The 227,153-nt window shown below is 69.3% G+C and carries 221 protein-coding genes, 2 tRNA genes and 3 pseudogenes (2 of these 226 only partly in view); 118 read left to right on the top strand and 108 right to left on the bottom strand.

Features of this window, described 5'->3' with window-relative positions:
• The 5 genes from prpD to G4X40_RS06815 all read left to right on the top strand — a co-directional run.
• On the top strand, positions 1-1,323 hold the 3' portion of the coding sequence (prpD, locus tag G4X40_RS06835) for a 2-methylcitrate dehydratase PrpD (RefSeq protein ID WP_277831069.1). It extends 180 nt beyond the left edge of the window; only the last 1,323 of its 1,503 coding nucleotides appear in the window; its start codon lies off the left edge, out of view; the stop codon is at positions 1,321-1,323.
• 1 nt (position 1,324) lies between these two features.
• On the top strand, positions 1,325-2,239 hold the full coding sequence (gene prpB / locus G4X40_RS06830; RefSeq protein WP_277831066.1) for a methylisocitrate lyase: 915 nt from the start codon (positions 1,325-1,327) through the stop codon (positions 2,237-2,239).
• Positions 2,239-3,384, top strand: a complete 1,146-nt coding sequence (locus G4X40_RS06825; protein WP_277831064.1) for a bifunctional 2-methylcitrate synthase/citrate synthase — start codon at positions 2,239-2,241, stop codon at positions 3,382-3,384. Before prpB ends, G4X40_RS06825 begins: the two co-directional genes overlap by 1 nt.
• Positions 3,385-3,491: 107 nt before the next feature.
• Positions 3,492-6,875, top strand: a complete 3,384-nt coding sequence (locus tag G4X40_RS06820) for a pyruvate carboxylase (RefSeq protein WP_277831063.1) — start codon at positions 3,492-3,494, stop codon at positions 6,873-6,875.
• A 55-nt stretch (positions 6,876-6,930) separates the two neighbouring features.
• Positions 6,931-7,284, top strand: coding sequence for a VOC family protein (locus G4X40_RS06815; RefSeq protein ID WP_277831062.1), 354 nt, complete (start codon positions 6,931-6,933; stop codon positions 7,282-7,284).
• Positions 7,285-7,287: 3 nt separating this feature from the next.
• Here the strand turns inward: G4X40_RS06815 and G4X40_RS06810 are convergent, their stop codons facing one another.
• The 14 genes from G4X40_RS06810 to dnaA all read right to left on the bottom strand — a co-directional run bounded on the left by G4X40_RS06810 (position 7,288) and on the right by dnaA (position 23,440).
• Positions 7,288-7,929: a LuxR C-terminal-related transcriptional regulator gene (locus G4X40_RS06810; RefSeq protein WP_456299993.1), complete on the bottom strand. Its 642-nt coding sequence runs from the start codon at positions 7,927-7,929 to the stop codon at positions 7,288-7,290.
• 2 nt (positions 7,930-7,931) lie between these two features.
• Positions 7,932-9,134, bottom strand: a complete 1,203-nt coding sequence (locus tag G4X40_RS06805; RefSeq protein ID WP_277831061.1) for a sensor histidine kinase — start codon at positions 9,132-9,134, stop codon at positions 7,932-7,934.
• Between the two features lie 202 nt (positions 9,135-9,336).
• Entirely contained in the window at positions 9,337-9,690 is a 354-nt protein-coding gene (locus tag G4X40_RS06800; RefSeq protein ID WP_277831059.1) for a VOC family protein, read from the bottom strand.
• Positions 9,691-9,898: 208 nt separating this feature from the next.
• Positions 9,899-10,132, bottom strand: a complete 234-nt coding sequence (locus G4X40_RS06795; RefSeq protein WP_277831057.1) for a hypothetical protein — start codon at positions 10,130-10,132, stop codon at positions 9,899-9,901.
• A 129-nt stretch (positions 10,133-10,261) separates the two neighbouring features.
• Positions 10,262-11,230 (bottom strand): amidohydrolase family protein, encoded by a 969-nt coding sequence (locus G4X40_RS06790; protein ID WP_277831056.1) that lies wholly within the window; start codon positions 11,228-11,230, stop codon positions 10,262-10,264.
• A 123-nt stretch (positions 11,231-11,353) separates the two neighbouring features.
• Positions 11,354-11,429: transfer RNA gene (locus tag G4X40_RS06785), tRNA-Ala, on the bottom strand.
• Between the two features lie 142 nt (positions 11,430-11,571).
• Positions 11,572-11,645 (bottom strand) — tRNA-Ile (locus G4X40_RS06780).
• 86 nt (positions 11,646-11,731) lie between these two features.
• Positions 11,732-12,829, bottom strand: coding sequence for a DUF3566 domain-containing protein (locus G4X40_RS06775; protein ID WP_277831055.1), 1,098 nt, complete (start codon positions 12,827-12,829; stop codon positions 11,732-11,734).
• Positions 12,829-15,351 (bottom strand): DNA gyrase subunit A, encoded by a 2,523-nt coding sequence (gene gyrA, locus G4X40_RS06770; protein ID WP_277831053.1) that lies wholly within the window; start codon positions 15,349-15,351, stop codon positions 12,829-12,831. Before gyrA ends, G4X40_RS06775 begins: the two co-directional genes overlap by 1 nt.
• A 461-nt stretch (positions 15,352-15,812) precedes the next feature.
• Positions 15,813-17,864: a DNA topoisomerase (ATP-hydrolyzing) subunit B gene (gene gyrB / locus G4X40_RS06765; RefSeq protein WP_277831051.1), complete on the bottom strand. Its 2,052-nt coding sequence runs from the start codon at positions 17,862-17,864 to the stop codon at positions 15,813-15,815.
• Positions 17,865-18,047: 183 nt separating this feature from the next.
• Positions 18,048-18,632 carry a DUF721 family protein gene (locus G4X40_RS06760; protein ID WP_277831049.1) on the bottom strand — a complete coding sequence of 195 codons (585 nt, stop codon included), beginning with the start codon at positions 18,630-18,632 and terminating at the stop codon, positions 18,048-18,050.
• Positions 18,629-19,840, bottom strand: coding sequence for a DNA replication/repair protein RecF (gene recF / locus G4X40_RS06755; protein WP_277831047.1), 1,212 nt, complete (start codon positions 19,838-19,840; stop codon positions 18,629-18,631). The genes G4X40_RS06760 and recF overlap by 4 nt, the downstream gene beginning before the upstream one ends.
• 11 nt (positions 19,841-19,851) lie before the next feature.
• A complete protein-coding gene (dnaN, locus tag G4X40_RS06750) occupies positions 19,852-21,036 on the bottom strand; it encodes a DNA polymerase III subunit beta (RefSeq protein WP_277831045.1) in 1,185 nt (394 codons plus the stop codon).
• 808 nt (positions 21,037-21,844) lie between these two features.
• Positions 21,845-23,440, bottom strand: coding sequence for a chromosomal replication initiator protein DnaA (gene dnaA / locus G4X40_RS06745; protein ID WP_277831043.1), 1,596 nt, complete (start codon positions 23,438-23,440; stop codon positions 21,845-21,847).
• Positions 23,441-24,129: 689 nt separating this feature from the next.
• Here dnaA and rpmH point away from each other — a divergent pair.
• From rpmH to G4X40_RS06700, 9 genes are all read left to right on the top strand, one after another.
• The gene (rpmH, locus tag G4X40_RS06740) at positions 24,130-24,273 is read left to right on the top strand and encodes a 50S ribosomal protein L34 (RefSeq protein WP_277831042.1); all 144 of its coding nucleotides are present in this window, start codon (positions 24,130-24,132) and stop codon (positions 24,271-24,273) included.
• Positions 24,274-24,302: 29 nt separating this feature from the next.
• Positions 24,303-24,683 carry a ribonuclease P protein component gene (gene rnpA / locus G4X40_RS06735; protein ID WP_277831040.1) on the top strand — a complete coding sequence of 127 codons (381 nt, stop codon included), beginning with the start codon at positions 24,303-24,305 and terminating at the stop codon, positions 24,681-24,683.
• Positions 24,680-25,066, top strand: a complete 387-nt coding sequence (gene yidD / locus G4X40_RS06730) for a membrane protein insertion efficiency factor YidD (protein ID WP_277831038.1) — start codon at positions 24,680-24,682, stop codon at positions 25,064-25,066. Before rnpA ends, yidD begins: the two co-directional genes overlap by 4 nt.
• Positions 25,067-25,070: 4 nt before the next feature.
• Entirely contained in the window at positions 25,071-26,252 is a 1,182-nt protein-coding gene (gene yidC, locus G4X40_RS06725; RefSeq protein ID WP_277831036.1) for a membrane protein insertase YidC, read from the top strand.
• 98 nt (positions 26,253-26,350) lie between these two features.
• The gene (locus tag G4X40_RS06720; protein WP_277831322.1) at positions 26,351-26,821 is read left to right on the top strand and encodes a Jag family protein; all 471 of its coding nucleotides are present in this window, start codon (positions 26,351-26,353) and stop codon (positions 26,819-26,821) included.
• A gap of 3,313 nt (positions 26,822-30,134) precedes the next feature.
• On the top strand, positions 30,135-30,812 hold the full coding sequence (gene rsmG / locus G4X40_RS06715) for a 16S rRNA (guanine(527)-N(7))-methyltransferase RsmG (RefSeq protein ID WP_277831034.1): 678 nt from the start codon (positions 30,135-30,137) through the stop codon (positions 30,810-30,812).
• A 137-nt stretch (positions 30,813-30,949) separates the two neighbouring features.
• The gene (locus G4X40_RS06710) at positions 30,950-31,957 is read left to right on the top strand and encodes a ParA family protein (protein ID WP_277831321.1); all 1,008 of its coding nucleotides are present in this window, start codon (positions 30,950-30,952) and stop codon (positions 31,955-31,957) included.
• Position 31,958: 1 nt separating this feature from the next.
• The gene (locus tag G4X40_RS06705; RefSeq protein WP_277831032.1) at positions 31,959-33,083 is read left to right on the top strand and encodes a ParB/RepB/Spo0J family partition protein; all 1,125 of its coding nucleotides are present in this window, start codon (positions 31,959-31,961) and stop codon (positions 33,081-33,083) included.
• 248 nt (positions 33,084-33,331) lie between these two features.
• Complete coding sequence (locus G4X40_RS06700) at positions 33,332-34,054, top strand: GNAT family N-acetyltransferase (RefSeq protein ID WP_277831030.1); 723 nt, start codon at positions 33,332-33,334, stop codon at positions 34,052-34,054.
• A 27-nt stretch (positions 34,055-34,081) separates the two neighbouring features.
• Here the strand turns inward: G4X40_RS06700 and G4X40_RS06695 are convergent, their stop codons facing one another.
• The 9 genes from G4X40_RS06695 to G4X40_RS06655 form a co-directional block, all read right to left on the bottom strand.
• Complete coding sequence (locus G4X40_RS06695) at positions 34,082-35,263, bottom strand: N-acetylmuramoyl-L-alanine amidase (protein WP_277831029.1); 1,182 nt, start codon at positions 35,261-35,263, stop codon at positions 34,082-34,084.
• Positions 35,264-35,393: 130 nt separating this feature from the next.
• Positions 35,394-35,714, bottom strand: coding sequence for a thioredoxin (trxA, locus tag G4X40_RS06690; protein ID WP_277831027.1), 321 nt, complete (start codon positions 35,712-35,714; stop codon positions 35,394-35,396).
• A gap of 48 nt (positions 35,715-35,762) precedes the next feature.
• Complete coding sequence (trxB, locus tag G4X40_RS06685; protein WP_277831025.1) at positions 35,763-36,794, bottom strand: thioredoxin-disulfide reductase; 1,032 nt, start codon at positions 36,792-36,794, stop codon at positions 35,763-35,765.
• Positions 36,795-36,911: 117 nt separating this feature from the next.
• Positions 36,912-37,682 carry a TetR/AcrR family transcriptional regulator gene (locus G4X40_RS06680; protein ID WP_277831022.1) on the bottom strand — a complete coding sequence of 257 codons (771 nt, stop codon included), beginning with the start codon at positions 37,680-37,682 and terminating at the stop codon, positions 36,912-36,914.
• Between the two features lie 77 nt (positions 37,683-37,759).
• The gene (locus G4X40_RS06675) at positions 37,760-38,500 is read right to left on the bottom strand and encodes a hypothetical protein (RefSeq protein ID WP_277831021.1); all 741 of its coding nucleotides are present in this window, start codon (positions 38,498-38,500) and stop codon (positions 37,760-37,762) included.
• 64 nt (positions 38,501-38,564) lie between these two features.
• Positions 38,565-39,146 carry an RNA polymerase sigma factor SigM gene (gene sigM / locus G4X40_RS06670; RefSeq protein ID WP_277831019.1) on the bottom strand — a complete coding sequence of 194 codons (582 nt, stop codon included), beginning with the start codon at positions 39,144-39,146 and terminating at the stop codon, positions 38,565-38,567.
• Between the two features lie 56 nt (positions 39,147-39,202).
• Entirely contained in the window at positions 39,203-42,823 is a 3,621-nt protein-coding gene (murJ, locus tag G4X40_RS06665) for a murein biosynthesis integral membrane protein MurJ (RefSeq protein WP_277831018.1), read from the bottom strand.
• Positions 42,824-43,434: 611 nt separating this feature from the next.
• A complete protein-coding gene (locus tag G4X40_RS06660) occupies positions 43,435-45,888 on the bottom strand; it encodes a DUF6049 family protein (RefSeq protein ID WP_277831016.1) in 2,454 nt (817 codons plus the stop codon).
• The gene (locus G4X40_RS06655) at positions 45,885-46,451 is read right to left on the bottom strand and encodes an NUDIX hydrolase (protein WP_408642122.1); all 567 of its coding nucleotides are present in this window, start codon (positions 46,449-46,451) and stop codon (positions 45,885-45,887) included. The genes G4X40_RS06660 and G4X40_RS06655 overlap by 4 nt, the downstream gene beginning before the upstream one ends.
• A 135-nt stretch (positions 46,452-46,586) precedes the next feature.
• Between G4X40_RS06655 and G4X40_RS06650 the strand changes: the two genes are divergently transcribed.
• Complete coding sequence (locus G4X40_RS06650; RefSeq protein WP_277831015.1) at positions 46,587-48,038, top strand: CCA tRNA nucleotidyltransferase; 1,452 nt, start codon at positions 46,587-46,589, stop codon at positions 48,036-48,038.
• A gap of 81 nt (positions 48,039-48,119) precedes the next feature.
• On the top strand, positions 48,120-48,863 hold the full coding sequence (locus G4X40_RS06645) for an HAD family hydrolase (RefSeq protein ID WP_277831014.1): 744 nt from the start codon (positions 48,120-48,122) through the stop codon (positions 48,861-48,863).
• A gap of 24 nt (positions 48,864-48,887) precedes the next feature.
• Here the strand turns inward: G4X40_RS06645 and G4X40_RS06640 are convergent, their stop codons facing one another.
• Positions 48,888-50,864, bottom strand: a complete 1,977-nt coding sequence (locus G4X40_RS06640; RefSeq protein WP_277831013.1) for a chloride channel protein — start codon at positions 50,862-50,864, stop codon at positions 48,888-48,890.
• Positions 50,865-51,083: 219 nt separating this feature from the next.
• Here G4X40_RS06640 and G4X40_RS06635 point away from each other — a divergent pair, with 219 nt between their 5' ends.
• On the top strand, positions 51,084-51,674 hold the full coding sequence (locus G4X40_RS06635; protein ID WP_277831011.1) for a hypothetical protein: 591 nt from the start codon (positions 51,084-51,086) through the stop codon (positions 51,672-51,674).
• A gap of 48 nt (positions 51,675-51,722) precedes the next feature.
• Here G4X40_RS06635 and G4X40_RS06630 read toward each other — a convergent pair whose 3' ends face one another.
• Complete coding sequence (locus G4X40_RS06630; protein ID WP_277831318.1) at positions 51,723-53,006, bottom strand: MFS transporter; 1,284 nt, start codon at positions 53,004-53,006, stop codon at positions 51,723-51,725.
• 171 nt (positions 53,007-53,177) lie between these two features.
• Between G4X40_RS06630 and G4X40_RS06625 the strand changes: the two genes are divergently transcribed.
• The gene (locus G4X40_RS06625) at positions 53,178-53,783 is read left to right on the top strand and encodes a YqgE/AlgH family protein (protein WP_277831010.1); all 606 of its coding nucleotides are present in this window, start codon (positions 53,178-53,180) and stop codon (positions 53,781-53,783) included.
• Positions 53,783-54,646: an NAD-dependent epimerase/dehydratase family protein gene (locus G4X40_RS06620; protein ID WP_277831008.1), complete on the top strand. Its 864-nt coding sequence runs from the start codon at positions 53,783-53,785 to the stop codon at positions 54,644-54,646. Before G4X40_RS06625 ends, G4X40_RS06620 begins: the two co-directional genes overlap by 1 nt.
• A gap of 39 nt (positions 54,647-54,685) precedes the next feature.
• Here G4X40_RS06620 and G4X40_RS06615 read toward each other — a convergent pair whose 3' ends face one another.
• A complete protein-coding gene (locus tag G4X40_RS06615) occupies positions 54,686-56,086 on the bottom strand; it encodes a glutamate decarboxylase (RefSeq protein ID WP_277831005.1) in 1,401 nt (466 codons plus the stop codon).
• A gap of 89 nt (positions 56,087-56,175) precedes the next feature.
• Positions 56,176-57,186 carry a bile acid:sodium symporter family protein gene (locus G4X40_RS06610; RefSeq protein WP_277831003.1) on the bottom strand — a complete coding sequence of 337 codons (1,011 nt, stop codon included), beginning with the start codon at positions 57,184-57,186 and terminating at the stop codon, positions 56,176-56,178.
• 85 nt (positions 57,187-57,271) lie between these two features.
• On the opposite strand from G4X40_RS06610, the gene G4X40_RS06605 reads away from it, so the two are divergent.
• Positions 57,272-58,141, top strand: a complete 870-nt coding sequence (locus G4X40_RS06605; protein WP_277831001.1) for a LysR family transcriptional regulator — start codon at positions 57,272-57,274, stop codon at positions 58,139-58,141.
• A 1-nt stretch (position 58,142) separates the two neighbouring features.
• Here the strand turns inward: G4X40_RS06605 and G4X40_RS06600 are convergent, their stop codons facing one another.
• The 5 genes and pseudogenes from G4X40_RS06600 to G4X40_RS06580 all read right to left on the bottom strand — a co-directional run bounded on the left by G4X40_RS06600 (position 58,143) and on the right by G4X40_RS06580 (position 61,870).
• Entirely contained in the window at positions 58,143-58,484 is a 342-nt protein-coding gene (locus G4X40_RS06600; protein WP_277830999.1) for a Rieske (2Fe-2S) protein, read from the bottom strand.
• A 55-nt stretch (positions 58,485-58,539) separates the two neighbouring features.
• Positions 58,540-59,151 carry a CBS domain-containing protein gene (locus G4X40_RS06595; protein WP_277831317.1) on the bottom strand — a complete coding sequence of 204 codons (612 nt, stop codon included), beginning with the start codon at positions 59,149-59,151 and terminating at the stop codon, positions 58,540-58,542.
• Positions 59,152-59,202: 51 nt separating this feature from the next.
• Positions 59,203-60,597 (bottom strand): annotated as a pseudogene (locus G4X40_RS06590) (chloride channel protein); the annotation flags it as partial.
• A gap of 25 nt (positions 60,598-60,622) precedes the next feature.
• Positions 60,623-61,378 carry an MgtC/SapB family protein gene (locus G4X40_RS06585; RefSeq protein WP_277830998.1) on the bottom strand — a complete coding sequence of 252 codons (756 nt, stop codon included), beginning with the start codon at positions 61,376-61,378 and terminating at the stop codon, positions 60,623-60,625.
• A gap of 72 nt (positions 61,379-61,450) precedes the next feature.
• Positions 61,451-61,870 (bottom strand): SdpI family protein, encoded by a 420-nt coding sequence (locus G4X40_RS06580; RefSeq protein WP_277830996.1) that lies wholly within the window; start codon positions 61,868-61,870, stop codon positions 61,451-61,453.
• A gap of 113 nt (positions 61,871-61,983) precedes the next feature.
• Between G4X40_RS06580 and leuS the strand changes: the two genes are divergently transcribed.
• Positions 61,984-64,839 (top strand): leucine--tRNA ligase, encoded by a 2,856-nt coding sequence (gene leuS / locus G4X40_RS06575; protein ID WP_277830994.1) that lies wholly within the window; start codon positions 61,984-61,986, stop codon positions 64,837-64,839.
• A gap of 15 nt (positions 64,840-64,854) precedes the next feature.
• A complete protein-coding gene (locus G4X40_RS06570) occupies positions 64,855-65,775 on the top strand; it encodes an alpha/beta hydrolase family protein (protein WP_277830992.1) in 921 nt (306 codons plus the stop codon).
• On the opposite strand, the gene G4X40_RS06565 is transcribed toward G4X40_RS06570, so the two are convergent.
• A complete protein-coding gene (locus G4X40_RS06565) occupies positions 65,760-67,079 on the bottom strand; it encodes a PucR family transcriptional regulator (RefSeq protein WP_277830990.1) in 1,320 nt (439 codons plus the stop codon). The genes G4X40_RS06570 and G4X40_RS06565 overlap by 16 nt on opposite strands.
• Positions 67,080-67,447: 368 nt before the next feature.
• Here G4X40_RS06565 and G4X40_RS06560 point away from each other — a divergent pair, with 368 nt between their 5' ends.
• The 3 genes from G4X40_RS06560 to G4X40_RS06550 all read left to right on the top strand — a co-directional run bounded on the left by G4X40_RS06560 (position 67,448) and on the right by G4X40_RS06550 (position 70,238).
• Complete coding sequence (locus G4X40_RS06560; RefSeq protein ID WP_277830989.1) at positions 67,448-68,782, top strand: DNA/RNA non-specific endonuclease; 1,335 nt, start codon at positions 67,448-67,450, stop codon at positions 68,780-68,782.
• Complete coding sequence (locus G4X40_RS06555; protein WP_277830987.1) at positions 68,779-69,378, top strand: SMI1/KNR4 family protein; 600 nt, start codon at positions 68,779-68,781, stop codon at positions 69,376-69,378. The genes G4X40_RS06560 and G4X40_RS06555 overlap by 4 nt, the downstream gene beginning before the upstream one ends.
• Positions 69,379-69,470: 92 nt before the next feature.
• Positions 69,471-70,238, top strand: a complete 768-nt coding sequence (locus G4X40_RS06550) for a phosphotransferase enzyme family protein (protein WP_277830985.1) — start codon at positions 69,471-69,473, stop codon at positions 70,236-70,238.
• Positions 70,239-70,322: 84 nt separating this feature from the next.
• Here the strand turns inward: G4X40_RS06550 and G4X40_RS06545 are convergent, their stop codons facing one another.
• Positions 70,323-71,000: an SDR family oxidoreductase gene (locus G4X40_RS06545; RefSeq protein WP_277830983.1), complete on the bottom strand. Its 678-nt coding sequence runs from the start codon at positions 70,998-71,000 to the stop codon at positions 70,323-70,325.
• A gap of 128 nt (positions 71,001-71,128) precedes the next feature.
• On the opposite strand from G4X40_RS06545, the gene G4X40_RS06540 reads away from it, so the two are divergent.
• The 6 genes from G4X40_RS06540 (at position 71,129) to G4X40_RS06515 (ending at position 78,336) form a co-directional block, all read left to right on the top strand.
• Positions 71,129-74,377: an arabinosyltransferase domain-containing protein gene (locus G4X40_RS06540; protein WP_277830981.1), complete on the top strand. Its 3,249-nt coding sequence runs from the start codon at positions 71,129-71,131 to the stop codon at positions 74,375-74,377.
• 91 nt (positions 74,378-74,468) lie between these two features.
• Positions 74,469-75,677: a heparan-alpha-glucosaminide N-acetyltransferase domain-containing protein gene (locus G4X40_RS06535; protein WP_277830979.1), complete on the top strand. Its 1,209-nt coding sequence runs from the start codon at positions 74,469-74,471 to the stop codon at positions 75,675-75,677.
• Between the two features lie 87 nt (positions 75,678-75,764).
• A complete protein-coding gene (locus G4X40_RS06530; RefSeq protein ID WP_277830978.1) occupies positions 75,765-75,971 on the top strand; it encodes a hypothetical protein in 207 nt (68 codons plus the stop codon).
• A 9-nt stretch (positions 75,972-75,980) separates the two neighbouring features.
• Positions 75,981-76,682: an MFS transporter gene (locus tag G4X40_RS06525; protein WP_332519624.1), complete on the top strand. Its 702-nt coding sequence runs from the start codon at positions 75,981-75,983 to the stop codon at positions 76,680-76,682.
• Positions 76,683-76,786: 104 nt separating this feature from the next.
• On the top strand, positions 76,787-77,575 hold the full coding sequence (locus G4X40_RS06520) for an SDR family NAD(P)-dependent oxidoreductase (protein WP_277830975.1): 789 nt from the start codon (positions 76,787-76,789) through the stop codon (positions 77,573-77,575).
• Positions 77,572-78,336 (top strand): SDR family NAD(P)-dependent oxidoreductase, encoded by a 765-nt coding sequence (locus G4X40_RS06515; protein ID WP_277830974.1) that lies wholly within the window; start codon positions 77,572-77,574, stop codon positions 78,334-78,336. Before G4X40_RS06520 ends, G4X40_RS06515 begins: the two co-directional genes overlap by 4 nt.
• Positions 78,337-78,375: 39 nt before the next feature.
• On the opposite strand, the gene G4X40_RS06510 is transcribed toward G4X40_RS06515, so the two are convergent.
• Positions 78,376-78,873 carry a hypothetical protein gene (locus G4X40_RS06510; protein WP_277830973.1) on the bottom strand — a complete coding sequence of 166 codons (498 nt, stop codon included), beginning with the start codon at positions 78,871-78,873 and terminating at the stop codon, positions 78,376-78,378.
• Positions 78,861-79,085, bottom strand: a complete 225-nt coding sequence (locus tag G4X40_RS06505) for a helix-turn-helix transcriptional regulator (protein ID WP_277830971.1) — start codon at positions 79,083-79,085, stop codon at positions 78,861-78,863. Before G4X40_RS06505 ends, G4X40_RS06510 begins: the two co-directional genes overlap by 13 nt.
• A gap of 152 nt (positions 79,086-79,237) precedes the next feature.
• Between G4X40_RS06505 and G4X40_RS06500 the strand changes: the two genes are divergently transcribed.
• Both G4X40_RS06500 and G4X40_RS06495 read left to right on the top strand, forming a co-directional pair.
• Positions 79,238-80,047, top strand: a complete 810-nt coding sequence (locus G4X40_RS06500; RefSeq protein ID WP_277830969.1) for a nitrilase-related carbon-nitrogen hydrolase — start codon at positions 79,238-79,240, stop codon at positions 80,045-80,047.
• Complete coding sequence (locus G4X40_RS06495) at positions 80,044-81,744, top strand: flavin monoamine oxidase family protein (protein ID WP_408642121.1); 1,701 nt, start codon at positions 80,044-80,046, stop codon at positions 81,742-81,744. Before G4X40_RS06500 ends, G4X40_RS06495 begins: the two co-directional genes overlap by 4 nt.
• Positions 81,745-81,766: 22 nt before the next feature.
• On the opposite strand, the gene G4X40_RS06490 is transcribed toward G4X40_RS06495, so the two are convergent.
• The 5 genes from G4X40_RS06490 to G4X40_RS06470 all read right to left on the bottom strand — a co-directional run bounded on the left by G4X40_RS06490 (position 81,767) and on the right by G4X40_RS06470 (position 88,042).
• A complete protein-coding gene (locus G4X40_RS06490) occupies positions 81,767-83,323 on the bottom strand; it encodes an acetolactate synthase large subunit (RefSeq protein WP_277830968.1) in 1,557 nt (518 codons plus the stop codon).
• Between the two features lie 11 nt (positions 83,324-83,334).
• Positions 83,335-84,732 (bottom strand): FAD-binding oxidoreductase, encoded by a 1,398-nt coding sequence (locus G4X40_RS06485; protein WP_277830967.1) that lies wholly within the window; start codon positions 84,730-84,732, stop codon positions 83,335-83,337.
• 111 nt (positions 84,733-84,843) lie between these two features.
• Complete coding sequence (locus tag G4X40_RS06480; protein ID WP_277830966.1) at positions 84,844-86,469, bottom strand: ABC transporter permease; 1,626 nt, start codon at positions 86,467-86,469, stop codon at positions 84,844-84,846.
• Positions 86,466-87,383 carry an ABC transporter ATP-binding protein gene (locus tag G4X40_RS06475; RefSeq protein WP_277830965.1) on the bottom strand — a complete coding sequence of 306 codons (918 nt, stop codon included), beginning with the start codon at positions 87,381-87,383 and terminating at the stop codon, positions 86,466-86,468. Before G4X40_RS06475 ends, G4X40_RS06480 begins: the two co-directional genes overlap by 4 nt.
• A gap of 5 nt (positions 87,384-87,388) precedes the next feature.
• Positions 87,389-88,042, bottom strand: coding sequence for a TetR/AcrR family transcriptional regulator (locus G4X40_RS06470; RefSeq protein WP_277830964.1), 654 nt, complete (start codon positions 88,040-88,042; stop codon positions 87,389-87,391).
• A 103-nt stretch (positions 88,043-88,145) separates the two neighbouring features.
• Between G4X40_RS06470 and G4X40_RS06465 the strand changes: the two genes are divergently transcribed.
• Positions 88,146-88,553 (top strand): SgcJ/EcaC family oxidoreductase, encoded by a 408-nt coding sequence (locus G4X40_RS06465; RefSeq protein ID WP_277831315.1) that lies wholly within the window; start codon positions 88,146-88,148, stop codon positions 88,551-88,553.
• Between the two features lie 54 nt (positions 88,554-88,607).
• Positions 88,608-88,979, top strand: a complete 372-nt coding sequence (locus G4X40_RS06460) for a nuclear transport factor 2 family protein (protein WP_277830963.1) — start codon at positions 88,608-88,610, stop codon at positions 88,977-88,979.
• A gap of 102 nt (positions 88,980-89,081) precedes the next feature.
• Here the strand turns inward: G4X40_RS06460 and G4X40_RS06455 are convergent, their stop codons facing one another.
• Together G4X40_RS06455 and G4X40_RS06450 are read right to left on the bottom strand one after the other, a co-directional pair.
• Positions 89,082-89,966 (bottom strand): aldo/keto reductase, encoded by an 885-nt coding sequence (locus G4X40_RS06455; protein WP_277830962.1) that lies wholly within the window; start codon positions 89,964-89,966, stop codon positions 89,082-89,084.
• A gap of 153 nt (positions 89,967-90,119) precedes the next feature.
• Positions 90,120-90,716 carry a TetR/AcrR family transcriptional regulator gene (locus G4X40_RS06450; protein WP_277830960.1) on the bottom strand — a complete coding sequence of 199 codons (597 nt, stop codon included), beginning with the start codon at positions 90,714-90,716 and terminating at the stop codon, positions 90,120-90,122.
• A gap of 82 nt (positions 90,717-90,798) precedes the next feature.
• Here G4X40_RS06450 and G4X40_RS06445 point away from each other — a divergent pair, with 82 nt between their 5' ends.
• Entirely contained in the window at positions 90,799-91,731 is a 933-nt protein-coding gene (locus G4X40_RS06445; protein ID WP_277830958.1) for an NADP-dependent oxidoreductase, read from the top strand.
• 52 nt (positions 91,732-91,783) lie between these two features.
• On the opposite strand, the gene G4X40_RS06440 is transcribed toward G4X40_RS06445, so the two are convergent.
• Positions 91,784-92,299: a hypothetical protein gene (locus G4X40_RS06440; RefSeq protein ID WP_277830957.1), complete on the bottom strand. Its 516-nt coding sequence runs from the start codon at positions 92,297-92,299 to the stop codon at positions 91,784-91,786.
• Between the two features lie 168 nt (positions 92,300-92,467).
• On the opposite strand from G4X40_RS06440, the gene G4X40_RS06435 reads away from it, so the two are divergent.
• Positions 92,468-92,590 carry a hypothetical protein gene (locus tag G4X40_RS06435; protein WP_277830956.1) on the top strand — a complete coding sequence of 41 codons (123 nt, stop codon included), beginning with the start codon at positions 92,468-92,470 and terminating at the stop codon, positions 92,588-92,590.
• A gap of 102 nt (positions 92,591-92,692) precedes the next feature.
• Positions 92,693-93,217, top strand: coding sequence for a GNAT family N-acetyltransferase (locus G4X40_RS06430; RefSeq protein WP_277830955.1), 525 nt, complete (start codon positions 92,693-92,695; stop codon positions 93,215-93,217).
• A 181-nt stretch (positions 93,218-93,398) separates the two neighbouring features.
• On the opposite strand, the gene G4X40_RS06425 is transcribed toward G4X40_RS06430, so the two are convergent.
• The 3 genes from G4X40_RS06425 to G4X40_RS06415 all read right to left on the bottom strand — a co-directional run bounded on the left by G4X40_RS06425 (position 93,399) and on the right by G4X40_RS06415 (position 95,106).
• Positions 93,399-93,659: a ribbon-helix-helix domain-containing protein gene (locus G4X40_RS06425; protein WP_277830954.1), complete on the bottom strand. Its 261-nt coding sequence runs from the start codon at positions 93,657-93,659 to the stop codon at positions 93,399-93,401.
• 117 nt (positions 93,660-93,776) lie between these two features.
• Entirely contained in the window at positions 93,777-94,268 is a 492-nt protein-coding gene (locus G4X40_RS06420; protein ID WP_277830953.1) for a recombinase family protein, read from the bottom strand.
• Between the two features lie 178 nt (positions 94,269-94,446).
• Positions 94,447-95,106 carry a hypothetical protein gene (locus G4X40_RS06415; RefSeq protein ID WP_277830951.1) on the bottom strand — a complete coding sequence of 220 codons (660 nt, stop codon included), beginning with the start codon at positions 95,104-95,106 and terminating at the stop codon, positions 94,447-94,449.
• Positions 95,107-95,350: 244 nt separating this feature from the next.
• Between G4X40_RS06415 and G4X40_RS06410 the strand changes: the two genes are divergently transcribed.
• The 6 genes from G4X40_RS06410 to G4X40_RS06385 all read left to right on the top strand — a co-directional run bounded on the left by G4X40_RS06410 (position 95,351) and on the right by G4X40_RS06385 (position 100,732).
• A complete protein-coding gene (locus G4X40_RS06410; protein WP_277830950.1) occupies positions 95,351-96,511 on the top strand; it encodes a Rieske 2Fe-2S domain-containing protein in 1,161 nt (386 codons plus the stop codon).
• Positions 96,512-96,550: 39 nt separating this feature from the next.
• Positions 96,551-97,729 carry an acyl-CoA dehydrogenase family protein gene (locus G4X40_RS06405; RefSeq protein WP_277830949.1) on the top strand — a complete coding sequence of 393 codons (1,179 nt, stop codon included), beginning with the start codon at positions 96,551-96,553 and terminating at the stop codon, positions 97,727-97,729.
• Positions 97,730-97,778: 49 nt separating this feature from the next.
• Positions 97,779-98,684, top strand: a complete 906-nt coding sequence (gene bphC, locus G4X40_RS06400) for a biphenyl-2,3-diol 1,2-dioxygenase (RefSeq protein WP_277830947.1) — start codon at positions 97,779-97,781, stop codon at positions 98,682-98,684.
• Positions 98,685-98,793: 109 nt separating this feature from the next.
• Positions 98,794-99,141 (top strand): hypothetical protein, encoded by a 348-nt coding sequence (locus G4X40_RS06395; RefSeq protein WP_277830945.1) that lies wholly within the window; start codon positions 98,794-98,796, stop codon positions 99,139-99,141.
• A complete protein-coding gene (locus G4X40_RS06390) occupies positions 99,134-99,811 on the top strand; it encodes a Dabb family protein (RefSeq protein ID WP_277830944.1) in 678 nt (225 codons plus the stop codon). Before G4X40_RS06395 ends, G4X40_RS06390 begins: the two co-directional genes overlap by 8 nt.
• Positions 99,812-99,976: 165 nt before the next feature.
• A complete protein-coding gene (locus G4X40_RS06385; protein ID WP_277830943.1) occupies positions 99,977-100,732 on the top strand; it encodes an MIP family channel protein in 756 nt (251 codons plus the stop codon).
• 21 nt (positions 100,733-100,753) lie between these two features.
• On the opposite strand, the gene G4X40_RS06380 is transcribed toward G4X40_RS06385, so the two are convergent.
• Positions 100,754-101,389 (bottom strand): TetR-like C-terminal domain-containing protein, encoded by a 636-nt coding sequence (locus G4X40_RS06380; protein WP_277830941.1) that lies wholly within the window; start codon positions 101,387-101,389, stop codon positions 100,754-100,756.
• Between the two features lie 172 nt (positions 101,390-101,561).
• Here G4X40_RS06380 and G4X40_RS06375 point away from each other — a divergent pair, with 172 nt between their 5' ends.
• From G4X40_RS06375 to G4X40_RS06365, 3 genes are all read left to right on the top strand, one after another.
• Positions 101,562-102,803: an NAD(P)/FAD-dependent oxidoreductase gene (locus tag G4X40_RS06375; protein ID WP_277830939.1), complete on the top strand. Its 1,242-nt coding sequence runs from the start codon at positions 101,562-101,564 to the stop codon at positions 102,801-102,803.
• Between the two features lie 58 nt (positions 102,804-102,861).
• Positions 102,862-104,025: a saccharopine dehydrogenase family protein gene (locus G4X40_RS06370; RefSeq protein ID WP_277830938.1), complete on the top strand. Its 1,164-nt coding sequence runs from the start codon at positions 102,862-102,864 to the stop codon at positions 104,023-104,025.
• Between the two features lie 251 nt (positions 104,026-104,276).
• Positions 104,277-105,800 (top strand): MFS transporter, encoded by a 1,524-nt coding sequence (locus tag G4X40_RS06365; protein WP_277830937.1) that lies wholly within the window; start codon positions 104,277-104,279, stop codon positions 105,798-105,800.
• Positions 105,801-105,851: 51 nt separating this feature from the next.
• Here G4X40_RS06365 and G4X40_RS06360 read toward each other — a convergent pair whose 3' ends face one another.
• The gene (locus G4X40_RS06360; RefSeq protein WP_277830936.1) at positions 105,852-106,370 is read right to left on the bottom strand and encodes a MerR family transcriptional regulator; all 519 of its coding nucleotides are present in this window, start codon (positions 106,368-106,370) and stop codon (positions 105,852-105,854) included.
• A gap of 24 nt (positions 106,371-106,394) precedes the next feature.
• On the opposite strand from G4X40_RS06360, the gene G4X40_RS06355 reads away from it, so the two are divergent.
• A complete protein-coding gene (locus G4X40_RS06355) occupies positions 106,395-107,096 on the top strand; it encodes an SDR family NAD(P)-dependent oxidoreductase (RefSeq protein WP_277830935.1) in 702 nt (233 codons plus the stop codon).
• Between the two features lie 9 nt (positions 107,097-107,105).
• Here the strand turns inward: G4X40_RS06355 and G4X40_RS06350 are convergent, their stop codons facing one another.
• The gene (locus G4X40_RS06350) at positions 107,106-108,047 is read right to left on the bottom strand and encodes an alpha/beta hydrolase (protein WP_277830934.1); all 942 of its coding nucleotides are present in this window, start codon (positions 108,045-108,047) and stop codon (positions 107,106-107,108) included.
• 242 nt (positions 108,048-108,289) lie between these two features.
• On the opposite strand from G4X40_RS06350, the gene G4X40_RS06345 reads away from it, so the two are divergent.
• A complete protein-coding gene (locus G4X40_RS06345) occupies positions 108,290-109,081 on the top strand; it encodes an IclR family transcriptional regulator (RefSeq protein WP_277830933.1) in 792 nt (263 codons plus the stop codon).
• A 49-nt stretch (positions 109,082-109,130) separates the two neighbouring features.
• Here G4X40_RS06345 and G4X40_RS06340 read toward each other — a convergent pair whose 3' ends face one another.
• Positions 109,131-110,027, bottom strand: coding sequence for an LLM class F420-dependent oxidoreductase (locus G4X40_RS06340; RefSeq protein ID WP_277830931.1), 897 nt, complete (start codon positions 110,025-110,027; stop codon positions 109,131-109,133).
• A 108-nt stretch (positions 110,028-110,135) separates the two neighbouring features.
• Positions 110,136-110,858 carry a helix-turn-helix transcriptional regulator gene (locus G4X40_RS06335; RefSeq protein WP_277830929.1) on the bottom strand — a complete coding sequence of 241 codons (723 nt, stop codon included), beginning with the start codon at positions 110,856-110,858 and terminating at the stop codon, positions 110,136-110,138.
• Positions 110,859-111,000: 142 nt separating this feature from the next.
• Here G4X40_RS06335 and G4X40_RS06330 point away from each other — a divergent pair, with 142 nt between their 5' ends.
• The 10 genes from G4X40_RS06330 (at position 111,001) to G4X40_RS06285 (ending at position 120,191) form a co-directional block, all read left to right on the top strand.
• On the top strand, positions 111,001-111,504 hold the full coding sequence (locus G4X40_RS06330; protein WP_277830928.1) for a flavin reductase family protein: 504 nt from the start codon (positions 111,001-111,003) through the stop codon (positions 111,502-111,504).
• 134 nt (positions 111,505-111,638) lie between these two features.
• A complete protein-coding gene (locus G4X40_RS06325; RefSeq protein WP_277830927.1) occupies positions 111,639-112,010 on the top strand; it encodes a nuclear transport factor 2 family protein in 372 nt (123 codons plus the stop codon).
• An 87-nt stretch (positions 112,011-112,097) separates the two neighbouring features.
• A complete protein-coding gene (locus G4X40_RS06320) occupies positions 112,098-113,759 on the top strand; it encodes an FAD-binding protein (RefSeq protein ID WP_277830925.1) in 1,662 nt (553 codons plus the stop codon).
• A gap of 9 nt (positions 113,760-113,768) precedes the next feature.
• The gene (locus G4X40_RS06315) at positions 113,769-114,026 is read left to right on the top strand and encodes a hypothetical protein (protein ID WP_277830924.1); all 258 of its coding nucleotides are present in this window, start codon (positions 113,769-113,771) and stop codon (positions 114,024-114,026) included.
• Between the two features lie 18 nt (positions 114,027-114,044).
• Positions 114,045-114,809, top strand: a complete 765-nt coding sequence (locus G4X40_RS06310; RefSeq protein WP_277830922.1) for a glucose 1-dehydrogenase — start codon at positions 114,045-114,047, stop codon at positions 114,807-114,809.
• 56 nt (positions 114,810-114,865) lie between these two features.
• Entirely contained in the window at positions 114,866-115,657 is a 792-nt protein-coding gene (locus tag G4X40_RS06305) for an SDR family NAD(P)-dependent oxidoreductase (RefSeq protein ID WP_277830919.1), read from the top strand.
• Positions 115,658-115,976: 319 nt separating this feature from the next.
• Positions 115,977-117,461, top strand: a complete 1,485-nt coding sequence (locus G4X40_RS06300) for an MFS transporter (RefSeq protein WP_277830915.1) — start codon at positions 115,977-115,979, stop codon at positions 117,459-117,461.
• 131 nt (positions 117,462-117,592) lie between these two features.
• Entirely contained in the window at positions 117,593-118,408 is an 816-nt protein-coding gene (locus G4X40_RS06295) for an SDR family NAD(P)-dependent oxidoreductase (protein WP_277830913.1), read from the top strand.
• Positions 118,409-118,515: 107 nt separating this feature from the next.
• Positions 118,516-119,454, top strand: coding sequence for a tyrosine-protein phosphatase (locus G4X40_RS06290; protein WP_277830911.1), 939 nt, complete (start codon positions 118,516-118,518; stop codon positions 119,452-119,454).
• A gap of 245 nt (positions 119,455-119,699) precedes the next feature.
• Positions 119,700-120,191, top strand: coding sequence for a hypothetical protein (locus G4X40_RS06285; protein ID WP_277830909.1), 492 nt, complete (start codon positions 119,700-119,702; stop codon positions 120,189-120,191).
• Positions 120,192-120,198: 7 nt separating this feature from the next.
• Here G4X40_RS06285 and G4X40_RS06280 read toward each other — a convergent pair whose 3' ends face one another.
• From G4X40_RS06280 to G4X40_RS06270, 3 genes are all read right to left on the bottom strand, one after another.
• Positions 120,199-121,113: an NAD-dependent epimerase/dehydratase family protein gene (locus G4X40_RS06280; RefSeq protein WP_277830907.1), complete on the bottom strand. Its 915-nt coding sequence runs from the start codon at positions 121,111-121,113 to the stop codon at positions 120,199-120,201.
• 177 nt (positions 121,114-121,290) lie between these two features.
• Positions 121,291-122,544, bottom strand: coding sequence for an MFS transporter (locus tag G4X40_RS06275; protein WP_277830905.1), 1,254 nt, complete (start codon positions 122,542-122,544; stop codon positions 121,291-121,293).
• Between the two features lie 28 nt (positions 122,545-122,572).
• A complete protein-coding gene (locus tag G4X40_RS06270; protein ID WP_277830903.1) occupies positions 122,573-123,058 on the bottom strand; it encodes a MarR family winged helix-turn-helix transcriptional regulator in 486 nt (161 codons plus the stop codon).
• A 129-nt stretch (positions 123,059-123,187) separates the two neighbouring features.
• Here G4X40_RS06270 and G4X40_RS06265 point away from each other — a divergent pair, with 129 nt between their 5' ends.
• From G4X40_RS06265 to G4X40_RS06245, 5 genes are all read left to right on the top strand, one after another.
• Complete coding sequence (locus G4X40_RS06265; protein ID WP_277830902.1) at positions 123,188-123,706, top strand: hypothetical protein; 519 nt, start codon at positions 123,188-123,190, stop codon at positions 123,704-123,706.
• The gene (locus tag G4X40_RS06260) at positions 123,703-125,277 is read left to right on the top strand and encodes a multicopper oxidase family protein (protein WP_277830901.1); all 1,575 of its coding nucleotides are present in this window, start codon (positions 123,703-123,705) and stop codon (positions 125,275-125,277) included. The genes G4X40_RS06265 and G4X40_RS06260 overlap by 4 nt, the downstream gene beginning before the upstream one ends.
• Before the next feature lie 155 nt (positions 125,278-125,432).
• A complete protein-coding gene (locus G4X40_RS06255) occupies positions 125,433-125,726 on the top strand; it encodes a hypothetical protein (RefSeq protein ID WP_277830900.1) in 294 nt (97 codons plus the stop codon).
• Entirely contained in the window at positions 125,710-126,444 is a 735-nt protein-coding gene (locus G4X40_RS06250; RefSeq protein WP_408642144.1) for a response regulator transcription factor, read from the top strand. Before G4X40_RS06255 ends, G4X40_RS06250 begins: the two co-directional genes overlap by 17 nt.
• Entirely contained in the window at positions 126,441-127,781 is a 1,341-nt protein-coding gene (locus G4X40_RS06245) for a sensor histidine kinase (RefSeq protein WP_277830897.1), read from the top strand. The genes G4X40_RS06250 and G4X40_RS06245 overlap by 4 nt, the downstream gene beginning before the upstream one ends.
• 12 nt (positions 127,782-127,793) lie before the next feature.
• Here G4X40_RS06245 and G4X40_RS06240 read toward each other — a convergent pair whose 3' ends face one another.
• Both G4X40_RS06240 and G4X40_RS06235 read right to left on the bottom strand, forming a co-directional pair.
• The gene (locus tag G4X40_RS06240; RefSeq protein WP_277830895.1) at positions 127,794-128,534 is read right to left on the bottom strand and encodes an amino acid ABC transporter ATP-binding protein; all 741 of its coding nucleotides are present in this window, start codon (positions 128,532-128,534) and stop codon (positions 127,794-127,796) included.
• A complete protein-coding gene (locus tag G4X40_RS06235; protein ID WP_277831314.1) occupies positions 128,534-130,282 on the bottom strand; it encodes an ABC transporter substrate-binding protein/permease in 1,749 nt (582 codons plus the stop codon). The genes G4X40_RS06240 and G4X40_RS06235 overlap by 1 nt, the downstream gene beginning before the upstream one ends.
• Positions 130,283-130,516: 234 nt before the next feature.
• Here G4X40_RS06235 and G4X40_RS06230 point away from each other — a divergent pair, with 234 nt between their 5' ends.
• The 4 genes and pseudogenes from G4X40_RS06230 (at position 130,517) to G4X40_RS06215 (ending at position 133,450) form a co-directional block, all read left to right on the top strand.
• Positions 130,517-131,311 (top strand): alpha/beta fold hydrolase, encoded by a 795-nt coding sequence (locus G4X40_RS06230; RefSeq protein ID WP_277830893.1) that lies wholly within the window; start codon positions 130,517-130,519, stop codon positions 131,309-131,311.
• Positions 131,312-131,376: 65 nt separating this feature from the next.
• Complete coding sequence (locus G4X40_RS06225) at positions 131,377-131,937, top strand: cysteine hydrolase family protein (RefSeq protein ID WP_277830891.1); 561 nt, start codon at positions 131,377-131,379, stop codon at positions 131,935-131,937.
• 48 nt (positions 131,938-131,985) lie between these two features.
• Entirely contained in the window at positions 131,986-132,420 is a 435-nt protein-coding gene (locus tag G4X40_RS06220) for a MerR family transcriptional regulator (RefSeq protein WP_277830889.1), read from the top strand.
• Positions 132,417-133,450, top strand: a pseudogene (locus tag G4X40_RS06215) (aldo/keto reductase). The gene G4X40_RS06220 and the pseudogene G4X40_RS06215 overlap by 4 nt, the downstream one beginning before the upstream one ends.
• Before the next feature lie 209 nt (positions 133,451-133,659).
• On the opposite strand, the gene G4X40_RS06210 reads toward G4X40_RS06215, so the two are convergent.
• Positions 133,660-134,958 (bottom strand): HNH endonuclease signature motif containing protein, encoded by a 1,299-nt coding sequence (locus G4X40_RS06210; protein ID WP_277830885.1) that lies wholly within the window; start codon positions 134,956-134,958, stop codon positions 133,660-133,662.
• 110 nt (positions 134,959-135,068) lie between these two features.
• Between G4X40_RS06210 and G4X40_RS06205 the strand changes: the two genes are divergently transcribed.
• Entirely contained in the window at positions 135,069-135,971 is a 903-nt protein-coding gene (locus tag G4X40_RS06205; protein WP_277830880.1) for an SAM-dependent methyltransferase, read from the top strand.
• A gap of 9 nt (positions 135,972-135,980) precedes the next feature.
• Here the strand turns inward: G4X40_RS06205 and G4X40_RS06200 are convergent, their stop codons facing one another.
• The 3 genes from G4X40_RS06200 to G4X40_RS06190 all read right to left on the bottom strand — a co-directional run bounded on the left by G4X40_RS06200 (position 135,981) and on the right by G4X40_RS06190 (position 137,585).
• Positions 135,981-136,745 (bottom strand): LLM class F420-dependent oxidoreductase, encoded by a 765-nt coding sequence (locus G4X40_RS06200; RefSeq protein WP_277830879.1) that lies wholly within the window; start codon positions 136,743-136,745, stop codon positions 135,981-135,983.
• 64 nt (positions 136,746-136,809) lie between these two features.
• Entirely contained in the window at positions 136,810-137,199 is a 390-nt protein-coding gene (locus G4X40_RS06195) for a PaaI family thioesterase (RefSeq protein ID WP_408642143.1), read from the bottom strand.
• A gap of 20 nt (positions 137,200-137,219) precedes the next feature.
• On the bottom strand, positions 137,220-137,585 hold the full coding sequence (locus tag G4X40_RS06190; protein WP_277830878.1) for a nuclear transport factor 2 family protein: 366 nt from the start codon (positions 137,583-137,585) through the stop codon (positions 137,220-137,222).
• A 115-nt stretch (positions 137,586-137,700) separates the two neighbouring features.
• Here G4X40_RS06190 and G4X40_RS06185 point away from each other — a divergent pair, with 115 nt between their 5' ends.
• The 7 genes from G4X40_RS06185 (at position 137,701) to G4X40_RS06155 (ending at position 144,113) form a co-directional block, all read left to right on the top strand.
• Positions 137,701-138,471 carry a helix-turn-helix domain-containing protein gene (locus tag G4X40_RS06185; protein ID WP_277830877.1) on the top strand — a complete coding sequence of 257 codons (771 nt, stop codon included), beginning with the start codon at positions 137,701-137,703 and terminating at the stop codon, positions 138,469-138,471.
• Between the two features lie 176 nt (positions 138,472-138,647).
• Entirely contained in the window at positions 138,648-139,382 is a 735-nt protein-coding gene (locus G4X40_RS06180; RefSeq protein WP_277830875.1) for an alpha/beta fold hydrolase, read from the top strand.
• Between the two features lie 89 nt (positions 139,383-139,471).
• The gene (locus G4X40_RS06175; RefSeq protein WP_277830874.1) at positions 139,472-140,539 is read left to right on the top strand and encodes an ABC transporter ATP-binding protein; all 1,068 of its coding nucleotides are present in this window, start codon (positions 139,472-139,474) and stop codon (positions 140,537-140,539) included.
• Between the two features lie 136 nt (positions 140,540-140,675).
• On the top strand, positions 140,676-141,959 hold the full coding sequence (locus G4X40_RS06170) for an ABC transporter substrate-binding protein (protein ID WP_277830872.1): 1,284 nt from the start codon (positions 140,676-140,678) through the stop codon (positions 141,957-141,959).
• A gap of 14 nt (positions 141,960-141,973) precedes the next feature.
• Positions 141,974-143,017, top strand: a complete 1,044-nt coding sequence (locus G4X40_RS06165) for a carbohydrate ABC transporter permease (protein WP_277830870.1) — start codon at positions 141,974-141,976, stop codon at positions 143,015-143,017.
• Positions 143,017-143,913, top strand: coding sequence for a carbohydrate ABC transporter permease (locus G4X40_RS06160; RefSeq protein ID WP_277830869.1), 897 nt, complete (start codon positions 143,017-143,019; stop codon positions 143,911-143,913). Before G4X40_RS06165 ends, G4X40_RS06160 begins: the two co-directional genes overlap by 1 nt.
• The gene (locus tag G4X40_RS06155; protein WP_277830867.1) at positions 143,910-144,113 is read left to right on the top strand and encodes a hypothetical protein; all 204 of its coding nucleotides are present in this window, start codon (positions 143,910-143,912) and stop codon (positions 144,111-144,113) included. The genes G4X40_RS06160 and G4X40_RS06155 overlap by 4 nt, the downstream gene beginning before the upstream one ends.
• A gap of 24 nt (positions 144,114-144,137) precedes the next feature.
• On the opposite strand, the gene G4X40_RS06150 is transcribed toward G4X40_RS06155, so the two are convergent.
• From G4X40_RS06150 to G4X40_RS06110, 9 genes are all read right to left on the bottom strand, one after another.
• Positions 144,138-144,479 (bottom strand): hypothetical protein, encoded by a 342-nt coding sequence (locus tag G4X40_RS06150; RefSeq protein ID WP_277830865.1) that lies wholly within the window; start codon positions 144,477-144,479, stop codon positions 144,138-144,140.
• A 120-nt stretch (positions 144,480-144,599) separates the two neighbouring features.
• On the bottom strand, positions 144,600-145,460 hold the full coding sequence (locus G4X40_RS06145; protein ID WP_408642120.1) for a heme ABC transporter ATP-binding protein: 861 nt from the start codon (positions 145,458-145,460) through the stop codon (positions 144,600-144,602).
• Positions 145,451-146,533, bottom strand: coding sequence for a FecCD family ABC transporter permease (locus G4X40_RS06140; protein ID WP_277830863.1), 1,083 nt, complete (start codon positions 146,531-146,533; stop codon positions 145,451-145,453). The genes G4X40_RS06145 and G4X40_RS06140 overlap by 10 nt, the downstream gene beginning before the upstream one ends.
• 13 nt (positions 146,534-146,546) lie before the next feature.
• A complete protein-coding gene (locus G4X40_RS06135) occupies positions 146,547-147,557 on the bottom strand; it encodes a heme/hemin ABC transporter substrate-binding protein (protein WP_277830862.1) in 1,011 nt (336 codons plus the stop codon).
• Positions 147,557-148,237: a biliverdin-producing heme oxygenase gene (locus tag G4X40_RS06130; RefSeq protein ID WP_277830860.1), complete on the bottom strand. Its 681-nt coding sequence runs from the start codon at positions 148,235-148,237 to the stop codon at positions 147,557-147,559. The genes G4X40_RS06135 and G4X40_RS06130 overlap by 1 nt, the downstream gene beginning before the upstream one ends.
• Positions 148,234-148,749, bottom strand: coding sequence for a DUF4878 domain-containing protein (locus G4X40_RS06125; protein ID WP_277830858.1), 516 nt, complete (start codon positions 148,747-148,749; stop codon positions 148,234-148,236). The genes G4X40_RS06130 and G4X40_RS06125 overlap by 4 nt, the downstream gene beginning before the upstream one ends.
• 294 nt (positions 148,750-149,043) lie before the next feature.
• Positions 149,044-150,648 (bottom strand): ribosomal protection-like ABC-F family protein, encoded by a 1,605-nt coding sequence (abc-f, locus tag G4X40_RS06120; RefSeq protein WP_277830857.1) that lies wholly within the window; start codon positions 150,646-150,648, stop codon positions 149,044-149,046.
• Between the two features lie 302 nt (positions 150,649-150,950).
• The gene (locus tag G4X40_RS06115) at positions 150,951-152,045 is read right to left on the bottom strand and encodes an inositol-3-phosphate synthase (protein ID WP_277830856.1); all 1,095 of its coding nucleotides are present in this window, start codon (positions 152,043-152,045) and stop codon (positions 150,951-150,953) included.
• Positions 152,038-152,616, bottom strand: a complete 579-nt coding sequence (locus G4X40_RS06110; RefSeq protein ID WP_277830855.1) for a PadR family transcriptional regulator — start codon at positions 152,614-152,616, stop codon at positions 152,038-152,040. Before G4X40_RS06110 ends, G4X40_RS06115 begins: the two co-directional genes overlap by 8 nt.
• 217 nt (positions 152,617-152,833) lie before the next feature.
• On the opposite strand from G4X40_RS06110, the gene G4X40_RS06105 reads away from it, so the two are divergent.
• From G4X40_RS06105 to G4X40_RS06080, 6 genes are all read left to right on the top strand, one after another.
• Positions 152,834-153,241 (top strand): DUF5318 family protein, encoded by a 408-nt coding sequence (locus tag G4X40_RS06105; protein ID WP_277830853.1) that lies wholly within the window; start codon positions 152,834-152,836, stop codon positions 153,239-153,241.
• A 151-nt stretch (positions 153,242-153,392) separates the two neighbouring features.
• Complete coding sequence (locus G4X40_RS06100; RefSeq protein ID WP_277831312.1) at positions 153,393-155,711, top strand: transglycosylase domain-containing protein; 2,319 nt, start codon at positions 153,393-153,395, stop codon at positions 155,709-155,711.
• A 71-nt stretch (positions 155,712-155,782) separates the two neighbouring features.
• Positions 155,783-157,396: a glycosyltransferase family 87 protein gene (locus G4X40_RS06095; protein WP_277831311.1), complete on the top strand. Its 1,614-nt coding sequence runs from the start codon at positions 155,783-155,785 to the stop codon at positions 157,394-157,396.
• Positions 157,397-157,522: 126 nt separating this feature from the next.
• Positions 157,523-158,398: a TIGR03619 family F420-dependent LLM class oxidoreductase gene (locus tag G4X40_RS06090; protein ID WP_277830852.1), complete on the top strand. Its 876-nt coding sequence runs from the start codon at positions 157,523-157,525 to the stop codon at positions 158,396-158,398.
• A 66-nt stretch (positions 158,399-158,464) separates the two neighbouring features.
• Positions 158,465-159,400, top strand: coding sequence for an agmatinase (gene speB / locus G4X40_RS06085; RefSeq protein ID WP_277830851.1), 936 nt, complete (start codon positions 158,465-158,467; stop codon positions 159,398-159,400).
• A 69-nt stretch (positions 159,401-159,469) separates the two neighbouring features.
• Positions 159,470-160,189, top strand: coding sequence for a peptidylprolyl isomerase (locus G4X40_RS06080; protein WP_277830850.1), 720 nt, complete (start codon positions 159,470-159,472; stop codon positions 160,187-160,189).
• A 57-nt stretch (positions 160,190-160,246) separates the two neighbouring features.
• Here the strand turns inward: G4X40_RS06080 and G4X40_RS06075 are convergent, their stop codons facing one another.
• Positions 160,247-160,981, bottom strand: coding sequence for a hypothetical protein (locus tag G4X40_RS06075; RefSeq protein WP_277830849.1), 735 nt, complete (start codon positions 160,979-160,981; stop codon positions 160,247-160,249).
• 334 nt (positions 160,982-161,315) lie between these two features.
• Between G4X40_RS06075 and G4X40_RS06070 the strand changes: the two genes are divergently transcribed.
• Positions 161,316-162,560: an N-acetylmuramoyl-L-alanine amidase gene (locus tag G4X40_RS06070; protein WP_277830848.1), complete on the top strand. Its 1,245-nt coding sequence runs from the start codon at positions 161,316-161,318 to the stop codon at positions 162,558-162,560.
• Here G4X40_RS06070 and G4X40_RS06065 read toward each other — a convergent pair.
• Positions 162,534-163,463, bottom strand: a complete 930-nt coding sequence (locus G4X40_RS06065; protein ID WP_277830847.1) for a proline dehydrogenase family protein — start codon at positions 163,461-163,463, stop codon at positions 162,534-162,536. The genes G4X40_RS06070 and G4X40_RS06065 overlap by 27 nt on opposite strands.
• A gap of 4 nt (positions 163,464-163,467) precedes the next feature.
• Complete coding sequence (gene pruA, locus G4X40_RS06060) at positions 163,468-165,093, bottom strand: L-glutamate gamma-semialdehyde dehydrogenase (protein WP_277830845.1); 1,626 nt, start codon at positions 165,091-165,093, stop codon at positions 163,468-163,470.
• Positions 165,094-165,261: 168 nt separating this feature from the next.
• Here pruA and G4X40_RS06055 point away from each other — a divergent pair, with 168 nt between their 5' ends.
• Positions 165,262-165,849, top strand: coding sequence for a sigma-70 family RNA polymerase sigma factor (locus G4X40_RS06055; protein ID WP_277830843.1), 588 nt, complete (start codon positions 165,262-165,264; stop codon positions 165,847-165,849).
• Positions 165,850-165,887: 38 nt separating this feature from the next.
• Here G4X40_RS06055 and G4X40_RS06050 read toward each other — a convergent pair whose 3' ends face one another.
• The 7 genes from G4X40_RS06050 to G4X40_RS06020 form a co-directional block, all read right to left on the bottom strand.
• Positions 165,888-166,121 (bottom strand): LuxR C-terminal-related transcriptional regulator, encoded by a 234-nt coding sequence (locus G4X40_RS06050; protein WP_332519600.1) that lies wholly within the window; start codon positions 166,119-166,121, stop codon positions 165,888-165,890.
• A 296-nt stretch (positions 166,122-166,417) separates the two neighbouring features.
• Entirely contained in the window at positions 166,418-166,711 is a 294-nt protein-coding gene (locus G4X40_RS06045; RefSeq protein WP_277830841.1) for a response regulator transcription factor, read from the bottom strand.
• 366 nt (positions 166,712-167,077) lie between these two features.
• Positions 167,078-168,175, bottom strand: a complete 1,098-nt coding sequence (locus G4X40_RS06040; RefSeq protein ID WP_277830840.1) for a hypothetical protein — start codon at positions 168,173-168,175, stop codon at positions 167,078-167,080.
• The gene (locus G4X40_RS06035; RefSeq protein WP_277830839.1) at positions 168,172-169,380 is read right to left on the bottom strand and encodes an ATP-binding protein; all 1,209 of its coding nucleotides are present in this window, start codon (positions 169,378-169,380) and stop codon (positions 168,172-168,174) included. The genes G4X40_RS06040 and G4X40_RS06035 overlap by 4 nt, the downstream gene beginning before the upstream one ends.
• Positions 169,347-169,982: a response regulator transcription factor gene (locus G4X40_RS06030; RefSeq protein ID WP_277831307.1), complete on the bottom strand. Its 636-nt coding sequence runs from the start codon at positions 169,980-169,982 to the stop codon at positions 169,347-169,349. The genes G4X40_RS06035 and G4X40_RS06030 overlap by 34 nt, the downstream gene beginning before the upstream one ends.
• Before the next feature lie 129 nt (positions 169,983-170,111).
• Positions 170,112-171,494, bottom strand: coding sequence for a glycosyltransferase family 87 protein (locus G4X40_RS06025; protein WP_277830838.1), 1,383 nt, complete (start codon positions 171,492-171,494; stop codon positions 170,112-170,114).
• A 17-nt stretch (positions 171,495-171,511) separates the two neighbouring features.
• Entirely contained in the window at positions 171,512-172,288 is a 777-nt protein-coding gene (locus G4X40_RS06020; protein ID WP_277830837.1) for a deoxyribonuclease IV, read from the bottom strand.
• Between the two features lie 204 nt (positions 172,289-172,492).
• Between G4X40_RS06020 and rpsF the strand changes: the two genes are divergently transcribed.
• The 7 genes from rpsF (at position 172,493) to G4X40_RS05985 (ending at position 179,536) form a co-directional block, all read left to right on the top strand.
• Positions 172,493-172,780 carry a 30S ribosomal protein S6 gene (gene rpsF, locus G4X40_RS06015; protein WP_277830836.1) on the top strand — a complete coding sequence of 96 codons (288 nt, stop codon included), beginning with the start codon at positions 172,493-172,495 and terminating at the stop codon, positions 172,778-172,780.
• Between the two features lie 85 nt (positions 172,781-172,865).
• A complete protein-coding gene (locus G4X40_RS06010) occupies positions 172,866-173,378 on the top strand; it encodes a single-stranded DNA-binding protein (RefSeq protein WP_277830835.1) in 513 nt (170 codons plus the stop codon).
• A 48-nt stretch (positions 173,379-173,426) separates the two neighbouring features.
• Entirely contained in the window at positions 173,427-173,663 is a 237-nt protein-coding gene (gene rpsR / locus G4X40_RS06005) for a 30S ribosomal protein S18 (RefSeq protein WP_277830834.1), read from the top strand.
• 16 nt (positions 173,664-173,679) lie between these two features.
• Positions 173,680-174,138: a 50S ribosomal protein L9 gene (gene rplI / locus G4X40_RS06000; protein ID WP_277830833.1), complete on the top strand. Its 459-nt coding sequence runs from the start codon at positions 173,680-173,682 to the stop codon at positions 174,136-174,138.
• 541 nt (positions 174,139-174,679) lie between these two features.
• Positions 174,680-177,334, top strand: coding sequence for a replicative DNA helicase (gene dnaB, locus G4X40_RS05995; RefSeq protein ID WP_277830832.1), 2,655 nt, complete (start codon positions 174,680-174,682; stop codon positions 177,332-177,334).
• Between the two features lie 158 nt (positions 177,335-177,492).
• Positions 177,493-178,971: a glyceraldehyde-3-phosphate dehydrogenase gene (locus G4X40_RS05990; protein WP_277830830.1), complete on the top strand. Its 1,479-nt coding sequence runs from the start codon at positions 177,493-177,495 to the stop codon at positions 178,969-178,971.
• 19 nt (positions 178,972-178,990) lie between these two features.
• A complete protein-coding gene (locus G4X40_RS05985; protein WP_277830829.1) occupies positions 178,991-179,536 on the top strand; it encodes a methyltransferase family protein in 546 nt (181 codons plus the stop codon).
• Positions 179,537-179,554: 18 nt separating this feature from the next.
• On the opposite strand, the gene G4X40_RS05980 is transcribed toward G4X40_RS05985, so the two are convergent.
• The 3 genes from G4X40_RS05980 to G4X40_RS05970 all read right to left on the bottom strand — a co-directional run bounded on the left by G4X40_RS05980 (position 179,555) and on the right by G4X40_RS05970 (position 181,434).
• A complete protein-coding gene (locus G4X40_RS05980; RefSeq protein ID WP_277830828.1) occupies positions 179,555-179,869 on the bottom strand; it encodes a type II toxin-antitoxin system PemK/MazF family toxin in 315 nt (104 codons plus the stop codon).
• A gap of 3 nt (positions 179,870-179,872) precedes the next feature.
• The gene (locus tag G4X40_RS05975; RefSeq protein WP_277830826.1) at positions 179,873-180,106 is read right to left on the bottom strand and encodes a ribbon-helix-helix domain-containing protein; all 234 of its coding nucleotides are present in this window, start codon (positions 180,104-180,106) and stop codon (positions 179,873-179,875) included.
• A 68-nt stretch (positions 180,107-180,174) separates the two neighbouring features.
• Positions 180,175-181,434, bottom strand: coding sequence for a KasA/KasB family beta-ketoacyl-ACP synthase (locus G4X40_RS05970; RefSeq protein ID WP_277830824.1), 1,260 nt, complete (start codon positions 181,432-181,434; stop codon positions 180,175-180,177).
• A gap of 41 nt (positions 181,435-181,475) precedes the next feature.
• On the opposite strand from G4X40_RS05970, the gene G4X40_RS05965 reads away from it, so the two are divergent.
• Positions 181,476-182,036, top strand: a complete 561-nt coding sequence (locus G4X40_RS05965; RefSeq protein WP_277830822.1) for a TetR/AcrR family transcriptional regulator — start codon at positions 181,476-181,478, stop codon at positions 182,034-182,036.
• A 15-nt stretch (positions 182,037-182,051) separates the two neighbouring features.
• Here G4X40_RS05965 and G4X40_RS05960 read toward each other — a convergent pair whose 3' ends face one another.
• Positions 182,052-183,290 carry an MFS transporter gene (locus G4X40_RS05960; protein WP_277830820.1) on the bottom strand — a complete coding sequence of 413 codons (1,239 nt, stop codon included), beginning with the start codon at positions 183,288-183,290 and terminating at the stop codon, positions 182,052-182,054.
• A gap of 121 nt (positions 183,291-183,411) precedes the next feature.
• Between G4X40_RS05960 and G4X40_RS05955 the strand changes: the two genes are divergently transcribed.
• The 3 genes from G4X40_RS05955 to G4X40_RS05945 all read left to right on the top strand — a co-directional run bounded on the left by G4X40_RS05955 (position 183,412) and on the right by G4X40_RS05945 (position 185,308).
• The gene (locus G4X40_RS05955) at positions 183,412-184,341 is read left to right on the top strand and encodes a LysR family transcriptional regulator (RefSeq protein ID WP_277830818.1); all 930 of its coding nucleotides are present in this window, start codon (positions 183,412-183,414) and stop codon (positions 184,339-184,341) included.
• Between the two features lie 82 nt (positions 184,342-184,423).
• Entirely contained in the window at positions 184,424-185,068 is a 645-nt protein-coding gene (locus G4X40_RS05950; protein ID WP_277830817.1) for a dihydrofolate reductase family protein, read from the top strand.
• Between the two features lie 72 nt (positions 185,069-185,140).
• Complete coding sequence (locus G4X40_RS05945; protein WP_277830816.1) at positions 185,141-185,308, top strand: hypothetical protein; 168 nt, start codon at positions 185,141-185,143, stop codon at positions 185,306-185,308.
• A 68-nt stretch (positions 185,309-185,376) separates the two neighbouring features.
• On the opposite strand, the gene G4X40_RS05940 is transcribed toward G4X40_RS05945, so the two are convergent.
• Complete coding sequence (locus tag G4X40_RS05940) at positions 185,377-186,153, bottom strand: SDR family NAD(P)-dependent oxidoreductase (RefSeq protein ID WP_277830814.1); 777 nt, start codon at positions 186,151-186,153, stop codon at positions 185,377-185,379.
• Positions 186,154-186,298: 145 nt separating this feature from the next.
• On the opposite strand from G4X40_RS05940, the gene G4X40_RS05935 reads away from it, so the two are divergent.
• From G4X40_RS05935 to G4X40_RS05925, 3 genes are all read left to right on the top strand, one after another.
• On the top strand, positions 186,299-186,601 hold the full coding sequence (locus tag G4X40_RS05935) for a hypothetical protein (RefSeq protein ID WP_277830812.1): 303 nt from the start codon (positions 186,299-186,301) through the stop codon (positions 186,599-186,601).
• Positions 186,602-186,665: 64 nt separating this feature from the next.
• Positions 186,666-187,334, top strand: a complete 669-nt coding sequence (locus tag G4X40_RS05930; RefSeq protein ID WP_277830810.1) for a HEAT repeat domain-containing protein — start codon at positions 186,666-186,668, stop codon at positions 187,332-187,334.
• A complete protein-coding gene (locus G4X40_RS05925) occupies positions 187,328-188,323 on the top strand; it encodes a MerR family transcriptional regulator (protein WP_277830809.1) in 996 nt (331 codons plus the stop codon). The genes G4X40_RS05930 and G4X40_RS05925 overlap by 7 nt, the downstream gene beginning before the upstream one ends.
• Positions 188,324-188,335: 12 nt before the next feature.
• Here G4X40_RS05925 and G4X40_RS05920 read toward each other — a convergent pair whose 3' ends face one another.
• Both G4X40_RS05920 and G4X40_RS05915 read right to left on the bottom strand, forming a co-directional pair.
• Entirely contained in the window at positions 188,336-188,974 is a 639-nt protein-coding gene (locus tag G4X40_RS05920) for a cupin domain-containing protein (RefSeq protein WP_277830808.1), read from the bottom strand.
• A gap of 76 nt (positions 188,975-189,050) precedes the next feature.
• The gene (locus tag G4X40_RS05915; protein WP_277830807.1) at positions 189,051-189,506 is read right to left on the bottom strand and encodes a MarR family winged helix-turn-helix transcriptional regulator; all 456 of its coding nucleotides are present in this window, start codon (positions 189,504-189,506) and stop codon (positions 189,051-189,053) included.
• 125 nt (positions 189,507-189,631) lie between these two features.
• On the opposite strand from G4X40_RS05915, the gene G4X40_RS05910 reads away from it, so the two are divergent.
• Positions 189,632-191,080 carry an MFS transporter gene (locus G4X40_RS05910; RefSeq protein ID WP_277830806.1) on the top strand — a complete coding sequence of 483 codons (1,449 nt, stop codon included), beginning with the start codon at positions 189,632-189,634 and terminating at the stop codon, positions 191,078-191,080.
• Between the two features lie 36 nt (positions 191,081-191,116).
• Here G4X40_RS05910 and G4X40_RS05905 read toward each other — a convergent pair whose 3' ends face one another.
• On the bottom strand, positions 191,117-191,785 hold the full coding sequence (locus G4X40_RS05905; protein WP_277830804.1) for a hypothetical protein: 669 nt from the start codon (positions 191,783-191,785) through the stop codon (positions 191,117-191,119).
• A 252-nt stretch (positions 191,786-192,037) separates the two neighbouring features.
• Here G4X40_RS05905 and G4X40_RS05900 point away from each other — a divergent pair.
• Both G4X40_RS05900 and G4X40_RS05895 read left to right on the top strand, forming a co-directional pair.
• Positions 192,038-192,445 (top strand): annotated as a pseudogene (locus tag G4X40_RS05900) (L,D-transpeptidase); the annotation flags it as partial.
• Between the two features lie 59 nt (positions 192,446-192,504).
• Complete coding sequence (locus tag G4X40_RS05895; RefSeq protein ID WP_332844326.1) at positions 192,505-193,425, top strand: SAM-dependent methyltransferase; 921 nt, start codon at positions 192,505-192,507, stop codon at positions 193,423-193,425.
• Between the two features lie 27 nt (positions 193,426-193,452).
• On the opposite strand, the gene G4X40_RS05890 is transcribed toward G4X40_RS05895, so the two are convergent.
• From G4X40_RS05890 to G4X40_RS05865, 6 genes are all read right to left on the bottom strand, one after another.
• A complete protein-coding gene (locus G4X40_RS05890; protein WP_277830803.1) occupies positions 193,453-194,073 on the bottom strand; it encodes a L,D-transpeptidase in 621 nt (206 codons plus the stop codon).
• A 99-nt stretch (positions 194,074-194,172) separates the two neighbouring features.
• The gene (locus G4X40_RS05885) at positions 194,173-195,930 is read right to left on the bottom strand and encodes an Ig-like domain-containing protein (protein ID WP_277830801.1); all 1,758 of its coding nucleotides are present in this window, start codon (positions 195,928-195,930) and stop codon (positions 194,173-194,175) included.
• A 297-nt stretch (positions 195,931-196,227) separates the two neighbouring features.
• A complete protein-coding gene (fdxA, locus tag G4X40_RS05880; protein WP_277830800.1) occupies positions 196,228-196,578 on the bottom strand; it encodes a ferredoxin in 351 nt (116 codons plus the stop codon).
• A gap of 139 nt (positions 196,579-196,717) precedes the next feature.
• Positions 196,718-197,080 carry a gamma-glutamylcyclotransferase family protein gene (locus G4X40_RS05875; protein ID WP_277830798.1) on the bottom strand — a complete coding sequence of 121 codons (363 nt, stop codon included), beginning with the start codon at positions 197,078-197,080 and terminating at the stop codon, positions 196,718-196,720.
• Between the two features lie 113 nt (positions 197,081-197,193).
• Positions 197,194-198,387, bottom strand: coding sequence for a lipid-transfer protein (locus tag G4X40_RS05870; RefSeq protein ID WP_277830796.1), 1,194 nt, complete (start codon positions 198,385-198,387; stop codon positions 197,194-197,196).
• Entirely contained in the window at positions 198,384-198,833 is a 450-nt protein-coding gene (locus G4X40_RS05865; protein ID WP_277830794.1) for a Zn-ribbon domain-containing OB-fold protein, read from the bottom strand. The genes G4X40_RS05870 and G4X40_RS05865 overlap by 4 nt, the downstream gene beginning before the upstream one ends.
• Before the next feature lie 315 nt (positions 198,834-199,148).
• On the opposite strand from G4X40_RS05865, the gene G4X40_RS05860 reads away from it, so the two are divergent.
• On the top strand, positions 199,149-199,499 hold the full coding sequence (locus tag G4X40_RS05860; protein WP_277830793.1) for a hypothetical protein: 351 nt from the start codon (positions 199,149-199,151) through the stop codon (positions 199,497-199,499).
• Positions 199,500-199,581: 82 nt separating this feature from the next.
• On the opposite strand, the gene G4X40_RS05855 is transcribed toward G4X40_RS05860, so the two are convergent.
• Together G4X40_RS05855 and G4X40_RS05850 are read right to left on the bottom strand one after the other, a co-directional pair.
• Positions 199,582-200,559 carry an NAD-dependent epimerase/dehydratase family protein gene (locus tag G4X40_RS05855; RefSeq protein ID WP_277830792.1) on the bottom strand — a complete coding sequence of 326 codons (978 nt, stop codon included), beginning with the start codon at positions 200,557-200,559 and terminating at the stop codon, positions 199,582-199,584.
• Between the two features lie 149 nt (positions 200,560-200,708).
• Entirely contained in the window at positions 200,709-201,401 is a 693-nt protein-coding gene (locus G4X40_RS05850) for an alpha/beta hydrolase family protein (protein WP_277830791.1), read from the bottom strand.
• Between the two features lie 62 nt (positions 201,402-201,463).
• On the opposite strand from G4X40_RS05850, the gene G4X40_RS05845 reads away from it, so the two are divergent.
• The 4 genes from G4X40_RS05845 (at position 201,464) to G4X40_RS05830 (ending at position 203,632) form a co-directional block, all read left to right on the top strand.
• Positions 201,464-201,856: a YchJ family protein gene (locus tag G4X40_RS05845; protein WP_277830789.1), complete on the top strand. Its 393-nt coding sequence runs from the start codon at positions 201,464-201,466 to the stop codon at positions 201,854-201,856.
• A gap of 76 nt (positions 201,857-201,932) precedes the next feature.
• Positions 201,933-202,388: a hypothetical protein gene (locus G4X40_RS05840; protein WP_277830787.1), complete on the top strand. Its 456-nt coding sequence runs from the start codon at positions 201,933-201,935 to the stop codon at positions 202,386-202,388.
• 179 nt (positions 202,389-202,567) lie between these two features.
• The gene (locus tag G4X40_RS05835; RefSeq protein ID WP_277830785.1) at positions 202,568-203,242 is read left to right on the top strand and encodes a hypothetical protein; all 675 of its coding nucleotides are present in this window, start codon (positions 202,568-202,570) and stop codon (positions 203,240-203,242) included.
• A gap of 15 nt (positions 203,243-203,257) precedes the next feature.
• Entirely contained in the window at positions 203,258-203,632 is a 375-nt protein-coding gene (locus tag G4X40_RS05830; RefSeq protein ID WP_277830784.1) for an RNA-binding S4 domain-containing protein, read from the top strand.
• Here the strand turns inward: G4X40_RS05830 and G4X40_RS05825 are convergent.
• On the bottom strand, positions 203,629-204,537 hold the full coding sequence (locus G4X40_RS05825) for a hypothetical protein (RefSeq protein WP_277830782.1): 909 nt from the start codon (positions 204,535-204,537) through the stop codon (positions 203,629-203,631). The two genes, G4X40_RS05830 and G4X40_RS05825, sit on opposite strands and share 4 nt — an antisense overlap.
• A gap of 47 nt (positions 204,538-204,584) precedes the next feature.
• Positions 204,585-204,905 (bottom strand): GYD domain-containing protein, encoded by a 321-nt coding sequence (locus G4X40_RS05820; protein ID WP_277830781.1) that lies wholly within the window; start codon positions 204,903-204,905, stop codon positions 204,585-204,587.
• A gap of 278 nt (positions 204,906-205,183) precedes the next feature.
• Between G4X40_RS05820 and G4X40_RS05815 the strand changes: the two genes are divergently transcribed.
• Positions 205,184-206,620 (top strand): FAD-dependent oxidoreductase, encoded by a 1,437-nt coding sequence (locus tag G4X40_RS05815; RefSeq protein WP_277830780.1) that lies wholly within the window; start codon positions 205,184-205,186, stop codon positions 206,618-206,620.
• A 39-nt stretch (positions 206,621-206,659) separates the two neighbouring features.
• On the opposite strand, the gene G4X40_RS05810 is transcribed toward G4X40_RS05815, so the two are convergent.
• Entirely contained in the window at positions 206,660-207,568 is a 909-nt protein-coding gene (locus tag G4X40_RS05810; RefSeq protein ID WP_277830779.1) for a class I SAM-dependent methyltransferase, read from the bottom strand.
• A gap of 151 nt (positions 207,569-207,719) precedes the next feature.
• Here G4X40_RS05810 and G4X40_RS05805 point away from each other — a divergent pair, with 151 nt between their 5' ends.
• Both G4X40_RS05805 and G4X40_RS05800 read left to right on the top strand, forming a co-directional pair.
• Positions 207,720-208,907, top strand: coding sequence for an ATP-binding protein (locus tag G4X40_RS05805; protein ID WP_277830778.1), 1,188 nt, complete (start codon positions 207,720-207,722; stop codon positions 208,905-208,907).
• Positions 208,908-209,020: 113 nt separating this feature from the next.
• Positions 209,021-210,109 carry a VIT1/CCC1 transporter family protein gene (locus G4X40_RS05800; protein ID WP_277830777.1) on the top strand — a complete coding sequence of 363 codons (1,089 nt, stop codon included), beginning with the start codon at positions 209,021-209,023 and terminating at the stop codon, positions 210,107-210,109.
• Here the strand turns inward: G4X40_RS05800 and G4X40_RS05795 are convergent.
• Positions 210,070-210,738, bottom strand: a complete 669-nt coding sequence (locus G4X40_RS05795; protein WP_277830775.1) for a TetR/AcrR family transcriptional regulator — start codon at positions 210,736-210,738, stop codon at positions 210,070-210,072. The genes G4X40_RS05800 and G4X40_RS05795 overlap by 40 nt on opposite strands.
• Positions 210,739-210,899: 161 nt before the next feature.
• Between G4X40_RS05795 and G4X40_RS05790 the strand changes: the two genes are divergently transcribed.
• Positions 210,900-212,354, top strand: coding sequence for an MFS transporter (locus tag G4X40_RS05790; RefSeq protein WP_277830774.1), 1,455 nt, complete (start codon positions 210,900-210,902; stop codon positions 212,352-212,354).
• Between the two features lie 25 nt (positions 212,355-212,379).
• On the opposite strand, the gene G4X40_RS05785 is transcribed toward G4X40_RS05790, so the two are convergent.
• The 4 genes from G4X40_RS05785 to G4X40_RS05770 are packed head-to-tail and all read right to left on the bottom strand — an operon-like array spanning position 212,380 to position 216,206.
• The gene (locus tag G4X40_RS05785; RefSeq protein WP_277831305.1) at positions 212,380-213,147 is read right to left on the bottom strand and encodes an HAD-IIA family hydrolase; all 768 of its coding nucleotides are present in this window, start codon (positions 213,145-213,147) and stop codon (positions 212,380-212,382) included.
• A gap of 49 nt (positions 213,148-213,196) precedes the next feature.
• Entirely contained in the window at positions 213,197-213,730 is a 534-nt protein-coding gene (locus G4X40_RS05780) for a GreA/GreB family elongation factor (protein ID WP_277830773.1), read from the bottom strand.
• Positions 213,731-213,777: 47 nt separating this feature from the next.
• The gene (locus G4X40_RS05775; protein WP_277830772.1) at positions 213,778-214,767 is read right to left on the bottom strand and encodes a GAF domain-containing protein; all 990 of its coding nucleotides are present in this window, start codon (positions 214,765-214,767) and stop codon (positions 213,778-213,780) included.
• 26 nt (positions 214,768-214,793) lie between these two features.
• Positions 214,794-216,206 (bottom strand): cytochrome P450, encoded by a 1,413-nt coding sequence (locus G4X40_RS05770; RefSeq protein ID WP_277830771.1) that lies wholly within the window; start codon positions 216,204-216,206, stop codon positions 214,794-214,796.
• Positions 216,207-216,707: 501 nt separating this feature from the next.
• Here G4X40_RS05770 and G4X40_RS05765 point away from each other — a divergent pair.
• The 8 genes from G4X40_RS05765 (at position 216,708) to G4X40_RS05730 (ending at position 223,531) form a co-directional block, all read left to right on the top strand.
• The gene (locus G4X40_RS05765; RefSeq protein WP_277830769.1) at positions 216,708-217,943 is read left to right on the top strand and encodes an acyl-CoA dehydrogenase family protein; all 1,236 of its coding nucleotides are present in this window, start codon (positions 216,708-216,710) and stop codon (positions 217,941-217,943) included.
• A gap of 120 nt (positions 217,944-218,063) precedes the next feature.
• Complete coding sequence (locus tag G4X40_RS05760) at positions 218,064-218,912, top strand: 3-hydroxybutyryl-CoA dehydrogenase (protein ID WP_277830767.1); 849 nt, start codon at positions 218,064-218,066, stop codon at positions 218,910-218,912.
• A gap of 153 nt (positions 218,913-219,065) precedes the next feature.
• Complete coding sequence (locus tag G4X40_RS05755; protein WP_408642118.1) at positions 219,066-219,551, top strand: RNA polymerase sigma factor; 486 nt, start codon at positions 219,066-219,068, stop codon at positions 219,549-219,551.
• A complete protein-coding gene (locus tag G4X40_RS05750) occupies positions 219,548-220,147 on the top strand; it encodes a methylated-DNA--[protein]-cysteine S-methyltransferase (protein WP_277830764.1) in 600 nt (199 codons plus the stop codon). The genes G4X40_RS05755 and G4X40_RS05750 overlap by 4 nt, the downstream gene beginning before the upstream one ends.
• A 264-nt stretch (positions 220,148-220,411) precedes the next feature.
• On the top strand, positions 220,412-220,882 hold the full coding sequence (locus G4X40_RS05745) for a MarR family winged helix-turn-helix transcriptional regulator (protein ID WP_277830763.1): 471 nt from the start codon (positions 220,412-220,414) through the stop codon (positions 220,880-220,882).
• Positions 220,883-220,920: 38 nt separating this feature from the next.
• Entirely contained in the window at positions 220,921-222,324 is a 1,404-nt protein-coding gene (locus G4X40_RS05740; RefSeq protein WP_408642142.1) for an MFS transporter, read from the top strand.
• Positions 222,325-222,392: 68 nt separating this feature from the next.
• Complete coding sequence (locus G4X40_RS05735; RefSeq protein WP_277830761.1) at positions 222,393-223,079, top strand: hypothetical protein; 687 nt, start codon at positions 222,393-222,395, stop codon at positions 223,077-223,079.
• Positions 223,079-223,531: an RDD family protein gene (locus G4X40_RS05730; RefSeq protein ID WP_277831304.1), complete on the top strand. Its 453-nt coding sequence runs from the start codon at positions 223,079-223,081 to the stop codon at positions 223,529-223,531. Before G4X40_RS05735 ends, G4X40_RS05730 begins: the two co-directional genes overlap by 1 nt.
• Before the next feature lie 7 nt (positions 223,532-223,538).
• Here G4X40_RS05730 and G4X40_RS05725 read toward each other — a convergent pair whose 3' ends face one another.
• From G4X40_RS05725 to G4X40_RS05710, 4 genes are all read right to left on the bottom strand, one after another.
• The gene (locus tag G4X40_RS05725; RefSeq protein WP_277830760.1) at positions 223,539-224,084 is read right to left on the bottom strand and encodes a hypothetical protein; all 546 of its coding nucleotides are present in this window, start codon (positions 224,082-224,084) and stop codon (positions 223,539-223,541) included.
• Between the two features lie 76 nt (positions 224,085-224,160).
• Positions 224,161-224,457 (bottom strand): DUF2470 domain-containing protein, encoded by a 297-nt coding sequence (locus tag G4X40_RS05720; RefSeq protein ID WP_277830758.1) that lies wholly within the window; start codon positions 224,455-224,457, stop codon positions 224,161-224,163.
• 18 nt (positions 224,458-224,475) lie between these two features.
• Positions 224,476-226,983 carry an ABC transporter permease gene (locus tag G4X40_RS05715; RefSeq protein WP_277830756.1) on the bottom strand — a complete coding sequence of 836 codons (2,508 nt, stop codon included), beginning with the start codon at positions 226,981-226,983 and terminating at the stop codon, positions 224,476-224,478.
• Positions 226,984-226,985: 2 nt separating this feature from the next.
• Positions 226,986-227,153, bottom strand: partial view of an ABC transporter ATP-binding protein gene (locus G4X40_RS05710; protein WP_277830755.1) — the 3' end only. It continues 603 nt past the right edge of the window; 168 of the gene's 771 nt are visible here — the last part of the coding sequence; its start codon lies off the right edge, out of view; its stop codon occupies positions 226,986-226,988.

Genomic DNA, 227,153 nt, shown 5'->3' with positions numbered 1-227,153 from the left:
CGGCCGGTGGCCGACGCGCGCGCCCAAGCACTCGCCCACCCGTACGCACCGGGCTCAACGGTGGTGGGCGTCGGCGGCACCTGGTCGCCCGAGTGGGCGGCCTGGGCCAACGGCGTCGCGGTGCGCGAACTCGACTTCCACGACACCTTCCTCGCCGCCGAGTACTCGCACCCGGGTGACAACATCCCGCCGATTCTCGCGGTCGCGCAGCACACCGGCCGGTCCGGCGCCGACCTGATCCGCGGCCTCGCCACCGGCTACGAGATCCAGATCGATCTGGTGCGCGCGATCTGCCTGCACGAGCACAAGATCGACCACGTCGCGCACCTGGGCCCGTCGGCGGCGGCCGGGATCGGCACACTGCTCGGCCTGGACACCGAGACCGTGTACCAGGCGATCGGGCAGGCGTTGCACACCACGACCGCGACCCGGCAGTCCCGCAAGGGCGAGATCTCCAGTTGGAAGGCGTACGCGCCGGCGTTCGCCGGCAAGATGGCCGTCGAAGCCGTCGACCGGGCCATGCGCGGCGAGGGCGCCCCGGCGCCGATCTGGGAGGGCGAGGACGGCGTCATCGCCTGGCTGCTCGGCGGACCGCACACCGAGTATCAGGTGCCGCTGCCCGGACCCGGCGAGGCCAAACGCGCGATCCTCGACAGCTATACCAAGGAGCACTCCGCCGAATACCAGAGCCAGGCGCCGATCGACCTGGCCCGGCGTATGCGGGGGCGGGTCGGCGACCTCGACCAGATCGCGTCGGTCGTGCTGCACACCAGCCACCACACGCACTACGTGATCGGCACCGGCTCGAACGACCCGCAGAAGTTCGACCCGCACGCCAGCCGGGAGACGCTCGACCACTCGGTGATGTACATCTTCGCGGTCGCGCTGCAGGACGGCACCTGGCACCACGAGCGCTCCTACGCGCCCGAACGTGCGCAGCGCCCCGACACGGTCGCGCTGTGGCGCAAGATCTCCACGGCCGAGGACCCCGAATGGACGCGCCGCTACCACTCGACCGACCCGAATGAGAAGGCCTTCGGTGCCCGCGCCGAGATCACCCTCGAGTCCGGCGAGGTCATCGTCGACGAGCTGGCCGTCGCCGACGCGCACCCGCTGGGCGCCCGTCCGTTCGCGCGCGAGCAGTACATCGAGAAGTTCCGCATCCTCGCCGAGGGCGTCGTCGCGTCGTCCGAGCAGGACCGGTTCCTCGCTGTCGCGCAACGAATTCCGGATCTGAAGGCGGGGGAGCTCGACCAGGTCACGTTCACGGTCGCCGACGACGTACTCGCGCGCACCCCGCAGCTGCAGAAGGGACTGTTCTGACATGACCGGATTGATCGCCGCCGGCACCTCCGCGGCAGACAAGCGCACCGCGTTCCGCGCAGGATTGGCCTCAGGCACGATTCAACGCCTGCCGGGCGCGATCAACGCCCTGACCGCGAAGCTGATCCAGGAGATCGGGTTCGAGGGCGTGTACGTCTCGGGCGGTGCCTTTTCGGCGGGGCTCGGACTGCCGGACATCGGCCTGACAACGCTCACCGAGGTGATCTCCCACAGCGAGCAGGTCGCCCGGGTCACCGACCTGCCGGTGCTGATCGACGCCGACACCGGGTTCGGCGAGCCGATGTCCGCCGCCCGCACGGTTTTGTCCGCGGAGGACGCCGGCATCGCGGGCCTGCACCTCGAGGACCAGGTCAACCCCAAACGCTGCGGTCACCTCGACGGCAAGGCGATCGTGCCGACCGACGAGATGGTGCGTCGGTTGCGCGCCGCGGTCACCGCCCGCCGCGACCCGAACTTCGTCATCTGCGCCCGCACCGACGCGGCCGGCATCGAAGGCATCGACGCCGCCATCGACCGGGCGAAGGCCTACGCCGACGCGGGTGCCGACATGATCTTCACCGAGGCGCTGCACACCGAAGAGGACTTCGCGAAGTTCCGTGGCGCCGTGGACATCCCACTGCTGGCGAACATGACCGAGTTCGGTAAGTCAAAGCTGCTCCCGGCGCAGACCCTGCAAAACATCGGCTACAACGCGGTCATCTACCCGGTGACGACACTACGGCTGGCGATGGGCGCCATCGAACGCGGCCTGCGCGAGATCCACTCCGCCGGCACACAGGAGGGGCTGCTCGACCAGATGCAGACCCGCAGCCGGCTATACGAGCTGCTCGAGTACGAGCGCTACAACGAATTCGACTCCGGCATATTTGATTTCAGTCTCTCCAGGAGCCAGTGATGACTCAGCTCGAGCACCGAACGGCCCCGGCCGTCAGCCCCGCCATCGCCAAGGGCCTCGCCGGCGTCGTCGTGGACACCACCGCGATCTCCAAGGTCGTCCCCGAGACCAACACGCTGACCTACCGCGGCTATCCGGTCCAGGACCTCGCCGTGCACTGCAGCTTCGAGCAGGTCGCGTACCTGTTGTGGAGCGGCGAGTTGCCCAACCCCGACGAGGTCGCGCGGTTCGTCGAACGCGAGCGCGCCGCACGCCGTGCCGACAGGTCGCTGATCGGGCTCGTCACCAAGCTGCCGGAGAACTGCCACCCGATGGACGTGGTCCGCACTGCGATCAGCTACCTCGGCGCCGAGGATCCCGAGGAGGACGACAACTCCCCGACCGCCGACCACGCCAAGGCGCTGCGGATGATGGCGGTGCTGCCCACCGTCATCGCCGTCGACCATCGGCGCCGGCACGGGCTCGACCCGATCCCGCCGTGCCCGGACCTCGGCTTCGCCGAGAACTTTCTGCACATGTGCTTCGGCGAGGTCCCGGAACCGGAGATCGTCCGGGCCTTCGAGGTGTCGCTGATCCTTTATGCCGAGCACAGTTTCAACGCCTCGACCTTCACCGCCCGCGTGGTCACCTCGACACTCTCGGACATCTACAGCGCGGTCACCGCCGCCATCGGGGCGCTCAAGGGACCGTTGCACGGCGGCGCGAACGAGGCCGTCATGCACGACATGCTCGCGATCGGTGATCCGGAGAACGCCGAGCGGTGGCTGCGGGACAAGTTGTCGCGCAAGGAGAAGGTCATGGGATTCGGCCACCGCGTCTACAAGGACGGTGATTCGCGGGTGCCGACCATGCGGGACGCGTTCTTCGCCGTCGCCGACCGCACCGACGGCGAGAAGTGGGTGCAGATCTACCGGATCCTCGAGGACACCATGTACGAGGCGACCGGCATCAAGCCGAACCTCGACTTCCCCACCGGCCCGGCGTACTACCTGATGGGCTTCGACATCGAGATGTTCACGCCGATCTTCGTGATGGCCCGGATCACCGGGTGGACCGCCCACGTCATCGAGCAACTCGAGTCGAACGCACTGATCCGTCCTCTCAGCGAATACAACGGGGTCCCGCAGCGCACCGTGCGCTCCTGACCCACCTACCTCCCCGAACTGCGCCCCGGGAGCGGATTCACTGACATCGCCGTCTCCTGGTCCCGGGGCGCACCCTTCCCTCGACCACTCCCCGAGGTTCATCACGCATGTTCGACAAAGTCCTCGTCGCCAACCGCGGCGAAATCGCGATCCGCGCATTCCGCGCCGCATACGAACTCGGCGCCGGCACGGTCGCGGTGTTCCCGTACGAAGACCGCAACTCGGCGCATCGCCTCAAGGCCGACGAGGCCTATCAGATCGGCGAGGTCGGCCATCCGGTGCGCTCCTACCTCTCGGTAGACGAAATCATCTCTACTGCAGAACAATCGGGCGCAGACGCGATCTATCCGGGCTACGGATTCCTGTCCGAGAACCCGGATCTGGCGGCGGCATGCGAGGAGCACGGCATCACGTTCGTCGGACCGTCCGCCGCAGTGCTCGAGGTGACCGGCAACAAAGCCCGCGCGATCGAGGCGGCGAAGGCGGCGGGTCTGCCGGTGCTCGCATCCTCGGAGCCCTCCGCCGACGTCGATGCGTTGCTCGCCGGCGCCGGGAGTCTCGAGTTCCCTGTGTTCGTCAAGGCCGTCGCCGGCGGTGGCGGGCGCGGCATGCGGCGGGTCGCCGAACCGGAGCAGTTGCGGGAGGCGATCGAGGCGGCATCGCGGGAAGCCGAGTCGGCGTTCGGGGACGCGACGGTGTTCCTCGAGCAGGCCGTCGTCGACCCGCGGCACATCGAGGTGCAGATCCTCGCCGACGGACACGGCAATGTCATCCACCTGTTCGAACGGGACTGCTCGGTGCAGCGTCGGCACCAGAAGGTGATCGAACTGGCACCGGCACCGAATCTCGCGCCGGACCTGCGCGATCGGATCTGCGCGGACGCAGTGGCCTTCGCGAAGCAGATCGGCTACCGCTGTGCCGGCACCGTCGAATTCCTCCTCGACACCCACGGCAATCATGTCTTCATCGAGATGAATCCGCGTATCCAGGTGGAGCACACGGTGACCGAGGAGATCACGGACGTCGACCTGGTGCAGGCACAGTTGCGGATCGCGGCGGGCGAGACCCTCACCGATCTCGGGCTCTCGCAGGACACGATCGCGATCCGCGGGGCGGCGCTGCAGTGCCGCATCACCACAGAGGACCCTGCCGACGGGTTCCGCCCCGACACCGGCCGCATCTCCGGATACCGCACCCCGGGTGGGGCGGGGGTGCGACTGGACGGCGGCGCCACCCTCGGCGCCGAGGTCGGTGCGCACTTCGATTCGATGCTCGTCAAGCTGACCTGCCGGGGACGCGATTTCCCGACCGCGGTCGCCCGCGCCCGCCGGGCGGTCACCGAGTTCCGCATCCGCGGTGTCGCTACGAACATCCCGTTCCTGCAGGCCGTGCTCGACGATCCGGAGTTTCGTGCCGGCGAGGTGACGACGTCGTTCATCGAGGAGCGGCCCAACCTCCTCGTCTCCCATCATTCGGCGGACCGCGGCACGAGGATCCTCGAGTATCTGGCGGATGTCACCGTCAACAAGCCGTACGGCGAACGTCCCACCTCGGTCCGGCCACGAACCAAACTGCCGCCGCTGGATCTGTCGGTCGCGGCGCCGGTGGGCTCCCGCGACCGGTTGCGCCGGTTGGGACCCGTCGGTTTCGCGGCAGCGCTGCGGGAGCAGAAGGCACTGGCGGTCACCGACACCACCTTCCGCGACGCACACCAGTCGTTGCTGGCCACCCGGGTGCGCACCTCCGGGTTGGTGGAGGTGGCACCGCATGTGGCCAGGATGACCCCGCAGTTGCTGTCGATCGAGGCGTGGGGCGGCGCCACTTACGATGTGGCGCTGCGCTTCCTGCGCGAGGATCCGTGGGACCGGCTCGCGGCGCTGCGCGAGTCCGTACCGAACATTTGCCTGCAGATGCTGCTGCGCGGGCGCAACACCGTCGGCTACACGCCCTACCCGGAGCAGGTGACGTGTGCGTTCGTGGAGGAGGCCACATCCACCGGCGTCGACATCTTCCGGATCTTCGACGCGCTCAACAACGTCGACCAGATGCGACCGGCGATCGACGCGGTCCGCGAAACCGGTACGACCGTCGCCGAGGTGGCCCTGTCCTACACCGGTGACCTCACGGATCCGAACGAGAAGCTCTACACACTCGACTATTACCTGCGGCTCGCCGAGCAGATCGTCGATGCGGGCGCCCACGTGCTGGCCATCAAGGACATGGCCGGGCTGCTCCGGGCGCCCGCGGCCACCACACTGGTGACAGCGTTGCGCGCCAACTTCGACCTGCCCGTGCACATCCACACCCACGACACCCCGGGCGGGCAGCTGGCCACGTACCTCGCCGCCTGGCAGGCAGGAGCGGACGCCGTCGACGGCGCCGCGGCGCCGCTGGCCGGTACCACCAGTCAGCCCGCGTTGTCGGCGATCGTCGCGGCGACCGCGCACGGCGACCGCGACACCGGGATCGACCTGCAGGCCGTGTGCGACCTCGAGCCGTACTGGGAGGCGCTGCGCAAGGTGTACGCGCCGTTCGAGTCCGGCATTCCGGCGCCCACCGGACGCGTCTACACCCACGAGATCCCGGGCGGGCAGTTGTCCAACCTGCGTCTGCAGGCCATCGCCCTCGGCCTCGGCGACCGCTTCGAGGAGGTCGAGGCCAGGTACACGGCTGCCGATCGCATGCTCGGACGCCTGATCAAGGTCACGCCGTCGTCGAAGGTCGTCGGCGACCTCGCGCTGCATCTGGTCGGCTCCAACGTCCTCGCCGACCACTTCGCGGCGGATCCGGCGACGTTCGACATCCCCGACTCGGTCGTCGGTTTCCTGCGCGGCGAACTCGGCACGCCAGCAGGTGGCTGGCCCGAGCCGTTCCGCAGCAAGGCCCTCGAGGGTCGCGGAGAGGCCAAGCCCGAGATCCCGCTGACCGCGGAGGACGAGAAGGGTCTGGCGGGCACGTCGAAGGAACGCCGGGCGACGCTCAACCGTCTGCTGTTTCCCGGCCCGACAAGGGAATTCAACGAGCATCGAATGAGGTTCGGCGACACGTCTCTGTTGTCGGCCGACCAGTTCCTGTACGGCCTGCACCGCGGCGAGGAGCACCGCGTCGCACTCGGCAGGGGCGTCGAACTGCTGATCGGACTCGAGGCGATCTCGGAACCCGATGACCGGGGCATGCGCACGGTCATGTGCATCCTCAACGGCCAGTTGCGACCGGTGCAGGTACGCGACCGGTCCATCGCTACCGACCACCCGGCCGCGGAAAGGGCCGATCGGGAGGATCCCGGCCACATCGCGGCACCGTTCACCGGAGCAGTCACCACGGTCGTCGAGGTCGGTGACGAGGTGGTGGCCGGCGAAACCGTCGCGACGATCGAGGCGATGAAGATGGAGGCCGCCATCACCGCCACCCGCTCCGGCACCGTCGCCCGTGTTGCCGTGCGGGGACCCCGCCAGGTCGAGGGCGGGGATCTGCTCGTGGTGGTGTCATGATCGGTGAGGCGCTGAATTCCTGCCGAATGACACAACGTCTGCGTTGGAGGAACAGATGAGAGCGAAGCAGATCACCACGAATCTGCCCGTCGCCGACCTCGAGGCGGCACGCAGCTTCTACACGGACTTCCTGGGGCTGCGCGACGAAGAGTTCAACCTGGGCTGGGTCGCCCGCTACACCGACCCGGACACCGGCGTGCACGTCCAACTCGTGACCCGCGACGCCACCGCTGCCGAGGACTCGGTGATCTCGGTGCATACCGACGACGTCGAGGCGGCGTACGCGGAAGCTCAGGAACGCGGCTACGAGATCGTGCACCCGCTCACCACCGAGGAGTGGGGGGTGCGCCGGTTCTTCGTTCGCGCACCCGACGGCAACGTCCTCAACATCGTGTCCCACCCGGACTGACTTTCACCCACCCACCGCCCCGAGATACGCGAGCACGGCGCGCACCCGCCGGTTCGCGTTTGCATCGTCGTGGATCCCGAGCTTGTCGAACATCGACGTCGTGTACTTGCCGATCGCACTGTCGCTGAGAAACAATCGGCCGGCGATGGCGGTGTTGGACAGGCCCTGTGCCATCAGTGCCAGCACCGAGCGTTCTCGTTCGGTCAGCCGATCCAGCTGTGCGCTCCGCGCCGGGCCGGCGAGCAGTTTGGCGATCACCGCGGGGTCCATCGCGGTTCCCCCGGCCGCCACCCGCTCGCACGCGTCGAGGAACTGATCGGCTTCGAATACACTGTCCTTGAGCAGATATCCCACGCCACCGGACGCATCCGCGAGCAACTCACGCGCATACAACTGCTCGACGTGCTGGGACAGGATCAGCACCGGCAGCCCGGGAAACTCCCGACGCGCCGCCAGGGCGGCCATCAACCCCTCATCGGTGTTCGTCGGCGGCATGCGCACGTCGACCACCGCGATATCCGGACGCCGACTCAACAGCACGTCGAGGGTGTCCGGACCGGTGCCCGCGGTCGCGACCACCTCGTGTCCGTACGCCTCGAGCAGGCGGACGATGCCGTCCCGCAACAGGTACAGGTCCTCGGCCACTACTATCCGCAGGGCACAACCATTCTCACGCTCGTCGGGCCGCCGGCCGGACTGTCGACCGTCAGGGCGCCGTCGAAGACGGCGAGCCGGCCGCGGATACCGTCCAGCCCGCCGCCGGGCGTCGACGCCGCCCCGCCCGGACCGTCGTCCCGAACCTCGACCACCACCCGGTGACCGTCCCTTGCGATGTGCACGTCGACGCGCGCCGATCCGGCGTGCTTACCGACGTTGGCCAGCAACTCTGCGACGCTGAAGTACAGCGCCGAGGCGATCGGGTGTTCCAGCTGCACAGCCTCTTCGGCGGCCACCGTCACCTCCGAGGCGCTGTCCAGCGCGAGCGCCCGCACCGCGTCGACCAGACCCCGCTCGACCAGCACTGGCGGATTCACCCCACGCACGAGGTCGCGCAGTTCCGCCAGCGACGTGGAGGTTGCCTCGCGTGCCTCACGAACCAGCACGCGAGCCCGTTCGGGGTCGCTGTCCATGAGCCGCTCCGCCGTCGCCAGCGACAGGCCGACCGCCACCAGCCGGGCCTGCGCCCCGTCGTGCAGGCTGCGCTCGATCCGCCGGATCTCCGCCGCCTGCGCGGCTGTGGCATCGGCACGCTGCTCGGTCAACTCCTGTACCCGTTCGGCCATGTCGGTGGCCTCCGGCGCGCGCAGGTGACGGGCCGCGACCGGCGGAGCCACCCTCCAAACATGTCGCGACACCACGGCCGCCACCAGGACCAGCACGACGCCGACCACGACGGTGCCGACACCCGGATACGCGAAGGCGAATCCCGCACCCACCAGGGCCACGACCGGGACGGCGCACAGCGGACCGACGGTAACCGCCGCCACGCCCAACCAGCGCACGTCGCGCCAGTAGGCCGGGTCGCGGAACCAGGTGCGCATCCGCTGATCCCGCTCGGCGTCGCGCCGGCTGCGCTCATAGGTGTGACCGTTCCACCAGTAGCCGGTCGACATCTCGGTGATCGGCGCCGCGACCCGGTAGCCGGACTCGATGCGGATGCCGCTCCACCGCTGCGCCAGACGCCGGAAGAGCCCGGCGATCGGGGAGGCGAGGGCGAAGGTCCACACCGCCGCGAGGATCACCGGTGCGATCCACGTCCACGGCGCGCGCCACCACAGCGCGAGGAGCACCACCGCTGCCCAGACGGCCGGCACCGCCAGGCTCGCCGCGGCGAATACCGTCGACCGCACCAAACCGGTTCCGCTCGCGCGCAATCCGTGCCTCGGTAGGGTCGTCCGTTCACTCATTTCTGTTCCGCCTTCATCTCGTGGCGCTGCGTGGACGAGCGCCTGCTCGATTCCAGGTTGCCGAGACGAGCTCCCGCTGAACAGGGACTACGGACGAAAGTGGGCCTGTCCCCACCGGTTCGTGGGGGCAGGCCCATCTGGGCAGCTACCGGTTGAGCGGGCTGTAGAAGACCAGGCCGTTGCCCTTGTTGTCGTAGACCACGGCGCGCCGCTCGTGTGCGTCGTCGTACGGGCCCTTGACGATGCCGCCGCCGCTGTCCTCGATGGCCTTCGCTGCAGCGTCGACGTCGGCGGTCTTGATCCCGACGACGACCTGACCGTGGATCGGGTGGTCGACCGCGGTGGCCAGCGCGAGCGTGACGGCGCCGCCGTCGAGGGCCGCGAAATGGGTGCCGTCGCGGAACTTCAGCGGCATGCCGAGGGTTTCGCTGTAGAACTCGATCGACGCGTCGAGATCATCGGTCGACAGGACGATCATCTTGACTTCGTAGTCGCTCACGTGTGCCTCCGTATCTGGATCCCCACTCGCACAACCGATCGTCGTGCGCTCGAAGCCAGCGTAGTGAAGGTCAGCAGTTCCTCGTGGCGAAGTACATGTCCGCGGGATCGAGCAGGACGCCGAAGTACCGGCAGTTGCCGGGCTTCGCGGCGGCGACAGCGGAGGCCCTGTTCAGCGCGTCTGCCGCGGCGTTGAGACCGTCCTCGAATCAGTGGATGGGTGTGGTGAGGTCGGCCCGGTTCAGCGCCTGCGGGACTCCGGAGTTCTGGGAGGCGACGCCGAGGTTGTGGTCGAAGCGCAGGCTGTGCAGGACCATGGCATCGGAGGGGATCTGCTGCGGAGGCTGGTTCATCTTCGCGTTGGCGAGCCCGGGCTGGGCGAGCAGCGCGATGGTGGCGGCACCCGCGACGGCGACGGCGGTTCTGGCGACGACTCGTTTCATGACACTGACCTTCTTGCGGTCGACAGACACCACACCCCCTGGAATGCGGTCGGTTGACCGACAGTCAACAGCGCGAGAATAACGTATGCGGGACAAGCGGGACTCACCGTGCTATGAGCACTTTGACCGTCAGCCCGACGTGCCGCCGTAGAGCGCACGGGCGTTTCCCGACAGGATCCGTGCACGGTCGGATTCGTCGAGTCGCGAGCCGCGCACATAGTCGAAGGCCCGGACGTACTTGTCCCGCTGGAAGTACGGGTGGTCGGAGCCGGCCATCACCCGGGAGACGCCGAATGTCTCCGCCGCCAGCCGCAGCGACGGCTCGTGGAAGTTGGCCGCATCGAACCACATTCGCCGCAGCGACGCTCCCGGTGACGACACGAACGCACCCCAGTCCTCGTAATTGTCCTCGATCCGCTGGGCGAGGAACGGCAGATCCCCGCCGAGATGCGCGATGTGGAAACGAATCGACGGAAAACGTCCCGGAACATCCGCTTTCAGCAGGTGCAGCACCGCGATGGCGTCCTCGACGGGCGCGCCGTTGACCCACGCCAGCCCGGCGTCGGCGATCAGGTGGGAGCAGGCGCCCGATCCGGTCGGGTGAATGTTCACGACCGTCCGTTGCGCCTCGAGTTCCGCCCAGATCGGGTCCAGCCTCGGGTCCGATAGGGTGGCGCCGTCCGGGAACACCGTCGGGATGGTGATGCCGACGAATCCCGGTGCAATGAGCACCCGCCGCACTTCGGCGATCGACTCCTCGGCGTGCGGCAGCGGCAGGCTGCCGTACGCGAGGAAGCGCCCTGGGTAGCGGTCGAGCAGTACCGCGTATTCGTCGTTGACGAGGCGAGTGGCCTCGGCGGCACCCGCGGCGGGTCCGTAAGCGCCCTGCGGCATGGCGGAGAGCACCTGCGTCTCGACGTTCGCGGTGTCCATCCAGCGCAGACGTTCACCCATGTCCTCAGGCGTCGAGTCCGCGCCGAGACCGCGCGCGATCTTCGTGGTCGCCGGGTCCACGCCGAGCGCCTCGATGCGGTCAAGGTGGGTGGCCGGGTAGACGTGGGCGTGGGTGTCGATCGCGCGGTCGGGTGCGGCACTCATGCCTGGGATACTGCCGCGCGGCGTCGGCCGCGGTTGGGGATCGGGCACATTCCGGTGACTGAACAGACGACTCGGGTCGGCCGTTTCACGTGAAACGGCCGACCCGAGTCGGTGTGACGTCGATGGTGGAGCCAAGGGGAATCGAACCCCTAACCCCTGCCTTGCAAAGGCAGTGCTCTGCCAATTGAGCTATGGCCCCGAGATTGTTGTGCTGAACAGCTTACAGCTGGTGCCAGACTTCTCTGCGCGAGCTGAGCGTGAGAATACCGATCCCGGCTGCAACCACAGCGCCGGCAATCAGGAGCAACCGCACGTCGGTCATCCCTTCGTCGGCGTGGGAGTGGGCCTAGGAGGACTTGAACCTCCGACCTCTTCGTTATCAGCGAAGCGCTCTAACCGCCTGAGCTATAGGCCCTCGAACCGAGTCCAGACACTACCGCAGCGACCGGCGACATCCCAAATCGGGGTGGTCGACCGGATCGCTGCGGCCGTCGGACTGCGTCAATCGCGGTCCGCGAGCGTCACCTCGACGCCGCCGACCATGTCGGAACAGATGTTGTAGATGAACGCCCCGACCGTGGCCAGCGCGGTGAACAACACGATGTTGACGATGCCGATGATCGCGGCGACACCGAAGACCTGACCCGGGCCGATCAGCGTGGAACTGCCGTCGGTGTTGGACATGATGTCGGTGACACCGGTGTTCAGCCGGTCCCAGACGCCCATCCCGTCGAGCACCAGATACAGGATGCCCACGGCGACCATCCACACGAAGAACAACGAGATCGAGATCAGCAGCGACATCTTGAGCATCGACCAGGGGTCGATCTTGCGCAGCTGCATGCTCGCCCGCAGCGGTCCGCGGCTGCGTCTCGGCCCCACGGTGACCGCGGGACGCTTGCGGCCGGCGGTGGCCTCGGCGAGGTCGCGGCTGGTCTCCAGATCGGCCGGCATCGGGTGCTTGACCGCCGACAGGTCGGGCATCTCGTTGTTCTGCTTCTTGCGCGCAATGTTCGTCGTCGGTGCGTCGATCGAGGCGGCGCGCGGATTGTCCCGCTTGGTCTGCACGGTCGGCTCGGCCCCGGCCTGGCCCGCGCCACTCGGCGGCGGGGTCTGCTTGGGGGCGGCCGTGCCGGTGACGACCGGGCGTTTGGACGTCGACACGGACGGGGTGGACGCCGGCGCGGCCGGGGTTTGACCGGCCGCCGTCTGAGCGCGCTGCCACGGCGGCTTCTGACCGACGCCGTTCTGTGTCGGAGCCGCCTCGCCGGGGTTGCCCTGCGCCGGCTTGCCCTGGGCCGGTGCACCTTGCGCCGGTCCACCCTGGGTGGGCTTGTGCTCGGCGGGCTTGTCCTGCGCGGCCGCGGCCGACGAACCGTTGACGGCGCCGGTCGAGCCCGGCGCCTTCCCGTTGCCCGCCGCCGACGCCTTCCCGTTGACGGGAGCAGCGCCGTTGACCGGGGCCGCACCATTCACCGGCTTGCCGTTGACGGCGTCGGAGACGGTGGCCTGGGCAGGCGCCGATGCGCCGGCCGGCGCATCCTCCGGCGTTGCGCCGTTCGGCGCGGGTCCGCCACCCGGCGGTGTGGGAGTGCTCACTAGGACTCCTTCGCAGCGTCGGTACCGGCGGAGTCGCCGGCGTCCTCGGGCTCATCGGCATTACGCGCGATCGCCAGCAGCGTGTCACCCTCGGCCAGGTTCATCAAGCGGACACCCTTGGTCTGGCGTCCCGCCTTGCGAACCTGCTTGGCGGTCGTGCGGATGACGCCGCCACTCGACGTGATCGCGTAGAGCTCGTCATCGTCGGTGACCATGACGGCCCCCACCAGGCTGCCACGCTTCGGGTCGTACTGGATGGTCAGCACGCCCTTGCCGCCGCGGCCCTGGACCGGGTAGTCCTCCAGCGGGGTGCGCTTGGCGTAGCCGCCGGACGTGGCGACCAGCAGGTAGTCGCCGCGGCTGACCACGCTCATCGACAGCAGCGCGTCGTCGCCGTTGAACCGCATGCCCTGCACGCCAGAGGTGGCACGGCCCATCGGGCGCAGCGCCTCGTCGGTGGCGGAGAACCGGATCGACTGGCCCTGCTCCGAGACCAGCAGCAGGTCGTCCTCGGCGGAGCACAGCCGGGCCCCGACCACCTCGTCCTCGCCGCGCAGGTTGATCGCGACCAGGCCGCCGCTGCGGTTCGAGTCGAAATCGGTCAGCTTCGACTTCTTGACCAGGCCGCCCTTGGTGGCGAGCACCAGGTACGGCTGGTCCTCGTAGGACTTGATGTGGATGACGCCCTGGATCTTCTCCTCGGGCTGGAAGGCCAGCAGGTTCGCCACGTGCTGACCGCGCGCGGTGCGGTTGGCCTCGGGCAGCTCATACGCCTTGAGCCGGTAAACGCGGCCCTTGGTGGTGAAGAACAGCAGCCAGTCGTGCGTCGAGCAGACGAAGAAGTTGTCGACGATGTCGTCCTGCTTGAGATCGGCGCCCTTGACGCCCTTGCCGCCGCGCTTCTGCGACCGGTACAGGTCGGTCTTGGTGCGCTTGGCGTAGCCGGTCTCGGTGATGGTGACGACGACGTCCTCGCGTGCGATGAGATCCTCGTCGGTGACGTCGCCGTCCGCCGCGATGATCCGGGTGCGCCGGTCGTCGCCGTACTTCTCGGCGATCTCGGTGAGCTCGTCCTTGACGATCTGGCGCTGCCGCTCCGGCTTCTCCAGGATGTCCTTGAGGTCGGCGATCTCGAGTTCGATCTCGGCGAGTTCGTCGACGATCTTCTGACGTTCGAGGGCGGCGAGCCGGCGCAGCTGCATCGCGAGGATCGCGTCGGCCTGGATCTCGTCGACGTCGAGCAGGCTGATCAGGCCGCTACGGGCCTCGTCGACGGTCGGCGACCGGCGGATCAGCGCGATGACCTCGTCGAGCGCGTCGAGCGCCTTGACCAGACCACGCAGGATGTGGGCGCGCTCCTCGGCCTTGCGCAGGCGGTAACGAGTACGCCGAACGATGACGTCGAGCTGGTGGGCCACGTACAGCCGGAGCATCTGGTCGAGCCGGAGCGTGCGCGGCACACCCTCGACGATCGACAGCATGTTGGCACCGAAGCTGGTCTGCAGCTGGCTGTGCTTGTAGAGGTTGTTCAGCACGACCTTGGCGACCGCGTCGCGCTTGATCACGACCACGATGCGCATGCCGACGCGGTCGGACGACTGGTCCTCGATCTTGGAGATGCCGGCGATCTTGCCGTCGCGCACCTGCTCGGCGATCGAGGTGATCAGGTTGTCCGGGTTGACCTGGTAGGGCAACTCGGTGATGACGATCTGGGTGGCACCCTTGTCCGCCTCCTCGATCTCGACCACGCCGCGCATGCGGATCGAGCCGCGACCGGTCGAGTACGCGTCGGCGATGCCCTGGCTGCCGACGATCAGGCCCGAGGTCGGGAAGTCCGGCCCCTTGACCCGCTCCATCACCGCGGCCAGCGTCGTTTCCTCGTCGGCCTCGTAGTTGTCGAGGCACCAGTACACCGCTTCGGCGAGTTCACGCAGGTTGTGCGGCGGGATGTTGGTGGCCATGCCGACCGCGATGCCGTTGGACCCGTTGGCCAGCAGGTTCGGGAACCGGCTGGGCAGGACCGTCGGCTCCTGGGTCTTGCCGTCGTAGTTCGGGATGAAGTCGACGGTCTCCTCGTCGATCTCCCGCAGCATCTCCATGGCCAGCGGCGTCAGCCGGGCCTCGGTGTATCGCATGGCGGCGGCCGGGTCGTTGCCGGGCGAGCCGAAGTTGCCCTGCCCGTCGACCAGCGGGTAGCGCAGCGACCAGGGCTGCGCCATGCGCACCAGCGTGTCGTAGATCGACGAGTCGCCGTGCGGATGATAGTTACCCATGGTCTCGGCGACCGAGCGGGCAGACTTCACGTAGCCGCGGTCGGGGCGGAAACCGGAGTCGTACATCGCGTACAGCACCCGCCGGTGTACCGGCTTGAGCCCGTCGCGGACCTCCGGCAGCGCCCGGCCGACGATCACACTCATCGCGTAGTCGATGTAGCTGCGCTGCATCTCTTGCTGGATGTCGACCGGTTCGATCCGATCGTGCGATCCCTCGGTTCCCTCCGGGGGCAGCGTGGTGTCGGTCATGGGCTCCTCTTCTGTCCGGCCAGACGCCCGCAGAGCGCGCCACTGCACGCCACGCGAACCTCACGCAACCGCCCAAGTCTATAGGCGCAGGTCAGTTGAGTCAGGTAGCAGCGCCGCGACGGATGCCGATTGGTTACCTTCGGCAAAGAGGGACGGCGCCCGCGGGAACACACGATCTTTCCCAAGACTGTGCACAACTCTGTGGATCAATCGGTCAACTGTGCTGCACCACAACGATCTTGTGAACGACGCCATCGGTCCGAACGCCCGTACCGACTCCGCGACGATCGTCTGATCGATATCGGATCCGCCTGCGACAGTGACGGATTCGTGGATGCCGAGGCGACGGTCGCGAATCACGCGGTACACGCGCGGTGTTCGGCCCGGCGGATCCGACCGACCCTGGAGACGACGGTGCACCGGCACCCTCGAGGCTGCCGGCGCACCGTTGGCGTTCGGGACTACACGTCCAGGAAGCGCACGTCCTTGGCGTTGCGGGTGATGAAGCTGCGCCGCGCCTCGACGTCCTCACCCATGAGCACGCTGAAGAGTTCGTCCGCGGCCGCCGCGTCGTCCAGGGTGACCTGGCGCAGCACGCGCACGCTCGGATCCATGGTGGTCTCCCACAGCTCCTTCGCGTCCATCTCGCCGAGACCCTTGTAGCGCTGGATGCCGTCGTCCTTGTTGATCTTCTTTCCGGACGCGAGCCCCGCCTCGAGCAGGCCGTCGCGCTCCCTGTCGGAGTAGGCGAAGTCCGGCGCGAGACCGCGCTGCCACTTGAGCTTGTACAGCGGCGGCTGCGCGAGGAAGACGTGACCGTGCTCGATGAGCGGGCGCATGAACCGGAACAGCAGCGTCATCAGCAGCGTGGAGATGTGCTGGCCGTCGACGTCGGCGTCGGCCATCAGCACGATCTTGTGGTAGCGCAGCTTGGCGATGTCGAACTCGTCGTGGATGCCGGTGCCCAGCGCGGTGATGATCGTCTGGACCTCGTTGTTCTTGAGCACGCGGTCGATGCGGGCCTTCTCGACGTTGATGATCTTGCCGCGCAGCGGCAGGATCGCCTGGAACATCGAGTCGCGGCCGGACTTCGCGGAGCCACCGGCCGAGTCGCCCTCGACGATGTAGACCTCGCACTTGCTCGGGTCGTTCGACCGGCAATCCGCAAGCTTGCCGGGCAGACCGCCGATGTCGGTGGCGCTCTTGCGGCGGACCAGTTCGCGCGCCTTGCGGGCGGCGGTACGGGCCTGCGCCGAGGAGACGGCCTTGGTGACGATCGTCTTCGCCTCGGCCGGGTTCGACTCGAACCAGTGCGACATGTGCTCGTTGCAGGTCTTCTGGACGAACGACTTGACCTCGGTGTTGCCGAGCTTGGTCTTGGTCTGCCCCTCGAACTGCGGATCGGCGACCTTCACCGAGATCACCGCGGCCAGGCCCTCGCGGATGTCGTCACCGGACAGCTCCGGATCCTTGTCCTTGACCAGCTTCTTGTCCTTGGCGTACTTCTTCACCACCGAGGTCAGCGCCGCACGGAAGCCCTCCTCGTGCGTGCCGCCCTCGTGGGTGTTGATGGTGTTCGCGAAGGTGTGCACCGACTCGGAGTAGCCGGAGTTCCACTGCATCGCGATCTCGACCTCGTGGCCGGTGCCCTTGCCGGTGAACGCGATGATCGAGTTGTGGATCGACTGCTTGGTCCGGTTGATGTGCTTGACGTAGTCCTCGAGCCCGCCCGGGTAGTAGTAGACGCGCTGCTTGGTCTTCGGCTTGACGGCCTGCTCGACCGCCTCGGCCTCCTCCTCGGCCGCGGTCTTCGGCGCCTCGGCGAGCTCGCTGACGACCTCGTCGGTGACCTCGTCGCGGCTGACCCGCTGATCGGTGAGGGTGATGGTCAGGCCCTTGTTGAGGAAGGCCATCTCCTGCAGCCGGCGGGAGATCGTCTCGAAGTCGAAGACGGTGGTCTCGAAGATCGCCGGATCCGGCCAGAACCGGACGGTGGTGCCGGTGCGGTCGGACTCGCCCGTCTCGTTGAGCGGCCCGGGCTTGGCGTTGTCGTAGTCCTGCATGTAGTGCTTGCCGACCCGGTCGATCTCCAGCTGCACGCGGGTGGACAGCGCGTTGACCACGGAGATGCCGACTCCGTGCAGACCACCGGAGACCGCGTACGAGTCGGAGTCGAACTTTCCGCCCGCGTGCAGCTGGGTCATGATGACCTCGACTGCGGGGACGCCGGTCGCGTGCATCCCGACCGGCATGCCGCGGCCGTCGTCCACGACCTCCACTCCGCCGTCGGCCAGGATGGTGACGTCGACACGCGTCGCGTAGCCGGCCATCGCCTCGTCGACCGAGTTGTCGACGACCTCCCAGACCAGGTGGTGCAGACCGCGTTCACCGGTGGAACCGATGTACATGCCGGGCCGTTTACGGACGGCCTCGAGACCCTCGAGCACGGTGATGGAGGAAGCTCCGTACCCGCTCTCGTCTCCGCTCTTCTTACCTTGGTTCTGGGCAGCCACGAGTGGGTAGCTCTCCTTTGTTATCGGGGACCGCGCCGACCTGCATGGACGGTGCGACCGAAGTTCCGGACCAGTCTACTGGTAGAGGCATACCAGAGGGCTGCTATGACACCCCTGACGTCGCCGTGGACGCACTAACTCGACGACAACCCTCGCCGCACGCCCGCAAGGGGTCCCGGTCGCTCAGCCGTAGGTGTCGCGGGGTCCCCGGCCCTTGATGTGCCGCTCACCCTTGTGCCAGCTCGGCGCGGTCGGACCGGTGATCCGCAACGAGGTGACCACGCCGTCGCCGACCGCACGCGCGATCTTCGCCAGGATCTGCGCCTGCATCATGCGCAGCTGCGTGGCCCAGGCGGTCGACTTGGCGGAGACGTGCAGCACCCCGTCGCGCAGCGCGGTGGGTTCCGCATGGGAGGCGATGTCCTCGCCGACAACGTGGGGCCACCGGCCCAGGACCACGCCCGCGGACACCTTCGGCGCCCAGCCGCGCCGCTGCGCCACCGAGGAGGTCAGCGCCCCCAGCGCCTGCGGATCTCGTTCGTCGGGCCCGGACCCCGACCAGCGGGTGCGGCGCCGTGCGGTCAGCCGGGGTGCGGTCGATCGTTGCGGGCTCGAACGGCCCTGGCCGACCGACTTGCCCTTGGCCTTCGCCGCGGCGCGAGCCTCCTCGAGCGCGCGCCGGGCCAGGTCGATACCGCGCAACTCCGGTTCGGGTTGCGAGTCGGGGGTGGTGGGATCCCCCGGTGCAGGGGGTTCGTCGGCGGTCATCGCGGCTGATCCTCGTCGAAGGACGTCAGCTGCGAGTGGCGGTCCGCTTCGTCCTCGACGGTGCGAACCGAGAACCGGGTCGACTCCAGCTCGGCGGGGACGTCCTCGGGCACCGCCGCGGTGATCAGCACCTGTTCGGCTTCGGCGGCGACGGCGGCGAGGGCGGTGCGCCGGCGGCGGTCGAGTTCGGCGAACACGTCGTCGAGCATGAGGATCGGTTCGGTGCCGTCGGCACGCAGCAGCCGGTAGCCGGCCAGCCGCAGTGCCAACGCGTACGACCACGACTCGCCGTGGCTGGCGTAGCCCTTGGCCGGGTGCGCGCCCAGCCGCAGCTCCACGTCGTCGCGATGCGGCCCCAGCAGGCACACACCCCTGGCGATCTCCTTCGGCCGAACCTGGGCCAGTTCACGCAACAACAGTGCCTCGAGCAACTCCGTGTCGGCATGATCATTGTGCTGCAACGGATCCGAGTACTCAATGGGCAGAGCATCACCGAGACTGCTGCGATAGAAAATCGAAACTGGTTGGGACTCAGGAGCTATCGATCGGTAGGACTCCGTGACGTACGGAGCCAGGTCGGCGAGCAGATCGATTCTTGCCGCCAGCAACTGGGCACCGAACTGTGCGAGCTGACCGTCCCAGACATCAAGGGTGGCAAGAGCACTCATGCCGTCTGCGGAGTGTTCGCGACGCATCGACCCGCCCGCCGATTTGAGCAGCGCCGCCCTCTGTCGCAGCACCCGGTCGTAGTCGGCACGTACGGCGGCCATGCGAGGGATTCTCGAGGAAAGCAGGTCGTCGAGGTAGCGGCGCCGATCACCGGGGTCGCCGCGAACCAGCGAGAGGTCCTCGGGTGCGAACAGCACACTGCGTACGATTCCGAGGATCTCTCGGGGACGCCGTACCGGCGATTGATTGATGTTGGCGCGGTTGGGTTTTCCAGCGATCAGCTCGACATCGACGGTCAGTTCTCGTCCGGCGTTCACCGCGACTGCGGTGATCTTCGTGCTCGCGGCACCGAGTCGGATCAGTGGTTGGTCCGATGCGACCCGGTGCGAGGAGAGCGTGGACAGGTAGTACAGCGCTTCGAGCAGGTTCGTCTTGCCGCGGCCGTTGGAGCCGAGGAACACAGCCGGTCCCGGTGCCAGATCGATGTCGATCTGAGGCCAAGATCTGAAGTCCCGCAACGCGAGTCGTCGAACGAACACTTTCGGTCGGATCAGCCCGGAAGTCGGACGGGCATCAGCAGATAGGTGTAGTCGCTGCTCGGCGCCGCGAAGGCTCCGGACTCGTCGGGACTGAGCGGCTCATCGCCGGCCGGGCGCAGGACCGCCGGACGACTGGGATTGGTGAAGCCGAACAACGCGCGTTCGCTGCGCATCGCGCCGAGTCCGTCGAGCAGGTAGCCGGGGTTGAACGCGATGATCAGCGGTTCGCCCTGGAACTCTGCGGGCAGCGATTCCTCCGCCCGGCCGGCGTCGTCTCCGCCGGCGGAGAGCAGCAGGCCTTCGGCTGAGAACTCCATGCGGACCTGTGCGCCGCGTTCGGCGACGAGCGCGACACGCTTGATGGCCTCGACCAGCGGGGTGACCTCGACCGTCGCCAGTGCAGTGTGCTCATTGGGCAGCAACTGACGGAACTTGGGGAACTCCGCGTCGAGCAGGCGGGTGGTCGTGCGCCTGCCCTGGCCGACGATTCCGAGCAGCCCGTCCGCGCCGATGTTCGACCCGGATCCGAGTGCCAACTCGACCGGCGAATTAGCCCCGCCGCCAAGGGTTTTCGCCGACTCAGAGAGGGTGCGAGCAGGTACCAGGACCGCAGTGTTGGTCTCGCCGTTGGTCGGCATCCACTCGAGCTCGCGGACGGCGAGCCGGAAACGGTCAGTGGCCGCGAGTACGACCTTGGTGCCCTCGATCTCGACCCGGATACCGGTGAGCATCGGCAGGGTGTCGTCCTTGCCGGCGGCGACCGCGACCTGGCTGATGGCTTCGGCGAATGCCTCGGCGGTCAGCGAGCCGGTCTGGGTGGGGACGGTGGGGAGCTGGGGGTAGTCCTCGACCGGCATCGTCGGCAGCGAGAACTTTGCGCTACCGCAGGTGATCAGCATCCGGGTGCCGTCGACCGAAACGTCGACAGGCTTGGCGGGCAAGGCCTTTGTGATGTCCGCGAGGAGCTTTCCGGACACCAGCGCCTGCCCGGTCGCGGCAACATCTGCCGAGATGCGGACCTGGGCGGAGACCTCGTAGTCGAAGCCCGAGACGGTGACGCCGTCGTCGGTGGCCTCGAGGAGAACGCCACCGAGGACGGGGACCGACGGCCGGGACGGGAGGCTTCGGGCCACCCATGCCACGGAGTCGGCGAAGTCTTCCCGCGCGACGCGAAACTTCAAATTCGCGAGCTCCATGTGTCCCAGAGGTCCTCTCAGGTGGTCGTGACAAGCGTGCGCCGATGGTGCGACGACAGGTCCGTGCAGACGAACCACCGCTGAACCGACGCCGACACCGCCGGTCCACCGTACGACCTCGATCGTCAACTTGAAAGCCGAACCGAACGAGTGCGGCCGGTCCGTATCGGCCGCGGCGGTTCTCTGCTCGGAGCTTGTGGGCGGCGGTTTCCACACCGCCTGCTTTTGAAGAGTTTTCTTCCCAGAGATCTCAGTAGTAGCAGTAGGTCCTGTGGAACTTGTGGATTGTGCGCGATGACCGCAGGTCCGGGCGGATTCGTGGATGGGGACGGAGCTGGGCAGGGAAGTGCACAACTTCGGGGCCGGTGTGGAGAGTTGACGGGCTTTTTCCGATTTTTCGCATTTTCTCCACAGTCTTCCCGAGTTCTCCACACGGTTGTCCACAGGTGTGAATTCTTTTTCCGGGGTTCAGGCCGTGATGAAAGATACCGGTAGGTTTGTGTGCTGAGTCACATGTCGCTGCGGTCGGTGGCAGCTGTGGACGGCGAATGGACGGCGAATGCCGATCGGCGGCGCTGAGCGCCCCGCTCACGGCCGAAACGGCGCGGCCGGGGTGATCCTGCGGGCCTGAACCGATGAAAGTGCGCCGCCCGGCGCGGGACGGAGAGGGTTTTTCACGCTTCGGCGCCGCGTCCCAGGGTGGGTACGGCCGTTTCGGCCCTCAGCGTCGATCTGAGGGCCGAAACGAGGCCGTGAGGGTCATCGGTGCGGCCTCGAACCCGCAAAAGTGCCGAAATCGGCGTGCGGCTCAGGGCTTGGAGCGCTGCTTGATCCGGGCGGTGAGCTCCTGGACCTGGTCGTAGACCTTGCGACGCTCGGTCATCTCGCCGCGGACCTTCTTCTCGGCGTACATGACGGTGGTGTGGTCCCGGCCGAAGGTCTGCCCGATCTTCGGCAGCGACAGATCGGTCAACTCGCGGCAGAGATACAGCGCGATCTGCCGGGCCGACGCGATGGCCCGGGTGCGTCCCGGTCCGACCAGCTCGTCGATCGTGGTGCTGAAGTACTCCGCGGTCACCGCCATGATCGTCGCGGCGGTGATCTCGACCGTTGACGAATCGGGGGCGAGGTCGCGCAGCACGACCTCGGCGAGCTTGAGATCGAGCGGTTGCTTGTTCAGCGACGCGAACGCGGTGACGCGGATCAGCGCGCCCTCGAGCTCACGGATGTTGCGCTCGATCCGGCTGGCGATGAGCTCGAGGACGTCGTGGGGAACCTCGAGCCGGTCCATCTGGGCCTTCTTGCTCAAGATGGCGATCCGGGTCTCCAGCTCGGGCGGCTGCACGTCGGTGATCAGGCCCCACTCGAACCGCGTCCGCAGCCGGTCTTCCAGCGTGGCGAGCTGCTTGGGCGGCCGATCGGAGGAGATGACGATCTGCTTGTTCGCGTTGTGCAGGGTGTTGAAGGTGTGGAAGAACTCCTCCTGGATGCCTTCCTTGCCCTCGATGAACTGGATGTCGTCGACCAGCAGGACGTCGATCTCGCGGTAGCGACGCTTGAACGCCACCTTGCGGTCGTCGCGGAGACTGTTGATGAAGTCGTTGGTGAATTCCTCGGTGGAGACGTACTTCACGCGCATCCCCGGGAAGAGCCGCTGCGCATAGTGGCCGGCGGCGTGCAGCAGGTGGGTCTTGCCCAACCCGGACTCGCCCCACACGAACAGCGGGTTGTAGGCGCGCGCCGGTGCCTCGGCGATCGCGACCGCGGCCGCGTGCGCGAACCGGTTCGACGCGCCGATGACGAAGGTGTCGAACGTGTACTTGGCGTTCAAGCTGGACGAATTCGGCTTGTTCGACGGCCGTGCGGCGGTGTCCGTGGGCTCCGCGGACTTCGAGAAGTATGACGGCCACGAGCTGTGCATGCTCTCCCGGGCCTCGGCGTCCTCGTCGATCTCGTCGTGATCGGACAACTCGTCGGGCTCTTCGCCGTCGCGGCGCCGGCGGCGGAAGGACGGAATACCGGTGACATCGATCTCGTCGGCTGCGGGTCCGGGGGCGGGGGCGGCGGCTGGAGTTTCGCCGTCGGCCGCCGGAGCCTCCGACTGATCAGAGGTCGTCGAGATCCGGACGGCGAGTTCGACCGGCTGACCCAGATGCCTGCTCAGTGCCTCGGTGATGGGTGACCGCAGCGCCCTCTCGATCGCCTCTTTGGCGAAGCTCGAAGGGGCGGCCAGCAGGGCGAAGCCGCCGGCAAGTGTGATCGGACGCACCAGCAGCAGCCAGGCCTTCTGCTGCTTGGTCAGTGCCGGTCCGGAGGTTTCTGACTCGTCGGCGCCGTCCTCGGAAGTCAGTTCCGCAACAACGATCGGCCAGACCTCGGCGAGTGCACGGGGATCATCATCCACCGGATTCGGTCCTCCAACCTGCATGTTTGTAGATTCCAACCCTGCTCGCAGGCATCGGGCCGGGGGGAGTCGTCGTGGCAGAGGACCCCGCCTGTGTCGTGTGTCCACACGATTATCCACAGGTGTGGACAAGTTGGCGCGGGCGGAGGGAGAACCCCGGCCATGACGAGGGATTTGTGCGTCGAGCACCGCCTGTGGAGAGCCGGGCGCGGGTGGGACGCGACGGGGCCGCGGCCTTCGGAGACGATATTTCGTTGTCCTCGTGTGCCCAACCGGGTGCAGGAATCCGTCTGCCCTGCGAGGTGCCGACCCCGGCGAAGTCCCGAGCGAAGTCTGTGGGGCGGTCGAACCGCCCGAGCGACCGTAACAAGATCGGGCGAGACGCGTAGGAGGTTTCGAAAAGTGCTGCCGGGGAAGGGAGGTCCCGCCGGTCGGCATGGTCGAGCAGGCCTTACCCTGAGACCCGGCGGACCGAGCGGCCTGTGCCGGTTTGACCTCGTGATTCGCGCTGAGTAGTCTCGGGCAGTCACCCGTTGGTGTGGTGACGGCTGCCTGCTGGGCACGATGCCGCTCGACGCGGTGTCGCGCAGACCGGGTGGACCGTCGGCCACAGGCATCCGGCGGCTGGCGTTTCGATCAGACCAGCAGTGGCGCCGAGGGCGGTGCCATCACATCGAGGAGAGTTCACCGTGAGCAAGGGCAAGCGGACGTTCCAGCCGAACAACCGGCGCCGCGCGCGCGTTCACGGTTTCCGTCTTCGTATGCGCACCCGTGCGGGCCGCGCCATCGTCTCGGCGCGCCGCCGTAAGGGCCGCGCCTCGCTGACTGCCTGACCGCAGCGCGCAGGGTTCGGACTTGAAAGGTGCTGCCTGAGCAGTACCGGTTGCATCGCCGGCGCGATTTCTCCGCGACGGTCCGTGGCGGACGTCGTTGCGGCCGTCGCGACTTGGTCGTGCACGCGTTTTCTGGTACCGACACCGAGACCAACTTGATCTCCACCACCGGCCCGCGGTTCGGGTTGGTGGTCAGCAAAGCCGTCGGGCCTGCGGTGGTACGCCACCGCGTGGCCCGACGGCTTCGCCATGTCGCGGCCACCTTGCTCGGGGAGTTGGACTCCTCGACCGATGTGGTGATCCGCGCTCTGCCCGGCGCGGCAGAGGCGAGCTCGCAGGAGTTGGCTCGCCAACTCCGCAGCGGCCTCGAACGCCTCAATCTGCTTGTCCCCAAGGGTGATTCCCGATGACCCGCACCACTGCGGACGCTCCGCCGGCCGTGCGACCCTCGCGGTTGCGTCGGGCCCGCGCCTTTCCGGCCCACGCGCTGATCTTCGTGATCCAGCTGTACCGGATGTATGTCTCCCCGCTGAAGCTCCCGACCTGCCGGTTCACGCCGACGTGCAGTGAATACGCCGTCGACGCGCTGCGTGAGTTCGGCTTCCTACGCGGGTCATGGCTTGCCGGGGTGCGACTGCTCAAGTGCGGTCCGTGGCATCCAGGAGGATGGGATCCGGTGCCGGAACGGCACGCCGGCCACCAGAACCAACCCGTCACTGACGGGGCCGAGCAACCAGCGGAAGCCGCACGGTGTGGTTGCTCACCGAACCCCGACGAACAGAGGAGTGCCTAGCGCCGTGCTCAATTTCATCTACTATCCGGTTTCCGGGATCATGTGGGTCTGGTACAAGGTCTTCGGCTTCTTACTCGGACCCACCAATGGCATCGCCTGGGCACTGTCGGTGGTGTTCCTGGTGTTCACCCTCCGAGCGATCATCTACTGGCCCGCCGTCAAGCAGATCCGCACGACGCGGCAGATGCAAGAACTGCAACCGCAGATCAAGGCGCTGAAGAAGAAGTACGGCAACGACCGCCAGCGCATGGCGCTGGAGATGCAGAAGTTGCAGAAGGAGCACGGCTTCAACCCGCTGCTCGGCTGCCTCCCGATGCTGGTCCAGGCGCCCGTGTTCATCGGTCTGTACCACGTGTTGCGGTCGTTCAACCGCACCGGCGGCGTCACCAGTTCGCACATCCCGTTCGTGGGCAGCCCGGTGGTGCTGACCCCCGAACAGAACGCGAATACGGCCAACTACGTGTTCAGCGCGGCGGACGTGCAGAACTTCCTGCACGCGCACCTGTTCGGGGTGCCGCTGTCGGCCTACATCGCGCAGCCGATGAAGCAACTCGAGGCGTTCGCGTCGTTCGGCGGCGTGCCGGAGCGTTGGCAGATCGCCGCCCTGGCCATCCCGCTGATGATCATCGCGGCCATCGCCACGCACATGAACGCGCGGGCGTCGGTGGCGCGCCAGAGCGTCGATGCCGCAGCACAGCCGCAGGCCGCGATCATGAACAAGCTCGCCCTGTACATCTTCCCGTTGGGCGTTCTCGTCTCCGGTGCCTTCCTGCCGATCGCCATCCTGTTCTACTGGGTGAGCAACAACGCGTGGACGGTTGTGCAGCAGCACTTCGTGTTCAAGACGATCGCGAAAGAGGAAGAAGAGAAGAAGCAGCGGGCACTGGAGAGCCGGGCTGCGCGCGCACCGAAGCCCGGCGCGCGACCGAACCGACCGAAGAAGCCGGGGGCCGCGGCAGCGGTCGTGGACTCGGAAGCCGGCGTCGACGGCGACGTGTCCGATGCCGAGCAGGTCACCGAGTCCGGTGACGTGAGCCTGAGCAAGCCTGCGCCGAAGAAGGCAGGACCGGCGAAGAACAAGCCGGCCTCCGGTGCCAAGGCGGCTCCGCCCGGGAAGAAGGCACCCGCTCCGGGGGCCAGGCCCGCGGGCGATCGGAACAAGTCGACCAAGCGCAAGCGACGCTGATTCGCAGCTGAGTTCAAGGAGACATTGACGTGACGCAGGACAATGCCGACCAGGCTGTCAAGGAACCGCCGGCCGACGACGACACCACCGCGCCGGATGTGCAGGAAGACGATGTGCTCGTCGAGGAAGGCGAGATCGCCGGCGACTACCTCGAGCAGCTCCTCGACGTGCTCGACTTCGATGGCGACATCGATCTGGATGTCGAAGGTGACCGCGCGGTCGTCAGCATCGACGGCGGCGACGATCTGGTCAAGCTCGTCGGACGCAAGGGCGAGGTGCTCGACGCGCTGCAGGAGCTGACCCGGCTGGCCGTTCAGCAGTCGACCGGTGCACGCAGCCGGCTGATGCTGGACGTTGCGGGATGGCGGGCCGGTCGGCGTGCCGACCTGACCGCGCTCGGTGAGAAGGTCGCCAAGCGGGTGCTGGAGTCGGGTGAGAGCGAGGAGCTCACGCCCATGACGCCGTTCGAGCGCAAGATCGTGCATGACGCGGTCGCGGTGGTCGACGGGGTGCACAGCGAGAGCGCCGGTGTCGAGCCGTCGCGACGCGTGGTGGTCCTTCCGGACTGATTTCCGGCACCGAAGAGCCGACAACGAAGGCGGCACCCGCACGGCGGGTGCCGCCTTCGTGTTGCCGGGAGCGTTGCACGGGTGGAGTTGCCGAGCCGATGAGAGGGCGGCGATGGCGGCGGGCGGCGTTCCCGAGCCGGGCGAGATCGGCGTTGCAGTGCTGAGAGGCCCAGGCTTCGTAGGCTGCGGTCGGCGAATCATGGGCGGTGGCCTGAGCCTGCGCTCGGGCCGATCGCGCTCGGGCTGACCGGTCGGCGCTCCCCTCCCCCATCGACTGCTGGGGGTTTCACGTGAAACGTGATCGGCTGCGGGGCCGGGCGCCGAGGGGGCAGTGCCTGTGTCGCAGCGGTGTTCACTGACGACGGGCCGGAGCCCGGTCGTGGCGAGGGGCCCGCATAGGATGCGCTCGCGTGGCGCTCTTACGCAGGGCGACGCCGCGCGCGGATTCCGGGGACCCGGTCCGCGAGCTGGCGGCGCGTGAGGGCCCGATGGAGCGGCGGGCTGTCGTGGCTGACCGATTACGTCGGTTGAGCTACGGCGGTTGCATCGTGCCCGTTGCAGCGTGGTGGCGCGGTGGCGGCGCGCGCTCCCTGTCCTGTCCTGCCCCGGCTGTGGTGCCTGCCGTACTGTTCCCTCGCCGCGCTGTTCGCCCGGCCGGTGGCCGGACACTCGCTGTTCCGGTCGAGGCGTGCCGTGGCGGTCACGGTCACCCGTAGCCACCGGCTTGCCGTCGTCGATCGAAGCCCGGCACGCCGAAGGTCGGCTAAGGCGTGGACGGCGCGGGGTGTGGGTAGGTCGGCACCGCTTTTACCGAAGCGGCTGTGGCGAGGATCCGGCGGGTTCGCTGGTGGGTGCGGATGCCCGGGTGGCCGGCGGCTGCACTCACGACCACAGGGCGGTGTGGGCGGTGTGGAGCGGCCACACATCATCATCGTTGTCGTCATGCCCAACAGGATCGCGCTCGGCGTGATCCGGTTGGCTCGGTGCCGACCCTGTCGGCCTCCGTTCGGATGTCGGTTGACCTGACTGCTGCAATCATCGTCTCGCGTCTCGCGTCTCGCGTCTCTGGCGCGGCCGACCGCCACTGGACGGGCACCGACCACTCGAGTCGGCATCGGACTCGTGCGTGATGCCGACTGTTGGACTGGTCGAGGCTCTGCCGGCCGGACGGCCCGGGTGTCGATGCTCGCGGCAACCGATGCGAGATCACACTCCGCCCCTCGCCCTTCATTGCTTGTCGGCTCGTACGTCCGGTTGGCGATTCTCGCGGCGGGTTGCCCGTGCTCGGCGCTGTCCGAGGGGCGTCATGCTCGATCGTTCTGCGCTCCCTGGTGCGGTTCCCGCGTGGAGGGCGGGCAACGTTGCAGCGGGTCGACCGACCTGGTTCAGCCTGAGGCGATCCGCCGAGGAGCGCTGGGTGCGGGCCGCTGCGTCGCAGTGGAAACTTCTCGACCCCGGCATACCCTGCAGTGCGCTGACGCGGTAAGTGTTCGTTGGCGATGTGGTGTCGTTCGCGCTTCGGTGGGATGTGGGGCTCTCCCGCGCTCTCCCGTGCTCACGGGCGAGAGTGTCGACGTCGGTACGGGCTGCGCACCGCCGTGAGGGACTGGCGAATGCGAGTGGGAGTGCCGGGCCGGCCGCGATGTTCGGATTGCCTGCGTTGGTCGGATTTTGGGGTGTCGTCGTTGACTCTAGAGCCGACCGGCGAAACGGTTTCACGTGAAACTGACTCCGCTGGGCCGCCGCGGACAGCCGGATCGGTCCGGCAGCGTTTCGGGCCAAGGGTGCGAATCAAACCGGGTGCACCAAGCGCGGCATAGATCAGCAGGACCGAGATCGGCATGGCCGACCACGGAACGCGTCGACTGGATTCGATGGCAGGAATCGGATGCCCGAACTGCCGAACTGCCTCGACTCCGGGACTCACAGGACCGGTGCCGCAGTGGCCGCCGCGATGTGCGATATGCGGGCGCTCTCGACCAAGGACAGTGCGCGAACGTTCTGCCGTACTACTCACCCCCGTCCGCTTGCGTTCATGATGAAGTGAAGCCGGGTCGCGGACCCGCCTGGACTTCGAATGTCGCCCGCTGCCCCGGGGCGAGTTGACCGGTCTGTCTATGAGGGGCGAGCGGACCGCTCGGAGCGGTGGCGACTGTGGATATTTCCGCCGGGTGTGCGCGGTTGTGTAGATCGCCCTGAGTGGTCGTCCCGTCGAGACTGTGCGGTGGTGAAGCCGCCCACCTCGCCTGTGCCGATCTGGGCGAGTGCGAGGCCGTCGCCCTCGATCTTGGGAAGCGGTTCGCACCCCCGCCGCCAACCTGCGCGCGGCGCGCGGCAGATGTTTCACGTGCAACACGCACGATGTGTCGAGGCGAAGAGGTCGTGGCACGGGGTCGGCGAGTCGGCGCGGCCCGGTGTGGAGGGTGGGTGCGCCGGCCTGCGGATCCATGGATGGCCGATCGGTGTGCGGAACGTCGATGGGATGCGACGGATACGATCATTCGGGATGAGCGGGGTTCGTCCCGAGCCTGCCTGCCGGTGCCGATCTCCGCGATCGTGGCGAGTCGATTCCTGGAGTTTGCCCCTACTGCATCGACCGACACCGTGAAAGTTGGTGCGGGTTGTATGGGCACCGTCCACTCGTGGCCGCTCCCCTGCCCTTCTGTGCGCTTCACCCGGTACGGGGGCCACAAGCCGATGTCTTCCTTACATCCACGGACCCACACCGAATTTCGTCACAGAACGTAATAAGGCTGGATGGACGGGACTGCCGAGTACAGCGGTTCGTGTAGCCGTTTCGGGCGAATGCGGGCAGATGGTGGCGGGCGACGGATGATTCATCTTCGGGGCGCTGCCGGAGTTGCTTTCGGGCGGGCGAGTCCATCTGTGCCGGACATCGACGTGAACCACTGGAAGCACTCGGCGACTCCTGACCGTTCGGGAGACCACTTGCCCGACGGATTCGTTGGCACCTCCTCGCACAGGGTCGACTCCCCTGGCGTTCGGACTTGCCGGTTCGCAGTGGCCGGCGTCGTCTTCGCTCACTTCCCCGGTGCCCGCACCCGGATTCTGAGAAGGTGTGCAGGAGTGACCGTCGGCGCCGGCGTGCCACCACCGCACACCGTCCTCCTGTGGACAGAAAATTTGGCGGGCGGTGTGTCGAGGGGAAGAATGGTCCGCGGCGACGAGGCGGCGACCGAGTCGGTGGCCGTACGGGACTTCCGACGTATCGGGAGTCCTTTTGTTGTCCAACGGTCCCGAAGACAGTCGTGCGTTTGCGTATGAGCCGAACCGGCTCACGCCCGAGGTGAGGATGTTTCACGTGGAACCAGAGCTCCCTGAGTCGTTACGCGAGGCCGCATTGAAGGTGTTCGGTGACCGCCTCGACTTGGCCGAGAGTTATCACCGCGCGTTGTCCACCGACGGGGTCGAACGTGGGCTGATCGGGCCCCGGGAGGTCCCCCGGCTCTGGGAACGGCATCTGCTCAATTGCGCAGTCCTCGGAGAGTTGATCGACGACGAGGCAACCGTGGTCGACATCGGCAGCGGTGCCGGACTCCCGGGGATCCCGTTGGCGATCGCGCGCCCGGATCTGAAGATCACTCTCGTCGAACCGCTGCTGCGCCGGACGCGCTTTCTCGGCGAGTTCCTTGAAGCGGTCGGGATGGACGTTCTGGTCGTACGGGGACGGGCCGAGCAGGCCGGTGTGGTCAAGGAGGCAGGTGGAGCGGACGTGGTGACCTCGCGAGCGGTCGCCCCGCTGGCTCGGCTCGCGAAGTGGTCACTGCCGTTGGTGCGCACCGGCGGCCAGATGCTCGCACTCAAGGGCACGAGCGCCCAGGAGGAGATCGAGCGCGACAGCGCCGAACTGGCCAAGCTGGGCGCGGCCGACATTGCGGTGTTGCAATGCGGTGCCAAGCTGCTGCCGACGCCCACGACGGTCGTGCGAGCGACCCGTGGTCCGCGTCGGCACCACCACCGTCACTCGTGAGAGATACCGGCGATCGTGACTGTCAGGAGGTCCGCGTCGGAGACGATGGTGGAGTTGGTGTGGACAAGACCCCGCGCACCATTCAAAGTTGTTCAAGCGGAACGATGGGGGAAGGAATCTCAGTGAAGGAGCTGTCTATGCTGGGTCGCTCGAAGCCGGAGGTTTCACGTGAAACCGTTTCACGTGAAACCGGGATCGACTCCCCTCCCCCGACTCAGGCTCCACCCCCATTCAGTCCCCCCGCCTTCTCCGATCTGTCCATCGAGGACACTCCGATCGGTGCCGCGGCCCACCGCGCCACCCAGGTTCTGCATCCGGGACCGTCCTCGCTCCCGAAGCCGACGGAGCGCAGGGTGCTCACGGTTGCCAATCAGAAGGGCGGGGTCGGAAAGACCACGTCCACTGTCAACCTCGCCGCGGCACTGGCCCTGCAGGGACTGTCGGTGTTGGTGGTCGACCTCGACCCCCAGGGGAACGCGAGCACCGCGCTCGGTGTGGACCACCGCTCGGGTGTGCCGTCGACCTACGAGCTGTTGATCGGCGAGGTGACGATCGACCAGGCGATCCAGCAGAGCCCGAACAGTGAGCGCCTGTTCTGCATCCCGGCGACGATCGACCTGGCCGGCGCGGAGATCGAACTGGTGTCGATGGTGGCCCGGGAAGGCCGACTCAAGACCGCGCTGTCCGACAAGGCGCTCAACGAACTGAACCTGGACTACGTCCTCATCGACTGCCCGCCCTCGCTCGGCCTGCTGACCGTCAACGCGATGGTGGCCGCCCGTGAGGTACTGCTCCCGATCCAGTGCGAGTACTACGCACTCGAAGGCGTCGGCCAGTTGCTCCGCAACATCGAGTTGGTGCAGGCGCATCTCAATCCGGACCTGCACGTGTCGACCGTGCTGCTGACGATGTACGACGGGCGCACCAAGCTTGCCGACCAGGTCGCCGACGAAGTCCGGAAGCACTTCGGCGACCTCGTCCTGCGAACTGTCATCCCGCGCAGCGTGAAGGTGTCCGAGGCCCCAGGCTTCGGGATGACGGTCCTGGATTACGACCCCGGCTCACGGGGCGCGATGAGTTACCTCGACGCAGGTAGAGAACTGGCGGAGCGCGGCGCCGCCATGAAGTCACACCAGGAGCGATGAGATGGCGCAGGCACGCAAGGGTGGTCTGGGACGCGGGCTCGCGGCGCTGATCCCCACAGGACCGGCTGAGGGGCCCGGGCTGGGCAGCGCAGCAGCAGACGTCATCATCGGTGGCGAGGTCAAGGTCGCGCCGAAGCCTGGCGTCACCGGATCCGGCGCCAACGGCACCGGTGACAGCGCTAAGGCAACGGGCAAGGCGACAGCGAACGGGGCGGCGGCCACCGAGACGGGCAAGGCAAGCGCTGCGGGATCGGACCGAAGCGGGAAACCCCTCCCCTCCCCCACCGACCAGGAGACCGTGAGCACCGATGCGATCGGTGCCATCTATCGGGAGATCGCGCCGGCGCAGATCGAGCCGAACCCCAGGCAGCCGCGCCAGGTCTTCGACGAAGAGGCGCTCGATGAACTGGTGCACTCCATCCGCGAGTTCGGGCTGATGCAGCCGATCGTGGTCCGCGAGGTCCGCCCGCAGAGCTATCAGATCGTCATGGGTGAACGGCGTTGGCGAGCCAGCCAGGAGGCCGGGCTCGAGGTGATTCCCGCGATCGTGCGGGAGACGTCGAACGATTCGATGCTCCGCGATGCGCTGCTGGAGAACATCCACCGTGTGCAGCTGAATCCTCTCGAGGAGGCGGCCGCGTATCAGCAACTGCTCGAAGAGTTCGAGGTGACGCACGAGGAACTGGCCACGCGCATCGGACGGTCCCGGCCGGTCGTCACGAACATGATCCGTCTGCTCCGCCTGCCGATCCCCGTCCAGCGCCGGGTCGCCGCCGGCGTCCTCTCGGCCGGCCATGCCCGTGCCCTGCTCTCACTCGAAGCCGGCGCGGAGGCTCAGGAACTCCTCGCGGCGAGGATCGTTGCGGAGGGGCTGTCGGTGCGCGCGACAGAGGAGGTGGTCACCCTCGCCAACCGGGAGGGCGACAAGCCGGCACCCGCGCCGCGGCGCAAGCCCATCCAGATGCCGGGCCTTCAGGATGTCGCGGACAGGCTCTCGGACAGCTTTGACACCCGGGTGACGGTGAGCCTCGGCAAGCGGAAGGGCAAGATCGTCGTCGAATTCGGGTCGGTCGACGACCTGCAGCGCATCGTCGAGATGATGGAGTCCACTCGGGCGCAACAATGACGAAACTCCTCCATCCGCGGATACCAGCCTATTACGTCACCATGACAGAATCGGCTCGGGCGGGAGTTCCCTCCCGTGGCAAGCTGGCGAATATGTTTGCTGCACATCACCTTTCGTCGGTGTGGTGGTCGGACCACTCGAGCGGCGGCCGCCACACCGTGCCGGCGGGCCACACGCCTATCCTGGAAGTCGGTGGAAGCCGGATTCGGTACGGTTTCGCGTCGATGGATCGGGAGGACTGACCACTCGTGTCGGTATCTACTGCTGCGCTCACTCTCGATTCGCTGTGCGATCTCCCCCGGCACGCCCGGCGCTGTGTGTTCTGGGAACTGGACCCCACCACGGTTGCCGACTCGCGCGACTACTGCGATGCGGAGTTCGAGAAGGAGGCGTGGCTGTCGACCGTCATGCTCCAATGGGGATCCTGCGGACAGTTGATCTCGACGGACGGCCGCACCGCCGGCTACGCGCTCTACGCCCCACCGAGCGACGTTCCGCGATCGCGTCTGTTCCCCACCTCCCCCGTCAGCGCCGACGCGGTCCTGCTGACCACGATGAAGGTCGAGGATGGTCCCGAGGATTATGCGATGTCGCTCATCCAATCGGTGGTCCAGGATCTGGTGCGCCGCGGTGTCCGCGCGCTGGAGGCGTTCGGCGTCGTCGACCCCCGGGACGACGACGGTGTGGCCACGAGCGAGTGGCTGCTGCGCAGCCCGGTTCAGCACGGCGAGTGCTCGGTCGATCGGTGCATGATCGAGGCGGAGCTGCTCGAGAAGCTGGGCTTCTCGGTGGTCGCTCCGCATCACCGGTTCCCCCGGCTCCGACTCGAGCTTGATCGAGACCTCGGCTGGAAGGCCGGCGTCGAGTATGCGCTCGAGCGGCTGCTGGCGACCTCGTCGATCACGCTGACGGGAAAGGCCCCGACCACGGCTCAGCCCGTCGGGGTCCATCAGGACCTCACCTTCGGCTGAGGTGGTTGCAGGCGGGGCGCGAGGGTGTCAGTCCGCGGTGGACAGCTCTTCCGCGAGCAACTCGGCGAAGGTGTAGGTGCCGGTGGGCTGATCGTCCTTGCCCAGCAGGTACAGCCGTTTCACGGCGATCAGGATGGCCTCGGCCATGATGTCACGACTACGCGGGTTGGACAGGACATTCACATCGGATGTGTTTGTCAGATAACCGATTTCGACCTGGACTGTGGGCATCTTGGTCAGCCGCAACATGTCCCAGGTACGACCGTGCGAACGACAGTCCTGCAGTGGGACTCTCGCGACGATCTCACGCTGGATGAATCCGCTCAGAATCGAGCCGATCATCGATGTCGAACCGTGCGCGTTGCCGAAGTGGAAGCTGGCGACGCCGTTGGCCGCGGACGAGGTACTGGTGGCGCAGTGCAACGAGATGACCAGATCCGCATCGAACTGGTTCGCCGTCTCCGCGCGGGTGGTGGTGGAGGGACAGCTGTGCTGGGACCGTGACAGCAGCGTCTCCATACCGGTCGCGGCCATTCTGCCCTCGAGTCGGTTGCCCAGGTCCCACAACACGTCGGCCTCGGAGATCGGCCCGTCGGCACCGGGCAGCAGCAGACCTTGGTGCTCGCCGCCGAGGGCGGGGTCGATGACGATCCGCTTGCCGGTCAGTTGCGGCCCTGACCTGCGGACGGCCTCGACCTCGCGGATCGCATGCGGCGACCCACCGGTCACCCGGGTGCCCAGGTACTCGAGCGAACGCAGCGTGGCAGGCCCGCAGATGCCGTCGGACGCCAGGCCGAATTCGCGCTGGTACGACGACAGTCCCTGGTGGGTGACCGGTCCGAAGTACCCGTCCACCAGGCCGTGATAGAAGCCGAGCTCCTGCAGTCGTCCCTGCAGCGTCGCGACGTCGTCGCCGTACTGGGGCGCCGAGAGTTGATAGACCAGCATGCGGGCCCCGAGCCGATACGAGGCCTCTTTGATGGAACGGTAGGTCGTCTCGTCCACCAGACCGTCGACGCGCAGGCCGCGCTGCTGCTGGAACGCGCGCACGGCCATGTCGAGGGCCGCGTCGAAATGGGACCCGGAGTCGGCCCACGCACGGTCGCCGGCCTCGACCTGCCCCGCCGCCGGGAGCAGGCCGAGACCGGCCAGGATGCTGCGAATCTCCGCGACGGCGGTGCCGTGATCGCCAAGACGGAGAGGCTGCATATTCCGTAGGGGCCTTTCGGATCGATGCGGTACCGGCGCGGTACCGGGACCGAGCCGCTGCGACGATTGTCGCAGAGCCACGCCCGATGTGTGCAGGCAGGGGCGATGCGACCGAGGGGACCTCCGGAGGCTACAGGACCTCGGCGAGTTCCTTGAGAATCGCGGCCTTCGGCTTGGCGCCCACGATCTGCTTGACCGGCTTGCCGCCCGAGAACAAGATCATCGTCGGGATCGACATGATCTGGAATTCACGCTGCACCGAGGGGTTCGCATCGATGTCCACCTTGGCGATGGTGAGCTTCTCCGAGTTCTCGGCCGCGATCTCCTCGAGGACCGGCGCCACCATCTTGCACGGCCCGCACCAGGTGGCCCAGAAGTCGACGAGTACGGGCTTGTCGCTGCCCAGGACGTCCTCTTGGAAGGACGCGTCGGTGACCGTGATGGTGGACATAGGTGAACTCCTTTGCGGTGGGTGAACGTTACGGTGCTGCGCCGCAGGTCAGGCGCCGACGAGGGGCTGATCGGTGTGCGACGCCGGGGTGAGCGTCACGCTGGCCTCTCCGCGCTCGGCGAGCCAGCGCTCGGCCTCGATGGCGGCGGAGCAACCGGTGCCGGCCGCGGTGATCGCCTGACGGAAGTGCCTGTCGACCAGGTCGCCGGCGGCGAAGACACCGTCGAGCGAGGTCGCCGTCGACGGCGACTGCACCTGGACGTACCCGTCCTCGTCGGTGGTCACCTGGCCCTTGACCGCCTGGCTGCGAGGGTCGTGGCCCACGGCGACGAACATGCCGGTCACCGGCAGGGTGCTCTGCTCCCCGCTGACCGTGTCCTCCAGGAGCAGCCCGGTCACGCCGGTCTCGCCAAGGACCTCGACGACCTTGGCGTTGGTCACGAAGCGGATCTTGTCGTTGGACTTGGCGCGCTCGAGCATGATCCGGGACGCACGGAACTCCTCGCGCCGGTGCACGATGGTCACCGAGCTGGCGAAACGGGCCAGGAACGTGGCCTCCTCCATCGCGGAGTCGCCACCGCCGATCACGGCGATGTCCTGCCCCTTGAAGAAGAACCCGTCGCAGGTGGCGCAGGCGCTGACGCCGCGCCCGAGCAGTGCCTGCTCGCCGGGGACATCGAGGTAGCGCGCCGCCGCGCCCATCGCGAGGACCACGGCGTGCGCCCGGTAGGTCTCGCCGCCGGCGACGACGGTCTTGACGGCACCGGTGAGCTCGAGTTCCTCGACGTCCTCGGTCCGCAGGTCGGCGCCGAAACGCTTGGCCTGCTCGCGCATCTCCTCCATCAGCTCGGGGCCCATGATGCCCTCGCGGAAGCCGGGGAAGTTCTCCACCTCGGTCGTGGTCATCAGCGCGCCACCGAACTGCGTGCCCTCGAACACCACCGGCGAGAGCTGGGCCCGCGCGGCGTAGATCGCTGCGGTGTACCCGGCCGGACCCGAGCCCACGATGATCAGGTCGTGAACGGTGTCGCCGCCGGTGGCATCGGTGCTGGTGTTCGACAACTCGGTCGGGGTGCTCATACAGGCCTCTCGGTCTCGGATACTCGTTCGAATCCCTCCCGGAGGCCAGGAGGGACGTGTCGAAGTGTTACTGCGTCAACAACAGACTAAAGCGTGTTGTTCCCGCGGCCCGCCTGGTCAGGTCGGCGGCGCGAGTTCGGCCGCGATGCCGGACAGGATGATCTCGAGCTTCTGCCGGAAACGCTCGGCGGGATCGTCGTAGAGCGCATCGTGTGCGGCCGTGCGGATCGCATGGCCGACCACGCCGGTCGATCCGGCCGGCTCCCACAGTTCCTCGAGGCTGCGCCGGTCGGGCATGGTCGAACCGGGGATGGAGCCCTCGACCTGTTCGATGTTGCGCCGGTTGCCGATCACCGCGTCGAACACCATCTCCACCGCGGTGATCGCGGACTGGGAGGTGAAGCCCATGCCCATCAGGCGTTCCATGATCAGGTTGGCACGCTCGAACATGGACTTCGGCATGGCGCCCGCCGACAGTTCGGTGGCGATCCCCGGGTATTTGGCGAGGGTCCGCCAGATCACCAGCGCGGTCTCGCGAAGCAGTTCCCGCCAGCCGGATATCGCCAGGTCGACCGGCGCGTCGACGAGAGCCCGGTCCACCGCCCGCAGGACCAGATCGGACTTCCCGTCCACGTAGCGGTACAGCGTGGCGTGGTTGACGCCGAGATGCTCGGCGACCGCCGACATCGTCATGCAGGTGAAGCCGACGTCGAGTGCCGCTGCCGAGATCTGGTCCAGGGTGACACTGGGCTTGCGACCGCGCCGCCGCCGCGCCGGCCCGGGTACCTCCCCGGGTATCTCCGACTCTGCGGCCACCGGGACCGCCGAGGAGGCCGCAGGGTCGGTCCCGGTGGCCATCGAATCGGCGGATCGTCCTGAGGTCGACATCTGCCCAACGGTACGTGTTCCGCGCGGCATTTCCGGGACCGACGAGCCGACCGGCGTCGCTCGGGCACCGTCGATGCTCACGGCCCGCCGATCTGCTTGACGGCCAGGGCATCGGTGGTGCCGGACTGACCGCACCGGTCGCCGACGACCAACGCCGTCAGCGCCGGCGGTCGCGGACCGGGCAGCAGCAGCAGGGTCCCGTGCACACCCCGGATCAGCACAGAAGCGGAGCCCAGCACCGGGGCGTCCGGCGACAGCCCGTTGGCGCGCAGACACTCCCCCCGCGCCGCGGGATCCGTGAGCCGCCCCAGGTCGGCCTCGCCGCGGAAGCGCAGCGCCCCGGCGGCCGACAGGTCGTTGCCCAGGTCGACAGTGTTCCCGGCCGGTTTGATCGACACGGGCGGGGCCGCCACGACCGGATTCGGGGACCGGGAGTGGTCGATGCCGACGACCACTGCCAGCACCGCAGCGACGGCCGCGGCGACGGCGCCGCCGGCCAGCACCCGGCGTCGGCGTCGGCTGCGGATATCGGTGACGGCGGGGCGGATCGGCTCGTCGAGCAGGGCACGCTGGATCCGCGCGGCAACCTCCGTGGGGATCGGCTCGGGAGCGGGACCCGTCTCGTCGGCGCCCAGGCGATGCAGATCGGCCGCGACGGTGTCGAGCGCGCCGATCACCTGCTCGGCCGCCGGGTCGGCGTGGACCTGCGGCCAGAGACGGTCGGCGACGTCGTCCGGGAGCACACCGGCGTGCAGGTCGGCGAGCAACTCGGCCGGAAACGGCGGCTCGAGACCCAACAGGTCGGGTCGTTCGCTCATCGGGCCTCCCCTCCGGTCACTCCTCTTGATGATCTTGGACGCACGCAGTCGGTGATCGGTTCCCTCACTCGCGTGCCTCCTTCAGATGGCCGAGCGCTTCGGCGAGCCGGAGACGGGCACGCGAGCGCCGGCTCTTGACGGTGCCCTCGGCGACGCCCAGCAGCCGCGCCGCCTCGGCGACCCCAAGCCCCTCGACGTCGACGGCGACGATCGCGGCGCGCTGTTCTGGCGGCAGGGTGACCAGCGCCTGTTCGATCAGCATCGCGGTGTCGAACTCGTCGTACCGATTCCGGACGTCGACCGGCTCGTCCCGTCCGCCGTCGGCGACCAGTTCGGTGACCTGTGGGCGGGCCTTGTTCCGTCGGATCCGGTCGAGGCACGCGTTGACGACGATCCGGTGCAGCCAGCTGCGCACCGCGGCGTCGGCCCGGAAGTTCGCGGCACTGCGATGGGCCGAGAGCATCGCCTCCTGCAGCGCGTCGGCTGCGTCCTCGGTGCTGTAACTGGTGCGGCGGGCGACCTGCCACAGGTGGTCCTGGTGCCGGGCCATCAACTCCGCGAAGGCGTATCGGTCGCCGCGCACGTGCGCGGCCAACAGGTCCGCGTCGCTCGGCGGTCCCTCGGCCTGCCCCCCAATCAAGCGCATGGCGCAGACTAACCCACACCATGATCGACCGGGTCCGATACCGGTCTATCGCTCGGCTAGGCGGCGCCGGTGAAGGTCAGATCGCCGATCTTCGACTGGTTCTGACCGTCGGCCTTGCCCAGCGCGGTGATCCACACCAGCACGTAGCGCGTCGTCTGATCCGACTGCACCGGAATCTCGGTGTGCCCGTTGCCCAGGACCTGCGAGCCGATGACCTGCGTCTGGTCCAGGGTGGCGTCGGCCGACGGCGCGCTGCGGATCTCGACACGTGTTCCGGGACTGGGGGATTCGACGCCGACACTGATCAGCTTGGTCGGTTGCTTGAGCGTGACCATCAGTCCGATGCCGTTCTTGAGAGCGGGGAAGGGTTGGTAGTACTGGTCGGTGCTCCACGTCGTCGACGGGTTGCCGTCGATCGCGAGCTTTGCGCCGGACGCGTCGTCGGGTGTGCCCTGCGGTGAGAACACCGACGCCGACAGTGCCGGGATCACCACCTTGGACGGCGGGGCGGGTGCGGTCGGCGACGGTGCCACGCTCGTGGGCGCCGGCGAGGTCGTCAAGCCGATGTTCTGGTCGGGCAGCGGACTGGAGTCGTTCGCGCCGAAGATGCCGGTGAGCTGCTGGACGACGAAGCCCAGGACGATCAGCACAGCCACGCCCAGCACCGACAGCGAGATGATCATCCGCTTGCGCTTGGCCTGGTCTCCGGGCGTGCGTTCGGTGGGGCCCTCCGGTGCGGGACCGCCCGCCGGCGCGCCGGTGGCCGCGTGCATCAGGTCGGTCTTCTGGTCGACGACCGACGCCTGGTCGAGCACGTGCTGCACGGTTGCCGCGGTACGGATTCCGCTGTCGCCCTGGATCGATCGCATCGCGACCGCGGAGATCTCGAACGGGATCTCCGGGCGGACCTTGCGGGGCTCGGTGGGCAGTCCCTTCGGATCGAGCAGTGCCTGCTTCATCCCGCCGACCGTCACCGGCGGACCGTCGACCGCCGACTTGTCCTCCAGCGGCCATTCGTCGGTGAGCAGGGCGTACAGGGTGGCGCCGAGCCCGCGAACGTCGGTCGACTGGTCGGCGTCGGCGAGCGAGGCGGGGAACGCGAGCACGGCGGCGCCGTCCGAGCTGATCCGGATGCGGTCGGGGTGATCGATCGACAGCGCGGTGCCGGCGCGGTGGGCCGACTCGGCCGCCGCGGCCAGCGCGCGGACGGCCCGCGCCGAACCCAGCGGCGAGGGCGAGGTGGCCGCGACCTCGCGCAGCGAACTGCCCGGTGTCCACTCGGCGACCACGATGCCGCCGGAGCTGCCGCGCACGACGTCGAGCACCCGCGCCAGGCCGTTCGAGTTGATCCGACCCAGCCGCAGCGTGCGCGACAGCACGGCCTGCGGTCCCTCGGCGCGGTCCGGTCCGGTGAACTGCTGGTCCGCGTCGACGAAGGTCAACGCGACCTCGCGGTCGAGTTTGGTGTCGACGGCCTGCCAGAACTGGAGCCCGTTCGCGCCGCCGTGGTGCGCGAGCAGGCGGTAGCGTCCGCCGGCCACGGCGGCACCCGGGATCAGGCGGGGGCCGCGAACAGGGCGGCGGGGGGCGTCGCCGGGGCCGGAGGCGCGCATCGGCGGCATGGCGCCGAGCGGGAGCACACCGGTGTCGACCATGAGGTCGGGAACGTGCCTGCGAGGCGCGCGGGGAGCGTCCGGATCGGGGCGAGTGTTCGATGCCTGCTGCGCGCCTGTCGGATTCGCTGCGGCAGCATCGCTGTCACTCACAATGGCGCCCCTTCCGGGATAGGTGGGCCGGTCGAACCGGCCGGTGTCCACACGTCGCGCTTCAGCGTACGGGACCGGGTTACGGCCGGTCGGGGCTCCCGCGGGTTGGCCGGCTGCCTCGGTGCCCGCGGACTCGGGCGCCGGACGCCCGCGGAGCTTCGCGACGAGGCGTCCGACGGCCACGGTGACGGCGACGACCTCGGGGACCTTGAACTTGCGCAGCACCAGGAACGTCACGCCCAGCATCAGGACGGCGTCGACGACGACCCGCGCGACCGCGCCCAGCCCGCCGAACGAGGTGGTCAGCGAATGCAACTGCAGCACGGCGTCGAGCACCAGCATGACGACGCCGCCGGCGAGGGAGGACCCGATCACGATGCCCACGGTCCGACCGACATTGGCCAGGTGCAGGTCGCCCAGACTGCGCTTGAGCAGCATGCCGCCGACCAGCGCGCCGGCCACGAAGCCGAGGCCGTTGGCGGTGCCCAGCGCGACCACCACCTGGTTGGCGGGGACCAGCATCGGCGCCAGCAGCGACAGCACGATCTTGACCGCGGTGATGCCGATGATGATGAAGGTCGGCGTCCAGGCCTGTTCGCGTGCGTAGAAGACCCGCAGGTGCAGCAGCACGAACGCGTACGGGATGAGCGTGAACGCGGACCAACTCAGCGTCAGGCCCAGCCGGTGGGCGTCGTCGGCGCCGAAATTGCCGTAGGCGAACAGCGCCTCGCCGATGGTCGGTCCGGCGAGGGTCATGAAGACGATGATCGGGACCAGCGCGACCATCGTCAGCTTGGTCGCGCTGGTGAGCCCGTCGACGACCGCGGGGGTGTCGTCGGCCGCCGCGTCGCGACTGAGCTTCGGCATGATCGCCGTGAGCAGGGTGACGCCGAGGACGCCGTACGGTACCTGCAGCAGCATCCAGACGAACGAGTAGATCGCCGGGCTGGAGGCGTCCGCCTGGGACGCCACATTGGTCGTGACCACGAGGCCGACCTGGCTGATCAGCACGTACAGGACGATGGCCAGGCCCATCCCGCCGAAACGCTTGAGCCGGGCGTCGATGCCCCACAGCGGTCGCAGGCTGATCTGTTGCCGGCGCAGCGCGGGCACCAGCACCAGCGCCTGGGTGACCACGCCGAGCGTGGTGCCGACGCCCAGCACGATGAGCTTCGGGCTGCCCATCTGGACCGGGTCCAGGGAGATCTCGCCGGGCATCACGAAATACAGCACCAGCACCGCGATCGCGACGATGTTGTTCGTCACCGGTGCCCAGGCGCCGGGTTTGAACACCGACCGGGTGTTGAGGATCGCGGTGAACAACGCGGCCAGGCCGTAGAACAGGATCTGCGGCAACAGGAAGTACGCAAACGCCGTCGACAGCGACTCGTTGACCTTGCCGTCGCCGAGCATCAGCCTGGTCAGCAGGGGTGCGCCGGCCACCGAGGCCAACGTGGCCAAGCCCAGGATGGTGATCGAGACGGTCAGCAGCCGCCGGACGAACGCGGTGCCGCCGTCGTCGTCCTCGCGTTCTGCGCGCACCAGCACCGGCACGACGATCGCAGACAGCACCGACCCGAGCACCAACTCGGAGATCATGTTCGGCAGCGTGTTCGCGACGTTGAACGCACTGGCCAGCCCGCCACCGAGGACTGCGGCCATCAGCAGGATCCGGAAGAAGCCGGTGATGCGGCTGATCAGCGTGGCGATGGCCATCGAACCGGTCGACGCGAGCACGCTCTCCTCGCTGTCGTCGTCGACCGGTTGCGGTGGCGGCTCGACACGGGCCGGGGCGACGCGCTGCGCCGGCGGCCATGACCGGTCCCGCGGCTCGCCCGTGAACCGGGGCTCGGCGTAGCGGGGTTCGGGGTACGCATACCCGGCCGGCCCCGGTCCGGTGGCGTCGGGCACCCCGGCGCGACGTTCGGAGCCCGGACCGCTCAGCGGGGGCAGTTGCGGAGGTACGGGCCGCGGCGCGCGCGGCGGCAGGGGTCGCTGCTGCGGGGGTACGGGCCGCGGGCCGGTGTGCGGAGGCGGCGTGGGCCGCTGACCGGCCGGCAGCGGCCCGGTGGGCGGTCGACCCGGTATCGGCGGCACCGGTCGTGCCCCGGTGGGCGGCGGACCCGGTCGCGGTGGGACCCGCCCCGGGGGAACACGGCCGGGCGGGACGGGACCGGGGGGAACGGGACCGGGGGGAACTCTGCGAGGCGGGACCTGGCGTGGACCGGTCGGGGGCGGGAAGCCGCCGGATCGGGGGTCCGGACGGTACTCGGGCGGGGGCGGTCCCTGCCGTCGGTAGCGGGGTCGGTCGTCGGGATACCCCGACGGTTGATCGGGGCGGGCCGGCCGGTCGGGGCGTGGTTGCTCTGGCCGGGCCTGCTCAGGCCACTGTTGATTAGGCCACTGTTGATCGGGCCGCGACCGAGGTGGAACGGGCGGGCCGGACCGTTCCGGACCCGCGCCGGGCCGCCGCGCCGGGTCGGCCGGGGGCATCCGCCCGTCGCGCTCGTCCGGTGTGCCCGTCATGGTGCCTCGTGCCCTTCGTCAGCGGGGTCAGGTTGTCCCTTGAACCGATGCCATAGTCTCCGGCCTGCGAGCAGCAGCAGCAAACCACCGGCGCCGGCAGTGACGATGGTCATGGCATTGCCGTAGGCGTTCGAGTGGATCGTGACGTGGATCTGTTCACCCAACGGCCGGCCGGCCGGTGTGGTCAGCTGGACCCGCAGGTTCAGCTGCCTGCTGAACCTGACCTCGGCCGGGATCTGCAGCTGGCGGGTGCCGCGGGGCGGCAGTTGCTGCAGGCCCACATCGGTGATGTGCACCCCCGACGGTGCCTCGATCTGCAGCTTGACCTGGACCGCGACCGGCAGGTCGTTGCGCACCACCAACAGCAGCGGGCTCTGCGACGAGGCGAGCGTGTAGATCGATCCCGGAGCCAGCACGGTGACCGCGGCGAACTGGGCGTCCAACGCGGAGGTGAGCGCCCGCACCCGGTCGTCGGCGACCTGGTCCGCCGGTTTCGGATCACCCATGTTGCGTCCCGCGTCGGTGATCGCGCGCAGCACGTCCTCGTTGAGCGGTGCGGTGTAGCCCTGCGGGGAGATCGTCGCCTGCGGATCGTCGACGACCATCGCGGTCAGCGAGTCGATCCGCGGCAGCTGGTTGGACGCGCGGTCGGTGATCGCATCGGGCACGCCCTCGTGGTCGGGTTCGTCGAGGGACAGCCGCGGGCCGCCGGGCGCCGCGGCCTCGGCCAGCACCGCCGCCAGCGGCCGGGGTGTGGCCAGCTCCGACCGGATCAGCGTCGACAGGGTCGTCAGCACCGCCGACGCCTCGTCGGCGTCGACCGTCCAGACCTGGGGCGGGGCCAGCACGACCGCCCGCCGCGCCGTCGGCGCGCCGGCCGACTGGGCTGTCCCGGACGAGCCCGACTCCCCCTCCCCGCCCAACGCGGGCCAGACCATCGCGCCGAGCGCGTCCTGCAGCCTGGCGGTACGCGAGTCGTCGGACAGGTCCAGGCGCTCCCGCGCGGGCGTGAAGTCCGGAGTCTGGATCTGCGCGCCCGTCGCCGCCAGCGCATCGGCCGCGGGCACGTCGAACAGCGCCACCGACAGACCGCCGTCGTCGCCACCGAGTCGACCGGTGGGCGGCGGGCCGCCGGCGCCGCTCGTCTGCACCGCATCGGCGGCGAGCAGCGCGGTCGACTGGCCCAGCGAGGCGACCATGGTTGCCGCGGGGGAACTCAGTGCCCCGGAGTCGGGCCAGGTCAATCCGCGCACCGAGGAGATGCCGAGGATCTTGTCGACGATCACCGCGGGCGAGGCGAGCGCGTCGGTGGTCAGGCCCGGCGCGCCGACCCGGGCCAGCGCGTCGAGGTCGACCTGCGCGAACGGCAGCGACGTCGTGCACATCTTGCCCGCCAGACCACGCAACTGGGCGAGCCAGTCCCGCGCCGCCTGCTGACCGGTCCCGGCCCGGGTCGGTCCGGTCGGGTCGGCGGGATGCTCGGCCACCCGATAGCCCTGGGTCATCGCGTTGACCGTGACCAGCAGGTCCGGGTCGACGGCCAAACACACCCCGGACGCCAGCTTGTGGTCCGCGTCGACGGTCGGACCGGTCGCGAACGAGAGCGCCGAGAGCAGCCCGCCGAGCCGCCCGGCCGGGGTCAGGGAGGTGGCCAGCGAGTCGTCGATCAGGCGGATCGGCTGACCGCCGGCCGGTGTGCCCGCGGCCAGCTTCGGCGGTGCGGCGATCGGATAGAGCATCGTGACCGGCACCGGGTGCGTGGTCGACGGCACGACCGGCTGCGCCGCGGTGCCGGTCGGATCGGTGGCCGTCGGGTCGGCGGGGACGCCCAGCACGGGAAGCAGGAACTTCTCGTCGTCGAGACGCGCCCGTCCGCCGTAGTCCGGGGTGCCGTTGACGTTGACCAGCATCGGGTAGACGCCCGGCTTGGTGATGTTCAGCGACGCCCCGGTCAGCGACCGCAGCGGCATCGTCAGCGTGAACCCGGCCCGCTGACCGGGGGTCAGTTCCTTGGACACCGTCTTGAAGGCACCGGCGATCTCGTAGTTGCTCTGGTCCATCCCCAGCGAGGTGCGCAGCCCGGCGGCACTGCTGACCGCGGCCGCGCGCTGGATCCGGACCGCGATGTCGGACACCGGCCGGTCGCCGACATTCGACACGGTGCCCGCGACCGACACGATCGGGTCGCTCGCGCTGGTCACCGAGTCGGGGGTCACGCGATCGATCGACAGCGACAGGAATCTTGCGCTGTGCGCGTCCTTGGACGGTCCGGAGGTCTCCGACCGTGACAGCGCGGCGGTGTCGGCGGCAACGACACCTGCGGCGTGCGCGTCGGGAACCGTGGCCGGGAAGGCGGTGGGGAAGACGCAGACGGCGGCGGCGACGGCCACCGCCGCGGCCGGGCGACGCAGCGGGCGCCAGATCCGGGGCAGCGTGGACCGAGCTCTCATCGCTCGCCAGTATCCCCACCGGGTGGATCGGCGGTGGCGGCCGGGTCCATGTCGGCGATGAGGTCCTCGGCGCGCTTGGCGAGCCGCCGCTCGTCCGCATACGCCAGTCGCGAGTGCAGTTCGCGCAACGGCACCCAGGCCACCTCGGTGACCTCGTAGTCCTCGTCGGACAGTTCGCCGCCCAGATAACGCAGCAGATAGTGGTGCACGGTCTTGTGCACGCGGCGGCCCTCGGTGACGAACCAGTAGTCGATGCTGCCCAGCTCGGCGAGCACCTTGCCTTCGATGCCGGTTTCCTCGGCGACCTCGCGCATGGCGGTCTGCTCGGCCGTCTCGCCCTGTTCGACGTGTCCCTTCGGCAGGGACCACAGCAGCCGCCCGCGACGGTCGGTGCGGCCGATCAGCGCGGCTCGCAGCGATTCGAGCGGCCCGCCCAGGCCGCTGACCACGAGTCCGCCGGCGGAGGTCTCCTGCACGGTGCGCATCCGCTTGCCGGTGCCGGAGCCCGAACGCGTCGGGCGTCGCGAGCGACGTCCGCTGTTCGTGGATTCAGCAGGAGACACCTTAGCGATGGTAGCTGGCACAACGCGCCGATCCGGGTTACCGCGCCGGACCCGTCACCCCGCTCGGGAACGAGGAGTTTCGGACCCCGGTCGAGCGTGCTCGGGTGCGGCCGCGGCTCGGTAAGCTGCACAGTCGTGGCTTCCCCTACTCACGACGACGACCGTCGCGTTCGTCTGCTGGCCAGTGCCGCGGTGACGCTCGGGCACCTGTCCGAGGTGCTGACCCCGCTCGGTGAGCGTTTCGCGCTGGCCGGTCACGAGTTGTACCTGGTCGGAGGCAGTGTGCGGGACGCGGTCCTCGGACGGCTGGGGACGGACCTCGACTTCACCACCGATGCGCCGCCGGAGGAGGTCCAGCAGATCCTGTCCGGCTGGGTCGACGCCCAATGGGACACCGGGATCGCCTTCGGCACGGTCAGCGCGGTCAAGGACGACCAGCAGATCGAGATCACCACCTTCCGGTCCGACGAGTACGACCGCATCGGACGCAACCCGCAGGTGTCCTACGGCGAGTCGCTCGAGGAGGACCTGGTCCGCCGCGACTTCCGGGTCAACGCGATGGCGGTCCGCATCGGCGCCGACGGGTCGCAGGAGTTCGTCGACCCGATGAACGGCATGGACGACCTGCTGGGCGGCGTCCTCGACACCCCCGGGCTGCCCGAGGACTCCTTCCACGACGATCCGCTGCGGATGCTGCGGGCGGCCCGGTTCGTCGCGCAGCTCGGCTTCACGGTGTCGCCGCGGGTGCACCAGGCGATCGTCGACATGGCCGACGAGATCCGGCGCATCACGGCCGAACGGGTGCGCGCCGAACTGGACAAGCTGATCCTGGGCCCGCACCCGATCGACGGCATCGACCTGATGTGCGAGACCGGACTGGCGCAGATCGTGCTGCCCGAGGTGCCGGAGATGAAGCTCGAAATCGACGAGCATCACCAGCACAAGGACGTCTACCGGCATTCGCTCACGGTGCTGCAGCAGGCGATGGACCTCGAGGACGGCGACCCCGACCTGGTGTTGCGGTGGGCCGCGCTGCTGCACGACATCGGGAAGCCGGACACCAAGCGCAACGAGGCCGGCGGCGGGGTCAGCTTCCACCACCACGAGGTGGTCGGCGCGAAGATGGTCCGCAAGCGGATGCGGGCGCTGAAGTACTCCAAGCAGATGGTCGACGACGTGGCCCAGCTGGTCTTCCTGCACCTGCGTTTCCACGGCTACGGCAAGGGACAGTGGACCGATTCTGCGGTGCGCCGGTATGTGCACGACGCCGGACCGCTGCTGTCGCGACTGCACAAGCTGGTCCGCGCGGACTGCACCACCCGCAACAAGCGGCGGGCGGCGGCGCTGCAGGCCACCTACGACGATCTCGAGCGCCGCATCGACGCCATCGCCGCCGCCGAGGACCTGGCCAGGGTGCGCCCGGACCTCGACGGCAACGCGATCATGGAGCTGCTCGGGCTGCCGCCGGGCCCTCAGGTGGGCGAGGCGTGGAAGTTCCTCAAAGAGCTGCGACTGGACCGTGGGCCCCTCTCGCGCAAGGACGCCGAGCAGGAGCTGCTCGCGTGGTGGGCGTCCCAGAAGGACTGAACCGGTTGTTTCACGGGAAACATGCGTCGGCTTGGGCCGGCCCTCCCGTTGCCGGCGTCCGCGCCACGAGATGATCATCTCGTGGCGGACGTGATCTTCTTCGACCTGGACGGGACCCTCGTCGATCACCGACGTGCGGTCTTCGACGCGATCGGCCACATCGTCGACGATGCGCCGAACGCGACGGTTCCGCCGGACGAACTGGCGCAGTTGTGGTGGACGCTGGAGGCGCGTCACATGCGGGAATACCTCGCCGGCGGGTGCTCCTTCGCCGAGCATCACCGCCGCCGGCTCCGCGGCTTCCTACCTGCGCTCGGCGAGCCGGTTCCCGACAGCCCGGACCTGCTCGACGCCTGGATCGCCGAGCGCTACCTGCCGGTGCTCGCGGCGTCGTGGCGGTGCTACCCCGACGTACAGCCGTGCCTGGAGGCGCTGAGACGGCTCCCCCGCGGGCCGCGCCTGGCCGTTCTCACCAACGGCGATCCCGGGCAGCAGCGGGCCAAACTCGCACGATTCGGCCTGCTCGGCCACTTCGAGGCCGTCCTGACCCCGACCGAGCTCGGTGCGGCCAAGCCCGCCGCCTACGCCGCGGCCTGCCGGTGGCTGCGGACGGGCCCCGGCCGCGCGGTCAACGTGGGCGACATGCTGAGCAGCGATGTGCACGCGGCGGACGACGCCGGACTCGCCGGTGTCTGGCTCGACCGGGGTATCGACTTCGTCACCGGTGGACCGTCGCCGGACGCGGACCGGTCGGTGCTCCGCATCGAACGGCTCACCGATCTGCCCGACCGCCTGGGTTTGCGCAGCGACCCCGTGACGGGCTGACGCGCCGCCGGCTACCGGCGCGTGTCAGCTGGTCGGTGCCTTCTTGGACTTGGCCTTGTCGGACCGGCGCTCGGCCCTGCCGCCCACCGGCGGGCGCGCCGAGCGGCCGCTCTGCGGCGGATGTCCGGCGGAGCGGGACGGGAGCGGGTGCGGCGTGGCCGGCAGGTGTCGGCGGGGTGATCCGGCGGCGTGTTCCACCGTCGGCCGATCGTCGCGCGGGTGGCCGTTTCCGCGTCGCCGCAGCGCCTGGGCCCAGCCCGGCTGGAGCGCTTCGCGTTCGGTCATGTGACGGTGTCGCTCGGCGGCGATGTCGGAGCGGTGCAGCTGCCCGACGACCTTGCCGTCGTCGTCGACGACCGCGAGCGTGTCGATCCCGCTGTCGGTGAGGTGCGCGAGCGCCGTGCCGAGGTGGTCGTGGGCGTCGATCGGTGCGGCGGTGCTGTCGAGCAGGTGCACGAGCGGCGTCTCGGCGGCCGTCTCGTCCAGTTCGGCGAGATTGACCATGCCCAGGTACGCACCGTGGTCGTCGACAACGGCCATCGTCGGCGCCTCGGGGTCGAGGTGGGTGTCGACGGCGGCTCCCGCGCTCAGGTTCGACGGCAGGAACGCCGGTGTGCGCATGATGTGGTGGGCGACCCGCATCCGCAGGGCGTCCACCTCGGTGCCGAAGTCGACCCGCAGGCCGCGGTGGCCGAGCTTCTCGGTCATGAGGCGGTCGGACAGGAACAGCTGTGCGACGAGCTCGGCGACCGCCACCCCGATCAGCAGCGGGACGATCATCCGGTACTCGCCGGTGACCTCCATGGCGAACACGACCGACGTGAGCATGGCCTTGGCCGCCGCGCCGAACGTCGCGGCCATCGCCACCAGCGCGAAGGCCGGGATCGACGCGTGCAGTGACGGGAACAGGCTGTTCATGCCGTGACCGAGCAGTGCGCCGGAGGTGGCGCCGATCAGGAACATCGGCGCGAGCGTGCCGCCGGAGGTCTGCGAGCCCAGTGAGATCCACCAGGAGGCCAGCTTGGCGACCAGCAGCACCGCGAGCGAACCCACGGTGAGCTGGCCCTGCAGGGTGTCGGTGATCCAGGCGTAGCCCATCGACAGCGTGCGCGGCTCGATCAGGCCGATCACCGAGAAGGCGAGCGCACCGAGCAGCGGCCACCAGAAGATGTTCAGCGGCAGCTTCCGAAAGGCCGCCTCGATCGCGAACAGGCCCTTGCTGAGCACGACCGCCAGTGCGCCGCCGACCAGACCGACCAGGGCGAACAGCGGCAGGTGGGCGAGGCTGACGTGCAGGTCCGGGGCCATCTCGAACAGGGGCTTGCCGCCGAACGCCACGATGTGGATGCCCGCCGCGATCGCGGTGGCGATCGACAGCGGCACGATCGTGCGCAGCGACCGCTCGAACAGCAGCACCTCGACGGCCAGGATCACCGCGGCGAGCGGGGCGTTGAACGTCGCGGCCATACCGGCGGCCGCGCCGGTGGCCAGCATGATCTTGCGTTCGGAGGGCGAGACCGTGAGGAACTGGCCGATCAGCGAGCCGATCGATCCGCCGGTGACGATGATCGGTCCCTCGGCGCCGAACGGTCCGCCGGTGCCGATGGTGATGGCGGCGGACAGCGGCTTGGCGACTGCGGCGCGCGGCTTGATCTTGCTGTCACGCATCAGGATGGCCTCGAGCGATTCGGGGATGCCGTGGCCGCGGATCACCGGCGCCCACACCGCCAGCAGCGACACCAGGAACGCGCCGCCGACCGCGGTGAGGATGATCCACGGCGTCGGGTGGTAGTCGCGCAGGTCCGGCATGTCCCAGCCGATGCGGTGCAGCAGCGTCAGGTTGGTGATGAACCCGATGAGGTGGAACAGCAGGACGGCCGCGCCGCCGCCCACACAGCCGAGCACCACCGCAACCCCGGAGAGCAGCCACATCCGGGAGGGTGTGGTGTCCCCGCTGATCTTGGCGTCCAGTTGCGGGAACAGTCGGCGGGTCTGCCTCACGGGTCGGTGTCCTTTGCTTTTTTCGGTTCGAGATGGTCGTGGAGGCATCCGGGTCGGCCGTTGGAACGCGCGTGATCGCGCGGCGGCGCCGTCGACGCCGGCGGGCGGATGCGAGTTCACGGCCGGCACCCGGGTCATGATGCCAAGGTCGCAAGTTGATCGAGAAAGCAGGTCTTGCTTTAAGCAAGTATCCAGTATCGCAAGGTTTGCTGTCATGCAATGTTGCCAGCATCACGTTGCCGGGCCGCGCCGGGGAACGTCCCGGCCGGTCGCCGCGTCCAAGCACACGTGGAGACGATCGGCTACATCTTCGGGACCGGCGACGGTGCGGTGAGCACGTGGCACAGCGCCGCCGACCTCGACCTGGACGGCGACGGGGTCGCCGACGCGGTCGGGCTGGACTTCGACGGGGACGGCATCGTCGACGACGCACCGTGGGACAGCGATCACGACGGCACCGCGGACATCGTCGCGCTCGACCTCGACGACGACGGCACGCCGGACCACTGGTACTCCGACCCCGCCCACGACGGGACGTGGAGTCACCAACTGTCCGCTCCCCCGGCGCCGGCTCCCGCTCCTCCCCCGTCGGCGCCCGAACAGCCGCCCTCTCCGTCGTCCGCGCCCGCCCCCGCACCGCCGGCCGCACACCCGGCGCCCTCGCCGCGTGTTCAGGTGATCGAACCGGACCACGGCGGCCGCGCGGCGCTGCTGGTGGACGGCGACGGCGACGGAACATTCGACACACGGCTCGAGGACACCGACGGTGACGGCCGCCTGGACCGGGCCGCGCCGGTCGACTCGCGGTGACGATGGTGCGGGCCGGAGGCGCCCGCTCACCGCCGCCGGATCAGCGGGTCACCGCTCCCCTAACCGCCCGCCGGACGCCCCGGCGTCCGCGCGCAGCGAGTTCAGTCCGATCGCCACCAGTGCGAGGGCGTAGCAACCGCCCGCCGCGAAGACCACCGCGACCGACCGTCCGTCCGGGGGCAGCAGCGAGGCCGCGACCGCGATGGACAGCACGAACGCCGCATTGAACACGGTGTCCTGCAGGGCGAACACCTGACCGCGGCGGATATCGGGGATCTCGATCTGCATCGCCGCGTCGCCGGTCAGCTTGATCACCTGGCCGGCCAGGCCCAGCAGAAACGCCGCCGCCAGCAGCTTGGCGTGGGTCAGCGAGACGACGAGACCCCACTGCACCGCCAGCGCGACGACGAGCCCGACGACGACCGTGCGGGTGCGCCCGATCAGCGGGATGACCATCGGGGTGACCACGGCCGCCACCAGCATGCCGGCGGCCGCGGCGCTGACCGCGACACCGAATCCGGCCAGCCCGCTGGGCAGTTCGGTGCCGGGTGCCGTCGGACCGCGCAGGATCAGCACCATCACCAGGGTGTCGACGCCGAACACGATGCGGTGCGCGCCGATGCCCGTCATCACCGCGGTCACCCCCGGCGACCGCCAGACCGCGACCGCACCGCGGCCCAACCCCGCGGCCACCGCCCGCAGCGCCGCCGCCACCCGCGTTGAGCCGGGCTCGTCCGGGCCCAGGACGCGGCGGGTGAATCCGGCGGCCGCCAGCGCGCTGACCAGCGTTCCCGCCGAGGAGATCGTCACCGCGACAGCCGAACTCACATCGCTGCTCCCGGCGAGCGACAGGATCAGCACGGAACCTGCCGCCCCCACCGCCGCGCAACCCGACCCGACCGTCGCGAGCACCGAGTTGGTCACCACCAGCAACCGCGGTTCGACGACCCGCGGCAGCGCGGCGGACACGCCGGCCGCGACGAAGCGGCTGACCCCGACGGCCGCGAGCGCGAGCAACAGCACACCGTCGGTGCTCGCCCCGACACCCAGCAGCACCGCGGTGGCGAGGATGAACCCGGCGCGCAGCAGGCCCGCCCACAGCAGCACCGCGCGGCGGTCCCACCGGTCGAGCAGGGCGCCGGCGAACGGGCCGATCACCGAGTAGGGCAGCAGCAGCACCGCGAAACCGGCTGCGATCGCCGCGGGGTCCGCGTGCCGTTCAGGGTTGAACAGGATCGCACCACCGAGCGCGGACTGGAACATGCCGTCGCCGAACTGCCCGATCAGCTTGACCAGCAGCAGCCGGGTCAGGCCCGGCGACCGGCGCAGCATCGCCGAGAGCCGGGCGGACAACTCGCGCGCGCGTCCCACGGTGTGCACCCTACAAATCCGGTCGGCGGCATTCGGGCAGGCGGGGAGGATCGCGCCGAAACCATCGGCGGTGTGCCACCGGCGAATCGCGTCCTCGGTGTCCGGACGCCCAGGTGGTGCCATGATGTGAGAGTGGCGTTCCCCGAGGGTCCCGAAGACAGCGCGGTCCCGGCCGCGCAGACGGTTCGGCCTGGGAGCCTGCTCGTGTCGTCGACGGATCTCGTCGAACCGACCTTCCGCCGCACCGTCGTCTACGTCATCGAACACAACGATGCCGGCAGCCTGGGCGTGGTCCTCAACCGGCCCAGTGAGACCGCGTTGCGCGACGTGTTGCCGCGGTGGTCGGAGATCGTGTCGAAGCCCAAGGCGATCTACATCGGCGGTCCCGTCAAGGAGGACGCCGCGATCTGCCTCGGGGTGCTGCGCTCCGGGATGAACGCGGAGGACGTGGCAGGCGTGCGCCGGGTCGAGGGCCGCACGGTGATGATCGACCTGGACACCGACCCCGATCTGCTCGCGCCGTACCTCGCCGATGTCCGGGTGTTCGCCGGGTACGCGGGCTGGACCGTCGGGCAACTCGACGGCGAACTGGCGCGCAGTGACTGGATGGTCTTCTCGTCGTTGCCATCCGACGTGGTCGTGCCGCCGCGGGTGGACCTGTGGTCGCGGGTGCTGCGCCGGCAGGCGATGCCGCTGGCGATGCTCGCGACCCACCCGATCGACCTGGAGCGCAACTGATGGCGGACGACGGTCCCGCATCCGCCGCGGGCCGGGTGGTCCTGCTCGGCGCCGCCGGGGTGACCGGTCGCGCGACGCTGCCCCGACTGCTCGACGCCGGGTATCGGGTGACCGCGCACAGTCGGCGCCCGCAGCGGTCCGCGGATCCGCGGGTGACCTGGCACGACGGCGACATCGCGGCCGACGAGACGCTGCTGCGGGCGATCGTCGACGGGGCGGACGCGGTGATCGACCTGCGGGTCGCGCTGCCGACCTCGCTGCGCACCCTCGGGGCGCTCGCGCAGTACCGGAAGGTGCGCGACACCGCGATGGGGCAAGTGGTCGACGCGTGCCTGGAGTGCGCGGTCCCGCGGATCGTGCGCGACACCGTGACCATGGTCTACCGCGACGGCGGCGACCGCCTGCTCGACGAGGACAGTGCGGTCGCCGCACCGGGCCCGATGCGGGCGAACCTGGCCGCGGAGGAGCACGCGCGCAGGTTCACCCGCAGCGGCGGGGTCGGCGTGGCGTTGCGGTTCGGCATGATCCACGGCGACGACCCGCTCACCGCGATGATCGAATCCGTCGCCCGCCGTGGATGGTTCGCGATACCGGGGCGCGCGGACGCGTATGTCGCGCCGCTGGCGCTGGCCGACGTGGGGACGGCGGTGGTGGCGGCGCTGCGCGCACCCGCGGGTCTGTACAACGTGGCCGACGAGCCGCTGACCCGGGCGCAGTGGGCGGCCGACTACGCCCGGCGCGTCGGTCGCGACCGGCTGCGGTTGATCCCCGGGTGGCTGGGCGGCCCGATGGGGCGCTCGCAGCGCGTGTCGAGCGCGCGGTTCACCGAGGCCACCGGCTGGCGACCCTCTCGCCGTGCGTGAGTTGCGGGGTCGCGGCCCCGCAACTCACGCACGGCGGCCTCAGTGCGCGAAGTGGCTTGCGTGCGACTGCGGCCGGACCTTCTGCTCGCGCAGTCGGGTGCACACCGTGTCGATGGTGTCGCGCAGCAACCGGGCGAGGTCGCCGCTGAAGCCCTCGCGCACCACGATCCGCAGCACCGCGACGTCCTCGGCGTCGGCGGGCATCGTGTAGGCGGGCACCTGCCAGCCCTCCGCGCGCAGCTCGTGCGAGATGTCGAAGACCGTGAAGCCCGGGTCGTCGACCAGTTCGAAGGCCAGCACCGGGATGGCGGTGCCGTCGCTGATCAGCTGCAGGCCCTCGATCTTCGCGATCTGCTCCCCCAGCCACACCGCGGTGTCGCGCAGCGCCGACATGATGTGCGTGTAGCCGGCCCGGCCCAGCCGCAGGAAGTTGTAGTACTGGCCGATGACCTGATTGCCGGGCCGGGAGAAGTTCAGCGTGAACGTGGGCATGTCGCCGCCGAGGTAGTTGACCCGGAACACCAGCTCCTCGGGGAGGTGTTCACGCGAGCGCCACAGCACGAAACCGATTCCGGGATAGGTCAATCCGTACTTGTGGCCGCTCACGTTGATCGACACCACCCGGGGTACCCGGAAGTCCCACCGCAGGTGCGGGTGGATGAACGGCGCCACGAATCCGCCGCTGGCGGCGTCCACGTGGACCGGCACGTCGGGTCCGCCGGACGACGCGAGTTCGTCGAGTACGGAAGCGATCTCGGCGATCGGCTCGAACTCGCCGGTGAAGGTGGTGCCCAGGATGGCCACCACGCCGATGGTGTTCTCGTCGACGGCCTCACGCACCTGCTCGGGGGTGATCGTGTAGCGGCCCTGCGCCATCGGCAGGTACTTCGGCTCGACCTCGAAGTAGCGGCAGAACTTCTCCCAGACCACCTGAACGTTGCTGCCCAGCACCAAGTTCGGCCGCGCGGCATCCTTGCCTGCCGCCTTGCGTGCCTCGCGCCAGCGCCACTTGAGGGCGAGTCCGGCCAGCATGACCGCCTCACTGGAGCCGATCGTCGAGACGCCGGTCGCGCTGGACGGATCGGACTCGGACAGCCCCGGCGCGTGGAACAGGTCCGCCACGATTGCCACGCAACGTGATTCGATCGAGGCGGTGATCGGGTACTCGTCCTTGTCGATCATGTTCTTGTCGAACGTCTCCGACATGATCTTCTCGGCCTCGGGGTCCATCCACGTGGTGACGAAGGTGGCGAGGTTGAGCCGCGAGCTGCCGTCGAGCATCAGTTCGTCGTGGATGAACCGGTATGCGGCCTCCGGGTCCATCTCGGCGTCGGGCAGGCGCAGCGCCGGGATCTTCTCGGTCCCCAGGCGACCGGTGTACGCGGGGGCGATGGTGCCCTTCGCATAGCGGTACGAGTCGGCTTTGCGCGATGTGGCCACGACTACCTCCGGGCATCGGTGTGGTTGGTCGTGACCAACGGTAGCCAGTAACGGCCCGGCCGGGGCGCTGTTCGACGCCGCACAGGGTGTCAGCCCGCGGTTTGCGGTTGCGCCTGCGCTTGCAGCTCGAGTTCGCCGGACTTCTTCGCGAAACGCTGCGCCAGCGCCGCGCACACGACCAACTGGATCTGGTGGAAGATCATCAGCGGCAGCACGATCAGCCCGACCGAGTGGCCGGCGAACAGCACCGTCGCCATCGGCAGACCCGACGCCAGGGACTTCTTCGAGCCGCAGAAGATGATCACGATCCGGTCCGGCCACGAGAATCCCAGCGACCGGCCGGCGAACGCGGTGACCGCCAGCACGACCGCGAGGATCGCGATGCACACCCCGACCACCGTCAGGATCTGCCACACCGAGGTGCTCGACCAGATGTGCTCGTTCATCCCCTCGCTGAATGCCGAGTACACGACCAGCAGGATTGATCCACGGTCGACGAGCTTGGTCGGCGCCGCGTGCCGTGTGAGCCAATCGGAGATGAGCGGCCGCACCAACTGGCCGACCAGGAACGGCACCAGCAACTGCAGGACGATGTCGAGGATCGACGACGCGTCGACCTTGGCCTGCCCGGTGGTGTCCATCAGCAGGATGACCAGCAGCGGGGTCAGGAACACGCCGATCAGGTTCGAGAACGACGCGCTGACGATCGCCGCTGCGACATTGCCCTTCGCGATCGACGTGAACGCGATCGACGACTGCACGGTCGACGGGACCAGGCACAGGAACAGGATGCCCTTGTACAGGTCGTCGGAGATGATCGTGGGCTCGAGGATCCGCAGCGCCAGGCCGATCAGCGGGAACAGCACGAACGTGGCGGCCAGCACCACCGAGTGCAGCCGCCAGTGGCGGACCCCCTCGAACGCCTCCTGGGGCGACAGCCGGGCGCCGTACAGGAAGAACAGCAGCCCGATCGCGATCTTGACAGCCCAGTCCAGTACCTCGGCGCCGCTGCCGTGTGCTGGGAGCACGCTGGCCAGAACGACCATGCCGAGGATCGACAGGATGAACCCGTCGATGTAGAACCTGCTGAGAAAACGCACAGATCAACGGTATCCGCGACCGCACCCATCATCAAAACCGTTCGCCATGTTCAAGGCGATCACGATTCATGATAGGCATGTGGGCATGTTCGATCCGGTGCTGCTGCGCAGCTTCCTCGCCGTGGAACAGTCCGGCGGCTTCACGGCCGCGGCCCGGCGCCTCGGCCTGCGCCAATCCACCGTCAGCGGTCACATCGCGCGGCTCGAGAAGGCGGTCGGGCGCGAGCTGTTCCTGCGTGACACCCACACCGTCGAGCTGACCGCCGACGGGACCGCGATGGTCGGGTTCGCCCGGTCCATCCTCGACGCCCAGGACCAGGCGCAACGTTATTTCGCCGAGTCGACATTGGCCGGGCGCCTCCGCTTCGGGGCGTCCGAGGACCTGGTCGCCCGGGGGCTGCCGCAGATCCTGCTCGAGTTCCGCCGTAGCCACCCGATGGTCGACGTGCAACTGACCGTCGGTTTGAGCAAGGAGGTGCACGCGCAGTTGCGCGCCGGAGAGCTCGACCTGGCCTTCGTGATGCGACGACCCGGCGAGATGCACGGCGACCTCGTCGACCGCGACCGGCTGGTCTGGGCCGGACCCCGCGACGCCGCCTGGGATCCGAGCACTCCGGTGCCCCTCGTGTCGTACCCGACGCCGAGCATCACCCGGCAGTGCGCGCTCGCCGCGCTCGAACAGGCGCGCATGGCCAGCCGGCAGACCTGCCTGGCCAACAGCAGGGCGGGGCTGCGCGCGGCGGTGCTGGCCGGGCTCGGCTACATCGTGCACGCGAAGTCGCTGCTGCCCGCCGACCTGGTGCCCGTCGGCGGACGACTCGGCCTGCCCGACCCCGGCGAGGTCGAATTCGTGCTGGTGACGCGGCAGAGCACGCCGACCGCCCCGGCGCGGGCGTTGATGGACGCGATCCGCGGCAATAACGTACGCCTGGGCCAGGGCGAGACGCCCGAATAGTTCAGCTCAGATACAGGTCGTCGCCGCGCTGTTCGAGCCTGCCGCGGCGCAGCGGCCAGAGCCGCGTCAGTGCCTCGACCGCCGCGTCCAGCCCGGGGATCTTCGCGAACACCCCCTGCGGACCGAGCACCATGTGCCCGGTCGCGACGTCGTACTTGGCGCCGTGCCACGGGCACACCAGGCATCCGTCGTCGTCGATGCTGCCGTCCGCGAGGTCGGCGCGCAGGTGCCGGCATTTGCGGCTCACCGCGAAGTACTCGCCGCCGGCGTTGCCGACCGCGTACTTGCCGACCCCGATCACGGCGCCGTCGGGAAGGTCGGTGGTGGAGATCTTCTGACTCATGAGGATGGCCTCCTGGTCGCGATCGGTCCTGGTTCGACGGTATCGCCGGACCGGCTCAGCCGGAGGTGTTCGACGAACCCGAGAGCAACACCCGCACCCGCTCGAGGTGTGCCGGTGCGGTGAGCACGGTGACGAGACTGCCCTCACCGAGCACCGTCGACGCCTCGGCGGGCAGCACGGTGCCGTCCCTGGCGACGGAGACGACCAGCGTTCCGGTCGGGAGGAGGCGTTCGTCGAGCCGGCGGCCCTGCACCGGTGAGTCCGAGCCGACCCGGACCTCGAGCAGTTCGGCGTCGCTCGCGACGGCGTTGATCCGGATGTTGTCCACTTCGGCGGCCCGGCGGTAGGCCCGCACGATGTCGCCGACCGCGATGATCCCGCGGACGCGACGATCGTCGTCGAGCACCGTGAGCCAGTGCTGACCGTCGGGCAGCGCGTCGAAGGCCTCGAAGAGGCTCGCCGAGAGCGCCACCGTCGCGACGGTCGGATCGGCCATGTGTCCGGCGGTGCCGGTCGTGCCCGGCGCACCGTCGGCCGCGGTGAACACACCGACGTACCGGCCCTCGTCGTCGACGACGGGCGCGCCCGGTACCGAGGCATCGCCGGCCAGTCGCCCGGCCTCGGCGGCGGACGCGTGCGCGTCGAGCACCAACCGGGGGGCGGCCATCGCCGCGGTCACCGGGATCCGCGCGAGCAGTGGCAGCCCGCGGTGCAGCCGAGCCGCCCGGGCCTCGTCCCGGTTGGTCAACTGGGAACGGTAGATCGTCGCGCCGAAGTGCCGAACGATCAGGTATGCGAGCCCGACCGCGACCATCGCCGGCGCCAGGATCGTCAGGCTGCCGGTCATCTCGGCGACCATGAGCATGATCGCCAGCGGTGCGCGCGCGGCGCTGCCGAAGCAAGCCATCATGCCGACGATCACGAACGGCGCGGGACTGTGCGGCACCTGCGGTGCGATCGGCTCGAGGAGCCGCCACACGGCCGCGCCGACGAAGGCGCCGATCACCATGCCGGGGCCGAAGATGCCGCCGGATCCCCCGCTGCCGATCGACAGTGCCGTCGCGAGGATCTTCGCGAACGGCAGCAGCAGGACCACCCACAGCGGCAGCGACAGCAGCGCCGACCGGTCCAGCGACTCCTGCACCCAGCCGTACCCGCTGCCGAGTACCTCCGGCAGCGCCAGCCCCAGCAGGCCGACCAGCAGGCCACCCAGGGCGGGCTTGAGCACCCGGGCCAGACGCAGTCGGCGGAACAGCGCACCGATGCCGTAGAAGCCGCGGATGTAGGCGAGCCCGACCAGCCCGGCGACCAGTCCGATGAGCGCGAACCACACCAGTTGCAGCGGCTGATCGAACCGGTAGTCCTGTGCCGCGTACCCGAACAGCGGGCTGAAACCCATCATCGAGCCGAACACCGTGTAGCTGACGATCGAGGTGATCAGCCCGGGTACGAGCGCCTCGGTCTCGAAGTCGTCGCGGTAGACGATCGCGCCGGCGAGCACCGCCCCGCCCAGCGGCGCCCCGAAGATTGCACCGATGCCGGCGCCGATGCCCACCGACACCGCGATCCGCCCGTCCTCGGGCGACAGGTCGAGCCGGCGCGCCAACAGCGAGCCGAAGCCCGCGGAGATCTGCGCGGTGGGCCCCTCCCGGCCGCCGGAGCCGCCGGAGCCGATCGTGATGGCCGAGGCGATGAGCTTGACGATCACCGCGCGCATGCGGATCATCCGCGGGTTCTTGTGCACCGCCTCGATGGCCGAGTCGGTGCCGTGCCCCTCGGCCTCCGGAGCAAAGGTGAAGACCAGAAACCCCGAGGCCAGGCCGCCCAGGCAGACCACCAGCGGGATCGCCCACGGCCGCGTGAACTGGTCCCAGCCGACGTGCCCGCCACCGGCCGCGCCGCCGCCCTCACCGACCGGCTTCGGTGGGGCGTATCCGCCGAGGGTCTCCAGCAGCAGGTGCGTCGCGCCGGTCAGCGCCAGATAGAACACCACCGCGCCGAGTCCGGCGATGATCCCGATCGCGATCCCGAGTGCGACCCACTTGCGCAGATAGCCGGCGCGGCCGAGCCATCGTGAGGTCGCCGCCTCGATCGACCGGGGTGTGAGTGTCATCGCCACGGTCTTCGACAGTAGGACGCTATTCCGTCGACTCGTCCACGCGGTGCACCGCGTCGACGCCGTCGACGGCCCCGATGACGTTCGTCGCCTGGTGTACGCCGCGCCCGGACAGCGACATCATGATCCCGACCCGGCCCGGTTCGGCACCGTGCAGCGGGCCCAGGTCGGTGCCGGACGGCTCGTCCGAGAGGGTCGTGACCACCCAGTTGTGGGTGCTGCACACGGTCAGCAGCTGACGCAGGATGCCGCGGCCGTCCTCGTAGATGACGAAGATCCGCACCGAGCCGCGCAGCCGCGCGGGAATCCGTCTGATCAGCGGGCCCAGCCCGAGCACGACGACGAAGTGCAGCACGGTGACCAGCACCGCCAGCAGCGGCAGCCCCGCGCCGGCGGCCATGCCGATGGCGGCGGTCTCCCAGACCGAGGCGGCCGTGGTCAGGCCGCGGATCGCGCCCTGGCGGGTGATGATCAGGCCCGCGCCGAGGAAGCCGATGCCGGTGACGATCTGCGCGGCGACCCGGGACGGGTCCAGGATGACGTAGCCCTTGGCGAGGACGTCACCGAATCCGTACTTGCTGACCAGCACGATCAGCGCAGCGGTGGTGCCGACGATCGCCTGGGTGCGCAGCCCGGCGTTCTTGCCGCGGATCTCGCGTTCGAAGCCGATCAGCGCGGACAACACGAAGGCGACCAGCAGCTCGCCGACCTGCGGCCATCCCTGGCCGTGCTGGGCGGCGAGAGCGAGCGGTCCGCCGGCCGTCGCGAGGGCTCCCACAGAAATCCACTGTGCCACTCACCGGCGCCTCAGGTGCCGGAAAAGACCAGGCGACGGTCCTCGCTCGGGACCTCAGTGCTCGTGGCCGACGGCGCTCTCGCAGGCGTCCTTGAGCGAGCACGCGCCGCAGGAACTACCGCACGCGCCCAGGTCGTCGGGGGTCGGCAGCGACTCCGCCGCACGGGCGCCCAACGCGCCGCCGATACCGGCGATGACCAGCGCGGCGACCAGGCAGACGACGACCGCGACGATGCCGGCGACGGTGCTGAAGAGCAGCGCGCCCAGACCGCCGAGCAGCAACACGAACGCGCCCGCCGCCATCGTGGGGGCGGCGACCCGGTTGGCCAGCCGGAAGGTCTGCTCGTCGCGCAGCGTCGCGGGAGTCCGCACGCCGAGGTACCGGTTCCGCGGCAGCCTGCCGGACAGGGCCACGACAGAGATCCCACCGAGGGCGACGGCGGCGATCAGGAACAGGACGGCGACGATCAACACCCCACCATGGTAAGAGACCAGGCAAAACGCTGCCTACCGGGTCTCTGCTCGGCCGCGCGGACACCTTAGGCTGTGAGGCGGTAGTTCCCAGCAGCGAGTAGATAGCGACAGCCGTGACCAAGCCAGCACAGACCCAGCCCGACGAGACCCCGCAGCACCGCTACACCGCGGAGTTGGCGGGCGAGATCGAGCGTCGCTGGCAGCAGCGGTGGACCGACCGCGGCACCTTCGACGCGCCGAACCCGGTGGGTTCGCTGGCCGGCGAGGTCCCCGACGACAAGCTGTTCGTGCTGGACATGTTCCCGTACCCCTCGGGCGCGGGCCTGCACGTCGGGCACCCGCTCGGCTTCATCGCGACCGACGTCTACGCCCGCTATCACCGCATGAACGGGCACAACGTGCTGCACACGATGGGCTTCGACGCCTTCGGCCTGCCGGCCGAGCAGTACGCCGTGCAGACCGGCACCCATCCGCGCACCACGACCGAGGCCAACATCGAGCGGTACCTGTCGCAGATCCGGCGCCTGGGCCTGGGGCACGACGAGCGCCGCCGGGTGGCGACCACCGACGTCGACTTCTACCACTGGACGCAGTGGATCTTCCTGCAGATCTACAACGCCTGGTACGACGTCGACCAGCGCAAGGCCCGGCCCATCGCCGATCTGGAAGCGGAGTTCGAGAGCGGCGCAAGGACTCTCGACGGCGGCCGCGCGTGGGCCGAGCTGACGAAGGCCGAGCGCGGCAAGGTACTCGACTCGTATCGCCTGGTGTACCACTCGGATTCGATGGTCAACTGGTGCCCGGGGCTCGGTACGGTGCTGGCCAACGAAGAGGTCACCGCCGACGGCCGCAGCGAGCGCGGCAACTTCCCGGTCTTCCGGAAGAACTTGCGACAGTGGATGATGCGGATCACCGCGTACTCCGACCGCCTTGTCGACGACCTCGAGCTGCTGGACTGGCCGGACAAGGTCAAGACCATGCAGCGCAACTGGATCGGCCGCTCGCAGGGTGCGCGCGTGCGCTTCGCGGTGGCCGGGGCCGACGAGGCCGTCGAGGTGTTCACCACCCGCCCCGACACCCTGTTCGGTGCCACCTATGTGGTGCTCGCGCCCGAGCACCGGCTGGTCGACACCGTCCTCGCCGCGGCCTGGCCCGACGGGGTGGACGAGCGCTGGACCTACGGCGCCGCCTCGCCGAAGGAGGCGGTCGCCGCCTACCGCGCGGCCATCGTGGCGAAGTCCGATCTCGAGCGCCAGGAGAACAAGGACAAGACCGGTGTGTTCACCGGGGCCTACGCGGTCAATCCGGTGAACGGGCAACAGGTTCCGATCTTCATCGCCGATTACGTGCTGACCGGGTACGGCACCGGCGCGATCATGGCCGTGCCCGGGCACGACCACCGCGACTGGGAGTTCGCCACCAAGTTCGGGCTGCCGATCGTCGAGGTCGTCGCCTCCGAACTGGACCTGACCACCGGTGCGCACACCGGTGACGGTCCGACGGTCAACTCCGCGAACGACGAGGGGCTCGATCTCAACGGCATGACGGTCGGGCAGGCCAAGCCGGCCGTGGTCGCCTGGCTCGAGGAGCGCGGGCTCGGCGAGGGCACCGTGCAGTACAAGCTGCGCGACTGGCTCTTCGCCCGCCAGCGTTACTGGGGCGAGCCCTTCCCGATCGTCTACGATGCCGATGGCAACGCGGTGCCGCTTCCGGATTCGATGCTGCCGGTGGAACTCCCGGAGGTCGAGGACTACGCGCCGGTCAGCTTCGACCCCGAAGACGCCGACTCCGAGCCCTCTCCCCCGCTGGCCAAGGCGGCCGGCTGGGTCGACGTCGAGCTGGATCTCGGTGACGGGCTGCGGCACTACACGCGCGACACCAACGTGATGCCCCAGTGGGCGGGCAGCTCGTGGTATCAGCTGCGCTACATCGACCCGAAGAATTCGGATGCGTTCTGCGCCAAGGCGAACGAGCAGTACTGGATGGGGCCGCGGCCGGAGCTGCACGGCGCCGGCGACCCGGGCGGCGTGGACCTGTACGTCGGCGGTGTCGAGCACGCGGTGCTGCATCTGCTCTACGCGCGCTTCTGGCACAAGGTGCTGTTCGACCTCGGCCACGTGAGCTCGTCCGAGCCGTACCGGCGTCTCTACAACCAGGGTTACGTACAGGCCTACGCCTACACCGACTCCCGCGGTGTCTACGTGCCGGCGGAGGAGGTCGTCGAGAAGGACGGCAAGTTCTTCTACGACGGCCAGGAGGTCAACCGGGAGTACGGCAAGATGGGCAAGTCGCTGAAGAACTCGGTGACCCCGGACGCCATCTGCGACGCCTACGGCGCCGACACCCTGCGCGTGTACGAGATGTCGATGGGTCCGCTGGACACCTCCCGACCCTGGGCGACCAAGGACGTCGTCGGCGCGCAGCGCTTCCTGCAGCGCGTCTGGCGCACCGTGGTCGACGAGGAGACCGGGGCCGTGCGCGTCACCGACGCAACCCCTTCCGACGACACGCTCCGCCTGCTGAACAAGACGATCGCCGGCGTCCACGAGGACTACGTCGCACTGCGCGACAACACCGCGGCCGCCAAGCTGATCGAGCTGACCAACCACCTGACCAAGGACTACCCGGAGGGTGCGCCCCGGCAGGCGGTCGATTCGCTGGTGCTCATGCTCGCCCCGCTGGCGCCGCACCTGGCCGAGGAGTTGTGGTCGCGGCTCGGGCACGACGGCTCGCTCGCGCACGGACCGTTCCCGGTCGCCGACGAGAAGTGGCTGGTCGAGGACAGCGTCGAATACCCGATCCAGGTCAACGGCAAGGTGCGCAGCCGCATCACGGTGCCGACCGACATGGCGGCCGGTGACATCGAGAAGCTCGCCCTGGCGGACGAGAAGATCGTCGCGCTGCTCGACGGCAAGGCACCGAAGAAGGTCATCGTGGTGCCCGGCCGGATGGTCAACGTGGTGCGTTAGCGGTATACATCCGACATGGGGAAGATCAACCGCCGCGGGTTCCTGGTCGGGACCGTCGGGGCCGCCGCCGCCTTGACCCTGGCGGGCTGCGGCGAGGAGCCGCCGGTGATCGGCCTGGCCCGGGCCGATGCGGTGCCGCCGAGGGTGTTCACCGTCGCGCCGCCGGTGCGGATCCGCTACGGCGCGACCTCGGACAACTTCGGCGACCTGTACCTGCCCACCGGGGAGGCCGGCAACCTGCCGGTGGTGGTGATGATCCACGGCGGCGGGTGGGCGCAGAGCCACTCGCTCGGCTACACCGGTGTGCTCGCCCGCAGCCTGGTCCCGCACGGGATCGCGGTGTGGAACATCGAGTACCGCCGCGTCGGCGGGCTGGGCGGCTGGCCGGTCACGCTGGCGGACGCGGCCGATGCGGTCGAGGCGCTGCCGGGTCTGGTGCAGCAGTACGCGAACGGCCGGCTGGATCTGCGGCGGGTACATGTGGCGGGGCACTCGGCGGGTGGACAACTCGCCGCGTGGCTGGTCAGCCGGCCCAAGATGGGCGCCGGCGCGCCGGGTGGCCCGGCCCTGCAGCCGCTGCACAGTGCGACCGTGATGGCGGGCGTGTTCGACATGCGCATGGCCGCCGTGCAGGGGCGCGACCACTTCGTGCAGCGTTTGCTGGGCGGCACCCCGTTGCAGGTGCCCGACCGCTACCACCTGTCCTCGCCCATCGACTTCCTGCCGATCGGGTTGCCGGTCACCGCGATTCACGGGGACAAGGACACCACGGTCTCGCCCGACCAGAGCCGGCTGTACGTCTCCGCGGCCAACTACATGGGTGATCCGGCGTGGCTGAAGATGCTGCCCGGTGTCGGGCACATGGACTTCGGCGATCCGCGCACGGCCGCGTGGGCGTCCGCGAAGAAGAGCATCCTCGGCTACGTCGGCGTCTGACTCGTCGCGCGTGTATCCGCTTGGGTACCAGTGTGTTCGGCCGAACCGGTATGGGCATCGGCTTGGGCCGAAGCCTGTGCGGAGGCCTTGGCGATCCGGCGTGCGACGAGCGCGGCCTGCAGTGAGCGCAGTTCGGACGGCCGGGTCGGGTCGAGTCCGGTGAGCTGACCGATCCGCCGCAGTCGGTAGTCGACAGTGTTGGCGTGCACGTGAAGTCGACGCGCGGTGCGTTGCCTGCTCAGGTCGTTCGCGATGTGCACCTCGAGCGTTTCGACCAATTCCGGGGAACCGTTCAACGGCTCGAGCAGCGAGATCAGGTGCTCGCGTCCTGCGCCCGGCCGCATCATCTGGTACTCGAGCACCAGGTCGCTCATCCGATAGACGCCGGGATCGCTGTGCAGCATCCCGGTCAACTCGAGCAGTTCGTGCGCCTGTTCCGACGCGGTCGGGACATCCGGCGTGCGGGCCTGCACCGCGGTCACGGTGATCGGCACCTCCGCCGCCGAGCCGAGGGACTCGACCAGCGAGCTTACCCATTCCTCTTGCGGGGCATGGGGAATGAGCACGGTGCCGCCCTGCGGACTGAGCAGCGACAGGGAACGCCGGCCGCACGATGTCGCCAACTGCGCTTGCACCCGCCGCAGCTTGCGCCGGGCCGGCACCGAGCGGCGCACGTCGGGTCGCAGCTCATCGGGGTGCGCGGGGATGTGCACCGCCAACACCAGGTATTCCGGCGCGACCGCGATGCCGCACTGCCGGGCCATCGCGGTGGTGCTCTGGCCGCTCAGCAGCGCCGTGACAAGGGTGTGGCTGGCGGTGTGGTGCTCGCTCGCGACGATCTTCAACTCCGAGATGTAAGCCGAGGTCGCTGCGACGGTGACGTTCTCGAGCATCGAGATCAGCAGGTGGGTGGCGTCGGCCATGTCGTCGACGTCGCCGGCGTCGGCACGGTGCGCGATGTGCTGCCAACTGACCTTGATGCCCTCGTGGAAGACCCGCAGGATGGTTTCGAGCGGGATGCCCTCCCGCGCCCACTGTGCCGCCGCCTCGGTGAAGGCCGCGAGGTCCTCGTCGGTGGGGACCCGCCGCTCGTCGAGCAACCCGACCGCCAGCGCCAGACATCCCATGGTCACCCGGGTGACGTCGCCGTCGAGCTCCTCGCGCGGCAGCAGGCCGCACGGCACGACGTTCTCCGCGAAGTGGCCGACCAGGTTTCCGGCGAACGAGCGGAGGTCGCTCAGGGCGGACGACGCAGGTTCCCCGGCCACCATGATCTGCACGGTGTCGGCCCCAGGGCTGGTCATCGCATCGCCTCCACGTTGTGTCCCCCACGTCCGGCGCCCCCACGCCGTTCTGGATATCTGCCACGCGAGGTGACAGTGTTGCGCATCACATCGGTGATGTCCAGGTCGTGGAACGAGCTGGACGGTCGGATCCAATCCTCTGCCTGGGTGTCTGCAACTCGGGCGGGTTCCCGTTCCACGTAGTGGCGCGGGGGATGCGCCCTTCTGTTCGCCGAGCGATCGCTGCGGCTCTGCGGGCAAATCGTGAACTTGCCGGGAACTTTCCCGCCCGCCGTGGCATCCCACTTGCGACAGATCGAGATTAGGTCCACCGACAGCCGCTCGCCGAGGCCGATTCTCGGACCGAACCGGGCACAGAAGGAGCGTTCATGCCAAGATCTGCATTCGGATCACGAACCGGGACAGGACGTTTGCGTGCCGGGCTGCTCGTCGTCGCCGCGGCAGCCGGAGTCTCGTTGGCGCCGTGGGGAGTTCCTGCGGCCTCTGCCGATCCGCTGACCTGTGGGTCGGTGGCTGCACAGGCAGCCACGCTGAACGTGGCGATCGACTCGCACAATGTGCGGACCATCGCGCACAACGGCGCGCTTCCGGCTGCGCAGGCCGGCGGTCTTGCTGCGGGGATGGCCTACAACGGGGAGGCCCTGGTACTCACCACGGAGGGCGCTGCTCTCAGCGCGGCGGCCGCGGCCGTCGATGCGGAGGCTGCGTCATGCAGCCTCGACGTCAGGGTCAACCCGGTGCCGTCGCCCGGCGGCGGTCAGGGCTCTCGGCCTGCACCGTCTGGGCCGCCGGCGTTGCCACCCGTGCCTGCTGTGCCCGCACCGCCGATCCCGGCGGGTCCGACAGCCCCGGCACCGCCCGTCGCGGGTCCGACTGCGACGATGAGCGCTCCGGCGGCCCCGGTACTCGACACGAACGCGGTGACGAACCTTCCGGGTGCGGCGCCGAGCCAGATCGTGCCGGGAAGCGCTCCCACGAACGCGCCCTATGATGCGCCTGCCGCGTATGGCGCCACGAACTTGCAGGCGCCGGCGGCACTGCCCAACTCGATGGTGACCGGGAAGAACGCGGACCTGGTGACCCTCGCGGGGCCGCAGGCCATGGGCCGGGGATTGACAGCACTGCAGCTCGACTTCTTCTCCGTCGCCGGGCAGTTGATGCACGCCACGCAGGGCCTGCCGATCCCCTCCAACGGGATCGACACCTATGCGCTCACCCGTGGTTTCTCGTCGCCGCAGTTCGCGAACAGTGCGCCGGTGCTGGCGGCATATGGGGCGAGCCGGTTCCTGGCCGGCCCGCTGGATTCGTTCGGCCGGTCGACCGGGGTGCTCGGCTATCTGACTCCGGACAGCCTGGGCAAGGGTGGGGGCCCGAAGGCGAAGATCGACGGTCTGGCCTACGGGCAGGACCCGAAGTATCACCGCGGTCACCTGTGCGGAAACCTGTTCGGCTGCCCGGGAGACGTTCCGCAGATGCTGTCCCCGGAACTCGGCACCATCAACACCGGCATCGTGCGCGAATGGGAAACGACGGTCGCTCGGGTGGTACGGGGCGCCGAGCCGGGTGTCGCGGCGCAGGACGTGACCTTCATGAAGGTTCCGCTGTACCACGGCAACCAGATCCGCCCGTACGCTTACCTGATGCAGGCCTGGGGAACGAAGGGCTGGAACATGCCGGCCGTCTACGTGCGGAATTACCGATGAGCGCCGCACTCGACCGTCTCCGGGAACTGGTCGAACCGCCGGAGGGCGTGGTCGGCTATGACTGGTCGGCAACCGAGAAAGAGTTGGGTCTGCGACTACCGGAGGACTTCACCCAGCTCGTCGACACCTACGGGTGCGTGCTGTTCGGCGACACCTTCCGGCCCTATCATCCGGATCCGCAACACCCGTGGGTCGACCTGGCCACGTGCACGAGCGAGATGCGGGAGAACCTCGATGTACCGATCGAATATCCGCCGGAGTCGATCCCCGCAGGGGTGACGATCGACGACCCGTCGGCGTTCGTCTCCTGGGGCGGTTCCGACAGCGGTGACTACTTCTTGTGGCACACCGGATCTCCGAACCCGGACGAATGGACGATCGTGCTCACCGACCTCTACCCCGCGCAGTGGTACTTCTACTCCGGCAGTGTGTCCGAACTACTGGTGGACTGGCTCACCCACAGGATCCGGCCGCCGCAGTTGCCGAAGTACTTCGATCGCGACGAGCGTCTCGGCGGCACCGCGAACCGGGCCGAGTTCTTCGACCCGGCCGCGCCGGACGGGGAGGTTGTTCGCACCGTTTACATCGATGCCTGAATTCGTCGACCGACCGGGGTTGGCGCGCAGCCCCGCCCCGACTGTGATCCAGTGTGTCTGCACCGTCGACAGCGGATGCGGTGAGGAGGAACGTGGAAGAGATCCTGCCGGGTGGAGACATGACGCGCGTGGTGCGAGTCGGCGACACCGTCCGCCGCGCGACCGGGCCGTGGACTCCCGCAATTCATGCGCTGCTCGATCACCTCCGCAGCCGGGGCTTCGATCGCGCTCCCGAAGCGCTCGGTACCGATGAGCAGGGGCGGGAGATCATCAGCCTGCTCCCGGGCGCGGTCGCCACCTATCCACTCGCGGCATATGTCATGACCGATCGCATGCTGGTCGCGGTCGCGCGGATGATTCGTGAGTACCACGACGCGACCGCGGACTTCCGCCCGCCGGATGACACTCAGTGGCAGTGGCCGGCACACGAGCCCGCGGAAGTGCTGTGCCACAATGATTTCGCTCCGTACAACCTGATGTTCGAGGGGCAAGAGCTTGTCGGCGTCATCGACTTCGACACCGCCTCGCCGGGACCGAGGGTGTGGGACCTCGCCTATACGGCGTATCGATTCGTGCCCTTGACCGATCCTGCGAATCCTGATGTCCCCTACCCCGGCGTCGCGGAACAGCGCAGGAGGCTGGCGCTGTTCGTGTCCGCATACGGAATCGCCACCATCGCGCCCGCCGATGTCGTTGCCATCGCCGTCAAGCGGCTACGTGAGCTGGTCGAGTTCATCGTCGAACAGGCGGCCGCCGGCGACCCCGCCCAGCAGGCGGTGCTCGATCGCGGTGACACCGTCATCTACGAACGTGACATCGCCTACCTCGAAGCGAACCGGAGCGGCCTCTCATCAAAGTAGAGAGACATATGAAAGCCCCTGCGCTCGAGGTCTTTTCATGCGTGAGCGGTTCGAGTCGAGGACGTCGGAACGATCGGCGCACGCTCACCTGGGGCGCGGACGGATCACCAGCTCGGTGGGGTGTGCGTCGGCCTCCGCCAGCACCGCCTGGCGGACCAGGGTCGCGACCGACTCGGCGGTGAGGAAGTCCTCGGCTCGGTACTCCCCGCCCTCGGACGCGACGATCGCGCGCTGCATCTCGGTGGCGATGCGGCCGGGGTGCACCGAGGTGACCCGCAGCGCCGGCTCCTCCGCCCGCAGCGCGTCGCCGAAGGCCCGCAGTGCGAACTTGCTCGCGGCATACGCACCCCAGCCGGGGTTGGCCCTCAGCCCCGCCCCCGAATTGATCAGCACCACGTGGCCGCCCGCGGCGCGCAGCGCGGGCAGCAGCAGCCGGGTCAGCTCGGCGACCGCGAAGACGTTGACGTCGAAGGTCTTGCGCCACTGGTGCATTCCTGCGTCGGCGACCGTGCCCAGCTCGCAGAAGCCGGCATTGTGTACCAGCACGTCCAGCCGGTCGATCCCGGCGCAGGCCGCCGCGAGCGCCTCAGGTTCGGTCAGCTCCACCGGCCAGGCAGCCGCGTCGGGCAGTTCGGCGGCCAGGTCGTCGAGGACGGAGGAGCCGCGCCCGCCGAGCAGCAGCCGGTGGGTCGGGGCGAGTTCGCGGGCGATGGCGGCGCCGAGTCCGCGGCCGCCACCGGTGATCAGGGCTGTGGGACGCATGTCGAGAAGCGTAGTCACGGCCGGGCGGTCCCGGCGGCGTCTTGGGGGCACCGTGAATCCCTCCGGAAGCACTGCGCAGCAGGTCACGGCGTCAGGACGATTCTGTCCTTCGCTTAGTATCTGTGTGCATGTCCACCGCCGTCGACGACCCGACCTCCAGCCCGGCCGATCCGGCGACGACGCGGCGCCCGGCGCTGCACCGCGATTTCCGGACCGCGCGTTGGGTCGCGGTGGTGACCGGTCTGCTCGGCTTCCTGATGGCGGTGCTGACCCCGATCCTGCCGGTCACGCAGACCACGGCCCAGCTGAGCTGGCCGCAGCACGGCAACGTGAACTCCGTGACGGCGCCGCTGGTGTCCTATGCGCCGATCGACGTGCAACTGTCGGTCCCGTGCACCGCGGTCGAGCAGATCCGCGCCGACCGGCTGATGCGCCGCCCGTCGGGCGTCGGCGACCGCAGCGTCATGCTGTCGACCGCGCCGCACCAGGCCGGGGAGGCCGCGCGCGCACGTGGCCTGTTCGTCACCGACGAGGGCGGACTGGTCCAGGTGCGCTCCCGCGACGAGGTGTTGTTCGAGGCCCCCGAGAGCGCGCTGCTGCCCGGGGCGACCTGCCCGACGCTTGCGGTCGCGATCACGGCCGAGCGGGCCACTGTGACGTTGACGCCCGCGAGCGGTGGGCCGGCGGAGTCGAGGGTCACCCAGGGCGATCTGCGCCCGCAGGTGGTGGGCGTGTTCACGGACCTGACCGGCGCAAGCCTCGAGGGCCTGTATTTCCACACCACGATCGACTCGCGGTACTCGACCACGCCGACCCTGTTCAAAGCCCTGGTGATGATCTTCGGCGTGCTGCTGACGGTGATCTCACTGGTCGCGCTGGCCCGGCTGGACGGCACCGATGGCCGCAAGCACCGCCGGTTCCTGCCGGCCCGCTGGTGGCGGTTCACCGTCGCCGACGGCGCGGTGCTGGGGATCCTGCTGCTCTGGCACTTCATCGGCGCGAACACCTCCGACGACGGCTATCAGCTGCAGATGGCGCGCACGGCCGCGCACTCGGGCTACATGGCGAACTATTTCCGCTGGTACGCCGCACCCGAGGCGCCGTTCGGCATGCCGTACTACGTGTTCACGTGGATGGCGCACGTGACGACGGCGAGCCCGTGGATGCGGTTGCCGGCACTCGTCGCCGGCGTGTTGTCGTGGCTGGTGATCTCGCGTGAGGTGATCCCGCGCCTGGGCCGGCTGGCCCGGCACCGCAAGGTCGTGGTGTGGACGGCGGCGGCGGTGTTCCTGGCGTTCTGGCTGCCCTACAACAACGGACTGCGCCCGGAACCGCTGATCGCGGCGGGCGCGCTGCTGACCTGGTGTTCGGTGGAGCGGGCCATCGCCACCGGACGGCTGCTGCCGGCCGCGGCCGCGCTGTTGATCGCCGGGTTCACGCTTTCGGCCGGACCCACCGGCACCATCTGCGTGGCCGCGCTGCTCGCCGGTTCGCGGCCGCTCATCCAGATGCTGATCCGCCGGGCGCGACAGGTCGGCTACTGGCCGCTGATAGCGCCGCTGCTGGCCTCCGCCACCCTCGTGCTGATCCTGGTGTTCGGCGACGAAAGCCTCAAACCGGTCATCGAGGCCAGCAAGATGAAGGCCGCATTGGGTCCGGGCGATCCCTGGTACGACGAGTACGAGCGCTACGACGCGCTGATGCACGCCACCCCCGACGGGTCGGTCGCCCGGCGGTTCGCCGTCCTGGTGATGCTGCTGTGCCTGATCACCTGCGCGGTGGTGCTGTTCCGCAAGCGCCGCGTCCCCGGTGTCGCGGTCGGGCCGGCGCGCCGGATCGTGGGCATCACCGCCCTGTCGCTGGCGCTGATGATGTTCAACCCGACCAAGTGGACGCACCACTTCGGCGTCTACGCGGGCCTCGCGGCGGCGCTGGCCGCACTGACCGCGGTCGTGGTCGGCCCGCAGGTGGTGCGGTCCCGGCGTAATCGCGCGCTGCTGACCGCCGCGGTGCTGTTCGTGCTCGCCGTGTCCTTCCAGAGCTCCAACGGCTGGTGGTACGTCTCCAGCTACGGCGTGCCGTGGGGCGGGCAGATTCCGGAGTTGTTCGGCGTCCCGATCGCCGCGGTGCTGGTGCTGGCCCTGGTCGTCACGCTGGGGTACGCGATCTGGTGCCACTGCCGCGACCCGCTCGGCGGTCCGCCGCACCGGTCCGCAGGCCGGTTCGCGCCGCTGACGATCGCCGCGGGCGCGGTTGTATTGCTCGAGGTGCTCTCGCTCGCGGTCGGCGCGATCAACCAGCACAGGTCCTACTCCGTGGCCGTGGAGAACTTCCGATCCATGGCCGGAAAACCATGCGGCATGGCTGATTTCGTTCTGACAGAACCCGATCCGAACGTCGGGATGCTGCGTCCGGTCGCGCCGACGTCGACCCCGCTGGGGGCCACGGCGGAAGGCGGATTCACCCCCGACGGGGTGCCGGCCGACCTGGCCTCGATGCAACGCGACGCGGACCTGAAGATCTGGAAGGACCTCGATCCGCACACGAACGGCGAGCCCGTCGACACCACCGGTGGCACCACCGCGAGCGCCGGCGGCGGCAGTCAGGTGGCGCTGCCGTTCGGACTCGACCCGGCGACGACGCCGGTGCTCGGCAGCTACCAGACCGGCGAGCAGAAGCCCGCCGAGGCGATGTCCACCTGGTACGCGCTGCCCCCGCGCAGCGACGCTTTCCCGATCCTGGCCGTGGCGGCCGCAGGACAGGTCAAGGACACCAACCTGCGGGTCGAGTTCGGTCGCCGCACGGCGGACGGCGGGTACGCGACGATCGGCAGCAAGGGCCTGATCGATCCGGGCCCCGCGCCCAGCTGGCGGAACCTGCGGCTGCCGGTGACCGACTTCCCCGCCGGTGCTCAGGTGGTGCGGATCGTCGCCGACGACCGCGACCTCGACCCGGACCAGTGGATCGCGTTCACCCCGCCACGGGTGCCGCACCTGCAGACGCTGCAGCAGCTGGTCGGCTCGACCCAACCGGTGCTGCTGGACTGGGCGGTCGGTCTCGCGTTCCCCTGCCAGCGTCCGTTCGACCACCTCAACGGCGTCGCCGAGATCCCGAAGTACCGGATCCTGCCCGACCGCGGACTCGCGGTGTCGGCCGTCGACGTCTGGGAGGGCGCCGGCGGCGGCGGGCCGCTGGGCTGGAGCGATCTGCTGCTGCGGGTGCAGACCGTGCCGACCTATCTGAAGAACGACGTGGGCCGCGATTGGGGCTCGCTCGAGCGGCTGATCCCCCGCGTGCCGGAGGCGTCGCCCGCGCAGTTGCAGATCGGGACCGCGCGGCGTTCGGGCATGTGGAACCCGGCGCCGATCCAGCACTGACGACCCGACGCCCGTTGGCCACCGCCTGTTCATCCGGCCATAATGTGGTGAATCGATAGACCGACCGGTAGGGCAATGTATGGAATCCAGGGTGAACGTCGCGGTACTCGAGCGTCCGCCCGCACCGGTCGGTGACACCACCCCGAAGCGCAAGGTCCGCCTCGCCGGCGTCGACCTGGCGCGCGCGGTCGCGGTGCTGGGCATGGTGCTGGTGCACACCGGCGCCTACCGGCAGGTCGGGGATGACGTCTTCATCGCGTTCCGCGGGCGCGCGTCGATCCTGTTCGCGGTGCTCGCCGGCCTGTCGCTGGCGCTGAGCACGGGCGGGCAGGTCTGCCACCGCGGAGAGCGACTCGCCGCCGACCGGCGTTCGATCGCCGCGCGCGGTGGGGCGTTGCTGCTGCTCGGCATGGCGTTGACCGCGCTGGGGACGCCGGTCGTGATCATCCTGTCCAGTTATGCCGTGCTGTTCTGGGTGGCGCTGCCGATGCTGCGGTGGAGTTGGCAGCGGCTGGCGACCGTCGCGCTGGCCTGGGCGGTGGTCGGCCCGATGGTCGCGCTGGGTCTGCGCAAGGCGCTGCCCCGGCCCGACATGTTCGGTCAGACCGCCAGCTTCAGCGGTTTCACCGGTTGGTCGCGGGCCGGCGAGATGCTGCACTCGGTGTTCCTCGACGGGATGTTCCCGGTGATCATCTGGGTGCCGTTCCTGCTGATGGGTATGGCGCTGGGCCGGTGGGGCCTGGCCCGCCGCGGCGCCGACTGGCGGCTGATGCTCACCGGGCTGGTCATGTCGGTGGTCGGCTACGGCGGCTCCTGGCTGGCCCTGGACGTGTTCGGCGGCCGGTCCGCGCTGGTGCACCACGTCGCGGCGGTCGCGCCGGACGATGCAGAGACGATCGTCGACCGGGCCCTGCACGTGGTGGCGTGGGGCGCGTTCTCGGTGGATCCGTGGCAGTGGATCCTGGCGGCCTCGCCGCACACCGGCACGCCGTTCGAGATCATCGGTTCCGGCGGTGTCGCGCTCGCGGTGATCGGCCTGTGCCTGGCGTTGGTCCGCTGGGTCCCGCGGGTTGTCGGCCCGCTGGTCACGCTCGGCCGCTACCCGCTGACGGTGTACGTCGGCCACGTGCTGGTGATCTGGCTGCTGATCACCCTCGACGCGTTCAGCCCGAGCTGGCCCATGCTCATCGCCTTCCTGGTGGTCCCGGTCGTGTTCGCGGTGCTGTGGGCGAGGTTCGTCGGCCGCGGTCCCCTCGAGCGCGGGTTGACCTGGATCGGGAACACCGCCGCAGGGCGGTGAAGGCGACCGGCACCCCACCGCATCGAGGTTCGGTCGGCGCGTTACGTTGTTCCCCGGCTGCATCGGCCGGTGCGAGGGGGCGCGCTCATGGCACTGTCAGACGATTTCGCGGTCGCGACCGCGCTGCGTGACGAGATCGCGGCCACCCATGCGGGATTCGGCAACCCGTCCGCACTGATCGCCGCGCTGTGGGATGCGGTGCCGGCGATCGTAGTCGACGAGCATCACGTTCCGATGGTTGCGGAGTTCGGTGGCGTGAGTGTCCCGATCGCCGACCGGATACCGCACGGCTGACGAACAGCGTTGTCGGCGTGGACGATTCCGGCATTGCTCGCCGCTGCCGTCTTGGCGGTGGTCGCCGCACGACACCTGCGTTTCTCCCGCACGGGTGTCGCGTCGACCGAACCGGCGCCGCGGTGGCAGCCCGAGGTGCTGCGCTCCCCGACCGCGTGGGCGGTCACCGGATTCATGGGAATCCAGTCGCTGCTGGCGTATTCGCTGATCGCCTGGCTGCCGTCGATCTACCGCGAGCGCGGCGTCACCGCCGAGCGGTCCGGACTGCTGCTGACCGTGCTGAGCATCTCGAGCATCCTCACCGCCCTGACGGTCCCGGTGGTCGCGACGCGACTGCGCCGTCAGCGACTGCTCGCGGTCGCGGTGGTGGGCCTCTCGATGGCCGGGCTCCTCGGGGTGCTCGCCGGTGGGGTCGGCGGCGCGGTGGTCTGGGCGGTGCTGCTCGGGCTGGGCCAGGGCGGACAGCTGTCGCTGACGTTGACGCTGGTCAACCTTCGTGCGGCGACGGCCGCGATGACGACCAGCCTGTCGACGATGGCCCAGTCGATCGGATACCTCGTTGCCGCGGTCGGGCCCGTCGCGACCGGCGCAATCCGCGGCGCGACCGGCTCCTGGACCCCCGCGTTGCTAGCGCTGCTCCTGCTGCTGCTGCCGCTCGGCATCTGCGGCTGGATCGGTGGAGTCGACGTCGCGCGCACGGAGGTCGTGTAGCCGGCGGCCGTCCCGGTCGCCGGGAGAGCACGTCACAACCCGCTCTCGCTGTGACTACGGTCACTCATCACGATTCGATCGACCGGGTGCGGAAGGAACGGGCAATGGGACGGCTGGACGGCAAGGTGGCCATCATCACCGGGGCGGCACAGGGTATGGGCGCCGCGACGGCGCGACTGTTCGCGGCGGAGGGGGCAAAGGTGGTCCTCGGTGATGTTCTCGTCGACCGCGGCGAGGCGGTGGCCGCGGAGATCGGGGACGCGGCGGTGTTCACCCGTCTCGACGTGCGTGACGAATCAGACTGGGCGACGGCCGCATCCGCGGCGCAGGACCGCTTCGGTGGCATCGACATCCTCGTCAACAACGCCGGCGTGATGCACTGGGGCGCCATCGAGGAGCTGTCGATCCCCGACACCGAGCGTCTGCTGGACATCAACGTGCTCGGACCGATGCTCGGCGCGAAAACCGTTGTGCCGTCGATGAAGCAGGCCGGTAAGGGCGTCATCGTCAACATCTCCTCGCTGGACGGCCTGCGCGGGGTCAACGGGCTGTCCGCCTACACAGCCAGCAAGTGGGCGCTGCGCGGGCTGACCAAGTCGCTGGCCTTCGAGCTCGGTCCGTCGGGCATCAGGGTGTGCTCCGTGCACCCGGGCGGGGTCGACACCACGCTCGGCAATCCGACCGGTCAGACCGGTGCGGCGCTGCAGAAGAACTACGTCGGAGTGCCGTTGCAGCGGATCGGCGAACCCGAGGAGATCGCGCAGGTCACGCTGTTCGTGGCGAGCGACGAGGCCAGCTACCTGTCTGGGGCCGAGATCGCGGTCGACGGGGGCTGGTCCGCCGGCGCGTACTACCCGGGGCTGCCCGGCGCACCGGTGGGGGTGCACGCATGAACACCGCACTGGACGGCAAGGTCGCCGTCGTCACCGGCGGCGGACAGGGTGTGGGCTTCGGGATCGCGTCGGCGCTCGCCGAGCGTGGGGCCCGCATCGCGCTGATCGGCCGGACCGCGAGCAAGCTCGAATCCGCCGCGAAGGCCATCGCCGACGCCGGTGGCAGCGCGGCCGCCTTCGCCTGCGACGTGAAGGACCCCGACGCCGTCACCGCGACGGTCGACGCGGTCGTCGCCGCCTTCGGTCGCGTCGACATCCTGGTCAACAATGCACAGGAGGTCCCGCAGGGTCCGCTGCTCGCGCTCGAGGACGACGCCTTCACGGCCGGGTTCGAATCGGGTCCGCTGGCGACGCTCCGGTTCATGAAGGCCTGCCACCCGCACCTCAAGCGGGGCGGCGACGGCGTCATCGTGAACCTCACCAGCTCCGCCACCCGACGGTGGGACATGGCGGGATACGGCGGCTACGCCGCGGTGAAGCAGGCGATCGTCTCGCTGACTCGAGCGGCCGCCGCGGAGTGGGGCATCGACGGCATCCGAGCGCTCGTCATCGCGCCGCACGCCGATTCGCCGGGGCTCAAGGGCTGGATCGAGCAGAACCCGGAGGAGGCCGAGGCCTTCTTCCAGACGATTCCGCTGCGCCGGATCGGCAGCTGCCGACAGGACATCGGCACAGCGGTCGCGGCGCTGTGCGGGCCGGACTTCGGCTATCTGACCGGGGCGACCATCCCGCTCGACGGCGGGCAGGCCAACTTCAGCTGAACCGGCGGCGCGACAGCGGGTTCCGGTGGGCAGACCGGCTCATTCGCCGTCGTCTCCGTCCAACGCGACCGCCGACCGCCGCCGCACGATCCGTGCGGCGGCGTAGGCGGCCCCGCCCCCGACGGCCGCACCGACCACCGCACCCGCCAGGGTTGCGACGTCGAACCCGCCCGAATCGCGCTGCGTCTGCCACAGGAACAGCGCCAGCCACACGGCCACCAGCGGGCCGACGGTCGCATAGGCGAGCCGGCGCCGCCACGGGGCGAACTGCCGCGAGACCGCACGCACGTCGATCCCGCGACGAGTGCAGTACGCGCACAGTGTCATCGTGGCCAGCGTCGGCAGCAGGAAGACCAGGAACGACGTGAGCAGGTTGCCGACCGCCGCGGCCACGATCGCGATGACGTACGCGCCGTAGATCATCCAGTTCAGTGCCATGGTCGAGCCGCGGTAGAACTCGTCGCGCGCCCGCTCGTCGCCCCAGCCCGGATCATCCGGTGCGAGAAAGGTGTCTTCGAGCCGGGTCATTCGGGGCATGTCTCCTCCTCGGGAACGAAGATGGCTTCCACGGTGGTGTCCATCGCGCGGGCGATCCGGATGGCGAGATACACGCTGGGTGCGTAGTCGCCGCGCTCGATGGCGATGATCGTCTGCCTGCTGACCCCCGCGGCCGCGGCGAGTTCCGCCTGCGTCAGCCGGCATTCTCGACGCCGCCCGCGCACGGGGACCACGGCGGATGAGTCCTGCATGGCCGAAATGTTAAGGATCATTGACATGGAAAGTCAAGAGTTATTGACATTCGACGGCACCGGTGTCGGGATCGTTACCCGGCTTGCCGAGCCAAGGACGGGTTCGCGCAATTAGCATCGGTGTCGACAACACTCGCGAGACAGCGCCGGGGGTGATCGCCATCAGTGAACCGTCGCGCCTGCGCGTTGCGCTCGCTCAGATCACCGGGGTCGTCGACGAGTACGAACTCAACGTCCACACGTTGTCGTCGGCGATGCGGGAGGCGCGCGAGCTGGGCGCGGAACTCGTCGTCTCGCCGGAACTGTTGATCACCGGCTACGATCCCGAGGTCGCTGCACGTCTGGCCCCGGAGGGTGACGTCATGCGTGCCCGGGTCGCCGAACTGGCCGCGGATCATGGTGTGGCGGTGGTCGTCTCGACGCCCGAGCTGGGCGATGACGGTCGGGTGTACATCACCGCGACGCTGTTCGACGCCCACGGGCGGCAGCTGCTGCACCACCGCAAGACGCGACTGTACGGCCGCGAGAAGGAGTACTTCTCCCCCGGCGACCGCCGCTCGGGCCTGGTGACGGTCAACGGGTTCCGGGTCGGTCTGGCCATCTGTTACGAGATCGAGTTCGGCGACTGCGCACGGGAGCTCGCGTTGCGCGGCGCCGACCTGATCCTGGTGCCCACCGCGATCGAACCGGCCGAGGATCTGGTGGTCACCGAGGACGTCCCGAGGATCCTGGTGCCGGCCCGCGCCATCGAGAACCAGGTGGTCATCGCGTACACCAACCACTGCGGTCCCCGGTTCATCGGCCGCAGCGTGCTCGCGGGCGCGTGTGGCCTGGCGGCCAATGCCGAGGGGCAGGCCCGGCAACTGGTCGTCGCCGACGTGCGCGAGGACCTGCTCACCGCATCACGCGCGGCGAACCCGTACCTGCACGAGTCGCTCATCGAACCGGGCGGTGCAGGGTGACCACCCCGGTCCAGGGCGGGCCCACCACCGAGGAACGGCGCGCGGGCAAGCGCCTGACCATGCTGGTGCCCGACTTCCCGTTCCCGTACGGGGAGTTCCTGGCGCATCCCGCCGGGCTCGGATCGGTCCCCGCCGACCGGCACGGCACCGAGGTCGCGGTGGTCGGCGGCGGGCTGGCGGGCATGGTTGCCGCGCACGAACTCATGCGGCTGGGGCTGCGGCCGGTGGTGTACGAGGCCGACCGGATCGGCGGGCGCATGCGCAGCCTGCGGTTCGCCGGACCCGACACTCCGGTGGTCGACCTCGGTGCCATGCGATTCCCGGTGTCCGCCAGGGCCTTCTATCACTACGTCGACCTGTTGGGGCTCGCCACGGAGCCGTTCCCGAATCCGCTCGACGAGGACACGCCCAGCACGGTCATCGAACTCGCCGGCGACCGGCACTACGCCCGGACGCTGGCCGACCTGCCGCCGCTGTTCCGCAACGTCGACCGCGCGTGGCGCCGCTGCCTCGACGACGAGGCGCTGTTCTCACACATCCAGCACGCCATCGTGCACCGAGACCTCGACGAGATCAAGCGGTTGTGGAACACGTTGGTGCCCAAGCTGGACGACGAGTCGTTCTACGGTTTCATCTCCGGCTCGGCGGCGTTCGCGAAGGTCCCCTACCGGTACCGCGAGATCTTCGGTCAGGTCGGATTCGGCACCGGCGGGTGGGACACCGACTTCCCCAGTTCGATCCTCGAGGTGCTGAGGGTGGTGTGCACGGCGGCCGACGCCCGGCAGCGGCGGATCCTTCCCGGGGCGATCGCACTGCCCGAGGGCATCTGGGGACGTGCACCGGAGCGGCTCGTGCACTGGCCGAAGGGGACCTCGCTGTCCACACTGCACGGGGCGGTGCCGCGACCCGGCGTGACGGCGATCCGCCGCGGCGAGGGCGGGACGGTCGTCATCCGGGACCGGGTCGGGCAGGAACGCGCCTACCCCGCCGCGATCGTGACCTGTCAGACGTGGCTGCTTTCTGCCCAGATCGACTGCGCGGAAGAGCTGTTCAGTCACCAACTGTGGATGGCGATCGAGCGCAGTCACTACAACCAGTCGTCGAAGACGTTCGTGATGGTCGACCGTCCGTTCTGGCGCGACGTCGACCCGGTCAGCGGCGAGCACCTGATGTCGATGACGCTGACCGACCGGCTCACCCGCGGGACCTACCTGTTCGACGACGGACCGGACCGCCCCGCCTCGATCTGCCTGAGCTACACCTGGAACGACGACGCGCTCAAATGGCTCTCGCTCTCCGCGCACGAGCGGGTGCGGCTGATGCTGCACTCGCTCGGCAAGATCTATCCGGGCGTCGACATCGCCTCGCACATCCGCGGCGAGCCGATCACCGTGTCGTGGGAGTACGACCCGAACTTCATGGGCGCGTTCCGCAACAACCTGCCCGGCCACTACCGCTACCAACGTCGGCTGTTCACGCACTTCATGCAGGCCGACATGGAGCCGCGCCACCGCGGGATCTTCCTGGCCGGCGACGACATCTCGTTCACCCCCGGCTACGCCGAGGGCGCGGTCACCACTGCGCTCAACGCGGTCTGGGGTGTGCAGCGGCTGCTCGGCGGCCGCAGCGACCCCGCGAACCCCGGTCCCGGCGACCGGTTCGACCGGCTGCAGCCACTGGACCTGGACCGGCGCTGAGGGCCGGTACGGGTCCGCGACGTCAGAACAGCGGAGGTACCTGCGCGTCGATCAGGTGCGGTCCCGGCTCGGCGAGCGCGCGTCGGAACTGGTCGGCCAGCTCCTCGGCGGTCGTCGCGCGGGCCGCCGGCACCCCGAAGCCCTCGGCGATCTTCGCGAAGTCCATGTCGGGCCGGGACAGGTCGAGCAGATTCCTCGCCTTCGGCCCGTCGGTGGCGGCGCCGACGCGCTGCAACTCCATGCGCAGGATCGCGTAGGCGTTGTTGTTCAGGATCACCGTGGTGATGTCCAGGTTCTCGCGGGCCATCGTCCACAGCGCCGAAATCGTGTAGGCCGCACTGCCGTCGGCCTGCAGCGCGATCACCGGACGGTCGGGCCGGGCGATCGCCGCGCCGACCGCGACCGGCAGGCCCTGCCCGATCGCTCCGCCGGTGAGCGTGAGCACGTCATGCCGCGGCGATCCCGCGGTCGCCATCGGCAGCAGCAGTCCCGAGGTGTTCGACTCGTCGGAGATGATCGCGTTCTCCGGCAGCAGCGCACCGATCACCTCGACCCAGTTCTGCGGGGTCAGCGGACCGGTCGGCAGCGCCGGCGCTGCCGCCGCCTGCGGTCGCGGTTCGGTGTCGTGGGCGACCAGGTCGGCGAGCCTGCCGAGGGCGGCGCAGACGTCGTCGCCGAGCCCGGCGAGGGTGTGTACGGTCGTGCCCTCGGGCACCAGGTCGCTGGGCTTGCCGGGGTACGCGAAGAACGACACCGGCGCCTGGGTTCCGGCGAGGATCAGGTGCTTGGTGCCCTGCAGCTGGTAGGTCGCTTGCTCGGCGAGGTAGCCGAGGCGTTCCAGGTTCGGCACCCCTGCGCCGCGGGTGAGCCGGGCCGGGAACGTCTCGACCATCGACCGTGCGCCGGTAGCGGCCGCGATCCGGTCCGCCGCCGACAGTCCCTCGATTCCCGTGGCGGCGCCGCCGATGAGCAGCACCGCCGACTCACCGCTGCGCAGCACCTCGGCGATATCCGCGACCACCGCGGCGTCCGCTGCGGCGGCCGGGGCCGGTGCGACCGCTCCGGCGGGCTCGCCACCCTCGTCCCACGAGATGTCCGCGGGCAGGATCAGCGTCGCGATCTGCCCCGGGGTGGCGCAGGCGGCCGCGACCGCGTCGGCCGCGTCCCGGCCCACATCGGCGACCGACGCGGACCGGCGCACCCAGCCGTGCGTCCACTCGGCGAGCGGTTCGATCTCCGATTGCAGTGGCGCGTCGTACTTCTGGTGGTAGGTCGCGTGGTCGCCGATGACGGTGACGACCGGCGTGTGCGCGCGGCGGGCGTTGTGCAGGTTGGCCAGACCGTTGCCCATGCCGGGGCCGAGGTGCAGCAGGGTCGCGGCCGGGCGGCCGGCCATCCGCGCGTAGCCGTCGGCGGCGCCGGTGACCACGCCCTCGAACAGGCACAGCACCCCGCGCATCTCGGGGACGGCGTCCAGTGCGGCGACGAAGTGCATCTCCGAGGTGCCGGGATTGCCGAAGCACACGTCGACCCCGCTGTCCGCCAGGGTGGTGATCAGTGCCTGTGCACCATTCGTCATGGATCTGCCTTTCAGCCGATGAGCACGCCGGGACCCAGGATCCCGGCCGGGTCGAAGGAGCGCTTGATCTGCCGCATCAGCTCGATCTTCGCCGGGTCTTCGAGGTCGAGGAAGTGGCGCATCTTCGCGCGGCCGATGCCGTGCTCGCCGGAGATCGCCCCGCCCAGATCCATCGCGGACGCGAAGATGTCGTGGAGCAACCGGTGCCGGGTGTCGTCGTCCGGGCAGAACACCGCCAGGTGGACATTGCCGTCACCGGCGTGGCCGCAGCCGACCACCCCGGCGCCGACCGACTGCGCCAGTTCGCGTGTGCGGGTGAAGAACTCCGGCATCTGCGCGCGCGGGACCACCGTGTCGATGACGTCGTCGGCGTTCGCGGCCTTCGCCGACCAGAACGCCTTCTCCCGTGCCGCGATCAGGGATCGCGCCGAATTGCCTTCGAGGACATACAGGTCCAGGGACCCGAGGCCGTCGAGCAGTTCCGCGAGCAGCGTGACGTCGCCGTCGAGACGATCGCGGTCACGGCTCTCGACGCCGACGACCAGATACGCCTGCGCGCGTTCGCGGATCGTCTCGTCGATGCCCAGGCTCAGCCCCTCCGAATACGTCAGGGCGGCCAGGGTCAGCGCGTCGATGTATTCGAGGATGTTCGGATCGACACCGCTGCGCACGACCGCCGGGACCGCGCGCATCACCGCGTCCAGGTCCGGGAACGGCACCAGCAATGTGGCCGCGTAGGCGAGCCGGGGATGCAGCCGCACGGTGATCTCGGTGGCCAGCGCGAGCGTGCCCTCCGATCCGATGATCAGCTGGGTCAGGTCATAGCCGGTGGACAGCTTCGAGACCTTGCCGCCGGTGCGGATCAGTTGCCCGTTCGGCAGTGCCGCCTGCAGGCCCAGCACGTTGTTGCGGGTGACGCCGTACTTGACCGCGCGCATGCCGCCGGCGTTGGTGCCGACCGTGCCACCGAGGCTGGCACTCAGTTCGCCGGGAAACACCGTGTACGCCAAGTCTGTTGCGGCGGTCGCCTCGTCGAGCTGGGCCAGTGTGACTCCGGGCTGGACCACCGCGACCTGGTTGTCGGGGTCGACCTCGAGGACGGCGTTCATCCGCTCGAACGAGATCAGCAGGCCGTCCGGGCAGGGTCGCGCCGCGCCGGACAGTCCGGTGCCCGAGCCCCGCGCGGTGACCGGCAGCCCGGCATCGGTCGCGGCGGAGAGCAGTGCGGCGACCTGCTCGGGGGTCCGCGGCTGGGCGACGAACCGCGGGACGACCGGTTCGCCGGTCAGCCCCTCGTCGTGGCGGTAGTCGGGGCCGATGCGGTCGCCGGTGAGCAGGTGGTCGGCGCCGACGACGGCGGACAGGTCGGCGACGATCTGGTCGTCGCCGCTCTCGGCGGTTGCGGACACGCCCTCACCTCGCATGCTCGTCGTACGGTTCGACCTCGGACCATTTCAATACATGAATGTATCGAGTGCAAGGATGCATCGGCCGCGCCCGGCGGTCAACACCCCGATGGATCACCGCAGATCGCGGCGCCGGAATGCGACCAGTCCGCCGCCGAGGAGCGCCGCGGCCACCACCAGCAGCCAGACGATCGGTGCGAGCTCGAACTGCCCGCCCGGCAGTTTGGGCAGGTGCGCGAACGGGTTGAGGTCGAGCAGCGACTGCGGGAGGCCGACGAAGAATCCCGCGATGAACAGGGTGACGACGAAGCCGAGCACGACCCAGGCGGCCGTCGCGAACCGCGGCACGGCTCCGAACAGCAGCATCGCCGCTGCGGTGATCACCCAGATCGCCGGCACCTGGACCAGCGCGCCTCCAAGGGACTCGCGCAGACCCTCCGCGACGTCGCCGATCGCGAGCCCGTACGCGAGGCCGGTGAGCGCTCCGCAGACGGCCATCGCCACGGCGGGGCCGAGCAGTGCGAACAGCACGTGCCCGCCCGCCCACCGGGTGCGTCCGGTCGCCGTGGACAACAACGTCTCGGCGCGGGTGGCTTCCTCCTCGCTGTGCAACTGCAGCACCGCGGAAATGGCGTAGGCGGTGGCGAAGAGCGCGAACTCCCCGAGGCTGACGGCGATGTACGCCTGGTCGAGTGCCGCGCCGCCGCCGCCGCGGCGGATCATCTCGTTGACCGTCTCGTTGGTGCCGAACTGCGTGGTGACCGCGTGTGCGGTGTTGCCGATCAACAGTCCGAACAGCCCCAGCCCGACCGACCAGGCGAGCATCGCCGCGCGGTGCTGTCGCCACGCCAGCGCGGTCGGGCCGGTGAACCGGCGGCCCGCGGTCGCGGGGCCGGGGCGCTCGGCGATCAGGCCCGCGTCCAGGTCCCGGCGGCGCACCAGCGCATAGGCGACCACCAGCAGCGCGGTGGTCGCGGCCGCCGGCAGCACCAGCACCCACCACCGCTCCTGGGCGAACGGTCGCAACTGCTGTGACCAGCCCAGCGGCGAGAACCAGGACAGCACACCGGATCCGGAGTCGCCGACCGCCCGCAGCCCGTACGCGACCCCGAGCGCGCCCAGCGCGATCCCGCGGGCCGGCCGCGCGCTCCGCGACAACTGCGCGGCGACGGCGGCGACCGCGGCGAACACCGTCCCGGCGCTGAAGATCGCCAGCCCGAACGCAATCGAACCGGTGACAGGCCGGCCGATCGCGATCAGGCCGACCGCGGTGATGGTCGCGGACACCGCGACTCCGCCGACCGCGAGCGCAAGCGCCGCGGTCAACGGCGCGCAGCGGCCGATGGCCGTCGCGCCCACCAGTTCGAACCGGCCGGACTCCTCCTCGGCGCGGGTGTGCCGGACGACGGTGAGGACCGCCGCGAGCGCGATCAGCGGGTAGACGATGCCGCTCCACCACACCGTCACCGCGCCCAGGCTGGTGCCGAACAGCGGGCCCTCCAGCGACGCGAATCCGGAGGAGGCTGCGGCGAACTTCTGCCGATCCTGCTCGGTCGGGTAGAGGTGCCCGAAGGCGACCGAGTAGAAGACCGGGATGATGCCGAGGTAGAACACCCACACCGGCAGGATCCGCTGGTCGCGGCGCAGATACAGCCGCAGCAGCAGCCCGGTGCCGGTCAGCGTCGACGAGTTGTTTCCTGACGCCGTCGAAACACGCTGCGCGACAGTCGTGGTGGTCATGACCGCACGCCCGCTTCTGCCGGGGCGTCGTCGGCGCCCTCGTAGTGTCGCAGGAACAGCTCCTCGAGGGTCGGCGGACGGCAGGTCACGCTGCGCACCCCGGCCTCACCGAGCGCGCGCAGGACGGCGGTCAGGCTCGCGTTGCCTGCCTGGCAGGTCAGCGTGTTGCCGTCGACCCGCACGTCCTCCACACCGGAAATGGTCGTGAAATCGGTTCCCGTGTCGACCAGTTCGGCGGTGATCAGGCTGCGGCTGAGGTGCTGCATCGAGGCGAGAGAGCCGGTCTCGACGGTCTTGCCGGCGCGGATGATCGTCACCCGCTCGCACAGCTGCTCGACCTCGGAGAGGATGTGGCTTGACAGCAGCACGGTGGCGCCGTTCATGCGGGCCTCACCGACGCATTCGCGAAAGACCTGTTCCATCAACGGATCCAGACCGGAGGTGGGCTCGTCGAGCAGCAACAGGCCGGCGTTCGAGGCCAGCGCCGAGATCAGTGCGACCTTCTGCCGGTTGCCCTTCGAGTAGGTGCGGGCCTTCTTGCGCGGGTCGAGGTCGAACCGCTCGATCAGCTCGTCGCGGCGCCCGCGGTCGAGGGTGCCGCGCATCGAGCCGATCAGGTCGATGGTCTCGCCGCCGGTCAGCGACGGCCACAGGGTGACGTCACCGGGCACGTACGCGATGTGACGGTGCAGGTCGACCGCGTCGGCCCAGGGGTCGCGGCCGAACAGCGTCACCCGGCCGCCGGTGTGGCGCAGCGCGCCGAGCAGGATGCGGATGGTGGTGGACTTGCCGGCGCCGTTGGGGCCGAGGAACCCGTGCGCCTCGCCCTCGGTGACCTGGAGGTCCAGGCCGTCCAGCGCCCGGGTGCGCCCGAAGGTCTTCTCCACCGCGCGGGCGTCGATGATCGTCGTCATGGTGCTTACTCCTGGGAGTCGAGAAACGCGTCGAGTACCGATCGGTCGGTGAACAGTCCCTCGGTGTACAGCTCGAGGGCGGGCAGTGTGGTCGCCGTGGCGAGGTCGCGGATGGCGCGGCGAAAGTCTGGTGGCGCATCGGGTTTCGTGTTCATCTGCATGCCGATCAGCATCGATCCGACGCTTGCCTGGGTGAGGTAGCGTGCCCGTGCCGCGGGGTCGCGGCTGGGCGTGAACCGGCCCGCGGCGACCCCTTCGGCAAGCAGGCGGTCCGCGTCGGCGACCATCTGCTCGAACAGCGCCCGGGCGAACTCGCCGCCCGACTGGAAGCTGCGCACGACATAGGCGGCGATCGGGGCGTAGTCCTCGACCTCGGCCAGCGCCGCGAGCATGCCGGCCGGCCCCGGGCTGTCGAGGGCCTCGCGCTTGACAGTCGTGATGAGCTCGCGGATCTGTGCGTCGCAGGCGGCGCGCAGTCCGTCCTTGGACCCGAAGTGGTGGTTGACCAGCCCCGGCGAGACGTGCGCCGCGGCGGCGATCGTGCGGACGCCGGCCGCGAAGCCCCGCTCTCCGAAAACCCTGATCGCGGCGTCGCGGATGCGCGCGTGGGTGGCCAGGTCTCGGTCGGGAACCCGTGGGTCCGCGAGGGCTGAACACATGTTTAACAGATTAAGCAGGTGTTCGACGTTGCGCAAGGGATCCGTGGTCCCGGTGAGCGAGTGGCACGGCACGCTCGCGATGTGCGGCGCGGGATATAAACGGATGAACCCCCGAACACCGAAGACCCTGGAGGACTCAGTGGCCGCAGCAGACGCCATCCGCAAGACCGTGCAGGCCTACGTCGATGCGGTCGGAGCCGCCGACCCGGACGCGATCCTCGCGTTGTACGCCGACGATGCGACCGTCGAGGACCCGGTCGGCTCGCGGGTGCGGGTCGGTCGTGACGAGATCGCCGCCTTTTACGCGCGTAGCGCCGGGTACGCCAACCGCAGCGAACTGCTGGCCTGCCGCATCGCCGGCGACAGCGCGGCCTTCCACTTCCGCATCACCACGACGTTGCCGGACAAGACCATCGAGATCGAGCCGATCGACGTGATGGTCTTCGACGAGGACGCCAAGATCGTGCAGATGCGCGCGTTCTGGGCGCCGGAGGACTACCGCACGCTGTAACCGCCCGCTACCCTCCGAACTGGAACATGTTCTAACTACGTGAGGGGCACAGCCATGGCGTCAGCCGAGAAGATCCGCGAGGTCGTCAACTCCTATGTCGCGTCGGTCGCGACCGGCACCGCCGACGATGTCCTGGCGCTGTACGCCGACGGCGCCGTCGTCGAGGACCCGGTCGGCAGCGAGCCGCACCGCGGCAAGGAGGCCATCCGCGGCTTCTACGCGATCATCGAGCCGCTCGAACAGGAGGCGGAGTTGCTGACCGTGCGGATCGCGGGCAACAGCGCGGCGTTCCAGTTCTCGCTGGTGACCAAGGCCGGCGACCAGAAGTTCACGCTGGCGCCCATCGACGTCATGGAGTTCGACGAGGACGGCAGGATCACCAGCATGAAGGCCTACTGGGGCCAGGACGACATGGTGATCGGCTAGCAGGGTTTGCGGTGGCCGGGGTCCTCGTTCACCTGTGGGCGAGGGCCCGGCAGCCGCTGTTCAGTTGCTGACCAGTGGAACGACGGAGCGGTGTGTTCTCCGTCAGGCTTCGGGGATGGCGACGCCGAAGGTTTCGCGAGTGATGACTTCGGGTTCGGGGCCTCCGCGGACACCGGTGTCGAGGGCGTCGATGGCGGCGAGTTCGTCGCTGGTGAGGGTGAAGTCGAAGACGTCGAAGTTCTCGGCGATCCGCGACGGTGTCACTGACTTCGGGATGACTTGGCGTCCCTGCTGCAGGTGCCATCGCAGCATCACCTGGGCCGCGCTCTTGTCGTGAGCCTGGGCGATCGCGTTGATGGCGGGGTCCTCGAGGGTCGACCCGTGTGAGCCGTCACGGTAGAACGTGATGCCGCCGATCGGTGACCACGCCTGCGAGATGATCCCGTGCTCGGCGTCGACGGCGAGCAGTTCGGTCTGTCGGAAGTAGGGGTGGACCTCGATCTGGTTGACCGCCGGCACGATCGAGGTGGCGGCGACCAGGCGGGTCAGATGCTCGGGCATGAAGTTGCTGACGCCTATGGCTCGTACCTTGCCGTCGGCGAGTAGTTGCTCGAGCGCCCGGTAGGCCTCGATGGTGAGGTCGAACTCGCCCGGCAACGCCTGGTGCAGGATCAGCAGATCGATCTGGTCGATCCCGAGTTTGCGGGCGCTCTTGTCGAAGGCGTGCAGCGTCGAGTCGTAGCCGTAGTCGGTGACCCAGACCTTGGTTTCGACGAAGACGTCCGACCGGTCGACTCCTGAGCGTTCGATCGCCTCGCCGACACCACGCTCGTTGAGGTAGACCGCGGCGGTGTCGATGTGCCGGTACCCGGTGTCCAAGGCGGTCGTCACCGCATCGAACGTCTGCTCCGGTGGTGTCTGATAGACCCCGAACCCCAGGGCAGGCATGGTGATTCCGTTGTTCAAGGTGATCTGCGGGGTGGTCATGGCCTCGACGCTATGCCCCCAGGGGCGCTCGTGGGAGTGTCCGCTGATCGGGGTACCCACAGTGCCTGCCACGAAGACATCGCGTTGCCTACGTGCGGATGGAACGCGGGAATCCCGCCGGGGCGCGGCGGCCGTTCGGTCACGAAGCACGGATCAGCCGTGGCGACCCGACCCGTCCCCCGAGTCGTTCTGCGCACCTGAGGTGAGGACGGCCAACAGATCCGCGGCGCTGTCGGACAGAAGTCGGGCGTGATCGGCATTCTCGTCGGACACCCACCGGCGGCTGGTCTGGCGGAGGATGGCCATGCCCGCGTCGGTGGCCAGTCGCGCGGTCCGCGGCTCGACACCGCGCCGCTCCAGCGCGGAGATCAGGGCCTGTGAGAGGGTGGCGAGTTTCATCAGCTCGCGTTCCAACAGAGGCGGATTGGCGGAAATGACCGCGGATCGTTCCCGCAGGAACTCGCGGGGGCGGATCACCTCGGGCGCCTTGCCGAATGCGGCCATCAGCATGGTCAGAGGATCCGCGCCCTCGGGGGCCGCCTCGATGGCGCCGACGAAGCACTGCTCGAGTTCCTCCCCGCCGAACAGCACCTCGCGCTTGTCGGGAAACCAGCGGTAGAAGGACCGTTCGGTGAGTCCGGCTCGCTTGGCGATCTGCGCGACCGTCGTGCGGTCGTAGCCCTGTTCGGCGAACAGCTCCAGTGCCGCTCGCTCCAGGCGTGCGCGCGTATTGCCTTCCCATCGTGCCATGCGCTCAGCATAGTGACAGCAGATGCTGTCGTCAGCTACGGTGAGTGACGACAGCACCTGCTGTCATTGATTAGGAGGCATCATGCGCACCCTTCGCTTCCACGAATACGGCCCGCCGCTCGACGTCGTCCGGCTCGACGAGGCCGAAATTCCCACGCCGGGGCCGGGCCAGGTCCGGATCGCGGTCCAGGCCTGCGGGTTGAACCCCGCGGACTGGGCGCTGTGCGACGGACTGTTCGCGGGCACCCTTCCTCGCGGTATCGGGCTCGAGGTGTCCGGGACCGTCGATGCGCTCGGTTCCGGAGTGGCCGGCGTCGAGATCGGCGACGCGGTTCTCGGCCCGGTGCCGTTCCGGTCATCAACGGCCGGTGCGTCCGACCACGCGGTTCTGGACCGCTGGTTTCCCCGTCCGCCGGGCCTCGATCCGGTCGCCGCCGCCGCGCTGCCGATGGCGGTCGAGACGGCCCACCACGGCCTGGCCGGGCTCGGCGTCCCCGAATCCGCCGACGGCATCACCGTGTTCGTCAATGGTGCGGGCACCACTGTCGGATATGCCGCGGTGCAGATGGTGTTGCGGCGGGGGGCCCGGGTCATCGCTTCCACGGGCAAGACCTATGCCGACGCGTTGCGCGCCTTGGGCGCCCAGATCACCGCCTACGGGGAGGGCATGGCTGAGCGGATCCTGGAGTTGGCCGGTGGCCGGGTCGACCTCGCTCTGGATGCGGCACCGGTGAGCAACTGCCTGCCCGAGGTCGTCCGGACGGTCGGCAAGCCGGCCGATGTGCTGACGCTCAGCGACTTCGCCGCGGCCCACGAACTGGGTGCGCGAACCCAGTTCAGCGCGAACACGGTCCACGACCCGGGCCGCACACTGGGCGACTACGCCCAGTTGGCGGCGAAGGGCGAGTTCACGGTGCCGGTCGCGCGTGCCGTCCCGCTCGAGGACTGGCGCGGGGCCGCGGAGCTGAGCCTGTCCGGCCGGGCCGGCGGCAAACTGGTCCTTCGGCTGGTGTGAACACCGGAGCCGCGGCTGCATCCCACCGCAGGGCCTCAGGACATTGGGGTGGTCAGCTGCCGAACGGGCCCGAGACGCCCGGAGGCGGCGGCACGGGGCCGTCACCGGGCACGGAAACGATGCTCGAGGCCTGCCGAACCGTGAAGACGGGCAGCGGGAAGGCCTTGAGGAACGGGTCGACTCCGGGGTACGCGGAGACCCACATGCCGGAGTTCAGGCCGTCGGAACGACTGCAGGTCGCCAACACGACGTACGAACCGGCCGGGATGTCGGTGACGGTCTGTGTCGCGGTGCCGACCGGGATGACGCCCTGGTCGTAGAGCGTCTGCCCGGCGGCGATCACGCCGGCGACCGGGGGCAGCACCCCGCCGGGCGCCGGCGCGAGCGACGTCCCGCACGTCAGCGGAGCACCCGAGTGGTTGATGATCGTGTTGGTGACCGTCGAACCGCGGACCGAGTAGCTGTAGGAGACGTCGCCCGGCGTGACCGCCGAGGCCATCGCCGGGGCCAGCACTGCCGACGGAATCGCAGCTGCCGTCACCAGCGCGGCCCGGGAGATCAATCGCATACGTTCGTCCTTGCCTTCGGTTCAGTGGGTTGTCCCCGATCTTGCTACAGCGTCCCGGTCAGCGGACAGATTTCCGTCTCGACGCGCGCGAACCCGGCAGGTGCGGTACGAATGAGCTTGCGCCCATGGGTTGATCAGTAAACACAACGGATCGAGAGGGAGGCGTTCATGTCCTCGGAGATTGACTGGAACACGATCATCGAGAAGATCATCGGCATCCTCGCCGGAGCCGCGCCCGGCGGCGGCACGGGTACCGGCGGCGACGGGACCGGCGGAACCTCGGGCACGTAGCCGAGCAGGCACATTCGGTCCGCGGCGCAGGTCCCCAGCGCGAAGGCAACGGCTCGGGACCGCGTCGCGGATACGACTCCACCGTGTTTCACCCGCTGCGGCGTGATCCACGACGCCGTGTGGGCCCACGTGCCCGGCCGCCCTCGTGACCCGGAACAGCTCGCGCGAAAGCTGATCGACCGGCTCGCATCCGTCGAGTGGCATCCGTGGACCGTACGGTTGCGGCGCGGCATCGGAGGCATGGCGGCCGGCGCGATCGTCGGGTCGACCTCTTACTTTGCGGACAGCGTCCGCGATGCGAGCCTTGAGATCGGGTCGACGAAGTACACACCCGCGGTGTGGTCCAGTGCAGTAAACCCCGAGGTCAAGTGGTTGCTGCTGGGGTACGCGTTCGACACGCTCCGCGCCGGCCGCGTGCAACTCAAGACCGACGTCCGAAATCGCCGCTCCCAGCGGGCGATTGCCCGACTCGGTGCCCGCTATGAGGGGACGCTGCGACGGCACTTCCGCCGTGAGGACGGCACCGTGCGGGACTCGGTCATGTTCTCGATTACCGCCGAGGACTGGCCGCAGGTAAATCGGCGACTTGCCGCGCGTCTGCGCGAGTCGTCGGCGGTGCGCGGCTGATGGTCCTCGAACATGCACTGCTTACCGTCCGCCCCGGGCAAGAACGAGACTTCGAGATCGCCTTCGCGCAAGCAAAGACGATCATCTCCCGTCATCCAAGTCGACCAGGTACACAGCGTGCTCGGCGGCGTAGAGCCGTCGTCTTCGTTGATCCCGTGTTTGAGTGCGGATCTATGCGCCTTCACGCGACCTGGGTCCAGGCACGCACCGCTTCGCGGATCGCCTCGGACCGGGACACACGCTCTTGCTCGGCGCGGGCGTTGAGCGCCTCGAGCAACGCCGCATCCATCCGCACCGGCACCACCGCTCCGGGGCCGTCACCGATGGTCGGTCGGCCACGTTTGCGCGGCTTCTCGACGTCATAGCCAGCCTCAGCCTCGTCCGCCCAATCCTGGATCATCCCGTCCGTGACGGGTGTTCCCTTGATCGTCTCCTCAGCCATAGCGATTATTGTATTACGAAAACAGGTCCTCGACTACAGGCGCTGACCAGCCCCGAGAAGGTGGCGCCGGGCGCCGCCGGCCGGCAGGTACCAGACCGATCCCTGGCCGGCGGCGTCTCATGAGTTCGTTCCACCACGAGGTGTCACCGACTCGCTACGGGCGCGACTTTCGAGACACTGTCCGGGGTGGTCGAGACGGCGGGCCGTGTGGGGATCGGCGATGCCGGCGTCGCGGTCAGGACCTGACCGACTCGTCCCTGGCTCGTTGCAGTGCCGCGTACCTCGCGGAGCGGGACAGGCCGCTGATCTCGCAGAGTTGAACGGCGGAGTAGTCACCGGAGTCGTAGTTCGCGAGCAGGTGTTTGCGTTGCAGGACAGAGAGGTTCGGTTGTTACCTTTGAGCCGACCGGCCTTCTTTGCCTCGGCCCCGCCCTCGCGGGCGCGGGCCCTGATCAGGTCGGACTCGAACTCCGCCATCAGGGACAGCATCCCGAAGAACAGTTTCCCGGTGGGGTCGGTCGGGTCGGTGGGATCGTGGATGAGTCCGCCGATGCTCAGCCGGGTGCCCTTGGCCTCGAGTTCGTCGGCGGTCGCTCGCAGGTCGATCATCCGACCGTCCGACGGCGGGGCGCGTCGCCCTTCCGTCAGCCCACTCCGGAGTGGGCTGCGCAGCGTAGCCGGTGATACACCGAACCGATTGCTGTTACGGGTGTCCGGTTGATCGATCTGCTGGACTGGAGCGCCGTTGTGCCCTTTGCCGATTCGAATCGAGGAGCTCCCACGAGCCCTACCCGATACGCGTACCCGGGAGAGCCTCGTCCTCGGCGACGCTCGCCCACGCCTGCGCGGCGACCGTACCGTCGGGCAGCGTGCAGGTCAGCTCGACGTCGACGCGGGTCTCGCCGTCCTGGACGTAGCGCTGGACCACGTACGCCGTGCAGGTGTGCTCGGGTGCCGACAGCAGCCGCACTCGAGTCCTGAAGCGCCGCAACTGTTCCGAGGGAAACCTCGTGGCGGCGAACGACGCCAGCACGTCGGCGATGTGCGCGTCGGGACGCCCGAGCGCGGCCGGCTCCGACACCACGGTGACCTGCGCGTGGTGCGAGGTGAACGCGGACACGTCCGCGCCGTTGGTCCACGCCTCGAGCACCTGCCGGCCGTCGTTGTCCCAGAAGCGGGTCAGCAGCGTCCGGTCCGCCGGCGAACCGCCGGGATGCGCCGAGACCTCGGTGTAAGCCGAGAGCGTGTCCCCCGCCTCCGGCGGCGGGCCGTGGAAGACGAAGTCCTGCTCGAGCGCACAGTCCGCGGTGGGGAGCTCGCCGCCGGTCCCCCAGGGGCTCGCGGCACTCGTGGGCAGCGCCTGCGTGCACAGCGACCGTGCCGCCAGCGTCCACGGCACCTCTGCCCAGAGGACCCGGGCTTCTTCCGATGCGGTCAGTGTGCTCATCGCATTCCTCGCTCTCTTGACGTCTCTCCCGGTGACGCCGCCCTCCACGTTAGACCCGTCTGCCGTCGTCAGCCGCTGCCGCGTCCCGCTGACCGGGCGTTTTACCCCTGCGGGTGGGCGCTCGGCGGTCGTTTAGGAAAGCCTCTCGCTCAGCGGGAGACGGGCGTGTCATCCGCCTTGCCGTCGGCCGACTATGACCTGAACCACACCTGCGGATGTCTCAGGTCGTAGAGCGGAGGAAGCAATGACGGTCAATTCGACTGATGTCGACGACGAAGTCAGGATGATCGAGTCGGGCGGCAACCCCACGCGGTTCGCGCGCGGATGGCACCTGCTGGGTCTGGTCAAGGACTTCAAGGATGGCAAGCCGCATTCGATCGAGGCGTTCGACACCAAGCTGGTCGTCTGGGCGGACAGCAACGGCGACCTGAAGGTCCTCGACGCCTACTGCCGGCACATGGGCGGCGACCTGTCCCAGGGCACCATCAAGGGCGACACCATCGCGTGCCCGTTCCACGACTGGCGCTGGGGCGGCGACGGCCGCTGCAAGGACATCCCGTACGCCAAGCGCGTCCCGATGCGGGCACGCACCCGCGGCTGGGAGACGCTCGAGCGCAACGGGCAGCTGTTCGTCTGGCACGACCCGCAGGGCAACCCGCCGCCGGCGGGCGTCACCATCCCGCAGCTCGAGGGCTACGGCACCGACGAGTGGACCGACTGGAACTGGCAGACCCAGATCGTCACCGGCTCGAACTGCCGCGAGATCGTCGACAACGTCGTCGACATGGCGCACTTCTTCTACGTGCACTACGCGTTCCCGCGCTTCTTCAAGAACGTCTTCGAGGATCACGTGGCTACGCAGTACATGAGTTCCACCCCGCGCCAGGACATCGAGGTCGGCACCAACTACGACGACCCCAACTCGACGCTGCGGTCGGAGGCCTCGTACTTCGGTCCGTCGTACATGATCGACTGGCTCTACAGCGAGGCGAACGGCCAGCTCATCGAGACGGTGCTGATCAACTGCCACTACCCGATCTCCGCGAACTCGTTCAAGCTGCAGTACGGCGCGATCGTCAAGAAGCTGCCGATGCTCTCCGACGAGGAGAACGCCGCGATGGCCGAGAAGTTCACCGAGGGCGTCAAGGTCGGGTTCGAGCAGGACGTCGAGATCTGGAAGAACAAGACCCGCATCGACAACCCGCTGCTCTCCGAGGAGGACGGCCCGGTCTACCAGCTGCGTCGCTGGTACCAGCAGTTCTACGAGGACGTCGAGAACGTCACCGAGGACATGACCAAGCGTTTCGAGTTCGAGATCGACACCACCCGCGCCGTGCAGAGCTGGGAGGCCGAGGTCGCCGAGAACATCGCCAACGGCGACGTGATGACCGCCGCCGATGCCTGATCCCACCGGATCACACACGTACACAAGGAACCGCACAAAATGACCCACCAGGTACTGGACAACATCGTCGCGCTCGCCGACGATCTGCGCGCGCAGGCCGAGGAGGCCGAGCGCCTCGGCAAGCTGCCCGACGACACGGCCAAGAAGCTCCGTGCCGCCGGCCCGATCAAGATGCTGCAGCCCAAGAAGTTCGGCGGCTTCGAGGCCCACCCGCGCGACTTCGCCGAGACCGTCATGAAGGTCGCCTCGTGCGACGGCGCCAGCGGCTGGGTGTGCGGCATCGTCGGCGTGCACCCGTGGCAGCTGGCCTTCGCCGACCCGAAGGTGCAGGAGGAGGTGTGGGGTGCCGACAACGACACCTGGATGGCCTCCCCCTACGCCCCGCAGGGCGTCGCGATCCCGGTCGACGGCGGCTACCGGTTCAGCGGCCGCTGGCAGTTCTCCTCCGGCACCGACCACTGCGACTGGGTTTTCCTGGGCGCGTTGATCGGTGACGAGAACGGCGTCCCGACCGGACCGACGATGCTGCACATGATCCTGCCGCGCAGCGACTACGAGATTGTCGAGGACTCGTGGAACGTGGTCGGGCTCAAGGGCACCGGCTCGAAGGACATCATCGTCAAGGACGCCTTCGTACCCAGCTACCGGGTGATGAACGGCGACCAGGTCATCGACGGCACCACCCAGAAGGAGTACGGCGTCACCGAGACGTTGTACAAGATGCCGTGGTCGAACATGTTCCCGCTGGGCATCACGTCCGCGGTGGTCGGCATCGCCGAGGGCGCGCTGGCCGCCCACCTGGACTACCAGCGCGGCCGTGTCGGCGCCCAGGGCACCGCTATCAAGGACGACCCGTACGTGCTGTTCGCCATCGGCGAGGCCGCGGCCGACATCAACGCGGCGCGCCAGGAACTGCTCGCCAACGTCGACCAGATGTGGGACAGGGTCGATTCCGGCAAGGAGGTCTCGTTTGCCGATCGTGCGGCCGGCCGCCGCACCCAGGTGCGCGCCGCGTGGCGTGCGGTGCGGGCGGTCGACGAGATCTTCGCCCGCTCCGGCGGCAACGCGGTGCGCGAGGCCAATCCATTGCAGCGCTTCTGGCGCGACGCACACGTCGGCCTCAACCACGCCATCCACGTGCCGTCGACCGTCTACCACGCAGCGGCACTCAGCTCGATGGGCTTCGATCCGTCCGATCCGCTCAAGGCGATGATCTGACCGCCGTAGAGGCGACCAGCTCTTCCGGAACCACCAGAGGGACAAGGGAATGACTGACATCAAGGGGCTGGGCTACCTCAAAGTCCAGACCAACGACATGGACCGCTGGCGCACCTTCGCGTTCGATGTCCTGGGCTTCGCGCAGGGCAGCGGCCCGGACGACGACGCGCTGTACCTGCGGATGGACGAGCGGGCCGCGCGCATCATCGTGGTGCCCGGCGAGACCGACGAGATCGTCACCATCGGCTGGGAGGTCCGCGACGGCGCGGCGCTGCAGCGCGTCCGCGAGACGGTCGAGCGTGCCGGCGTCGCGGTCAAGCCGTTGTCGGTCGAGGAGGCCGACGCCCGGAGGGTCGAGGAGGCCATCACCTTCATCGACCCGACCGGCGCCACGCTGGAGGTGTTCCACGGCGCGGTGCTCGATCACTCGCCGGTGGTCACCCCGTTCGGGGCGAAGTTCGTCACCGGCGCGCAGGGCCTGGGCCACGTGGTGCTGCCGGTGATGGATTCGCCGGCCGCGTTCTCCTTCTACACCGACGTGCTGGGCTTCCTGCCTCGCGGCGCGTTCCGGATCCCGGCCCCGCCGGAGTTCGGTCCGGTGCGCATCCGCTTCCTCGGGGTCAACGAGCGCCACCACAGCCTGGCGCTGTGCCCGGCCCCGCACGGCGGCGCGCCCGGCCTGATCCACGTCATGGTCGAGGTCGACACCCTCGACGCGGTCGGTCAGGCGCTCGACCGGGTCGCCAAGGACGGCTTCTCGCTGTCCTCGACGCTCGGCCGGCACACCAACGACAAGATGGTGTCGTTCTACGTCCGGGCGCCCGGCGGCTGGGACATCGAATTCGGCACGGAGGGAATGAAGGTCGACGAGACCCACTACTCCGCCGAGGAGATCACCGCCGACAGCTACTGGGGCCATGACTGGTCCGGCAGCGAGCCGTTGGCGGCGATGTAGGCGAGACCGCGGGCCCCGGACGATGCTCCCCGTCCGGGGTCCGCTGCTTTCTTGAAGCGTCACAGACTGTTTCGAATCAGCACAGAGACTTCCGCAGATCGAGGAGACGATGGTAGGCGAGAGGATCTTCGTCGTCGACAGGGTGACCACCAGGCCGGGCCGAGCCCGCGAGTTCGTCGACGCGTACCTCGCCGACTATGCGCCCGGTGCATTACGCCGGGGCATGACGCTCGACCGGATCCTGGTGAGCCCGCCGCTGTGGTCCGGCGACCAGGCCAACACGGTGACCATCACCTGGACGGTCGAGGGCGTCGGCGCGTGGTGGGACATGACCCGGTCCGGGCGCGGAGATCCGGCGCCGGCCCGGTGGTGGACGGCGGTCGACGAGCTGATCGTCGAGCGGTCGCGCGAGATGGCCGCCGGCTACGAGGACGTCGAGGTGCTCGGCTGTGTATGAGGTCATCCGGATCGTCCATCACCGCGACGATGCATCTTTGGCCGACGCCGTCGAGAACCTCCGCCGTGCAGCACTGTCCGCCGGTGCCACCCACGCGCAGGTCTCCCCCACTCTGCCGGGCACGATCAACGGCGGGGACCTGATCGTGCGGCTCCGATTCGCCGACGCAGCAGCCTGGCGTCATGCCCGCGCGGGCATCGACCACGCTCTCGCCGCAGTCGGGACCGACCGGGTACACGGAGCGGAATTTGCTGCGGGACAGCGCGACAGGCGTCAGGGTGGTCCCTCCGGCAACGGCGTGTACCGAGCGCTGCTGCTGCGCGTCGCCCCGTCGGCCCCGCCCGACGTCGTGCAGAGCTTCGAGCGGGACCTGCTGCGGATGCCGGCCTTCGTCCCCGCGATGCACGCCTGGCAGCTCAGCCGGGTCGACGTCGCCGAGGGCCCCTGTGCGTGGACGCACGTGTGGGAGCAGGAGTTCGACGATCTCGCCGGGCTGTCCGGCCCGTATCTGAACCATCCCGTGCACTGGGCCGTCGTGGACCGCTGGTTCGACCCCGAGTGTCCCGACGTGATCGTCCGGGACCGGGTGTGCCACACCTACTGCGCACTGGACGGCCCGGTCATCGAGTGGCCCGCACCCGGGCCGACCCTGCTGTCGCCACTCGACTAGACCACGGAGGACGGGCCGGGTCGTCGCTGCGAGGGTTACGCAACCGAGATCGGTAAAACCTGTGACAACGGGTCACATCGGGTAGCGTCGACGCTGCGCGCGCGCTTTCAGAGGTTCTTCAGCGGTCACCCTGTTGACCGGATCTACTGTGATCAGGAGATATCGATGGATGCCCGCAAGTTGTTCGCCGAGTTCCTCGGAACGGCCTTACTCGTCTTCATCGGAGTGGGCGCCGCCACGCTGTCGTTCGGGTTCGACATGACCGGCAGCAGCACCTCCGCCGGGGTGGTCGTCACCGCCCTGGCCTTCGGCCTGGTGATGCTGATCCTGGCCTACGGGATCGGACCGATCTCCGGTGCGCACATCAACCCCGCGGTCACGATGGGCTTTCTGGTGTCGGGCCGGATACCGGTCACCGAGGCGATCGGCTACTGGGTCGCGCAGATCCTAGGTGGCATCGCCGGCGCGGCAGTCCTGCGTGGAATGTTCTCCGGTGCAACGGGATACTCGACTTCACACCAGGGCCTCGGTGCCGACGGCTACGGCGACGCCTCCATGATCCACCTCGGCCTCGGCGGTGCCTTCGTCGCGGAGGTCGTGCTGACCTTCATCTTCGTCGCCGTGGTGCTGGCCGTGACGTCCAAGGCCGCCAGCACCGTCGCCTCCTGCCTGGCGATCGGCTTCGCGCTGGGCACGGTCCATCTGGTCGGCATCCCGCTCACGGGCACCTCCGTGAACCCCGCGCGCAGCATCGGTCCGGCGTTGTTCGTCGGCGGCGACGCGCTCAGCCAGCTGTGGCTGTTCATCGTGGCCCCGCTCGTCGGTGGCGCCATCGCCGCACTGGTGATGCTCTACCTGTACCCGCGCAAGGCCGAGGTGTCGGCCGCCGCGCACGAGAAGGTTGAGGCCAGCGTCTCCTGACGTCGGATTTTCGACTGTTTTTCACCGTTCGGGCGGACGTGTCGCCGAGAGAATGATGGCGACCGTCCGCTCGACCTCTTCGTCTGTAGCCTTCCGGCCCATCATCAACGGCGCCAGGAACAGTGGCGCGATCAGTGCGTTGACCACCGCCTCGGGGCTGTGTTCGGTGGTGGCATCGCCGCGTTCGGCGGCCCGTTCCACCATGCGTTGCCAGCCCTCGCGCATCGGCCGGTACTGCTCGACGACGAGGTCGCCGAAGTCGGGGAACCGCCTGCTGGCGATGAGCGCCGAGGTGGCCGTCTCGACGGGATCGGCGGCGTATCCCGCGATCAGGTGCGCGAACTCGCGCACGTCGCTCTCCCAACTGCCGGTGTCGGGCGGCGTCATCTGCCGCACGTGCATCGACAGACCCTCGATCAGCAGGTCCTTGTGGGTGGGCCACCAGCGGTAGACGGTTTTGCGGGTGACGCCGGCCCGCTCGGCCAGTTCGACCGTCGTGAAGTCGATGCGCCCCTCGGCCAGAAACGACAGGCAGGCCCGGCCGACCGCGCGGCGGACCTCCTCGCTGCGCCCGCCGGACCGAGTGCGGACCCGTCCCGAGGATGCCTTCTCCTGTGCGGATTCGTCCGTGGAGCCGTCCTCGACCTGCGTGTTCACTGTGGTTTCCTCCCAAAACTCAGTCTTAACGATACATACTGTTGACTTTATGCGCCTGGGCGCACATGATGTGGATCACATTCTTCATCGACCGGCCTGGACTGTCAGGTGCCGGTGTGCTTCGGGTCCCACTGTGCGCCGCCGCGCGCACGGACCGCCAAAGGAGATCCACATGCAGGACGAACTTCGCTTCGACGTCGCCGTCGTCGGCGCCGGACCGCTCGGTGCCGCAACCGCCCGGCACCTGGCCGACCGAGGAGCCGCGGTCCTCGTCGTCGGGCCCGACGAGCCCGCCGGGTTCGAGGACCACCAGGGGGTGTGGGCCGGCTACTACGACCAGGGACGGCTGGGGCACGTGCTCGAGGTGCCGCTGGTGACCTCGCTGCTCGCCGCCCGGTCGATGCGCCGGTTCCCGGAGCTGCGCGAGCGCAGCGGTGTCGAGTTCACCACGCCCACACACTCGCTCGCGGTGCTGCCCGACGCGTCCGAGAACCCGCAGGTCTCCCTGTGGTTCGACCGCGACCGGCTGCTGCGCAACGCCGAGGACCTGGGCGTCATGGTCGAGGCGTTCGACGAGGACGGACTGCGCCGCGAGTACCCGCAGCTGCGGTTCCCCACCGGCCACGTCGCGGTGGTCCAGCGCGACGCGTTCATCGTCAATCCGCGTGAGTTGGTGCGCGCCGAGCTCACCGCCGCGACGGCCGCCGGCGCGGTCCTGGCGCGCGACGAGATCACCGATCTCACCGAGGCGGGGAACGACACGGTGCTGACCGGGAAGTCCGGCGCCACCTGGCGTGCGGGCAAGGTCGTCATCGCGACCGGCGCCGCCGCCAACGTCACCGGACTGCTGCCGCGGCCGCTGCAGATGCAGTCCTACGGCGCGACGGTCGTGCTGGTCGAGGTCCCGGATCCGGACAAGGTCGACATGCCGGCGATGATGTATCTGAAATCCGTTGCGGGACAGCTCGGATTCGGCGGCATCGTGATGTCCCCGCTGCGCTACCCGGACGGCAAGTGGTACGTCAAGGTCTCCGGCCGCAGCCTGCTGGACAACCCGCTGAACACCGCGGACGAGATCGCCGCGTGGGTGCGCACCGGTGGTCGCACCGAGGACATCGCCGAGACCCTCGAACTGCTCGCCGAGCTGATGCCCGGCCAGGAGTTCGGACCCGCGAAGGTCCGGCCTTGCATGGTCTGCGACACCCCTACCGACCTGCCGTACATCGACCTGGTCGACGACCGCACCACCGTGGTGATCGAGGGCGAGCGCGGGGTCATGGCCGCCGACGAGATCGGCCGCCTGGCAGCCGAACTCACCATGTCGGGACACTGGACCGACGGCATCCCCGGCGACGTGTTCGCCGCCCGCTGGGCCGACGTCGACATCGAATCCGAACTGCAAACCGTCTCCTGAGCCCGGCGCGCTCGGGCTCGCCATCAACACGACCCTTCACCCAGAGGCATCCACTTACATGAAACTTGTCATCCTCAGCGCCGGTTCGATTGCCGCCGCCGCCGCACGGCTCCTCGCGCCCACCGGCAGCTACGACGAACTGGTGATCGCCGATATCGACCTCGATAAGGCGAGCACGCTCGCAAACGAGCTGGGCGGCAAGGCTGTCCATTTCGACGCTACCGACCCGGCGAGCATCAGGTCGGCCATCACCGGTGCCGATGTGGTGTTCAACGCCGTCGGGCCGTTCTACCGCTTCGGCATGCCGATCATTCGCGCGGCGGTCGACTGCGGGGTGAACTACGTCGACGTCTGCGACGAGTTCGATGTCGCCGAGCAGCTTGTCCGGGCCACCGACCTCGACGAGGCCGCCAAGACCGCCGGCGTGAGCGTGATCTTCGGTATGGGCTACGCGCCGGGTATCACCAGCCTGATCGGTCGCTGGGCGGCAGAGTCGCTGGACTCCGCCCACAGCGTCGACGTGACCATGGCGATCCCCTACATGGTCAACATGGGCGCGACCATCAACGAGCACATGCTGCACTCGATGTCGGGGGACGTCCGCCAGTTCATCGACGGCGAGATCCGCTCGGTGCCGGCGTGGGGCGGGCCGCGGCCGACCACGTTCGGGGCACCGTTCGACACCACCGTCGACGCCGGCTACATGGGTCACCCGGAGGGCATCACGCTGGGCACCTACGTGCCCGGGCTGCTCAATGCCACCGTCCGCTACACCTGGTTCGAACAGGCCGGCAACGAGATGTGGCAGCTGTTCGAGAAGCTCGGACTCACCGATCCGAACGAGATCGAGGGCCTCCCGATCTCACCGCGCCAGTTCCTGGCCCGGTTCATGGCGACCGCGGAGGGCGAGCGCGGCCTGGCCGTGGAGAGTTCCCGCATGCCGGGGACGGTCATGCAGATCGTCGCCGAAGGCGAGATCGGCGGCGAGCCCGCCCGGGCGCAGTTCGAGACGCAGATCGTCTACACCGGCGGACTGTCGCACGACCCCACCCCCCGGGCCGCGGCCGCCGCGGTGCGTGCCGTGCTCGAGGGCCGCGTCACCCGCAAGGGCCTCATGTCGCCCGAGGCGTGCTTCGATCCGGAACCCTTCGTGACCGGGGTTCTCCAAGAATGCGGGATCACGCTGACCAAGCAGATCACCACCACCACAAAGATCAACTGATCCATCTGGGCCGCAAGTGGATTCGCGGCCGGAAGCGGTTCGCGAATCCACTTGCGGGCAATGAGGCGCAGCACCTTCTGGGGGAAGCGGGTCCGGACGTCGTTCCTGCTGCGGGAACGTCCCGGATCCTCCAACATCCGCGTCGATGACGCGGTATTGCAGGTCATCTCAACTCTCCACCGCCATTTCGGGCACGACCACTGTGTCGTGCGCTCCGCGGTGTTCCCATCCGTTCCGGAAGGACCACAGGCATGAACTCTTTCGGCTCCACCCCAGACATCGAGACCCGCGGTCCGGCAGAGGATTCGGGCGCAGGATGGTCACCCAAGGTGATCCTGTCGCTGTTCTCGATGGCGCTGGTACTCGAACTCCTGTCGATCAGCTACCTGCTCATCTCGGTTGCGCTGCCGCAGATCTCGGCGAACTTCCACACCACCCAGAGTGCGTGGCTGTTGACGTCGTTCCTGCTGCTCGGTGCGGTGACCTCACCGCTGATCGGCCGGCTCGCGGATACCCACGGCAAACGCAAGCTGCTGTTGTGGTGCATAGGCCTGGCCGCCGTCGGCTCGCTGCTCTCGGCGTTGGCACCGTCGTTCGCCATCCTGGTGGTGGGTCGTGCACTGACCGGAATGCTCAGCCCGACAGTATTTCTCGTCTACACGCTCATCCGTGACGTGTTCCCGCCGCGAACCGTCGCGATGTCGGTCAGCGTCTCGATCAGCGGTATGGGCCTGGTGGCCATCCCGGCGCCGTTCCTGGCCGGCTGGCTCATCGACAACTTCGGCTTCCGCAGCCTGTTCTGGTTCACGCTGATCTGTCTGGTGGTGCTCGCCCCGGTGATCATGCTGACCACCGACGAGTCGCCCGTCCGGCTGAGCTCGCGCCTCGACTGGGTCGGTGCGGTGCTGCTCGGCCTGGGCCTGGCCGGCGTGCTGATGGCGGTGAGCTTCGGCCCGGATTGGGGCTGGACCGACGCGAGCACCGTCGCCTACCTCGTCGGCGGACTCGTGCTGATGGGCGCCTGGCTGGTGTCGGCGCGGCGCGTGAAGCAGCCGCTGATCGACACCCGGCTGCTGATGAACCGTCCGGTCGCGCTGACCGCACTGGCCAGTGGCCTGGTCTACGGCGCGATCGCGGTGTTCACCATCGTCCTGCCGTTCATGGCGATGTCGCCGAGCGAACTCGGCCTGGGCTACGGGTTCGGTGTCGACGCAGAGGGATTCGCCTACCTGCAGGCACCGCTGGCCGCCGCGACGGTGCTCGGTGGTGTCGTCGTCGGCCGCTTGGTCAAGCGGGTCGACCCGCGCGTGCTGATGGTCGTCGGGCTCGGGCTGATGGCCGTGGGTGCCGCGGTGACCGCGCTGTCGCACGGCAACGAGGGCATGGTCATCGTGTTCGGCGCCATCGTCGGTCTCGGCACCGGAATCGGCTACGCCAGCACGCCCAACCTGCTGCTGACGGTGGTTCCGCAGTCGCTGCAGGCGACCACCGGTGCGCTGGCGTCCGTGTCGCAGAACGTGCTGCCTGCCGTGATGCCGGTGATCGCTTTCGCCGTCCTCAACTCGCACATCGCCACCGTGCTGCAGGGGCAGGCGTTCTACTCGGACACCGGGATCTCGATCGGCTACCTGATCGCCGCCGGCACGGCCGTCGTCGGTGTGGTCGCCGCGCTGGCCCTGCCGCGCAAGACCGAGGCTTCGGCCGAGTTGCAGGAACTCGCGGCGGAGTCGGGCGGCAGCGACACCTCGACGCCGGCCGCGGCGCTCCTGCTCTGAGCCCAGGACAGCTCCACACCCGGGCGGCACCGTCGGCTCCGACGGTGCCGCCTACTCGGCTGAGTTGTGCGTGCGTGCAGGTGAATCCGCGCTCGAATCCTCGACCGCCCAGAGCCGATGAGCGTCGCCGGCGGCGAGCCGGGCCCGGTAGATGTCGATCTTGTGGGTGATGAGCGCGAGATCCTGCTGCAGCTCTGCGAGTTTCGCGGTGATCTCGTCCCGATGGTCCTCGAGCAGTGCGAGTCGCTGCTGCTCGTTGCCCCGACCGGCCGAGACCAGTTCGGCGTAACGGTGAATCGCCTTGATGGGCATGCCGGTCGCCCGCAGGCGGGTGCAGACGGTGATCCAGTCCAGGTCGACCTGCCGATAGCGCCGCCGTCCGGCGGAGTTGCGGCCGACGGAGGTGATGACCAGGCCGGCACGCTCGTAGTAGCGCAGGGTGTGCACGCTCACCCCGGTGCGGCGGGACGCCTCGGCGATGCTCACACCCTGCGCGGGGACCGGAGCGTGCGCCGCGGCCGGTGTGTTGACGGCCGACATGTTGCCGGCCGACGTGTTGACTTCGAGCACGCTCTCGATCCTAGCGTCGGTGCCATGACAACCACCTTGATCACCGGAGCCAACAAGGGCCTCGGCTTCGAAACCGCCCGCCGTCTCGTCGCCGCAGGTCACACCGTGTACATGGGCAGCCGCGACGCCGAGCGCGGGCGCCTGGCCGCCGCGCAACTGGGCGCGCAGCCCGTCCGACTCGACGTCACCGACGACCGGTCCGTGCGGGCGGCCGTCGCGACGATCGAGGCCGACGGCGGGCTGGACGTCCTGGTCAACAACGCCGGTATCGCACCCGAATGGACCGACACCGACGAGGTGATCGGCGCCGCCGACACCACCGCCGACCTGGTGGCGCAGACCTTCGAGACGAACGTGTTCGGTACGGTCCGCGTCCTGCACGCGTTTCTCCCGCTACTGCAGCGGTCCACGACCCCGGTCGTGGTCAACGTCAGCAGCGGGCTGGGCTCGATTCAGCGCGCCGCCGGCCGCGGGCACGGCTATCGGGGCGTCGCCTACCCGGCGTCGAAGACGGCCGTGAACATGCTCACGGTGCAGTACGCCACGGCGTTCCCGGGCATGCGGATCAACGCGGTCGAGCCGGGGTTCACCAAGACCGACCTCAACGGCCAGAACGGTCGTCAGACCGTCGAGCAGGGAGCCGAGGTGATCGTGCGGATGGCGCAGATCGGCGCCGACGGCCCGACCGGCGGGCTGTTCGACGTCGCCGGTCCGATCCCGTGGTGAGCGGCCGGCTCAGGACTCCGCGCCGAGCGCGCCACGCATCATCGCCCAGAGGTCTTGTCGCGCAGGGCCGGTCAACGACAGCGTCGGCACCGTGAGAAATCCGTGGAACAGGCCCTCGAAGCGGTGGTGGCGCACCGCCACCCCCGCCTCGGCGAGCCGGCGCGCGTAGTCGTCGCCCGAAGAGCACGGCGGGTCCAGCTCAGCGGTGACCACCACCGCGGACGGCAGCCCGGCGAGCGACTGGGCCTTGCTGGGCACCAGGCGGGGGTCGTCGGTGCCGTGCGGCGCGTACTGCTGCCAGTACCACTGCATGGCCTTGCTGGTGTTGTAGTGCCCGGTGCCGTACCGGCGGTAGGACTCGGTGTCGAAGTCGTCGTCGATCACCGGGTAGATCAACACCTGGGCGGCGACGGCCGGTCGGCCCTGGTCGCGGGCCGCGATGGCGACCGTGGCCGCGAGGTTACCCCCGGCGCTGTCGCCCGCCAGCGCGATCCGCGCGGGGTCTCCCCCGTACTCGGCGGCATGCTCCGCGGCCCACACCAGCGCCGCGTGCATGTCGTCGTGTGCGGCCGGGGCGGGGTGCTCCGGGGCCAGCCGGTAGTCGACGGACACGACGACCGCGCCCACACCCTGCGCCATCGAGCGGCAGAACTCGTCGTGGCTGTCGAGGTCGCAGAACACGAACCCGCCGCCGTGCGCGAACACCACGACCGGCAGCGCCCGGCCGTCCGGGGTGCCGTCGAGGTGCGGCCGGTAGACCCGCAGCGGAAGCGCTCCACCCGGTCCGGGGATCGTCAGATCGTGCACCTCCCGCATGTCCGGCTGCCGCTGAAGCGGGGCGCGTCGATCCCGCAGGAAGCTGCGGAGTTGTTGCGGCGCTTGGGCGGTCACGTCCGGGAAACTCGCGTCGAGCGTCGCCAGCATGGTGGCGACCTCCGGGTGCAATGTCATGAAAGCTCCTTCTCCGGGCGCAGATCTGGGCCAGGCTAGATCGACAGGCAACCCGCAGGAACGGTGTTTCCCTCCCAGCGGACATTCCGTTGCCCGATGCCGACGAGGAGGTGTCAGCTGGACATCGCCTGTGTATCTAATCGGCATATTGCTAGTCGGACTATGCCTATTTACAATACGTGGTGCCCCTCACATTCAAAGCTGCTGGCGATCCCGGGCAGCTCGACACCGGAGAAGCGCACATGACCACCTCCTCGACCAAGGTCACCCCCACCGCTGGACTGGACCGCGCCGCGCTGCTGCTCGACGCGTTCGATGGACCGGGACGGCTGACCTTGGCCGAGATCGTGCGTCGCACCGGGCTGCCGCGATCGTCGGCCCACCGGATGCTCGAGCGCCTGGTCCAGCTGCGCTGGCTGCGCCGCTCCGGCCGCGACTACGAGCTGGGCATGCGCCTGTTCGAACTGGGTTCTCTGGCCGTGCACCAAGATCGGATCCATCAGGCCGCGCTGCCGTTCCTGCACGAGTTGCACCGCCGGACCGGTTACGTCGTGCATCTCGCGATCCTCGAGGGCACCGATGTGGTGTACCTGGAGAAGATCTGCGGCCGGTTCGGCATGGGCCTGCCGTCGCGGGTGGGCGGCCGGCAGCCGGCGCACTGCACCAGCGTCGGCAAGGCGCTGCTCGCCTACTCGCCGCAGTCCGTGGTGGACCGGGTGCTGGCGGCGGGGCTGCAGCGCAAGACCACGTTCAGCATCGGCTCCGCGCCGCAACTGCACGCCGAGTTGGGGCACATCCGCGACCGCGGCGCCGCCTTCGACCGCGGGGAGGCGCTGACCGGGGTGAGCTGTGTGGCCGCGCCGATCGGCACCGAGAACAACGTGGTGGGCGCGATCTCGGTGTGCGGACCGTCGAACCAGATGAAGCTCGACCACCGGCTGGCCGCGCCCGTGCGGGTCGCGGCCGCCGGCGCCTGGCGCGCCCTGTCCTCGGAGGCCATGGCGCGGCCGAGCGTCGAGCACTCGGTCGCCTGAGCGCCGCGCCTGAACGCGGTCCCGGTCGGGCCCGCATCCGGTCAACGCGTCAGCGCAGGGCGGGCGCGGTCAGGCCGAGGCGCTCCGCACAAGCCGAGAGCTCGTCCTTCGCCTCGGCGAGATCGGCGGTGCCGCTGGGGGCGAGCACCACCCGGTCGGCACCGAGGGCCGCAAGCGATTCCGCGCGCTCACGGTTGATCTTGGCGACCAGGTGGCCGAGGCTCAGTCCGAGCGCCGACGGGTCGCGACCCGCCCGCTCGGCCTCCTCGCGCATCAGCGCGACCGCGCTGCGCAACTCGTCTCCGACGATGCCCAACGGCTGCAGGCCGTCGCCGAAACGCCCGGCGCGGCGCGCCGCGGCCTTCGAATGCCCGCCGATGTGGATCGGGACGCCGCCCGACTGCACGGGCTTCGGGTAGGACAGTGCGTTGGCGAACCGGAAGAACATCCCGTCGAAGGTGACGCCCTCGTCGCTGGTGTCCTCCCACAGGGCGCGCATCACCTGGATCGACTCGTCGACGCGGCGGCCGCGGGTCTCGAAGTCGGTGCCGCAGGCCTCGATCTCCTCGCGCATCCAGCCGACGCCGATGCACAGGCGCAGCCGGCCGTTCGAGAGCCGGTCGACGGTGGCGGCCCGCTTCGCGAGCGGCACCGGATGGTGGTTCGGCAGCACCAGCACCCCGGTCGCCAGGCCGAGGGTGGTGGTCTGCCCCGCCAGGTAGGCCAGCAGATCGAGTGGGTCCGGGATCGGGCACGTGTCGGCCAGCCCCATCTTCCCGGACACGTCATACGGATACGTGCTCGCATAGCGGCTGACCACCACCGCGTGCTCGACCACGACGATCGACTCGAAGCCGCACGCCTCCGCATGCCGCGCGTACTCGCCGATCCACTGCGGGTCCGAGGTCTTGCCGGTTTCGGCCGGCGTCATCACTGCGAAATCCATGCCCCGACGCTATCGACGCCCACCGAGGTGCGCACGGCGGCCGATCAACTCGGTCGCCTCGGTATCCGGGCGATCGGCTTCCACATCGGCCGGCCGCAGCGGTGATCGTCAGGCGTCGTCGCTCGGCAGCTCCCGCCGGGCTGCCTCTTCGTACTCGGCGGCGTCGTACCGCTTGGCGATCCCGCGCAGCGACCCGGGCCTGCGAACCGGCGGCTGACCCGGTTCGGAACCGCTCTGCTGAACCTTCTCGAACGTCGCGTCGATCTCGTCGAGCAACTCGGTCGCCAGTTCCCGCTCGGCGGCGTAATAGCGCTCGGCCCAGCGCAACGCGAGGTTCTGGAATGCCCATTCCGGGTCCTTGCTGGTATCCCGGACGTCGATGGCGGCCTGGCGGCTCATGCCGTCGACGTAGGAGATGTGTTCGCGCAGCACGTGTTTGAGCTGTTCGGGCTCGCTGAGGAATCCGAACATCAACCGCAGCATCGTCGGGTGCTTGAGGACGGGCAGGTCGACCGGTGCCTCCACCGACCACTCGCGCAGCACGTCGAGTCCGGCAGGAGTGATCCGGTAGACCCGCTTGGGCTTGACCCGGTCCTCGTCCTCGACGATCGTCCGGGACGAGACGTATCCCGCCTTCTCGAGCTTCTTCAGCTCCGAGTAGACCTGGCTGAACGACGGGCTCCAAAAGACGAACCGGACGCTGTAGTCGGCCCACTTCTTCAGGTCGTAACCGGAGAGCTCGTCACCCCAGGCCAGCAGGCCGAGCAACGCCCAGCTGGTCTGGCGCAGACCTGCGAAGCCGGAGGTCTGGGCGGGCTGGGGTGCAGACACCCACGGATCTTATCAAGTTTGGTCAGGTGTCCAGGTTTTCTCGCGTAGTGTGCTGAGGCCGCTGGGTGGGACGGTCGCTTTCGTCCGAACAGGGGTGCAGGCCACGCTGAGGTGACCTGTACGCGAGCCCGAGGGAGCCGTGATGATCAAGACCGATGCCGCCGACCCGTTGGCGCTCGACCCCGCCGAACTGCGCTCGGTGCTCGGCCACTTCTGCACCGGAGTCACGGTGATCACCGCGCACGACGGCGATCAGCCGCACGGGTTCGCCTGCCAGTCGTTCGTGTCGCTGTCGCTGGACCCGCCGTACGTCTCGTTCTGCCCCGCGCGGACCTCGACGAGCTGGCCGCGCCTGCGCGACGCCGGTGACCTGTGCATCAACGTGCTCGCCCACGACCAGGGCGAGCTCTGCCGCGGCTTCTCGGTCAGCGGCGCCGACAAGTTCGCCGGGGTCGACTGGGCGCCCGGCGCCAACGGGGCGCCGGCGGTGAACGGTGTGATCGCGCGCGTCGAAGCCACCGTCGAGCACGAGCACGACGCCGGCGACCACACCATCGTGATCGCCCGGGTGACCCGTCTCGAGGCCCTGCGCGACGAGCGTCCGCTGCTGTTCTACAAGGGGAAGTTCGGCAGCTTCGCCGACTGAAACCGTCGGCTCTCCCGCTCGTCGGGAGAGCCGATTTCGGGTCGGGCGACCCGTGCCTAGCGTCGACGGTGATACGTGAGCGGTGCCACATCGGGCGCCGCCGGGACTCCGGCTCGACCCCGTAGGAGATCGCCATGGCCACCACCGACGACGTCACCAAGGCAGTGCGCAAGTACCTCGAGGAGGTGGCCACCGGCACCGGGCGCAGCATCGCTGCGCTGTACGCGGCCGACGCCACCGTCGAGGATCCGGTCGGCAGCGAACCCAACCGGGGCCGCGCGGCGATCGAGAAGTTCTACTCGGCCATCGAGCAGACCGAGCGCAGCACCGACCTGCTGGCGATCCGGGTGGCCGGCAACAGCGCGGCCTTCCACTTCCGTGTGGTCACCAAGGTCGGCGGACAGACCATGACCATCGAGCCGATCGACGTGATGACGTTCGGCGACGACGCGTCGATCACCAGCATGCGCGCCTTCTGGTCGCCGGACGATCTGGTGGTGTCCTGACATGACAGATGAACTGGTGCACAGCGACTTTCGAGTGAACGCGGTTCACATCGACCCCACCCAGAAGTGACCCCAGAGGAGTCTGTCATGACCGGCAAGCAACAGGATTGGGACACCGAGGTCGACTTCCTCGTGGTCGGCAGCGGCGCAGGCGGGTTCAGTGCCGCGCTGGCCGCAGCGGACGGTGGCCTCGACACCCTCGTCATCGAGAAGGCGAACGTCTACGGCGGCTCGACCGCGCTGTCCGGCGGCGGGGTGTGGGTGCCGAACAACCCGACGCTGCTGCGCGAAGGGCGCGGCGACACCCGCGAGGACGTGCGCGCGTACCTCGACGCGGTCGTCGGTGACCGGGTACCGTCGAAGAACATCGACGCGTTCATCGACGAGGGCCCGAAGATGCTCAAGTTCCTCGAGGACTGCGGTCCGCACCTGCGATTCCAGTGGTGCACCGGGTATTCGGACTACCACCCGGAGGCGCCGGGCGGTCGCCCCAACGGCCGCTCGATCGAGCCACTGCCGGTCGACCTGCGCAAGCTCGGCGCGGACGAGGAGTCGCTGCGGTCGGCCGCGCTCGCTACCCCGCCGGGGCTGTACATCACGTCCAAGGACTTCGTCCAGCTCAACATGGTCATGCGCACGTGGAAGGCCCGGCGCGCGGCGCTCAAGACCGGGTTCAACGCGGTCAAGGCGATCCTGCTGCGGCGGCACATGGAGACGTTGGGCCGCGCGCTGATCGCGCGACTGCGCCTCGCGCTCAACGACGCCGGCGTCCCGGTGTGGCTGAGCACCCCGATGCAGTCGCTGATCAACGACGACTCCGGCGCGGTGCTCGGCGTGGTCGCGGAGCGCAACGGCAAGTCGACGCGCATCCGCGCCCGCAAGGGTGTGCTGCTGGCGACCGGCGGCTTCGAGCACAACCAGGACATGCGCAAGCAGTACCTGCCCGAAGGTGGCCGCGACGACTACAGCGCGGCTTCGACCGACAACACCGGAGACGGCATCATCGCCGGTGAAAAGGTCGGCGCAGCAGTCGATCTCATGGACGACGCCTGGTGGATGCCGTCCTTCCAGTTGCCGGGCGGTCAGGCGGTCGTCATGGTGGCCGAGCGGTCCATCCCGCAGGCGATCATCGTCGACCAGCAGGGCAAGCGGTTCACCAACGAGGCCGCCCCGTACGTGACGTTCGTGCACGACCAGCTGGCCGGCGGCCACGAGCCGACCTGGTTCATCTTCGACGAGCGGGCCAAGAAGCGGTACCCGGTCGGCGGGGTCATGCCGGGCATGAAGTTCCCGCAGGCCTGGTTCGACTCCGGACTGCTGGTCACCGCACCGACCGTCGCGGAGTTGGCCGACAAGATCGGCGTTCCGGCAGGTGCGCTCGGCGAGACCGTCGACCGCTTCAACGGGTTCGCCCGCAATGGCCGTGACGAGGACTTCCACCGCGGCGTGAGCGCGTACGACAACTACTACGGCGACCCGAGTCTGCCGCAGCCGGTGCTGGACGTACTCGATCACGGACCGTTCTATGCGCTGCGCATGCGCGCCGGCGACCTGGGCACCAAGGGCGGGCTGGTCTACGACGAGCACGCACGGGTGCTACGCGGTGACGGCACTGTCATCGACGGTCTCTACGCCGTCGGCAACACCTCGGCCGCAGTCATGGGCAACGACTACGCAGGCGCCGGCGCGACCATCGGGCCGGCAATGGTGTTCGGATACATCGGCGCGCGCCACGCCGCCGCGAAATAGGAGGCGATCATGCAGGAAGTGAGCTGCGCGAGCTGCGGCAACCGCGTTCTGGTCGAGAAGTACAGCCCCGTGCACACCAGTGTGCAGTGGCTCGACGACGCCGAGCGGGTGTGCCCGGAGTTCGCCGCGCGGGCCGCGCAAGGTGAACACAGCAAGTGGATTCCCACCTGCCCGAAGCTGCGCGCCTCCATCGAGGCCGCGGTCGAGCGCGGCGAGGTCGCCACCGACTCGCCGCGCAGCTACCCGGTCCCGGGGGTACTCGGGTGAGTCGGACGAGGAGTGTCGATGAGTGAGCTGTCCGGCAAGGTCGTCCTGGTCAGCGGCGGAGCACGCGGGCTCGGGGCCGCGTTCGGCCGTCGGATCGTCGACGGCGGTGGCCAGGTCGTACTGGCCGACGTGCTGGACGCCGAGGGTGCGGCGACCGCCGCCGAGCTCGGTCCGTCGGCGCGATACGTCCACCTGGACGTCACCGACGCCGAGCAGTGGCGCGCCGCGGTCGACACGGCGGTCGCCGAGTTCGGCCACCTCGACGGACTGGTGAACAACGCGGGCGTGTCGACCGGCCAGTACCTCGAGCACGAACCGCTCGAGCACTTCAAAAAGGTGCTCGACATCAACTTGGTCGGCGTGTTCAACGGTATCCAGGCGGTGATCGCGCCGATGCGGTCGGCCGGGGCCGGCTCGATCGTGAACATCTCGTCCGCGGCGGGGCTCATGGGTCTCGCGCTCACCGCGGGATATGGCGCCTCCAAGTGGGGTGTGCGCGGGTTGAGCAAGATCGCCGCGGTGGAGCTGGGTACCGACCGGATTCGCGTCAACTCGGTGCACCCGGGGATGACGTACACGCCGATGACGGCCGAGGTCGGTATCCAGAAGGGTGAGGGCAATTACCCGAACACCCCGATGGGCAGGGTCGGTGAAGCGGAGGAGATCGCCGGCGCGGTCACCTACCTGTTGTCAGATGCGGCCGCGTACGTGACCGGCGCCGAGATCGCCGTCGACGGCGGCTGGACTGCCGGACCGACTGTCAAATATGTGATGGGGCAGTAGCGGTTTCGCGCCTGCGGACCGCTCGATCGAGTGGCAGGTGAAGGGCTGGTCGAAAGATGAATCGATTCGAGGGCAAACGGGTCCTGGTGACCGGTGCGGCGTCCGGCATCGGCCAGGCGACGGCGCTGCGGTTGCTCGAGGAGGGGGGCACGGTCGTCGCCGTCGACGTGGCGGCCGAGGGACTCGAACGCACCCGCACCCGGGCGAAGGAGGCCGGCATAGACGGTGCGCTCACAACGGCCGAGATCGACATCGGCGACGAGCGCTCGGTCGTCGACGGCGTCGCGCGGGCGGTCGGCGTGCTCGGTGGGCTGGACGTGCTGGTGAATGCGGCGGGAATCCTGCGCGCCTCGCACACGCACCAGACCTCGCTGGCGGCCTGGAACCAGATCGTCACGATCAATCTCACCGGAACCTTCCTGATGGTCCGCGAGAGCCTGCCCGCCCTGCTCGAGGGTGAGCGGCCGGTCATCGTCAACTTCAGTTCGACCTCGACGACGTTCGGACATCCGTACATGGCGGCCTATGCCGCCACCAAGGGCGGCATCCAGTCGTTCACGCACACGCTCGCGATCGAGTACGGCAAGCAGGGCCTGCGCGCGGTGTGCGTGTCCCCCGGCAGCATCAAGTCCGGGATCACCGACGCCACCGCGGGATACCTTCCGGCGGATGCGGATTGGTCGCTGTTCGCCAAGATGTCGCCGATCCTGCCGACCACACTGGAATCTGGTGGCGCCGGCATGGGCGGCCCGGAGAAGGTGGCGTCGGCCGTCGCGATGCTGGCCTCCGACGACGGCGCCTTCATCACCGGAACGGAGATCCGCATCGACGGCGGTACGCACGCCTGACACAGCCCCGCCGTCTCGAAAGCGCGGCGCGCACCCACGGGCGCGCGCCGCGCTTTGCTGTGTGTGACCTGCGGTTTTGTGTGAACTCCGGTTGCAAAATTACGGTTTATCGTTCGCACGGCAAACCTTCAAATTCCGTCCCGATGAGCGGGATCCACGGTGGAGTGGGACGGACGTGCAGAGTGTGATTCGGATTACACCGGCGGGTTGCTCCTGTCGCCGCGTGACACATCCACTGCGCCCGACCGGCACGTGTGGGCGTCAGCCTCACAGAACCGCGTGGCTCGCTCGAAAGGACCGCTCCCCCATGGCAACACACATGCCAGTACCGCCCACAGCGGCGGGACCCGGCGACAAATCCGGCGGGTGGACTCCGCGGCTGGTGCTGTCGCTGGTCTCGATCATCCTGATCCTCGAGTTGCTCACCGTGAGCTACCTGATGGTCTCTACCGCGCTGCCGTCGATCAGCCAGCACTACAAGACCACGCAGGGCGCCTGGCTGCTCACCGCGATGCTCCTGGTCGGGGCGGTGTCCGCGCCCCTGCTGGGCAAGCTTGCCGACATGTACGGCAAGCGCAAGATGCTGCTGACCTGCCTGAGCCTGGCGACGATCGGCTCGCTGCTCTCCGCCATCGCACCCAGCTTCGCCGTGATGGTGACCGGCCGTGCCCTCGGCGGATTCCTGGTCCCGACGCTGTTCCTGTCCTACTCGCTGATCCGCGACGTGTTCCCCGCGTCCAAGGTCGCGTTCTCGGTGTCCATCGCCACCAGCGGCATGGGTCTGATCTCGATCGCCGCGCCGTTCCTTACCGGTTGGCTGCTCGACAACTGGGGCTTCCGCTCCATCTTCTGGTTCATGGTCATCGTCGTGGCTGTGCTCGGTCCGATCATCGCGATCACCACCGAGGAGTCGCCGGTACGGCTGCGATCGCGGGTCGACCTGATCGGTGCGGTCCTGCTCGGCGCCGGCCTGGCCGGAGTGCTCGTCGGCGTCAGCAACGGGCCCTCCTGGGGTTGGACCTCCAGCGGCACGCTCCTGTACCTGATCGGCGGCGCGGTGCTGCTGGTCGCCTGGGTGATCAGCGCGACGCTCGTCCGTGAGCCGCTGGTGGACCTGCGTCTGCTGCGCCACCGTTCCATCGGCCTGACCACCATCGCCGCCGGCGCCACCTACGGCTGCAGCGCGGTGTACACGATGCTGCTGCCGATGATGGCGATGACGCCGGCCATGCTGGGCCTGCACTACGGATTCGGTGTCAACGCGGAGCAGTTCGCGCTGTACTCGGCGCCCATCGGCGCCTTCACGATGATCGGTGGCGTGCTGGTCGGCCTGACCGCCAAGCAGATCCCGCCGCGGCTGATGATCGTGGCCGGCAACATCATCATGGCCATCGGGTTCACGCTGACCGCGTTCTCGCACACCAGCAAGCCGCTGGTGATCTTGTTCGCCGGCATCTTCGGCTTCGGCATGGGTCTGTGCTACGCCGCCGTGCCGAACATCATCATCGCGTCGGTGGCGCCGCAGTACCAGGCCACCACCGCAGGTGTGGTCGCGGCGTCACAGTCGGTCGTTCCGGGCATCCTGCCGGTGATCGTCTTCGCGATCCTCAACTCCAACATCGCGATGGTGGTGCAGGGCAACGCGTTCTACACCGATCACGCGATGACGCTCGGGTTCCTGCTGGGCGCGGTCGTCGCAGTCGTGGGCTTCCTCGCCGCGGTCGCCCTGCCGCGCAGGATCACGCAGTTCTCGCTCGACACAGAACCGGCCGTCGATCCGGCGTACGCCGGGGTGCCGGCGTAGGCGCTCACGCGAAAGTGCCCGCGGGACCTCGACCGAGGTCCCGCGGGTTCGCCGTCTCGGTGCGCGGTTGTCATCCCGGCGATCGGGACGTTCTCCTGACCGTGATGGGTGCGGTGCGCTCTCATGGATCCATGACGACGAACTCGGTTTTCGCTCCAGGTCCGTTGCTTTCCGGCCGCCGCGCGGTCGTCACCGGTGGTGGCGGCGGAATCGGCGCGGCGATCTCCCGGGCCTTCGCCTCGCACGGGGCGGACGTGCTCGCGGTCGACGTCGAGGTGGGAGATCCGCTCGAATTCGACACCGCTGCAGGAGGGTCGATCGCGCTGTTCGAGTGCGACGTCCGCGATTCCGAGGTGCTCGAGCCGCTGCTCGACCACCAACCGGACATCCTGGTCAACAACGTCGGCCACTTCGTCCGGGCACCGAAGCCGTTCGCGGAGAACGACCACGGACTGTGGGACGAGTTGCACGACATCAACTTCGGGCACGTGCTGCGGCTGACGCATGCCGTGCTCCCCGGGATGGCCGAGCGCGGCGGGGGCTCGGTCATCAACCTCACGACCGTCGAGGCGCACCGCGCGATCCCCGGCCACACCGTGTATTCGGCATACAAGACGGCGTTGATGCAGTTCACCAGGTCGCTGTCCGCGGAGGTCGGCCCGTCGGGGATCCGGGTCAACGCCATCGCACCGGACCTGATCGAGTCGCTGCAGGTTCCGTACGCGCAACTCGTGCCCGAGGAAGACGAGCCGATGTGGCCGCGGTGGTCGCCGCTCGGTGGTCCGGGCAGGCCTGAGGACGTCGCCGGCGCGGCGCTGTTCCTCGCGTCGGACCTGTCGCGGTTCGTCACCGGCGGAACCCTTCACGTCGACGGCGGGACACACGGCTCGGGCGGCTGGGTGCCCCGCGAATCCGGTGGCTGGACCAACCGGCCCCGCCATCCATGAGGACCCGCTGAGCGGGAAAGGTGACTTGCCGCAACGATACTGATCATCGACGCTCCTCTCACGGCACAGGCTTTGTGCCGCAGCGACCGTCCAGAGGAGAGGTACCGATGTTCGTGCTCCCCACCGTCCTGGCTCGACGAAAACGAACCGCAGCGGCACTGCTGGTGACCGGCGGCATTCTCGCGGCCGGCGCCCTCGGCCCTGTCGCCGCCGCAGATCCTGTGCAGCTCCCCTCGCTCGGCTCTGCCGGGCTGAGCATTCCGGGGCTCGGGAGCTTGATGCCGCAGCCGGCCGCGACCCCGCGGCTGGCGTCGGTGGCGAACTTCCGTGACGTCGCCGGAACCGACGGCGGATACGTCACCACCACCGGGCGGCACCTGCAGCGCGGGGTGTTCTACCGATCGAATGCCCTGACTCCGGACGCCGCTGACCTGAAAACCCTTGAGGGTCTGCATTTGAGGGCGATCTACGACGTGCGGACCGACCAAGAGGTCGCGCAGGCGCCCGATGCGACCCTGCCCGGCGTGAAGTACGTGCACATCCCGATCCTCGCGGGGGACCTGTATGCCGCGGCCATGGCGGTGCGCACGCCGGAAGAGGCCATGAAGTTCATGCAGGACATGAACCGCAGCTTCGTGACCGACGCGGCGAACCGCGCCGGCTTCGAGCAGTTGCTCACCGACCTCGCGAACACCCCTGGGCCGCAGGTGTTCCACTGTACCTCCGGCAAGGACCGGACCGGTTGGGCGTCGATGCTGCTGCAGTCCGTCGCGGGTGTCCCCGAAGCGACGATCATGAAGGACTATCTGGCCACCAACGACTACCTGGCGGCCCAGAATGCGAAGACCTACCAGTCGCTGGTGGCGAGCAAGGGACAGGCCGCCGCGGATGCCCTCAAGCCGATGCTCGGCGTCGACGCGAGCTTCCTGCAGGCCGGGCTCGACCAGATCAAGACGAGCTACGGCACGGTGGACAACTACCTCACCGCCGGCCTGGGACTCGACCAGAGCACCCTCGCGAAGCTGAGGGCGAAGTTGGTGCGCTGACCCGGCGCGCCGTTCGGGGCACGTCACGCCGCGCGACCAAAGTTCCGAGAATGTACAAACTTGGAACTTTGGTCGGTGCGCGAGACCTCATCCCGGACTGCCGGTCCGCGACTGCGCCGAGAATCCCTCCGCGAACTCACCCCCTGCCGTCGCGCCGGTACCGGGTGACTGCCCGCAAGCGCTTGTGGCGCACCGTAAACTTCTGTCATCGGGCGTTTGTCGGATCGAGGGCGAGGAGTGATCTGGTGATTCCCGACCCCTATGGCGATGACGTGCTCATCTGGCGCCTACCGGTCGGCGAGCAGCGTCGGCCGATCGACGGCCAGTCCATCGTTGACGCTCCGGAATCCTGGGTACGGGCGCTCGGCGACGTCGCACGTGACCTGCACTGCCTGCGGTACGGCCGCGACATGACCGTCGACGATCTGGAGTGGGTGCTGGAGGTCAACGCCGACTACTACGTCAGCATCGGCTGGGACACGCGCGAGGGACTGGGTGGATGGCGGATCGGCCGTGGACTGGCCGTGGACGCGACCTACGGAGAGGCGGGCGTCTGGGTGGCCGACACCGTGCAGACCCAACTGGCGGGCTCTGAGTTCGTCCAGTGGCCCTCGCGCGGATGGAGATTGCTGACGCCCTCGGTGCGCGATGCGGCGCCGGTGTGGGTCGACCCGGACACCGGCGCCGTCATCGCACCGCTCGGGCAACTGTGTGATCGCGAGACGCCCGAGTGGTAGCGGTCGGCTACGTCCGGGACGCGCGCACCGCGGCGACGATCTCGTCGAGAGCGCGCTCGACGTCGCCGCGCGGGTATCCGAGCAACTCGGTGTCGGCCGGGTCCGGTTCGTAGGAGAGCACGTGCCCGCGGCCGGGGACGATCGCCGAGTCCGGCATGAACGGGTGCTCCTCGTCGCGCTCCTCCAGCCGGATGCTGCTGCCCGCAGCGTCGAACACAGCCTGGAAGTATTCGCGGAACGTCAGATTCGCGTCGCCGACGAGGTACCGCTTGCCCGACTCGGCGTGCTGCAACGCCCCGCCGACCGCGGCCGCCAGTGAGCGCACCGACAGGTAGTTGGTGCCGCCGGCGGGAGCGAAGTTCGGGACGTCCGGGAGCGCGCCGTCGGCCCAGTCGACGATCTTCGCGTAGCGCCGGGTCGACGCCCCGGGGATGACACCCAGGATCGACGGCGGGTTCAGCGTCGAGACGTTGAAGTCGGCGTCGGCGAGTGCCCGCGCGCCCTCGTCGGCGCGGCTGCGGGCCCGCACATACGGGTCGCGCTCGACGAGTTCCGGCATGACCTGGTGGTAGTAGCTGCCGATCTGGACGACGCGCCCGACTCCGGCCCGCTTGGCCAGGGCGACGAACCGCGGCACACCGCCCGTCTGGGTGCGCTCCCAGAACTCGTCCTCGTCGGCGTCCTTCGGCTTGTGCCGGATGTCGAGTCCCGCGGCGAACACGATTGCCTCGAACTGGCCCAGATCGGTTTCGGTGAAGGTGCCGGCCGTGTAGTCGCCGAGGAGAACAGGGAAGCCCGCCACCGGCGAATCTTCGGCGACCGGCGTGCGGGCGGCGACGGTGACGTGGTGGCCTTCGTCGCGAAGGTGCAGGGCGGTGTGGCTGCCGATCATCCCGGTGCCACCGACGATCAGTGTCTTCATGGGCGTCCTTCGTTGGCGGTCTGTGGCCGAGCGGACGGTGTGAGCCCGGCCTCGGCCCGACGCTATCGGTGCGGCGCGGTGATCCGCACGGCCGTTCCCGCCGAGCGGACCAACCCCCGAAACGCACATCGCCCGCGCGGATCGGGGATCTGCACGGGCGATGTGAAAAGGGAGTGGCTACTGCTCGGCGCCGATGATCGCGGCGTCCTCGGGGACGGTGTGCGGGTCGGCCGGTTCCTTCGCCTCGCGCAGGGCGAGCGCTCCGGCGGCGACCACGCAGCATCCGACCGCGACCCAGAACGGTGCCGCCATGTCGCCGAACCAGGTGGCGATGTGGCCCACCAGGATCGCCGAGGCGGCGCCGCCGAGCCAGCGCAGGAAGTTGTAGCCGGCGCTGGAGACCGCGCGCGGTGCGGTACCGGAACTCATTGCGGCGCCGGTGAACAGCGTGTTCAGCACGCCGGAGACGAGGCCGGAGAGGATCACCGCGACGACGACGGTGGTGGTGTTGCCGAGCGCGAGCACCGCCATGAGTGCCGCATAGACGAGCACCGCGAGGATGGCGCCTCCGCGTTCACCCAGCCGGGCGGCGACCTTGGGTGCGATGACCACGCCCGAGACCGCGGTGCACAGTCCCCAGCCGAAGAACACGAAGCCGGTGAAGTACGCGCCCTTGCCGAGCACGAACGGCGCCCAGGCGATGACGGTGAAGAACGCGGCCGTGTAGAACGCCGAGCCGATCGAGGTGACCAGCAGGTTCCGGTTGCGCAGGGCGAGCAGCGGATCGATCAGCCGCACCTGCTGCCGGTGGGACCGGTCGGGGTCCTTGGTGAGCATGGTGACGCACAGGATCGCGCCGATCGCCATGAGCACCGCGGTGCCGGCGAACGGGCCGCGCCAGGAGACGTTGCCGAGTACGGCGCCGACCAGCGGGCCGACGGCCAGACCGAGACCGAGGGCGGCCTCGTAGAGCAGGATCGCGCCCTTCTGGCCGCCGGTGGCGGCGCCGACGATCACCGACAGCGCGGTCGCGATGAAGAACGCGTTGCCCAGGCCCCAGAGGGCACGCAGCCACACCAGTGCGCCGATGCTGTTGGCCAGGGCGCACAGTCCCGCCGCGATGACGATCAGCAGCAGGCCGGTCACGACGGTTCGTTTGGGACCGAAGCGGTACGACATGACGCCGGTGAAGAGCATCGCCACCACCTGCACGCCCAGGTAGGACGCGAACAGCAGCGTGGTCTGCGACGGTGTGGCGTGCAGCGCCTCGGTGATGGTGTTGAGGATGGGGTCGACCAGCCCGATGCCCATGAACGCGATGACCGCCGCAAATGCGGTGACCCACACGGTTTTCGGCTGACCGCGCAAAGCGTCGGTGAGCTTGGGGTGCGCGGCGTGCTCGTCGTGCACCAGCGTCGCGGTGCTACTCATGTGTCTTCTTTCTCAACTGGTTTTCCGGTTATCGGCGGGCGAGTTCGTCGTCCGTGGTGTTCGGCACCCTCGGCTCGTGCCCGGGGTCGAGTTCGAGCAGTCGGGACAGCGCCGGAAGGGCCGCCGCGAGATGGGCGCGCTCCTGCGCGGACAACTCGCCCAGCAGTGCGGCCAGGTAGTCGTTTCGCTCGGCGACGAGCTCGGCGATCTGCCTGCGTCCGTCTTCGGTGATCCCGACCAGCACGGCGCGCCGGTCGGCCGGGTCGGGGTTGCGCTCGGCCAGCCCCATCCGCTCGAGCCGGGTGACCATACTGGTCACCGTCGGCATCCGCACCCGCTCGTGCTGGGCCAGCTCGCCCATGCGGATCGGTCCACGATCCATCAGCGTGGTGAGCACCGAGGTCTGTGCGGCGGTGAGGTCCCAACCCGGGCTGCGTCGTCGCACCATGTGGTTGACGCGGACCAGGAGGGGGCGCAGGCCTTCCGCGAGGTTGGCGGGGTCATCCGACTGCATAGTATAGAAGTCTAACTATTAGTCACGCTAAATACAAGCTCTGCCAGCCGGCTCCCAGAATTCGGACACTATTCTGGCCGCGCCGCGCGACAGGCCGCGCGGCGACGCCGATCCGGACAGGACGAATCGATGACGACGACCGCCGATTCAGCTGACGAAACGCAGGGGGCCGAGGGAACCCGGCCGGTGCCCGGGCGCAGTCCGGGCCGGGGTGCCCGCATCGCCCGTATGTGCCTGCGTTCGGTCGCCACCCTCGCCGCGGTCGACGGCCTCGTGCAGGCCGCGCTCGCGGGAAAGTTCATCTCGGGCAACTACGACGCCCTGGACCTGCACGGCACCAACTCCAACATCCTCACCGCACTGACCATCGCGGTCCTGCTGGTGTCACTCGAGGACCGGCGGCTCGCGCGCGGACGGTGGTGGCCGGTCATCGGGGGCGTTGCGCTGGTCGTCGCGGTGGGTGCGCAGTCGTCGATCGGCTGGGCGGACGTGCTGCTGGAGTTGCACGTGCCGCTGGGGGTCACGGTCGTCGCGGGCCTGATCATGATGGCCGTGTGGTCCTGGCGGGCGCCGCTGGTCGCCGCCCAGAAGCGCCCCGTCGAGACGCATCCCGTCCAGCAGCCCGACGCGCCGGACGCGTCGCGGTGACCGTCTCGCGGCGCCGGTTCCTGGGCTGGTCGGCGGCCGGTATCGGCGGGGCCGCGCTGCTCGGTGCCGGCATCGACTGGCAGCTGTCCGGTCCGCGCACCCTCGGCAAGACCCTGACCAGCCAGGCCCGCCTGCCCGAGCCGTTCACGCTGCCCGGCACGGTGCCCGCTGTCCTCGCGCCCTACCGCAGCGATCAGACCGCCGACTACCACCAGGTCACCCAACGGCGCGCGACCGCGACGATCCTGCCCGGCTACCGCACCGACATCTGGGGATACAACGGACAGTTCCCCGGACCCACCCTGGCCGCCCGGCACGGCAGGACCGCGGTGGTCACGCATCGCAACGAACTCGATGTGCCGACCGTGGTGCACGTGCACGGCGGCCACACCCCCGCCGACTCCGACGGCTACCCGACCGACTATCTGTTGCCGGTGGCGGGGACGACGGCGATGCTCGCCCGCGACCCGCAAGCCGTCATCGCCCGCGGGCAGCGCGACCACACCTATCCGAACGACCAACTCGCCGCCACCCTCTGGTACCACGACCACCGCATGGACTTCACCGGCTCCTCGGTGTGGCAGGGGCTGGCCGGTTTCCATCTGATCACCGACGAGCCCGAACAGGCGCTGCCGCTGCCGCGCGGCGACCGGGACCTGCCGCTGATGCTGTGCGACCGCGCCTTCGACGCCCGCGGCCGGCTCGCCTACCCCGCCCAGGACCCGACATTCCTGCACACCCCCGGGGTCACCGGCGACTACATGCAGGGCGTGCAGGGCGACGTGATTCTCGTCAACGGCGTGCCATGGCCGCGCTACGACGTCGCCGCCGCTCGGCACCGGCTGCGCTGGCTCAACGCCTCGAACGCCCGCGTCTACCGGCTGCGCTTGGACACCCCGCACCGCCAGGCGCCTGGATTCGTGCAGATCGGCTCGGACGGCGGGCTGCTCGACAAGCCGCAACACCTCGATGCGATCGACATGGCCCCGTCCGAACGCTTCGACACGGTCGTCGACCTGACCGGCTACCGGCCCGGCGAGCAGGTCACCATCGTCAACGACCTCGGCGACGGCACCACCGTCCCCGTCCTGCGCCTGCGGGTGACCCACACCGTCGACGACACCAGTGCGGTCCCTGACCGGCTGGTCGACCTCGAACGGCTCGACCCCGCCCACGCGGTGCGCACCCGAGAGATGAACTTCCGGATGGGCAAGATGACCGCGATGGACGGCAGCACCCAGGACAAGGGCTGGCTGATCAACGGCAAGCCGTTCGATCCGCAACGCGCCGACGCGACCGCCCGGCTCGGCGACCTCGAGATCTGGCGGATCACCAGCGACTTCAACCATCCCGTGCACGTGCACCTGAACCAGTTCCAGGTGCTCTCCCGCAACGGCCGCGACCCCAGACCGACCGACCGCGGCTGGAAGGACACCATCAACCTCGACGCCGGGCAGGCCGCCGAGATCGCCGTCCGCTTCACCGACTACACCGGACGGTTCCTGCTGCACTGCCACAACCTCGAACACGAGGACATGGCCATGATGGCCAACCTCACGACGACCCTGTGAGCCTGCAGGCCCCGAACCGGCGCGCGCCGAATCTCACAGAGCCTTAACTCTTCCCCAACAACCCCTCAACTTCGCCCTTCTACCGTTTTGGTCATCGGGTTCTTCATCACCGAGAAGTGATTGCAGAACAACGGGTTCCAGCCGGAGGAGGAGTCATGACCAGCTTGCGGACGATGGGTGTCGACGGAAAGTTCACCACACCGGCCCTGCACGGATGCTCCGCCGAGGACATGGCGGCCGCGCTCGCGACCGATCTCGCCGCCGGCGAGGTGCTCGTCACCGACCCCACACGCGGATGGATCGCCTCGGTGTTGCCCGGCGAGGGCCCCGGCGGCGTCGACGACGTGCTGATCTTCTCGCTGGACCCGGCCGACGAGTGGACGCCGGAGTACCAGCGGTGGGCCGAGGCCGTGGAGTCCGAATTCGTGGTTGATCCGGTCGCCGCCTGATGCGGGCGGGCAAGATGGGTGCGTGGCTGCGGATGCGAAGGTTCTTGTGGTGGACGACGACACCGACGTGTTGACCGCGCTGCAACGCGGCCTGGAACTGTCGGACTTCACGGTGTTCACGGCGACCGACGGCGGGGCCGCGTTGCGCGCGGTCGACGAGCACGACCCCGACGTGATGGTCCTGGACCTCAACCTGCCGGTCCTCGACGGCGTCGGGGTGGTCACCGCGCTGCGGGCGATGCACAACGACGTGCCGGTGTGCGTGCTCAGCGCGCGCAGCGCCGTCGACGACCGCATCACCGGGCTCGAAGCGGGTGCCGACGACTACCTGGTCAAGCCGTTCGAATTCGGTGAACTGGTCGCCCGGCTGCGCGCGCTGCTGCGACGGCGTCCGGAACCGGCGGTGCAGGCAGACGGCGACGCCGTGCGGATCGGACCGGTGCTGATCGACCTGCCCGGACGTCGGGTCGAGGTCGCCGGTACCGAGGTGCACCTGACCAAACGCGAGTTCGAGTTGCTGGCCGAACTCGCCGAGAACGCCGGCATCGTGCTCAGCCGCGAACAGCTGCTGCGGTCGGTGTGGGGTTACGACTTCGAGGCCGAGACGAACGTGGTCGACGTGTTCGTCAGCTATCTGCGCCGCAAACTCGAGATCGAGGGGGCGCCGCGGGTGCTGCACACCGTGCGCGGCGTCGGCTTCGTGCTGCGGGAACGATGAGCGCGCTCGCCGGCCGGTCGGTGTCGCTGCGCCTGCGGGTGACGGCGGCCGCCGCGCTCGGCACCGCGCTGGTGGTGCTGGTGCTCGGCGCCGTGGTGTGGGTGGCGATCGGCCGGCAGGCGCACTCGGAAATGGACGGCAAACTCGACTCGGTCGCGCAGGTGGCGGCCGGGAACCTGACCAGCCTGCGCGTGCTCGAACCGAAGCCGGTGGTCGCGCCCGGCTATGTGGGCACGCTGCGCGCCGGTCCGGTGGTGCTGTCGGCGACCCCCGTCGAGCTTCCGGTCCTGCAACCCGGCTGGGCTGACGTCACCGTGGACGGCGTGCAGTACCGGGTGCGGACGGTGTCGGTACTCGCTGGACTCGGCGCGACCATCTCGGTGGGCGCTCCGACCGCTCCGCTCGACGCGAGCATCGCCGGACAGCACCGGTGGACCATCGGCATCGGGCTCGGCGCGGTCGCGGTCGCCGCGGGACTGGGGTGGCTGTTCGCCGGCGTCGCGATCGGACCGCTGCGCAAGCTCACCGACCAGACCCGGCGCCTCGGCGTCGACCCGCAGGCGCCGCCGCCGCAGGTGACCGGCGCGCACGAGGCCGAGGAACTCGCCGCCGCGCTCCGCCAGCTGCTGGCGGCGAACACCCACGAGCGTGCCCGCACCGCCGCGGCCCTGCAGACCGCCCGCGACTTCGCGGCCGCCTCCGCGCACGAGCTGCGCTCCCCGCTGACCGCCATGCGGACCAACCTCGAGGTCGCCACCACGTTGGAGCTGGATGCCGACAAGCGCGCGGAGATCCTCGGCGACGCGCTGCGCACCGAGCGCCGCGCGGAGGCGACTCTGTACGCGCTCGAACGCCTTGCCGCCGGGGACCTCTCGTCGGCCGAGAACTACGTGCCGGTCGACCTGGCCGAACTGCTCGACCGGGCGGCGGCCGACACCACCCGCGCACACCCCGACCTCGAGCTGCGATTGGACGTGCCGCCCCAGCTGCCGATGGTCGGGCTGCCGGCGGGACTGCGCCTCGCGGTCGACAACGCGATCGCCAACGCCATCCGGCACGGTGGTGCGACCCGGATCGACATCGGGGCGCGTCTCGACGGCGACCAGGTGACGGTCGCGGTCGCCGACAACGGCGCCGGTATTCCTGCGCCGGAGCGTCCGGAGTTGTTCGAGCGGTTCCGCCGCGGCTCGGGCGCATCGCCGGACGGTTCCGGACTGGGCTTGGCGCTGCTGCGCCAGCAGGTCGAACTGCACGGCGGCACAGCGTGGTTCGAGGACAGTCCGCTGGGCGGGGTACGCCTGGTCATGCGGATGTTGCGGGAGCCGACGCCGCGCTGAACGGGATACCGTTCACAGCACCTGCGACAGGAACTGCTGCAGCCGAACGGTCTTCGGGCTATCGAAAAGCTCCTGGGGAGCGCCCGTCTCGACGACCGCACCCCGATCCATGAACAGCACCGAGTCGGAAACCGAACGAGCGAAGGCCATCTCGTGGGTGACGACGACCATGGTCATGCCGGCCCGGGCGAGGTCGGTCATCAGCGCCAGCACACCCTTGACCAGCTCAGGGTCGAGCGCGGAGGTCGCCTCGTCGAAGAACATCACCTCGGGTTCCATCGCGAGCGCACGCGCGATCGCGACCCGCTGCTGCTGACCGCCGGAGAGCTGACCGGGCCGCGAGTCGGCCTTGCCCGCCAACCCGACCCGGTCGAGTTGCTGCAGCGCGAGCTCGCGGGCCTGAGCCTTGGACAGTCCGCGCAGCTTTCGCGGTCCCAGCATGATGTTCTCGGCGACGGTCTTGTGCGGGAACAGATTGAAGTGCTGGAACACCATCCCGATACGCTGCCGGACCCGGTCGGGGTTCTCCTTCAGGATTGACCTGCCGTCGAGCAGGATGTCGCCGCAGTCGGGTTCGTGCAGTCGGTTGAGCACCCGCAGCAGCGTCGACTTGCCCGATCCGGACGGGCCGATCACCGTCGTGGTGGTGCCGGAGTCGACCTGCAGGTCCACCCCGCGCAGCACCTTGTTCGCGCCGAAGGACAGGTGCAGGTCCCGGCCGGTCAGCGAAACAGACGCGGTGGGGGTGGTCATCAGTTCATCTCCATTCCGGCCGCATCCTCGACTTCGAGTGCTTCCTCGGCGGTGGCCGGACGCCCGGTGCGCAGCCGCCGGTCGATGTAGTTGACGAGATGTGTGAGCGGAATCGTCAACAGCAGGTAGAACAGTCCCGCGGCGACCAGCGGCGACAGGTTGCCGGTCTGCGAGCTGAGGTCGCGGCCGACCTGGAACAGCTCCCGTTGCGAGGCGACCAGGCCCAGGAAGTAGATCAGCGACGACGCCTTGATCAGCGAGATGAACTGGTTCATCAGCGCCGGCAGGACCCGCCGCACACCCTGCGGCACGACCACCAGCCGCATCGAGCTGCGGTAGGAGAAACCCAGTGCGCGTGAGGCTTCCATCTGACCGGACTCGACACTCTGGATACCGGAGCGGAAGATCTCGCCGATGTAGGCGGCGGCCATCAGCGACAGCGCGGCAATGCCCAGCGGAAACGGATTGTTGCCGGTCAGCCCGATCACGACCGGGCCGATGCCGAGCCCGATGATCAGGATGATCACCGCCTCCGGCAGCCCGCGGAAGATGTCCGTGTACACCCGCGCCGGCCAGCGCAGCCAGCGCGTGCGCGAGATGCCGGCGACCGCCAGCAGCATGCCCAGCACGGTGCCGATGACCCCCGAGGTGATCGACAGGATCAGCGTGTTCGGCAGGCCGGTCTTGAACAGGTCCGGGATCGCCTTCTTGTACAGGCCCCAGTCGAAGAACGTGTCCTTCAGTTGCTGCAGCGTCGATTTCGGCGCCGACTGGGTGGTGGGTTGCTCGTTCTGGTGGCCTTTCGCGATCGCGGCGAAGTCCGGCAGCTGCGGCATCGGCGCGGCCTTGCTGCCGGGCTTCCATCCCGGCGGCAGCTGCCGCGGAACCCACTCCGAGTACAGCTTCGCCCAGGTGCCGTCGGCGATCACCGCGTCCAGGCCGGAGTTCAGCGCGTCGACCAGGGGCTGATTGTCCTTCGCGACCGCCCAGCCCACGAAGTTGTTGACGCTGAACGTGTTCTGCACGATCTCGGTGCCGTCGCCGGGCTTGATCGCGCCGACCGCCTGCTGCGACGGCGCCACCCAGGCGTCGATCTGTCCGCTCTTGAGGTTCGCGTAGGCGGTGTTGTAGTCGGGGAACTTCACCGGCTGCAGGTGCAGGGTGTTGACCACGTAGTCGTCCTGCACGGTGCCCTGGACCACACCGATCCGGGTGCCGGCGTTCAGGTCGGAGAAGCCCTTGATCGGCGAGCCGTCCTTGACCACCAGCGAGAAGTAGCCGAAGTCGTAGCCGTTGGTGAATGCGACCGTGTCGCGCCGCTCAGCCGTCGTGGTGATCGACGACGAGCCGACGTCGAATCGGTGGCCGGCGACCTGGGCGAGCAGCCCGGCGAATTCGGTGCCGACGAACTTCACCTTCAGGCCGAGCTTCGCGGCGACCGCCTCGAGCAACTGGTTGTCGTAGCCGGTGAACTGACCCTGTGAGTTGACGCAGATGCTCGGCGGCGCGTCCGAGAGGGTGCCGACCGTGAGCGTGCCGGGGGTGATCAGGCGCAGCTTGCTCGCGTCGATCTGGTCGAGCGGGGTGGTCGTCGCCGTCGTGTAGCGGTCGACCTCGCCCGCGGCGGACGAGGCGGCCAGGTTGGTGGGTGCGCTCGAGGCGCTGTCGACGCCCGGCGGGGAGCACAGGTCGGTGCTCGACGAACTCGGCGAGCCGCTCGAACATGCCGCGGTTGCCAGGGTCAGCATCAGCGTCAGGAGGACGACTGCCAGGGTGCGGGTGCGTCGCCGAGTGGTCACCCTGGGACTCTATCGACCGCGCGGTCGCGTCGAGGGGCCTCGCAGGGGCGTGCCGCCGTGGCGTCTTACGATCTTGCCGACAGTAGGTTCCGCCGGGGCTCGGTGCCCGAGCTCGGTGCCCGGCGAGATGTCAGGCCAGAATTGACCCTGGCACTACACGTGAATTTACGTCACACTTACTCCATGCAGCTGGCACATGAGATTCGCGGTGAGGGCCCGACGTTGGTCCTGGTGCACGGTGTCGTCCATCGTCGACACGCCTGGAACCCGGTCCTGGACCTGCTCACCCCGCACCGCCGGGTGGTCACCGTCGATCTCCCCGGTCACGGCGACTCTCCCGAGATGCCTGCGGGCGCCGACCCGCTGCGGATCGGCACCGAGATCGCCGAGGAGTTCCTCGAGCAAGTGGCCCCCGGTGAGAAGGTGCACGTCGCCGGCAACTCCCTCGGCGGCTGGTTCGCGCTGGAGATGGCTGCGCGTGGCAAGGTCGCGTCGGCGACCGCGATCTCCCCGGCCGGCTTCTTCGCCAACAAGGTGGACCAGGAACGTGCGGTCAAAACGTTCCTGGCGCTGCGGGCGAGCGCGCGCCGGCTCGGGCCGCGCATGGACAGGATGCTCGACAGCAAGGCAGGTCGAACCGTTGGCATGGGCGTGTTCTTCTCGAAGCCGTGGCGGGTCGATCCGGAGATCGCCAAGATCGACAGCCGCGCGCTGCTGACCAACAAGGTGATCGATCGCGGGCTCAGCGCTGATTTCACCTTCAGCCCGCTGGCCGACCCGATGGTGCCGATCACTGTCGCGTGGGGCAAGCGAGATCTGGTGCTGCCGGTGTACGAGGCCAAACGGGTGCGGCAGGTGTTCCCCCAGGCGCGGGTGACCGCCTACCCGAAGGTCGGTCACGTGCCGATGTCGGACGATCCGCAGCTGATCGCCCGGGTGTTGCTCGAGGGAAGTGCGACGACGGCCCGGGTGAGTTGAGTCCTGGCGCGTGAGTCCCGTGTGGGCTTGCGTTGGAGTGCGCTCCGGTCGTTAGCGTGCCGCGCATGACATCGCGCCCCGCACCGACTCGCGCCGCCTTGATGCGCACCGCACCGACTCGCGGTGCACCGGCCGACCCCACGCCGACCTGCACCGCACTGGTCGAGATCGACTTCCAGCACTGGATCATCGAACTCGCGCACGACAGTGCGGTCGTCGATCGGGCGGTCGCGGCGCGCGACCGGTTCCGGCGGGCGGGCGCATCGATCGTCTGCACCCGGTACGCGAGCACGGATCCGGCCGACCCGATGCGGTCCGATCTGTCGGGTCATGGGGCGTCGTTTCATCGGGCCTTGGCGCCGGGCGACGGCGATCTGGTGTTGACCAAGTACGCGCGCGACATCTTCGCCAACCCCGACCTGCACGCGAACCTGCGGCTGCGGGGCGTCACCGACGTCGTGCTCAGCGGCATCGCCACCGAGCACGGAGTCGCCTTGGCGGCGCGGTCGGCCCGCGAGCACGGATACCGGGTGTCCGTCGTCGCCGACGCCTGCGCCGGGACGACCCGCGAGGCCCACCGCCGGACACTGGCGGAGCTGGCCGACGAGGGAATATCAGTGATCTGAGCGCAGGGCTTGCGTTGGAGCGCACTCCAGCACCTACCGTCGGTACCCATGACGACGGCACTGGGTATAGCGGAGGTCGCAGAGTCGACCGGACTGACCCGAGACACGCTTCGCTGGTATGAGCGCGAGGGCCTGATCCCCCGCGTCAACCGCGGCAGCGACGGACGACGCCGGTATGACGACGTGTCGCTGCGGATGATCCAGCTGGTCGTGCGGTTGCGCCGCACCGGCATGCCGGTCGCGGAGATCCGCCGATTCCTCGCGTTGTACAACGAGGGCGCGGCCAGCCACGGCCGTCGTATGGCGCTGCTGCTCGAACATCGTGAACGGGTGCTGGCCCAACGTGCGCAGCTGGACGAGGACCTCGGCGCCATCGACGACAAGATCGAGCACTATCGCGGATTGATCGACCGTGGGCTGGACTGTACGGAGACCCCGATCACCGACCCCATTCTCATTGAGCGACAAGGAGATTTCCTGTGAGTGACGTACCGCTGATCGAACTGGGTCAAGGGCTGAAGGTGAGCCGCATCGGCTTCGGCGGGATGGCCTTGAGTCACGTCTACGGGCCGACCGATCCGGCCGAGGCACTGGCCACGCTGCACCACGCCCTCGATGTGGGCGTCACCTTCATCGACACTGCTGACGTGTACGGCGAGCCCCGGCCGGGGACCGTGGGGCCTGCGGGTACCAACGAGGAGCTGATCGCCGAGGTGCTGCGCACCCGCCGCGACGAGGTGCAACTGGCCACGAAGTTCGGCATCACCGGCAAGATCGGTGACCAACCCGGTGACACCCCGACCCGCGGCGACCGCGATTACGTACGAGCCGCATGCGAGGCGTCGCTGCGCCGGCTCGGCACGGATGTGATCGATCTGTATTACATGCACCGTCGTGAGCTCGACCGGCCGATCGAGGAAACGGTCGGGGCGATGGCGGAACTGGTGGAGGAGGGCAAGATCCGGCATCTCGGGCTCTCGGAGGTCACGGGGGCGGAGTTGCGCGCGGCGGCCAGGGTGCATCCGATCAGCGCGGTGCAGAGCGAGTGGAGCATCTGGTCGCGTGACGTCGAACAGCACGTGGTGGCGGCCGCTGTCGAGGTCGGCGCCGGGTTCGTGCCCTACTCACCGCTCGGCCGCGGATTCCTCACCGGCGCACTGACAAAGGAGAGCGTGTCCAGTTCGATGCGGAAGGGGCAGCCGCGGTTCGACGAGAACTTCGAGGCGAACCAGGAGGTCGTCGACGTGGTCCGTGCGGTCGCCGCTGAGGTCGGTGCCACCCGGCGCAGGTGGCACTTGCGTGGTTGCTGGCGCAGGGTGACCGGATCGGTGTGCCTGTTGCCCCGATCCCGGGGACCCGGCGTGCCACCCGGGTCGACGAGAACGCCGCGGCGACACGGGTGGTGCTCGACGATGAGCAGATGGCGAGCCTCGACCGCGCGGCGGAACTGGTTTCCGGTGATCGGAACCTGACCTTCAATGGGCCGCAATGGGTATCGGCCGGACGCGAGTGAACTGACGGGTCGCGCGTGGGTTGACGGTCGGGCATGGGGTTTACGGCCGGGCCTATCGGTACACGCCTGCCGGGGGCTGTTGGCGCATCACGTGACAACGTTCCGCCGCCGCTTACATTTACACACGTCAGCCCCGCATCGCTGCTTGCGATGTGGGGTCGGCGTGTTCGTTTGTGGTGCTTGGGGTCCCGTGTGGGTCGCGCCGTGTTTCAGGCGGCGGTGCGGCCGTGGGCGGGGAGGGGGTTTCGGTCGGGGTCGCGGGAGCGTGGCGGCCGGAACCAGGGAAGCAGGTCGGGTCCGATGAATACTTCCCACTCGCTGTGGTGGATGAGTCGGTGGTGGTAGCGGCAGAGCAGGACGGTGTTGGACAGGTCGGTGTCGCCGCCGTCGGCCCAGTGGATGATGTGGTGGGTGTCTGTCCAGGCGGCGGGCCTACCGCAGCCGGGGAACGCGCAGCACCGGTCGCGGACGATCAGGGCGCGGCGTAGCGAGGCGGGGACGAGCCGGTCTTTGCGGCCGAGTTTCAACGGGACGCCGTCATTGTTGATGATGATGGGGGTGATGATGCAGTCACACGCCAACCGGCGCGTCGAGGCGCGGGAGAGCGGGCCGGTCCACATCATCTGCGGGCCGAGGCCGGAATCGGAGCCACAGCCGTCGCCGCTATCGTCACTGCCATAATCGTCACGGCCGCAACCGCACTCGCCGCCATCGCAGTGATGCAGATCGTTGATGTTCACCAACACCGTCAGGTGTGGCTTCTCGCCGCCCTCGACCGGACCGGCACCGCAGTCGTGGAAGCGACGCAACATTTCGGTGACCGCGTCCGCCCGCCGCAGTGCCGCCGGCCGCGGGTCGGGTTCCCCGCCCGGACCCGGCACGGGTGCCGAGAGTTTCGACAGGGCGGTCAGCAGCATCTCCCCGGTTTCGGAGTCGACGTCGCCCTTGATGACGACGCGCCCGTTGAGGGTTTGGGAGGCGTAGAACTCGTTGCGGTCGGTGTCCTCGGCGGGCGGGGTCTGCGCGAACGCGTCCCGCAGATCGGTGATCGATTTGCGTAGGGCGGCGGCGTCGCCGGTTCCGTGGGACACCTCGTCGATCAACCTTTTGCGGATGTCGGGGACGATGTCGACGGGCATGCCTTTGGGTGGGTTCTCGCAGAACGCGCCGATCAGCACGGCGAGGTCGGCGCGTAACCCGCCGGACTCGTAGGCGGCGGCGAGGTCGGGTTGTTCGCGCAGCAGCCGCGCGAGCGAGACGATGCGGGACGCTTCGGACACCGAGAGCATTCCTGCGGGGGTGTTCGCCAGCCAGTGTTTGAGTGCGGGATGCGCCGGGTCCGGCACCACACGGCGGTGGTCGGTCTCCCCGACCAGGCTCACTCGCAACGCCTGCAACCGGTGGATCTGAGCGGTCACCGCGGGGACACCAGCGATCAACTGCGCGTCACTCAACTGCCACAACTCGGCATCGAGCAGTGTGTCGAGCTCTCCCCTGGTCCCCACCATGATCACAGAATAATCGAACTGACGTTCTAGTCAAGGAAGAAATTCGGTCTGGCCTGACCGCGTGTTCGGCGTAGAATTCGGCTGTCGAGTCGATTGCGAGGTTCACCGCAATGCGCACCGCAGGGGACAGCTGGGACATCGTCAGTAGCGTCGGCCTCACCGCTCTCGGGGTCGCGACCTTTCGTGCTCTGGAGAGCGCGCGGGACGACGCCCTGATCACCGACGAGTTCGCCCGTTGGTTCGTCGAGGCAGCCGGTGACCAGCATTTTCTCGAGATGCTCGCCGAGCCCTCACGGTTCGAGTCCACGCCGTTCTTCCCGGGCACCATGGGAATTCGGACGAAGTTCTTCGACGACTACTTTCTGGCGGCCGCGGCCGACGGTGCCACGCAGGCCGTGATCGTCGCCGCGGGACTCGACGCGCGCGCATTCCGTCTGGAGTGGCCCACGGGCACAACTGTCTTCGAGATAGATCAGCCGAAAGTGCTGCAGTTCAAGCAGGAAGTGCTCGACGAGCATGGCGCGCAACCACGTGCCGATCGTCGAACAGTCGCGGTCGACCTGCGTGACGACTGGCCCGCGGCTCTCGAGACCGCCGGCTTCTCGCCGGAGCGTCCGTCGGCATGGTCGGCGGAAGGTCTGCTCGCCTACCTGCCCGGCCCCGCGCACGATGCGCTGTTCGGTCGAATCAACGAATTGTCCGATGCCGGATCGCATCTCGCAGTGGACGGCTTCGGATCCGGTGCGGACATCCGGCGCTTCCAAGAGATCCGCCGCAAGTACCTCGACCAGAATCCGTTCGGCAACATCGACATCTCACAACTGTTCTACGACGACACGCGCGCCGAGCCTGCCGAGTGGCTGACCGAACACGGATGGAGGGTGCAGACCCGCAGCCCGCTCGACCTCGCTGCTCAGTACGGACGCGACGTCCCGGACCTCCCCGACGACCTCAGGGAGATGGCCGAGCGGCCGACCTACCTGACAGCCGAATCCGGTTCCTGCGCAGGATGAGCGGACCGGCTACCCCCGCGCATCGCGCCAGTCGACCGCCTCCCGCACGCGCGTGAGGTCGTAATCCGGTCCACTGACCGGGATCGTGAACATGCTGACACCCTCGTCGGCCAGCACGTCCGCGTCGGCGAGGTCCTTCGGCGTGTCCGTCGAGCGTTGCACGGCCGAGGGATCGCGCCCGACCGCGGCGCAGTGCTCGGCGAGGACTGCGGACTTGTGCCGGTACTGCTCGACGTCGGCGAAGGTGTGCCAGATGTCGGCGTAGGTGGCAACGTGGCGCAGGGTCTTGCGCTCGCCGCTGCCGCCGATCAGCAACGGCATCGGCCCGACCGGGGGCGGGTTGAGCGCGGCCAGCCTCGCCTCGATCCGCTCCAGGCTCGAGCCGAGCAGGTCGATCCGTGACCCCGCGGTGCCGAAGTCGTATCGGTACTCGTCGTAATCCTTCTCGAACCAGCCGGCGCCGATCCCGAGGATCAGCCGGCCGCCGGAGATGTTGTCGACCGTACGGGCCATGTCCGCCAACAGATCCGGGTTCCGGTATCCCCCGCCGGTGACCAGCGCACCGATTTGCACCCGCTCGGTCTGTTCCGCCCAGGCGCCGAGCATCGTCCAGCATTCGAAGTGCGCGCCGTCGGGGTCGCCGTGGAGCGGGAAGAAGTGATCCCAGTTGAACACCGCATCGACGCCCGCGTCCTCCGAGCGGAGCACTGCGTCCCTGATCAGCCCGTAGTCGGCGGCGTGCTGGGGTTGGAGTTGAACCGCGATCCGCACCATGGTGTCCTCCCGAGCCGTGAGTGAATTTGCGTGGACGGGCCCACGCAATTCACGCACAGGCGCGTCAGCGCAATACTGCCTGAGACTGGGTCACCTGGGCCACCGATCGGCCGGTTCCGTCGGTCAGGTCGACGACGACGGCGATGGTGCTGCGGCCGACGTGCAACGGCCGCGCGGTGGCCGTGACCTGCCCCTCCTGCACGCCGCGCAGGAACAGCGTGTTCGACGACGTCGTGCTGGTCGACGCGCCCGCGGGCAAGTTCAGGAAGGCGCACACGGCGCCGATGCTGTCGGCCAGGGCCATCAGCGCGCCGCCGTGCAGCAGGCCGGCAGCGGTGGTCAGTGCGGGACGCCAGCGCATCGTCCCGACCACCCGGTCGGGCCCGGCCTCGGCAAGCTCGATGCCCAGATGCTCGGTCAGCGGCATCAACGTGCGCATCTGCGCGGTGTCCAGCCCCGCCGTGCTCTCGGTGCTCATGCCGCCGCCACCTGGTCGACGAAACCCAGCACCAGCGCCAGCCGGCCGTCCGCGTCGCGCACCGCGACATCGGACCCCACGATCACCGCCGGTTCCCCGGCCGGGCCCAGCTCCCAGGTGAACCTGGCCTGGTCGTGGTGCGCATCGACGGAGCCGCGCAGCGCGAACCTCATGCCTGGGAACTGGTCCTGCACAGCGCAGATCGTCGCGGCGATCGCGTCTCGGCCGCGGGCGGCGGCCAGCGGATCGATGTACTCGCCGTCCTCGGACCACAGGCTGCGGACCCGACGGGCGCGTTCGTCCGGGTCGGTTTCGTTCCAGAGCTCGATGTACTGGTTCGCGAGGGTGTCGAAGTCGCTCATGGCCTGCTCCTCAATCGGATTCGGTGGACACGAACCATCCTGGGCCGGTCGACTACGGGCGTCGATTACCTCGAAGGTAATGGCAGACGGCCGGCACCGGCCCTAGTTTGGGCTCATGACCACCACCGAGACACCGGTCGGACACCTGCTGAGGGATTGGCGCAAACGCCGCGGGATCAGCCAGCTGGAACTTGCGTCGCGTGCCGAGGTGTCCACCCGGCACCTGAGCTTCGTCGAGACAGGACGGTCGCGCCCCACCCCGGCGATGATCGTCAATCTCTGTGAGCGACTGGATGTTCCGCTGCGCGAACGCAACACCATGCTGCTCGCCGGCGGCTTCGCCCCGGCCTACTCCGAACACCGGCTCGACGCGACACCGATGGCCGCCGTCAGCGAGGCCATCACCCAGATCCTGCGGGCGCACCAGCCGTTCCCGGCCGTCGTGGTCGACCGGCAGTGGGAGATGGTCGACGCCAACGAGTCCATCGGCACCCTCATCGCGGATGTCGATCCGCGCCTGCTCGAACCTCCCGTGAACGTGCTGCGGCTGAGCCTGCACCCAGACGGGCTGGCGCCGCGCATCCTCAACCTCGGCGAATGGCGTGCGCACCTGCTGCACCGGCTCGAACAGGAGATCGCCTGGTCCGGCGACCAGGGCCTGGCGGAACTGCTCGACGAGCTGCGCGGCTATCCCGGCGGCGCCGGAGAGCAGCACGACCCACGGGGCATCATCGTGCCGATGCAGTTCCGATCGGCGCTCGGCGACCTGTCGCTGCTGAGCGTGACCACCGTCTTCGGCACCCCGCGCGACGTCACCGTCGCCGAATTGGCCATCGAATCGTTTTATCCCGCAGACGCCGAGACCGCCGCGCTGCTGCGGTCTTGAGGCCTACCCTCGATTGATGACGGTGTTGCCCGGCTCGGCGCCTTCGTCCGCTCCTCGCTCGTCCCTCGCTGCGATGCTCCGAAGGGACCTCGCCTCATGACGGTGTTGCCCGGCTCGGCGCCTTCGTCCGCTCCTCGCTCGTCCCTCGCTGCGATGCTCCGAAGGGACCTCGCCTCATGACCTACACCGACCTCAACGGGGTGCGCACCCACTGGGACCGCGTCGGTGACGGCGAGCCGGTCGTGCTGCTGCACGGCGGCGGTGTCGGCGCGGACTCGTGGTTCGCACAGACACCCGCGCTTGCGGATGCCGGCTTCGCGGTCTACCTGCCCGAGCGGCGCGGTCACGGCGCCACCCCGGATGTGCTCGGCCCGTTCACCTATCCGCTGATGGCGCGGGACACCGCGGCGTTCCTCGACGAGGTGGTCGGATCCAGTGCGCACATCGTCGGCTGGAGCGACGGCGCTCTGGTCGGGGCGCTGCTGGCGATCGAGCGCCCCGACCTGGTCCGGCGCCTGGTGCTGATCGGCCAGTACTACGACCGGACCGGCCGCGACCCCGACGTGCACGACGAGATGAGCAACTGGCGCGACAACCCGCCGCAGTACCTGCGCGACATGTACGCGGCGCTCTCGCCCGACGGCGCCGAGCACTTCCCCGTGGTCTTCGGCAAGATCCTCGACCTGTGGGACCGGGACCCGGGGCTGCCGCACGAGCAGATGGCCCGCATCACCGCGCCGACACTGATCGTCCAGGGCGACCGCGACGCGGTGCGGATCGATTACAGCGCCGCGCTCGCGGACGCGATGCCCGACGCGCGGCTCGCGGTGCTGCCCGGCACCCACGCGCTGCCGGTGGAGAGTCCGGAGCTGGTCAACACGCTGCTCGCGCAGTTCTTGGCCGTCAGCTGAGCGGCCGGTCCCGCCTGCTAGCGTGCCTGCGTCAGCCCTGTACTACGGATCGTCCGGCACGTTCCTGCCGGTGAAGGGACCTGCCAGACATGGCCACAGTGACCTATGACGGTGCCACCTGCCTGTTCCCCGGGTCGGACACCGCCGCCGTCGACAACCTGGACCTGCACATCGAGGACGGCGAGCTGCTGGTGCTCGTCGGACCTTCCGGCTGCGGCAAGTCCACCTCGCTGCGCATGCTCGCGGGGCTGGAGAACGTGCACAGCGGCCGCATCCTGATCGGCGGCGACGATGTGACCGCGCAGGAGCCCAAGCAGCGCGACATCGCGATGGTGTTCCAGAACTACGCGCTCTACCCGCACATGTCGGTCGCCGAGAACATGGGCTTCGCGCTCAAGCTCGCCGGCGTGGGCAAGGCCGACATCAAGCAGCGCGTCCAGGAGACCGCCGCGCTGCTGGACCTGTCCGAGTACCTCGACCGCAAGCCGAAGGCGCTCTCCGGTGGACAGCGCCAGCGCGTCGCGATGGGGCGCGCGATCGTCCGTCAGCCCCAGGTGTTCCTGATGGACGAGCCGCTGTCCAACCTGGACGCGAAGCTGCGGGTGCAGACCCGCACCCAGATCGCCGAGCTGCAACGCCGGCTCGCGACCACCATGGTCTACGTGACCCACGACCAGGTCGAGGCCATGACAATGGGCGACCGCGTCGCGGTGCTCAAGAGCGGGGTGCTGCAACAGTGTGCGCCGCCGCGCGAGCTGTACAACCGGCCCGCGAACGTGTTCGTCGCCGGATTCATGGGTTCGCCGTCGATGAACCTGCTGACGCTGCCGGTCGCCGACGGCGGAGTGCACCTCGGCGACATGGTCATCCCCGTCTCGCGGGACACGCTGGGCAGCGAGACCGAGGTGGTCGTCGGCATCCGCCCCGAACACCTCGAACCGTCGATGTCGGGGCTCGAACTCGACGTCGACGTGGTCGAGGAACTCGGCTCCGACGCTTATATCTACGGGCAGGTCACCGTGGACCAGGCCCGGCACCAACTGGTTGCCCGCGCGGATTGGCGCAACCCCCCGCGCCGGGGTGAGCGGGTGAAACTGCACGTCAATCCCGACGAGGTGCACGTGTTCGCCGCCTCGGACGGTCGCCGGCTGGGCTGAGCCTGACCGATTCAGTGTGGGGCCAGCACCGGAGAGGTCGGTGTCGCGTGCCACAGTTAGCGACGACATCCGTGTCCGCGTGGGGAATACTGCTTCCCGACACGGACACGGACTACGGCTATCTGGAAGGTGGACCATGCGTGGATTGACCCGGCGGTCACTGATACCCAAGGTCGCGGTCGCGGCCACTGCGGTGACGATGCTCGCGCTGGCCGGCTGCTCCAGCGGCGGCTCCGGCAATGATGCGGTGAACCAGAACCTGGACGCGCGTGGGCCGATCACGTACGTCGAGGGCAAGGACACCACCGCGGACCGCGTCGTCGACAAGCTGATCGCGCAGTGGAACGCCACCCACCCCAATGAGACGGTCACCTTCCACGAGCAGTCCAACGACGCCGACCAGCAGCACGACGACCTCGTGCAGCACCTGCAGGCGAAGTCCAGCGACTATGACGTGATGGCGCTCGATGTCACCTGGACCGCCGAGTTCGCGGCCAAGGGCTGGCTGCAGCCGTTCAAGGACAGCTTCGCGCTCGACGAGTCGAAGCTGCTGCCCGCCACCGTCAAGAGCGGCACCTACGAGAACACGCTCTACGCGGCGCCGAAGAACACCAACGGCGCCCTGCTGTTCTACCGCAAGGACCTGGTGCCCACCGCGCCGTCCACGTGGTCGCAGATGATGGGTGACTGCGCCGTCGCCAAGCAGCACAACATCGGCTGCTACGCGGGCCAGTACGCCAACTACGAGGGCCTGACGGTCAACACCGCCGAGGCCATCAACGCCAACGGCGGCAGCTTCGTCGGTCCGGACGGCCGCACCCCGACCGTCAACACCCCGCAGGCGAAGGCCGGATTGTCCTGGCTGGTGGACGGTTTCAAGAACGGGGACATCCCGAAGCAGGCCATCGGCTGGCAGGAGCCGGAGAGCCAGAACGCCTTCACCGACGGCAACCTGATGTTCCTGCGGAACTGGCCGAACGTCTACGAGAACGCCAACTCGGCGTCCTCGAAGGTCAAGGGCAAGTTCGGCGTCGCGCCGCTGCCGGGCGTCGACGGGCCGGGCGCGTCCACACTCGGCGGCTACAACGTCGCGATCAACGTCAACTCGAAGCACAAGGCGACCGCGCTGGACTTCGTGAAGTACCTGCAGTCCGCCGAGGCGCAGAAGATGATCGCGCTCTCGTCGCTGCCGCCGGTGATGACCGCCATGTACGACGACCCGCAGGTCATCGCGCAGATGCCGTACATGCCCGAGCTCAAGCTGACCCTCGAGCACGCGGTGCCGCGTCCGGTCACCCCGTTCTACCCGGCCGTGTCGAAGGCGATCCGCGACAACGCGTTTGCGGCGCTGCAGGGACAGAAGAGCGTCGACCAGGCGATCAGCGACATGCAGGCCGGCATCTCGTCTGCCACGTCGTGATCGAGGAGTGAGCGATGGCTGTTCCTACGGGTGATTCGACCGTGGCTACAGCCCCCACCGCGGCCGGGGACGAACCCCCCGGCCGCGGTGTGCGTGCAAGGGAACCGAAGCGCCGCTTCGGATTGAGTGCGCGCCGGGCCTGGCTGCTGGTGATTCCCACACTGCTCGTGCTGGCCGTCGTGATCGTGTACCCGGTGGTCCGGGCCGTGATCATGTCGTTCCAGAAGGACGAGGGGCTCGACGCCGCCACCGGCATGTTCGTGCAGGGCGGCTCGGCCGGGTTCGCCAACTACACGCACTGGCTGCTGCAGCAGTGCCCGGCGGCGGGCGGCGGCACCATGGCGTGCCCGCCCGGCACGCTCGGTTCCCAGTTCTGGGGTTCGGTCGGCATCACCGTCTTCTTCGCGGTGATCACCGTCGCGATCGAGACCGGCGTCGGCCTGTGGATGGCCGTGATCATGGGCAAGACCTTCCGCGGACGGGCGCTGCTGCGCGCGGCAGTGCTGATCCCGTGGGCGATCCCGACCGCGGTCACCGCCAAGCTCTGGTACTTCATGTTCGCCCCCGACGGGGTCGTGAACCGGGTGTTCGGCACGCACATCCTGTGGACGGTCGACGTGTGGCCGTCGCGGTTCGCGATCATCATCGCCGACGTCTGGAAGACCACGCCGTTCATGGCACTGCTGATCCTGGCCGGGCTGCAGATGATCCCGCAGGACGTCTACGAGGCGGCCCGCGTCGACGGGGCCAGCGCCTGGCAGCGGTTCGTCCACATCACGCTGCCGCTGGTCAAGCCCGCCCTGATGGTCGCGGTGCTGTTCCGCACCATGGATGCGCTGCGCATGTACGACCTGCCCGCGATCCTCACCGGCGGGTCGCCGTCGACCGCGACACTGTCGGTGCTGGTGGTCGACCAGGTCCGGCAGGGCTTCAACAGCGCGTCGGCGCTGTCGACGCTGACGTTCCTGTTCATCTTCCTGATCGCCTTCGTGCTGGTGAAGTTCCTCGGCGCCAACGCGGTTCGCACCCAGGAAGACCAACGGAAGGTCGGTAAGTGATGGCGCACCGGGCACCGGAGACGGCCGCCGCGTCGGCCATCACCAGGACCACCACCCCGTCGAGACGCCGGAACTGGAAGGGCCTGCGCATCTACGTCGGGGTGGCGATCATCCTGCTGTGGGGGCTGGCGCCGTTCTACTGGATGATCGTCACCGCGTTCCGCGACCCCGCGTACACGTTCGACGACACCCCGTGGCCGACACACCTGACGCTGGCCAACTTCCGCAACGCGCTCGAGACGTCCAACGGCAACGACTTCCCGCATGCGTTGCTCAACAGCATCATCATCGGTGCGGCGACCACCGCGATCGCATTGGTGGTCGGTATCTTCGCGGCATACGCGCTGGCGCGCATCGACTTCCGCGGCAAGTACCTGGTGACGGGGGTGATCCTGGGCGCGTCGATGTTCCCGGTGGTCGCGCTGGTGACCCCGCTGTTCCAGCTGTTCACAAACATCGGCTGGATCGGCACCTACCAGGCGCTGATCATCCCGAACATCTCGTTCGTGCTGCCGCTGACGATCTACACGCTCACCTCGTTCTTCTCCGAGCTGCCCTGGGAACTCGAGGAGGCCGCGCGGATCGACGGTGCGTCACGGTTCCAGGCGTTCCGGATCGTGATGCTGCCGCTGGCGGCACCGGCGATCTTCACCACCGCGATCCTGGCGTTCATCGCCACGGTCAACGAGTACCTGCTCTCCAGCCAGCTCTCCAGCAAGGCGACGGAGCCGGTGACGGTGGCCATCGCGCGCTTCTCCGGCAACGATCCGCACGTGGTGCCGTACGCGGCGATCATGGCCGCGGGCACGATCGTGGCGATCCCGCTGGTGGTCCTGGTGCTGCTGTTCCAGCGCCGCATCATCTCCGGTCTGACGGCGGGCGGCGTCAAGTCGTGAGCGCGAGGCCCGGTCGACGCCCCGGACGCCGCGAGGCGCTCGAGGTGCTGATCGGGTTCCTGGGCTTCTTCGCGGCCGCGGTGTTCGTCACCGCGGTCGTGGAGATCGTCCGCGACACCCCGAGCGTGACCGCGTCGCTGGTGCTGCTGGCGTTGCTGATCGTGCTTGCGCTCGCGTGGCGGGTGCGGCGGCGGCTGTAGTGGGGCGGTTGCGGAGGCGACCGCTCAGCCGGCCAGCACCGCGGCGACGCGGTAGCGATCGCGCAGGGCATCTGCCCACGCTCGCAGCGGGCCGTCGAGCACGGCCTGCGAGGTGCCCGACACCCCGAACACGACGCCGGCGGCGCCCGCGGACCCGGTGGTCGCGGCGAAGATCTCGCCCGCGGTGGGCGGGTCCAGCACGAAGGTGTGCCGCTCCCCCTCCCGCGCGAGGAAGTCGCTCGCGGTGCGCGTGATGCCCAGTCCATGGCGGCGCAGCGCCTGCTGGATCTCGTCGAGCGTGATGAGTGCGAGCGACTCGAGGGCGGTGCTCGACTGCGGTGCGGTGGTGACTGTCAGGCGAAGCATGCGACCGAGTATCGGCCACCTGTGCGGTGTGGTCCCGTGCGTTTGGGTGAGGTCACTGCGCGGGCGCAGAACGCTGTGCCCGCCCACAAGCGCGGCCCCGCAGGGCCCGACTCGCCGGAGTCAGATCCGCAGGCCGCGCTCCGACATTCCCCGTGTCGACACGCCCCGTACCGGGTCGATCCGGATACCGGCGTCGTCGCCGGTGACCTCGATCGGCACCTCGAACACCTCGGTGAGCAGCGCGCCGGTGAGCGTCTCGCGGACCGGGCCGCTCGCGCGCAACTGCCCGGCGGCCAGCACCGCAACCCGGTCGGCATAGGCAGCGGCCAGGTTCAGGTCGTGCACCACGACGACGACCGCGTCGCCCGCGTCGGCGCGGTGACGCACGATCTGCATGACGTCTTCCTGATGCTTGAGGTCGAGGGCGGCGGTCGGCTCGTCGAGCATGATGATCGAGGTGTCCTGGGCCAGCACGCGGGCCAGCGCGACACGCGCCCGCTCACCCCCGGACAGCGCCGCGAACGGCCGCGGCGCCATCGCGCTCACGTCGCATTCGGCGAGCGCCTCGGCGACTGTCCGGGCGTCGTCGTCCTGCCGGTCGGTGTGTGTCCACGGCGCCCGGCCCATCTGCACGACCTCGCCGCAGGTGAAGCCGAACCCGGCGGTGTGCTGCTGCGGCAGCACCGCCCGCAGCCGTGCCTGCTGGAGCGGCGACCACCGCGAAAGCGGCGAGCCCGCGAGCTGCACCGCGCCGCCGGCGGGTTTGACGGTCCCGGCCAGCGCGCCGAGCAGCGTCGACTTGCCGGCGCCGTTCGGGCCCACCATCGCCAGCACCTCGCCGTAGCGGACCTCGACGCTCACCTCCGACAGCGCCGGCCGCTCGCCGCCCAGGTTCACGGTCACCTTGTCGGTGGCCGCGGCCGGCGCGGAACGGTCGGGCTCGGGGATGTCCGCGCGGTGCAGTGAGAGCCTCATGCCCATCCTCCCGCCCGGGTGCGCTCGCGGCGCAGCAGGTACAGGAAGAACGGGCCGCCGACCAGCGAGGTGAGGATGCCGATCGGCAGGTCGGCGTGCGCCACCAGCGTGCGGGCGCACAGGTCGGCGATCACCAGCAGCAGCGCGCCGCCGAGGATGCTCGCGGGCACCAGGATCCGGTGCGCCGGACCGACCAGCATGCGCATCAGGTGCGGGATGACCAGGCCGACGAACAGGATGATCCCGCAGAATGCGACGGCTGCTGCGGTCAGCAGCGCGACCACCACGATGGCGATCTGCCGCAGCCGCTCGACGTCCACGCCGAGATGCCGCGCGGCGGTCTCGCCGAGCGAGAGCAGGTCGAGCTTGTGCGCCATCAGCATCGCGGCGATCAGCCCGACCACGACCATCGGTGCGACGATGCCCACCGACTGCCAGGTGGCGCGGCTCAGGCTGCCGAGCTGCCAGAACACGATCTCGTCGCGCGCGGTCGGCGAGGCGCGGAACGTCAGGTAGGCGATGACGCCGCCGGCGAACGCGTTGACCGCGATTCCGGTGAGCACCAACGTCACCACCTCGGTGCGACCGCCGGCGCGTGCGAGCCAGTACACGACCCCGGTGGCGATCAGGCCGGCCACGAACGCGCCCGCCGAGATGGCGTACTCGCTGACCGCGACGCCACCGAAGACGATCACCGCCGAAGCGCCGGAGGCGGATCCGGCCGACACCCCGATCACGCCGGGCTCGGCCAGGGGGTTCGCGAACACCCCCTGCAGCACCGCGCCGCCGCAGCCCAACGCCGCGCCGACCAACAGCGCCAACACGATTCGCGGGAACCGCACCTGCCACAGCGTCGCGTCACCCTCCGGCTGGGTGGGCATCGGGCCGACCGGGATGTGGAAGTGGTGCAGGAAGCTGCCGAGTACCTCGAGCGGCGGGATCGAGAACTGGCCGATCCCGGCTGAGATGATGCAGGCCACGACCAGCAGCACGAGCAGGCCGGCCAGCACCACCGGGCCACGTGAGGCGCGGGGGCGGCGCGCGCGGCGGGTGCGTTCGGGGGTGAGTGTCGTCGTCATCGGTTCGGTTGCGTCATCGGTTCGGGTACAGGGCCTTTGCCAGCGCGATCATCACCGCGCCGGTACGGGGCCCGAAGCTGAGCAGCACACCGTCGTCCATGTCGACGACGCTGCGGTTGCGGCCGGCGGGCGTCTGGGCGATGCCAGGCACCCGCTCGAGACCGTCCAGGCCGCCGACCGAGGCGAGCCCGCCGGTCATCATCAGGAAGGTGTCCGGCCGGGCTGCGATCAGCGACTCGGTGGTCACCGGCGTGAACGGGGAGGTCAGTCCCTGGGCGGTGCCGGCGTCGATACCGCCGAGGTCCTCGATGAGCGTGTCCGCGCCGGAACCGGGACCGCCCAGGATGAGCAGTCCGGTGCCACGGGCGTAGAGGAACGCGATCTTCCGCTTCGGGGCGTCCGCGGGCACCATCGCCTTGGCCTCGGCGATCTCCCGATCGGTGCGGTCGGCCAGTCGGTCGCCGAGCGCGGGCACGCCGAGCGCGGTCGCCACCTGCTTGATCTCGGTGGTCGCGGTGGCGATCGAACGGGTCGGCGAGAAGTAGACCACCGGCACCCCGGCCGCCTCGATCTGCTGCAGCGCGGTGGCAGGCCTGATCGTGGTGTCGGTGAGGACGACGGTCGGGTGCAGCGCCAGCACCGACTCGGCGTTGAGCTGCGTGCCGCCGGGGGTGACGTTCGGGATCGACTGGGCCGCAGGGAACTTCGTGGCGGTGTCGCGTCCGACGAGGTTCTTGCCCAGTCCGAGGGCGAACACGGTGGTGCCGTACGTGCCGTACTGGTCGACGGCGACGATCCGGCTCACGTCCCGGACCGTCACCTCGCGGCCGTCCTCCGAGTGCACGGTCACCGGCAGCACCGGCCGCGGGTCGTTGCTGATCGGCACCGGGTTGTCCGAGGCCAACTCGGCGGTGACCGCACCGTGGGTGTCACCACCGGAACCGGACGACGAGCACGCCGTGACCGCGCCGAACAGCAGTAGTCCGCACAGGACGACCGCGACCCGGCGTGCTCGCCCCGTCATCACGAGCGGACCCGGTACCCGTCGAGTCCCGCGGCGAGGTCGTCGAAGACGTCGCGGTTGAGGCCGAAGATGTCGTTGACCTCGGCGATGAAGCGCTGCTCGTCGGCCGGCGACAACTCGAGACCGTCGAGCGCGTCGCGGTAGTCGTCCTTGAACGGCTTGGGCTTGGGGATCTCGTCGAAGATGTAGAAGCGCACGCCGTCCTCGGTGTGCCCGTAGGCATTTCCGATCGCGCGCCGGATGATCTGCCCGCCCGAAAGGTCGCCGAGGTAGCGGATGTAGTGGTGGGCCACGAACAGCAGCGGGTCTTCGTCGGCGGCCTTCTCTATCCGTTCGACGTACCGCGTGGTCGCCGGCAGCTCCTTGACCGCGGACCGCCATTCGGGACCGGTCAGGAACTCGAGGTCGGCCTCGAGTGCGGCGGTGCGCACCAGCGCGGCGGAGTGGAAGCGACGGACTGGGTCGCTCGACTCCAGTTGCGCGGCACGACGTTCCAGCGCCTCGTAGATCAGATAGTTCTGTCCGAGCATGTCCGCGTAGGCGGACTCGTTGAGCGCGCCGGAGAGCAGCTCGCCGACGAACGACGACTCCTCGGCGTTCTTGTGCGACTCCGCCGTGGCGTTCCTCAGCCGGTCGGTGAAGAGGGTGTCGGGTCGCCGGCGCACGGCGTGGGCGCTCACTGGCCCGCTCCGCTCGGCCCCTGACCCATCGCCAGCAACTGGGCGGCGGAGGCCGCCGAGAGCTTCCAGACGTCGTTCTGCGCGGTCCAGGTCATCGGCATCGTGATCGGAGCCGGCGCGTGCGGGCTGGCGACGGCGACCTGGCTGGTGGCGGTCGGGCCCGTGACGGTCACCGACTTCACCGTGATGACGTCGGGCGTGTAGCCGCCCTGCGCCGCCATCTTCGCGAACTGGTCCCACTTGGCCGCGTCGGCCGCGGTCGCGCCCTCGACGGTGGTGACCTTCTCGGTGCCGGGGACGGACGGATCGAACAACGCGCGCAGGTCCTTCTGGGCGGTCGCCTGGTCGAGCGGTGCGATCGCGGCGGCCGAGCCGGTCCCGTTCGCCGCCGCAGCGGGTGCGGACACGGACGTCGTCGTCGCAGTCGAATCGGTTTCGCTGTTGCTGCACGCGGCGGTGCCCAGCGCGGTCAGCGCGATGGCGCCGGCCACGATGATGGCGCGAGTGTTCACGGGGCCTCCTCGGAATCTCGAGATAGATCAGGTATTAGGCAAGGCTAACAAATCGTCGAGATGGACGAGCGTCCGGTAGGGGTGATCTCCGTGACGTTCGGTGGCACGCGCGCCGGGCGGCACGGATGGTCGGGCTCTGGGGTCGGGTCTGGGGTCGACAGTCCGCACCTGACACATCTTGCGCGCACCTCGCACGGCTGGGCGGCATATGTGAGGTACCTCCGCGCTGTGTGAGGTCGGCCGGGGCGCGGGAGCGGTGCGGTGCGCGCGGACGACGCGACCGGCGGGTTGGCGTCACAACGCCAGGCGCCTCCCTCGGAACCGGCTTCGCAAACGTCGATCGTGCGTCACGAGCACGACGGCGCCGGTGTACGCATCGAGCGCGTCCTCGAGATCCTCGACGAGCGCCGGCGACAGATGGTTCGTCGGTTCGTCGAGGAGCAGGAGGCCCGCGCCACCGGTGGCCAGCAGTGCGAGGTCGAGCCTGCGCTGCTGTCCGTACGAGAGGTCCCCGAGCGGTCGGCGTAGGTCGTCGGCGCGGAACAGTCCGAGTTCGAGCAACCGCTCGGCGGCATCGTCCAGGTACAGCGAACGCTCGGCCGCGAACACGGCCGCCGGCGTGGTCGACGATGCCCGCGGCGGTGCGGACTGCCGAAGGTAGCCGACCCGGGCAGGGACGCTGACCTCGCCCTCATCCGGGGTGGTCTCACCTGCGATGACGTCCAGCAGGGTCGTCTTCCCGGATCCGTTCGGACCGGTCACCAGCAGGCGGCCCCCTGGTTCGATGTCGAGCCGGGGCAACTCGAGCCGTGACTCCACCCGCACATCACGCAGCCGCACCCGCTCTGAACCCGATGCCTGGTCGGTCACCGGGACATGCGTGAACCGCAACGGATCCGATGGCGGCGCAACGGGGTCCGCGGTGAGGCGCTGAATTCTCTCCTTGGCGTTACGGATCCTGCCCACCGCGCCGTGGTCCCGCCCCCGCGCACGGAAGGCGCCATGTCCGAATCCGGCCTTCTCCCGCTTACGGGGGATGGCATGCAGACGACTTGCGTTGGTGTCCACCAGATGCCGACTGCGGTCGAGTTCGGATCGCCAGTGCTCGTAGTCGGCCAGGGCCTGTCGCCGCTCGACGGCCTTCGCCTTCAGGTAGCCGGCATAACCGCGGCCGTAGCGTCGCACCCCGCGGTCGGCGACCTCCACGATCACCGACGTCAACCGGTCGAGGAACACCCGGTCGTGGGTCACGACGACGACGGTGCCGCGGTGCGCGAGCAATCGGTTCTCCAGCCAGCCGACGGCCGCGTCGTCCAGGTCGTTGGTCGGTTCGTCCAGCAGCAGCAACTCGGCGTTCGATGCCAGGCTTGCCGCGAGCGCGACCCGCGCGCACTGTCCCCCGGACAGGGTGGTGAGACGCCTGGAGCGGTCGAGATCGGCCAGCCCCAGCGCATGGAGTCCCGCACTCACCCGCTCATCGGCGGTGTGCCCGTCCATGCTCTCGAAAAGTGCGGTGAGGCAGGAGTATCGGTCGAACAGACCGGTGAGTTCGGAGTCATCGGCGTGCTGTATCCGTGCTTCGAGCTCCCGGAGGCGGCCCTCCAGGGTGCGAAGGTGGTCGAGCACGTGGTCGATGGCGTCCGCAACCGTCGCCTCCTCGGGCAGGTCGAGGGATTGCGCGGCATAGGCGACCCCGCCGGGAACCTCGACGCGCACCTCTCCGGCGTCGGGCCGGAGGACGCCGGCGAGCAATGCCAGCAGCGTCGACTTTCCGGCCCCGTTGTCGCCGACGATGCCGACGCCCGTGCCGGGGGCGATCGTCAGGTCGAGGTGGTCGAAGACGAGCAGGTCGCCGAAGCGCTTGCTGACGGCGCGTAGGGACAGTTGGGGAACAGACATGGGTGCGCTCCTCGAATCCGGATGAGCCCGGTGAGATCGGAAGATGTCCTCGCACAGGCGCCTTCGGCCGAGACCGACGGAAGGATGTGCGCACAGGACTCGCCGCGGATCGTGCTCGCCGCGGCGTCCAGATCTAGTGATTCAGAGTTCCCACGGCGGTGACCCTACCTGTTCCGACCCGATGCCGCACCGGATTTCTCGTGCACCCCGGACATGCCGAAGGCCGCGCACCCGATGGGTGCGCGGCCTTGCTGCTGTGCGTGAGTTGCGGGGCCGGGACCCCGCGACTCACGCACGGGCGGTCACTCGCCGGCGATGAACTGCTCCAGCTGGGCGCGGGCCTGGTCGTCGGGCATCTGCACCGGCGGGGACTTCATCAGGTACGACGCGGCCGGCAGGATCGGGCCGCCGATGCCGCGGTCCTTGGCGATCTTCGCGGCGCGCACGGCGTCGATGATGATGCCGGCGGAGTTCGGGGAGTCCCAGACCTCGAGCTTGTACTCCAGGTTCAGCGGGGCGTCGCCGAAGTTGCGGCCCTCGAGGCGGACGTACGCCCACTTGCGGTCGTCAAGCCACTCGACGTAGTCCGAGGGGCCGATGTGAACGTTGCGGTCGTGGACCTTGCCGGACAGCGGTCCGTCGAGAATCGACGTGACGGCCTGGGTCTTCGAGACCTTCTTGGACTCCAGACGCTCGCGCTCGAGCATGTTCTTGAAGTCCATGTTGCCGCCGACGTTCAGCTGGTAGGTGCGGTCCAGGATGACGCCGCGGTCCTCGAACAGCTTGGCCATCACGCGGTGGGTGATGGTGGCACCGACCTGGCTCTTGATGTCGTCGCCGACGATCGGGACGCCCGCGTCCTCGAACTTCTTGGCCCAGACCGGGTCGGAGGCGATGAACACCGGCAGCGCGTTGACGAACGCGACGTTGGCGTCGATGGCGCACTGCGCGTAGAACTTGTCGGCCTCTTCGGAGCCCACCGGCAGGTAGGACACCAGCACATCGACCTCGGCATCCTTGAGCGCCTTGACCACGTCGACCGGCTCCGCGTCGGAGACCTCGATGGTCTGCGCGTAGTACTTGCCGATGCCATCCAGAGTGGGACCGCGGAGGACCGTTACATCGCTCGGCGGGACGTCGGTGATCTTGATGGTGTTGTTCTCGCTGGCGTTGATGGCCTCGGACAGGTCGAACCCGACCTTCTTGGCGTCCACGTCGAACGCGGCGACGAACTTCACGTCGCGCACGTGGTACGGACCGAACTTGACGTGCATCAGGCCGGGGACGGTGGCGTTCTCGTCGGCGTCCTGGTAGTACTGCACGCCCTGGACCAGGGACGAGGCACAGTTCCCCACGCCCACAATGGCCACGCGCACCGAGGTGCTGTTCTCACCCATGGTCGGGTTCTCCTTCTTTCTTCGGAAACTCATTCGTGTTCGAGGTGTTTGCGGTGTGCTCCTCGGCTGCGATCAGCTCGTTGAGCCAGCGCACCTCGCGCTCGCTCGACTCGAGGCCCAGCTGGTGCAGCTGCCGGGTGTACCTGTCGAGATGCCCGGAAGCGCGCCCGACGGCGTCCCGGAGACCCTCGCGTCGCTCCTCGACCTGGCGGCGTCGCCCCTCGAGGATGCGCATGCGTGCCTCGGCGGGGGTGCGGCTGAAGAACGCCAGGTGGACGCCGAAACCGTCGTCCGTGTAGTTCTGCGGCCCGGTGTCGGCGACGAGCTCGGAGAAGCGCTGCTTCCCGAGCGGGGTCATTTTGTACACCCGCCGGGCACGGCGTCGAACGGTTCCGTCCGGACCGTCGTCCTCGGCGATCAGGCCGTCGGCCTGCATGCGCCGAAGCGTCGGGTAGAGCGAACCGTACGAGAAGGCTCGGAAGGCGCCCAAGAGCCCGGTGAGGCGTTTGCGCAGCTCGTAGCCGTGCATCGGTGACTCGTGCAGCAGCCCGAGAATCGCGAGCTCGAGCACGGTTCACCACCCTCCGACTGTTTCGCGCAGGGTGTCCCACGACACCCTGTCTGCGTGATGCGATGACTCACTGTATCGCACCGATATATGCGAGCGCAGCAACGGGCTGAATGTTTCTCCGAGTAACCGCTACTTCTCCGGACCGCGAGCGCGCGGAGGGCCGCTGTGACCGTCGGCACCCTGTCTGCTCTCAGGGAGCCCACGTACCCTTGTCCCCGTGCGATTGCAACGACAGGTGGTGGACTATGCGCTCCGGCGCAAGTCCCTGCTGGCCGAGGTCTACTCGGGTCGGCGCGCGGTCGGCGAGGTGTGTGACGCCGGCCCCTACCTGCTCCGCGCCGCGCGCTTCCACGGTCGACCGAGCGCGGTGACGTGCCCGATCTGCCGAAAGGAGCAGCTGACGCTCGTGTCGTGGGTCTTCGGCGACAAGCTCGGTCCGGCATCCGGATCGGCGCGGACCGGCGAGGAACTGGCCCGGATGGCGACAACCCACGAGGAGTTCTCGGTGCACGTCGTCGAGGTCTGCCGCACGTGCAGCTGGAACCACCTGGTCCAGTCGTACGTGCTCGGTAGGATCCCGGCGCCGAAGCGGACACGGCCCCGCCGACGCACCGCGAGCGAATAAGCGAACAAGCCCGCCCGGCGCGCCCCAGAAAGTCGATCGCCCCTGCGCCCAGTCACGACTTGGAGTTCTGTCTGTGTATGTCCCACCCGACGCCAACCGCCGGCCCCCGCGCGACGATGGGCCGTCCGGCAACGGCAGGTCGAAGAAGCAGTTGACCGATGCGCAGAAGAAGAAGCGCACGTGGCGGCGGATCCGCTACACGCTGTTCACGCTGATCGGGCTGGGCATCATCATTCCGCTGGGCACCTTCATGGTGGCGTACATGATGATCCGCATCCCCCAGCCCGGGGACGTCGCGACCAACCAGGTCGCCACGATCTACGAGTCGGACGGCAGCACGGTGCTGGCCAAGGTCGTCCCGCCGGAGGGCAACCGCGTCGAGGTCGACGTCAACCAGATCCCCCAGCAGGTCCGCAACGCGGTGATCGCCGCGGAGGACCGCAAGTTCTACACGAACCCGGGTTTCTCGATCACCGGCACCGCGCGCGCGGCGATCAACAACGTCACCGGCGGTGACACTCAGGGCGGTTCGACGATCACCCAGCAGTACGTCAAGAACGCGGTGGTCGGCGACCAGCGGACGATCTGGCGGAAGATGAAGGAACTGGTCATCTCCGCGAAGATGGCCCGCCAGTGGTCCAAGGACGAGATCATGGGCGCCTACCTGAACACCATCTACTTCGGTCGTGGTGCGTACGGCATCGGCGCGGCGTCGAAGGCCTACTTCAACAAGCCGGTCCAGGACCTGACGGTCGGCGAGGGCGCGGTGCTTGCGTCCTCGATCCGCAGCCCCAGCAACCTCGACCCGGCGACCAACCCCGAGGGGGCCAAGGAGCGGTGGAACTACGTCCTCGACGGCATGGTCAAGGACGGCAGCCTGAGCCAGTCGGACCGCGCGAACCTCACCTATCCGCAGGTGCTGGCCTCCGCGCCGTCCGACACGCATGACAACTCGGACGGACCGGACGGGCTGATCAAGACCCAGGTCCTCAAGGAGCTCGAGGCCAACGGGATCAGTGAGCAGGACCTGAACACCCGCGGCCTGCAGATCACCACGACCATCGACCCGAAGGCGCAGGCCTCCGCGGTCAAGTCGGTGCACGACGACCTCGAGGGCGAGCGGTCGAACGTGCGCACCGCGGTCGTGTCGGTGGATCCGCGCAGCGGCGCCGTGCGTGCCTACTACGGCGGCGACGACGGCCACGGTTACGACTACGCGAACGCGGGTCTGCAGTCGGGCTCGACGTTCAAGGTGTTCGGCCTGGCAGCGATGCTCGCGCAGGGCCGCCCGGTGACCGAGAAGTTCGACGCGTCGCCGCTGACGATCAACGGCGTCACGATCACCAACGCCGACGGCGAACAGTGCACGACCGGCAAGCAGTGCACCGCCGCGCAGGCGCTCAAGCAGTCGCTGAACACGGTCTTCTACCGGCTGATGCTCTCGCTCAACCACGGCGCCAAGGATGTCGCGGACATGGCCCACGCCGCGGGCATCCCGAAGCAGATCCCGGGCGTGCAGGGCCCGTCGCTGCAGGAGTCCGACGGACAGGTCTCCGACGGTGTCATCCTCGGCCAGTACCAGGTCCGCCCGTTGGACATGGCCGCCGCGTACGCGACGTTCGCGGACAACGGCGTCTCGCACCCGGCGTACTTCGTGCAGAAGGTGGTCGCCGCAGACGGGCAGGTGCTGCTCGACCGCGGACCGAACCCGCCCGGCACCAAGGCGATGGACGCGGCCGTGGCCGACAACGTCGTCTCGGCGATGAAGCCGATCGCCGCGTACTCGCACCAGCACCAGCTGGCCGGCGGGCGCCAGTCGGCCTCGAAGACCGGCACCACCCAGCTCGGCGACACCGGCCAGAACAAGGACGCCTGGATGATCGGCTTCACCCCGTCGCTGTCGACGGCGGTGTGGGTCGGCACCGCGGACGGTGTGGCGCTGAAGAACCCGGGCGGGTCGATCATGTACGGCTCGCAGCTGCCGTCGGACATCTGGAAGGACACGATGGACGGCGCGCTGGAGGGGACCTCGAACGAGAAGTTCCCCGAGCCGGCACCGATCGACGGCGTCGCGGGTGTGCCCGAGTACGTGCCGCCGACGGCCACCTACAAGCCGAAGCCGACGCAGGAGGAGCAGGCGCCGTCGCTCGGGTCGCAGCTGCAGAGCATCATCCCGAACCTGCCGACGCCGCCGACCGCGATCCAGATCCTGCCCGGTGTCACCATCCCGATTCCGGGTCAGGCGCACCGGCCGTCGTACGGAGACCAGAACAGCGGGTCGGATCCGTCGCAGGGCACCGGTGACACGAGCGGTACCGGCGGCGACACCGGCTCCCCCGGCGCCGACTCCGGCACCGGCGACTCGGGAACGGGCAACTCCGGCACCGGTGATTCGGGCACCGGCAACGCGGACGGCACCGGGGCGGGCACCGGTCATCCCGGCGGCGGCAACGGTTTGTTCGGCCGTTGATCCGGGCCGGCCACGTCCAGGGCGGGGTTGCCAGGCGCGGGCGGTAGCCTGACGCGGTGGCCGAACACCCCCTGGACGGGCCGGACCCCGACCGTCCGTCCGTCGAGAGCCGGGAGCCGGACTTCGTCTCGCCGGAGCCGCTCGTCGAGGACGGACACGGTGCGGTCGGGCGCGACCTGCCGACCCGCACCGACCGGCTGGTCGCCGGCGCCTCGCAGCTGATCGGTGGCCCGGTCGGCGCGCACGCGCTGATCGGGCGCGCCCGCTTCTTCACCCCGATGCGGGTGATCCTGCTGCTGTCGCTGGTCATGTTGTCGCTGAGCTGGTTCGGCAAGGCGGGCTGCATCCAGCAGTACCCGGGCGGCAGCGGCGGATCGGAGGTCCTCGACTGGCGGGGTAGCCGCCAGTACGTGGCCATGTGCTACTCGGACACGGTGCCCCTGTACGGCGCGGAGCAGCTGAGCAAGGGCGAGTTCCCGTACAAGTCGTCGTGGACCGGCAGCGATGTGGACGCCGACGGCGCCAGGGTTGTGCACCACATGGAGTACCCGGTGCTGACCGGGCTCTACCAGTACGCGTCGATGGTCATCGCGAAGGCCTGGTATCAGGGAGCCCACTCCGGTTGGCTCCCAGGCGGTCTCGAGGTGGCCATCTATTTCAACGTGGTCGCGTTCGGGCTGGCGATCGCCTGGCTGATCACCGTGTGGGCCAGCAGTTCGCTGTCCGGACGGCGCGTCTGGGACGGCGCGCTCATCGCGCTGTCGCCGCTCGTGCTGGTGCACGCGTTCACGAATTTCGATGCGCTGGCAACGGCTTTCGCGGCCACCGGTCTGCTGGCATGGGCGCGCAGACGGCCCTGGCTGGCCGGCGTGCTGCTCGGACTCGGTGCTGCGGCCAAGCTCTATCCGGCGTTCCTGCTCGGTCCGTTGCTGGTGCTGTGCCTGCGCACGGGCCGGATGCGCCAGTGGTGGCAGGCGTGCGGCGCGGCTGTCGCGGCCTGGGTCGCGGTGAACGCGCCCATCGCGATCCTGTTCCCGGCCGGCTGGAGCGAGTTCTTCCGGCTCAATGACCTGCGCGGCATGGACCCCGACTCGATCTACAACGTGATCGCGTCGTTCACCGGGTGGCAGGGCTTCGACGGCCCGCTGGGTCCCGGCCAGAGCCCGTCGATCCTCAATGCGGTCTCGCTCGGGCTGTTCGTGCTGGCCTGTGTGGGCGTCGCCTACGTCGGACTGACCGCCCCACGCCGGCCGCGGGTCGCGCAACTGTGTTTCCTGGTGGTCGCCGCGTTCCTGCTGACCAACAAGGTGTGGAGTCCGCAGTATTCGCTGTGGCTGGTGCCGCTGGCGGTCCTTGCGCTCCCCCATCGCCGAATCCTGTTGACGTGGATGACGATCGATGCGCTCGTGTGGGTCCCCCGGATGTACTACTACCTGGGCGTGCAGAACAAGGGTCTGCCCGAGCAGTGGTTCACCGCGACTGTTGCCCTGCGCGACATCGCGGTCCTGGTGCTGTGTGCACTGATCCTGCGGCAGATCTACCGACCGGAGGAGGACCTGGTGCGATACGGGTTCGTCGACGATCCGTGCGGCGGGGTCCTCGACCGCGCGGCGGACGTCGACCGGCCCTGGCGCCGCATCGAGCGCGAGCGGGAACCGGCCTCGCCGGCGCCACTGCGGACCTGACCACCCCCGACCGTTCGGGCCGCCTCCCGCTGGCCGGGAACGGTCCGGAGCGGTCGGTGCGCGCAGGGTTTGAATGGACCCGCCACGGAACGTGGCGCCCATCACATCTCCGCGCGAGGAGCACCGATGCGATTCACCTTTGCCGAGGCCATGACCGACCCCGAGTTCTACCTGCCGCTGGCGCAGGCGGCGGAGCGGACGGGATTCCACAGTATGACGGTGGCCGACAGCATCTGCTACCCCGCGGAGTCGGATTCGGTGTACCCCTACACCGCGACCGGCGGCCGGGAGTTCCTCGAGAACAAGGCGTTTCCCGAGGCGCTGATCCTGACCGCGGCGATGGGCGCGGTGACCAGCACGCTGCGCTTCACCCCCTTCGTGCTGAAGCTGCCGGTGCGCCCGCCGGTGCTCGTCGCCAAACAGGCCGCGACGCTCGCCCACATGACCGGCAACCGTCTGGCGCTCGGCGTGGGCGTCAGCCCGTGGCGGGAGGACTTCGAGGTCATGGGGGTGCCGTTCGAGCGCCGCGGACAGCGCATGAACGAGGCCATCGACATCGTGCGCGGGCTCACCGCCGGCGGCTACTTCGAGTACCACGGCGAGATCTACGACGTCCCGTCCATCAAGATCAATCCGGTGCCGACGCAACCGATCCCGATCCTCGTCGGCGGTCACAGCGACGCCGCGCTGCGCCGCGCCGCCGTCCGCGGCGACGGCTGGATGCATGCCGGGAGCGAGGGCGACGAGTTGGACCGCCTGCTCGACCGGTTGCACAAGTTCCGTGCGGAGGCGGGCACGGGTGACCGCCCCTTCGAGATCCACGTCATCTCCCCCGATGCCTACACCGTGGACGGCGCGCGCAGGCTCGAGGACAAGGGCGTCACCGACGTGGTCGTGGGCTTCCGGAACTCGTATTCCGAGGCGCTCGACACCGAAACCCTCGCGACGAAGGTCGATCGGATGGAGAAGTTCGCGGAATCCGTTGTGGCCAAAGTCAACTGACCGACCGCGACGGTGAATTCGACGGATCCGTGACCGCCGACCGTTCGGCGCGGCTACCGTGGGCACATGGATCGCCCCGTGGGACCGGTCGACGCCACCCGGGTGCCGCGCTTCGCGGGCCCGGCCACCTTCGCCCGCCTGCCCCGCCGCGACCAGGTGGACCGCGCCGACATCGCCGTGCTGGGGGTTCCGTTCGACAGCGGCGTCAGCTATCGGCCCGGCGCACGGTTCGGCCCGGCGCACATCCGGGCGTCGTCCAAGCTGCTGCGACCCTACAATCCGGCCGTCGACGTCTCCCCGTTCGACGTGCAGCAGGTGGTCGACGCCGGCGATGTGCCGGTCAACCCGTTCGACATCGAGCACGCGATCGACGAGATCGAATCCGCCGCAGACATATTCGGCGCCGAGGGCATCCGGCTGCTGACCCTCGGCGGTGACCACACGATCGCGTTGCCGCTGCTGCGGTCGGCCGCGCGGCGCCAGGGCCCGCTGGCGGTCGTGCACTTCGATGCGCACCTGGACACCTGGGACACCTACTTCGGGGCGCCCTACACGCACGGGACCCCGTTCCGCCGCGCCGCCGAGGAGGGGCTGCTCGATCCGGCGCACTGCCTGCACGTGGGGACGCGGGGCCCGCTGTACTCCTCAGAAGACCTGGGCGCCGACTCGGTGTTCGGGTTCCAGGTGATCGCGGCCGACGACTTCGGCGCGAGTCCGCTCGACGCCGTCGTCACCCGCATGTGCGACCGTCTCGGCGATGGGCCGGTCTACGTCTCGGTGGACATCGACGTCCTCGATCCCGCACACGCCCCCGGGACCGGGACGCCGGAAGCCGGCGGCCTGTCGTCGCGCGAATTGCTCAGTGCATTACGGGGTTTGGCAGGGCTCAACCTGGTCGGTGCGGACATCGTCGAGGTCGCGCCGGCCTACGACCACGCCGAGATCACCGGCATCGCCGCCGCGCACGTCGCCTACGAACTGTTGTGCGCGATGGCGGGCTGAGACCGCGAGCCTGCGGGCCGGCAGTCCGGTTCGCTTTCGCCGGCGGGCCGGCCCGCATATCCTGCCGACATGACGATGCAGCGGCGATTCGGCCGGGTGGGACTGATGGCGGTTACGGTGGCGACGGCGGCGCTCGCGCTGGCCGGATGTAGCAGCGGCAACAACAGCAGCACGGCGCCGCAGGCTGCGGGCAAGTGCACCTTCGCCAAGGACTCCTCGTCCCCGGCGGCGAAGCCGGTCAAGGCGCCCACCGACGTCAACCCGCCGACCGCCGGCACGGTGTCCGTCGCCGTGCAGACCACCGCCGGACCGATCCCGATGACCCTGGACCGGGCCGAGGCCCCGTGCACCGTCGAATCGATGGTGTCGCTGATCGGGCAGAAGTACTTCGACAACACCCCGTGCCACCGGCTGACCACCGAGGGCATCTACGTGCTGCAGTGCGGCGACCCGACCGGTACCGGCACGGGCGGCCCCGGCTACACGGTGCCCGACGAGTTCCCGAAGAACCTGGCGCCGATGCCCGGGACCCCGGCCGACAGCGGGACCGTGATCTATCCGCGCGGCACGCTGGCGATGGCGAACACCGGGCAGGCGAACTCCGGCGGCAGCCAGTTCTTCCTGGTCTACAAGGACTCGCCGCTGCCGGAGAAGTACACGGTGTTCGGCACCGTCGGCGCCGCGGGCCTGACCACGCTCGATGCGGTCGCCGCCAAGGGCGAGAACACCGGTCAGGGCGACGGCGCGCCGGTCGAGGCGGTCACCATCAAGTCGGCCACGATCCACTGATCGATCGGTCATGACCGAGGTGGTCGGGTTCCCGGGTCCGTGCGACCCGGGACTCGGCTACTTCGCCTGTTCGACCTTCTGCACGGCCGCGGTGAACAGCTTGTCGAACTCGGCCTGGTCCGTGGTACCGCCGCCGAGGTTGACCTCGTTCATGGCGACGGTCATGCCGCGCACCTGCGCATAGCCCAGCAGGGAGGCGCTCTGCGTCGGCCCCTGCGGGCCGAGCTCGGTCGTCACGACCTGCCGGTAGGCGTAGGCGTGGGCCGGGTCGACCCCGCCGGGGAGAGCAACAGCGGTGCTGGTGCTCTTCGTCTCGGCCTGCTGACCCCCGAGGGACATCTTCATGGTCACGTTCGCGCAGGGTCCCGAGATCGCGGTCTTGACCTGATCAAGGTTCAGTGGGTGACCGAAGATCATCTCGAGATACATGTGGCCGTCCGCGATATAGGTGGTCGCGGCGACGTCGTCGACCGCGTTCGCCAGTGCCTTCTTCAGGTCGACCTGATGTGCACCGCACTGCGCCGGCGTGACCTGTGCCGACTGCGTCGTGTCGACCACCTTGTCCGCCTGGGACTTGAGCATCTCCGGCGTGATCGGCTGGTGCTGTGCCCCCGCGGGGAAGGCCGCCTGATCCAGGAGCAGCTGCTCCTTGGGCGTGGTCGGGGCGGGAGCGGTGGCTGCACCACCGGAAGCCGCGGCGTCCGGCTGTGCGGACCCGTTCGACGAGCAGCCGCTGAGCAGCATCCCCATCGACGCGCAGAACACGATCCCGGCAACGTGAACCCGTCGCATACTTCCCCTTTGAGTGATCCGACAGCGACGATCATCGCCGCGCCGAACTGCCGAAAGCCGGTCCGATGCGGGCCGACCTGCAAAAACCGTTACGCACATTACCGGGGGTCCCCGCCGGTGCCTGTGCGCGTTCCCCCGGTGAGGGGTGCCCGGTCGGGATCGTCGGACGGTCACCGTCGGGTAACAGCCCGCTCTCGATCCAGTGTGCTTCGCCGGCAGCCTCGCGTCGACGAGCACGATCTGTTTCACTTGTGGCGGCTGTGACAGAAGTGACAACAGTGATGCACTGCGGAAGGAGAGCGGCGTCGGTGGTGCGGCCCGGCGTCCATGCGAGATGAACAGGACTGCGATCAAGGCCGGCATCTGCGCGACGCTGCTCGGTTCCACCATGGTGCTGCCGGTCAGTGCCATGGCCGACCCGGCCCCGAGCACCACCACGACCACCACTGCGCCGACGGCCACCGCCGAGAGCACCACGAGCCCGACCCCCACCACGAACCCGACAACCACCACCGGCACGCCCACGGCCGGCACGCCCGCGGCACAGGTCGGCGGCAACCAGTTGGCCGGCAAGACGATCTTCCTGGACCCGGGCCATCAGGGCAGCGCGGACGGGCACGACCTGGCCAAGCAGGTACCGGACGGATACGGCGGCACCAAGGACTGCCAGACCACCGGCATGACCACGCTCGCCGGGGTGCCCGAGCACACCATCAACTGGAACGTCAGTCGGCTGGTCGAGTCGAGCCTGGAGTCCCTGGGCGCCAAGGTCGTGCTCAGCCGGCAGAACGACACCGGCTGGGGAGGCTGCGTCGACGAGCGGGCCAAGGCCGCCAACGAGTCCGGCGCCCAGCTGGCCGTGAGCATCCATGCCGACTCCACGAGCACCGGGTCCGACGGCACCGACCACGGCTTCCACTTGATCGTCCCGCAGCTGCCGATCCCCGACGCCAAGGCGAACGCCGCGCAGTCGGGGCCGGGCCTCGAGGCGTCCAAGATCATGCGCGACGCGTACGTGAAGGCCGGATTCACCCCGGCCAACTACGCGGGCGTGCAGGACGGGCTGCAGACACGCAAGGACATCGCGGGTCCGGCGTTGACCGAGGTCCCGGACGTGTTCGTCGAGATGGGCAACGGGTCCAACCCGGCGGATGCGCAGCTGCTCGACTCCGGAGACGGGCAGCTCAAGCACGCCATCGCCATCACCACCGGCATCGTCACCTACCTGCTCACCGGCAACCAGGGCGCTGCCGCGCCGGCCACGACGACCGCGCCGTCCGCCCGCAGCTTCGCCGTCACGCAGCAGAGCGACGGAACCGACACCGCTACCACTACGACCACGGCGCCGCCGACGACCACCACGACGACGACGCCCTCGGGTGGTGGCAGCGCGGCCAGCGGTTCGGGACTGCTGGGTGAGGTGTTCGACTTCCTCAAGCCCCTGATGCAGGCCAACGGGCTGGGCGGACTCGCCGACCTGATGAACGACACGAACCTCGGAACCGTGTCCGAGCTGGCGGGGAAGCTGTTCGGGATCCTCAGCAATGGCGGATCACCCGCGGCCACCGGGGGCAAATGAGCGCAGGAAGAACGCCAGGTTCGCCGGGCGCTCGCCGAGTCGGCGCATGAAGTACGGATACCAGGCGTTGCCGAACGGAATGTAGACCCGGACGCGTAACCCCGTTGCGGCCAAAGTTGTTTGGGCGCGTGGACGGATGCCGTAGAGCATCTGGTGTTCGAACTCGCTGCGGTCGCGTCCGTACGCCTCGGCCAGTTCGCCCGCGAACGTGATCAGCGCCGGATCGTGCGTGGCGACCATCGGATATCCCTTGCCCGACATGAGAATCCGTAGGCAGCGTCGATACGACCCGTCGATCTGGGCCCGCGACCGGAACGCGACCGAGGCGCCCTCGTCATAGGCGCCCTTGCACAGGCGGATCCGGGACGACGGCCCGGACAGGTCGCGGCAGTCTGCCTCGGTGCGCCGAAGATAGGCCTGCAGGACCGCGCCGACGTCGGGGAAGTCGGCACGCAGTTCGCGCACGGTCTGCAGGGTTGCGTCCACGTACGGGTACTGCTCCATGTCGACGGTGACGGTGGTGCCGGCGTCCCGGGCCGCCGCGCACACCTCGCGGGCGTGCTCGAGCGCGATCCCACGGCCGTCCGGCAGGGCCAGGCCCAGCGCGGTCAACTTGACCGACACCTCGACCCGCCCCGCCAGGCCCTCCGCACCGATCCGGTGCACCAATGCCACATACGACTGGGCGGTCCGGTCGGCCGCGGCGCGGTGGACGGTGGCCTCGCCGAGCAGGTCCAGGCTGGCGAACCGGTCCGTGACGACCGCGCGCGCGGCGGCGATCGCCTGATCGAGATCGTTGCCGGCGACGAAGCGCGCCACCACCGGTCGCGACAGCCGGGAGTGCTCGACGAAGCCCTTGCACCGGGGAGAGGCCGACGCGGTGAGCAGCAGTGACCGCAACATGACCTCACCCCTGGTGTGGATAGCGGACCGAAACCGGTGGTACGAAGGTCTCTTTGACGGTGCGCGGGCTGACCCAGCGCTGCAGGTTCAGCACGGAGCCCGCCTTGTCGTCGGTGCCGGAGGCGCGCGCACCGCCGAACGGTTGTTGTCCGACGACCGCGCCGGTGGGCTTGTCGTTGATGTAGAAGTTGCCCGCGGTGTAGCGCAGGCGCTCGGTCGCCGTCGCTATCGCCGAGCGGTCCCGGGCGATCACCGCGCCGGTCAGTCCGTACGGTGAGCCGCAATCGACGAGATCGAGAGCATCATCGAATCCGTTGTCCGGGTAGACGAACACCGACAGCACGGGGCCGAAGTACTCGGTTCGGAAGACCTCGTGGGTCGGGTCGGTCCCGACGACGACGGTGGGCCGGACGAAGTAGCCGACGGTGTCGTCGGCGACCCCGCCCGCGACCACCCGCAGCGATTCCGCGTCGTCGACCCGTTCGAGCATCGTGCGTACGCGATCGAACGCCGGACGGTCGATCAGCGCGCCCATGAAGTTGGCGAAGTCCGCCACGTCGCCCATCGTCAGCGACTCGACCTCGTCGATCAGGCTGTCGCGCAGATGATCCCAAGTCGACTGCGGCACGAAGGCGCGGGACACGGCGGAGCACTTCTGGCCCTGGTACTCGAATGCGCCGCGTACCAACGCCACTCGCAGCACGTCCGGATCGGCACTCGGATGGGCGACGACGAAGTCCTTGCCACCGGTCTCGCCCACGATCCGCGGGTAGTTCCGGTAGGTCTCGATGTGACTGCCGACCGTCGACCACAGATGCCGAAAGGTCTTGCTGGAGCCGGTGAAATGGATTCCCGCAAGGTCTGGATGGGTCAGCGCCACATCGCTGACGGCGATCCCGGTCCCGGTGGTCAGGTTGATCACGCCGTCCGGCAGCCCGGCCTCCCGCAGCAGGTCCATGGTCAAGGTCGCGGCCAGAGTCTGTGTCGGCGAAGGCTTCCAGACGACGGTGTTGCCCATCAGGGCCGGGGCGGTGGGCAGGTTGCCGGCGATCGAGGTGAAGTTGAACGGGGTTATCGCATACACGAATCCCTCGAGCGGGCGGTGATCGAGCCGGTTCCACACGCCCGGGGCGCTCATCGGTTGCCCGGCTAGCAACTCGCGCGCGAAATGCACGTTGAACCGCCAGAAGTCGATCAGCTCGCAGGCGGCGTCGATCTCGGCCTGGATGGCGGTTTTCGACTGTCCGAGCATGGTCGCCGCGTTGATCCGGTCGCGCCACGGACCGGCCAACAGATCGGCCGCGCGCAGCAGCACGGCCGCGCGGTCGTCGAACGGTGTCGAACGCCAGCCGGGTGCGGCGGCCAGTGCGGCGTCGATCGCCTGTTGCGCATCGGAATGCAGGCAGTTGCCCATGGTGCCGAGCACGTGCGAATGATCATGGGGGATCACCACGTCGATGGGATGCCCTCCGCCACTGCGCCGCCGTCCGCCGATCGTCGACGGCAGATCGTGCACGGTACCGGCGAATTCGGCCAGCGTGGCCTGCAGGCGCAGGGTCTCCTCGGCGCCGGGGGAGTAGTCGCGCACCGGTTCGTTGCGCGGCATCGGTGTATCGGTGACCGCATCCATTACGAACTCCCCTCGCCGAGGCAACCGCAAAAGGACCCGTAACCAGGCTAATTCGGCGCTCGGGACGGCGCCAGCATTGTGGGATTTCGCTGCTGACACGACAATCCACAGGTTGTCCTACGATCGCCGGATAGGAACGGGTGTGCTCCGACCGGTATGTTCTGACACATGCCGCTCGGGGGCGACTCTTTGAACCTTGCTGCCGCCTCCGCGGCGCGAGGTGATCGCGCAGCGCTCGAGCAGGTGCTCGAGGCGATCCGCCCCATGGTGACCGGTCACTGCCGGGCGAAGCTCGCCGGCACTCTCGGCACGGGTGGCGCCGATGCGGTCGCGGAGCGGGTCTGCACCGCGATCCTCACCGGGCTGCCGCGCCGCGACGACTCGGACCAGCCCTTCCTGTCCTACGTCTACGAGGTCACCGTCCGTGAGGTCGAACTCGCCGAGGGGCAGGCGGCGGGGGACAACGTCACCGTGTTGTCCGACCGCAGGGCGGCCCGCTGGGGCAAGCGCGCCGAGGCGTACGGCGGCACTGTTGCGGATCCGGGAATCGTCGAGGGCGACGCCAGTCGGCGGATGCGCGAATTGCTGGCCACGTTGCCCGAGCGTGAGCGCGACGTGCTCACCCTCCGGCTGATCGGCGGGCTCAGCGCCGAAGAGGCCGCCGCCGCGCTGGACAGCACGCCCGGCGTGGTCCGGCTGGACCAGCACCGGGCGATGAGGAAGCTCCGGGAGGCGATCCGCCGGCGGGACCGATAAGGCCCGGCCGACGGCACCCGCGAACCCCCCGGGTGCGCTCAGAGGTCCTGGAGGTCGAGCAGTCCGTCCTGGATCGCGCGCGCCACCAGTGCGGCCTTGGTGCCGGCCGGGCGACCCACCGCCGCGTACTTCGCGCGGATCCTGGTCAGGTGAGTGTTGATCGTGCCCACCGCGAGGAAAAGCTCGCGAGCGACCTCGGACTTCGAGTCCGAACGCAGCCAGCGCACGAGCACCTCGACCTCCCGCTCGGACAGCTTCGGCTTGGCCAGCATCGGCGCCCGGTGCGAGGCCGGGCGGCGCGGAGGTTCGATCGACAGGTTGTCGTACCCGTGCGGCCGGATGGTTGCGGCATAAACGTCAGTCAGGATGGCTCCCCTGGTAGGCGGCAAGTCAACAGACCGAAAGTTCAAAAACTTCGCGATCCGTAGGACGAACGTTAGGCCATGCCACCGACAAGTTCAGGGGAGATCCCATGTCGGTTCGGTCACGAACTGTGTTTCGGCACACAGTCGACCGCCTCTGACGATGCTCAGGGTTCCGTGACGCCCAGGTCAGAGCCCGGTGGCGTTCAGAGTTCGGTGATGTCGATGAGCCCGTCCTGCAGCGCCCGCGCGACCAGCGACGCCTTGGTGCCGGCCCGGCGGCCCAACGCCTCGTACTTGCCGCGGATGCGCGCGAGATGGGTGTTGATGGTGCCGGGGGCCAGGAACATCCGGCGGCAGACCTCGCTCTTCGAGTCCGATTGCAGCCAGCAGCGCAGCACCTCGATCTCGCGGTCGCTGAGCTGCGGGCGCGGCAGTGGCAATGGCTGCGCGGGGCGGGAGTGCGGCAGCGCACCGAGACGGCCGGGGTCGCCGTACACCGGACCACCGTGCGTCGGACCACCGTGGGGCGGACCACCGTGCGTCGGACCCCCATGGGGCGGACCACTGCGGGCGGGGCGAACCGGGAGGCCGTGGACGGGACCGCCATGCACGGAACCGCTGCCGGCGGCGGCGCCGCCCTGGGCGGGTGGACGATGAACGGACGTGGGCACGGGACCTCCCCGGAAAAGACAGAAGCAGCCGGCACCGCGGACGCAGCGGTGCCGGTCGGCCCGACGATAGCGGCACGGCCGAGGGCCGAACAGACCGAAGAACTGGGGGCATCGTGCGCCGAACACACGGTCGCGGCGGAACGTCGGGGCGGCGTCCGGACGGGAAGCGGGCCCCGGCCCGGGGAGTTCTCGTCAGGGCAGGGTCTCGACGGCGACCGATGCCCGGCCGGCGTGATCGAAGTCCAGTCGGCGTACCTGGTCGGACCCCGCGGCCACCAGGGTGGCGAACGAGGATCGCCCCGGCGGCTGGATCCGGACGGTCACCGTGCCGTCGGCGACACGGTCCAGTTCCGCCGCGAGAGTGGCCCGCACCCGCTCGAGCGTCGACGCCGAGCCGATCGTGGACCCGTCGCCGAGCAGCACGACCTCGACCCCGCGCAGACGTGCACGTCGTGCCGCGTCGGCGACCGGTTCACCGGCCAGGCGCGGCGCCCGCAAGGTGTCACGCAGGTGTGCCTCGAGCAGCGCGCAGTCGCGGCGCTCCTCGGGACCGAGCGGGGTACCGTCGGCGATCCGCTGCAGCAACGGCCGGGTCGTCCGGTCCAGGACGGTCAGCCGATGGTCGCGCTCGGCGACCGCCGCCGCGGCGGCGGCGGCCAGGGCGACCCGGTCGTCGGTCACCTCGCGCAGCTCGGTCACCTCGGCCAGCGCCGGACGGATCACCAGCGCGAAGAACGTCGCCATCAACAGGGGCGGGATCTGCAGGTAGGACACGGTCAGGCCGGGTTCCACGCCGAGGCCCGCGTGCAGGCTCCAGCCGATGCACATCGCGCCTCGCGCCAGCGCGCCGATCCAGGCGATCGTGCACTGCCCGCGCACGCAGATCAGCGTGTAGATCGCGGTTCCGGAGCTGAGCGGCCAGAACGAGTCCGCCTGCCAGGACTGATCCGAGACCGCGAAGAACGCGAGGGCGGTCGTGACCGGGCCGATCGTCGTCAGCAGCCACGCCCAGCGCCGCTGCAGCGGCTCGCCGGGCAGCGCGACGACGCCGACCGCGGCGGCGGTGAGCAGCAGCCACGCCAGGATCCGCGGCCACAGCGGGTTGGAGTCGGGCAGATGCTGCAACAGCTCGATCAGCAGGTAGGTACCCGAAAACCAGACCACCAGGGCGACCGCCACCGCCGGGTGCACCCACAGCAGGTCCCGGATGTCGCGGATCATCGGTGCCGCCGCCGGGTCGCCGGGCGAACGCCGACCCGGCCGGTGGCCGCGTCCGATCAGCGCGGTCACGGCTGCGCCCTCCAACCGAGCCGCACCCGGGTACCGGCCCCGGGGCTGGAATGGACGTCGGCGTGCCCGCCGGGCAGTTGGCGCATCCGGCCGCGGATACTCACCCGCAGCCCGAGCCGGTGCGGTCGGACGGTGTCCGGATCGAACCCCGGGCCGTCGTCCACGACGTCGACGAGGACCGCGTCGGCCGAGAGCGAGACCTCGACCGAGCGGTGTGACGGTGCGCCGGGCCTGTCCGCGTGCCGGACCACGTTGCGGACCGCTTCGGCGAGCGCCGCGCCGATGGTGGTCGCGGCCGTGTGGGGCACCCGCAGCCCCGCGCTGCCGGGGTTCCGACGGACCTGCACGACGATGTCCTCGTCGATCTCCGTCGCCGACGCGCGCAGGAGCGTGACGAGCTGGTCGACGGTCAACGCGTCCCCGGCGGCGACGCCCGTGCGGAGCCGGTCGAGGGCGTCCAGCGCGCGTCCGGCCTGCGCGGTGAGGACCGCGTCGTTCTCGCGGCGCGAGGCGTCCAACAGCGTCGACAGCACCGAGTCGTGGATGAGAGCGTCGATCCGCTCACGTTCTGCGGCAAGCGCTTCGGCGGAGGCGGCCTCCGCGGCCCGTTGCCGGGTCAGGGCCCGCGAGCGGTCCAGCAGTCGCATGCTGTGGATGATGCCGATCGCCGCGGCCATCGACAGTCCGCAGCTGAGCAGGACCAGCAGTGTCCCGGTCGCGATGTCGACGCTGGACCGGTCGAGCGCGCTCTGCCGATCGGCGAACTGCAGCAGCGGGCAGGTCAGCAGCAGGTATCCGATCGCCCAGAGCGGCGGCATGCCGATCGCCGCGGCCACGGTGGCGATGGTCAGCACCGGGAGCAGCCAGATGTGGTCGCTGTCCGGGACCGCAGGGTCGTGCAGCGCCGGCAACCAGAACACGGCCGCGACCAGCAGCGTCGCGGCGACCACCGTGGACAGTCGCCGGATCGCGGTCGGGCCGGAACGCAGCGCCGCGACCACCAGCAGCAGCGGCGGGCCGAACACGATCGTCACCGCCACGGGCGTGTACCAGGCAGCGAGCATCGGTCGCTGGGTGAGGATCAGTGGTGCCGACACCACCAGGAAGGCCAGGTAGCCGGCGGCGATCAGCGCCGCGGCCATTCGCAGCACCCGGTGCTCGGCGGGGCCGGTCAGGGCGTGGGTTGCTCGGGAACCGGTAACCACCCGTCCTCCACGGCGCGTTTGTAGAGGTCGGTCTTCGTCGGCGCCGGCCGGCCGGCCTCGGCGTACTTCTGCCGGATCCGTCCGAGATAGTCGTGCACGGTCTGCTCGGACAGGCCGGTCAGCCGCGCGACCCGGCCCGCCTTCTCGCCCGAGGCGTACAGCGCCAGGACCTCGCGTTGGCGCGGGCTCAGGCCGACGTCGGAGAGGTTCGGATCCGCGTCGATCGCGGCGGCCCAGTCCGTGGTCGCGACCTGTCGGCCACCGGCGGCGGTGCGGATCGCCTCGATCGCCACCGCGACCGGTTCGGACTTGCGGATCACGCCCAGCACACCGGCGCGGGCGGCGGCCCGGACCAGGTAGGGGTTCTCGCCGCCGGTGTAGATCAGCACCGCGCTCCCGGCGGCATGCAGCAGGTCGACGTTGGCCTTGGGCGCGGACCCGTCGCCGAGACGCAGGTCGAGCAGTGTCAGGTCCAGCTGCTCGTGTTGGTCGAGCAAATCCGCGACGGTCCCCGCGCTGGCCACCAGCCGCAGGTCGTCGGTGTCGGCGAGCATCGCGCGCACCCCCAGCACGACCGATGCGTGGTCTTCCACCAGTCCGATACGACGCGCGCGTGACTCTGCGCCCGCCGCGGGGCCTGCGGCGGCGGTCGGTGGGGCGGAGGGCTCGGTCACGATGCACTCATTGTGGCCCCTGCACCCCGCGCACGGACGAGGTGGTTGAAAATTACGTCAGGTGACAGACGCGGCGGGCTCACGGGACCATGCCGCGGTGGTGACGGCGGGCCGGCGGACCGTGAACAGCACGAACAAGATCACCAGACACGCCGCCCTGCCCCAGACGCCGAACCAGACCAGCTGCTCGAGTCCGGTCGCGTGGCCATTGCCCCGCTGCAGCGCGTCGAAGTAGCGGAAGAGCCCGATCCCGAGGGACAGATCCGCGAGCAGATAGACGGTCACCACCGGCCACGGCACCCGCACCAGCACGAAGAACGGCAGCAGCCAGAGCATGTACTGCGGCGAGTCGACCTTGTGCAACAGCAGGAACGCGCACAGCATCGCACCGCCGACGGCGATCCACGGGTAGCTGCCCTCGCGTCGGAAGCGGTGCCATCCCAGCGCCAATGCCAGCAGGCAGCCGAGGATCACGAGCAGCGGAGAGGCGATGTCGACCACGTGCTGGAAGGACGCCTGTGCCGACGGGGTGTCGGCGAACAGCGGGCGGAGCCCCCAGTACCAGATCGAGTTGGTGGTGATGTCGACCGCGCGGTCGGACTGGAAGGTGAACGAGGCCCACCAGCCGCGCGCCCCGGCCACGGCGAACGGCAGGTTGATCGCCACGGTCGTCGCCACCGCCGCGGCCACCGCCGCAAGCGCGCCGCGCACGTCGTACCGGCCGCGCACCGACGCCGGGAGTTCCCGGCCGTCCGTGCCCCCGACCAGCACGTACAGTGCCAGCGGCGCGACGAGCAGCCCCGGATAGAGCTTGAGGCACACCCCGATCCCCAGCAACACCGCCGCGATCACGCTGCGGGTGCGCAGCCCGCCGCGACCGGCGGCCATCACGAACACGGCGCCGACCGTCGTCGCGACCACCGGCAGGTCCCAGTTGTGGAAGGCGTAGAGCACCAGCGGCGGACCGAGCGACCACAGCAGCGCACGCACCCCGGACAGCCAGCCCAGCATCCAGGCGGTGATCAGGCCGAACCCGGCCAGCAGCAGCGCCGAATGGGCGAGGTACGCGGCGTCGTCGTGGGCGCCGATCGCGCCGGCCCACATCAGCACCCCGGTGAGCACCGGGTATTCCACGGTGCCGCCGAACAGTTGCCCGCCGGCGGTGATCCCGCCGTGCACGTAGGGGAAGACGTGCTCGTCGATGTCGCGGCCCAGCCAGAGGAACTGGATGTCGGAGTAGCAGACGTCCCGGTTCTTGAGGGCGCCGAACGCGAGGCTGCGGCCCGCGCTGTCGTACGGCGGTCCCGCGCAGCGCGCCTTGTTGGAGTATCCGAGCGCCAGCGTCACCCCGCACAGCACCACGATCAAGACCAGCAGTGCCTTGCCGGTTCTGGTGCCGGTGACCCGCCGGTCGGACGGGGCGGTCGAGGTCGCGGGCATCGCCGACGGTCCCACACTCATGCGTGGCCGGTGGCGTCTCGCAGGTAGGCCAGGTCGTCGGCGATCCCCTCTGCGGGCGTCTCCAGCACGATCGGGGCGCCGGCGGTGCGGCACACCTCGGCGAGCACCGCCGGATCGATGGTCCCGGACGCGAGGTTGGCGTGTCGGTCGCGCGCCGAGTCGAACTCGTCGCGCGAATTGTTCAGGTGCACCAGGTCGATGCGGCCGGTGATCGCCTTGATCCGTTCGACCGCGGTGGCCAGCTCCTCGCCGCCGGCCCAGGCGTGGCAGGTGTCGAGCACGAATCCCGCGCCGAACTCGCCGACCGCGTCCCACAGTCGCCCGATCGCGTCGAAGTGCCGGGCCATCGCGAAGTCGCCGCCCGCGGTGTTCTCGATCAGGATCGGCACCGCGAACCCGCCCCTGTCGGCCTGGCGCTCGAAAAGCTTGCGCCAGTTGTCGATTCCCTTCACGGGGTCCTCGCCGTCGCGGACATGGCCGCCGTGCACGACCAGTCCGAAGGCGCCGATCTCGGCGGCCGCGGCGGCCTGCTGCGCGACCAGGTTGCGCGACGGGATGCGGATCCGGTTGTTCAGGCTGGCCACGTTGATGACGTACGACGAGTGCACGACGATGTCGACCGCCCCGCCCAGCATCCGTTCGGTGAACGGGTGCGGCTCGGGCTTGTTCCACTTCTGCGGGTCGGTGACGAACAGCTGGATGACCTCCGCGCCCAGCTTCTCCGCGTAGTCGATGGGGTCGCCGTCGTCGTGCAGATGGGCTCCGATGCGCATGCGGCCAGCGTAGGCGGCGGCGTCGCCGGGAGCCGGGTTGTGGACGGGGACGGCGTTCGGCATGTCGCCGGTCACCCTCAGCCGGTCCGAGGAGACTTCCCCGCGCCAGGCCTGGTAAATTGCGGGGGTTGCTGACGCAACGACCCTCCTGCCACGGACAAGCCGTGGCCGAATTTACGAGCCCATAGGAGGTGATGAGGTCCCGTGCGTCAATACGAACTGATGATCATCCTCGATCCGAGTCTGGACGAGCGCACCGTCGCCCCGTCCCTGGAAACGTTCCTCAACGTGGTCCGCAAGGATGGCGGCAAGGTCGACAAGGTCGACGTCTGGGGCAAGCGCCGTCTTGCCTACGAGATCGCCAAGAACGCCGAGGGCATCTACGCGGTCGTCGATCTGACTGCCGAGCCCGCCACGGTCAAGGAGCTCGACCGTCAGCTTTCGCTGAACGAGTCGGTGCTGCGGACTAAGGTCCTGCGCCAAGACCGCTGATTCACCACTGGGCTCCACACCGCACACGCAGCGCACCGCTCGTGGGTGCGCCGAACTCGTGGGTCCCCCCACGACAGGAGGAACAATGGCAGGCGAGACCGTCATCACCGTCATCGGAAATCTGACGGCCGACCCGGAGCTCCGCTTCACCCCGTCGGGTGCCGCGGTCGCGACCTTCACGGTCGCGAGCACGCCCCGTCGGTTCAACTCCCAGACCAACGCCTGGGAGGACGGCGAGGCATTGTTCCTGCGCTGCAACATCTGGCGCCAGGCGGCGGAGAACGTCGCCGAGTCGCTGACCCGCGGTTCGCGCGTCATCGTCAACGGCCGGCTCAAGCAGCGTTCCTTCGAAACCCGTGAGGGTGAGAAGCGCACCGTCGTCGAGCTCGAGGTCGACGAGGTCGGCCCCTCGCTCAAGTACGCGACGGCCAAGGTCAACAAGGCCAGCCGCGGCGGCGGCGGTGGCGGCGGTGGATTCGGCGGGGCCCCCTCCGGGGGCGGCGCGCCGATGGGCGGCGAGGACCCGTGGGGCAGTGCCCCGGCGGCGTCCGGTTCGTTCGGTGGTGGATCCCAGGGAGACGACGAGCCCCCGTTCTGATCGGGGCTCGAGGAACTTTTCGACATTCCAGGAACACGGAGAAAGACCATGCCTAAGGCGCCAGTGCGCAAGGTGAAGAAGAAGGTCTGCACCTTCTGCAAAGAGAAGAACACAGCGATCGACTACAAGGACACGACGCTGCTGCGCAAGTACGTGAGTGATCGTGGCAAGATCCGCGCCCGCCGCGTCACCGGTAACTGCGTCCAGCATCAGCGGGACGTCGCCATCGCCGTCAAGAACTCGCGTGAGGTGGCGCTGCTGCCGTACACGTCGACGGCCCGCTGAGGAAGGGGATTACACCATGAAGCTGATCCTCACTGCTGAGGTCGAGAACCTCGGCGCAGCCGGCGACCTCGTCGAGGTCAAGGACGGGTACGGACGCAACTTCCTGCTGCCCCGCGGTCTGGCGATCGTTGCCACCCGTGGCGCCGAGAAGCAGGTCGAGGGCATCCGTCGCGCCCAGGAGGCCCGGGCCATCCGCGGTCTGGACCACGCCAACGAGGTCAAGCAGGCCCTGCAGGGCCTGGAGTCGGTGTCGCTGGCGGTTCGCACCGCCGGTGATTCGGGCAAGCTGTTCGGTTCGGTCACCGCGGCGGACGTCGCCGGTGCCATCAAGAACGCCGGCGGCCCGACGCTGGACAAGCGCACCATCGCGCTGCCGAAGACCCACATCAAGGCCACCGGCAAGCACGCGGTCACGGTCAACCTGCACCCCGAGGTCGCCGTCCAGGTGACCGTCGAGGTCGTCGCCGCCGACTGACGTCACGCGCACGACGGGGCTCCGCATCGGTTTCGACCGATTCGGGGCCCCGTTTGCTGGTTGTTCAGCCGTGCCACAGGCTCGTGACCTGGGTCACTTCGCGCCTGTGGAGAGTTGCACGCAATTCGGGTCGGGGGAGACGCACAACACGCCGGGCGGCGGCCGGTGGCCGACACGCCGCAGAAATTTTTACTCACAGTGTGCACACCCCTCGATACGCCCTTGACCTGGCTTTCCGGCACCCACGTTCGGGGATTTCCCCAACTTGTCAACAGGGTCTTAACACGGTTGCGCGCGGGTCTCCACACGTCGTCCACAGGGTTTTCCACAGGCTGTGTTGAACGGCGCGCCGCGACCCCCTACCGTCGTGCGCGCGGGCTGTTTCCGCGGGCTGTTTCGACGGCTCACGATCGGGCCCACCGACACCTGACCGGGCAACCGGATTGTGTCGGTGCGGCGGAGTATGAACGACTCATCGGCATCAGGTGTTGCGCCGGACGCCATGGGCTGTCTGGCGCATGTGTAAGGAGGGATGAGGCCCGTGGCGGTCGTAGACGATCGTGGTCACCCGGAGTTCGCGGACGACGGGCCGGGTCCGCAGGATGCGCCGCCCAACGAGGAGTTCGGTCGGCAGCCTCCGCAGGACATGGCCGCCGAGCAGTCGGTGCTCGGCGGCATGCTGCTGAGCAAGGACGCGATCGCCGACGTCCTCGAGAAGCTCCGCCCCGGCGACTTCTACCGTCCCTCCCATCAGGCCGTATACGACGCTGTTCTCGACCTCTACGGTCGCGGCGAGCCGGCCGACGCGGTGACGGTCGCCGCCGAGCTCGAGCGTCGCGGCGAGCTGCGCCGGATCGGCGGGGCGCCCTACCTGCACACGCTGATCTCCACCGTGCCGACCGCGGCCAACGCGGGCTACTACGCGGAGATCGTCGCCGAGAAGGCGATCCTGCGCCGCCTCGTGGAGGCCGGCACCCGGATCGTGCAGTACGGCTACGCCGGCGCCGACGGTCAGGACGTGGCCGAGGTCGTCGACCGTGCACAGGCCGAGGTGTACGAGGTCACCGAGCGGCGCACCGCCGAGGACTACGTGCCGCTCGAGGAGCTGCTGCAGCCGACGATGGACGAGATCGACTCCATCGCCAGCCGCGGCGGCCTGTCGCTGGGTGTGCCGACGGGATTCGCCGAACTGGACGAGCTGACCAACGGTCTGCACCCGGGCCAGATGATCATCGTCGCTGCGCGACCTGGCGTGGGCAAGGCGCTCGCGCTCGACACCCCGCTGCCGACGCCGACCGGGTGGACCACCATGGGCGAGGTCGCGGTCGGCGACGAACTGATCGACGCACAGGGCCGGCCGACGCGCGTGGTTGCGGCGACCGAGGTGATGCAGGGAAGGCCCTGCTACGAGGTCGAGTTCTCTGACGGCACCGTGATCGTCGCGGACGAGCAGCACCAGTGGCTGACCGAGACGCGGGCGTCGCGTAAGTCGGCGCAGGCAGCGGCGGTGGGCTACAACCGCTACAAGAATCAGCTGACCTTCGCTGCGGTGCGGACCACTGCGGAACTGGCGGCCACCCTCCGCTGCCCGACGGCGGACGCGCGCATCAACCATTCGGTGACCAATGCGAAGGCCCTGCAATTGCCAGAGCAGAGGGTGCTGGTCCCGCCGTACACGCTGGGGGCGTGGCTCGGCGACGGCACCTCCGCCGGCGCTCAGATCACCAGTGCCGACCCCGAGGTCCCGATGTTCATCGAGGCCGAAGGGCTGCAGACGACGAAGTCGCAGTCGGCAAAGTACCGATACCAGATCTCGATGCCGGCCGAGCCCGCGATCGAGACGCGTGAGTGTGTCGTCTGCGGCAAGCCCTTTATCCCTGTCGCCAGCGAGGTGCGCACCTGCGGTCAGTCGTGCGGCGGCAAGGCGCGGTTCCTGTCGGCTCCAGTGCCGGCGCCCACCTGCCCTCGCTGCGGCGGCCCCTGCATCGGCAAGCGGATGTGCATGTCGTGCTGGAAGACGATCGGCAGCGTGAAGGCTCGGCTCCGCACGATCGGCGTGCTGAACAACAAGCACGTTCCGGTGCAGTACCTCCGAGGTTCCGAGAGTCAACGTCGTGCCATGTTGGCCGGTCTGCTCGACACTGACGGCACCGTGACCGCCGGCGGGTCGGTGCAGTTCACCGGAACCAGCGAACGGCTCGTGAGTGATGTCCGGGAGCTGATCGTGAGCCTCGGGTACCGGTGCCAGACGAGCACCAAGCGAGTGAAAGGTCACACCGAGGCCAGCTCCACCGCCTATACGCTCACCTTCGCGACCGATGACCAGGTTTTCGCGCTGCCGCGAAAAGAATTGCTGCACAAGGAGCGTCGCGGCGCGAAGAACACCGCTCGCTCCGGCTCGCGCTTCATCGTGGACGTGCGGACGGTCGAGAGCGTTCCCGTCCGCTGCGTCCAGGTGGACAACGACGACCACCTCTACCTGGCTGGTCGATCGATGGTGCCGACGCACAACTCCACCCTCGCCATGGATTTCCTGCGTTCGTGCTCGATCAAGCACGGCATGCCCAGCGTGATGTTCTCGCTGGAAATGGGCAAAACCGAGATCGTCATGCGACTGCTCTCGGCGGAGGCGAAGATCAAGCTCGGCGACATGCGGTCGGGCAAGATGAGCGACGACGACTGGACCCGGCTTGCCCGGCGCATGAGCGAGATCAGCGAGGCGCCCCTGTTCATCGACGACTCGCCGAACCTGACCATGATGGAGATCCGCGCGAAGGCGCGGCGGCTCAAGCAGCGTCACGACCTGAAACTCATTGTGGTGGACTACCTTCAGCTGATGACCTCCGGCAAGAAGGTCGAGTCGCGCCAGCAGGAGGTGTCGGAGTTCTCCCGAAGCCTCAAGCTGCTCGCCAAGGAACTCCAGGTGCCGGTGATCGCGATCTGTCAGCTCAACCGTGGCCCGGAGCAGCGCACCGACAAGCGGCCGCAGGTGTCGGACCTGCGTGAGTCCGGCTCGCTGGAACAGGACGCCGACATGGTGCTGCTCGTCCACCGCCCGGACGCGTTCGAACGCGACGACCCGCGCATGGGCGAGGCCGACCTGATCGTCGGCAAGCACCGTAACGGCCCGACCGCCACCATCACCGTTGCGCACCAGCTGCATCTGTCGAAGTTCGTGGACATGGCCCGCGGATAGGAAATGTGCTGTGCGTGCTGCCGCTGCCGACGACGACCACCCCCGGGTCGACGACGGCCGACACCCACAGGTGATCCATACTGGACAAGAAGCGTGCGCCTTACCGTCGGCGTACAACCCACGGCACGCCACATGTGCCAGAAATATCGAGGATCGCAGTGAGCGCAGCGGAACTGACCCAGTGGAACTCTGAGGAGGCTCTCGCCGAGGCGATGATCCCGATGATCGGCGGCCTGCACCGCCGGCACTCGGTGACCATCCTGATTCACAGCCGCTCGCTGGTGAACAAGTCGGTCATCGGCATTCTCGGCACCCACCGTTTCGCCCGGCAGATCCGCGGCGACGAGCTGTCGGTCGAGGAGACCTTCCCCTTCCTCGAGGCGTTGACGCGGCTGGAGTTGCGGCCGTCGAAGATCGACCTCGGGTTGCTGGTGACGGCCTACCACGCAAACGGCGGCGGAACATCGATCCCGGAGTTCGTCGCGCAGAGTCTCGCCGAACTGGTCGGTACCGACGAGGCGAGCGCTCGACAGCCTCAGGACGTGGTGCTCTATGGATTCGGGCGTATCGGCCGGCTGGTGGCGCGCCTGCTCATCGAGAAGGCCGGCTCGGGTAACGGCCTGAACCTGCGCGCCGTGGTGGTCCGCAAGGGCGGCGGGGACGATCTGACCAAGCGGGCCTCGCTGTTGCGTCGCGACTCCGTCCACGGGAAGTTCAACGGCACGATCACGGTCGACACCGAGAACAACACCCTGACCGCCAATGGCAATGTCATCAAGTTCATCTACAGCAACGACCCGACGAGCGTCGACTACACCGAGTACGGCATCGACAACGCCATCCTGATCGACAACACGGGCATCTGGCGTGACCGCGACGGGCTGTCGAACCACCTGCGTCCGGGCATCGCGAAGGTGGTCCTCACGGCTCCCGGCAAGGGCGACGTCCCGAACATCGTGCACGGGGTCAACCACCGCAGCATCGACCCGAACGAGAAGATCGTCTCGTGCGCGTCGTGTACCACCAATGCGATCGTCCCTCCGCTGAAGACCATGGACGACGAGTTCGGCGTCGCGCGGGCGCACGTCGAGACCGTGCACTCGTTCACCAACGACCAGAACCTGCTGGACAACTACCACAAGGCCGACCGTCGCGGTCGGTCGGCGCCCTTCAACCTGGTGCTCACCGAGACCGGCGCGGCCTCGGCCGTCGCGAAGGCGCTCCCCGACCTGAAGGCCAAGATCACCGGCAACTCGATCCGCGTCCCCACCCCGGACGTGTCCGTCGCCATCCTCCACCTGCATTTGGGCCGTGAGACCACCAAGCAGGAAGTGCTCGAGCACCTCCGCCAGGAATCGCTGACCGGCACTCTGAGCCGGAACCTCGACTACACGGCCGCCACCGACGCCGTGTCGAGCGACTTCATCGGCTCGCGCGCGGCGTGCATCATCGACGCGAACGCGGCGATCGTCGAGGGTGACACCGCGATCCTGTACGCCTGGTATGACAACGAGTTCGGCTACTCGTGCCAGGTCGTGCGGACCGTTCAGTACCTGTCCGGTGTGGAGTACCCGATCTATCCCGAGGTCGACGCCGCGCCCTGGCCCTCGCCGGCGTGCCCGGTTCTGCAGGCTTAGCCGGAGCGCCGGGGTCGGCATGCGATCCATCGCGCTGGCCATCGGGATCGTCTGGGCCGTGTTCTGGGTCGGTTGGCTGGTGGCTGCGGTCACCGCCAAACGGGGCCGCCGCAACGGCTCCGGATTCGCCATCCGCGCCGGGATCGTGATCGTCGGGATTCTCGTGTTCCGCCTTGCCCGCGGGCATGTGCACAGCAACGACGACGTCGTTCAGGGCGCGATCGGTTTGGCGCTGGTCGTGTGCGGCCTGGCGTTCGCGGTATGGGCGCGGGTGCACATCGGCCGGAACTGGGGTCCGCCGATGACGGTCAAGCTCAGCGGCCACGAACTCGTCACCAGCGGTCCGTACCGGTTCGTGCGCAACCCGATCTACTCAGGAATCCTGCTCGCGCTCTTGGGTACCGCGGTGGCGCTGAACCTGCTCCTGCTGATCATCGTGGTCGGCTTGGGTGGCTACTTCGTCTACAGCTGCAAGGTCGAGGAGCGCATCATGCTGCGCGAGCACCCCGACAGCTACCCGGCTTACCGCTCGCGCACCAAGATGCTCATCCCGTTCGTCTTGTAACAGTGGCGGATCGGCCCGTCAGCCGAGGATCGGGAGTTCCAGGTCGAAGGCGAGGACCATGGCCCGGGCCAACGTCCGCTCCTGGTCGCTGTTGAGGAAGCCGAGTGTCCGACCAAGGATGGCGACTGGAACGGTGACGACGTTGTCGAGGGCGACCACGCAGTCGTGATCGAGTCCGTTCGCCGGGCCGACCGGCACCTCGCTGGACAGGCCCTTCACGGTCGACGTGATCGGGGCGACCGTCACCTTGGTCATCGCCGACCGCGCCGCCTCGCGGGTCAGCACCAGCACCGGTCGCGTCTTGTCCAGGCGCGCCAGACAGACCTCTCGCAACGCCTAGTCCTCGACCGCAGCGTGGTCCACCGACCAGGACACAAGCGCATCGAGGTCGTCCTCGGATCCCCGTGCCCGCAGGATCACGGCGTCCTGTTGGGCCGCCTGCAGACGCATCTCCCGCTCCACTGCGGCGGCGACGAGTGCTGCGCGGCTCGTGGCCTTACCGTCGGCCACGCTGCGATCGAGGAAGGCCACCATCTCGTCTGGCAAGCGCACTGCGATCTGAGTCGTCATGGTGTCAGGATACCCGCCGTGCATCCCAATCCGGGATGCGATTATTGGGCTGTGACCTCCTGACCTGCTCAGCTCGGCGCGAAGGCCAAGGTGACGTTGTGGCCGCCGAACCCGAACGAGTTGCTCAGCGCGTAGTCGATGCGTTGCCGGCGCGGCACCCCGGCCACCACGTCGAGTTCGATCTCGCCGTCCTGGTTCTCGAGGTTCAGCGTCGGGGCCACGATCTGCTCTCGGAGGGTCAGCACGGTCAGCAGCGCCTCGAGCGCGCCCGCGGCGCCGATGGAGTGCCCCAGCGCGGATTTCGGCGCGTACACCGAGGCGTCCGGTGTGGTGGCGCGGATGGCCCGGGCCTCCGACGCGTCGCCGACCTTCGTGGAGGTGGCGTGTGCGTTGACATGGCCGACGTCGGATCCGGCGAGTCCCGCGGTGGCGAGCGCCTTGCGCATCGCCCGGCCCGCACCCAGGCCGTCGGGCTCGGTGGCGACGATGTCGTAGCCGTCGGAACTGATCCCGGCGCCGAGCACCCGGCCGTGCACGACCGCTCCCCGTGCCCGCGCATGCGCCTCGCTCTCCAGCACCAGCAGCGCGCCGGCCTCGCCGAACACGAAGCCGTCGCGGTCGCGGTCGAAGGGCCGCGACGCCAGTTCAGGTGCGTCATTACGCGTGCTCAGCGCCCGCATCATCGCGAAGCTCGCGATGGGTACCGCATCGAGCCGCCCCTCGACGCCACCGGCCACGATGACGTCGGCCTCGCCGGTGGTGATCAGCCGCCAGGCGTGGGCGATCGCCTCGGACCCGGACGAACAGGCCGACACCGGCGCGTAGATCCCGGCCTGCGCGCCGATCTCCAGGCCCACCCGGGCGGCCGGGCCGTTGGGCATCACCATCGGCACCGACATCGGCGGGACCTTCCGGTAGCCGCCCGACCGCATGGCGTCGACCGCGGCGATCAGCGCCTCCCCGCCGCCCAGGCCGGTGCCGACGACCACCGCCAGCCGCTCGGGGTCGACCTCCGGGGTGCCCGCGTCGCGCCACGCCCGGCGGCCCAGGACCAGCGCCAGTTGCTGGACGAACGAGTGCCGGCGCTGCTCGATCCGCGTCAAGCTCTCGGCGGGATCCTCGATCAGGGTGCCGCCGATCCGCACCGGCAGGTCACCGTCGCCGAGGCGGTCGTCGTCCAACCGGCGGATGCCGCTGTGGCCGTTCAGCAAGGCGCTCCAGGTGGTGTCGAGGTCGGCACCCAGACACGTGGAGGCGGCCATCGCGGTGACCACGACGCCGCGTCCCGGCAGTGGCTCGACCGAATGTGAAGCGCTTGTTACAGTCATGCCGATATGAATAACTGAACCAACCGCTACAGTCAATGACCATGGCCCGACCTCTCGACCACGCCAAGCGTGCGGAATTGCTTGCCGGAGTCATCGACTACATCGCCACACACGGATTGACAGACCTGTCGCTGCGCCCACTGGCCGCCGCGCTGGGCACCAGTTCCCGGATGCTCATCCACTACTTCGGCACCAAGGAGCAGATGCTGATCGCGGCGCTGGAGACGCAGCGGCCCAACCTCTCGGTCGCCTTCGTCGACGCCCACGACACCGGCGCGGTGCGCGCGGTTCTCCATCGGCTGTGGGAGGAGAACGCGGCGGGCGAGACGTCCACGAGCACGAGGGTGGTCGTGCAGGTGCTCGGCACGGCGTCGGTCCGGCAGGGCCCGTTTCTCGACTACGCGAACCGCGCCGTCGAGTCCTTCACCGGGGGCCTCGCCGCCGCCCTCGAGCGCCTCGACCCGCCTGTCGACGACCCGGAAGCCGTGGCGACGATCCTGATATCGGGCCTTCGAGGGTTGCTCGTCGACCGTTACGTCACCGGCGACAAGGACCGCACCGACCGGGCCGCATATCGCCTCATCGAACAGTCCCTGACCTGACGGTCACGGTTCTGATCAGGCGACCCGGATGTCGTCGGCCGGTGTGCCGGACTCGGCCAGGTGCGCGCGCTTGGGCAGCAGCAACGGCGTGCCGAGCAGGAGAACCCCCGAGACCGTGATCGCGGTGAGGGGAGTGGTCGCCGTCGCGAGCACGCCGAAGGCCACCATCAGCACGGCCTGGCACAGTTTGCTGCTGACGCTCCATGCGGTCAGCACCCGCGACGCGCGGTCGGCGGGTGTGCGCTGCAGTCGCTCGGTTGCATTGATGGGGTTGAAGATTCCCATGCACGCGATCAGCAGGCCCTCGACGACGATCACGGTGAGCAGTCCCGGGATGCCGGGCTGGGTGAGGGCGAGGCCGAGCGGGAAAATCGAGCGCAGCCAGCCGAAGACGACCATGATCCGGTGCCGGCCGTAGCGGGAGACGAGGCGCGCGGACAGGCGGGCGCCGACGACACCGCCGAGCGCCGGTATCCCGAACGCGAGTCCGTATTGCCATGCGGCGAAGTCGTATTCGCCCAGCAGCAGGACCGCGAGCAGGGGAGCGGTCGCCATGATCAGGCCGCCGACCAGTATCGAGTTGAGGAACAGCCCCCGCAGCGCGCGGTCGCGGAGGATGAACCGCCAGCCGAGCAGGAGGTCGCGGGCGCGCAGCCCTCCGGTGTCGCGCGGCGCCGCGACGTCACTTCCCCGGATGCGGCGGATCCCCAACGCGGACAACAGGAAACTCACGGAATCGGCGACGACGGTGACCACCGGGCCGAGCAGCCCGATGAGCGCGCCGCCGAGCGGTGGCCCCACCGAGGTCGCCACCCAACTCGTGGCCTCGAATCGTCCGTTGGCGACCAGCAGGCGATCGCTGCGGACGAGGTGCTTGAGGTAGGACCCGGAGGCGGCGGCGAAGACGATACCCGCCGTGCCGGAGATGATCGAGACAGTCAGCAGCTGAACGTAACTCAGCAATCCGAGGGAGTAGGCGAGCGGGATGCTCGCCATCGCCAGGAAGCGGGCGAGGTCGGTCGCGATCATGACCGGGCGTTTGGCGCGGTGTTCCACCCACGGCCCGAGCGGGACCGCGACGATCGCCGCGACGGCCAGCCCGGCCGCGTCGAGCAGCGAGACGGCGACGGCCGGGGCGTGCAGCACCTGCACGGCGATCAGCGGGAACGCGCCGAAGGCGATCCAGGTGCCGTAGGTGCTCACGGCGTAGGCCGACCAGAGCCGGCCGAAGTCGAGACCCAACCGCGTGCGCACGCGCCCCCCTCTCGACAACCGACGTTTGGACCTCACTGATCACACCAGCCGATCGACGCCAGATCAAACAACCAGATTGCCCACAAGCCACAACCATCGGTTGAGTCGATAGGCTGGCTCGATGGACACCGAGGCAGTGCGATCGTTCGTCCGCGCCGCCGAGCTCGGCCAATTGCAACAGGCGGCCGACGAGCTGGGAGTGACGCAGCAGGCCGTGTCGAAGCGGATCGCCGCCCTCGAGCGCGAACTCGAGGTGCGCTTGTTCACCCGGACCGCCCGCGGGGTCGAGCTGACCCTCGACGGCCAGGCGCTCCTCCCGCACGCGCGCAGCATCGTGACCGGCGTCGAGCGCGCGGTCGCCGCGGTCCGGCCCGGATCGCGGGCCCTGCGGATCGACGTCCTCGGCCTGCGCACGGCCCAGGCCGTCATCCTGCACGACTACTGGCGGTCGCATCCGGGGACCGAACTCGAGGTGGTGACCCTCAAGGTCGACGACCCGCGGATGGCCGTCGCCGCCGTCGGCGCCGGCGAGATCGACGCCTCGTTCCGCACGGTCACCGACCCGGCGGCGCTGCCGCGCGAGCTGCGGATGATCCACGCATTCGACTCCCCGCTCGAACTCCTCGTCGGACCGCGCCACCCGCTCGCTTCCGCGCGCACACTGACTCCACCGCAGCTGCGCGGGCATCGGATCTGGGTGCCGGGTATCGCCCCGGGCAGCGAGTGGGCGGAGTTCTACGACCAACTGTCCGCCGAGTTCGACCTCCGCGTCGACGCCGCCGGGCCGAACTTCGGCAACGAGGTCCTGCTCGACACCCTCGCGGACTCCGCCGACGTCGCCACTCTCGTCGCCGCGCGCGACCGGTACCTCTGGCCGACGAACTACGACCTGCGCCGCATCCCGATCGTGAATCCGACTCTCGTGTATCCGCTTTCGCTCATCCTCCGGCGGGCGAACCCCCATCCGGGACTGCGGGCGGTCATCGACCACTTCGCAAGCCTGGCGCCGCTGGCGGGGCCGACGTGGCGCCCGTCGTGGGTGACCGACTGACGTCGTCTCCGCAGCGATGAGTCCGCCGCCCGGCGCCGGTCTACCTTTCCGACCGGGACGACCAACTCAGCGGGAGCACGCCATGGGCCTCATCCACATCGAACTGTTCACCACCCTCGATCTCGTCGGACAGGCGCCGGGTGGCCCGGACGAGGACGCGGAGGGCTTCGCGTTCGGCGGCTGGCAGGCGCCGCTGCTGGACGAGGTCGCCGGCGCCCAGGTCGCCGCCGCCTACGTGGGCACCGACGCGCTACTGCTGGGTCGGCGGACATACGACATCTTCGCCGCCTACTGGCCGCACCAGGAGGACGGACAGGACGGCGGTTTCGCCACGCTCTTCAACGGCATCCCGAAGTACGTGGCCTCCCGCGGCACGCCCGACCTCCCCTGGGCCGGGTCCACGCAACTCGGCCTGGACCTGGCCGCCGCGGTACGCGGGATCCGGGACCGGCACGAGCACGTCACCGTCGTCGGAAGCCTGAATCTGGTGCAGACCCTGTTGCGCGAGAAGCTCTTCGACCGCCTCGACCTGTGGGTGCACCCCATCGTGCTCGGGGTCGGGAAGAAGGTGTTCGACGACGGCGCGGCGCCCACGAACGTCACCCTGCTCGAACCGCCGGCGGCAAGTCCGGCCGGCACCGTGTTCCTGCGCTACGGGCGTGCGGAGGGCACGCCGCGGACCGGGGACATGAGCGCACCGGGCCGCGGTGTCGGACAGGAGGACTGAATCCGCCGCCGCGCCGGGGAGGCGGCGTCGGCGACGGTTCCGCACGGGGGCTCCGGAGAGTAAAAATGGGACATGGGACGACAGGCGACGATCGCGCTGTACGTGCTCGCGATGGTGATCATCGTGGTCGCGGTGGACATCCTGTTCTTCCGCGACCATTTCTGGGCGCGGCTGATGGCGAATGTCGGCATCGTCCTGATCTTCGGGGCGTTCTATCTGAGGTTCTTCAACCGCTCGTGAACGCGACACGGCCGGTGGATGCGCGCATCCACCGGCCGTTCCCGGCGCACTCCGCTATCGCGGTGCGGTCACTTGGGAGGCATCCGGATGCCGCCGTCCACGCGGATCACCTCGGCGTTCATGTACGAGTTGGTGAGCAGTTCCTCGACCATCGAGGCCAGCTCGTCCGGGTCGCCGAGCCGCTTCGGGAACAGCACGTTCTGCCCCAGGTTGGCCTTGAACGCGTCCGACTGCGGGCCGCTGCCGTAGATAGGGGTGTCGATGAGTCCCGGCGCGATCGTGTTCAGGCGGATCCCGGCCGAGGACAGGTCGCGGGCCACGGGCAGGGTCATGCCGACGATGCCGCCCTTGGACGACGAGTAGGCGGCCTGACCGATCTGGCCGTCGAACGCGGCGACCGACGCGAGGTTCACGATGGCGCCGCGGTCCTGGTCCTCGCCCGGATCATTGCGGCTCATCGCGGTCGCCGCCAGCCGGACGGCGTCGAACGTGCCGATCAGGTTGATCGCGATGACCTTCTTGTAGACATCCAGGCTGTGCGCGGACGCAAACTCGCCGTCGCGGCCGATGGTGCGCTGCGCCGAACCGATGCCGGCCGAGTTCACCAGCGCCTTGAGCGGCGCCAGGTCCACGGCCGTGTTGACCGCGGCCTCGATCTGCGCGGTGTCGGTGACGTCGACGGACACGAACACGCCGTCGATCTCCTGCGCCAGCTGCTGCCCGGCGTCCGCGTTGAGGTCCGCGATGACCACCTTGGCGCCGCGCTTGGCGAGGCGGCGGGCGGTGGCGGCGCCGATTCCGGACGCGCCGCCGGTGACGATTGCACTTGCTCCCCTGATCTCCATATGCCGCAGCGTAAAGCAGGGCCGAGACCCGGCGCGCTGTGGCCCCGGTCACCAGAGGGGAGTTGCGCGAAACCGCAGGGCCGCCCGGCCGAGTACGACAAACTCATCGGCGACGCTGCAACCGCTGCCGACGAGGAGGCCGGTCGTGTTGATCTTCGGGGAACCGTATGACGCGGGGAATGGAGCGGTGGTCATCACCGTTGCCCGTCGGACCTGGCCGGGCCGTTCCGAACACCCGGTCGGCATCTACACGGTCCGCTCCGACAGCACCACGTGGACACCGGCGGCCGACTCCGACCGGATCGCGCTCGTCGGCGTGTGCACCGGGTTCGTCGCCGCACTGATCGGCACGCTGGCGGTGCTGCGGCGACCGCCGTGGCCCGAGATGACCGAGCGCACCATGGTCGCGCTCGCCCACGCGCGGATCGCCGAGAGCCGACATCGGTAGCGCCGGGCCCTTGACCCTGACACAGTGACAGGGCCTTACCTGGGTGCCGAAGGAGGTGACGGTCATGACCACGACCCACCACGACACCGCCGCCCGGCTCGCCCGCGCCCTGCGCGGCGGCGATCCGTCCACCCGCCTGCGCGCCGCGCTGTCGGCCGGGACCGACCCGGACCGGCGTCTGATCGCCGTCCTCGTCGAGCGCTGCGCGGACGAGCCGGACTTCTTCGTCCGCGAGATGCTCACCTGGGCGCTGGTCCGGTCCCCGGCCTCGGACACCGTGCCGCTGCTGATCGCGCAGCTCCGCGCGGACAACGCGCAAGCTCGTGCCCAGGCGCTGCACACGCTGTCCAAGATCGGTGACCGCTCCGCGTGGCGCCACGTCGGGGCGCTGATCCGCGACCGCGACGACGACGTCGCCCGTAGTGCCTGGCGCGCGGCCGTCGTACTCGTTCCGGACGGAGGTGAGGCCGGGCTCGCTGCCGATCTGGCGACGGAACTGGGCCGGGGCGACCGCGACGTGCAGCTGAGCCTGAGCCGCGCGTTCGTCGCGCTCGGTGAGCCGGTCCTGCCGGTGCTGGAAGCGGCGGGCCGCTCGCCGGATCCGGATGTGCGGGCCCACGCCGAGGCGACCGTGCGCCTTCACGACGACCCCGAAGGTGCCTTCGTCCTCTCGCTGGAGCTGGCCAAGCGCGTCGCGGCCACCGGAGGCGACCCCGAGGAGCAGGCGTGCTGATCGGAGAGGTGGCGCAGCGATCCGGCGTCAGTGTGCGGATGCTGCGTCACTATGACGCGTTGGGACTGGTCTGCCCGAGCGAGCGGACCTCGGGCGGGTACCGCGAGTACTCCGAGACCGACGTCCGCAGGCTCTTCGAGGTGGAGAGCCTGCGGACGTTCGGGCTGTCACTGACCGAGGTCAAGCGCGCGCTCGACGAGCCCGGGTTCTCGCCGTCCGCGCTGATCGACGACCTGATCGACGACACCCGCAGGCGCATCGAGTCGGACAACGAACTGCTCGCGCGGCTGCTGCGGCTGCGATCCGCCGACTCGCCGGATTGGCACGGCGCGCTGCGCGTCGTCACGCTGTTGCGGGCGGTCGAATCGGGCTCCGTCGACCACCGGTTCCGGGCGGTGTTGAAGCAGGGTGAGCAGGCTGTCCTGCCGGCCGATGCCCTGGCCGAATCGCTTCTCGCGGAAGAGGATTTGAACGTCGCGGGAGCGTTGCGGTGGGCGCTGGCCCGCGCGGAGGGTGACGGACTGCCGGTGCTGGCCGCGGGCCTGGGGTCCTCCGACGTCGCCGTGCGCCGCCGGGCGGTGGCGGGCATCGCCGCCCTCGACGACGACGGCTCCACGGAGCTGTTGCTCAGGGCACTGGGTGATCCCGACCTCGAGGTGCGCGACCGCGCGGCCCTCACGCTCGGATCGCGCGGTCGTGGCGAGGCGATGCGCATCCTGGCCGAGATGGTGGCCGAGGGCCGGCGCGACGTCGAGGCCGCGGAGACCCTGGGAGGTCTGGCGGGTACGGCGGTGCAGGCCGACGAGATCGTCGAGGCCCTCCGGGAGTGTGCGCACGAGATGGGCGGTACGCAGCCGCGACTGCGCACGGCCCAGGCGCTGTACGAGATCCCCGGCGCTGCAGCCGATCGCGCACTCGAGGAGCTGTCCGGAGACGACGATCCGGCGGTCGCCGCGACGGCGAAGTCGATCCTCTCGGCGCGGGCGTGAGGCTGCCGCCCCTCAGACGATGTACGTGGTACGGCTCGGCTTCTCCGCCTGGGCGAGTCCGTCCTCCGGTAGCCCGAGCGCCTCGGTGAACGTGTGCGTGGGCATGCCGCCGAACATCGTCGACAGCCCGATGTCGCCGGGAGAGTTGTTGTTGAACACCACGATCCAACGCAGGTCGTCCGTCCCCACGTTCTCGATGTAGTGGGCGTAGGCCTGGGGCACGAATCCGACCTCGCTGCTCGGCCGGAGTTCCTGGGTGCTCCAGGTGTCATCGGTGTTCACGACCCCGAGGCGCCCCCTCCCGGACAGCGGGATGTCCAACTCCCAGGCGTCCGGGTGCCAGTGTGGCTCCCGGACCGCGCCCGGCTTCATCGTCAGGAAGTACACGGCCGCGCGGTTGCCGTCGAGTACCGGGAAGTTGTCGCCGGTGGCCTCGGTGATGGTGCCGGACGGCTCGACGATCTGCGGACCGACGCCGGCGAAGTCGAAACTGTTGACGGTGGCGCTCTTCGGCAGGGTCGGCGGCTCGCCGGTGACGGGCTCGCCGGCCGATGCGCGCATGACCGGGACCATCAGTGCGGACACGACGGTGGCGCCCGCCACGCCCAACGCCTGTCGCCGGTTCAGTTGGACGTCGCGAAACTTCGCCATCGGTGCCTCCGATCCGCCGCGGACAAGGCTGATTCCAGGCTAGGCCCCCGCGTCGGGGCCGGGAACCCCGCGTGACTCAGGGCCGCGGCCAGGGCCGCCCGGCGAGCCGTTCGATGTCGGTGTTGAAGCGTTTGAGCAAGGCGCCGAGCGTGGCTACGTCTTCGGGTTCCCACTGCGCCACGATCTGCTCCACGCCGCTGACGTTGGCGGCGCGCTCGAGGGACAGGAGGCGTTCCCCTTCGGCGGTGGCGCGGAACTTGCGCGCAACACCGCCCGCGGGGTCGGGGATGCGCTCAACCAGTCCGTCGCGCAGCAGGGTGCGGGTCTGCCGGTTGAGCGTCGAGGCGTCCAGCCCGAAGGCGTCGCTGAGCTCGCCGATCGACATCGGCCCCTGCACATCGAGTCGGCCGAGCAAGGTGTACGCGCTGCGATCGAGGTGCCCGGTCTGGCGGTGCGGGTTGGGTGTGTGCCAGTTCAGGTGACGCCCGAGCAGCATGGTCTCGAACTCGATCAGGCTGGTGGAGTCGTCCATGTCGAATCGATGCCGTTCCTTTGCGTCCACGGGTCACCCGATCCTACCGATGTGGGCAACGCACGTATTGTGTATTAACCACATAATGTGTATAAACCACATCGAAGACTCGAAGGAGAAATCTTGTGGACACGACCACCTCGCCCCAGGTGAAGCCGGGCGCACTCGTCGCGGTGCTGGCCTTCGCCGGCATCGTCGCTTCACTCATGCAGACCCTGGTGATCCCGCTGATCGGCGATCTGCCGCACATCCTCGACACCAGCGCCTCGAATGCGTCGTGGGTGATCACGGTGACCCTGCTGGCGGGCGCGGTGGCCACGCCGGTGATCGGCCGCCTCGGCGACCTCTACGGCAAGCGCCGGATGATGTTGATCTGCACGGTGCCGCTGATCGTCGGCTCGATCGTCTGCGCGTTGTCGGGGGCGTTGCTGCCGATGATCGCCGGGCGCGCGCTGCAGGGACTGGGCGGAGGCCTGGTCCCGCTGGGGATCAGCGTGATGCGCGACCTGATTCCGCCGCAGCGGTTGCACTCCTCGATCGCGGTCATGAGTGCCTCGATGGGCATCGGTGGCGCCTTCGGCCTGCCGTTCGCCGCCGCGGTCGCGGAGAACTCGAACTGGCGGGTGCTGTTCTGGGTCACCGCCGCGCTCAGTGCGGTCGCCGCCCTGCTGATCGCCGTGATCATCCCCGCCGACCCGGACGACGGCACCCCGGGACGTTTCGATGTCCTCGGCGCGCTCGGTGTCGGCGTGGGACTGGTGTGCCTGCTGCTCGCGGTGTCCAAGGGCGCCGACTGGGGCTGGGGGAGCGGTGCCGTCGTCGGGCTGTTCGTGGCGGCCGTCCTCGTGCTGGCTGCGTGGGGCTGGTGGGAACTGCGCACCCGGGATCCGCTGGTGGACCTCCGGGTGAACGCGCGCCGGCAGGTGTTGCTCACCAACGTCGCCTCGATCGTGGTGGGCTTCTCCATGTACGCGCAGTCGCTGATCCTCCCGCAGCTGCTGCAGCTGCCCGAATCGACGGGATACGGTCTGGGACAGTCGATGTTGGCCATGGGCCTGTGGATGGCACCGTCCGGGCTGATGATGATGGCGGTCTCGCCGATCGGCGGCCGGATCTCGTCGGTGTACGGGCCGAAGGTCACCCTGTTCATCGGCTGCCTGGTGATCGCGGCCGGTTACGGGCTGTCGATGCCGCTGATGGGATCGGCGTGGGGCCTGATGGTGGTGACCGCGGTGTGCGGTGCGGGCATCGGACTGGCCTACGGCGCCATGCCGGCGTTGATCATGTCCGGTGTACCGCAATCAGCGACCGCCTCGGCGAACAGCGTCAACACGCTGATGCGTGCGTTCGGCACCTCGGTGTCGGCCGCCGTCGTCGGTGTCGTGTTGTCGCACATGACCGTTCAGGTCGGTGGCTACGCGCTGCCCACGGAGGCGGGCTTCCGCACCGGGCTGTTGATCGGCTGTGGTGTCGCGGTGATCGCCGCGCTGGTCACGTTGGCCATCCCGGGCCCGCGCCGCCACGACCCGGCGGCCGTGGCCCAGGACGACACCGCGGTGCCGACGCGGGCCTGAACGCGACGGGCGTCCGGTCCGGACGCCCGCACCGGGTCAGTGGCCGACGGTGTGCAGCGCGGTCGTCCAGTCGGTGGCGATCGCGGACTGCGCGGCCGCGAGCGGCACCTGTCCCGAGCAGACCAGCGAGTGCAGGGTGTTCTCCACCTTGTCCTTCGGGTTGTTCACGCCGGCGCCGGGCTGATGGCCCGGTGACGGCGGCTCGACCCAGAGGTTGCGCGGGTCGTTCGGGTCGCCGCCGAGTTCCAGGCTGATCAGGTGGTCGTACTCGGCGTCGTGGAGCGAGGCGGTGTAGCCGTACGACCGCGCGTCGGCGGACTTCTCGCGACCGGTGATCGACGCGGGCGGTCGGATCGAGCTCGTGTATCCGGAGCGGCAGATCGTCGACGCGAGGTCGCCCGATGTCACGCGGGGATTGGTCGCCCCGGGAGTGCAGCCGGGGTCGGGAAGCGGTTGGCCGTCGACGGTGTGCCGGTAGTGGCACGACCCGGCGGCGGGCTGCGCGGCCACCGTGTACGCGGTCTGCGGCCCGGGTCCGACGGCGAGCGCACCCCCGACCGACACCGCTGCCGTCGAAAGCTGTTGTGTGACAGGAATGCTTGAGCCGGCGGGTGCGGCGTGGCCGCCGGACGGGCCGCAGCCTGCGAGGGTGAGCGAGGCGGCGGCGATGACGGCCGCGACGGCTCCTCTGCGAGAGTCGATCATGACGACAATCATGCTCCACCGCCCGCCCGCCCGCCCGCCCGCCGCCCGCCCGCGCAGCGAGAGGTGGCGCCGTGATCGTGATGCCTCGTTCGACGGGGGGTGTTCGCGGATCCGTTGCGGGACTAGACTCATCGGAGGACATCGTCGCGCCCGCGAAGGGGGTGGATGGCCGTGGAGAACACGAGACGCTCGCTGCGGTTCCCGCTCATCATCGTGTTTGCGGTCCTGCTTGCCTGCTTGTTCGCCCTACCGGCGCAGGCGGATTCGGGTGACGGATTCGTCGCTGTCGCAAACACTTCGACGCATCAGCTCACGGTCAGCATCGGCGGCCACGTTGCGCGGGTGATGCCCGCGTCGATGGGTAAGCCCGGCCACGAGACACCGCTCGGCACGTTCCCTGTACTCGAGAAATTCCCGCAAATGGTGATGGACTCGTCGACCTACGGCGTGCCCGTCGATTCGCCGGAGGGCTACCGTCTGGACGTCGACAACGCGGTGCGGATCACCTGGGACGGGGTGTTCGTGCATTCCGCGCCGTGGTCGGTCGCGCAGCAGGGACACGAGAACGTCAGTCACGGCTGCATCAATCTCAGTCCCGCCGACGCCCAGTGGTTCTTCGACAACGTCCACGTAGGCGATCCGGTCACCGTCACCGGCTGACGCGCATGCCTGACGCGCATGCATTGAGCGATCGGCATCCGCGCGCGTACGGTGAATTCATGCGTTCCGCGAGAGATCGATGGGACATCACCACGAGCGTCGGGGCCACGGCGCTGTTCGTCGCAGCTGCCCGCGGACTGGCGGCGCGGCAGGAACATCCGCTCGCCGTGGACCCGTTCGCCGAGGTGTTCTGTCGGGCCGCCGGAGGCGACTGGGCGCAACTGTTCGACGCGGATCCGGAGCAGACCCGCGACCATCCGCTCCGCAGTACCGATTTCGGACTGCAGTTCCAGGACTTCCAGGCGGCGCGGACCCGCTACTTCGACCACTACTTCCACGCAGCCGCCCAGGCGGGGGTCCGGCAGATCGTGCTGCTCGCCGCGGGCCTCGACGCCCGCGCGTATCGGTTGGACTGGCCGGCGGGCACCGTCATCCACGAACTCGACCGTAAACCGGTGCTCGAGTTCAAGCGCTCCGTGCTCACCGCGCACGGCGACACCCCCCGCGCCGAACGCCGCGAAGTTGCCGTCGACCTACGTGAGGACTGGTGGACACCGCTGCGCGCCAACGGCTTCGAACCGTCGGATGCTTCCGCATGGATCGCCGAGGGGCTGCTGATCTATCTGACCCCGGACGCGCAGGACGACCTGTTCGCGCGCATCGACACGCAGTCCGCCGCGGGAAGCCGGCTCGGCGTCGAGGAGATGAAGCCGATCCCGGCGGCGGACTACGCGGAGATGACGGCGCCGACGGACGTCACCGCCACGACGGAACGCAACGCCGACTGGGCGACACTGATCTACAACGAGCCGAGAAACGAAGCGGTGCAATGGTTCGCCGACCGTGGCTGGACCGGCCAGGCGACGTCGCTGAGTGAGTACCTGACCTCGCTGGGGCGTCCGGCGCGTCCCGCGTCGTCCGACACCGGTCATCTGCGGCCAGAGCTGATCAGTCTCACGACCGTGGTCAAGCCGGGCTGATCCGGCCCCACCATCGGACGACGCTGACTATTGGACGATGGTGACGCCGGCTCCCACCTCGGCCCAGTTGTACAGCCACGACATCGCCGCCTCGGGCAGGTGCACGCAGCCGTGTGAGCCCTCGGACCGGTAGCCGACGTCGCCGAACGGCATCGTCTGCCAGTCCGCGTCGTGGAATCCGAAGTCGTCGTGGAACGGCATCCAGTAGTGCACGAAGTCCGAATAGCCGGGCCCGCTCAACCAGCGGTCGGGTTGCTTCGCCTCGATCGCCCAGGTGCCGGTGGGGGTGCCGTCGCCGCTGAGCACGTCGCCGGTGGTCACCGCGGTCGCGTGTACGGTGCGGGTTCCCGCGCACATCCACGCGCGCTGCCGGGAGATGCTCACCAGTACCAGTTGCGGGCTCTGGTTGGCCAGACAGGCGGCGGCGTCGGCACCGACGACGGAATCCGCGGAGGATTGGTGGACCACCGCCGACGGGGTGGTCCGCGGGGTCGCCATCGACAGCCGGAAATGCGGGTCCACCAGCACGAACACCGTTGCGCCGACGATCAGTGGAAGCAGCAGCAGAGGCCAGCCGACGGTCCGCGCCAGCGAGCCCACCGCCCGGCGAAGCGGTGAGCCGAGAGGACGCCTGACAGGGCCCGGCACCGGTCCAGCCTCTCACGTCTGCGCCCGATCGGGAACCGCGCGCCCGCGCACGGGTGTGGCCCCGCCGGCATCCGACGGGGCCACACGCTGGGGTTTCGCCTACTTGGAGCTGCCGAATCCGCCCAGGATGTTCTGCAGGCTGCCGGTTCCGCCGCCCCCGGTTCCGCCGCCGGCGACCGTCACGGTCACCGCCTGCGAGGTCGAGCCCTTGAATCCGGGTGCGCCGCTGTACACCGCGGTCACCTTGCGGTCACCGGTGGCGGTGAACGCCTGGTGCAGCACGGCCTTGCCGTCGGTCACCGCCACCGGGCTGCCGAGCGCGGTGGTGCCGTCGAGGAACTGGACGGTGCCGCCGGTGACGGTCGCCGGGGTCAAGGTGGCGGTCAGGTCCACGGCGACGCCCTTGGTGGCGGATGACGGCGCGCTCAGCACGATCGTGGTCGCGACGTCGGTCGGATCGGGCGCGGTCACCGAAACGGTGCCGGCTTGCGAGGTCGAGCCGGTGAAGCCCGCGCCGCCCGAGTAGACGGCGGTGATGCTGTGGTCACCGGTGGTTGTGAAGGTGTGCTCGATCTCGGCCGCGCCGCCGGTTACGTTTACCGGGGTGCCGAGCGGGGATCCGTTCTCCTGGAACTGAACCGTGCCGGTGGTGGCAGGGTCGGTGGCACCGGCGACGGTGACGGTGGCCCGCAGCGTGACCGGGGTGCCGGTCTTCGCGGAACCCGGCACCATCACGGTCGTGGTGGTGTTCTTGTCGACCGGTGCCGGGTCCTTGACCGTGACAGTGGTCGCGGTAGAGGCGGATCCGGTGAAGCCGGCGACACCCGCGAACTCGGCGGTGATGCTGTGATCACCCGCCGAGGTGAAGGTGTGCGGCAGTGTCGCCTTCCCGTTCGCCAGGTCGACCGGGCCACCGAGCGGGGCGCCGTTGTCCTTGAACTGCACCTTGCCGCCGGTCGGGGCCGGCGCGACGGTGGCGGAGAGCTGGATCTCCTGCCCGGTCGTGGCGTCCTGCGGCGCCGCCAGCGTGGTGGTGGTGGCCTGATCGGACGACTCGATGGCGATCGTGGCCAGCGGGCCCGCGCCGGCGTTGAGCGGGCCGCCGTCCGAATCACGCGGTGAGCAGCGCGTCGGCGCCCACTGGGTGCCGAGCAGGGAGGCCTTGGCCAGCTGGGTGCTGAAGTTGGCCATGTCGCCCTGGGTGGCGGCGGCCCCCGAGGTGCGCACCTTCGGCTGGATCGTCCCCGACGGCCCGGCCTTCATCGTTACCTCGACGGCCGGCAGCCGGAACCAGGTCTCACCGGCGGAGTTGGTCGTCCCGTCCAGGTTCTTCTTGGTCTTGGGGACGCGGATGCCGCCCTCGGCCTTTGCGTTGGAGCTCGGGCTGTTGCCGATCAGCTCGTTGTTCCCGGACAGGCGGATGATCGTTCCGTTCGCATCGACGTTTCCGGAATCGTTGACGCGCAGCACGTTCGGGGCGACGTTGTCGAGCCCGACCGCGGTGCCGGGGACCACTCCGGCACTGACGAAGGTGGCGTTGTCCGGGATCTCGTAGTCGATCTTGAGTCGCGACAGGTTGGTGGTCGTCGCCCCGGAGTCCTTGTCCGGGTACGACGTAGCGCTCGGCTGCAGCCGGAAGGTGAACTCCTGGCCCGGCTCGACCTTCGCGGGAGCGTCGATGGTGATGGTGTTGTCGGTGATGCGCTTCTGGTCGCCGATGATGGATCCGGCGATGCAGGATGCCTTGAAGCTGACGTCGGACGGCGCGGCAGTCGCGGTGGTCGTCAGTGCCAGTGGTCCGGCGATGACGGCGGTGCCGGCCGTCGCGGCCAGCAGTGCTCTCAATGAGGGCTTCATCCGGATACTCCTCTTCCCCTCGTGGGATGCTGGGGCGCAAAGAATTTCGAGGAGTAGATCACAGTGTCCCTGCGCAGGCCTTGTCGTGTGCAAGGCTGCAGGTCGTGAAACCGGCTTCGGCCGTGGATGTTTCGGGGACTGCGGCCCGCGATGCGCCTTTTCCTGCCGATACGCCGACGCCCCCACCTGGGGTGGGGGCGTCGGGCTTGTGGCCGGTACCGGCGGCTGCTGTGGCGGGTCACATCGCCTGCTCGGCGCGCCGAGATTCATTCAAACGAATGACAGGAACCGGCAGGTTCAGGCCTGTTGTTCCCGGGGCGGGAAGCCGGCGACGAGTTCGGTGTCGCGGCCGGTCGGGCCGACCTTCGCGGCGCCTCCCGGGGAGTCCAACGGGCCGTCGGCGCCGGGGAGTGTGTCGGCGAAGAAGTGCGCGTTGTCGGTGACGTATTCGCCCCACTGGTCCGGGACGTCGTCCTCGTAGAAGATGGCCTCGACCGGACAGACCGGTTCGCATGCCCCACAGTCGACGCACTCGTCCGGGTGGATGTAGAGCGCCCGTCCGCCCTCGTAGATGCAGTCCACCGGGCATTCTTCCACGCAGGCCCGATCCATCACGTCGATGCACGGTTCCGCAATCACGTACGCCACGTCAGCGTCCCTTCTCGTCGGGGCAGCGTCTCCTCGGGCCTCTCGGGCTGCGGTCCACCGCAGCCGTCATGGTCAGTTGCCTCATTTAGAGGAAGTATATTCGGCAAATAGCCGGAGCGGGAGACCCGGTGGGTCACCGTCACTCAGAGGTGACGCCCGGGTCCTCGGCGAACACGTACACCCAGGCCTGCTCGCCGGTGTCCAACCGCACGGTTACGCGGACGTAGTCGTCGACCTCGTAGTCGTCGGCGGCTGCGAGGTCGGTCGCGGAAATCTCGTAGACGGTGCCCGCGATGCGCGCGTCCGGCGCCGCGGGCCGCAGCACCGGGTGCCGGTCGCTGCCGCTGCGCGCGATCACCTCGAGGTCGGTGATGACGAGTTCCGACGAGGAGTAGCCGGCGATCGCGGCCGGACGTCCGTCGAGGTGCCGCCCGAAGGTCGCCAGCTGGACCTCGGGCAACTGCAGCGTGCCGTAGGAGAAGAGCAGTTCGGTGTGCGGCACGAGGGGCTCCTGGATCGACGACGGCGAACCCAAGCTACTCCCGAAAGACGAACGGGCGGTTGCCGGGTGGCCGTGCGGCCGGTGCCCGACAACCGCCCGTTCGGCGGAAGACCTTAAACGGAGACGATCACCGAGGAGCCGTGGCCGAACAGGCCCTGGTTCGCGGTGATGCCGACGCGTGCGCCCTCGACCTGCCGGCCCTCGGCCTGACCGCGCAACTGCCAGGTGAGCTCGCAGACCTGCGCGAGCGCCTGCGCGGGCACGGCCTCGCCGAAGCAGGCCAGGCCGCCGGACGGGTTGACCGGGATCCGGCCACCGATCGTGGTGTCACCGGCACGCAGCAGGTGCTCGGCCTCGCCACGCTTGCACAGCCCCAGGTCCTCGATCCAGTCGAGTTCGACGGAGGTGGCCAGGTCGTACACCTCGGCGACGTCGACGTCCTCGGGGGAGATGCCGGCCTCTTCGTAGGCGGCGTCGCCGATCGACTCCTTGAAGGTGCGTTCCGGCGCGGGGACCGCGGACGCCGACTCGGTGGAGAAGTTCGGCATGTCCATGATGGTCTGCGGGAATGTCGGCGTCACCGTCGAGATCGCCTTGATCCGAACGGGATCGGCGATGCCCTTCTTGCGGGCGTACTCCATCGAGGTGAGGATGATCGCCGCGCCGCCGTCGGAGGTGGCGCAGATGTCCAGCAGGTGCAACGGGTCCGCGACCACCGGCGACGCGAGCACGTCGGCGGCCGAGACCTCCTTACGGTAGCGCGCGTTCGGGTTGGACAGGCCGTGCTTGGCGTTCTTGACCTTCACCGCGGCGAAGTCCTCGGCCGTGGCCCCGTACAGGTCGATGCGACGACGGGCGTTGAGTGCGAAGTATGCCGGGTTCGTCATGCCCATCAGGCGGAACCGCAGCCAGTCCGGATCGTCCCAGCGCTCGCCGGCGACGGGCGCCAGGAAACCCTTCGGGGTGGTGTCGGCGCCGACGACGAGCGCGACGTCCGACAGGCCCGCGAGGATGCGGGCGCGGGCGGTGTCGAGGGCCTGCGCGCCGGTGGCGCACGCGGCGTAGGAGGTCGCGACGCGGGCGCCGTTCCAGCCGAGTGCCTGCGCGAACGTGGCACCCGCGACGTAGCCGCCGTAGCCGTTGCGGACGGTCTCGCCGCCGACGATCAGGTCGACGTCGTTCCAGTCGACGCCGGAGTCGTCGAGCGCGGTGCGCGCCGCGGCGACGCCGTACTTGACGAAGGAGTGGCCCCACTTGCCCCACGGGTGCATGCCGACACCGAGGACGGCGACGTCGTTGTTGCTCATGCCTGGGCCTCGTTCTCTGCTGCGACCGGCTTCCAGCGCCAGATGCTGCGGTCTCCGGTCTCGTCGATGTAGAGGGTCTCGACGACCAGCTCGACGGGGTTGCCCACCTTCAGGTCGGCGACGCCGTAGCCGGCGGCGACCTGGCCGAGCACGACCAGGCCCTCCGGCAGCTCGACGGCGGCCAGCGCGAATGGCACGTACGGATCGGTCTGGGCGATGTACGGGGCCGGCGGCTTGTACTGCGCGTCGGTGTAGGACCACACCGTGCCGCGGCGGGACAGCTCGACGTCGTCGAATTCCTCGCTCGAGCAGCTCGGGTTCTTACAGAACGTCGTCTCCCGCGGGAACGAGACATTGCCGCACGAACGGCAGCTCGTGCCGATCAGTGCGGGCGCCGGACCGGTCGTGAACCAACCGTCCACGGCCGGGGTCGCGGTGTCACTCATGCAAACCTCATCTGGTCGTCGAGCCTTGATGCGTGCGGCGGGGTCGACCGTCGCGCGGCAAGGTAGAACGGGTTTCAGTATTACACCATCGACGGTCCCGGTGGCCGGGCTCGTCCCGGTGGCCGGAAGTCGCGCCGCACCGGTTCGCGAATTTTGTACGCATGTCTATCGATTTGGGCACTGAGCAGGGCTGATGCGCTCGCCCGGCGGCACGGTAGGGACCTTCACAACTGCGCGGGTCCGGCCGTTGTGACCTTGTCCGAAGTTCGAGTGGCCTGGGTCACAACGGGGACCTCGCGGGTTCATACTCGGCCCATGCTCCGACTCACCGTCGCCTCCGCGCCGCACACCCGCACCCCGATCGAGGCCCTCGCGATGATGACGCTCGACGAGATCCACACGGAGTTGCGTGTACACGGGATGGAGATCACCCGCACGCACACCGAGGGGATCGGCCGGGAGGGGGAGCGGCACACGTTCGTGCTCGACCCGCCGACCGCCGGTTCGCTCGCGGTGGCCACGGTCGGGGTGAACGGGTCGCGCCGGATCATGTTCGAGCTCTCGGGCGTCGCCCAGACGATGCTCGGCGGCCCCATGCGCAACCTCGCGAACCGCCTGGGAACCCACCACCAGGCCATTGCCACGATCGCCCGTGCCCCGCGCTGATCCGGCGGGTGACTGACGACGACGGACGACCGTGCGAGCCGCCCGCGGACCTCTCCGCGGGCGGCTCGACTCGGTCGGTGGCTCAGCGGCTCAGCTGGCCCGATTCGACGAAGAACGAGACCAGGTCGCGGATGGTCTCGGCGGCCGGGCGCGAGGTGTAGCCGATCTCGGTGCGGGCCTTGTCTCCGCTGACGACCGGCGAAGCGATCAGCGAGCCCATCGCGGCCCGCGAGACGACGTCGGAACCGAAGGCGCTCGCGATCGGCTCGGCGACCGGGAGGATCGCCTCGATGATCTTCATCGGGAAGGCATAGAGGGGGCCGCGGCGGCCGGCGACGCGGGCGGCGATGCGGAAGGCCTCGAGCATCGAGAGCATCTGGCCGGTGAGCAGGTAGTTCTCGCCGGTGCGGCCCTTCTCGGCGGCGGCGGTCAGGCCGGCGACGACATCACGGACGTCGACGAAGTCGAAGCCGCCCTCGATGACCGCGGGCACGCGCCCGCGGGCGGAGTCGCGCAGCATGCCGTTGATGCGGGACGGGCCGTGGTCGACGGGACCGTAGACGCCGGTCGGGTTGCAGATGACCGCGTCCAGCCCGGCGTCGATCACCTTGCGCAGCTCGATCTCGCCCGCCCACTTGGAGCGGTCGTAGACCGGCAGCGAGGGGTCGACGGAACGCGAGGTGGTCTCGTCGATGAAGCCGCCGCAGTTGTACTGGTCGAACGAGTGGATGGAGCTGCAGTGCACGAAGCGCCGCACACCGACCTTCAGTGCGGCCTCGGCGGTGATGCGCACACCCTCGGTGTTCAAGCGCCACGCGAGGTCGTCGTTCTGCTTGAGCGTGATCATCGCGACCAGGTGGTACACGACCTCCGCGCCCTCGAGTGCCTGCTCCATGGAGGTGGGGTCGAGCACGTTGCCCTCGACCCAGGTGACGCCGGCAGTGGGTGCGTACTCGCTGCGCACCCGGTCGATCGCGGTGACCTGGTGTCCCTGCTCGACCAGCAGATTGAGCAGGTTGGTGCCGACGAATCCGGCGGCTCCGGTGACTGCAACCTTCATTACGAGAACTCCACTCGGTTTCGGCCTGACCCGTCAGGTCGGAGCATCGCTCCTGGCCGGAGGCGTATTGGGGGCATCGGCCCGTCGACCGATGCCTTCGATGTTAGAACGTGTTCCAGTCGAATGCCATTGTTTTTTGGCACAAATTGTCATGATCTTTCGGCGGGGCCCGGTCCGAACAGTCCTATCGCCCCGGCCAGCGCGGCCTCGGCCGTGGCGGCGGCGCCGGTGACGGAGCGTCCGCGGAGGTCGTGTCCGGCGCCGTCGATCGTGACGAGGCGGGTCGGTGCGGGCACGGCGGCCAGCGCCCGGCCGAGTTCCTCGGGGGTGCCGAATGGATCGCGGGTGCCGTGCACGAACACCGTCGGCGTGCGCAGGTCGGGCAGGTGCTCGGTCCGGAGGCGATCCGGTTTGCCCGGCGGATGCAGCGGATACGACAACAGCATCAGCCCGTCGGCCAGCGCCGGATCCTCGGCCGCGGCCATGCTGATCTGCCGCCCGCCGTACGAGTGTCCGGCCAGCAGCAGCGGCCCCGGCGCCCAGCGGCGCGTCAGTGCGGCCGCGGCCACGATCCCGGCGCGGTCCTCGCCGGCACGTGAGGGCTGCGGGGGCCCACTCGCCCGGCGGACGCGGAACGGCAGATCGAAGCGCACAACCAGCACGCCGGCGGCGCAGAACGTCGACGCGACCTTCCGTAGCAGGGGCGCTTCGCAGTTGCCGCCCGCGCCGTGCGTCAGGGCCAGCCCCGCGATCGCCGGGCCCGCCGGCCGGTGCACGAAGCCGTGCACGTCGGCAGTGGTGATCGGTTCCGTGTCGGCGCCCATCGGGTTCGCGTCGTCCATGGTCGGACCGTACGGCGAACGGGCCGATCGTGGCGGCGCCGGGCGGCACAGATAATCGGTGCATGAATCCCGATGCCCGCTGCCCCTGCCTGTCCGGTGACACCTATTCGGCGTGTTGCGGACGTTTCGTCGACGGCGGGCAGGCGGCGCCGACCGCGGTTCAGTTGATGCGGTCGCGCTACACGGCCTTCGCCGTCGGTGCGACCGACCACCTGCTGACGACCTGGCATCCCGCGACCCGGCCTGCGGACCTCGACCTGGACCCCGCGCAGCAGTGGCGCCGCCTCGACATCGTCGGCCACGCCCGCGGTGGGCTGCTCGACCAGGAGGGGACGGTCGAATTCCGCGCCCACTACCGGTTCGGGGGCCGGCCGGGAGTGCTGCACGAACGCAGCAGGTTCGTCCGCGACGAGGGACGGTGGGTCTATCTGGACGGCGTGCACCTCGAGGATTGACGAACCGATCCGGCGGCTGTCGGTGGCCGGTGCGATCATCCGGGAAACAGTGATGGATCCGAAGGGAGGACCGGACGTGTCGACCTGGCCCGGGCATTGGCCGATCGTGGCGCGTGAGATCGCCGAGCAGACCGACCTCGGGGTCGCGGCGCTGCGGGCCGGTGACGCCGTGGCGCTGGCCGACTCCGTCACCGAACTCGCCGCGCAGGCGACCGAGCGGGTCGGGTTGCTGCACTCGTCGACCGTGCGGGCGTTGCTCGAACAGGCGCATCCGGACGGGTTGTCCGGCAACGATGTTCAAGATGTGCTCACGAGCATGTCGGGAGTGCCTGTGCCCGTCCCGCTTCCCGCGGTGGCCGAGGTGTTGACCGGGGCGCTGGGGGTGGGCGAGCCCGCCGAGTCGACGCCCGCGGAGTGCATCACGGCGGCCCTGGCGATCATCGCGGTGCTGGCGCCACCGGGCACGCTCGCGGTGCATCTCCGGCGGGCGATGGCGGAGATCGAGCGCGACCAGACCGTCGAGATGCCCTGACCGGGGGTGCAACGACCGTCGTCGAAAAGCCATCGAGCATATCCGGTTTCGGCATGAGAACGCCGTATTTGACGTAGAGTCTTGCGCATTCGAGATTCGGTGACTCCGGCGAGGAGGCCGGCGGAAACCGCGGATCAGGAGGATCGACACTTCGCAGCACCGACCGTTTGGGGAGTTTCATGAAGCTGACCAGGACCGTCGTCATGCCCGCCGTCGTTCTCGCCACCCTCGTGTCGGGGGCGGGCACCGCACTGGCCGACACCCCGCCTCCGGTTCCGCTCCCACAACTCCCGCATGTGTCGCTCCCGCCGCTTCCCCAGCTGCCGGACCTGGCGGCGGCACCGGTGCCCACGGCACTCACCCCGCCGACGCTGCCGGCGCCGCCCCAGCTTCCGGCGCTGCCGCAGGTGGCCCCCGTCGCCGCGCCCGCCCTGCCCGCATTGCCGGCGCTCCCGGCGGTGACGCCGCCCGCGCTGCCGCAGCTACCGCAGTTGACCCCGCCGAAGCTGCCCGGGCAGCCGGGGGGACCGCAACTGCTGCCGACGGCGACCGACGTCGCGCAGACGGCCTGGCCGCACGACGAGGCGAAGCGCACGGCCTTCGTCGAAGCGGCGAACGAGGTCACCAAGGGATTCGCCAACGGCGGACTGATGTCCGTGATGATCGGCGCCAATCTCGGCAGCGTGGTCGGCTGTGTGTCGATCTTCCCGAACTTCATGGCCGGATGCATCCTCGGCACTGGGATCGGGGCGGCGACCGGGCTGGTCGTCGGTGTCCAGAAGGGCAACCCGAAAGCGCAACCGGCAGTAGAGAACTTCCTCAAGGTCATGGAGGCGGACCCGCTCGGTCGATGACGGTAGCCTGGCGGCGTGACGACCGGGACCGACACCGTACGCGTGGACAGCTGGACCTGGGCCGTGCGTCTGTTCAAGACGCGGTCGGCCGCCGCGGCCGCGTGCCGATCCGGTCATGTGCGGGTCAACGGTTCGACCGCCAAACCGGCACAACCGGTGCGCGCCGGTGACGAGGTGCGGGTACGCGGCGCCGGGCACGAGCGGATCGTCGAGGTCACCAAAACCATCAGCAAGCGCGTCGGCCCGGCGATCGCGGCCGAATGCCTGGTCGACCACAGCCCGCCGCCCCCGCCGACGGAGATCCAGATGGCTGCTCCCCGGCGCGACCGGGGTGCGGGCAGGCCGACAAAGCGGGAGCGCCGCGAGATCGATCAGCTGCGCGGCCGCTAGCGAGGCGACCGGGTGAACGGCAGGTTGGTGCCGCACAGCACCGCGGCGGGACCGGTCAGCGTGCACGGGGGCGTCGTCGACCGATAGGTGACCACGATCTGCGGTTGCCTGCCCGGCCCGGCCGGCGCGAGGGTGCCGCCGGCCGGGACCAGCGAGGATCCACCGCCCCCACCGCCGCCGGAGTCGGCCGCGTTGCTGCCGCCGCGTCCCGCTCCGCCTCCGCCGCCGCCGAACAGCCCGCCGCCGCCCCCGCCGCCGAGCGCCGCCGCACCGTTTCCGCCGATCCACGCAGACCCTGCTCCGCCCGGATCCGGCAGGATGCCGCCGGTGGTCGTGGCGGCCGCGCCGCCGCCGCCCGGGACGTCCCCGGCGGGACTCGGAATTCCGGGCGAGCCGGGTTGGCCCGCGGCTCCGCCCGCTCCGCCCGCACCGCCACCGATTCCGCCGCCGCCCCCGCCGCCGCCCGCCGCGACCAACAGGCGGGTCGAGGTGGAGGTCGGGTGGGTCGCCGAGACAGTCCGCACGTCCGAGGAGCCCCCGCCGTCACCGCCTGCCTGCCCGGAATCGCCACTGTTCGGCCAGCCGCCGTCAACGCCGTTGCCGCCGATCTCTATGTACAGCGTGTGCATCCCCGCGACCGGGACATCGCCGGTCACCATCGCGCCCAGACCGCCCGCTCCGCCCCGTGAGGCGATCTCCGGGCCGGCACCGGGCGCTCCGGCGCCGCCGACGGCGACGACGTGCACGGTGTCGACCCCGGCCGGAATCTCCAGGACCTGTTCGGCCCGGATCGCGTGGTACGTGCAGGTGACGAGCCCCGCGCCCGCGTCGAGCGTGCAGGCCGGTGCGGGCCGGCCCGCCGCGGCGGTGGCAGGGGCGACCAGCGCTCCACCAGCGGTCACCATGGCGAATGCGGCTGTGAGCCAGGTACTTCGACCCGCCGGCAAGTGCCTCACCGGCCAGGTGGGCGGTAGTCGGCGGTCCGCTGCGCGGCGTCGTCGACCTGTTCGGGCGTCAGCAGCGAGACGGTGTGGGTCCGGGCGGCGCCACTGGCTGCGGTGCGGATGCTCAACGATGCCGCTGCGACGTCGTCGGGCGCGGATCCGATCACATACAGGTCGTGACCGCCGAAGCCGTAGTGGCAGCTCTCGACCGTGCCGCCGACGCTCTCGACCATCGCGGTGAGGGCGTCGCGCCGTGCGCTGCCGCCCTCGGCGAGCAGGCCGCTCGCGCCCTCGGCGGTGTAGGTGACCTGCCACAGATACTTGGGCATGACCTTGTCCCTCGGCTCGGATTACAGGTGTCTTCATGGTGCCCCTGTTCGGGCGGCCGAGTGGTCGATACGGAGCAATTACCGCACACCGACGCTACGGGAATCTAGCCGTGTCTAGTCGTGACGCGAGAAATGCGGATACAGGCCTGAATTCGCCCACCGGCACGGCTGCATCGACGGTTCCCGCTGATCGGGAGAACTGCTGATCCTCTGTGCCCGCCGCGCACACGATGGCGGGGACCGAAGGCAGACCGGCGGGCCGGCGAAAGGGACTCGACATGGGCGGCAAGGGGTTCGACGAGGAATTCGACGTGGTGGTCCTGGGCGCCGGGGCGGCCGGCGCCGCCGCGGCACTCGGCGCACGGCAGTCCGGTGCGCGGGTGCTGGTGCTGGACAAGGCCGATGAGTCGACGGCAGGCGGCAACACCCGGGTGTCCGGCTCCGGATGGTTCATCAACCGCGACCCGGAGCGGTCCAAGGTGTTCCTGCGGGCGCTGTGCGGGCCGTATCCGGTCGCCGAGGACGTCGTCGAGACCTGGGCGGTCGAGACCGCACGGAACTCGGACTGGATGCGCGCGCTCGGCGCGCCGGTCGGCCAGAGCGCGCAGTACCACACCGAAGCGGAATACCTCGACGCCGACGGCAGCGACTGCTATGCCGGAATGGACACCGTCGGAGGACGGATGGGCGAGGGCCTGCTGTACGACTTCCTCGCCGGGGCCGTCGCCGAGCACGGCATCGAGATCCGCTACGCCACCCCGGCCCACGAGTTGGTCACCGACCAGACCGGTGTGACGGGTGTGCAGACGGCCGACGGTCGCCGCATCGGGGCTCGCGGCGGGGTGGTGCTGGCCACCGGCGGGTTCGCGGCGAACCCGGCGATGGTGCGCGACTACCTGCGGCTGACCGACCCGCCGATCTGGGGCTCGCCGCACGCGACCGGCGACGGCCACCGGTTGGCGCAGCGTGTCGGGGCGGACCTGTGGCACATGGACAACATGATGACGATCACCGGGATGCGCGTCGACGAGGGGCCGGGCCTGTACCTGGCGTTGTGGGGAGCCCACCACTACCTGTTCGTCGACCCCGACGGTCGGCGGTTCGTCGACGAGACCGCGCAGAACCGGCACGGGCACATCCGCCGGGGCGGCGCCTACGAGCACTTTCCGCTGCGGCCGTTCCATCTGGTCTTCGACGAGCGGATGCGGGCGGCCGGCCCGCTCAGCCCGACCCGCGAGGTCCTGCCGGTCGGCTGGAAGCTGCTGATGGAGGACTTCCGGTGGAGCGCGGACAACACCGCAGAGATCGAGCGCGGATGGATCCGCCGGGCGGACACGGTCGGCGAGCTGGCGGCGCTGATCGGCGCCGACCCCGGCACGCTCGAACGCACTGTCGCGCTGTACAACCGGGCCTGCGCGGACGGCCGCGACGACCAGTTCGGGCGGTCGCCGGACACGCTCGGCCCGGTGTCCGAGCCTCCCTTCTACGTTCTCGACGTGGCGCCGCTGCTGGGCTGGAGCAACGGCGGACCGCGCCGGGACGGCCGTGCCCGGGTGCTCGACACCGACGGCGCGGCGATCGACGGGCTGTACGCGGCGGGCGAGATCAGCTCGACCTACAGCTGGGCGAAGGACGGCGGGTTCCACATCGCCGATGCGCTCGCGTTCGGCCGGGTGGCGGGACGTGAGGCCGCCGGGCGCGCGGTGGTCGGGTAGACCGCGCGGCGCGCCGACCGGGCCGAACCCCGTGGGCTGTCAGCCCAGAGTCGCCGTCATCAGATTGTGCCGGCCGATGGCGGCGTCGGCGTCGGCGGGGAACGACCGTCCCAGTTCGGTGAGCACACGGGTCGCGTCGGTGCGCGTCACAATCCAGCCACGCTCGGCGAACCACTCCGCCGGGTCGCTGCGTCCGTCGTTCGGGTACCACAGTTGGCCGACGTCCAGATCGAGGCCGAGCTGCGCCAGCACCCGGGCCCGCGTCTGCTGCGTGGCCTGCTCGGCTGTTTCGAGGGAGAAGTTCGCGGCGATCCGGCTGCCCGGGGCGCTCAGCTGGATCACGTTGTCGAACAGGCGGTCCTGCGCCTCGGCCGGCAGATACCGCAGCAGTCCCTCGGTCAGCCAGGCGGTCGGCCGCGCGGGGTCGAATCCGTCGGCGAGCAGCGCTGCGGGCCAGTCCTGACGCAGGTCGACGGCGACCGTGCGCAGCTCGGCGAGTGGCTCGACGCCGTGCTCGGCCAGCGTGGCCGACTTGAACTCGAGCACCTTCGGCTGATCGATCTCGAACACCGTGGTGCCGGTCGGCCATTCCAGCCGATAGGCGCGTGCGTCGAGCCCGGACGCCAGGATCACGATCTGCCGCAGGCCGGCTGCGGTGGCATCGCGGAAGTAGCCGTCGAAGTAGCAGGTCCGGGCGACCATGAACCCGCCCATGACGGCCCGCACCCGCACCGCCGTCTGGCCCTCCCCCGCGCCTTCGGGCTCGGCCGTGGCGTCGATCAGGCGACCGAATCGCTCCGGGTCGGCCGCCCGCACCAGCAGTTCGGCGCACGGATCCCGGAACAGCGCATCGGCTCGGCGGGTCTCGACCGCGCGCATCGCGGCCACCCCGATGGCGGTCACGCCCACGCTCGTCGTGATGTCCCAGGTGTCGTCGTCGGTTCGCATGGCGTTTTCCTTCCGGCCCGCCGTTCTCCTCGATCCAGTGTGCCCGGACCGCGGGCCGGGTGTCGAGATCGGGCGACCGCCGGCGACGAAATCCGGGACACGCGCCGGATCGCCGTCGAATTCGGCCGGGGCGTTGCTACGTTCGGTCACCATGGACCCCGTACGGAATCCGTACGCGCCGGGTGCAGGCCAGCGGCCCCCGGAGCTTGCCGGCCGGGAACGTCAGCTCGACGCCTTCGACGTGGTGCTCGAGCGGGTGGCGCGCGGCCGTCCGGAGCGCAGCGTGATGCTCACGGGACTGCGCGGCGTCGGGAAGACGGTGCTGCTCAACCAGTTGCGGTCCGCGGCCATCGCGCGCCGTTGGGGCACAGGGAAGATCGAGGCGCGTCCGGATCAGGAGCTGCGGCGACCGCTCTCCTCCGCGTTGCACATGGCGGTGCGGGAGATCGGTGCCGCACACCGCGATCCGGAACAGGTGGAGCATTTTCTCGGGGTGCTCAAGTCGTTCGCGTTACGGGCCACCGCCGACAAGGGCATGCGTGAACGTTGGCAGCCCGGCATCGACGCGGTCGCGGTGAAGGGCCGTGCGGACTCCGGCGACATCGAGATCGACCTTGTCGAGTTGTTGGTCGACGCGGCGGCGCTGGCGCGGGACGTGGGCGTGGGGATCGCGATCTTCATCGACGAGATGCAGGACCTCGGCGCGGCGGACGTCGCGGCGATCTGCGGGGCGTGCCACGAGCTGAGTCAGGACGCGGCGCCGCTGATCGTCGTGGGCGCGGGGCTGCCGCACCTGCCGGCTGTGCTGTCGGCGTCGAAGAGCTATTCGGAGCGCCTGTTCGGCTACCACCGGATCGACCGGCTGGACCGGGCGGCGGCCGACCGTGCGCTGATCGCGCCGGCCGAGCGCGAGGAGGTCAAGTTCACCGACGGCGCGCTCGAGGCGCTGTACGCGGTGGCCGACGGCTACCCGTACTTCGTGCAGGCCTACGGGAAGGCGACGTGGGACCTCGCGGCCGCCAGTCCCGTCGCCGAGGACGACGTGCGCAGGGCCGCACCGGTGGCCGAGGAGGAGTTGGCGGTGGGATTCTTCGGGTCCCGCTACGAGCGGGCCACGCCGGCCGAGCGCGAGTACATGCGTGCGATGGCGGACCTGTCGGGCGACGACGGTCCGGTCGGCACCGCGGCGATCGCGGGGCTGCTGGGGCGCAAGCCCGCCTCGCTGTCGCCTGCGCGGGACGGGCTGATCAAGAAGGGCCTGATCTATTCGGCCGAGCGCGGATCGATCGGGTTCACAGTGCCGCACTTCGGCCGGTACCTGCGGGCCCAGTCCGACTGATCTGTACCGGTGTCTGGTCGTTTCTAGCGTTGATGCAAGACAATCCGAGATTCGGCAATTCATCGGTGCGTGAACCCCGCGAAGGGCACCGGGGCTGGGTAGCGTTGGCAGCCATGAGCAGACCCGACGGGGACAGGCCCGAACCGCTTCGGGCGCAACCGCAGGACCTGCGCCGGTGGCGTCGGCACCTGGCCGACGAACGGGCCGAGGCCTCGGTGTACCGCAACCTGTCGACGCGGTTCACCGGCGAGGAGCGCGAGATCCTGCTCGGGCTCGCCGAGGCCGAGGAGCGGCACATCGCGCACTGGGAGGGTCTGCTCGGGGAGGAGATCGGCAGGCCGCGGCGCGCGGCGCTGCGGATCCGGCTGCTGGCCTTGCTGGCCCGCTGGTTCGGGTCGGTCTTCGTGCTCGCGCTCGCACAGCGCGCCGAGACCAACTCGCCCTACGACACCGACGCCGACGCCACGCCGGCGATGGCCGCCGACGAACGCGTCCACGAGGAGGTGCTGCGCGGGCTCGCGGCGCGCGGACGCGCCCGGGTGTCGGGCACCTTCCGGGCCGCGGTGTTCGGTGCCAACGACGGCTTGGTCAGCAACATGGCGCTGGTGCTGGGCGTCAGCGGTGGCGGGGTCGACACGCAGACCGTGCTGCTCACCGGCATCGCCGGGCTGCTGGCCGGCGCATTGTCGATGGCGGCCGGCGAATACATCTCGGTACGCTCGCAGCGGGAACTGCTGGCGGCCTCTGCACCCGGTACGGACGCCGCGAAGATCGTGCCACACCTGGACGTCGACGCCAACGAACTCGCACTGGTGTACCGCGCGCGGGGAATGGCCGCCGACGAGGCGCAGGAGCGTGCCGATGCGGCGCTCGCGGGCATCGCGGTGGAGTCGGGTGCGGTCGGCGGCGAGTCCCACGAGGTCGTCGGGACCGCGGTCAAGGCGGCGTTGTCGAGCTTCTGCTTCTTCGCGTCCGGCGCGCTGATCCCGGTGCTGCCGTTCCTGTTCGGCGCGCACGGCGCGACCGGGATCGTGATCGCCGCGGTGCTCACCGGGATCGCGCTGATGGTCACCGGCGGCGTGGTCGGCATCCTGTCGGGTGGGTCGCCGCTGCAGCGCGGTCTGCGGCAGCTGGCGATCGGCGCGGGGGCCGCGGCGATCACCTATGTGCTGGGTCTGGCGGTCGGCGGCGCGATCGGCTGAGCATCGGGCGCCCGGTCGGCCGGGTGGTCGCAGTAGATCATCCGGAGGGTGGTCTCGGTCATGGCGTCGACGAGCCGGTCGTCGTCGTACTCGTCCGGGCTCACCACCGCCTGCGCGAACATCGAGTTGCGCAGGGTGAGGATCATCCGCGCAGCCAGATCGGGGTCGGCGACCCGGGCGCGGCCGGCGGCGCACTCGCGCTCGATGCGGTCGCGCAGCTGTGACCAGCTCGCGGTCATGATGCGGTCGCGGATCTTGCGGACCTCGCGGTCCGGGTCGGGCACGGCGAGCGCCTCGGTCAGCCAGAGGCCATCGGTGCGCCAGCGCGCCAGCGAGCCCGCCAAGCCGGACCGCAGCGCAGCCCGGTCCGGGCCGTCGGCCGCGAGCCAGGCGGCCATGTCGACCTCGCCCTCACCGATGATCTCGTCGCACAGCGCGGCCAGGATCGCCTGCTTCGAGTCGAAGTAGAAGTAGAACCCCGGCCGGGCGATGCCGGCGGCGGCCGCCAGTTCGTCGATGGTGATCTTGCGAATCGGCTTGGTGCGCAAGAGCGCGCGAGCGGCCTCGATGAGTGCGCGTTCCCGCTGGTCACCCTTGCTCAGACCGCGTCTGCTCCCGCTCGCCGACATGCCCCCACCCTATGTGCCCCGTGGGTGAGTTGCGGGGTCCGGACCCCGCAACTCACCCACGGGAGCGGTGCCAAACGTCACGTTGATATAAATCGACGTTGTGTTGATTCCGTCGGGTGTGCGCCGTACCGTCGGATGGTTCCGTCGCTGAGGAGATGCACATGAGCACGACTTCCACGGCCGCTGCGCCCCCCATTCCGCCGTCCACCCCGGCGGGCCGCGTGTCGCGGTGGACCCTGCCGACCCTCGCCTATGCGGTGCTGGTCGTCTCCGCCCTGCAGACGCTCGTGGTGCCGATCGTGCACGACATCGGGGCGACCCTGGGCAGCTCGCCGAGCGCGGCCGGCTGGGTGGTCACCGCGAACCTGCTCGCGGCTGCGGTGATGACGCCGTTGCTGGGCCGGCTCGGCGACGTCCGCGGCCGCCGGCCGGTCCTGATCGGCATCCTGATCGCGATGGTGGCCGGATCCGTTCTCGCGGCCGCGACCAGTTCGCTCGTGCTGCTGCTGGTCGCGCGGGTGCTGCAGGGCGCGAGCTACGGCATCTTCCCCCTGGCGATCGGCGTGCTGCGCGACGAGCTGCCGGCGCGCAAGCTGACCGCGGCGATGGCGGTGGTCAGCGGCTGCCTGGCGATCGGCGGCGGCGTGGGCCTGGTCGCGACCGGGCTGCTGACCGTCGACCACGGCGACTATCACCGGGTGTTCTGGCTGTCGGTCGTGCTCAGCATCATCGCGCTGGTCACCACGGCGGGGTTCGTTCCCCGCCGCCGCCCCACCGTCGAAGGATCGGTGGACTGGCTCGGCGGCACCGTGTTGGGTGCGGCGCTGGTGTTGCTGCTGCTGCCGCTGTCGCAGGGCAACGACTGGGGCTGGGGTTCGGCCGCGACCCTGGGCTGCTTCGCCGCCTCGGCGCTGCTGTTCGCGGCGTTCGTCGCGGTGGAGAAGCGGGTGACCGACCCGCTGGTGAGCATGCGGATGATGACCCACCGCCCGATCGCCGTCACCAACATCGCGGGACTGTTCCTGGGCGCGGCCATGTTCATCGGCTTCCTCGGCGCGACCTTCCTGGTCGAGACCCCGCCGATCGTCGGCTACGGCTTCGGTGCCACCGTGCTGTCGGCCAGTGTCGTGTACCTGCTGCCCGGTTCGCTCTCGGGCATCCTGACCGCACCGATCGGCGGCCTGCTGGTCACCCGCTTCGGCGGGAAGTTCACGCTGATGGTCGCGATGCTGTGCAGCGCAGCCGGATTCGGGTTCCTGGCCGGGTGGCACGATCACAGCTGGCAGGTGATCACCGCGGCGGTCATCGTGTTCACCGGGGTGACGTTCGGTTACGCGGCCATGCCCGCGCTGCTCGTCGAGCAGGTCACCCCCGCCGAGACCGGGATCGCGAACAGCGTCAACTCGATCGCGCGCTCGACCGGATCGTCGATCGCCAGCGCGCTGGTCGCGACCGTGTTGACCCGAAACCTGATCCCCGGCCTGCCGGTCCCGCACGAGCAGCAGTTCGTGGTGGTGTTCCTGATCGGCACGGCCGGATGCCTGCTGGCCGCGCTCGTCGTGGCGTTCGGACTGCAGCGGACCGGCCGTGGACGGGCCGTCGTCGAGACGCGGTAGGCGGCGGAGATCTGTTCGGCCCGGATCAGTTCGGCCCGAACGGGTCGGCGGTGTGGCCCACCAGTTCCGCGACGGACTCCAGCACCAGAGTGGGTCGGTACGGGAAGCTCTCGACGGACTCGCGGGTGGATATCCCGCTGAGCACCAGGATGGTTCGCAGGCCCGCCTCCAGGCCGGAGACGACGTCGGTGTCCATACGGTCACCGATCATCAGTGTGTTCTCCGAGTGGGCGCCGATGGCGCGCAACGCCGACCGCATCATCAGCGGATTCGGCTTGCCGACGTAGTAGGGCTCGCGACCGGTGGCGCTGGTGATCAATGCCGCCACCGCGCCGGTCGCGGGCAGCGAGCCCTGCGGCGAGGGCCCCGTGGTGTCCGGATTGGTGGCGATGAAGCGGGCACCGCTCTCGACCAGCCGGATCGCGGTGGTGATGGCCTCGAACGAATAGGTGCGCGTCTCGCCGAGCACGACGTAGTCCGGATCGTGGTCGGTCAGCACGTAGCCGGCGTCGTGCAGCGCGGTCGTGAGGCCGGATTCGCCGACGACGTAGGCGGATCCGCCCGGGCGCTGGGCGGACAGGAACGTCGCGGTGGCCAGCGCGGAGGTCCAGATCGCCGACTCCGGGACGGCAAGCCCGGACTGCGCCAGGCGCGCGCACAGGTCCCGCGGGGTGCGGATCGAATTGTTGGTGAGCACGATGAACGGCGTGTCGGCGCTTTGCAATTCGTGCAGGAATTCGGCGGCGCCGGGGATCGGGTGCTCCTCCTTGACCAGCACGCCGTCCATGTCCATCAGATACGTCCACGCGGACTGTGTCGTCACGGGTCGATCTTCTCGCGGTTCAGGTGTTCTCGCCAGGCGGCTTCACCGACAGGATCTCCACCTGCTGCGGTCCGCTCGGCGTGGTGTAGGTGACGGTGTCGCCGGCGTCGTGCCCGAACAGTGCGCGCCCCAGGGGGCTGCCCGCGGTGACCGAGGCGTCGCCGTCGGCGTCGGAGATCTCGTCGGTGAGGGTCACGATGTGCAGGTCCCGGACGGTGCCGTCGGCGAAACGCACACCCACCACGGTGCCGTGCGGCAGTGCGTTCGACCCGCGCGACACCGACCCGCCGACCTCGAGCCACCGCTGTACCTCGGCGATCCGCCGCTCCAGCAGTGCGAGGGCGTTGACGCGGCCCAGTTCGTCGGCCTCGTCCGCCTCGTCGCCGAACGTGTCGCGGTTCGTGCGTTCGGCGAGCATCCGGTCGCGGCGATCGCGCAGTTCGGCCAGTTCGGCGAGAACACGTTCGCGGCCCTGGTCAGGTGCGGGTGTGGACTGGGTGCGCTTGTTCATCTCGCCCTCGCTGGTCTGCTCTGAGCGGTGTCGTGTGCTCAACGATAATCCCGCGCCCGCCGGGTATGGCGGTAATGCGCGATCGGTGATCAGTCGGGGAGGGTCATCCGCACCACCGCGAGCCGCTTGCCCATGTCGCCCGGGTAGGGGGTGATGCGCAGCAGCGTCCGGACCCAGGTGCCGCGCTGTCCGCGCAGCCGGGCCTCGGTGCCGATCTCCGCCGGGGCCTCGCGCAGGAAGCGTTCGTGGGCCGTGGTCAGCACACGGTGATCGTCCGGATGCAGGATGTCCCGGGCTCCCTGCGGCAGATCGCGCCATTGCACCCACGGCGGCGGATCGGACACCCACATCGACAGCATCGGCAGATCCAGTGCGAACAGACCGGCGTGAAAGCCGGTACCCGCCAAGGTCTCCCGCAGACCCAGCACCGACAGTGACGGTAGAGCCGGCGCCTTGACGTCCGAGATGTCGTGCCACAGCACCTGGATGCCCTCACGGCCGGGATCGACGCGAGCGCGGGCCGCGCACTGCCACAGCATGATCCGCCCGTCCGCGTGCAACACGGAGAACTCACCGAGCCATTTCCCGCCGTCGACGGGGTCGAGCGCGAGTCCCAGCAACCCCATCTCGTCGTCGAAGCGGACAGACTTGGCGAAGTACTCGGCCGGAGTGCGTTCGGGCAGGCACTCGTCCGGTTGGACCCCGGACATCAGGCACGCCTCGACGGTCTGCGCGATGACCTGACGGTGCAGCAGCCAGGAGACTCCGGAGGTGATCCGCGGCGGCGTGGGTTCCTCGTCGGGCGCGCCGACCCATACCTGGACCCCGTGCGGCTCACCGGAAGGACCGAGCACCGGATGTGCGTCGATCCGGAAGGTCGGGTGCTTGCCGCGTTCGCTGCGCCGGGTGACCGACAGCGCCTCGCCGGTCCGGCGGACCGTCTCGATCAGCGGCCCGACCCGGACGTCGGCCGCGGGGGAGAGGCGATCGGGTGACGTCCACTCCCGGCAGGTGGACCCGCGGAAGATCAGCGAGGCGCCCTCCGGCACCAGCGTCTCGACGACACTCCACTCGCCCACGACGATTCCTCCACTCGCAGTGCAGTTTACCGGCGCGGGCGCAGGCTCAGGCGGAAACCTTCCGGTTTGAGCGTCAGTTGCTCCTGGATTTTCAGCTGATAGCCGGGCTCGCCGGAGAAGTCGAACCGGCGGATGAGCAGGGCCAGCGCCAGGGTCGCCTCGTGCAGCGCGAACTGACGTCCGATGCACGACCGCGCCCCGGTGCCGAACGGCTTGTACACGTGCGCGGGCCGTCGGCGGATCTGCTCGGGGGTGAAGCGGTCGGGATCGAACGCCTCGGGGTCGGGCCCCCACGCCGGGTCCCGGTGCAGGCCGAGCAGCAGCACGAGGATCGGCTGCCCGCGCCGGAGCAGGTGCCGGCCGCCGACGACGGTGTCCTCGCGCGCTTTCCGGAAGAAGCCCGGTCCGGACGGCCACAGCCGCAGGGTCTCGCTGATCACCTGGCGGACGTAGCGCAACTTCGCGACCTGTTCGTACTCCGGCACCGCGGGTTCGTCCGGCGGCCACAGCGCGTCGACCTCGGCGCGGGCGCGGGCCAGCACCTCGGGGTGCCGGGACAGGTGATACAGCGCGAACGACAGTGCGCCCGCGGTGGTTTCGTGCCCGGCGACCAGGAACGTGATGACCTGGTTGCGGATGTTCTCGTCGTCCAGGCGTGCACCCGTCTCGGGGTCGGGGGTGTCGAGCATTGCCTGCAGCAGGTCGTCGTGGGCGGGCGCCTGCCCGGACCGGCGGCGGGCGATCACGTCGTCGACGGTGCGGTGCAGGTACGCGATGTCGCGCGGATGCTGGGCGGCAGCGCGCCTGCCGAAGATCATCCGCAGCAGCGCGACGTCGTTGGAGGTCCGGGTGACGAAGCCCAGCGCGCGGGTCATCGCGTCGACGAAGGGATCGCGGTCGGAGTCGAACGCGTGGAACGTGTAGTCGAACCCCGCCCGGCCGATGACCTCGAGCGCCAGCTTGTTCATGTCGGCCGACACGTCGACCGGGCCGGTCGCGGCGTCCCAGTGTGCGCACAGGTCCTCGACGGCCCCGAGCATCGCGCGGTGGTAGTTGCGCATGGCCGACTGGCTGAAGCTCGGCCCGAGGATGCGGTGCGCCACCGCCCAGTTGGGCTCGGAGTTGTACGCGGTGAACAGTCCGTCCCCGGCGAGGTCGCGGAGCTTGGTCAGCGGCGGCACGAGGGCCTTGGCGAATCGGGATTCGTCGAGGACCTCGGCGGCGGGGCCGGCGCCGGCGACGATGACGATCGGGTGCGCGCCGATCTTGATCTCGAAGATCGGGCCCAGTTCCCGCGCCATCACCATCTCGCGCTGGGTGGGCCGTGTCGGGTCGAGTCGGAGCAGGTCGCCGATCAGCGGCAGCCTGCCGGACGGGTGGGGCAGCGGCGCGAGCGCAGTGTGCCCGGCCCGGGTCTGCGGGTCGTCGTCGGCCGTCATGGCGTCCCAGTCTGCCCGAACACCGGGCCGAGGGACAGCCGAGCCGGGCCGCGACCCCCCTGCGCGGCCCAGCCCAGGCCCGAACCGGCGATCGACGAGGTCGGCGCGCGTGCCGCCCCCTGCGCGACACGCGACGCTGGCTCGTGGACCGCCGTCACCCCGGATCCGGATCCGGGGAGGTCATCGGTCAGCCCGTGCGAGAGGGTGCCGGGCGCGCAGGAGAGGGGCGCGCTCCGGACAGAGCTCTGCCCAGGTGACTGCGGTCTGCGTGCGACCGCGGTGTGTGCAACATGCGTGGCCGATCGACAGGCCTCGCGAGACTCCCGGACAGGAGCGCGGGATCAGGCTAGGGGGGTCGGCGGTGCAGGGGCAAACCGAGCGGGTGCTCGGGTGGTCGCGGCGTCCGCCGTCGCCCTCCCGCAAAACGAGAACGTGTTCTATATTCGAGGTGCCCGGCCGGTCCCGGCGGCGATCCCGACCCGACAAAGGTGAGTTCACGACATGTATGAGTGGTCCGAGACCGACCTGATGGTGCGCGACACCGTGCGCGCGTTCATCGACAAGGAGATCCGACCGGTCGCCGACAAGCTCGAGAGCGGTGAGCTGCCGCCCTTCGACACCATCCGCAAGCTCTACGCCACCTTCGGGCTCGACGAGATGGCCCGCGAGGCGGTGGAGAAGGCGCTCGCGCGCGAGGCCGGTGAGCCGGTCGAGGACAAGAAGAGCGAGGGCGCGGCCTTCTCCGGCGCGGGCCGGATGGGCGTGCTCCTCAACAGTGAGCTGGCGACGGTGAGCCTGGGCCTGGTCGCGTCGATGGGTGTGAGCGTCGGGCTGACCGCCGGCACCATCCGCAGCCGCGGCACCCTGGCGCAGAAGAAGCGCTGGCTGCCCGAGCTGGTCACCTTCGAGAAGGTCGGCGCGTGGGCGATCACCGAGCCCGACTCCGGGTCGGACGCGTTCGGCGGCATGAAGTCCTACGTGCGCCGCGACGGCGAGGACTACATCCTCAACGGCCAGAAGACGTTCATCACCAACGGCCCGTACGCCGACGTGATGGTCGTGTTCGCCAAGTTGGACGAGGGCGATCCGTCGGTCGACAAGCGCGATCGCAAGGTGCTCACCTTCGTGCTCGAGAAGGGTATGGAGGGCCTGACCCAGTCCAAGCCGATGAAGAAGATGGGCATGAACTCCTCGCCGACCGGCGAGCTGTTCTTCGACAACGTGCGCATCACCCCGGACCGCCTGCTCGGCGAGACCGAGGACGCCGGCAAGAAGGGTGACGGCAAGTCCAGCGCCAAGGAGTCGTTCGCGGCCGAGCGCATCGGCATCGCCTCGCTGGCCCTGGGCATCATCAACGAGTGCCACAAGCTGTCCGTCGACTACGCCAAGAACCGCAAGCTGTGGGGCAACCCGATCTCGAGCTTCCAGTTGATCCAGCTCAAGCTCGCCGAGATGGAGATCGCCCGGATCAACGTGCAGAACATGGTGTACTCGGCCATCGAGAAGACCGAGGCCGGCGAGAAGGTGTCGCTGGCGGAGGCGTCGGCGATGAAGCTGTACTCCTCGCGCGCGGCCACCGAGGTCGCGATGGAGGCCGTGCAGCTGTTCGGCGGCAACGGCTACATGAACGAGTACAAGGTCGAGCAGCTGGCCCGCGACGCCAAGTCGCTGATGATCTACGCGGGCAGCAACGAGATCCAGGTGACGCACATCGCCAAGGGGCTGCTGGCGGAGTAGCGTCCGGACCTCGCGGATGACACTCGGTGCCCGGCGGCTGGCCTGGCCAGTAGAATCGTCGGCACCGAGTGTCAACTTTGGCCGCTGTCTCGTGGCGGTTTTCCTCATGAAGGAGTGCGTGTGAATCTCGTCGGAGTCATCGGCGGCGGCACCATGGGTGCCGGCATCGCCGAGGTGTGTGCCAAGGCCGGCAGCGACGTGCTGGTCCTCGAGACCAAGCAGGAGTTCGCCGACGCGGCGCGGTCCCGGATCGAGAAGTCGATCACCAAGGGCATCTCCCGCGGCAAGATCACGCAGGAGGAGGCGGACGCCGCCATCGTCCGTGTGCGCGTGACGCTGGACATCGAGGAGTTCGCCGACTGCGATCTGGTCATCGAGGCCGCGCCGGAGATCGAGTCGCTCAAGGCCGAGATCTTCGGCAAGCTCGACAAGATCGTCAAGCCGTCGGGCATCCTGGCGACCAACACCTCGTCGATCCCCGTCATCAAGATCGCCAAGTGCACCCAGCGTCCGCAGCAGGTCGTCGGCGTGCACTTCTTCAACCCGGTGCCGGTGATGCCGCTGGTGGAGATCATCTCCACGCTGGTCACCTCGGAGGAGACCGCCGCCGCGGTCACCGAGTACGCCAAGAACACCCTGGGCAAGACGACCGTGCAGGCGGGCGACCGTTCCGGCTTCATCGTCAACGCGCTGCTGATCCCGTACCTGTGCTCGGCCATCCGCATGTTCGAGTCGGGCTACGCGACCGCCGAGGACATCGACAACGCGATGAAGGGCGGCTGCGGCTACCCGATGGGCCCGCTGACGCTGTGCGACACCGTCGGCCTGGACGTGGCGCTGGCCGCCGCGCAGTCGATGTACGACGAGTTCGGCGAGCCGCACATGGCCCCGCCGCCGCTGCTGCGCCGCATGGTCGACGCCGGCCACCTGGGCCGCAAGACCGGCCAGGGCTTCTACAGCTACCAGTAGGCACTGCCCGCTCACGAATCCGCACACTCCGCGGTCATCGGTGCACGCTGCAACGCGCGCGCCTGACCGCGGGGCGTGCGGATTCGTCGTTCGTGGGGCTGGGTGCGCGGGCCGACCTCACATTCGCGCGGTCGCGCACGTTTACTGGGTGTGATGCCGACACCGTTCGAAGTGATCGTCGCCCGGCACGGGCCGACCGTGCTGCGGGTGTGCCGGGCCGTGCTCGGACCGGTCGACGCCGACGACGCCTGGTCGGAGACCTTTCTCGCGGCGCTGCGCGCCTATCCGGACCTGCGGCCCGACAGCAACGTCGAGGCGTGGCTGGTGACGATCGCGCACCGCAAGGCGCTCGACCAGGTGCGCGCGACCGCCCGGCGGCCGGTGCCGACCGACGAGGTGCCCGACCGGCGCGCGCACGATGGCGCGGCCGTGGACGGCGATCTGTCTGCCGAGTTGTTCGAGGCGCTCGGCGCGCTGCCGCTGCGCCAGCGCCAGTGTGTCGCGTACCACCACGTCGCCGGTCTGCCGTATGCCGAGGTCGCCGAGATCGTCGGTGGCACCGCGGCCGCGGCCAGACGCGCCGCCGCGGACGGCATCGCCGGCCTGCGCAAGACCTTTCCGCAAGGAGGAACGCGATGACCATCGACAAGCAACTGCTCGACGCCCTGGACGGCCCGGCGCAGGATGCCCGGCGACTGCACGACCGCCTGGTGACGGAGGCCGGCGACCGAGACCTGCTCGACGTCGCCTACCGCACCGTCGACAGCCCCGTCGGCCGATTGCTCCTCGCGGCGACCCCACGGGGGTTGGTGCGTGTGGCGTTTGCGCTCGAGGACCACGACGCGGTGTTGTCGCGGCTCGCCGCGGACGTCAGCCCCCGGGTGCTGGAGGCGCCGGGCCGGCTGGACGGGGCGGCGCGCGAACTCGACGAGTACTTCGCGGGGCGGCGCACGGTCTTCGACCTCGACCTGGATCTGCAACTGACGCACGGCTTCCGGCGCGAGGTGGTCGCCCGGCTGCCACAGATCGCCTACGGATCGACCGCCACCTACTCGGCGGTGGCTCAACTGGTGGGCCGGCCGAAGGCGGTGCGCGCGGTGGGGTCGGCGTGCGCGAACAATCCGCTGCCGCTGGTGGTTCCGTGTCACCGCGTGGTCCGCACCGACGGGTCCATCGGGCACTATCTGGGCGGGAGCGAGGTCAAGCGGGAGCTGTTGCGAATGGAGGCGGCGTGAGCACGGGCCGGGGTGACGTGTCGTCCGCCGACCACAGTTGGAACTCTCCCCACAGTTGGAACTGTCCCCACAGTTGGAACTGTCCCCACAGTTGGAACTGTCCCCACAGTTGGAACTCTGCCCAAGTTCCCAACTGTGCGCAGTCTTGGAACTTCGGGTTCGTCGCAACATCCCCTCCCGGGCCGCCATTGCGTCCTGTCGTAAGATAGACAGCAAGCCTGGCTAAATAAATGCCCCGCCGGGTGTGCGACGAGAGGCGGATCGATGACGGCGCAGCCGACGGACCCCGGGCACGTCGGCGATGCAGGCCCGGACGTGACGGCCTTCCGCGACGACGTCGCGGCGCTCTATCGGCGGTTGCGGAGCAAGCGCGCCGACCACAAGCTCACCCCGACCCAACTGCAGGCGCTCGGGCATCTCGATCGCGAGGGCTCGATGACCGCGCGCGAACTCGCGCGCTTCGAGCAGGTGACTCCGCAGTCGATCGCCCGCACGCTCGCGATCCTCGAAGCCGACGACATGGTCACCCGGGTGCCCGACCCGGCCGACGCGCGCGCGAGCGTGGTGTCGCTGACCGGGCACGGCAGGCGGACCCTGGCCGAGGACCGTGCCCGCCGCTCGCTGTGGCTGGCGGACCTGCTGGCCCGTGACTGCACCGACGCCGAGCGGCAACTGCTGTTCGAGGCCGGCCGGATCATGCGCCGACTCGCCGCCGAACCGGGCCGGCCGGCGTGACGACAACCGCACAGGGTCGACGACCCGACCACCGGCCGATTCCTCGGTCGATCTCGCTCGGCCTCGGCTCCGGCACGATGCTGCAGGCGCTGAACTCGTCGATGATCGCCGTTGCGATCGTCGGCATCGCGGCGTACTTCGGTTCCGCGCAGGGCAGTTCATGGGTCATCTCCGCGCTCTACATCGCCACCGCCGTCACCGCCCCGACGGCCGGCCGGCTCGGCGTGCTGCTCGGCCCGCGCCGCGTGTACCTGGCCGGCTTGCTGATGATCGGTGTCGGCGCGGTGGTCGGTGCGTTGGCGCCCACCCTCGGCTGGCTGATCTTCGCGCGGGTGCTGCTCGGCATCGGCACCGCCAGCCAGTATCCGAACGCGATGACGATCATCCGCAACATCGCCGAACACACCGGCGCGCAGACTCGTTCGGCGATCGCGGTGCTCACCGTGTGCGCGCAGTCGATGGTGGCGTTGGGACCGACGATCGGCGGCTTGCTGGTCGGGCTGTTCGGCTGGCAGTCGATCATGTGGGTCAACCTGCCGATGGTGGTGCTGACCTTCGTCTGGGTGTGGCGGCGGGTGCCGGCCGACCCGCCGACGGCGCGGGACACCGTCGGAGCGCGCGAGTTCCTGCGCTCGCTCGACCCGATGGGCACCGCGCTGTTCCTCGGGCTCGTCGCCTCGACGATGTTCCTGCTGCTGTCGCTGACCGGGCATCCGCTGTGGTGGCTCGTGCCGGTGGTCGCCGTACTGACGGCGTCGTTCGTCGGCTGGGAGGCCCGCACCCCGACCCCGTTCATCGACGTGCGCACGGTCGCCCGCAACCGTGCGCTGAGCATGACGCTCGGACGGACGTTGATGACCTACACGGCGTTCTACTGCGTATTCTTCGGCCTGCCGCAGTGGCTGCAGGAGTCCCGCGGCTTCTCCGCGACGGTCGCCGGACTGCTCATGCTGCCGGTCGCACTGGTCGGTATCGGCTCGACCATGACCGCCTCACGCACCTTCGCCGTGCACGGGCCGCGCCGCACGCTGCTGGTCGGCACCGTCGGACTGGTCGTCGGCGGACTGCTGCTGACGCTCGTCGAGAACGGCGCGAGCCCAGTGTGGGTGCTGCTGCTGGTCGCGTGCGTGCTGGGAATCCCCAACGGCTTCAACAACATGGGCAACCAGAACCTGATCAACTCGGTGACCTCACCGGGCGAGGTCGGCACCGCGATCGGCATCTACCGCACCATTCAGTACATCGGCGCCAACCTGGCTGCGGTGGTCATCGAACTGACCCTGCGCCGGCCGATGGACGACGCCGGTCTGCACCGGACGGGTCTGGTCATCGCGATCATCGGCGGGCTGCTGCTGGCCGGGGTGCTCTGCTCACGCACCCTTCGGCAGTGGCGGCAACCGGTGGACCTCGGCGAGGCCGTGGCGGTGGATTCTCGCGGCTGAGCAGCGCCGCGGAGAGCGTCGGTGTCATGCTGTGGGCATCGATGGATCGCGCGAGAAGGGCCGGGCCGATGAGTGAGGGCGAACGCCCCGGTGTGGGCTCGGTACTGCTCGGCGCGGCCGTCTCCGCCGCGGCGGGATCGCTTCGGATGGCCGAGGCGGCTCTCGGTGCGGTTCCTCGGGTACCGGTGATCGGCCCGAGGCTCGGCGAACTCGTCGCAGAGTCCGCGGAGCGGGGCCGGCGCAGTCTCGAACTCGCGGCGGTGCTGTCGCGGTCGGTACTGCGGGTGGTGATCCGCGAGATCCTCGCGGCGGCCCTGGCCGAGGCGAATGTCACCGAGATCGTGCGCGACCACGTGGACCTCGATGCGATCGCCGAGCAGATCGATGTCGACGCGGTGGTGGCGCGCGTCGACCTGCCGGCCATCGTGCGCCGACTGGACCTGGACGCGATCGTGGAGGGCGTCGACATCGAGCGGATCCTGAACCGGGTCGATGTCGACGGGGTGGCCGCGCGGATCGACCTGGAGCGGATCCTCGAGCGACTGGACATGATCGCGCTGGCCGACGAGATCATCCAGGGCGTCGACCTGCCGCAGATCATCCGGGATTCGACCGGTTCGCTGACCACCGAGGCGGTGCGCGGCGTGCGCAGCCAGGGCATGCAGGCGGACGATGCGGTGGCCGGGTTCTTCGGCCGGTTGCTCGGCCGCGATGCGCCGGCCGAGATCGAACCTCCGACGGAGCCGGGACGTTGATCGCCCGGGAACCGCGGCCCGCGGGCATCGTCACGCGCGGCCTGTGCGCGGTCGTCGACCTCTGCGTGGTGCTGGCCTTCCTCGGCGCCATCTATCTGGGGTTGATGTTGGTCCGACTCCTGTACTCGCCCACGGGGTTTCGTCTGCCGGCACCCGAGGTCTGGTTGTCGGCCGGCGCGACCGTGGTCGTGTCGATCCTGTACCTGACCGTGTGCTGGGCGACGACCGGCCGGACCATCGGCGCGGTGGCGATGGGACTGCGCGTGATCACGACCTCGCACCGACTCGTCCGTTGGCCGCAGGCCGCACTGCGCGCGGCCGCGTGCGTGCTGTTCGCGGTCGGATTACTGTGGGCCGCAGTCGATCCGCACCGAAGATCGCTGCAGGACATCGTGCTGCGCACCGCAGTGGTCTACGACTGGCGCGAGGACGCCGAGCTCGTCGAGGGGTGATCGGGTGCTACAGCTCCGGCCCGGCGGCGCGCAGGTGCTCGACCTCGTTCATCGCCTCCCGTAGCTTGGCCAGCCATTCCTCGGAGTGCTGGCCGACCAGCCGGACCGACCACGCCAGCGCATCCGAACGGGACCGTGCCACCCCGGCGTCGACGAGCGTGTCGAGCACCCGGCGCTCGGGCTGGCGTAGCCGAGTCATCACCGGAACCGCGATGTGCGTGAACAGGATTCGCTCCTCCCCGGCGCGCACACCCCAGGAGACGGTGCGGCCGTAGCGCTCCTGCGCCTCGTCGGCGATCTGCATCCGGCGGGTCCGTGTGTCCTCACGGAACCGCGCCGCCTGGCCCTCCTCGGCCGCCTTCGAGCCGCCGGTGGTGGCGGGCAGTGGGCCGACCACCAGAATCTCCTCGCGATCGACGGTGATCTCCGCGGCGCCGGTGAACCAGTCGTCGGGCAGGCGTCCCGCGAACCACTCGGCGGCGTCGCTCGCGTCGGGCACGCGCGCCTGCTGCCATCCGCCGGGGCGGCCGAACCCTCGTTGGGCGTTCCTCATGGCAATCACTTCCTTACGTGATTACTTGATTACACGCTTACCGACACGGTGCGGCAAGAGGCGTTCGCTCTGGGCGTCAGTGCCCGGAAGGCTCGATGCCCAGCCTCTCGTATGCGGCGGTGCACAGGGCGACCACCTCGACCCGGATCGACGGCCGGTCGGTGACCTGACCGATCCACGGGACCCGCACGGTCTTCAAGACGCCGTCGACGGTGGCGGTCCACTCGCCGGCCTCGGTGTCGAGGCCCGTCATGCGGGCATCGGTGGCGGCCGGTTCCGCGAACGCGCGGACGATGTGCAGGTTGTCGCCGGTGTGGTCGTCGTTCATGTGCCTGGTCACAGCGGCCACGACGGCGGGATCGAAGGAAGTCATGGCGGTCAGCCTAATTTCCTACTCGCGGGTGCCGATAGCGGCGACGGGATCGGCGCGCATCGCGGTCCGGGTGGGGATCGCGATGGCGAGCAGGCCCAGCACCACCGTTCCGGCGACGATCAGCCCGTACACCGGGAGCGACACCGCCGGGATCGGACGCCCCGACACCGCGACCGCGACCCCCGCGAGCGGCGGCAGCGCGATCACCGTGCCGAGCACCGCCGCGACCGACACGACGATCACCGATTCCGTGCGCATCATCGCCCGAACCTGCCGGGCGCTCGCGCCGACGAGTCGCAGCAGCGCGAACTCGCGTCCGCGTTCGGCGGTGGCCAGCACGAGGGTGTTCACGACGGCCACCGCGAGATAACCGAGCAGTACGACGAGCGCCACCAGGTTCACGCCCGACTGCTTGCGCCGCTGGTCCTGGCCGGCGGCGGCGAACTCGGCCCGATCGGCGACGGTGACGCCACCGAGCCCGGTGATGGCGGCACGCGCCTCGTCGACGCGTCCGGGTTGCGCGGACACCAGCAGGGTGCCGCTCAGGGCGGACGTGGTGTGCGCGAGCACCTGCGCCACCGGGAGGGTCACGTCGCCGAAGCCGAGGCCGCGCCCGTACGTCGCGATCACCTCGGGGGTGACGAGGGCGCCGTACCCGAGCCGAAGTGGGACGGTGCCGCCGACGTGCGCGCCCATCGCGAATGCGGCGTCGGTGGACAGGGCGACGGTACCGACCCGCAGCCGGCTCAGGTCGCCGTCGCGGACGTCGAGGTCGAGGGTGGAGGCCACCGACGCCGGGTCGACGCCCTGGACCGGGTAGGAGTCGGTGTGCGGCGATTCCCCGCCGGTGGTGAACAGGGCGGTGCTCCGTGCGATCGGATCCGTCTCGCGGACAGCAGGTTCCGCGGCGATGGTCTCGATCAGGGACGGGGACAGCCCGGCCGGGGCGGTGACCACCAGGTCGGCGGTGATGCCGCTGCGGGACTGGTCGTCGGCAGCGGCGGCGACGGTGTCCTGCGTGAACAGTTGGACGGCGCCGATCGCGATCGCCAACGCCAGCGGGGTGATCGCGGACGCCAGCCGGCGCGACCGGGTGCCCGCGTTCGCGGCGGCGAGGACGAACGCCGGGGACGCACTGCGTCGCAGCGGGCCGCCGAACCAGCGGACCGCACCGCCGACGAGGACCGGGCCCAGCAGCGCCGCCGCGACGATCAACAGCATCGCCGACGCACCGGCACCGGCGATCGCCGCCGGACCAGGCAGCACCATCGGCAGCAGCGACGTCGCGATACCGCCGGCGCCGAACACGACCCCGGTGACGAGACGACCCCAGCCGACACCGGCCGGTTCGACCGCGGATTCGCGCAGCGCCTCGGTGGGGTCGAGCCGGGCCGGACGCCGGGCCGCGACCGCGCCCGCGAGCCGGGCCGTCACGAGCGCGAGGACGACGCCGACGACGGCGGGGACAGGGCTCAGCGCGAGTGCGAAGTCCGACGGCAGCACCCCCGCGTCGACGAACCGGCGGTGCAGGACGCCGGCGAGCGCGTAGCCGGGTGCGATACCCAGCAGCGCGGCGGCGCCCGCGACGAGCAGCACCTCGGTGCCGACCAGTCGGTGGACCTGACCGGGAGTCGCGCCCGTCGCCCGCAGCAGCGCGAACTCGCGGCGCCGCTGCTGGATCGACAGCGACAGGGTGCTCGATACCACGAACATCGCGATGAGGATCGCCACTCCCGCGAACGCCGCACACAGTGCCATCAGCTCGCTGCGGGCGGCACCGGCGTCGAGGTACTCGACGTCCCCGCGGGCGTCACCGGTGTAGGTGCGCACGTCGAGGCCCGGCAGTGCGTCCCGCACGCGGGTGGCGAGCGAGGACGCGTCGACGCCGTCCGCCGCGAGCAGCCCGACTGCGGCGACCCGGCCGCGGTGCGGCCACAGACTGCCGGCCCGGGCATCGGACAGGAAGACCGTCGCCGGCCGGTCGGAGGGTTCGGCTTCCGGCGCCGACACGACACCGACGACCGTGTATTCGTCGGCGATACCGCCGTGGCGCAGGGTGATCCGGTCACCGAGCGCTCTGCCGCCGGTCACCGCGATCTCGTTCGGTCCGGACGGCGCACGCCCCTCGGTCAGCGTGTACGGCGCAAGGCCCGTCGACGACCACGGATGCGCGTCGAGCACGGCCCCGTCGTCGGTCGACAGGGGCACCGTGAGGTCGGCGATCGCGGCCCGCACGCCCGGTACCCGCGACAACTCGTCGACAGCCGAGGCGGGGAGCAGCGCGCGTTCGGTGAACGGCTGGTCGACGTCCTCGCGCACGTCGAGGGCCTGGGGGGCCCCGACCACCACGTCGGCGCCCGCATAGCGGTGCGGGGTGACGCCGCCGCGGATGCCGGACTCGAACAGCACGGCGAGTGCGCACGTGAGGGCCGTGGCGCAGAGCACCGCGACGAACACCGCGGCGAAGCTGCCCCGGCGCTGCCCGACGTTCGCGCGGGCCAGTTGGCGAAGACGGGAACGGTGCATGCTCACCACTCTCCGAGATGGGTCATGTGGTCGGCGACGGCGGCGGCACTGGGTGCGTCCATCCGTCCGACGAGACGGCCGTCGGCGAGGAACAGGACCCGGTCGGCATGCGCGGCGGCGACGGGATCGTGGGTGACCATGACGATCGTCTGGCCGAGTTCGACGGTGGT

Source organism: Speluncibacter jeojiensis (assembly GCF_029589495.1).
Lineage (GTDB): Bacteria > Actinomycetota > Actinomycetes > Mycobacteriales > Mycobacteriaceae > Speluncibacter > Speluncibacter jeojiensis.
Note: the sequence above shows the minus strand (reverse complement) of the source record. Positions and strands in the feature narration are given on the sequence as shown.

What these genes read in the sequence shown, in the direction of transcription:
- G4X40_RS05805 (WP_277830778.1), top strand. Translation starts at nt 207,720, where the DNA reads ATGGACCCCGTACGGAATCCGTACGCGCCGGGTGCAGGCCAGCGGCCC.
- G4X40_RS06760 (WP_277831049.1), bottom strand. Translation starts at nt 18,632, where the DNA reads ATGACCGCCGACGAACCCCCTGCACCGGGGGATCCCACCACCCCCGAC.
- G4X40_RS05735 (WP_277830761.1), top strand. Translation starts at nt 222,393, where the DNA reads ATGAGTGAGGGCGAACGCCCCGGTGTGGGCTCGGTACTGCTCGGCGCG.
- G4X40_RS06205 (WP_277830880.1), top strand. Translation starts at nt 135,069, where the DNA reads ATGCGCACCGCAGGGGACAGCTGGGACATCGTCAGTAGCGTCGGCCTC.
- G4X40_RS06160 (WP_277830869.1), top strand. Translation starts at nt 143,017, where the DNA reads ATGGCGCACCGGGCACCGGAGACGGCCGCCGCGTCGGCCATCACCAGG.
- G4X40_RS05965 (WP_277830822.1), top strand. Translation starts at nt 181,476, where the DNA reads ATGGCCCGACCTCTCGACCACGCCAAGCGTGCGGAATTGCTTGCCGGA.
- G4X40_RS06210 (WP_277830885.1), bottom strand. Translation starts at nt 134,958, where the DNA reads ATGGTGGGGACCAGGGGAGAGCTCGACACACTGCTCGATGCCGAGTTG.
- G4X40_RS05810 (WP_277830779.1), bottom strand. Translation starts at nt 207,568, where the DNA reads ATGCGAACCGACGACGACACCTGGGACATCACGACGAGCGTGGGCGTG.
- G4X40_RS06515 (WP_277830974.1), top strand. Translation starts at nt 77,572, where the DNA reads ATGAACACCGCACTGGACGGCAAGGTCGCCGTCGTCACCGGCGGCGGA.
- G4X40_RS05895 (WP_332844326.1), top strand. Translation starts at nt 192,505, where the DNA reads ATGCGTTCCGCGAGAGATCGATGGGACATCACCACGAGCGTCGGGGCC.
- G4X40_RS06450 (WP_277830960.1), bottom strand. Translation starts at nt 90,716, where the DNA reads ATGGCACGATGGGAAGGCAATACGCGCGCACGCCTGGAGCGAGCGGCA.
- G4X40_RS06595 (WP_277831317.1), bottom strand. Translation starts at nt 59,151, where the DNA reads ATGGCCGCCCCCCGGTTGGTGCTCGACGCGCACGCGTCCGCCGCCGAG.
- G4X40_RS05985 (WP_277830829.1), top strand. Translation starts at nt 178,991, where the DNA reads ATGCGATCCATCGCGCTGGCCATCGGGATCGTCTGGGCCGTGTTCTGG.
- G4X40_RS05855 (WP_277830792.1), bottom strand. Translation starts at nt 200,559, where the DNA reads ATGAAGGTTGCAGTCACCGGAGCCGCCGGATTCGTCGGCACCAACCTG.
- G4X40_RS06330 (WP_277830928.1), top strand. Translation starts at nt 111,001, where the DNA reads ATGATCAAGACCGATGCCGCCGACCCGTTGGCGCTCGACCCCGCCGAA.
- G4X40_RS06325 (WP_277830927.1), top strand. Translation starts at nt 111,639, where the DNA reads ATGGCCACCACCGACGACGTCACCAAGGCAGTGCGCAAGTACCTCGAG.
- G4X40_RS06265 (WP_277830902.1), top strand. Translation starts at nt 123,188, where the DNA reads ATGACGACGACCGCCGATTCAGCTGACGAAACGCAGGGGGCCGAGGGA.
- G4X40_RS06405 (WP_277830949.1), top strand. Translation starts at nt 96,551, where the DNA reads ATGACCCACCAGGTACTGGACAACATCGTCGCGCTCGCCGACGATCTG.
- G4X40_RS06180 (WP_277830875.1), top strand. Translation starts at nt 138,648, where the DNA reads ATGACCTACACCGACCTCAACGGGGTGCGCACCCACTGGGACCGCGTC.
- G4X40_RS06165 (WP_277830870.1), top strand. Translation starts at nt 141,974, where the DNA reads ATGGCTGTTCCTACGGGTGATTCGACCGTGGCTACAGCCCCCACCGCG.
- G4X40_RS05970 (WP_277830824.1), bottom strand. Translation starts at nt 181,434, where the DNA reads ATGACTGTAACAAGCGCTTCACATTCGGTCGAGCCACTGCCGGGACGC.
- G4X40_RS06675 (WP_277831021.1), bottom strand. Translation starts at nt 38,500, where the DNA reads ATGAGCGAACGACCCGACCTGTTGGGTCTCGAGCCGCCGTTTCCGGCC.
- G4X40_RS06815 (WP_277831062.1), top strand. Translation starts at nt 6,931, where the DNA reads ATGAGAGCGAAGCAGATCACCACGAATCTGCCCGTCGCCGACCTCGAG.
- rpsR (WP_277830834.1), top strand. Translation starts at nt 173,427, where the DNA reads ATGCCTAAGGCGCCAGTGCGCAAGGTGAAGAAGAAGGTCTGCACCTTC.
- G4X40_RS06255 (WP_277830900.1), top strand. Translation starts at nt 125,433, where the DNA reads ATGACCAGCTTGCGGACGATGGGTGTCGACGGAAAGTTCACCACACCG.
- G4X40_RS06135 (WP_277830862.1), bottom strand. Translation starts at nt 147,557, where the DNA reads ATGACGGGGCGAGCACGCCGGGTCGCGGTCGTCCTGTGCGGACTACTG.
- G4X40_RS05765 (WP_277830769.1), top strand. Translation starts at nt 216,708, where the DNA reads ATGTATGAGTGGTCCGAGACCGACCTGATGGTGCGCGACACCGTGCGC.
- G4X40_RS05795 (WP_277830775.1), bottom strand. Translation starts at nt 210,738, where the DNA reads ATGTCGGCGAGCGGGAGCAGACGCGGTCTGAGCAAGGGTGACCAGCGG.
- abc-f (WP_277830857.1), bottom strand. Translation starts at nt 150,648, where the DNA reads ATGTCTGTTCCCCAACTGTCCCTACGCGCCGTCAGCAAGCGCTTCGGC.
- G4X40_RS06475 (WP_277830965.1), bottom strand. Translation starts at nt 87,383, where the DNA reads ATGACGACGATCATCGACGCCCGCGCGGTGGAGAAGACCTTCGGGCGC.
- G4X40_RS06270 (WP_277830903.1), bottom strand. Translation starts at nt 123,058, where the DNA reads ATGCAGTCGGATGACCCCGCCAACCTCGCGGAAGGCCTGCGCCCCCTC.
- G4X40_RS06200 (WP_277830879.1), bottom strand. Translation starts at nt 136,745, where the DNA reads ATGGTGCGGATCGCGGTTCAACTCCAACCCCAGCACGCCGCCGACTAC.
- G4X40_RS06295 (WP_277830913.1), top strand. Translation starts at nt 117,593, where the DNA reads ATGACGACGAACTCGGTTTTCGCTCCAGGTCCGTTGCTTTCCGGCCGC.
- G4X40_RS06795 (WP_277831057.1), bottom strand. Translation starts at nt 10,132, where the DNA reads ATGAAACGAGTCGTCGCCAGAACCGCCGTCGCCGTCGCGGGTGCCGCC.
- G4X40_RS06220 (WP_277830889.1), top strand. Translation starts at nt 131,986, where the DNA reads ATGACGACGGCACTGGGTATAGCGGAGGTCGCAGAGTCGACCGGACTG.
- G4X40_RS06410 (WP_277830950.1), top strand. Translation starts at nt 95,351, where the DNA reads ATGACGGTCAATTCGACTGATGTCGACGACGAAGTCAGGATGATCGAG.
- G4X40_RS05940 (WP_277830814.1), bottom strand. Translation starts at nt 186,153, where the DNA reads ATGGAGATCAGGGGAGCAAGTGCAATCGTCACCGGCGGCGCGTCCGGA.
- G4X40_RS05820 (WP_277830781.1), bottom strand. Translation starts at nt 204,905, where the DNA reads ATGCCCAAGTATCTGTGGCAGGTCACCTACACCGCCGAGGGCGCGAGC.
- G4X40_RS06490 (WP_277830968.1), bottom strand. Translation starts at nt 83,323, where the DNA reads ATGACGAATGGTGCACAGGCACTGATCACCACCCTGGCGGACAGCGGG.
- G4X40_RS06375 (WP_277830939.1), top strand. Translation starts at nt 101,562, where the DNA reads ATGCAGGACGAACTTCGCTTCGACGTCGCCGTCGTCGGCGCCGGACCG.
- G4X40_RS05755 (WP_408642118.1), top strand. Translation starts at nt 219,066, where the DNA reads ATGCCGACACCGTTCGAAGTGATCGTCGCCCGGCACGGGCCGACCGTG.
- G4X40_RS06480 (WP_277830966.1), bottom strand. Translation starts at nt 86,469, where the DNA reads ATGACCACCACGACTGTCGCGCAGCGTGTTTCGACGGCGTCAGGAAAC.
- G4X40_RS06460 (WP_277830963.1), top strand. Translation starts at nt 88,608, where the DNA reads ATGGCGTCAGCCGAGAAGATCCGCGAGGTCGTCAACTCCTATGTCGCG.
- G4X40_RS06600 (WP_277830999.1), bottom strand. Translation starts at nt 58,484, where the DNA reads ATGAGTCAGAAGATCTCCACCACCGACCTTCCCGACGGCGCCGTGATC.
- G4X40_RS06710 (WP_277831321.1), top strand. Translation starts at nt 30,950, where the DNA reads ATGCTGGGTCGCTCGAAGCCGGAGGTTTCACGTGAAACCGTTTCACGT.
- bphC (WP_277830947.1), top strand. Translation starts at nt 97,779, where the DNA reads ATGACTGACATCAAGGGGCTGGGCTACCTCAAAGTCCAGACCAACGAC.
- G4X40_RS06115 (WP_277830856.1), bottom strand. Translation starts at nt 152,045, where the DNA reads ATGGGTGAGAACAGCACCTCGGTGCGCGTGGCCATTGTGGGCGTGGGG.
- G4X40_RS06440 (WP_277830957.1), bottom strand. Translation starts at nt 92,299, where the DNA reads ATGCGATTGATCTCCCGGGCCGCGCTGGTGACGGCAGCTGCGATTCCG.
- G4X40_RS06185 (WP_277830877.1), top strand. Translation starts at nt 137,701, where the DNA reads ATGACCACCACCGAGACACCGGTCGGACACCTGCTGAGGGATTGGCGC.
- G4X40_RS06545 (WP_277830983.1), bottom strand. Translation starts at nt 71,000, where the DNA reads ATGCGTCCCACAGCCCTGATCACCGGTGGCGGCCGCGGACTCGGCGCC.
- G4X40_RS06470 (WP_277830964.1), bottom strand. Translation starts at nt 88,042, where the DNA reads ATGTGTTCAGCCCTCGCGGACCCACGGGTTCCCGACCGAGACCTGGCC.
- G4X40_RS06505 (WP_277830971.1), bottom strand. Translation starts at nt 79,085, where the DNA reads ATGCAGGACTCATCCGCCGTGGTCCCCGTGCGCGGGCGGCGTCGAGAA.
- prpB (WP_277831066.1), top strand. Translation starts at nt 1,325, where the DNA reads ATGACCGGATTGATCGCCGCCGGCACCTCCGCGGCAGACAAGCGCACC.
- G4X40_RS06300 (WP_277830915.1), top strand. Translation starts at nt 115,977, where the DNA reads ATGCCAGTACCGCCCACAGCGGCGGGACCCGGCGACAAATCCGGCGGG.
- G4X40_RS06090 (WP_277830852.1), top strand. Translation starts at nt 157,523, where the DNA reads ATGCGATTCACCTTTGCCGAGGCCATGACCGACCCCGAGTTCTACCTG.
- G4X40_RS06345 (WP_277830933.1), top strand. Translation starts at nt 108,290, where the DNA reads ATGACCACCTCCTCGACCAAGGTCACCCCCACCGCTGGACTGGACCGC.
- G4X40_RS06385 (WP_277830943.1), top strand. Translation starts at nt 99,977, where the DNA reads ATGGATGCCCGCAAGTTGTTCGCCGAGTTCCTCGGAACGGCCTTACTC.
- G4X40_RS06435 (WP_277830956.1), top strand. Translation starts at nt 92,468, where the DNA reads ATGTCCTCGGAGATTGACTGGAACACGATCATCGAGAAGATCATCGGC.
- G4X40_RS06570 (WP_277830992.1), top strand. Translation starts at nt 64,855, where the DNA reads ATGGGGAAGATCAACCGCCGCGGGTTCCTGGTCGGGACCGTCGGGGCC.
- G4X40_RS06240 (WP_277830895.1), bottom strand. Translation starts at nt 128,534, where the DNA reads ATGACCACCCCCACCGCGTCTGTTTCGCTGACCGGCCGGGACCTGCAC.
- G4X40_RS05860 (WP_277830793.1), top strand. Translation starts at nt 199,149, where the DNA reads ATGCTCCGACTCACCGTCGCCTCCGCGCCGCACACCCGCACCCCGATC.
- G4X40_RS06140 (WP_277830863.1), bottom strand. Translation starts at nt 146,533, where the DNA reads ATGACGACGACACTCACCCCCGAACGCACCCGCCGCGCGCGCCGCCCC.
- G4X40_RS05905 (WP_277830804.1), bottom strand. Translation starts at nt 191,785, where the DNA reads ATGATCGACTCTCGCAGAGGAGCCGTCGCGGCCGTCATCGCCGCCGCC.
- G4X40_RS05825 (WP_277830782.1), bottom strand. Translation starts at nt 204,537, where the DNA reads ATGGTGACCGCTGGTGGAGCGCTGGTCGCCCCTGCCACCGCCGCGGCG.
- G4X40_RS06530 (WP_277830978.1), top strand. Translation starts at nt 75,765, where the DNA reads ATGGCACTGTCAGACGATTTCGCGGTCGCGACCGCGCTGCGTGACGAG.
- trxB (WP_277831025.1), bottom strand. Translation starts at nt 36,794, where the DNA reads ATGAGCACCCCGACCGAGTTGTCGAACACCAGCACCGATGCCACCGGC.
- G4X40_RS06025 (WP_277830838.1), bottom strand. Translation starts at nt 171,494, where the DNA reads ATGCCCGCGACCTCGACCGCCCCGTCCGACCGGCGGGTCACCGGCACC.
- G4X40_RS06565 (WP_277830990.1), bottom strand. Translation starts at nt 67,079, where the DNA reads ATGACCAGCCCTGGGGCCGACACCGTGCAGATCATGGTGGCCGGGGAA.
- G4X40_RS06275 (WP_277830905.1), bottom strand. Translation starts at nt 122,544, where the DNA reads ATGAGTAGCACCGCGACGCTGGTGCACGACGAGCACGCCGCGCACCCC.
- G4X40_RS06290 (WP_277830911.1), top strand. Translation starts at nt 118,516, where the DNA reads ATGTTCGTGCTCCCCACCGTCCTGGCTCGACGAAAACGAACCGCAGCG.
- G4X40_RS06695 (WP_277831029.1), bottom strand. Translation starts at nt 35,263, where the DNA reads ATGCAGCCTCTCCGTCTTGGCGATCACGGCACCGCCGTCGCGGAGATT.
- G4X40_RS05720 (WP_277830758.1), bottom strand. Translation starts at nt 224,457, where the DNA reads ATGACTTCCTTCGATCCCGCCGTCGTGGCCGCTGTGACCAGGCACATG.
- G4X40_RS06050 (WP_332519600.1), bottom strand. Translation starts at nt 166,121, where the DNA reads ATGCTGGCCAAGCCGAAGCTGTCCGAGCGGGAGGTCGAGGTGCTCGTG.
- G4X40_RS06510 (WP_277830973.1), bottom strand. Translation starts at nt 78,873, where the DNA reads ATGCCCCGAATGACCCGGCTCGAAGACACCTTTCTCGCACCGGATGAT.
- G4X40_RS06465 (WP_277831315.1), top strand. Translation starts at nt 88,146, where the DNA reads ATGAACCCCCGAACACCGAAGACCCTGGAGGACTCAGTGGCCGCAGCA.
- G4X40_RS06075 (WP_277830849.1), bottom strand. Translation starts at nt 160,981, where the DNA reads ATGCGACGGGTTCACGTTGCCGGGATCGTGTTCTGCGCGTCGATGGGG.
- dnaN (WP_277831045.1), bottom strand. Translation starts at nt 21,036, where the DNA reads ATGGAGCTCGCGAATTTGAAGTTTCGCGTCGCGCGGGAAGACTTCGCC.
- sigM (WP_277831019.1), bottom strand. Translation starts at nt 39,146, where the DNA reads ATGCGCTTGATTGGGGGGCAGGCCGAGGGACCGCCGAGCGACGCGGAC.
- G4X40_RS05725 (WP_277830760.1), bottom strand. Translation starts at nt 224,084, where the DNA reads ATGAGGAACGCCCAACGAGGGTTCGGCCGCCCCGGCGGATGGCAGCAG.
- G4X40_RS06455 (WP_277830962.1), bottom strand. Translation starts at nt 89,966, where the DNA reads ATGACCACCCCGCAGATCACCTTGAACAACGGAATCACCATGCCTGCC.
- G4X40_RS06635 (WP_277831011.1), top strand. Translation starts at nt 51,084, where the DNA reads ATGTTGCCAGCATCACGTTGCCGGGCCGCGCCGGGGAACGTCCCGGCC.
- G4X40_RS06170 (WP_277830872.1), top strand. Translation starts at nt 140,676, where the DNA reads ATGCGTGGATTGACCCGGCGGTCACTGATACCCAAGGTCGCGGTCGCG.
- G4X40_RS05975 (WP_277830826.1), bottom strand. Translation starts at nt 180,106, where the DNA reads ATGACGACTCAGATCGCAGTGCGCTTGCCAGACGAGATGGTGGCCTTC.
- G4X40_RS06020 (WP_277830837.1), bottom strand. Translation starts at nt 172,288, where the DNA reads ATGCGCATCGGAGCCCATCTGCACGACGACGGCGACCCCATCGACTAC.
- G4X40_RS05945 (WP_277830816.1), top strand. Translation starts at nt 185,141, where the DNA reads ATGGGACGACAGGCGACGATCGCGCTGTACGTGCTCGCGATGGTGATC.
- G4X40_RS06705 (WP_277831032.1), top strand. Translation starts at nt 31,959, where the DNA reads ATGGCGCAGGCACGCAAGGGTGGTCTGGGACGCGGGCTCGCGGCGCTG.
- G4X40_RS06540 (WP_277830981.1), top strand. Translation starts at nt 71,129, where the DNA reads ATGTCCACCGCCGTCGACGACCCGACCTCCAGCCCGGCCGATCCGGCG.
- G4X40_RS05815 (WP_277830780.1), top strand. Translation starts at nt 205,184, where the DNA reads ATGGGCGGCAAGGGGTTCGACGAGGAATTCGACGTGGTGGTCCTGGGC.
- G4X40_RS06190 (WP_277830878.1), bottom strand. Translation starts at nt 137,585, where the DNA reads ATGAGCGACTTCGACACCCTCGCGAACCAGTACATCGAGCTCTGGAAC.
- G4X40_RS06365 (WP_277830937.1), top strand. Translation starts at nt 104,277, where the DNA reads ATGAACTCTTTCGGCTCCACCCCAGACATCGAGACCCGCGGTCCGGCA.
- G4X40_RS05950 (WP_277830817.1), top strand. Translation starts at nt 184,424, where the DNA reads ATGGGCCTCATCCACATCGAACTGTTCACCACCCTCGATCTCGTCGGA.
- G4X40_RS06420 (WP_277830953.1), bottom strand. Translation starts at nt 94,268, where the DNA reads ATGATCGACCTGCGAGCGACCGCCGACGAACTCGAGGCCAAGGGCACC.
- G4X40_RS05770 (WP_277830771.1), bottom strand. Translation starts at nt 216,206, where the DNA reads ATGACGGCCGACGACGACCCGCAGACCCGGGCCGGGCACACTGCGCTC.
- G4X40_RS05955 (WP_277830818.1), top strand. Translation starts at nt 183,412, where the DNA reads ATGGACACCGAGGCAGTGCGATCGTTCGTCCGCGCCGCCGAGCTCGGC.
- G4X40_RS05800 (WP_277830777.1), top strand. Translation starts at nt 209,021, where the DNA reads ATGAGCAGACCCGACGGGGACAGGCCCGAACCGCTTCGGGCGCAACCG.
- G4X40_RS06150 (WP_277830865.1), bottom strand. Translation starts at nt 144,479, where the DNA reads ATGCTTCGCCTGACAGTCACCACCGCACCGCAGTCGAGCACCGCCCTC.
- G4X40_RS06425 (WP_277830954.1), bottom strand. Translation starts at nt 93,659, where the DNA reads ATGGCTGAGGAGACGATCAAGGGAACACCCGTCACGGACGGGATGATC.
- G4X40_RS05790 (WP_277830774.1), top strand. Translation starts at nt 210,900, where the DNA reads ATGAGCACGACTTCCACGGCCGCTGCGCCCCCCATTCCGCCGTCCACC.
- G4X40_RS05750 (WP_277830764.1), top strand. Translation starts at nt 219,548, where the DNA reads ATGACCATCGACAAGCAACTGCTCGACGCCCTGGACGGCCCGGCGCAG.
- G4X40_RS06320 (WP_277830925.1), top strand. Translation starts at nt 112,098, where the DNA reads ATGACCGGCAAGCAACAGGATTGGGACACCGAGGTCGACTTCCTCGTG.
- G4X40_RS06175 (WP_277830874.1), top strand. Translation starts at nt 139,472, where the DNA reads ATGGCCACAGTGACCTATGACGGTGCCACCTGCCTGTTCCCCGGGTCG.
- G4X40_RS06555 (WP_277830987.1), top strand. Translation starts at nt 68,779, where the DNA reads ATGAGCGCCGCACTCGACCGTCTCCGGGAACTGGTCGAACCGCCGGAG.
- G4X40_RS06245 (WP_277830897.1), top strand. Translation starts at nt 126,441, where the DNA reads ATGAGCGCGCTCGCCGGCCGGTCGGTGTCGCTGCGCCTGCGGGTGACG.
- gyrA (WP_277831053.1), bottom strand. Translation starts at nt 15,351, where the DNA reads ATGACCGACACCACGCTGCCCCCGGAGGGAACCGAGGGATCGCACGAT.
- G4X40_RS06230 (WP_277830893.1), top strand. Translation starts at nt 130,517, where the DNA reads ATGCAGCTGGCACATGAGATTCGCGGTGAGGGCCCGACGTTGGTCCTG.
- G4X40_RS05845 (WP_277830789.1), top strand. Translation starts at nt 201,464, where the DNA reads ATGAATCCCGATGCCCGCTGCCCCTGCCTGTCCGGTGACACCTATTCG.
- G4X40_RS06825 (WP_277831064.1), top strand. Translation starts at nt 2,239, where the DNA reads ATGACTCAGCTCGAGCACCGAACGGCCCCGGCCGTCAGCCCCGCCATC.
- rsmG (WP_277831034.1), top strand. Translation starts at nt 30,135, where the DNA reads ATGTTTCACGTGGAACCAGAGCTCCCTGAGTCGTTACGCGAGGCCGCA.
- speB (WP_277830851.1), top strand. Translation starts at nt 158,465, where the DNA reads ATGGATCGCCCCGTGGGACCGGTCGACGCCACCCGGGTGCCGCGCTTC.
- G4X40_RS06630 (WP_277831318.1), bottom strand. Translation starts at nt 53,006, where the DNA reads ATGCTGCGCCGGTCGCCGGGCCTGACCCGGCTGCTGCTGGTCAAGCTG.
- G4X40_RS06080 (WP_277830850.1), top strand. Translation starts at nt 159,470, where the DNA reads ATGACGATGCAGCGGCGATTCGGCCGGGTGGGACTGATGGCGGTTACG.
- G4X40_RS06370 (WP_277830938.1), top strand. Translation starts at nt 102,862, where the DNA reads ATGAAACTTGTCATCCTCAGCGCCGGTTCGATTGCCGCCGCCGCCGCA.
- G4X40_RS06145 (WP_408642120.1), bottom strand. Translation starts at nt 145,460, where the DNA reads ATGGGCATGAGGCTCTCACTGCACCGCGCGGACATCCCCGAGCCCGAC.
- G4X40_RS06680 (WP_277831022.1), bottom strand. Translation starts at nt 37,682, where the DNA reads ATGTCGACCTCAGGACGATCCGCCGATTCGATGGCCACCGGGACCGAC.
- G4X40_RS06305 (WP_277830919.1), top strand. Translation starts at nt 114,866, where the DNA reads ATGAATCGATTCGAGGGCAAACGGGTCCTGGTGACCGGTGCGGCGTCC.
- pruA (WP_277830845.1), bottom strand. Translation starts at nt 165,093, where the DNA reads ATGGATGCGGTCACCGATACACCGATGCCGCGCAACGAACCGGTGCGC.
- G4X40_RS05885 (WP_277830801.1), bottom strand. Translation starts at nt 195,930, where the DNA reads ATGAAGCCCTCATTGAGAGCACTGCTGGCCGCGACGGCCGGCACCGCC.
- G4X40_RS06520 (WP_277830975.1), top strand. Translation starts at nt 76,787, where the DNA reads ATGGGACGGCTGGACGGCAAGGTGGCCATCATCACCGGGGCGGCACAG.
- G4X40_RS06010 (WP_277830835.1), top strand. Translation starts at nt 172,866, where the DNA reads ATGGCAGGCGAGACCGTCATCACCGTCATCGGAAATCTGACGGCCGAC.
- G4X40_RS05745 (WP_277830763.1), top strand. Translation starts at nt 220,412, where the DNA reads ATGACGGCGCAGCCGACGGACCCCGGGCACGTCGGCGATGCAGGCCCG.
- G4X40_RS05865 (WP_277830794.1), bottom strand. Translation starts at nt 198,833, where the DNA reads ATGAGTGACACCGCGACCCCGGCCGTGGACGGTTGGTTCACGACCGGT.
- G4X40_RS06340 (WP_277830931.1), bottom strand. Translation starts at nt 110,027, where the DNA reads ATGGATTTCGCAGTGATGACGCCGGCCGAAACCGGCAAGACCTCGGAC.
- G4X40_RS06395 (WP_277830945.1), top strand. Translation starts at nt 98,794, where the DNA reads ATGGTAGGCGAGAGGATCTTCGTCGTCGACAGGGTGACCACCAGGCCG.
- yidD (WP_277831038.1), top strand. Translation starts at nt 24,680, where the DNA reads ATGACCCGCACCACTGCGGACGCTCCGCCGGCCGTGCGACCCTCGCGG.
- G4X40_RS05835 (WP_277830785.1), top strand. Translation starts at nt 202,568, where the DNA reads ATGAAGCTGACCAGGACCGTCGTCATGCCCGCCGTCGTTCTCGCCACC.
- rplI (WP_277830833.1), top strand. Translation starts at nt 173,680, where the DNA reads ATGAAGCTGATCCTCACTGCTGAGGTCGAGAACCTCGGCGCAGCCGGC.
- G4X40_RS06235 (WP_277831314.1), bottom strand. Translation starts at nt 130,282, where the DNA reads ATGCTGACCCTGGCAACCGCGGCATGTTCGAGCGGCTCGCCGAGTTCG.
- G4X40_RS05715 (WP_277830756.1), bottom strand. Translation starts at nt 226,983, where the DNA reads ATGCACCGTTCCCGTCTTCGCCAACTGGCCCGCGCGAACGTCGGGCAG.
- G4X40_RS05850 (WP_277830791.1), bottom strand. Translation starts at nt 201,401, where the DNA reads ATGGACGACGCGAACCCGATGGGCGCCGACACGGAACCGATCACCACT.
- G4X40_RS05930 (WP_277830810.1), top strand. Translation starts at nt 186,666, where the DNA reads ATGACCACGACCCACCACGACACCGCCGCCCGGCTCGCCCGCGCCCTG.
- G4X40_RS05920 (WP_277830808.1), bottom strand. Translation starts at nt 188,974, where the DNA reads ATGGCGAAGTTTCGCGACGTCCAACTGAACCGGCGACAGGCGTTGGGC.
- G4X40_RS06315 (WP_277830924.1), top strand. Translation starts at nt 113,769, where the DNA reads ATGCAGGAAGTGAGCTGCGCGAGCTGCGGCAACCGCGTTCTGGTCGAG.
- G4X40_RS06280 (WP_277830907.1), bottom strand. Translation starts at nt 121,113, where the DNA reads ATGAAGACACTGATCGTCGGTGGCACCGGGATGATCGGCAGCCACACC.
- G4X40_RS06225 (WP_277830891.1), top strand. Translation starts at nt 131,377, where the DNA reads ATGACATCGCGCCCCGCACCGACTCGCGCCGCCTTGATGCGCACCGCA.
- G4X40_RS06660 (WP_277831016.1), bottom strand. Translation starts at nt 45,888, where the DNA reads ATGAGAGCTCGGTCCACGCTGCCCCGGATCTGGCGCCCGCTGCGTCGC.
- G4X40_RS06820 (WP_277831063.1), top strand. Translation starts at nt 3,492, where the DNA reads ATGTTCGACAAAGTCCTCGTCGCCAACCGCGGCGAAATCGCGATCCGC.
- G4X40_RS06620 (WP_277831008.1), top strand. Translation starts at nt 53,783, where the DNA reads ATGGCGGACGACGGTCCCGCATCCGCCGCGGGCCGGGTGGTCCTGCTC.
- G4X40_RS06560 (WP_277830989.1), top strand. Translation starts at nt 67,448, where the DNA reads ATGCCAAGATCTGCATTCGGATCACGAACCGGGACAGGACGTTTGCGT.
- G4X40_RS06445 (WP_277830958.1), top strand. Translation starts at nt 90,799, where the DNA reads ATGCGCACCCTTCGCTTCCACGAATACGGCCCGCCGCTCGACGTCGTC.
- G4X40_RS06355 (WP_277830935.1), top strand. Translation starts at nt 106,395, where the DNA reads ATGACAACCACCTTGATCACCGGAGCCAACAAGGGCCTCGGCTTCGAA.
- G4X40_RS05870 (WP_277830796.1), bottom strand. Translation starts at nt 198,387, where the DNA reads ATGAGCAACAACGACGTCGCCGTCCTCGGTGTCGGCATGCACCCGTGG.
- G4X40_RS06065 (WP_277830847.1), bottom strand. Translation starts at nt 163,463, where the DNA reads ATGTTGCGGTCACTGCTGCTCACCGCGTCGGCCTCTCCCCGGTGCAAG.
- G4X40_RS06070 (WP_277830848.1), top strand. Translation starts at nt 161,316, where the DNA reads ATGAACAGGACTGCGATCAAGGCCGGCATCTGCGCGACGCTGCTCGGT.
- G4X40_RS06055 (WP_277830843.1), top strand. Translation starts at nt 165,262, where the DNA reads ATGCCGCTCGGGGGCGACTCTTTGAACCTTGCTGCCGCCTCCGCGGCG.
- trxA (WP_277831027.1), bottom strand. Translation starts at nt 35,714, where the DNA reads ATGTCCACCATCACGGTCACCGACGCGTCCTTCCAAGAGGACGTCCTG.
- G4X40_RS06790 (WP_277831056.1), bottom strand. Translation starts at nt 11,230, where the DNA reads ATGAGTGCCGCACCCGACCGCGCGATCGACACCCACGCCCACGTCTAC.
- G4X40_RS05785 (WP_277831305.1), bottom strand. Translation starts at nt 213,147, where the DNA reads ATGGACATGGACGGCGTGCTGGTCAAGGAGGAGCACCCGATCCCCGGC.
- G4X40_RS06605 (WP_277831001.1), top strand. Translation starts at nt 57,272, where the DNA reads ATGTTCGATCCGGTGCTGCTGCGCAGCTTCCTCGCCGTGGAACAGTCC.
- G4X40_RS05915 (WP_277830807.1), bottom strand. Translation starts at nt 189,506, where the DNA reads ATGGACGACTCCACCAGCCTGATCGAGTTCGAGACCATGCTGCTCGGG.
- G4X40_RS06350 (WP_277830934.1), bottom strand. Translation starts at nt 108,047, where the DNA reads ATGACATTGCACCCGGAGGTCGCCACCATGCTGGCGACGCTCGACGCG.
- G4X40_RS06310 (WP_277830922.1), top strand. Translation starts at nt 114,045, where the DNA reads ATGAGTGAGCTGTCCGGCAAGGTCGTCCTGGTCAGCGGCGGAGCACGC.
- G4X40_RS06415 (WP_277830951.1), bottom strand. Translation starts at nt 95,106, where the DNA reads ATGAGCACACTGACCGCATCGGAAGAAGCCCGGGTCCTCTGGGCAGAG.